The sequence below is a fragment of the Micromonospora sp. NPDC047620 genome (genome assembly GCF_043205005.1).
Classification (GTDB): Bacteria; Actinomycetota; Actinomycetes; order Mycobacteriales; family Micromonosporaceae; genus Micromonospora.
In genome coordinates, this window is sequence record NZ_JBIDDG010000008.1 from 1 (window position 1) to 230,686 (window position 230,686).

The window sequence follows — 230,686 nt, forward strand, 5'->3', positions numbered from 1 at the left end:
GCAGCGGGCCGGTCTGCCGGCCACGTCCATCGCCTGGGGACTGTGGGAACACACCACCGGCATGACCGCCCACCTACAACACCGCGACCGCGCCCTGGCTACGGAGCACGCCCTGGCCCTGCTCGACGCCGCGATCGGCGGGCACCACCCCGCCGTCGTCGCCGCCGACCTCGATCCCGCCGCGTACGCCACGCCCCTGCTCCAGGAACTCCGGCGTGGCCGGGCCACCCACCGTCCGCGCAAGGCGGCCGTGACGGGCGACGGGCAGACGCTGACCGACCAGCTCGCCGGCCTCGACGTCGGCGAACGCCGACGCAACCTACTGCGGATCGTCCGCTCCGATGTCGCCGCGGTCCTCGGCCACCGCGACGCTGAGGACGTCGACGCGGACGCGCCGTTCGCGACGCTCGGCTTCGACTCACTCACCGCCGTCGAGCTGCGTAACCGCCTCGGTGCCCGAACCGGTCTGGTCTTCCCGGCCACGCTGACGTTCGACCATCCGACGCCGGCCGCGCTCGCCGAGCACCTCGACGGGGAACTCGGTGCCGGTCCCGCCGCACCCGTACCCGCACCCGCGCCCGGCGCCGGTGGCGGCGTCGACGATTCGCTGAGCGCCCTGGTGCTGCGGGCCTACCGCACCGGGGACGCCGAGCGGGCCGACGCCCTGGTCCGGGGCATGGCCTCCTTCCGGCCCTCGTTCCGGACCGCCGCCGAGGTCATCGACCGGCCGCGGCTCGTGCGGCTGGCCGCACCCGGCGGCCCGGGACCGCACGTCGTCTGCGTGCCGTCGTTCGCCTGGAAACCGTCGGTATACCAGTACGCCGGCCTCGCCGCCGCTCTACGATCCGCCGCGTCCGTGTCGGTGCTGACCCTGCCCGGCTTCCGGCCCGGCGAACCGCTACCGGCCGACCTCGACGCGCTCGTCGACCTGCACCGCGCCGTGCTGGAGGCCGAGGCGCCGACCGGGTCGATCGTGTTCGCCGGGCACTCCACCGGCGGGCAGCTCGCCGCTGCGCTGGCGCACCGGTGGGAGAAGGCCGGCCTTGTCATGCTCGACACCTGCTGGTGGCCTGAGCGCGCCAGCGAGGAGTACGCGGCCTGGTCGGCCGCGATCACCCGGCACCTGATCGACCGCGCCGGCGCCCAGGACCGGCTCGGCGAGGAGTGGGGAGACGCGTGGGTCACCGCCCGCGCCCGGTACGGGGAGTTCGACCTCAGGCCGGCTCCGATCTCCGCTCCCACCCTGCTCGTACACGCTCGGGAACCGGTCGGTGCGGCAGTGCCGACGGAGACCGAGCGGGCCAGCTGGCCGCATCCGCACGAGGCGGTGACGGTGCCAGGCAACCACTTCACGATGCTCGAACGCGTCCACGTCGCCACCACGGCCGCGGCCGTCGACGCCTGGCTACGGCAGGGCTGAGCGATGGCCGGCCGCCACACGGAAGAGCCCCGCCGGTGTGCGGCGGGGCTCTTCCGGGATCGCCGGTCAGGTCAGCGCGGCGGTGAACCGGTCGTTGACCTCGCGACTGATATAGAAGACGCCCTTTTCCAGTTGGTCCGGCGTCCAGGTGACGCACGGCCGGTCGGGATAGGCCACGTAGCCGCCGCTGAAGACCTCGTTGCGGTTGCCGGACGGATCGAAGAAGTAGATGGTCTGCCCCCGGGTGATGCCATGCCTGGTCGGCCCGACGTCGACCGGTACGTCGTCCATCGCCATCAGGTCACCGGCCCGCAGGATGTCGCTCCAGCTGCTCAGCTCGAACGCGAAGTGGTGGAGCTTGGCGTTCGGCCCCTTCAGGATCGCGATGTCGTGCACCGTGTTGCCTACGGTCAGCCAGGTGGCGATGCAGTCGGCGTCCGCGTCCAGCGACGTCGCCAGGCGCTCGCTGGGGTAGAAGTCCAGGACCTCCCGGAAGAACCGCTCCATCAGGTTGACGTCCTCGGCGGTGATGAGCGCGTGGTCCAGCCGTGGCGCGCCGATGCCCACCAGATGACGGGGGAAGACCTCCGGGTTGTGGGTACCGACCTCGGTGCCCAGCACCGTCATGTCGTGGTACAGCTCGACGACGTGCTCCGACGGCAGCACGATCCGGATGCCGTCGCTCACCTCGCGGTTTTCCCCGGCGGACATGCGCGACACGGCGCAGCCGAAGCGGGTTGCGCGGTCCTCGAAGCGCTCGATGTCCGCCGGGTCGGCGACCTTGAAACCGAACTTGGCGACGCCGACGCCGCCCTCCTCGAGGACGACCGAGTGATGGTCCCACTCGTCCCAGCCCTTGAAGTAGGCCGTGCCGTCCTCGACGAGAACGGGATAGAGACCCATCGTGTCGCCGTAGTGCTGCTTGGCCTTCTGCAGGTCGGTCACGCGGGCGTGGACATAACCCATTCTCAGTACACCCATGCTCTGGCTCCAATCGTGCGGGGCGGGTCAGTCCGTCAGGTGGGTCCTGGCGTACGTGGAAGGAAGGGGTTGGTGCGGCGGAGCCGGTCCTGGCGCAGCTCGACGACGACATCGCCGCACGGGACGGCGCGGCAGGTGAGGCAGGTTCCGGTCGCGCGTTCCTCGGCGGCGAGCACGGACTCGGCGACCACGTCGTCGTACCGGACGCTGCCCGCGCGCAGATCCACCTTGCACATGCCGCAACCGCCGCGCCGGCAGCCGACGGTGTGGGTGTACCCGGCCCGGGCCAGCGCGGCCAGGATGGTCTCGCCGTTGGCCACCGGCACGGTCAGGCCGGCCGGCAGGATGACGACGGTGACGGTCATCCCGGCGTGCCGAACCGGGGGAACAGCCGTACGGCGTTGCCGTGGGAAATGGAGGTGCGCTGCTCGTCGCTGATGTCGGAATACTTGTCGAACTCGTCACTGAAATGCGTCACCGAGGGCAGGGGCGCATATGGCCAGTCGCTGCCGTAAACGATGTGCGTCGGGTCGGCGAAGGCTAGAAGTGACGGAAGCGAGACCGGGCTGGTCGACAAGGCCGTGTCGAAGTAGAACTTCCGGAGATCCGCCAGATACGTATCCGGGGTCAATTCCATGTCGCGTCGGACATAGGCCATGCGGTGCGCCGCGTAGGGCACGAATCCGCCACCGTGCGAAAGGATGATCCGCATCCGTGTCCAGCGCCGCATCGCACCGTGCCGGACCAGATTGTGCACCGCGCGGCTGGTGTCGAGCAGAAAGTCGAGGAGAAACGGCGGTGCGCCGTCGAGGCCCGGTCCGGGCAGGTGCGACGGGTGGATCAGCACCACGGCGCCGCGCCGGTCGAGTTCGGTCATCACCGGGTCGAAGGCCGGGTCTCCGGGGTACGCACCGCGCACGTTGGCGAGCAGGACCACCCCGTCGGCGCCCAGCACGTCGAAGGAGTGTGCGATCTCCGCCAGGGCTCCGTCGACGTCCGGCAGGGTCAGCGTGGCGAAGAAGCCGAACCGGTCCGGTCGGTCTTTTACCTGCTCAGCGGCGTATTCGTTGACGTATCGGGCCTTGTCGCGCGCTTCGGCGTCGTCACCGAGGTGAACTCCCGGCGTGGAGACCGACATGACGCAGCTGCGTATGCCGTGATCGTCCATCATGGCGAGGGCGCCCTCGGCCGACCAGGCCGGCAGCGGCATGCCCCCGGCCGTCAGGCCCCTGTCGACGAGCCAGCGGGAGTAGCCCGGCGGCACGATGTGCTGATGTACGTCGATGCGATCTGTGCCGGTCACGTCGGTTCCTTTCGCGGCCACGACAAATCCCGAATGTGCACGGGTGAATGGATGCGCGATATCGGAGAAAGTGCCCGGCGCGCGGCGATGAATGCGCGTTCATCCGCTGTTGATTCGAGATCACGCCCGGTCGGGACCATCCTTGTCGCGGACCCGCGTCACGGTCGATATTCCCCGTGCGTTGGCGAGCCGGAAATCGGCCGCTGTGGCCCAGACGCTAGCAGTGGCCGGCGAGATCATCAATCAATGTGATCTCGGTCACATCGCATATTGACCACGGATTGGGGTCGGTGTACTGTCCATTCGCACAGGCCAATGGATCAATCGGCAGTCGCTGTCACGCCTGCGGGATCGATCGCCCCCGGAAGTGTGGCCTTCTGCTCCGCGCTCGCTCAGGTCCGGGCGCATACGCGGTGCCGCATTGAGTTCGTGAATGCCGCGGGTCGCGAAGACCCGCAGGTCAGACCGGCGGCTTTCCCACGCGTCACCTGGCACGGCCTCCAATCATCCAGCGTCTCTCTGCGGGGAAGGGACCCCAACGTGCAGCATGAAGCCAGCGGTACGACCTCCGAACCGATCGCCATCGTGGGGATGGCGTGCCGGTTCCCCGGTGGTGTGAACTCACCCGCAGAGTTCTGGCGGCTGTTGACCGAGGGCCGCGGCACCGCCGGCGAGCTGCCCGACGGGCGCTGGGACGACTACCTTCGGTCGGATCCGGCCAACGCGGCCGCGCTGCGGGCGGTGAACCGCCACGGGTCGTTCCTGCACGACGTCGCCGGGTTCGACGCCGCGTTCTTCGGGGTCTCGCCCAGAGAAGCCGAGCTGATGGATCCGCAACAGCGGATGACCCTCGAGGTCAGCTGGGAGGCCCTCGAACACGCGGGTATCCCGCCCCGCGCCCTCGCCCACCACGACGCCGGCGTCTTCGTCGGGGTCGGCGCCGACGACTACGGCCGCCGGCTGCTCGAGGATCTGCCCGGCATCGAGGCGCGCACCGGGATCGGCGGCGCCTACTGCGCGGTGGCCAACCGGGTCTCGTACACCCTCGACCTGCGTGGGCCGAGCCTCGCCGTGGACACCGCGTGCTCCTCGTCGCTGGTCGCCATCCACCTGGCCTGCCAGAGCCTGTGGATGGACGAGACACCGGTCGCCCTCGCGGGCGGCGTCATGCTGATGGCCGGCCCGGGTCTGACGATGGTCCTCGACGCGGCCGGCGCCACCTCGCCGCGCGGGGTGAGCCGGTCGTTCGACGCCGCTGCCGACGGCTATGGCCGTGGCGAGGGCTGCGGGATGGTCGTGCTCAAGCGGCTCAGCGATGCGCGCCGCTCCGGCGACCGGGTGCTTGCCCTGATCCGCGGCGGTGGCATCCACCAGGACGGCCGCACGAACGGGATCATGGCCCCCAGCCAGGAGGCCCAGGAGCACCTGCTCCGCCGGGTGTACCGGTCGACCGGCATCCCGCCGGCCAGCGTCAGCTACGTCGAGGCGCACGGCACCGGCACCGAGCTCGGTGACCCGATGGAGGCCGGTGCGCTCGGCGCGGCGCTCGGCTCGGGATCCGGTCGGCAGACTCCGTTGCTGATCGGCTCCGTCAAGACCAACATCGGGCACCTGGAGGCCGGTGCTGGGGTGGCCGGTGTCATCAAGACGGTCCTGGCGCTCCAGCACGGCCAACTGCCCGCCACCCTGCACCTGACCGAACCCAACCCGAAGATCGATTGGACGGGCACCGGGCTGCGGGTGGCCGACCGCCTCCAGGACTGGCCGCGCGGCGACCAGCCCCGCCGTGCCGGGGTCTCCGGATACGGCTACGGCGGCACCATCGCCCACCTGATCCTCGAGGAGGCGCCGGCGTCCAAGCCGACCGACGCCGTCGGCGGCGACACCGGCGTGCCCCGCGTCTACCCGATCTCCGCCGCGACCGGCACCGGGCTGGCCCGAGCCGCCGGCCGGCTGGCCGCCTGGCTCGACGGTGACGGCACGGCCGCACCGCTCGGCGCGGTCGGGCACACCCTCGCGGTGCGCCGCAGCCACCTCAGCCACCGCGCCGCGGTCGTCGCGGCGGACCGGCCCGCGTTGGTCGCCGGGCTCACCGCGCTCGCCGAAGGGCGGCCCGACGCACCGGTCAGCGGCGTCACCCACGAGCCGTCCGACAGCGCGGCCGTCTGGGTCTTCTCCGGCCACGGCTCACAGTGGATCGGCATGGGCCGCGAGTTGCTCCAGGCGGAGCCCGCGTTCGGCAAGGTGCTCGACGACCTCGACCCCGTCTTCACCGCCGAGATCGGATTCTCGCCCACCGAGGTGATGGCCAGCGGCGAATACAGCGGCGTCGACATGATCCAGCCGCTGATCTATGCGATGCAGGTGGGCCTCGCCGCGGTCTGGCAGGCCAACGGCGTCCGCCCCGCGGCGGTGATCGGCCACTCCGTCGGCGAGATCGCCGCCGCCGTCGTCTCCGGAGTGCTCAGCCCGCTCGACGGCGCGCGGCTGGTCTGCCGCCGGTCGGTTCTGCTCCGCCGGGCCGCCGGCGCCGGCGCGATGGCGATGGTCGCCCTGGGCTTCGACGAGGTCGCCGAGCGACTCGCCGGACACACCGACGTGGTGGCCGCGATCGCCTCCTCCGGCAGCTCCACCGTTGTCTCCGGCGAGCCCGAAGCGGTCCGTGCCCTCGTGGCGGAGTGGGGGGCCGAGGTCGCGGTGCGCACCGTCGACTCGGATGTGGCGTTCCACAGCCCGCAGATGGATCCCCTGCTGGCCGAGTTGCGCGCCGCTGCCGACGGCCTTGTGATCCGGCCGCCGGCGTTGCCGCTGTACACCACCGCGCTCACCGACCCCCGCGACGACGCGGCCCGCGACGGCGCGTACTGGGCAGCGAACCTGCGCAACCCGGTGCTGCTGCACACGGCTGTCCTCGCGGCCGCCGCCGACGGCCACCGCACGTTCCTGGAGGTCTCGCCGCACCCGGTGGTAACGCACTCGATCCGCGAGTCGCTCGACGCCGCCGGGATCGACGGCACGGTCCTCATCACGCTGCGGCGCGACCGGCCCGAGCAGTTGACGTTCCTGGAGAGCCTGGCCGCGGCGCACTGCGCCGGGGTGACGGTCGGCTGGGAGGACATCTACCCCGGCGACGACCTCGCCGAACTGCCGCCGCGCGCCTGGGAACACCGTTCCTACTGGGCGACGAACACCCCGCGGCTGACCGCCCTCGGCGACCGGCACGACCCGGCGAGCCACACCCTGCTCGGCGGGCGGACCGTGGTCAACGGCGTCACTCCGGTGCAGCTGTGGCACACCTACCTCGACCTGGCCAGCCGCCCCTACGACGGTGACCATCCCGTGCAGGGCGTGGAGATCGTGCCGGCGGCGGTGCTGCTGAGCACGTTCCTGGCGGCGGGGTCGACCGATGCGCTCACCGAGGTGGCGTTGCGCACCCCGGTGACGGCCGACACGCTGCGGGAGATCCAGGTGGTGCGCCAGGGCGACGTGGTCAACCTCGCCTCCCGCCTGGTCGATCCGGAGGCCGGGGACGGCCCGCGAGACGAGGCGTGGCTGGTGCACACGACCGCGCGGACCGGTCCTCCAGGTGCGCCGCCGCCGCCGGGCCCGGACGGCCCGACCATCCCGCTGGATCCCGGTTTCGTCGTCGAGCGCCTTGCCGAACTCGACGTTCGCGGGATGGGATTTCCCTGGCAGGTCACCAGTCTGGCGCGGACCCCCGACGGCGGGCTGCGTGCCGAGGTCGACGCGCCCGGCAGCGGCATCGGAGCCGGGCGCTGGGCGTGCGTCCTGGATGCCGCGCTGTCCATCGCGTCCGTGGTCTTCCCCGGCGAACCGGTGCTGCGGATGCCCGCGGCGATCCGTGGTCTCACCGTCACCGGTGAGCCGCCCGCGCGGGTGATCGTGCACGCCCGGCCCGCCGCCGGGCCCTCGGGTGCGGACACTGCCGAGGTTGTCGTCAGCGCGCCGGACGGCACGCTCGCCGTCGTCCTCACCGGGCTGCGGTACGGCGTGCTCGACGGTGATCCGCGGGCCGAAGCCAGCCCCGGGCGGCTCGCCTTCGACCTGGTGTGGCGGCCGATCCCGCTGCCCGCGTCTCCGCCGTCGCCCCACCTCGTGGTCCTCGGTGACCCGTCGCTCGCCAGGCTGCTGGAGGTGCCGCTCGCGACGCAGACTCCGCAGCAGCCCGGTACCGTGCTGGTGGCCCCGCCTCCCGGCACCGCAGCCGCCGACGCGTCGGCCCAGGTCCTTCGAGCGGTGCGGGCCATGGCCGCGCTGCCGCCCGGCGACGGGCGCGTATGGGTCGTCACCCGGGGCGTGCGTGCGGCTTCGGCCGCGTCGCTGGGACTGTCCGCGCTGTGGGGACTCGGCCGGATCCTCGTCACGGAGTACCCGGACATCATGGGTGGCATCGTGGACCTGCCGGAGGCACTGACGGCCGCGACGGCACCGGCCCTGCGCTCGGTCCTCGGCACACCGGCCGGTCCGGACCTGCTGTCGGTCGATGACGGCGCCGTCCACGCCGCCCGGCTCACCCCGCTCGACGGACCGCCGGTGCGGCCCACGTTCGAGTGCCGGTCCGACGCGACGTACCTCATCACCGGCGGCCTCGGCGTCCTGGGTCTCGAAGTCGCACGGTGGCTGGTCAGCCGGGGCGCGCGGCGACTCGTGCTGGCCGGCCGCACGGCGCTGCCGCCCCGCGAGCGCTGGGACGACGTCGATCCGCAACAGCGGACACGCATCGACGCGGTGCGATCGCTGGAGGCGGCCGGCGTCACCGTACGCACACTCGCCCTCGACGTTGCCGACACCGACGCGCTCCGGCAGGCGCTGCGGCCGGACGTCCTCGGCCTGCCCCCCGTCCGCGGCGTCGTGCACGCCGCGGGGGTGGTCGACAACCAGCTGGCCGACCAGGTCGACGACGCCGCGCTGGCCCGTGCGCTGCGGCCCAAGGCCGACGGCGCGCTCGCCCTGCACACCGTGTTCCCGCCCGGCACGCTGGACTTCCTCGTGCTGTTCTCCTCCGCTGGCCACCTGCTGGGCCTGCCCGGCCAGGCCGCGTACGCCGCAGCCAACGCGTTCCTCGACGGGCTCGCCCGGCACCGGCGGGCCGCCGGGGACGCCGCCGTGACGAGCTACGCCTGGACGTCGTGGCGTGGCCTGGGCATGTCGACCTCGTCGGTGCTCATCGACGGTGAGCTCGCCGCCCGCGGCACCGCCGACATCACGCTGCGGGAGGCCTTCCGGGTCTGGGAGTACGCCCACCGGCGCGACAGCGGATTCGTGGCTGTCCTGCGGCCGATCCCGGTGCCTGTCGGCGGCGGACGCCCGCCGCTGCTGGCGGACCTGACCGTCGAGGCGCCGTCGTCGGCGGACCTCGACTCGCAGGCGCCGGCGTGGGCGGACCTCGACGGCACCGAACTGACCGAGCACATGGTCCAGGCGGTCCGCTCCGTCGTCGCCGGTGAGATGAAGGCAGCCGAGACCGACGTCGACCCGCACCGGCCGCTGCTGGAGATGGGCCTTGACTCCATCATGGCCGTCTCCATCCGGCGTCGGCTCGAGCAGGGACTGCGGCTCAGCCTGCCCAGCACGCTGCTGTGGCGCCACCCGACCGTCACCGCCGTCGCCGGCCACCTCGCCGACCTCGCGGCGGCCGGACGCCCCACCACCGAACCGACGTCCTGACCGAGGAGCCGCTGCCGTGACCACTGACCCACCCACCACACGACCGTTCACCGGAGCCGAATACCTGGAGAGCCTCCGCGACGGCCGCGAGATCTACCTGTACGGGGAGCGCGTCGACGACGTGACGAAGCACCCCGCATTCGCCAACCCGGCCCGGATGACCGCGCGGCTCTACGACGCGTTGCACGACCCGGCCCGCCGCGACGTGCTCACCGCGCCGACCGACAGCGGCACCGGGTTCACCCATCCGTTCTTCCGGACCCCCCGCACGGTCGACGACGTGGTCGCCGACCGGGCCGCCATCGCCGAATGGGCGAGGCTCTCATACGGGTGGATGGGCCGCAGCCCCGACTACAAGGCTGCTTTCCTGGGCACGCTGGGCGCCAACGCGGACTTCTACGCGCCGTACGAGGACAATGCCCGTCGGTGGTATCGCGAGTCCCAGGAGAAGGTCCTCTACTGGAACCACGCGATCGTGCAGCCGCCGGTCGACCGTCACCTGGCCGCGGACGCCGCGAAGGACGTCTTCGTGCACGTGGAGAAGGAGACCGACAACGGCCTGGTGGTCAGTGGCGCCAAGGTGGTCGCCACGGGCTCGGCGCTGACCCACTTCAACTTCATCTCCCACTACGGCCTGCCGATCAAGGAGCGTGAGTTCGCGCTCGTGGCGACCGTGCCGATGGGCGCGCCCGGGCTCAAGCTGATCTGCCGTCCGTCGTACTCGGCCACCGCCTCGGTGATGGGCAGCCCGTTCGACTACCCGCTGTCCAGCCGACTGGACGAGAACGACACCATCTTCATCCTGGACAAGGTCCTGATTCCCTGGGAGAACGTGTTCCTCTACGGCGATCCGGAGCAGGTCAGCACGTTCGTGCCGCGCTCGGGCTTCCTGGAGCGGCTGACGTTCCAGGGTTGCATCCGGCTCGCCGTGAAGATCGACTTCATTGCGGGCCTGCTGCTGAAGGCACTCGACATGACCGGCACCGGCGGATACCGGGGCGTGCAGACCCGGGTCGGTGAGGTCCTCGCCTGGCGCAACATGTTCTGGGCGCTGAGCGACGCCGCGGCCCGCAACCCCCAGGAGTGGAAGGGCGGCGCCCTGCTGCCCCGGCTCGACTACGGCCTGGCGTACCGGTGGTTCATGACCATCGGGTACCCGCGGATCCGGGAGATCATCGAGCAGGACGTCGCCAGCGGCCTCATCTACATCAACTCCAGCGCGGAGGACTTCGAGAACCCGGAGATCCGGCCGTACCTCGACCGCTTCCTGCGCGGATCGGCCGGGCAGACGGCCGTCGACCGGGTGAAGCTGATGAAGCTGCTGTGGGACGCCGTCGGCACCGAGTTCGGCAGCCGCCACGAGCTCTACGAGCGCAACTTCGCGGGCAACCACGAGAACGTGCGCGCCGAGATCGTGGCCGTGCAGGAGATGACCGGCCAGCTCGACGGCTACCGGGGCTTCGCCGAGCAGTGCCTGGCCGAATACGACCTCTCCGGCTGGACCGCGCCCGACCTGGAGTCCTACGACGACCTGCGGGCGCTGCGCAAAGAACTGTGGAAGCGGAGCTGACGTGGCCACCCCGTACTTCGGGCACGTGATCGAGGGGGTGGAGACCCCGCCGGACGACGGCCCACGGGCGCCGTCCATCGACCCGTTCACCCGCCGGCCGTGGGCGCTCGCCCCGGCCGGCGACCACACCGTCGCCGCGCGGGCGGTCGCAGCGGCCCGCACCGCCTTCGACTCCGGGCCGTGGCCCGGCATGGGCTTCGCCCGGCGCGGCGTCCTGCTGCACCGCCTCGCCGACCTGGTCGAAGAGCACACCGAGGAACTGGCGCTCGCCGACACGCGCGACATGGGCAAGCCGATCAGCGACAGCCGCGGCAAGGACGTGCCCCGGGCCGCGCAGAACCTGAGGTTCTTCGCCGACCACGCCCGGCTCGACGCGGCGGAGACCTACCCCATGGACAGCGGCCACCACGCCTACAGCCGCTACGAGCCGGCCGGCGTGGTGGTCGCGGTGAGCCCGTGGAACTACCCGCTGATGCTCGCCACCTGGAAGATCGCGCCGGCCCTCGCCTGGGGCAACACCGTGGTCCTCAAACCGTCGGAGGAGACACCGGCGTCGGCAACCATCCTGGCGCGGCTCGCGACCGAAGCCGGCCTGCCGCCCGGTGTACTCAGTGTGGTGCACGGCACGGGCGACGCCGTCGGGAAGCCACTCGTCACCGACCCACGGGTCGACCGGGTCACTTTCACCGGCGGCACGGCAACCGGCCGGGCGATCGCCGCCGCGGCCGCCGCCAACCTGACGCCCGTCAGCCTGGAACTCGGCGGCAAGGGCGCCAGCGTGGTCTTCGCCGACGCCGACCTCGACCAGGCTGTTGCCTGGTCGATCAAGGCGATCTTCACCAACGCCGGCCAGATCTGCCTCGCGGGCAGCCGACTGCTCGTCCAACGCGACATCTACGACGCGTTCCTGTCCCGGTTCGTCGCGGCGGCCGAGGCGCTGCCGGGCGGTGACCCGTCCGACCCGACGACCCGCGTCGGCCCGCTCGCCTCGGCCAGACACCACCGAGCCGTCCTTCAACACCTGTGCCGGGCGGAGGAGGCCGGCGCCCGGGTGGTGACCGGCGGCGCGGGCGAGGGCTGGACCGTGCGGCCCACGGTGCTCACCGGCGTCGGCACGGACACCGCCGCGTGGCGTGAGGAGATCTTCGGCCCCGTGGTGACCGTGACACCGTTCACCGACGAGAAGGACGCGGTGCGCCTCGCCAACGACACCCGGTACGGCCTGAACGCCATGCTCTTCACCAGCGACCTGTCGCGGGCGCACCGGGTCGCCGGCCGCCTGCGCGCCGGCACCGTATGGGTCAACTGTTTCTTCGTCCGAGACCTGCGCGCGCCGTTCGGCGGCGCCGCAGAGTCCGGGATCGGCCGCGAAGGCGGCGCGTTCAGCCGTGATTTCTTCACCGAGCCAAAGGCCGTCGTGATCCAGGTCGATGAAGGGGACCGCCCGTGAGTCACTCCGAGGAAGGTATCCGCTATCTCAGCGCCGCCGACGTCACCGGGCTCGTCAGCCGGATCGACGTGCCGGCCGTCATTCGCCAGACCCTGCTGGCCTACGCCAAGGGTGCCGCGGGGCTGTCCCCTGAGGCCGCCCTGCGCTGGACGACCGGCTCCGGGCACGCCGCGCGCAGTCTCATCCTGCCGGGGTGGGCCGACGGGGCATACGGCTGCAAAATCATCAACGCCTCACTGGGAAACGTGGAGCGGGGCCTGCCCCGGGCGGCCGGTCTGGTCGTGCTCGACGACCCGGAGACCGCACGGCCCGTCTGCATCATGGAGGGCGCCCGGATCAGCGCCCTGCGCACCGCGGCCACCTCGGTCGTCGCCGTCACCGCCGTCCGCGAACCGGCCGACGTGACGCGGCTGGCGTTCCTGGGCTGTGGCCGGCAGAGCGAGACACACCTCGAACTGCTCGCGCCGCTCACCCCGGCCCTGCGTGAGGTGCGCCTGTTCGACCTCGACGCGGGCCGCGCCGGGCACTTCGCCGCCCGATGCCGCGACCTGCTCGGCACGGGCCGGCAGATCCGGGTGACATCGACGGCCCGTGAGGCGGTCGAGGGTGCCGCGCTGACCGTCGCGGCCACGACCACCACCGAGCCGTACGTGGACCTCGACTGGGTGCCGCCCGGCGGGACGTTCGTCAACGTCTCGCTCGACGACGCCACCGAAGGGCTGCTGCTCGGCGCCGACCACCTCATCGTCGACGACTGGGAGTTGGTCCGCACCGACGACCATCGCCTGCTCGGCCGGTTGGCCGCCGCGGGCCGGGTGGTCGGGCCGGACGACCCCGCACCGGACGGATCGCGCCGGGTCGACACCGAGATCCCGCGTCTGCTCGCGGGGCAGTACGCCCGCCCGGTCACCGCCACCGACCGCGTGGTCATCAACCCGTTCGGCATGGGTGTCAGCGATATCGGGCTCGCCGCCGCCGTTCTCGACCTCGCGCGCCGAACCGGTGAAGGCACGCTCCTGCCGTGCTGATGCCGCCGTCGCCGCCTCCAGGCGCCGAGGTGTCCCCGCTGGACACCCCGCAACTGCGTCCCGTCCTGGGTACCTTCGCCACCGGGGTCACCATCGTCACCGTCGGCGGAACCGACCCGCACGGGATGACAGCCAACTCCTTCACCTCCGTCTCGCTCGACCCGCCCCTCATCCTGATCTGCCTCGCGAAGAGCACCCGCACCCTTGACGGCGTCGTGGCGGCCGGGACCTTCGCGGTCTCGGTCCTCGCCGCCGACCAGGACGCGGTCGCGCGGCACTTCGCCCGTCGCATGCGCCCCGGCGGCCCGGCCGGCTTCGGCGGGGTGCCGTGCGTAGACGGCCCGCACACCGGCGCGCCCCTGGTGCGCGACGCCGCCGCCTGGCTGGAGTGCGCCCTGTGGCGCACCTACGACGGCGGTGACCACGCCATCGTGGTGGGCCGCCTGTTGTCCGTGCGCCGCGTCCACGACCGCCCCCCGCTGCTGTTCTACTGCGGACAGTTCCACCAGGGGCCCGTTACGGCAGCGTCAGCTTGAGCCGTCCGGGCCGGCGGCGTCCGGGGTGACGGCGGCGACGTTCTCCGCCTGCCAAGCGTCCAGGTCGAGCAGTTCGAGCGTGGCGGGAGCCTGCGGGGCCGCCGGGGCGGGATCGGCGTACGCGGCGGCGACCGTGGCCCGGTCGAAGACCCGCCAGGTCACCGCGATCACCGCCAGGGCCACCACGAGCCCCACCCAGTACGGCGCGGTCAACCCGAACCGGGCGGCGACCACCCCGCCGAGCAGCGCGCCGAGGCAGTTGCCGCCGGCGGCGATGAACAGCGTCGTGCTGCCCACCCGGCCCTGCAGGGCGGACGGAGTCAACCGCTGACGCAGCGAGTTGGCCACCATGTTCCACAACGCGCCGTGCACCCCGAACGCGAACAGCGCCACCCCGACGACCGCCGCGCTGCGGGACGCGGCCAGCGCCAGGTGCAGCCCCGCCTCGATCAGCAGGCCGATCCGGATGGTCCACGTCGCGGTGACCGCGGCGACGAGCCGGTCCCCGACGACCGAGCCGAGCAGCCCACCGACCGCGAGGCAGGTGAAGAGGGCGCCGTAGCCGACCGAACCGAGGCCCAGCCGTTGCGTGGCGAGCAGCACCAGCACCGCGAGGGCCGCGGTGAGGGTGAGGTTGAGCAGCCCGATCAGCAGGGTCATGGTGCGCAGCAGCCGGTGGGAGAGCAACCAGCGGAAGCCCTCGGCGACCTCCGCGCGCACCGAGCGGCGTCCGCCCGTCTCCGACGTTCCGCGGTACGACCCGGCTATCAGGCCCACGAGGAGGGCGCTGAGGGCGTACGTGCCGGCGTTGACGCCGAACGGGATGGCGGCCGCCACCACGAAGAGGAACCCGCCGAGCGGCCCGGCGACCATGTTGTGCATGACTGTCGTGCCCGCGCCCAGCCAGCCGTTGGCCCGTTCCAGCCGCGACCGCGGCACTACCGCCGGCAACACCGCCTGGGCGGCCGTGCGGAACACCACCTCACCGGCGTTCACCACGAACAGCACCGCGTACAGCAGCGCTACCCCGGCCCGACCGGTGACGATCGCGGCGACCAGCACCGCCAGGGCGACGACCCGTACCCAGTCGACGACGATCATCAGCCGGCGCCGGTCGACCCGGTCCGCGAGGACCCCGCCGGGGAGCGAGAACAGCAACCACGGCAGCCACGCCACGGCCGCGCCTGCCGACACGACCAACGGGTCGTCGGTCTGCGACGCCACGTACAGCGGAGCCGCCACCGTCGCCATCCCGCTGCCCAGCGCCGACGTGGTGCTGGCCGCCAAGAGCCGGGCGAAGCGCCCGCCGAGTCGTTCGCCCCCGATCGCCGTCACGGCGAGCGAATCTACCAGCGGCTGCGGTTCTCTCCGACGGGATTAGGGGACCGGATCCTGCGCGGCGGCTGGCCGTCGGGCGTCGGGCGGCTGGCCGCCGTGCAGGCGTTCGCGGCGCACGCGGACACCCTGGTCATCCGAAGCGGCGCCACGCGTCGTCGGCCACCGCGTCGACGCTGCGGCCCGCCGAGGCCAGGTCCGCTGCGGTGAACTGTTCCGGCTCACCCGCACGCCGGCGAACCGCTCGTCGCGCGAGATCGGCGTACGCGGGGAACAGTTCCGCGAGGTACTCGGCGGCGGCCGTCTTCGAGATGACGTCCTGGTGGGCCAGCGTGTAGTGCAGTCGTGCGGGGCCGAGCACGAACCAGCTGACGGTGTCGGCGTCCATGACCTGCTCGGGTGGCACGTCGGCCAACGCGGCCGGGATCGTCGCCGCCGTCGCCTTCCAGTACTCCCGCAGGTTGTCGAGGTTGTACCGGCGCAGTTGCTCCCGGTCGACCCGTATCCTCAGGTCCGCGACGGCCGGTCCACGCACCGGGATGCCGTACCGCTGCAACGTCAACCACAGCACCGGAGTGAGCTCGCCGCACGGCCGGTCGGGCGTGAACTGGCCATTCACCACGAACGGCACGATCCGGTTGTCGATCGGCCAGGCCTGCGCCAAGGCCGGCTCGAGATAGACGCCGTCCAGGCGCGGCGATCCCGGCATCTCGCTGTGGATCCTCGCGAGCTGGGTCAGATCGTCACCGGTGGCCGGCCGCGACGTCAGGATCACCGTGTCCACGTCACTGGCGCTCGGCTGCCAGGCACCGAGCGCGGCGGATCCGACGACGTAGAGGCCCCGCACATAGCCCGGCAGGTCATGATCGACCTTCGCCAGGTAGGCCCGTGTCAGATCCTGGATCATGCGGGCGACCGTAGCAGTGCCGCACGGAACTCGATCGCCTCGGCGTACGTCCGCTTCTGCCGGAGCCGGGGATACGACAGAACGCTGGGCCTGGCAATGCCGGTTCAATACCGTCCGTCGTAGTTGGGCGGCGGTTACCTGGCGCCGGGCACCCGATGCGGCTGTCGCCCCCTGAGGGATGGATGACCATGACCGAGCCGTTCTCGCGCGCCGAGCGGCGGGTGCGCATCGAAGACGTGGTGAGGCAGGGCGGGATGCTCAGCCAACCCGACCTGGTGGTACGGCAGGACGACGGCGGGGGCGACATCGCGCCGGCCGACACGCCGGGCCCCAAGGCGATCAGGGTCGACGGTTACCTCAAGATCGTGCAGAGCAACGGTTACGTCGCCCATGTCACGCTGCACCAGGACGGGCAGCAGGTGTGGGGCACCGCGAACCACTCGGGAAATGTCCGGTGCGACAACGTCACGGGCACCGTCGTGGGCGAGCAGCTCTCGATGACCATCCCGTGGGACAACGGCACCCGAGGCATCTACACCAGTCGTCTCCACCTGGAGGACGGGCCCTTCACGACCTTCGGCCAGGGCATCATGCGGGGCGACACGTACGACGAGCTTCACCCGGACGTGCGCGCCACCTGGGAGGTCCACGATCGGGTGTTCACCCGCCTGGACCACATGTAGTCGGGGCCCTCCGCGCCACTCGGCGCCGTCGGGTCGTCGCCGTGCCCGGCGCGGGCGACCGGGCACGCGCGGTTGCCGTGGTCCCGCTGTCGCCCGACCAGCCCACCTCGGCTCAGAACAGCGTCGACGGTCCGACCGGGGTCGGCTCGGGCAGCGGTTCGACCTCCGGCAGGCGCGCCCGGATCTCGTCGTGGAACCTGCGGGCGAGGTCGGGCGCCTCGGCGTTGTCCGGGGTGTGCAGGAACATGGTCGGGGAGCGGCCCTCGCGCAGCCAGCCGGTTACGACGTCGAGCCACGGCTGCCAGCCCTCGACCGTACGGGCGGGGTCGTCCCGGCCCAGGTACCGGACGATCGGCCGGTCGGTCAGCGCGCGGGTGCGTAGCGACGTACGTGGCTTCCTGGTCCACGCCTCCCGTTCCGCGTCGCTGGTCGGCGGCTGGCGGAAGAACGCGGTGGTGTCGAACGGAACCCACTCCGCGCCAACCGTGACGAGCGTGTCCTCCAGAATCCGCGCCGCCCGCGGGTCGTCGAAGAACGCGGGGTGGCGGACCTCCACGGCGTACCGGTGGGTGGTGGGCAACCCTCGCAGGAAGCGGGCGAGCGCCGGCACGTCGGCGGGGCCGAACGAGCCGGGCAACTGGATCCAGAGGGCGTGGGCCCGTGGGCCGAGGGGTTCGATCGCGTTCAGGAACACCCGGAGTTCCTCGTCGGCGCCGGTGAGCCGGCGTTCGTGCGTGACCGTCTTGGGCAGCTTGAGCACGAACCGGAAGTCGGGGTCGGTCTGCCGCGCCCACGACGCCACCGTCTCCCGGGCCGGGGTCGCGTAGAAGGTGGTGTTCCCCTCGACCGCGGTGCACCAGCCGGCGTACGCGCGCAGCCGCTCGTGGGCCGGCAGCGGATGCGCCAGGAAGCGTCCCTGCCAGGTCTTGTGCGTCCACATCGCGCACCCCACGTGCAGGCGCATCCGATCCTCCCACCGCTCGACGGCCAGCGCGGGCAGGCCCGCGCCCGGGTACGGTATCCGGCCGTGCGACCCGGCTCCGCGCACACCCGCCGGCTCTGCCTTCGGCCCGCGCCGGAGGTCGGGCCGTCCGCCCCCTCGCGTGTTCCCCGACCCGCCGTGGGCCGCCCCAGTCAGCGGCATGGGGCTGTCGGACGTCAGCGGCATGGGGGCTGTCGGCCGTCAGCGGCCGAGGAGTCGCACGCCGACGTAGGCGGTGGCGGCCACCAGGACCCAGCTCGCCAGTCCCAGTGCCAGGGTGCGGCCGCCGGTGCGCCGGAGGGTCGGCAGGTGGATGCCGGTGCCGAGCCCGAACAGCGCGGCGACGAGGAGCACGTGCTGCACGTGACGCGCGGCGTCCGTCAGCGGGTCCGGGACCAGTGGGGTGCTGGCGAGGCCGACCGCGACCAGGAACCCGACGACGAACAGCGGCACCGCGGGTGGCCGGCGGCCCGACCCGCCCGGTGCCCCTCCCGCGGCGCGGCGCGCGGTGACGGCCACCGCGGCCACGAGAGGCGCGAGGAGCGCGACCCGCGCCAGCTTCACCGTGACGGCGGTGGTGAGCGCACCGGGCACCTGGTTGGCGGTGGCCACCGTCTGCCCGACGTCGTGGACGCTGGCGCCGACCCATTCGCCGAACGCGACCGCGTCCAGGGCCAGCGGGCCGCGCAGCAGCGGCAGCAGGGCGATCGCGAGGGTGCCGCACAGTGTGACCAGCGCCACCGCGGCGGGGACGTCGTCGTCCTCGGTGTCCGTCACCTTCTCCATCGCCGCGATCGCGGAGGCACCGCAGATGGAGAAGCCGGTGGCGACCAGCAGCGAGCGGGCGCGGGACACGCCGAGCAGTCGTCCGAGCAGCCGGGTGCCGGCGAAGGTGACCGCGACGGTGCCCACCACCACGGCGAGGCCGGGGACACCGATCTGCGCCAGGTCGCCGAGGCTCAGTTGCAAACCGAGGAGCACCACCGCGAGCCGCAGCAGGGGTCCGGCGGCCACCCGGGTGCCGGCATGAAACACCGGGCGGTGCACGCCGAGATTGACCACGACCATCCCGAGCGCCACGGCGACCGTCGACGCGGGCACGGCCGGCAGCATGCGCGTGACGGCCAACGACACCGCGGTGGCCGCGGCGACCAGGAGCAGTCCGGGGACGGCGCGCGGCAGCCGGCGCGGTTCCGGCCCGGGTGGATGCGTTCGACCGTTCCCGCACCGACGGCCAGCGCCGCGTGCCGTGAGGGTGGATCTGCTCGGGTCTTCGTCGACCACCGTGCCTCCCGAAAAGTGAGATCCCCTTGACAGTGCAGCAGCGATGGTCGGGCCGGTAGGTGGCTCAGGGTGATGGGCTCATCAGGGCGGCTGATGGGCCGGCGTAGTGTTTGGGCGTGGAGTTGTCGCGGGTGCCGGATCTGGACGCGCTCGAGCTGTTGCTGCTGGTGGATGCCACCGGAAGCCTCGGCCGGGCGGCACAGGCACGGGGAATCGGGCAGCCGGCCGTCACGGCTCGGGTCCGCACCATGGAGCGACTCGTCGGTTTCCCCCTGGTCGAGCGAGGCCCTCGTGGATCCACGCTCACGCCGGAGGGGCGGCTGGTGGCTGACTGGGCACGCGACGTGTTGCAGGCGGCGGCGACACTCGACGCCGGCATCCGCTCGTTGCGCGCGGAGCGGGACGTACGGCTGCGGGTCGCGGCGAGTCTCACCGTGGCGGAGCACCTGTTGCCGACGTGGCTCGTCCGGCTCGCCGCGCAGCGGCCGCAGACCGCCGTCAGCCTGCACGCGATGAACTCCACCGACGTCGCACGGGCCGTCGGCGACGGCACGGCGGACCTCGGCTTCGTGGAGGGGCCGCGCGTGCCCACCGGGCTGGACTCGCGCATCGTCGCCCGCGACGAACTCACCGTCGTGACGCACCCCCGCCACCCGTGGGCGCGGCGGCGCCGGCCGGTCGACGCCGCCGAACTCGCCGCGACCCGACTGGTGCAGCGGGAGCCCACCTCCGGCACCCGGCATGCCCTGGAGACGGCCCTGCGTAGCCACGCGCCGCTCGCTCCGCCACTGCTGGAGCTGTCCACCACGAGCGCGATGCGCGCGGCGGTCGCCGCCGGCGCCGGCCCCGCCGTCCTGAGCAACCTGGCCATCGACGACGAGGTGGCCGCCGGACGTCTCGTCCGGGTCCCGGTGACCGGCGTGGATCTCAGCCGGCCGCTCCGCGCGGTCTGGCCGGCCGGTCAGCGACCTACCGGACCGGCCCGGGACCTGCTCGCCATCGCGGCTCGACGCGGTCGAGGGCCCGGCTGATCCGGCACGGGCGCATCGGGGACGCGGGCCACGGCCGGCCACCCCCGCGGGACGCAGAGGGCCCGGGTCACGTCCTCGGTGACCCGGGCCCTCTGCACATCAGGCGATGTCGTACCGGTCCAGGTTCATGACCTTGACCCACGCCGCGACGAAGTCGGCCACGAACTTGTCGTGCGCGTCCTGGCTGGCGTAGACCTCCGCGAGTGCCCGGAGCTGGGAGTTGGAGCCAAAGATGAGGTCGACCGCGGTGGCGGTCCACCTCACCTCATCGGTGGCCAGGTCCCGGATCTCGTACACGTGCTCGTCGGACTCCGACGCCTTCCACCGGGTGCCCGGGGAGAGCAGGTTGGTGAAGAAGTCGTTGGTGAGCACGCCGGGCTGGTCGGTGAGGACGCCATGCTGCGTGCCGCCGACGTTGGCCCCGAGGGAGCGCAGGCCGCCGATGAGGACGGTCATCTCGGGCGCGGTCAGGTTGAGCATGTAGGCACGGTCGAGGAGCAGGACCTCCGGCTGGGTCTTCTCGCCGGGGCGCAGGTAGTTGCGGAACCCGTCGGCGCGCGGCTCGAGGACCCGGAACGACTCGACATCGGTCTGCTCGGCAGTGGCGTCGGTGCGGCCCGGGTGGAACGGCACGGTCACCTCGACGCTGGCGTCGCGCGCCGCCTTCTCGACGGCAGCCGAGCCGGCCAGCACGATGAGGTCCGCGAGCGAGATCTTCGCGCCGCCGGCCTCGTTGAACTCGCGCTGGATGCCCTCGAGGGTCTCGAGGACCGTCGCGAGCTGCTCCGGCTGGTTGACCGCCCAGCTGCGCTGCGGCTCGAGACGGATCCGTGCGCCGTTGGCGCCGCCGCGCTTGTCGGTGGACCGGAAGCTGGCGGCTGAGGCCCAGGCGGTCGAGACCAGCTGGGCGGTCGTGAGGCCGGACTCCAGGACCTTCGCCTTGAGGGCGGAGACGTCGGCGTCACCCACGAGCTCGTGGTCGACGGCCGGCACCGGATCCTGCCACAGCTGCGCCTCGGGGACCCACGGTCCGAGGAAGCGGCTGACCGGACCCATGTCGCGGTGCAGCAGCTTGTACCAGGCCTTGGCGAACGCCAGCGCGAACTCGTCGGGGCTCTCCAGGAAGCGGCGCGAGATCTTCTCGTACGTCGGGTCGACGCGCAGCGACAGGTCGGTGGTGAGCATCGTCGGCTTGTGTTTCTTCGACGGGTCGTGGGCGTCTGGAATGATCGCCTCGGCGTCCTTGGCGACCCACTGCTTCGCGCCGCCGGGGCTCGTGGTGAGCTCCCACTCGTAGCCGAAGAGGATCTCGAAGAAACGGTTGCTCCACTGCGTCGGCCGGTCGGTCCACGTCACCTCGAGACCGCTGGTGATCATGTCCGCGCCCCTGCCGCTGCCGTAGGTGCTCAGCCAGCCCAGGCCCTGCGCCTCCAGCGGGGCGGCCTCGGGCTCGGGACCCACGTGGTCGTCGGCGACGCCGGCGCCGTGGGTCTTGCCGAAGGTGTGGCCACCGGCGATGAGGGCGACGGTCTCCTCGTCGTTCATCGCCATCCGGGCGAACGTCTCCCGGATGAAATGCGCCGCCGCAGCCGGGTCCGCGTTGCCGCGGGGGCCCTCCGGGTTGACGTAGATGAGCCCCATCTCGGTCGCCCCGACGCCGGCCGCCATCTCCTTCTCGGAGACGTAGCGTTCGTCGCCGAGCCATGCGTCCTCCGGACCCCAGAAGATCTCCTCGGGCTCCCAGACGTCCTCCCGACCGAAGCCGAATCCGAAGGTCTTGAAGCCCATCGACTCCAGGGCGACGTTGCCGGCGAGCACGAGCAGGTCGGCCCACGAGATCTTCTGGCCGTACTTCTGCTTGACCGGCCACAGCAGCCGGCGGGCCTTGTCGAGGTTGGCGTTGTCCGGCCAGCTGTTGAGCGGAGCGAACCGCTGACCACCGTCGCCGGCGCCACCGCGACCGTCGTGGATGCGGTAGGTGCCCGCGGCGTGCCAACTCATCCGGATCATCAGGCCGCCGTAGTGGCCGAAGTCGGCCGGCCACCATTCCTGCGAGGTGGTGAGGACCTTGATGATGTCCTGCTTGAGGGCCTCGACGTCGAGCTTGGCGAACTCCTTGGCGTAGCTGAAGCTCTCGCCCAACGGGTTGCCCTTGGACGAGTGGGCACGCAACACCGAGAGGTCGAGCTGGTTGGGCCACCAGTCCCGGTTGGTGCGCGGACGACCCCCGGTCTTCGGGGCCGGCGAGTCGATCGCCGGGTTCTCGCTCTCACTTCCGTGCGCGGTCACGGAGTCGTGCGCGACCGGGCAGCCGGCCGCCGCCTTTTTGTCCACGCCCTGCGCGCTGGAGGGGCCGTTGTCCTGGTTGTCGCTCATCTGCTTCCTTCCGAACTGGCGAATCACTGGGAGATGCGTTCGGTCGCACAGTCGGGGCAGGTGCCCCAGTAGACGACCTCCGCCTCGTCGACTGTGAAGCCCTGGTCGTCGGAGGCGGTGAGACAGGGAGCGTGGCCGACAGCGCAGTCGACGTCGGCGATCGCGCCGCAGGAGCGGCACACGACATGGTGGTGGTTGTCCCCCACCCGGGACTCGTACCGGGCGGTCGCACCGGCAGGCTGGATGCGCCGCACCAGACCGGCGTCGGTGAGCGCGCGCAGCACGTCGTACACCGCCTGGTGGGAGACCGTGGGCTGATCCGCCCGTACCAGGGCGATCACCGTGTCAGTGTCGACGTGCGGATGGTCGCGCAGCGCTGCGAGCACCGCCAACCGGGGCCGCGTCACGCGCAACGAGACCGCCCGCAGCTGAGTCTCGAAGTCGGACGTCATGTGATGAACATAGTCCATTCTTTTGGAATGAATCTAGTTTTGCTCGGCTCAACCCGCACACCTTGGACGCAGACCTGGTCGCCCAGCTGACAGAGCCGGCCCGGGTGGCCAGCTTGCAGCTGACCGGCGATGGCGGGCTGCTGCAGCAGCTCACGAAGCGGATCCTGGAATCAGCGCTCGGGGGTGAGATTTCCGACCACTGGGCCATGACAAGGGCGACCCGGCAGGAAAGGACAGCGGCGGTGGCACTAGCGGGTCGCGCGTGGCCCGGTGGACCCTCCCCGTCGCTGGTGTGCCCGCTGCGGTGGTGCCGTGTCCTGTCCCGACGGGCTCGGGCGTTCGACGCGGGTGGGGTTGCCGCGGACGAGTTCGTCGTGGATGCGCCAGCGGGCGGCGGTGGCGACGCTTCGCGCTGTCTCGTCGCCGTGCTCGACGCGTTGTCGCAGCAGTTGGACGGCGATGCGGCGGTTGAGACTGAACTGCCGCTCGGTGTCGACCACGACGACGAGGCCCGTGGGGCGGTGGGTCGCCCGTACCGCCGTGCTCGCCTTGTTCCGGTGCTGACCGCCGGGGCCGCCGGTACGGCAGGCGACGATATCGACGTCCGCCTCCGTGAACGTCGTGGTCGGAGTGTCGACCTGGCACGGTCGGGCGGTGACGTACCAGTTCTTCCGGCCGGTGCTCGCCCGGTAGGGGCTGGGCGCCTGCCAGCACAGGGTCCCGGTCCACGAGGCGGCGAACGCCTCGGCGCCGGCACCGGAGATCCGGATCAGCACCGACCGGTAGGTGTCGGGCCGGTCACCGGGCACGATCTGCACCCGCTGGGTCGGCAGACCGTGCTGGGTGGCGTCGGCCTCCAGGCGACGCAGCAGCCGGGCCAGCGCCCAGGCGCACTCCTGCGGGCCGCGCCCGGCGGAGACGAGCAGGTGGACGCTCATGGCCGGCCCCGCTTGCGGCGGTTGTCCCGGCGGTCCGGCCGGGAGGTGGGCCCGACGTCGGGTGTCTTGTAGGTGACCAGCGGGACCGTGGTGGCCACGGGGGTGGCCAGGTCGTGGTCGACGAGGTCGCTGACGACCTGCTCGATGCGCTTGTAGGCCGTCGGTGCCTCCTCGAAGAGCAACTGGCGGTCGCCGCACACCACCAGCGACCCGACCGGGGTGCGGCGCAGTTCCTCGACGGTGTGCTTGGCGCGGCCCCGGCGTAGGGCGTCGGCGCGGGACATCTTGCGACCCGCGCCGTGCGCCACGGAATGGTTGGCCTCCGGGCCGGCGTGGCCGGCGACGAGGTAGGAGGGGGTGCCTCGCGTGCCGGCGATGAGCACGTCGCGGCCGTCACCCGGCGCCGCGCCCTTACGGTGCAGGTAGATCCCGTCGCGGACCTCGACCAGGTTGTGGCACTGGTCGACGATCGGCTCGGTGGGCTCGGCCCCCAGCGCGTGGGCGACCCGGGCGGCCAGCAGCCGCCGGTTGAGCGATCCCCAGCGTACGGCGTCGTCGTGCATGGCCAGGTAGGCGGCGGCGTCAGGGGCGGGGCCCGCGCCGTGGACCTCGGTGTGCGCCCGCAGGATCCGCTCGCCCAGCCCTCGGGAACCGCTGTGGACGATGAGCACGAGGTCGCCGGCGGTCAGCCCGAGACGGCTCGCGTGGCCCGGCTCGAAGACGGTGTCGATCCGCGACAGCTCGACGAAGTGGTTACCCCGGCCGACCGTGCCGAGGCCCTCGACGTGACCGGCGGGAACGTCCTCCTCCACGACGGCCCAGGCCGGGTCGTCGGCGTCCTGCTCGGGGTCCAGCGCGCGGTCGAGGTCGGGAAACCGGGCGGCGAGCCTCTCGGGTACGGGGCGCTTGATCCTGATGGGAAACACGGCGATGCCGCAACCGATGTCGGAGCCCACCAGGAACGGGTACAGCACGGTCGACGCCATGGCGGCGCCGATCGGGGCGCCCTTGCCCGGGTGCAGGTCCGGCATGGCGGCGACGTGGATCATGCCGTCGAGGGCGGCCACCTGCTGGCACTGCGCCAGAGCGTCGGACTCGATCCAGCTCGTGGGGGAGGCGAAGACGGTGACGGTGGCGGGGGCAGCGTTGGGCTGCGGCAGGGACTCCCGCCGCGAATGGTGTGGAGACAAAGACGCTCGCTTTTCGCTGAAAGGGGACGGGCGGACGGCACGACGGCACCGGTCGGTGCCGTGAGGCCGGGGAGCAACGGGGGTGCTGTCCGTCAGAACGTCATGGGTCCCACCATCCCGGAGCGCGGCGTGGGCGGCAAGCGACTTTCGGCGGCGCTGGCGGTGTTCCGATGAATGCCGTGCCCGACCGCCGACCGGGCTGCCGGCAGACCGGTACCCTGCCCCGGTGACGCGCGAGCGGGAGATCACCGAACCGGTCGACCTGTGCCTGCCCGACGGGCGGCTCAACCCGGCGGCGGTCGGCTGGAGCCGCAGACCGCTGCACCGGGCCAACCTGCGCGGCTGGGGACGGACCAAGCGGTGGGAGTACTGGGGAGTCGTCACCCCCACGCACATCGTCGGCCTCGTCGCGTCGTCGCTGGACTACGCGGGCGTGCACAGCGTCTACGTCCTCGACCGCCGCACCGGCATCGAGACCAACAAGGAGGTGGTGGTCCCGTTCGCCCGCCGCGTGCTGTTCCCGACGGCCAGCGGCGCAGGCCGGGTACGCGCCGCCGGCGGCGGCCTGTCGATCGACATCGACCAGCGCCCGGACGGCAGCACGATCCGCGCCACCGCGCCCGGTGTCCAGGTCGACCTGGAGGCGCCGCTGCCCGCGGAACACGAATCGCTCGGCGTCGTGGTGCCGTGGGACACCCGCCGGTTCCAGTACACCGTCAAGGACCTCGGCCGGCCCGTGCGCGGCACTCTGCGGGTGGGCGACACGGCGTACCCGATCAGCGCGAAGGACTCGTTCGCCGTGCTCGACCACGGACGTGGCCGATGGCCGTACGCCATCCGGTGGAACTGGGCGGCGGGCAGCGGTCCCGGCCGATCCATCCAACTGGGCGGCCGATGGACCGACGGCACCGGCTCCACCGAGAACGCGCTGTTCGTCGACGGGCGGCTGCACAAGATCGGCGCCGACCTGACCTGGCGCTACGACCCCACCGACTGGCTACGGCCCTGGCGGATCACCGGGGACCGGGTGAACGTGGAGTTCCACCCGTTCCACGAGCGGGTCGCCCGCACCAACCTTGGCGTGCTGGCCAACGAGACCCACCAGTGCTTCGGGCACTTCACCGGCTGGGCGCAGACCGACGACGGCGAGCGCACGGACCTCGACGGCCTCGTCGGCTGGGCGGAGGAAGCACGCAACCGCTGGTAGTCCGACGCGGACCGGCGCCGGCGGGTCCGTCGGTCGTCACCCCGCCCGGTCCCGCCGGTCCGCCCGTCCGCCCGCCGGCCCTTTCGGTGGCCGGCCTGTCCGCCCGCCGGCCCTTCCGGTGGCCGGCCCGGCGTGTGGCGAGCCACTGTCGGCCGGACGGCGTGCGGCAATGAGAGGATTGCCGGTGATGCGACGCAGTAAGGGAACCGCGCGGAGGCTGCCGCGCGCGGTGGGAACGGCCGTCATCGTCGCCGTCTTGGCGGCGCCGGGCGCAGCGGTGGCGAACCCGTCGCCCACTCCGGTCCGGGGGACGCCGTTGTGCGAGGTGCGTGACGACCGGCTGACCGAGATCTCCGGCCTGGCCGCCACGGATGACGGGTACGTCGTGGTCAACGACGGCGCGGACGACGAGGCCCGCCGGCGGATCTTCTTCCTCGATCATGAGTGCGCCGTCAAGCGGACGGTGCCGTATCCGTCGCGGCCCCGCGACACCGAGGATCTCGCCGTCGGCGTGGACGGCACGGTCTGGGTGGCGGACATCGGCGACAACGACCGCTCCCGGCAGACGGTTGCGGTGTGGAAGCTGCCGCCGGGCGCCGACCGTCCGGTGCTGTACCGCATGGCGTATCCGGACGGCCCGCACGACGCCGAGGCCATGCTCGTGACCGGCGACGGCCGGCCGGTGATCGTGACCAAGTACTCGGCCAACCTGTACGCCCCGAGCGGCCCACTGCGACCGGGCACGACCGTGCCACTGGCGAAGGTGGGACAGGTCCGGTTGCCGGCCTCCACGACGAGCAACCCGTTCTCGGTGCTCGGCCGGACGGCGGTCACCGGCGCCGCCACCGCGGCGGACGGGCGCAGGACAGTGCTGCGCACCTATGCCGACGCGTACGAGTTCGACGTCGCCGACGGCGACGTGGTCACCGCGCTGACCAGCGGGACCCCACGGATCACCCCGCTGCCCGACGAGCCGCAGGGTGAGTCGATCACCTACAGCCGCGACGGGCGGTCCCTGCTCACCGTGTCCGAGACCGCCGGCCAGCCACCGGGAACAAGGGCCGACCTCCTCCGCTACTCCCTGACCGTGGCCGACCCATCGACAGCGCCGGTCGCCACCCCCGCGCCGACCGTCCGCGCCGCAGACGACGACGGGGCGGAGCACACAGACGACGTGGCCACGTCCGTGTTGGCGGCCGGAGCACTCGGGCTGGTTCTGGTCGTCGTGGCAGGGGTTGCGGTGGCCCGGTCTCGGCGGGGCGGGTCGCGCTAGGACTCGGGGCCGCTGCGGACCATCCGCGCCGCCCGCGCCGCTACCGAGGACCTCCCGGCATGTGCCGGCCGAGTGCCGGGCCGAGCGGACAGTTGGTCCGGCCCCGTGCGGGACCGCGCGCTCCGCCGGGGTCGGGTGCGAAGCCGTCGGTGCGCGGGCCGCCAGCCGAGACGGCGGATGCCGGAGGTCATCCGGCATCCGCCGGCCGCTTCATCGCCTCTGTGCCCTGGGGTGCTGCCGCCGGGGTCGGCGACGGCCTCCTGCGAACCCACCGCACCACCGAACGCCGACATCGAATGATTCTGCCTGGACGTATATCCTGCCGACCGATATATTGTGGCCATGGCGACTCGACCGATGACCGAGGCGGCGTTCTTCGTCCTGACAGCGCTGGCCGGTGCGCCGTGCCATGGCTACGGGATCGTCAGCGAGGTGCAGGAGCTGTCACAGGGGCGGGTGCACCTGAAGGTGGGCACGCTCTACGGCGTGCTCGACCGGCTCGTCGCCGACGGTCTGGTGGAACTGGACCGCGAGGAGGTACAGCAGGGTCGGCTTCGGCGTTACTACCGGCTGACCGACTCCGGCGGGCGAGCGCTGGCGGAGGAGGCTGACCGCCAGGTGGCCAATGCTCGTGCGGCCACCGAGCGACTCGGTGTGTGGCGGCCCGCCGCTGACGGCGGTGCGGCATGACGAGCCGCCTGGAGCAGCGATACCGACAGGTGCTGATGCTTCTGCCGGCCTCCTATCGGCGCAGGTGGGAAGACGACATGGTCCGCACGTTCCTGGAGTGCGTCGGCGCCGAGGAAGACACCGAGGACGCCGCGTACCTCCGGGACCACGGCCGGCCGGACAGACGAGAGGTCCTCAGCGTCCTGGCGCTGGCCGCGCGGCTTCGGCTCGGTGGCGTCGGCGCCGAGCCGAGGTCGCGGCTCTGGGGCGATGCGATCCGGGCGGTGGCGCTGCTCGGCCTGCTCTTCCACGCCGTCATGGCGGCGATGGAAATCGGCGTCATGCCCTGGCTCGCCGGCGAGTTTCCGCCCCTGCCGACGCCGCCCACCGAGCCGCCATTCGGCCTGCCGGGTGAGGCGTGGCGCCTGGCGTTCAATTCCGTTGGTCTGTTCGCGATCGCCGCGTTCGTCGCGCTCGCGGTGAATCAGCCCAGGCCGGCCCGCTGGCTGGCGGTGGTGCCCCTCGTCACGGACTGGGTCGCCAGGACCTACGAGGCGGTGTCCCTGCCTGGCGGCACGCCCCCCGGCAGCTGGCTCATGGTGCTCGTCAACACCGGCCTGGTGCTGGCCTTGGTGGCGTTCCATCGGGAGGCTCCGCCCGTGCACACCCGGGCCTGGATCGGCGCCTTCGTCGCCGGTGTCCTCCTGAGCCCCCTGTACGTCATCGGGATGTGGACCCTTCCCGTGGCGCCGGACCTGCGATTCGCCGCGCTGGACTGGTCGGGCCTGTACGCGTTGTCGCTGTCCGCAGCGGGCGTCGCCTACCTCGTCCTGCACGCGTCGGCAGTGGCCCGGGCGGCCCACTGGCCGCTGACACTCCTGTTCCTGGGGCTTGCCGTCCTCGCGCTGCGCGGCGTGTCCATCGCCGACTACGTCGTGCAGGACGGCGCATCTGCCGGCGTGATAGCGGTCTGCGCCGCCGAGGCACTGATCCTGCTGGTGGTGTGCGTGCCGCTGGCGGTGCTCGCGCAGCGGGCGACCCGGGAACTCCCCATGAATCCCGCCGACGTGACGGGATGACGTGACACGGGTCGTCACATGGCCGGCGACCCCTGAGTGGTGCGAAAGGAGACCCGCTCATGTCGGAAACTGACACGCCGCGCAGGACGCCGGATCCCGGCGGTGCGGAGAAGTACCGGCGGTTGCCGGCACGCGTGAGCCTCGACCAGGTCGTGACCACCCAGGCCGCGACCCCGGCCGGCCTGCTGTGGCTGGCCACCCTGGGCGACACCGGGGGCTGTGACGGCGGCGACGGCGACGGCGACTGAGGCGGGGTTCACCCACACCGCGGCCCGACCCCCGCACCTCCTCGCGGATCGCACCCGCGGTGCCCGCCCGGCCAGAGCAGCCGGAGCCACCTCGCGGCGGGTGACGGTGGCCGGCGGGCGATCGTTGACACGATCGCCGCGCCGTGCCGCCGACGATCGACGCCGGCCTGTTTGACCTGGCCCCAGGGGCTGGGGACAAACTCCCGGCATGACACGGTGGTTGACGAGCGGTGAGTTCCTGAATCGGTCACGACTGAGCACGAAGGCGTTGCGCCTCTACGAGGAGCGGCAACTGCTGCGCCCGGCTCACGTCGACGCCCGGACCGGCTACCGGTACTACGGTGACGCGGAACTCGACCGGGCTCGCCGCATCACCCTGCTGCGCGCGATCGGCATGCCGATGGCGGACATCGCCGAGGTGCTCAGCCTTCCCGGCCCCCAGGCGGTCGGCAGGGTGGAGTCGTACTGGCGGGACGCCGAGGCAGCGCACCACGCCCGTCGGCCGCTGCTGCGCCACCTGCTGGATCTCCTCGACGATCGAGCAGCCCCAGGGGCCGCGTCCGAGGTGCGGTGTCGCGACGTGCCCACACAGAAGCTGATCTTCATCCAGCGGCACGTGACCGCCGATCGCCTTCCGTTCTTCCTGCCCGAAGCGACACGCCTGCTGTTCGACCACCTGACCGCCGCCGGCGGCACGCTGTCCGGGCCAGTGTTCGTCGCCTACCACGGCCTGGTCACCGAGGACTCCGACGGGCCCGTCGAGGTGTGTGCCCCGACGGGTGACCCGGTGGAGCCCGAGGGGCCGGTGGGGGTCCGGATCGAACGAGCCCACCGGCAGGCGTACGTGTCGCTGACCAGGGCGGAGGCGGTCTACCCGGCGATCCTGCAGGCGTACGACGCGCTGGGTACGTGGCTCCGAGAGCACGACCAGCGGCTGAGTGCGTCCGCGCGGGAGGTCTACTACCAGAACTGGGCCACCGCCGCCGACGCCGAACCGTGCGTCGATGTCGCCTTCCCCTGTGCACCGGCAACGCCCGGGTAGGCCGCGACGGGCGGGCCCTGCCTGCCGGAGATCGGCCGCTCCCGGACGGCCGCCGTCCGCGCCTACCGAGCGAGGCCGGGCTCGACGGTGAGCAGCGCCGCGAGCCGACGCGGGATCGCCGGTCGCTTCGACATGCCCCAGGTTGAATTCTCCCTGATCAACGTGCGACTGTCTGCTTCGGCCGCGGTCGAGACAGCGCCCGCAACGGAAGGGGGATTGTCGTGTTCGATCCTGTTCGCCGTTTTCGGCTCGCGATGGGCCGACCGGCCCCGAGCCCGAACGGAACCTGCTGATGGCCGACATCACCGTCCGACCCATGACGCCGCGCGACGCCGAGCGGGTGCTGGCGATCTACCAGGCCGGCCTCGACGCGGGCCACGCCAGCTTCGAGACCACCGCCCCGACCTGGGCGGCATTCGACGCGGGGAAGCTGGACGACCACCGGCTCGTGGCCGTCGACGGCGAGGGAACCGTAATCGGCTGGGTCGCCGTGTCGCCGACGTCGAACCGGGCGGTCTACGCCGGGGTAGTCGAGCACTCCGTGTACGTCGATCCGAACGCCCGAGGACGTGGCGCGGCCCGGATGCTGCTGGACGCACTCGTCGCCTCGACCGAAGCGGCCGGGATCTGGACCATCCAGTCCGGGGTGTTTCCCGAGAACACCGCCAGCCTCGCCCTGCACGAGCGGGCCGGCTTCCGGGTCGTCGGCATCCGCGAGCGGGTCGGCCGCCACCACGGCCGCTGGCGTGACGTGGTCCTGCTGGAGCGCCGCAGCCCCGTCATCACCTGAACCGTCCGGCTCCGTCCGCAGCCGCCGCCCACCTGCACGACGGACGGGCGTGGTCAGCGGCGTCGCCAGCGGATCGGCAGCCGCTTCACGCCGCGCTGGAAGTTCGAGCGCAGGTAGTCGGGTGGGCCCGCGTACGTGACGCTGGCGGTGCGGGCGAGCAGCTCCTGGAACAGCGCCCGCAGCTGGCACCGGGCCAGGTGCGCGCCGATGCAGAAGTGCGGCCCGTGACCGAAGACGAGGTGCGGGTTGGGGTGACGGGCGAGGTCGAGCCGGTCGGGCTCGGCGAAAACCCGTTCGTCGCGGTTGGCCGACGCGAACGAGACCACCACCTTGTCCCCGGCCCGCACCGGCACCCCGGCGACGGCGGTGTCCGCCGTGGCGGTACGCCGGAACACCATCACCGGCGTCCACCAGCGCAGCAACTCGTCGACGGCGGTGTCGAACAGCGTCGGGTCCCGGCGCAGCCGCGCCATCTCCGCCGGATGCTCCAGCAGGGCGATCATCGCGCCGGGCAGGCCGTTGCGGACGGTCTCGTTGCCGGCCACGGCGAACAGCCAGAACATGTTCTCGAACTCGTCCACCGAGAGCCGGTCGTCGCCGCGGTGCGCCAGCAGGACGGACATGACGTCCTGGCCCGGGCTGCGGCGCTTCGACTCGGCCAGCAGATGCGCGTACGCGTAGAGGTCGGCCATGCCGGCCCGGGTGCGCGGATCCGGCATCCGGCCGTCGGCGTCCGGCACGGGCCGGTGCCGCAGCGCCTCGCGGGCCGCGGCGGTGCCGGCCTGCGGGTCGAAGGCGGCGGACACGGCGTAGTCCGGATCCTGGAACCCGATCACCCGGTTCGACCAGTCGTACAGCAGCCAGCGGTCGCGCTCCGGCACCCCGAGCACGTCCGCGAGAGTGAGCAGCGGCAGGTCGGCGGCGAGATCGCGGACGAAGTCGCAGTTGCCCTCGTCCGCGTCGCCGAGCGCGCGCTCGACGAGCGCCGCCGCGTTCGCGCGGATCGACGCCTCCAGCGCGGCCACCGCGCGCGGGGTGAACGAGCGGGCGACCGGCCGGCGCAGCCGGCCGTGCTCCGGCGGATCCATGTTGAGCATCATCCGCCGGACGTAACCCAGGTCCTCCGGGGTCGCCGGGTCGCGGATCTGGGTGGCGCCGAGCGCGGACGAGAAGAGCCCTGGCTGCTTGAGCACGGCCGTCACGTCGGCGTGCCGGAGCACCAGCCAGAAGCCCGGACCGCCGGGCAGCCCGAGCAGCGGCGGCTCCTCGACCCACACCACCGGGCTGGTCGCGCGGAGCGTGGCGAGCAGCTCGTACGGGACACCGCCGACGTAGGTGCGGGGGTCGACCAGGGGCGCCGGGCTGACGCTCACTGCCCGAGGAACTCCTCGAGCACCGTGACCAACCGCACCGGGGTCTCGTACATCGCGTAGTGCCCCGCGTTGGCGATTACCTCCAGCCGGGCGTTCGGGTAGTGGCGCATCCAGGTCTCGCGCATAGTGTCGGCGCCCAGCGCCGGGTCGTGCTCGCCGACGACGGCGAGCGCCGGTACCTGGTTGCCCTTCACGTCGTCCGTGAAATCGGTACGCGCCCAGGCGGTGAGGTAGGCGCCGAACGCCTCCCGGGTGGAGTGGTCGAGGGAGAACCGCACCATCTCGTCCAGCCAGCGGCCGGACAGCCGGTTGCCGGTGGTGAGGTCGATGATGGCGCGCCGGTTGCCCGGGTTGGCGGCGGCGCCGTCGAACAGGGCCCAACCCTGCAGGTCGAAGGGAACGCCACCGGCCGGGACGGGGCTGATGCCGACGAGCCGTTCCACCCGCCCCGGCGCGTCGGCGAGCACCCGCTGGGCGGCGCTGCCGCCCATGGAGTGCCCGACCACCGAGAACGTGTCCCAGCCGAGGGAGTCGGCGAGGGCCAGGGCGTCACGGGAGATCTCGGCGATGCTGTGGTCGCCCGCGACGCTGGTGCGCGCGCCGTAGCCCCGGTAGTCCAGGAAAGCCCAGGTGAAGCGCTCGGAGTCGATCAGTTCCGGCAGCCAGCCCCAGCCCCGCGCTGACCCGAACCAGCCGTGCAGCGCCAGCACCCTGCGCGGCCCGTGCCCGACGGTGACCGGGCTCGCGTCGGAGTCACCGACGCTCGTGTGGCTGATCGACATGACGGCGACCCCTTTCGCTGTTGCGGCGCTGCGACCGAAGTGAACAACCTGAGGCCGACGAGGTGAAGGCTGTCGTCGTGAAGGCGACCGTAGCCCGCTTGTGGATCGGCCGGAAGGGTGGTCGGCGCCCCGCGCCGGGTCAGGTGGTGGCCCGCTGAAGCTCCGGCTCGTAAGCGACCGGCTCCGAGCCGGCTCGGCGGATGGGCGTGAACAGTCCGCCGATCGCGACCAGGAGACACCCTGTTCCGGCGACGAGAGCCACCGCGGTGACGCCGTACCGGCCGGCGGCCCAGGTCAGCACCGCGGCACCGGCCGGGCCGAGCGAGTAGTGCGTGCTCCAGAAAGCCGACGTGACCCGCCCGAGCAGGTGGTCGGGCGTGATCTCCTGGCGCAGCGACATCGAGCAGATCCCACCCACGCTGACGCCGCACAGGTATACCGCGGTCAGCACGGTGACGCCGGGCACGTTTCCGACGACGCCGATGCCGGCGACAGCGAGACCGCACATCGACACCGCGCCGATCCAGGTGACGCCGAAGCCACGCCTGCGGCGTAACGGCGCCGCCAGCAGCGCTCCGGCGATCGTGCCCAGCGCCGCCAGCCCGAGCACCGTGCCGACGGTGCCGTCGGAGCCGCCGAGGTCGTTCTTGACGTGGTAGATGAGCACGTCGGTGAAGCCGTACGTCAGGAAGATGAAGACCGACAGCAGGATGGTCAGCGAGCGGAGCACGGGCTGACGCCAGAGGAACCGAGCGCCGGCCAGGAACTCGGCCAGCCGCTTCTCCCGCCCCACCCCGCCGCCGGTCCCTTCACCCTCGGCGGGCTGCCGGAGCCGGACCAGCCAGAGGCCGGCGGCTGACAGGGCGAAACTGGCCGCGTTGATGGCGATGGCGGCCGTGGGACCGAACCGGGCGGACACCACACCCGCGAGCAGCGGCCCGCCCACGGCCGCCGTCGCGTAGGTCGCCTGGAGCCGCCCGTTGGCTTCGGTGATCCGGTGTCGGTCGACGAGGTTGCGCACCGCGGTCACCGCGGCGACCTGGAACACCATGCCGGCCGCTTCGCAGATCGGCAGGACGACGAAGAGCAGCCAGATCTGTGGGCCGGCGAGCCAGGCCAGGGGAACGAGGGCGTAGAGCACCAGGCGGGCCAGGTCTGCGGCCACCATGAGTGTCCGCCGGTCGTACCGGTCGACCAGGACGCCGCCGAAGACCCCCGCGCCGACGGAGGCGGCGCCGGCCACGGCCGTGAGCAGGCCCATCTGGGCGACCGACCCGGTCGCGTGCAGCACGAGCAGCGGCACCGCGATGTAGGCGAACGAGTCACCGGCGGCGGAGAGCGACTGCGCCGCCCAGTACGCGCCGAAGTTGCGGTCACGCCACAAGGGAGGCTGGGCCGGACCGACGCGTTGGCTCATACCCGGCGAGGATAGTCTCGCCACCCCTGGACGACCTTCGTGTCGGCCGCCACCGGCCGGTCGTGCTTCAGCGGTAAGTGAGGCGGGAACCGTCCAGGGCCGGGAGGAACCGTGACCTCCAGGGTTACGGGCCCCACTCCGGCGGCGATGAGCCGGTCCTACGAGATGCCGGCCGCGCGCAGGCACTCCCACCGGGCGGTGTGGCGCCACCGGCGTACGCTGCCGCGATGAGCGCTCCGTCGCGCATCCTCATCTACGCGGTGTACGGCGCCGGCAAGTCCACCCTGGCGGCGCGGCTGGCCCGGCACCTGGGGTTGCCGTGGTACCCGGTCGACGACCTGCTCTGGGAGCCCGGCTGGGTCGAGGTGCCGGTCGCGCAGCAGCGCAGCCGGATCGAGGCGATCTGCCGACGCGACCGATGGATCCTCGACGGGGCGTACCACGGGTGGCGGGACGTGGTGCTGGCCCGCGCCGACCTGGTCGTCGGCCTGGACTACCCGCGCTGGTGCTCCTTCGGGCGCCTGCTGCGTCGCACCGTCCGCCGGTTGCGGACGGGGGAGGAGATCTGCAACGGCAACCGCGAGTCGCTGGGCAGCGTGCTGTCCCGGGACTCGATCCTGGTGTGGCACCTCACCGCGTTCGGCCGGGCCCGGCGGCGGATGCGGTCATGGCAGACCGACCCGGCCGGACCGCCGGTGCTGCTGTTCCGCTCTCCGGAAGCCCTGGAACGCTGGCTGGCCGGCCTGCCCCGCCGGTGAGCCGGGGCCGGCACGCCCGGCTCACGTCGTCGACGGCGGTCCACCGGTAGAGTTCGTGACGGGGACGAGCAGGTGACACGGGAGGTTCAAGATCTCCACTCTCGACCACGTCGTGCTCACGCTACCGTTCCGCGGCACGTGGCTCGCGCGCAACAGCCCGGCCCGGCGCGTGCCGAGCCACGGCACCCACCTGTTCGCCACGACGTACGCCATGGACTTCGTCGCGGTGCGGGGCCGGCGCACGGCGACCACGCGGGACTGGCGCTCGCTGTTGGCCGCGGAGCCGGTGGAGCGGTTCTTCGCGTTCGGTCAGCCCATCCTCGCGCCCGCCGCCGGCAGGGTGGTGTCGGTCCACGACGGCGAGGCGGACCACGTGGCGCGGCGGTCGCCGCTCGCGCGGGTGCCCTACGCCCTGACCCAGGCGTCCCGGGCGCGCGGGGGCGCGGGCGCGCTCGCCGGCAACCACGTCATCCTCGAGTTGGAGGGCCGTTTCGGGTACGTCGTGCTCGCCCATCTGCGCGCCGGCTCGATCCGGGTGGGCGAGGGCGAGCCCGTCGCGGCCGGCCGGGAGCTGGCCGACTGCGGCAACTCGGGCAACTCCACGCAGCCGCACCTGCACATCCAGGTCATGGACTCCGCGGATCCGTTCGCCGCGCGTGGCCTCCCCATGTCCTTCCGGGACTATCGGGCGTGGCGTCGACCCGGCGGGCCGCCGGTCGTGGTCGACCGGGGCGTTCCTCACGAGTCGGAGGTCGTCGAACCGTTGTGACGCGCCGGATCCGGACGGTGGGGGAGCAGCGTGGTCGCCTCAGCCCACCTTGGGTACGGCGCGGGAGATGATCGTGGCGAAGTCGACCCCGGTCGGCAGTGTGCCGAACGCGTGGCCGTGTTCCCCGCCGAGGCGCGAAACGCAGAAGGCGTCGGCGACGGCGGGGTGGCCGTGCCGCACCAACAGCGAGCCCTGCAGGACCAGCGCCAGCCGTTCGACGACGCGGCGGGCCCGCAGTTCGAGGTCGCCGTGGTCGGCCAGGTCGGCCCGCACCTGTCGTACGGCGGCGTCGAGCCGCGGGTCGGCGCCGGCGGCGGCGGCCACCTCGGCCTGGAACGCCTCCATGACCTGCGGTTCCTTGGCGACGGCGCGCAGGACGTCCAGCGCGGCGACGTTGCCGGACCCTTCCCAGATCGAGTTCAGGGGCGACTCGCGGAACAGTCGCGGCATGCCGGACTCCTCGACGTAGCCGTTGCCGCCCAGGCATTCCAGGGCCTCGGCGGCGTGCGCCGGCCAGCGCTTGCAGACCCAGTACTTGCCGACGGCGAGGGCGAGCCGCTTGAACGCGGTCTCGCCGGCGTCACCGCGCGCGGAGCGGTCGGTCGCCCCGGCGAGCCGCATCATCAGGACGGTGGCGGCCTCGGACTCGACCGCGAGGTCGGCGAGGACGTTGCGCATCAGCGGCTGGTCGACGAGGTACCGGCCGAAGGCCTGCCGGTGGGTGGCGTGGTGGACTGCGGTGAGCACGCCCTGGCGCATCCCGGCCGCCGCACCGATGACGCAGTCGAGGCGGGTCAGGTTGACCATGTCGATGATAGTGCGCACGCCACGACCCTCGTCGCCGACGCGCCAGGCCACCGCGTGCTCGTACTCGACCTCCGCCGAGGCGTTGGACCGGTTGCCGAGCTTGTCCTTCAGGCGCATCAGCCGCATCGGGTTGCGCGTGCCGTCCGGGAGGATCCGCGGCACGAGGAAGCAGGTGAGCCCGCCCGGCGCCTGGGCGAGGGTGAGGAAGACGTCGCACATCGGCGCCGAGGTGAACCACTTGTGCCCGAGGAGCCGGTAGGTGCCGTCCGGCTCCGGGCGGGCGGTGGTGGCGTTGGCGCGTACGTCCGAGCCGCCCTGCTTCTCCGTCATCGACATGCCGGCCAGCAGCCCCCGCTTGCCCAGCGGCGCGCGCAGCCCGAAGTCGTACGTCGCCGCGGCGAGCAGCGGCTCGTACCGTGCGGCCAGCTCCGGGTTGTGCCGCAGCGCCGGCACCGCCGCGTACGTCATGGAGATGGGGCAGCCGTGCCCGGCGTCGGGGCGCCAGGTGTAGAACTTGGCGGCCCGGGCCACGTGTGCGCCGGGCCGGTCGTCCGCCCACGGCGCGGCGTGCAGCCCGTGCGTGACCGCGGTGCGCATCAGCTCGTGCCAGGCCGGGTGGAACTCCACCTCGTCGATCCGGTGGCCGTAGCGGTCGTGGGTGCGCAGGACCGGCGGGTGTTCGTTCGCCAGCCGACCGTACTCGATCGCCTGCTCGGTGCCGCCGATCCGGCCGAGCTCGTGCAGCTCCGCGGTGGCCCACCCGGCACCCTCCCGGGCGAGCCCGTCGAGCAGCGCCGGGTCGTCCGCCGCGTCGTAGCCGGCCAGCGGGGGGACCTGGTTGAGAACCTCGTGCGTCGTCACGGCGACACTCCAATCGCACGGTGGATGAACGTGATCAGGCTGGGGATGGTGCTCGGGCCGGCGACCCCGGCCGCCAGCGGGCCGACCATCGCTTCGGCCAGGGCGCCGACGAGAGCGGTCGCGGTCAGCTCCGGGTCCTGTGGGGGCAGCTCACCGCTCGCCACGCCGGCCGCGACGTAGCCGGCGATCAGTTCGGCGTACGCCCGGCGGAAGACGAGCCGTTCGGCGTCGACCGCCGGGTCGACCGGCTCGGCGAGCAGGGCGTACGCCAGCCGCGGGGACTGCAGCGCGCGGCCGGCGAACGTCTCGATGACGGCGGACACCTGCGCGGCGGCCGTGGACTCCAGTGCTGCCGCGCGCGCGACCGCGTCCACCTCCCGCTGGGAGGCGGTGCGGAACACCTCGGCGAACAGGTCGGCCTTGGTGGGGAAGTGGCGGTAGACGCTGCCGGTCGCCATGCCGGCCCGCTCGGCGACGGCGGCGACGGAACATCCGGCGTACCCGTGCCCGGCCATGATCTCCAGTGCGGCGACGATGATCCGGTCGCGGGACGCGCTCAGCCGAGCTTTCACACGGTCGGTGCTCCGGTAGACCACCCAAGAATTGAACCATCATTCAAACCTTGGTCACAAGGTGGTGGCGGGGCGCGGGCGCGCGGCGCTGACGTCGGTTCACCGTGGTGTCACGATCGGCGTCAGCCGGCGGCGACGCACCGCTCAGGTGAGGGTGGCCACCGCGTACGCGGCCGCCTCGGCGATGACGGCCTGGTCGTACCCGGCGTCCCGGGTGGCCTTGCTGGACATGATCGAAACGACCAGTGGCGCGGCGCCCGGGGGCCACACGACGGCGATGTCGTTGACCGTGCCGTAGTCGCCGGTCCCGGTCTTGTCGGCCACGGTCCAACCCTTCGGTACGCCAGCCCGGACGCGTCGGGCGCCGGCGCCGGTGGCGTTGCGTTCCAGCAGGTCGCGGAGAAAGGCGCGCTTGTCGGCCGGCAGCGCGTCACCCAGGACGATCCGCTGGTAGTCGGTGCCGATCGCCCGGGGGCACGTGGTGTCGCGCGGGTCTCCCGGGATAGCCGACACGATCTTGGGCTCGACCCGGTCCATCCGCGTGACCGTGTCGCCGAGGCCACGCGCGTACGCCGTCAGTCGAGCCGGCCCGCCGAGGTCGCGGAGCAGGAGGTTGCCGGCCGTGCCGTCGCTGTAGCGGACGGCGGCGTCACAGAGTTGGCGGATCGTCATCCCGGTGGCGACGTGCTTCCTGGTGATGACGGCGCTCTTCATGAGGTCGCCTTCGGTGTACCTGACGACCGTGTCGAGATGCGACAGCGGGTTGTGCGCCAACACCGCTGCTGCCGCCAGTCCCTTGAACGTCGAGCAGAACGCGAACCGTTCGTCCGCCCGGTGGGCGATGGTGACGCCGGTGCCGGTGGCCAGGGCATACATCCCCAGGCGTACGTCGAACTTCCGCTCCAGCTCGACCAGGCGTTCGTGCCGGTTGTCCGCCGCGGCAGTGGGGGAAGAGGACGCGGAGGCAGCAGGAGCGGAGGGAGCGACAGCGGATGGCCCGTCCTTCGCGCATCCGGCCAACGGCGAGAGTACCGCCGTCCCCAGCAGCGCACGGCGAGTGATGGTCGGTTGCGACGACGGGTCGCGGGTCATCGGCACTCCATTCGCGGGTCGTGAGCGACGAGCCGATCCGTCGACTGCTGCCGTCGGACGGCTTCATGATCTTTCCGATCGTGGGTTACACGCACCGTCACCCCTGCGCGGTTGCCGACCCTTCCGCCGCGGACTGATGTCGTGGTGCGCGACGCCGGGGGCTACCCGCTGGGCGTCGACAGCGTCATCGGTCAGCGGTACGCCGGTGGTACGGGAAGGCGGGGTGGGTGCCGACGAGCGCCGGGTGCTGGGGCTGGCCGAGCAACTCCTGACCCGGGAGTGCATGCGGCGGGCCGGATTCGAGCTGTGGGTGGTGCCGCCCGCCCCCGCCGACCCCAACCAGCGGTACTTCGCCGCAGGGAGCGTGACCCGGTGACACCGGGGCAGGATGGGCACGTGTACATCGAGCCGGTCGACTGCGCGCCCGAGCAGGCGTTCCCGCGAGCGATCCTGCGGCAGCGCTGGGAGGACCTCACCTTCCTGCACTGGGCGGTCGCTCCGGAGCTCGTCGCGCCGCTGCTGCCCGCCGGGACGCGTCCGGACACCCTCGACGGGCTCAGCTATGTCGGCCTGATCGGCTTCCGCATGGTGGGGCTGGGCCTCGGCCGCGGGCCGGGGGTGCCGTACCTCGGCAGCTTCTGGGAGACCAACGTCCGGCTCTACTCGGTCGACGGCACCGGCCGGCGGGCCGTGGTGTTCCGCTCGCTCGACGCGTCCCGGCTGCTCATGGTGCTGGCTGCTCGGACGGCCCTGCGGCTGCCCTACATGTGGTCGGCGATGCGGCTGGACCGGGACGGCGACCGCTACACCTACCGATGCCGGCGTCGCTGGCCCGGCCCGCGAGGTGCGACGAGCCGGATGGTGGTCCGGGTGGGCGGGGCGATCGCCGAGCCGACCCCGCTGGAGCATTTCGTCACCGCCAGATGGGGGTTGCACACCCGGGCGTACGGTCGCACACGGCACCTGCCGAACTGGCATCCCCGCTGGCCGCTGCACCGGGCCGAGCTGCTGCACCTGGACGACGAGCTGGTCACCGCCGCCGGGCTGCCGGCGCCGACCGGACCGCCGGCCAGCGTGCTGTATTCCCCCGGCGTGCCGGTCCGGTTCGGCCCACCGGCCGCCCTGCCCCGGTCTCGCTGATCACCGGCCCGAATCTGTGGGTGGCGCGCACCACCAACCGGGTGTCAAGGGCACCGCCGACCCGAACACCCGGCCGGCGTGCGCCGTCCGCCGTCCGTCCGGCGCTAGGGTCGGGCCCTATGCGGACGAAGCAGGAGCTGAGCGAGGCCATCCGGCGGGAGCGGCGGGCGGTGTTGGTCGTCAACGCCCACTCCCGCCGGGGCCGCCAGCTCTACGAGGAGACCCGGTCGCGGCTGGTCGCGGCCGGCTTCACCCTGCTCGGCGCGTACCCGGTCGACCGGCCCGCCGAACTCGAGCAGAGCCTCGCCGCCGCCGCCGACCTCGGGCCGGACCTCCTGGTCGCCGGCGGTGGCGACGGCACGATCGGCACCGCCGCGCGCCTGCTCGCCCACCGCGACATCGCGCTCGGCCTGCTGCCGCTGGGCACCACCAACAACTTCGCGCGTACGGTGGGCATCCCGCTCGACCTCGACGCGGCGGTCGCGGTCCTCACCGACGGCAAGGTGATCGACGTCGACCTCGGACTCGTGGGCAACATGCGGTTCACCAACCACATCGGCATCGGCCTCTCCGCCGACGTGATGCTCAGGACGCCGCCCCGGCTCAAGCGGGTCATCGGCCGGATCGCGTACCCGATGACCGCACTGGCGCTGCTGACCCGGCACCGGCCGTTGCGCGCCGCCGTGCGCGCCGAGGGGCGGCGGCACGAGTTCCTCACCCACCAGCTGTACGTCGCGAACGGCGGCTTCCACGCGGGGCGGCCCATCACCGCGGACGCGGACGCCGACGACCGGCTGTTGGTCGCGTACCCGGTGGGTGGCCCGACCCGCCGCGGACTGCTGCGGGACACGGCGCGCAACGCGGCCACCGGCCATCGCCGCACCCTCGTCGACGAGCCGTTCCTCGCCGTACGCGAACTCTGGCTGGAGACCGACCGGCCGGCGCCCGTGGAGGTGGACGGGGAGCCGTACGGCGAGACCCCGATCCGGATCGGCCTGGACCCCAACGCGCTGCGCGTCATGGCCGCCGCCGACAGTCTGGACCGCTAGGGCGGGGCCGGGAGCCCTTCCTGGCATTACCCCACCTCGCGCTGGGCGCAGGTGATGGCCCACGATGCGGGCTGCCCAAGTCAGGCAGGCATCAGGAACCGCTGACCCGCGGCTGCTGGTGGTCGGTCAGCCGGAACCCGACGCCGCGTACCGCGTCGATGGTCACGCCGGTGCCGAGTCCGGCGAGCTTGCGCCGCAGCCGCTTCACCAGCGACTGCACGTCGGCCCTGCGCTGCAGCCCCTCGTCACGCCAGACCGTCCGGTGCAACTCGGCGTAGCTCCACACCCGGATCGGCTCGGTGGTCAGGCTGATCAGCAGGTCGTGCTCAAGTCGCGTCAGGCCGACCTCGCGATCGCGGCAGCGAGCGGTGGACCGGGCCGAGTCGATCAGCAGCGTGCCGTCAATGGCCTCGGGCGCGGCGGCAGGGGGCGTCGGGGGGAGCCGCTGCGGGGCCGCGATCAGCCTGCGCAGCTCGTCGAGATCGGAGACCAGCAGCAGCGGCGCGACGCCTTCGAGGCGCTCCGCGAGTCGGATCCGCTCGGCCGGCGACGGTGTCACCGCGATCACCAGCGGAAATTGTTCCTCGGCCGGATCGCGCCCGTCCGGCACCGTGCCTTCGTCGTGTGCCCCCACAGCACCCACCCCGAAACGATGGGCAAGTTTCTGCCCAAGCTTCGTCATGCTCGTGACAAAAATTGGCAAGCTTCCCGACGGCTGGTCAACTGTTAGTGACAGATTGCTTACGGCAAGTTCTTGATCGTCCTTTCATGTCGATCATAGTGTCCAGACGGGCAGCCGGCGTGACCCGCGCGGTTGCCTGGGGGCCATGGAGGGGTGCGTTCCGCTTCATCCACTCGGGGAGGCGCGTTCCCCGCACCCTCCACCGTGGCTCGTTCCACTCTGGGTCGTTCTGGAGGAGGCGCCACCTATGTTCAGACGTCCATCCACGAGACGCACAGCCAGATCCCTGGTGAGTGCCGGCGCGGCCTTGGTCCTCGCCGCGACAGGCCTGGCCGCATTCGGCTCCGGCGCACAGGCCGCGCTGACCGGGACAGGAGCAGCCTCCGCAGACGGCAAGATCCGGCCGGAGCTCAGCAAGCAGCTCCAGGGCAAGACCGAAGGGGATTTCTGGATCCGCTTCAAGGACAGGGCGGACCTGAACCAGGCCGCAGCGATCAAGGACTGGGACAAGCGCGGCGCCGCGGTCGTGGCGGCGTTGAAGAAGACCGCCGCCGAGAGCCAGACCAAGATCCGTGCCGAGCTCGACGGCGCGGGCGCGACGTACGAGACCTTCTGGGCGACCAACGCGATCAAGGTCAGCGGCGGCTCGCTGGCGATGGCGCAGAGCATCGCCTCCCACGCGGAGGTCGAGGGCCTGTACGCCCCGGTCGCCTACCAGGTGCCCGAGGTCACCAAGGGCACCGACGAGAAGACCGTCAACGCCCTCGAGTGGGGCATCGCCAACATCAACGCCGACGACGTCTGGTCCCAGTACGGCGTCAAGGGCGCCGGCATCACGGTGGCGAACATCGACACCGGGGTCCAGTTCGACCACCCGGCGCTGGTGAACTCCTACCGCGGCAACAACGGCGACGGCACGTTCGACCACAACTACAACTGGTACAACGCCGCCGGGACCTGCGCCGCGGCGCCCTGCGACAGCAACGGCCACGGGACCCACACCATGGGCACGATGGCCGGCTCCGCGGGCGCGAACCAGATCGGTGTGGCACCCGAGGTCAAGTGGATCGCCGCGAACGGCTGCTGCCCCAGCGACGCCGCGCTGGTCAACTCCGGCCAGTGGATGCTCGAGCCGACCGACCTCAACGGCCAGAACCCGGACGTCAGCAAGCGGCCGAACATCATCAACAACTCGTGGGGGACCACGAGCCCCTCCAACGAACCGTTCATGGAGGACGTGACGCTGGCCTGGACCGCGTCGGGCATCTTCGGTGTCTGGTCCAACGGCAACAACGGGTCGGCGTGCCAGACCAGCGGCTCCCCGGGCAGCCTGGTCAGCAACTACTCGGCCGGCGCCTACGACATCAACAACAACATCGCCGGATTCTCGTCGCGTGGCGTCGGCCAGAACGGCGAGATCAAGCCCAACATCGCGGCGCCCGGCGTGAACGTCCGGTCGAGCGTTCCCGGCAGCAGCTACGCCAGCTACAACGGCACCTCGATGGCCGCCCCGCACCTCGCGGGCGCGATCGCGCTGCTGTGGTCCGCGGCACCGGCGCTGGTCGGCGAGGTCAACCCGACCCGCGCGCTGCTGGACAACGCGGCGGTCGACAAGGCCGACGCCCAGTGCGGTGGCACCACCGACGACAACAACGTGTACGGCGAGGGCCGGCTGGACGCGCTCGCGCTGCTCAACGCGGCCCCGATCGGCGACACCGGCACCCTGGCGGGCAAGGTCACGGACGCGTCCACCGGCAACCCGATTCCGGGTGCCACGGTGGCCCTGTCGGGCGCGGCGGACCGCGAGCTGACCACCGCTGCCGACGGGACGTACTCGTCGCTGCTTCCGGTCGGTGACTACCAGGTCGCCGTGACGGCGTTCGGCTACGAGGGCAAGACGACGCCGGCGACGGTCAACAAGGACGCGACCACGACGATCAACGTCGCGTTGACGGCGGTGCCCAGCGTCACCGTCAGCGGCTCGGTCACCGACGGCTCCGGGCACGGCTGGCCGCTCTACGCCAAGGTGACCGTCGAGGGTCCGTCCGGTGTGTCCGACTACACCACGCCCGTCAACGGCCACTACAGCATCCAGCTTCCGGCCTCGGCCACCTACCGGCTGAAGGTCGAGGCGCAGTACCCGGGCTACCAGACCGTCACCAAGGAGGTCGTGGTCGGCGGCGGCAACGTCACCGCCAACGTCGCGGTTCCGGTGAACACCAACACCTGCACCACGGCGCCCGGCTACCGGTTCGGCTCCGACGGCGTGTACGAGACGTTCGACGGCACCGGCGTGCCGGCCGGCTGGTCCGTGGTGGACCACGCGAACACCGGCCAGGTCTGGAAGTTCACCGACGACGGCGGCCGTCGCAACCTGACCGGCGGCACCGGCAACTTCGCGATCGTCGACAGCGACGAGTACGGCTCCGGTGGGCGGCAGGACACGTCCCTCGTCAGCCCGGTCGTCAACCTGACCGACGTCGCGGCCCCGGTGATCCGGTTCAACCAGGACTACAACTGGCTGGGCAGCGACCGCGCCGACGTCGATCTCAGCATCGACGGTGGCACCACGTGGACGAACGTGCTCCGGCAGGCGGCGGACGTCCGTGGGCCACGGGTGACCGAGATCCCGATCCCGCAGGCCGCCGGCCAGGCGCAGACCCGGGTCCGGTTCCACTACTACGACGCCTCGTACGAGTGGTGGTGGGAGGTCGACAACGTGCTGATCGGCAGCCAGGTCGTCTGCCAGCCGACCAACGGTGGCCTGGTGCTCGGCCACGTCCGTGACAAGAACACCGACGGCTACGTCAACGGTGCCACCGTCACCAGCGACGACCGGCCGGCGGAGAAGGCCACCACCGTGGCGACCCCGGACGACGCCGGGCTGGCCGACGGCTTCTACTGGCTGTTCTCCTCGCTGACCGGCAACCACAAGTTCACCGCGAAGGCCGGCAACTACGTCAGCCAGAGCAAGCAGGTCGACGTCCAGGCGGACGCGGCGACTGCGGCGGACTTCCAGCTGGCGGCCGGCCGCCTGTCGGTCCAGCCGGCTGCGGTAAGCGGAACGGTCCGAATGCCCACCGGCATGGTCAGCAAGCCGTTCACGGTGACCAACACCGGCGGTGCCCCGGTCGACGTGGAGTTCAGTGAGCGTGACGGCGGGTTCACCCTCCTGCGCGCCGACGGCTCCCGGATCAGCAAGCAGCAGGTGCTCGGCTCCACCGGCGCGCCGGAGCAGCGGCTCACCGCCCCGACGTCGTTCGCCGCGGCGGCGACCGGCAAGTCGGCGACGGCGTCCGCCGCGGTCGGCCCGCAGGCCGCGCCCTGGACCGACATCGCCGACTACCCGGCGAACGTGATGGACAACCGGGTGGTGAACCTGGACGGCAAGGTGTACTCGATCGCCGGCACCAACGGGTCGGCGTCCACGACGAAGAACTTCGTCTACGACCCGATCGCGCAGACCTGGACGCCGATCGCCGACCTTCCCGGCGCCCGCAACGCCATGACCGTGGGCGTCGTGGACGGGAAGATCATCGCGACCGGCGGTTGGGCGGCGTCCGGCCCGGACGGCACCACCTGGTCGTACGACCCGGCGGCCAACACCTGGACGGAGAAGGCCGACAACCCCGCGCCGCGCTCCGCAGCCGGGCAGGCGGTCGTCGACGGCAAGCTGTACGCCGTCGGTGGCTGCACCAGCTCGGCCTGCACCCCGATGTCGAACGACGTGGTCCGGTACGACTCGGGCAGCGACAGCTGGGAGACGGTGGCCGACTACCCGAAGTCGGTGGCCTTCGCCTCCTGCGGCGGGATCGACGGCATCCTCTACTGCACCGGTGGCAACGACGGCTCCGCCGCGCAGAAGTCCAGCTACGCCTTCGACCCGGGGGCCAACACCTGGACCCCGATCGCCGACGCGCCGGTCGACAGCTGGGCCAGCTCGTTCGCTGTCGCCAGCGGCAAGCTCCTGGTCGTCGGCGGTGTGCAGGGCGGGGCCATCACGAACGCCGGCGTCGCCTACGACCCGGCCACCGACTCGTGGTCCAACCTGCCGAACGCCAACACGCCGCGGTACCGCGGTGCCGCGGCGTGCGGCTTCTACAAGGTTGGCGGCTCCTCCGGCAGCTTCAACGCCACGCCCGACAGCGAGGCGCTGCCCGGCTTCGAGGAGTGCGCCGAGGGCGGCGCCGACGTCAGCTGGATGACGATCGACAAGACGGCGGTCACGCTGGCGCCGGGCGAGCAGGTCACGGTCACCGTCGGGATGACGGCGAACGTCGACCAGCCGGGCACCTACTCGGGTTCGGTCGCCATCAAGGAGAACACCCCGTACACGGTCGACCCGGTAGCGGTGACCATGAACGCGCAGCAGCCGAAGACCTGGGGCAAGCTGATGGGTACGGTCACCGGGACGAGCTGCCAGGGTGCCAGCTCGCCGCTTGCCGGTGCCGTCGTCCAGGTCGACTCGTGGGCGCAGTCGTGGACCTTCGCCACCGACGCCCAGGGCAAGTACGCCTACTGGATGGACCGTCGGAACAACCCGCTGACGTTGATCGTCGCCAAGGACGGCTGGAAGCCTCAGACCCGTCAGACGACGATCAACGCCGTCACCCCGACGGTGGAGGATTTCGCACTGTCCCCCACCCGTTGTTGACAGCTGACCATTAGCTGACAGTCCGGCCCGCCTGGTCATCGACCAGGCGGGCCGGATCAGTCTCGAGGGCGGCGAGCGGTGCGCCCAGGAGTGCGCGTCCGAGGGCTGCGACCGATGTGTGGCGCCCCGCCCGGCAGCGCCTTTGGGCTCGCTCGGCGGCGGCGGATCGTGGTCAGGCCGGGGCGAGGCGGAAGCCGACCCCGCGGACGGCGTGGATCGTCGCCGAGGCGTTCAGCCCGGCCAGCTTGCGCCGCACCCTCCGCACGACCGAATGTATGTCGGAGCCGCGGCCGAGGTGCTCGTTGCCCCAGACCTTGAGGTGCAGCCGCTCGTACGTCCATACCTGCCCGGGCGCGGCCACCAGGCACAGCAGGAGATCGTGCTCCAGGCGGGTCAGCTCGATCTCGCGGTCCCGCCAGCGCAGCACCCGTCGGTCGGAATCGACGCTGAGGTCGGGTGGTGGCGCAGTGGTGCCGCCGGCGGCCGCCGTGACCACGGTCTGGACGGCTGGGGACGCTGCCCCTGGCGGCGGGGTCTCCACCACGTCGAGGAACTCCCGTGCCTGGTCGACGCTCGAGACGATCAGGAACGCCTCCGTCCCACCGAGCAGTCGCGCGAGCTGCCGGCGTTCGGCCGGCGAGGAAGCGATTCCGATGACCAAGGACACGGCCGGGATCCCCCTCATGCCCCACCCCTTCCGGCTCCCCACCCGTTCCGGGACAGTTACTATACGACGCCGATCAATCGGTTAGTGGCCCTGGCAGAGTGTCATCCCGCTTCGGTCAAATGTGGTTACGTTCTGGCATCAATAAATGGGTGGTTTCGCGGCGCGAACGGAAGCGGCGAGACCTTTCGTGGTGGGTTGACCGATCTTTCGGACATGGGCGCTCCGGCCGGCGACCGGGTGAGGGCCCCCGTGGCGCCTGCGTGCCGGCCGCCGTGTCGAGCCCACTGGTCGTTGCGGGACGCGCGGACGGCTCGGGCGTCGCGGCAGCCGACCTCTCGTATGCGGCGTGGTCGTTGTCCGCTTCAGCCGACACCCTGCTGAAACACACGTGTGCCAATTACGGTCACGGGTCGACGGTATTTCGGCGCGGGTCCGGGTCGCGTCGCCCCACACATTGGCGGCGTCCTGAATTGCTTGACGGACAATTCCGGTATCGCAATGACACTGCCCCGCCTGGCATGCGTGGGCGGGCAGGATGGCCGTGCCAGGGCTGGAACGGGCCTCCGGGCCGCCCTGCCATGCGGGTGGCGGTGCCGCCGGGATCAGCCGCCGCGTGGGGCGTACATGATGACCGCCACCCGAACGAAACAGCTGGCGGCCAGCCGGATCGACCGGACGGCCGTCGTGCGCCGGTAGCGGGCGCGCCTCCCGGCCGCCTGCCCGGTCACGGACGCGCGGGGTCGCGGCCGTCCTGCGGGCCGGCGTCGGCGCGCCGGGCGGCGGCGAGGAAGGCGTTGTACCGGGCGAGGTCGTCCTCCTCGCCGGTGGCCTCGGCCCGGTCGGCCGCCCGGTCGAGGCGGCCCTGCTCGCGCCGGTCGGCGCGGATCCACTGACGCACCAGCACGATCATGACGAACGCGGCCGGTACCTCCCCGAAGGCCCAGGCGATGCCCGCGCCCAGCTTCTGGTCGTCGAGCAGGGAGGACGCCCACGCGGGGTGGACGGCGGAGTACCAGTCCGGGGCGATGAGGGTGGTGCTCTGCATCAGGACGAGGCCGAAGAAGCCGTGGGCCATCATCGCGGCCAGGTGGAGGATCACCAGCAGGGGAGGGGCGAGCCTCGGCCGGCCGGGGTCGACCCCGATGAGCACCCAGAACAGCAGGTATCCGGCGGCCACGTAGTGGATGAGCATGGCCAGGTGGCCGACGTGGGACCGCATCAGCATGCCCAGCAGGTCGCTGAAGTACAGGCCGAAGAGGCTGCCGGCGTAGATGCCCAACGCGACCACGGGATGGGTGAGCAGCTTCGCCGGTCGGCTGTGCAGCACCATCAGCAGCCACTCCCGGGCGCCGCGGACCTGCGGGTCCGTGGGCCGGCGCAGGGCGCGGAGGGCGAGGGTGACCGGGGCGCCGCCGACGAGCAGGATCGGCACCAGCATCGACAGCACCATGTGTTGCACCATGTGGGCGCTGAACAGCACGTACGCGTAGCGGGCCACGCCCAGGTCGGTGATCGCGGCCAGCAGCAGCATGCCGGCCAACCAGCTCGCGGTGCGGCTGACCGGCCAGCGGTGCCCGGCCCGGTGCAGCCGCCACACGCCGGCCAGGTAGCAGCCGACCCCGGCGACGGTGAGGGTCAGGAAGAACATGTCCGGCAGCGGCTGGCCCACCAGGAGTGCCGGGGTCGGCGCGGCGGGCATCGGAAAGCCGAGCAGCTCGGTGATCGGATCGGCGTCGAGCGGGTCCCCGGACACCGGCGTGGGGCTGCGGGACAACGCCACCGACAGCCCGACGGTGGCGGCGAACACGACCAGCTCGCCGGCGGCCAGCCGGCCGAACGCGCCGGAACGGCCCGCGCGCAGGGCCGGCAGGGTCCGCGACCGGTGCAGGGCGCCGAGGACGCCCAGGATCGTCAGCGCGACGAGCTTGCCGAGGACCAACCAGCCGTAGCGGGACTGCCACAGCTCCGCCACGGAACCGAGGCGCACGACGGCGTTGGCGGACCCGCTGACCGCGACGGCCGCGAAGCAGCCCAGGGCGAGGCGGCTGTACCGGCCGGCGGTGTCGGCGAGCTGCCGGCTGCGGCGGATCATCAGCAGCGCCGCCAGCCCGCCGGCCCACAGCGCGGCGGCCAGCACGTGCAGGGCGAGGCTGGTCACCGCGATCTGGTGGTTGCCCGCCCCGGCGGCGTGCCCGGTGAACGCCGGCGGCAGCACCGCGACCAGGGCGACCAACGCCACGACGGCGGCGAGCCCGCGCGACACCCCCGCCCGCGCCAGCACTGCCGCCACCAGGGCCAGCCCCGCCTGCAGCAGCAGCGCCTGGCCCTGGGAGATCGAGGAGGCGAAGCTGACCACGGTGGCGAGGCTGAGCCCGTCCACGGGGACGCCGAGCAGGTCCGAAACCGTCAGCACGATCAGCGCCGACGCGGCCACGGCCCAGCCCGCGGCCGCCGTGCCGGCGCGGCGCAGCAGCAGCCAGCCGTGCGGGGACACGCTAGGACCGTCGCCGGGCAGCAGGAACGCGGCCGTCACCACCATCCCCACCGTCAGGGTGGCGAGGCCGTCGGCGAGCAGCCGGACCACGGGCAGCGCCCACGCCGTGACCGGCCCGGGATCGGGCAGACCGGGGATCGCGGCGGTGAGCGCGCCGCCGGCGCGCAGGCCGAGCAGGAGCACGGCCACCGCCGACGCCACGGCCGCCACCGGCACGAGCCAGCCGCCGCGACCGCTGGCCGCCGGCCGTACCCCGCGGGCGGTCGCCCCTGCGGTGGGGCCGGCATCCGCGGCCGCGCGCCCGGCGTCCGGGACGGGGGCCGGGTGGGAGATGGTGTTTGGCACGTCGGTTTCCTTGCTGATGGGGAGGGCGGTGGTCGCCCGGTAGGGCTGCCCGGCGGGGCGGCCGATGGGGCGTCGACCTTTCCGGTCGGCTGGGGGGGTGTGTCAGGCGCCGGCGCGGCGACGACGCCACAGCACGGCGGCACCGCCGATGACGGCGGCCAGGACCCCGGCGGCCACCACCAGCGCCGTGGTGCCCGGCCCCCCGCCGGAGCCGCTCGCTGAGGTGGCGGGGCCGGCCGACGGGGTGGCCGGGCCGGCGGCCGGTGGGGCGCTGCTCGCCGCGGTCACCTGCGGGCTGGCGCTCGCCGAGGGGTCCGCGACGGTGAACCGGTACGAGCCCTGCACGGGGTGCCCGTCGGCCGAGACGACCCGGTAGGCGACGGTGTAGGTGCCGTTGGCCAGCGGTCGGTCGATCGTCACCGTCCCCGTCGTTCCGGTGACGACGGGCTCGCCGGTGGCGACCTTCGCCCGGGCGGCGTCGGTCAGTGCGATGGTGGTGAAGGCCGGATCGAGCTTCTGCATGAACGTCAGCCTGACCTGGGTCGGCGCCGTGGCCAGCCGGGCCTCCTTGGCGGGGCTGGCGGACTGCAGCGTGTTGTGCGCGGCGGCGGGAGCGGCCGGCACGAGCAGCAGCGCGGCCGCGGCCAGCGCGGCGGTGACGAGACCGGCTGCGGTCGGGCGGCGGAATCGGGTGGGCATCTCTGGTGCTTCTCCTGGTGGGGTGGTGGTCAGCCGAGCAGTTGTTGGCCGATCCAGCCGCCGTCGGGGCAGCCGGGCGGGACGGCGAAGACGGCGGAGCCGATCGGGGTGGTCCACTCGTTGAGCAGGTCCCGTTCGGCGAGGCGCCGCTGGATGGGGAGGAACTGGCGGTCGATGTCGGCCTGGTAGGAGGCGAAGATCAACCCGCTGTCGGCGGTGCCGTCGGCGGTGGGTACCCCGTCGTAGTTGTAGGGGCGGCGGAGGATCTTCAGCCGGTCGTCGCCGACGTGGGCGCGGGTCAGGTGGGAGAAGTCGGGGATGACGGCGAGCCCGTCGGGGCCGGTGGCGGCGAAGTCGGGCACGTCGTGTTCGGCAGCGCCGGTCAACGGGGCGCCGGTGTCGAGGCGGCGGCCGACGGCGAGTTCCCGGTCGGCGCGGCCGAGCAGGTCCCAGGTCTCCATGTTCATGCTGATCCGGCGGACGACCAGGGTGCTGCTGTCGCGCAGCCACGCCGGCCCGTCGGGCACCCACACCGTGGTCTCCAGCGGCCCACCTGGCCTGGGGTTGGCGGTGCCGTCGAGCTGGCCGAAGAGGTTGCGCTGGGTACGCCCGCCGGGTTCGACGCCGGCGCCCCGCCGGAAGCCCTGCTGCACCCACCGGACGGCGGCGAACGGCCGGCTGTCCTTTACCAGGACCCGCTGGGCGTGGGCGACGGTGACCGGGTCGTCGGCGCAGATCTGCAGCAGCAGGTCCCCGCCCGACCAGCGTGGCTGGAGCCGGTCGACGCGGAACGAGGGCAGGGCGGCCACCGACGCCGGCCGCCGGTCCGCCAGCCCGGCGGCGGCGTAGAGGCCGGGGCCGAAGCCGAAGGTGACGGTCAGCCGGGCGGGCAGCAGCCCGAGTTCCGGCTCGGTGTCGGCCAGCGCGGGCCGCCCCTGGGTGAGGCGGGCCGCGTCGTCGGTGAGCAGCCGAAGCATCCGGCCCAGCGCCGCCCGGTCGGTGCCGGGCCGCAGGGTGAACGCCACGAACGACGCGTGTGCCTGCGGCTCGGTGGCGACGCCGGCCTGCCGGGGCCCGTGGAACGGCTCGACCGCCCCACCGACCTCGGCGACGGGCAGCGTCGCGACGGGCCGTACCCCCGGGTCGGAACGGGTGGCGGTGACGGCGGCGGCGCCGGCCAGGGTGCCCCCGGCGGCCAGGGCGCCGCCGGTGAGCAGGCCGCGCCTGCTCACCGGGCGGGCGGTGGGCACTCCGGTCACGACGCCGGGCTGGTGGTCGTCGCGGGCTTGCCGCTCGTGCCCGGTGCGGGTTCGCCGTGGCCGGGGGCGTAGCTCTCCTGCGCACCGGTGAACGGCTTGGCCACCGCGGTGAACGTCTGGGTCCGGCCGTCGGCGAAGGTCAGCGTGACGCTCACCTGGTCGCCGGCCCGCACCGGCCGCCTGAGGCCCATCAGCATCAGGTGGTCGCCACCGGGCTCCAGCACGTGCGTGCTTTTGGCCTTGACCACGATGCCGCCCTCCTTGGCCCGCATGACCATCTGGCCGTCCCGCATGGTCATCTCGTGCAGTTCCATCGGCGACACGTCGGTGGCGGCGCCGGTGATGGTGACGTCGGTGTCGCCGTCGTTGACCAGGCTGGCGAACGCCGCGGTCATTCCCGTGTCGGCTGCCTTGACCCACGGGTCGCGGACGCCGAGCGCACCCGCCACGCTCACCGTGGCCGACGGTGACGGGCTGGTCGCGGCGGCCGACGAGCCGTCGGACGAGCCGCAGCCGACCGCCCCGCCGAGCAGGAGGGCGACGCAGGCGAGGAGTGCGGCCGGTCGGCGACGCGAGCCGGCGGGCATGGTGCGGAGCATCGGGCAGGTCCCTTCGAACGATGACGCGACGTTCGGTTGGTCGGCCCGGTGGTCGGAAAAGTTCCGGCCGAGAGCCGATCCTGTCCGAAAATGATCAGGCCGCATGACGGTCGGGGACGCGGGCGGAACCGGGGTACGGCGGCAGCAGCCGCAGCCCCGGCGATTCGGGCTGCTCCTCGGCGGGCAGGTGCCAACGAGGCTCGTCGGTGCGGTCGCGCCGCACCGGGCCGCCGGGGCGCAGACCGGGGCGGGACAGCGCGACGACGAGCGCGTAGCCCACGAGCAGGAAACCGTGGCTGACCAGCCGGGTGCTGTCCACCCGCCCCGTCGCCAGGTCGTTGACCGACAGCAGCACCAGCGTGCCGACGAACGCGCTCAACATCGGCACCAGCCCCGTCGGGGGAGTGCGCCGGGCCGCGACGAACAGGAAGCCGGCGCCGACCGCGACGTTCCAGGCCGCCGACTCGTGCCACAGATGCCCCGCCGCCAGCCCGTCGGCTACCGGATGCACGTGTGGGCCGGCGACGCCCCGCCCGATCTGTGCCAGGCCCAACATCAGCTGCAGCGCCCCGATCAGCCCCAGCACCGCCCGCAGGCTGACCACGGCCCGCCCCCGCAAACCGAGCACGGCCCGCCCGGGCCGCCGGCGCGGCGGCACCTCGGGCAGCGCGTCGAGGACGACGTCCGTGAGGTCGTCACCGGCGACCATGACCGACAGCCTCGCCCGCCGGGTCACCGCCGCGGCCCGGTCGAACCACGTCCGGCAGCTGCCGCACCCGGCCAGGTGTGCCTCGGCCGCCGTCCGCTCGGCGGGGGACTCCTCCCCGTCCAGCTGCGCCGACAGCACCTCACGCCACTGCTCACACCCCATGCACGGGTAGTCGTTCCGATGCTGCCGTCGGTTCCCGACGATTTTGCCCGCCGCCGCTGCGGCCCTGCTCAACCGGGGTGGGGCCGCTCAGCCGGCCGCGTTCTCGCCCGGCCGCGCGGCCGTCGACCGGCCGCCGCCGCCCATGGCGGCCACGAGGTCCTCCCGGGCCCGGGCCACCCGGGAGCGGATCGTGCCGACGGGGCAACCGCAGACCTCCGCCGCCTCGGCGTAGGACAGGCCGAGCACCTGGGTGGCGACGAACGCCTCGCGCCGGTCCGCCGGCAGCGCCGTGACCAGCTGCTCCAGCACCACCTGCCGGTCGAACGCGCTCCGCGACGCGTCAGCGGTGTCATGCCCGTCGGTCAGCGGCACGGTCCGCGGACGGGACGTGGCGGTCCGGATGTGGTCGACGGCGACCCTGCGGGCGATCGCGAGCAGCCACGTCCGCGCCGACGACCGCCCGGCGAACGACCGCAACGACCGCACCGCCCGCAGGAAGGTCTCCTGCGCGAGGTCGTCCGCCTCCGCGGGGGAGACCAGCACGGCGAGGAAGCGCCGGACCTGCTGCTGCGTCGCCCGGACGAACCGGGCGGCGGCGTCCCGGTCACCCTGGCCGGCGGCCAGCGCCCACGCGGTGATCTCCGCGTCTTCGGCCATCCGGCACCTCCCGTCAGCCCACCGCAGGACGGACACGGCGGTCACGACAAGTCGTAGTAGTAACCGGACGGTACCGTACCGCGGGCGATGCGACGTATCTCTCCCTGCGGTAGTTCGCCAGACCGGATCGGATCAACCGGGCCGAGAGGCCTCGGCGTGACGCCGCCGCGCCGGGCGGGGACGCGAGGGCCGCGTCGGATCGGCGGCCCGTCGCCCCGGGCGGTGAATCCGACCAGGTTGGTGAGGATGTAGAGCCGCCCCGGGCGGCGCCGGGGATGGTCCGGCGGATCGCAGACCCGCCGGACCATCGACAGGTGTCAGGCCGCGGTGAGCGCGCGGTGCAGGCGCCGGGCCTCGGTGACCAGGCGGGACGAGCCGCCCTGGCCGGCGACCTCGCCCAGGCCGGGCACCTCGATCCGGACACCGGTCGCGGTGGCCGTCTCCGTCGCCAGGGTCAGCAGGTCGGGCAGGCCGCGCGGCGGCCTGGGCGCGGCGAGTACCGCCGGCAGCGTGGCGGCGACCAGCCGCCACACGGTCAGCGGCGCCCCGGCCAGGGCGGCGTCCCGCAACGGCTCCACCACCCGGGTCAGCTTCACCAACTGCCCGGCGACCAGCCGGCCGAGCTGCTCACCCGTCCCGCCGGCGTCGAACTGCCCCGCCCCGGCGAGCCCGAGCAGGGCGTCCAGGGCGGCGACCCGGTCCGCGCCGTGCCGGGCCCCGAGACCGTAGGCCAGGGCGAGGTCGACAGCCACCCCGCCGGTGCCGCTGCTCTCGGCGAGCAGCGGCAGCACCACGGCGCCGTCGCGCTGGTCCATGTCCGCCGCGCCGGCCACCAACGGGAGGGTGTACGCGGCGACCGCCCCCCGGTGCCCCGGCAGGATCGACGGCCACATTTTCACCCAGCCGGAGTACTCGACCCCGATCGGCGCCGGGTCGGCGGTCAGCAGGCCGTACCGGTCGTCGTGCCCGTCGGGCGGGCGCAGCTCGACCAGGATGCGCTCCGGCGCCAGCTGGTCGAACTCCCAGTCGTAGCCGGCCCTGCGGGGTCGCCGGGTGACGGTGGTGGCCCGCATGACCGGCTGCGGCAGTCCGCCGCCGCGCAGCCAGGCGGCGAGCCGCTGGCCGGCCGGCGTGCCCAGCGCCGCCGCCTTGTTCGCCACCGCGTCGTCGGCGCCGGCGGGCAGGCGCAGCAGGGCCTGGGTCAGGTCCCAGTACCAGGGCGTCCGGTCGCCCCACGCCGCGAGCCGCTCCACCAGCGCCAGCGGGTCGAGCAGGCCGTTGGCGGAGGTGGGGGCGGCCAGCAGACCGGGCTGCCCAGGCTCGTCGACGTGCGCGCCGATCTCGGCGAGCCGGGCCCGCAGCAGCCGGTGCGGCGGGGGCAACCGGGGATCGGTGGTGGCCAGCCCCGGCGCCGACGGCGTCCGGTCGGTCCGGCGTACGGCGGCCAGCAGCGCCGCCCACCGGCTGCGGCGCCGGGGCTGCTGCTCGGCGCCGGCGGTGAGGAGCATGTCGACCAGCACCTCGCAGAGGCAGAGCGGGTCGTAGCGGTGCTCGTTGCCCCACGACCAGTGGCGGCGGTCGACGACGGGGGCGAGGGCGGCGTGCACCCGTGGACCCTCGGTCGTGGTGAGCCGGACCAGCCCGTCGAGGATCCGGTCCAGCGGTGCGCCCTGCGACGGCGTGCCGAGCAGGGCGGCGACCTCCTCGGCCAGCTCGTCCACGTCGGTGATCGGGTCGGGCGCCGGCGCGGGCGGCGCGGGCGGGGGAAGGTCGTCCCCGCGCGGCCGGGTGACCGCCGGGCCGGTCCCGACCGTCGCCGGGTCGTGACCGTGCCGGGCGGCCAGCGTGCTCGCCCGGTCGCGCAGCTCGACGGCGGGATGCCCGAGCGCCACCCCGATCACCTCGGCGACCTCCACCGCCCGGTTCCGGTGTTGGCGGGCCAACCGGTCCAGCCAGGCCAGTTGCGCCCGTACGAGCGTCTTGTCCGGCCGCAGCAGCACCTCACGCGAGGCGTCGAGCACCGCCTCGACCTCCAGGTCGGGCAGATCCCGCAACGCCTTCTGCGCCATCGTGGCGACCGGAGCCGGCGCGTCGGTGAGCAGGCGGAGGTAGTCGGTGGCCCGGGCGGCGACCTCGGTGGTGGTCGGGGTCAGCTCGTGGAGCAGGGTGGTGAAGGCGCGCAGCGCCGCCGCCCGGTCGCCGCGCAGCAGCCGGCCGAGCGAGCCGTCGATGAGCATCGTCCGGTCGACGATCCCCTCGGCGGCGAGCCGCGCCAGCGCGGTCGGCAGGACGTGCCGCTCCCGCTCCTCCCAGGTCGTGGTGACCTCGTCGAACATCATCCGCGAGCCGAGACCGTCCACCTCGAACAGGCGGGGCAGCATGGCGGCCAGGAACGGGTCGCTGCGCAACCGGTCCACCAGGGGAGCCGGCGGCCCGGAGCGGCGCCGGTCCGGCAGCTCCACCGCGCCCAGCCACAGCTCCACGAACCGGTCGTCGGTCGGCGGGGCGACCCCCTCCGCACGCAGGAGCGCGGCGACGAACCGCCACCGCTCGACCCACGTCTGCTGGTTGACCTTCGCGGCCAGCCGGTGCGCCAGGTCGCCCAGCCAGGTGATGCCGCGCTCCTCGGCGACGCCGGACAGCAGGGCGGCGGCCCGCTCGCCGTCCGGGTTGACCGAGTTGCGGGCGAGGATCGCCGCCGCCTGTGCCGCGCTGGGCAGGCAGCCCACCACGGCGACCGCCAGGGCGGTGCCCGACCCGACCGGCCACCAGGTCGACCGGTTCCGCTCCTTGAACCAGGCGGTCAGCTCGACGCCGATCTCCCTGCGGCGCTGCTCGGGCAGGCCGGCCAGGGCGGCCGCGACCAGCGTGGCGGAGCCGTTCTGGACCAGGTCGAACAAGTCGCTGGTCCCGCCGGCGGCCAGCTCCCGGCGCCGCCGTACGGTGCTCTTCATCAGCAGCGTCTGCTGGGCCCGGCTCACGCCCGCTCCTCGACCTGGTCGGTGGTCAGCATCCGGGTGGCCAGCGCGTGCCGGCATGGTCCCCGCTGCCCCCGGTGCTTCGCCCACCACGGGCAGGTGCAGGTGAACCCGCCGTCCGGCAGCCGGCGGACCCGGTACACCTGGTCGCCGCTGCGGATCGTGGCGGACGTGCCGTCCCACTCGACCGCCCCGGCGTCGAGCAGCGCCCGAGCGCCGACCAGACGCGGATTGTCGCGCTCCGCCCGGCCCGCGTCGTACGGCATCACCCGGTGGAAGTACGCGGCCTCGGAGACGTCGTATCCGACCCGCCCGGCGGTGCCGAGCTGCGCCAGCGCGCCCCGGACCCGTGCCGCGTCGATCCCGGCCTCCGCCGCCAGCCGATCCACGTCGATGGCCGGGTCCCAGGAGAGCAGGGCGGCGACCAGGTCGGCGTCATCGACGACCTCGTCTCCGGCCAGCGCGGTGAGCGCCGCGCCTTCGCCGGAGAATCCGCGGTACGGCTCGGGGGAGAGGGTCAGGGAGAGGCGCAGCGCGCCCGTGTCCAGCTCCCAGGTGCTCGGCACGGGTGCCGACCCGGCCGCGACGGTCGGCCCGTACACCCGCAGGGTCCGGGCGAACCGCAGCATCGGGCGCAGGGCGGCCAGCCGGCTCGCCCCGGCCAGGCAGACCGCGCCGGGCACGGGCCGGGAGGTCAGCCGCAGCGACCGCCCGGCCGGCACCACCCAGAGCACCGACCGGTCGGCGGTCGTGGGCAGCCGGCGCAGGAACGCCGCCGCCTCGGCCGCCGGGACCTCCGCCCGGGGCTCGAACCTCGCGGCCAGCACCTGCACCTCGGCGAAGCCCCGCAGCCAACGCACCGGCAGCGGGACCTTCTTCTCCACCACCGCGCCGTCCATTGTGGAGACGGTCAGGTCCTCCGGGCCGACCGACAGGTGCAGCGGGTCGAGGCCGCCGACCCGGGCCAGGGCCTCCCGCAGCGGGTTGTTGACGTCGACGTTGGTGGTGCCGTGCTCCACCACGTCGCCGTCCAGGCCGTCCGGCAGGGCGTCGAGGCGGGCGTAGACCCCGCAGCAGCCGGAGAAGGACTCGAACCGGAGCCGGTCCCGACTGCCGGTCACCACGGGGTCGAGGCTCGCCGGGCTGACCGGCCGGTGGTACCGGGTCCGGGCCACCTCCGCGACCGCCAGCAAGCCGACGGCCGCCGCGTGCGGGGTGGTGAGGAAGCCCGTGAAGAACCGCGGGTTCGGCGCGGGCCCCCCACTCGTCTGCAGGGCGAGTCCATCCTGTCCCAACGCGGAGGACCCGAGATACCGGTACGTCTGCACTGCGTTCACGTCCGCGGACAGTAGAGGACCCCACCGACAGGAACCAGGCTCGTTTCCCGTCGGCTGCGATCCGGACCCGTGCGGCCTCCCGCGCGGTGGCGGCCACCGGTCCGGGTCGTGGCCCCCGGACCAAGGAGGCGGGCCAAGGACCGCTGGAGCTGCGACGCCCGGCCCTCGTCAGGACGCCGGGGTCAGCTCGATGAGGAACTCCTGGTGGGCATCGCCGGTGCACGGCCCCTGCATCGCCTCCGCGCCGATGGGAGTGCGGGCGTCGTCCCGGATGCCGATGCACAGCCCGCTGGCCGCCGGCCGCAGCCGGTAGCCGCCCGGGACCGGCGCGTCGACCCCCTCGGCGGCGAACAGTTGTTCCCTCCTGTTGGCGCTGCAGTCCGTCCAGGGTTCGAGCATGTCCTGGACCGGTGGCGACTTCAGGACGGTGAGGCAGCCGATGCCGAACTGCGGGTGATCCCACTGGATGTGGAAGAGATCGTCGCGGACGGGTTCGAGGCGGGTGCGGGGCAGGTCGGGTTTGTCGCACGGCTGCAGGGTCGCGACCTGGCCCTGGTACCGGCCGGTGCGCTCACGCCCTTCCGAGAGGCACAAGGTGGGCGAGCCGACCGGATGGATCTGCGCCCACGCCCCTCCTTCGGGCAGGTCCAGGCTGCCGGAGACGACGGGCCGCTCCGGCTGAGGGTCTGGCTGGTCACGGTGGTCCGTCGCCCACACCGCAAGCGGGATCGCCAGGCCGGCGGCAGCCAGCAGGGCGAAGGCAGGGAGCAGCCTGGGCCACCTGCGTCGGACCGGTGGGGCGTCACCCGGATCGGGTGGGTCCGGGGGCGGCGCCGCGGGCTCGGTCGCGGCGCCCAGTCGATTCCGTGCCCGCAGCCAGACGTCCACTTCCTCCTGGTCGCCTCCGCAGGCGCGGACGAACGCGGCGAGGACCTCGGCGCGCGGTAGCGCCGGCCGGCGCAGGACGTCGGCGATGGTGCTGCGCGGCAGCGCTTCGCCGCCCGCGACGGCGCGTTGTTCGAGCTGCCGGTACGTGCACCCGGACCGCTGCTTGAGCCGTGCCATGAGCGCGACGAGCTCAGCGACGGTGGCAGCTGCATCCGGTCGTTCGTCCCCCGTACCTTCGGCCGACATGGCCCACAGGCTAGCGCCACGACTCGATCGGCGAGGGCCGGGTTCGGGCGGTGAGCTGTCCGGACAGGTCCGAGGTACCGCGCTGACCAGGCCGGACATGTCGGCTGTGACCGGGACAGGCGACTGTCCTTGCCGGACACACCGGTCCCCCCGAGGCTGAAGGGACCTCGCCGTCGCGGCAGGAGCCCGCGGCGGAGGACCCGGCAGGCCGCTCCCGGCCCGGCCGGTCCGGGCACCGCTCGTGCGCCCGTCGCCGCTCAGACGCGGCGCAGAGCGGTGCCCGGTGAACGAGACGGATGTCGCACTGATGTGGGAGGCGGACGCGTGGCCCTGCCCGAATCGATCCGATACCGGATACTCGGTCCCGTACAGACGAAGTCGGCCGACGGCAACTGGCAGGACTTTCGACAGGACAAGTGGCGTACGCTGCTCGCGGTCCTGCTGGTCCGGTCGAACCACGTCGTGCCCTGCGACGAGTTGGTGCGGCAGCTGTGGCCGGAGGAGGCGCCGGGCAGCCAACGCAAGCTGGTGCAGCAGTACGTCCACCGACTCCGCCGCAGCCTGGACGACCCCGACGGCGCGGTCCTGCGGACGCGACCCGCCGGGTACGAGTTGCGGGTGTCCCCGGGCGAGCTGGACGTGGACCGGTTCGACGCGCTCTGCGCGGACGGCCGACGGGCGCTCGCGACAGCGGCGTACGAGAAGGCGATGGCGCACTTCGGGCAGGCGATGGCGCTGTGGCGCGGAACGGCCATGGCGGACGTCGGGAACGCCCCCGCGGTCGCGGCCGAGCGGATCCGGATGACCGAGCGCCGGCTCGCCGCCACCGAGCTGTGGTTGCGCGCGGGTCTGGCCTGCGGCCGGCACGACGTCCTGATACCGGAGCTGGAATGCCTGGTCGTCGCGCACCCGCTGCGGGAACGCTTCCGGGAGCTGCTGATGACCGCGCTCTACGAGACCGGCCGGCGGGCGGACGCCCTCAGCGTCGCCCGGCACCTGCGCGGCCTGCTCAGGGAGGAGTTGGGCATCGACCCGGGGGCCGAGATCCAGCGGCTGGAACGGACGATCCTGCTCGGGGAGGACGTGGACCTGTCGCTGCTGCGCCCGCTCGCCGTGCCCACCGATTCCTGACCGGCAGGCCACGACGGGGCGATCCGGGTGCCGCCTCCCGACATCCCGGATCGCCCCGTCCCGGCGGGGACGCGACGCTCAGGCGGCCACCACCACGTGGTGCCCTCGCTCGGCCGGCCGGCCCGGATCGCCGCCGTGCCCCGGGGCATCCAGCAGCAGGACGTTCGCCACCCGGTGCGGCATCGCCACCCGGAGCAGGCCGTAGCCGATGCCGGCGAGCCCCATCAGCAGCCCGGGCGTGCTGACCTGCTCCGGGACCCCGGCCCGGGGCGCACCGGCGAGGACCTGCTCGGCGATCGCCCGCGCGCACCGCAGACCCAGCGCCGCACCGTCCGGCTCGTCGAGTGCCGAACTGGCCGCCAGCAAGGTCTCGACCAACCCGAGGTCCCCATGGCAGATGGAGTCGTTGCCGATGCCCGTGTACCGCCCGTCGACGATCAGGTCGTCGCGGACCTTGCCGGTCGCGATGTGCAGGTCCTCGCGGATCAGGTCGTGCCAGGGAGCCAGCACGGGCAGTCGCAGCATCGCCGCGCGTGCCAGTCCGATCCCGGCGGCGCCGTGGCACCAGGCGTTCATGAAGGCGCCCGGACCACTGATCACCCGCAGGTCGGGCCAGTTCCGGCGTTCCGGCGACAGGTGGTGCCGCTCGAAGCGCAACGCCCGCCCGCACACCTCGGCGAGCTGGTCGTCGCCGGTGAGCTGGGCGATACGGGCCAGTGCGTACCCGATGCCGCTGGCACCGTGGGAGAACCCGAGCAGCGCCGGCGCGTTCTCGTACTCGACCTGCCATCCCGTCCCGCCGGGCACGTCGACCGCTCGGTCGGCGATCGTCCTACCGGCCGCCCTGAGGGCGTCGAGGGTCTGCTCGTCGGGATGGGCGTCGTGCAGGGCGAGGATCGCCAGCGCCGCCCCGGCGGTGCCACTGATCACGTCCAGCACCTTGTCCTCGGCGAACCGCTCCTGGCACAGCACCGCGGCCTGCCGGGCCGCGTCGACGAGCGCGGGCGCCCGCAACACCTCGGCGAGCTGGCCCAGCACGTAGACGAGGCCGCCCAGCTCGCTGAAGCCGCCGATCGGCAGCCCGGCCCCCCGGTCCGGGCTGGCGACGAGTTGGCGGGTCACCTCGGCGAGCTGGTCGGCGAGCTGTTCGGCGGGCCGGCGGAACCGGTCGTCGCCGGTGACCGCGCCGAGCTGGCCGAGGAACAGGGCGACTCCGGCGACCCCGCTGTACAGGTCGATGCCGGCGTGGCCGACCTTCCAGTACCGGTCGCCGATGAAGTTCACCGACAGCCACGACGGCGCCTCGCCGTCGGCGGCCAGGGCGGCGTCGAGCAGCAGGTCCGCGATCGACCGGGCGGCCCGCACGGCGATATCGGCGTCGATCGGTTCCTCCGGCAGCGGCCTGGAGTCGACCCGCTCGGCGTGGGGCGTACCCACCGTGAGCCCGGACATGGAGGCGCGGATGCACCAGAGCTGTCGCCGCAGGTCCTCCTCGGACATCGCGCCGATCCGCGCCCGCACGGCCGCCAATCCGCTGGTTTCCAGGAAGTCGTGGGCCACCACCCCCTGTGCGTCGTAGAGGTCCGTCGAGCCGGGGGTGGTGTGGAACGCCGGGATGTCCTGGTCGGCGAGCTGTCGATGTTCGCTGCCGAACAGCACGTCGCGGTCCGGCAGGTCGACGAACGCGGAGGAGAGCACCTCGTGGAAGATCTCCCGGTCGAGCGAGTCGCGCAGCAGGTCCGGGTGCCAGGATTCCGACTGGACCCGGCCGTACGTCATCGTGGGGCGGGGGATGAACCGAACCTCGTCGTCTCGGAACCGGGCGATCGGTCCGCCGGCGGCGAGCAGGTCGTCGCGGTGGGCGGCGATGATGCGGTAGCAGTCGGTGAAGCCGGCGGCGAGGGCGTCGGTGTGGGCCAGCGCGTTGACGGGCCGGCCGTCCAGCCGTACGCGGTTCTGCGTCTCCGGCATCTCCCGGCGGTCCCGCACGACCCGCATCTCGTCGGTGCCGCCGGCGACGAAGGTGGGCAGGCGGGCGGGTGAGAGTTGGCCCCCGGAGCCGGCCAGGCCGCTCACCTCCGCGTCGTAGATGCCCTCGTCGTCGGCGGTGATGATGCGCTCGGGCAGGAGGCCGACCCGGAGCACCGAGTCCCGCACCACGCGGGGCGCCTCGCCGAAGGTGAGCGGCGCCAGCTGCGCCCCGGTGACCCGGGGCAGCACCTGGAAGATCGCCTCCAGGTCCACGGGGACGGGGTGCTCCCCGGCCGCGATGACGTTCTCCAGGTGCAGGTCCGAGCCGCAGAGGGCGTGGAACAGCGCCAGGAACGCGCCCTGCCGCCAGAAGAAGCGGTCCACCTGCTCCTCGTTCTCGCACGACGCGACGTCGACGTGCTCCACCCAGCCGTACTCGCCCCGGTCGAGGACGAGCAGCGGCCGCAGCGGTTGGCGGAGCCCGTGGGCGTTGAGCCAGTCGAGGACCTGGTTGAAGTGGACCTCCACGCTGAGGCTGCGTGGCTTGTACACCAGCCTGCGGCCGTCGGTGAAGGTGAGGATCGCGACGGTCTGGCCGCCGCGGTGGGTGTCCCCGGCACCGAAGCTCACCCGGGCCAGGTCGGCCAGTCCGTGCCAGGCCCCTCCGAAGGTCTGCCGCAGCTCGGGCAGGTCGGCGAGGAGCCGTTCGGCGAACCGGGTCCGGACGTCGATGGTGGTGCGCAGGCAGGTGACCAGTTCCCGGGCGAGCACCGGGTACTCGGCCAGGATGCCGAGCGCCGTCTCGGGCGTACGGATCCGCGCGATGAACGACGACATCCGCTCGGCCGGTGTCGCCCCGGCCAGCCGGCCCTCCACCCGGGCCACGTTCACCTCGAGGATCATGACGGAGATGATCATTTGCAGGAGTCGGTCGAGCGGCGGTTGCAGCAGCGAGTGGTCCGCCGGCAGGCGTTCGTCGTGGCCGTGCCGGGCCGCCAGCCGGGCCACCCGGCTGCCCAACTCCTCCTGGCCCCACGCCAGCAACGGCGCGATCAGGTTCAGGAACACCACGTTCCCGGCCTGGTCGTGCCCGTGGTCGTGGTCGTCGTGATCGCATCCGGTCGCCGGGCCGCCACCGGCGAGGTCGTCGAGGCGCGTCGACCCGAACCGCCGCCACGCCTCGGCGATCACGCCCAGCCAGGCCGGCCGGTCGGGGAACCTGGCGGCGAGCGACTCGGCCGGTTCGGCCAGCAGCTCGACGATCCCGTCCTCGGTAAGCCCGAGCCGTTCCCACCGGTCGAGCGAGATGTCGGTGCCGCGCAGGATGTGGCCGCCGCGCCAGGCGTCCCGCCGGCGGCGACCGTAGTCGTGTTGCTCCTCCGTGATCAACGGCGTGCCTCCGGCCCGTTCGGACCGGGTCAGGCCACGCCACCAGTTCGGCGTCTGAAGAATCTCGTCGAACATGTCTCCGCCCTCATGTATGCGCGTCCGGGGCGGCCGCGGCTGTCGTGGCCCGGCCCTCCGGCCCGGGGTGGACATCGTCACCACGACGCCCACCCCGGCCTGCACGGAAATCGGTCAGTCGTCGGTACCGGAATGCGGGTTGCCGCCCGCTGTCAGCAGCTTCCCGACGTGCATCCGGCCGTCATGATCCAGCAGGTGTTGGTGCAGCCGAGGCTGCCCCACTGGCAGGTGAAGCAGGTGTGAAAGGTGAACGCCCGGTCACCGCCGAAAATGTCCGCCAGATCCGCGTCCAGGCCACCGACGGCGCCCACCGGGCTCTCCGGCAGGAGGGCGATGTCGGCGTCGTCGAGCGTGGTGCGGAAGGCGGGGTCCTTCCACGCGCGCACAACCGTGTTGCTCATCAGCATCCCCAGCAGGTGCGGCAGGTCCACAGCGGGTAACAGGTGAGGCAGGTGCGGAAGGTGTAGGGCTCCCCGTTGCAGCAGCCCATCGTCGCGGTGGACTCGGTGCCGGCGCCCCGGGTCCCGTCCGTGACCATCTCACCCAACTCGACCCGGCCGACCGGGTGGGCCGGCAGCATGGCGAGTTCGCTGTCGTCGAGAGTGGCCCGGAAAACCGGGTCCTTCCACGCCCTCGCGGCAGTTTCCATGATTTCTCCGATCGATAGAAGAAGTGTCGCCACGCCTGCCGTTCCACCCGGGTGGCGGGTGCGGCAAATGCGGCGGGCGGCGATGAGCCCGCGGTCAGAACAGGCGACGGAATCGGAAACTCGGCTCGGCCAGGAACCGGTGCCACCCGTTGGCGGCAGAAACCACACTGGACGCCGCCGGTTCACCGGTCAAGACCGACGGCGACCGGTTATACCGCGACTGAATCGGCAGCGAACCGAGCGTCGACCGGAAATCAACCAGCGTCTGAAACGCTCATCCCGCTCGGCCAGAACAGCGACGGTTCGCGATCTGACGAGGGGAGGTGACAGAAATGACGGAACGACCGGAACTCGTCGAGGACCCGATCGGTCAGCTGGACCTGACCGACCTCGACCAGGAGATCAACGGTGGTAGCAGCGCGGTGTGCTTCACCATCACGGTCACGATCTCCACCTTCAAGCACAGCATCTGTGGCACCTGCGGCATCTTCAGCGTCGGCTGCTGCTGATCCCGCGCGACGGCGATCGGCACTCCGGTCGCGTCACCGGGTGGGCGGAGACGCCCGCCGTCTCCGCCCACCCGGAACCCGTTCCATCGTGACGAGCCGCAACGGAGAGACGTGATGGCCCCACGCAACACCGCAACGAGCGAGCGCGCCGACCTCGGCAGCGACGTGTTCGACCGACCAGCCTGGTGGGCTGCCCTGTCCCTGGAGGAACGGCGGCGCGTGCCGGTGCCCGACACCGAGGCCGCCCGCAGCCGGGGCGCGCGCCGGCTCGACACCTGGCGGACCGTCCGAGCCGCCACCGGCGGACTGGAGCCGAACCTCGCCCGGTGGCACGAGGCGGGCCTCAGCGAGGAGGAGTTGGGGCTGCTCCTCGGGGAGTCCTCCGACAGCCTGCGCGACCGGGTGCCGCAGCCACCGTCGTGGCTGACGAGCGTGGCCCAGGCGTGGTCCGCCGATCCCGCCGACCTGCCCGCGTTCGACGCCGGCCCGGCGGCCGACCTGGGACCGACCGCCGACCTGCTCGCGCTGGTGCACCCGTTGTCGCACCGGTATCAGCAGCGGTTGCACGAGGAGGTGCGCCGGCTCGCCCGCGACCTCGGTCACCGGGGTGAGGTTCCGCCGCACCATCCGTTGCTGCGGCCGAACCACGAGGTCCACCTGGCGATGATCAGTCCGGTGCTCGCGGTCCACCTGCAGCGCGCACGCAGCGCAGGGACACTCTCCGGTGACACGCCGGCAGCGCGGTTCGGCGACTTCGTCCGGCAGCTTCGCCAGCGCGCGTACGCCCTGCGGATCCTCGCCGAGTATCCGACGCTCACCCGGGAGCTCGTCGACGAGATGGAGACGTGGCTGACCGTACGGAGCGAGCTGGCCCGGCGCGTGCTGGCCGATCTGCCGGCGCTGCGCGCGGAGTTCGGCCTGACCGCCACCTCGCTCGACGATCTGGTGGAGGTGCAGACCGGTGCCGGCGACACGCACCGCGGCGGGCGGAGCGTCGCGATCCTCACCTTCGCTGGTGGCGGCAAGGTGGTCTACAAGCCGCGCCCGCTCGCCGTCGAGTCGCACTTCTACGCCCTGGTCGACTGGCTCAACGCCAAGGGGATGGCCCGCCCACTGCGTCGGCTGACCATCGTGGAGCGGGCGGGATACGGCTGGGTCGAGTTCGTCCACCCCGAGAGCTGCGCCGACGAGGAGGGGCTGCGCCGCTTCTACTGGCGCCAGGGCGCCTACCTGAGCCTGCTGTACCTGCTGCGCGCCTCGGACATCCACCTGGAGAACGTCATCGCCGCCGGCGAGCACCCGGTGATCGTCGACCTGGAAGCGATCTTCCAGCAGGCTCGGCCGACCACCTACACCCGGCCGCTGGTGCTGCCCGCCGAGGCGATGCACCGCATCGAGGAGTCCGTGCTGTCGATCGGCCTGCTGCCGCAGCGACTGATTCAGCAGGACGGCGACGCGGTGGTGACCACCGAGCTGTCCGGGATGGCCGGCGGGCGAGGAGAACTGAGCCCGATGAAGGTGCCGCGGTGGCAGGACACCGGCACCGACCAGATGCGGCGGACCCGGGCCCGCATGGAGCTGCCCGGCGGGCACAACCTGCCCACGGTCGCCGGCGCCGCGGCGGACCCCGCCCGGTACAGGGCCAACCTGGTCGCCGGTTTCGAAGCCTGCTACCGGCTGCTGCTCGCGCACCGTGACGAGCTGGCCGCACCCGACGGACCGGTTGCCGCGTTCGCCGCGGACGAGATCCGGTTCATCGTGCTGCCCACCATGGTGTACGGCCGCATCCTCGGCGAGTCCTGGCACCCGGTGGTGCTGGGCGACGCCCTGGACCGGGAGTGCCTGTTCGAGGTCCTCGCCACCCGCCACCCCGAGCTGGTCGCTGACCGAGCCGTCGCCGCCAGTGAGATCCGACAGCTCGCCCGGCGGGACATCCCCTTCTTCCGGACCCGACCCGACTCCCGGGACCTGTACGACGACCGAGGCCTCGTCGTACGCGACTTCTTCCCCCACCGCGGACTCGACCTCGTCCGGGACCGGATCGCCGGGCTGTCCGCCGCCGACCTGCGCCAACAGAGCTGGGCCGTGTCGGCGTCGCTGGCCGCGCTGCAACTCGGCGACGGCCAGGAGGCCATCGCACCCCGGACGCGCGCGGCGCCGGCCGAGGAGATCGACCAGGAGCTCGCCGAGCGTGCCGCCGTCCGCCTGGGCGACCGACTCCTCGAGACCGCGCTCGGCGACCCGGCCCGGCCGGTGTGGCTGACCCTCGCGCTCGTCACCGACCGGCACTGGAGCGTCGTACCCACGGCGTTCGAGAGCTACAGCGGGCTGTCCGGGATCGCGGTGTTCCTCGGCCAACTCGGCGAGCAGACCGGCCTGGTGCGGTTCCGGTCCGCGGCCGAGGCGATCGCCGCGATGCTCAGCGGACACGTCGACGCCCTGCTCGACTGGCCGGAGATCGACCGTGACCTGCTCGGCGTCGGGGGCTTCAGCGAACTGGGCGGCTACGTCCACGCGCTGACCCAGCTCGGCGCGCTGTGGCGAGCGCGATCGCTGCTGGACCAGGCACGTCGGCTCGTCCCGGAACTGCTCCGGCGGTTCGACGGCGACCGCCACCTCGACGTGGTCGCGGGCACCGCCGGGGCGGCGCTCGCGCTGCGCGCCCTGCACTCGGTCGATCCGGACGAGCGGACGTCGGTGGCGCTGCGGGCGGCGGGCGACCACCTGCTCGCCACCGCCTCCGCCCACGACTCCGGGTTGGCGTGGCCGTCCGCGATCCCCGCGCGATCGCCGCTGCTCGGCTTCTCGCACGGGGTGTCCGGCATCGCGTACGCACTCGCCGAGATCGCCCGGGTGACGGGCGAGCAGCGCTACCTCGACGCGGCCGAGCGTGCCGTGCGGTACGAGCACCTCCAGTACGACGCCGCCGCAGGCAACTGGCCCGATCACCGCGACGTCACCCCGCCGGGCACGTTCATGAACGCGTGGTGTCACGGGGCGGCCGGCGTCGCGCTGGCCCGCGCGGCCATGCTCGGCACCGTGCGTATCCCCGAGGTGCGCGCCGACCTCGACGCGGCGGTTGCCTCGGTGCGGCGCAGCCTCACCTCGGGCGAGCTGCTCACCGGCACCGGCAACGACTGCCTGTGCCACGGCGACCTCGGCCTGGCGGAAGCCCTGCTCACCGCCGGCTTGGCCACCGGCGACGGAACTCTCGTCGCGACGGCGCGCAGGGCGACGCGCGCGGTCGCCGAGACGGTGCTCGCCGGCGAGGAGCTCTGCGGCGTGCCGCAGGGGATGCACGTGCCGGGACTGCTGATGGGCACCGCCGGCATCGGCTACGGGCTGCTGCGGGCCGCTCGGCCCGACCGCACGCCGAACGTCCTGCTGCTGGCTCCGCCGGTCGGCGCGGCGCCCCGCGACCGCCAACCACCTGGCCCGGCCACCGCCGCCGCCCGTGCCGTCGCCGAGGAGGAAGTGTGACCCGCGTACCGGTGATCGTGCAGATGAGCAGCACCGAGTGCGGGCCGAGCTGCCTGGCCATGGTGCTCGGCGGGCTGGGACGCGCCACCGAGGTCCGGGAGCTGCGCGCCCACTTCGGGGTGGGACGTGACGGCACCAGCGCCCGCCGCATCCTCGAGGTGGCCCGCGAGTACGGGCTGGCTGCACGGGGACTGCGGGTGAACGAGGCCGGGCTGGCCAGCGTCCGCCTGCCCGCCATCGCACACTGGGGCGAGGACCACTTCACGGTGCTGGAGAAGGTCGGGCCGCGCCGGATCCGGATGGTGGATCCCGGACACGGCCGTCGGCGGCTGACGCACGAGGAGTTCTTCGCGGAGTTCTCCGGCACCGTGCTGGAGTTCACGCCGGAAGAGTCGATGCGGCGTCGGCGCCGCCCGATCCGCGACCACCTCGCCCTGCGGTTCCTCCGCGACCTGGTCCGGCTGGCGCCGCTGCTCATGGTGTTGGCCGTGGCGCTCTCGGCCGTGGTGCAGGTGCTCGGGCTGGCCTCCGCGTGGGCGACGAAGTACGGCGTGGACGTCCTCATCGGGCAGCGGGCGGACACCCTGTCCCTCTTCGCCCTCGGCGTGGGTGCGTACATCGCGACGCACACCCTCGCCACCCTCTCCCGGGGGCTGGCGCTGCTGGTGCTCCAACGCCGGCTCGACGGCACACTGGGTGAGCGGTTCATGAGCCACCTGATGCGGCTGCCGTACGCGTACTTCCAGACCCGCGGCGCGGGCGACCTGATGGGCCGGCTGAGCAGCAACATGGCGGTGCGGGACATGCTGACCTCGCAGCTGGCCACGCTCCTGCTCGACACCGTCTTCGTCTTCATCTACACCGCCCTGCTGGTGGCGCTGAGCCCGGCGTACGCCGCGGTGGTCGCGGTCCTGGCGGTCGCCCAGTTCGGCATCGTGCTGAGCACCATCCGGCTGGTCCACGAGCGTGCCCAGCGCGAGTTGGCCGCCGACGCGAAGGCGCAGAGCAGCGCGATCGACGCGCTGGCCGGGGCGGAGTTCCTGAAGAGTTCCGGGCTGTCCAACTGGGCGTTGCGCCGGTGGGCCGACCGGTTCACCGTGTCGGTGCGGGCCGGGTTCGAGCGTCGGCGGCTGGACCTCGTCAACGAGTCGGCGATGGGGATGTTCCAGGTCGCCGCGCCGCTGGTGCTCCTCCTGTTCGGCATCGTCCAGGTGGTCGCCGGCCGAATGTCGCTCGGCACGATGCTCGGCCTGAACGTCGTCGCCGGTCTGCTGCTGGCTCCCGTCGGGCAGGTGATGGGTGCGTTGCGTTACCTCCAGACGATCGGGTCCCACCTGGAGCGCATCTACGACGTGCTGAACGAGGAACCGGAACCGGCGCGCCCACAGGCCCACCAGCCGGTCGAGCTGCGCGGCGAGATCGAGCTGCGCGGGGTCGACTTCCGGTACGACCTCGGCACACCGCTGGTGCTCAAGAACATCGACCTGCGGGTCGCGGCCGGGTCGAAGGTGGCGGTCGTCGGGTCCACCGGCTCCGGCAAGACCACCCTGGTGCGGCTGCTCACCGGGCTGCTGCGGGCGAGCGCCGGAGGCGTCCTGGTGGACGGGCGGCCCCTCGACGACTACGACCTGGAGCCGCTACGCCAGCGCTTCGGCGTGGTCACCCAGTTCCCGTACATCTTCGGCGGTTCCATCCGCGACAACCTGACGCTCGGCCGGCTCGACGTCAGCGACGACGAGCTACGCGAGGCGTTGCGCAAGGTGCAGTTCCTGCCGGACCTGGAGCGCATGCCGATGGGCTTGAGTACCGGCGTCGGTGAGGGCGGCGGCGCGCTCTCCGGCGGCCAGCGGCAGCGGCTGGCGATCGCCCGGGCGTTGCTGGCCAGGACGAACGTGCTCCTGCTCGACGAGGCGACCAGCCACCTGGACACCCTGACCGAGGCGGCGATCGCGGCCGAACTGTCGGTGCTCGGCTGCACCCGGATCGTGATCGCACACCGGATCAGCACGGTCAGCGACGCCGACCAGATCGTCGTGCTGCATCAGGGCGAGATCGTCGAGCGCGGCACCCACGAGGAGCTGATGACATTGGGCGGCCGGTACGCCGAGCTGGCGCGGCGGCAGACGGGTCGGTTGACGGAGCGTGCGGCAGCCGGGGGATAGCGGTCCGTGGCCGGCGGCCGGGACCAGGGCGCTCGTCTCGCACCGGCCGCCGGCCACGCCACCGGTGAATCGGTCAGGTCCGGGTGGGCCAGCGACGGTGTGGCCGGCGGGAACCCGGTTGCCGACCGCGCACGGGTGCGATTACGTGTGGTCATGCCCGGGGACCGTGTCGACTCGTACTTCGTCTGCGCCACCCCGCGCACCGGCAGCTCGCTGCTGCTCGGGTTGCCGTGGCTGCGCGCCGACCAGACCGGCGCCTGGTTCGTCGGCGGCAACGGCGAGATCAGCGGCGACGCCGGCAACGGGCAGGTGCCCCGCTTCGACGCCGACGGGATCAGCCACTTCCTCGAGACGATCCGGGAGCACAACGCGGCCTGGGAGGAATGGTTCGGCAGGTGGGGAATCCGGCCGCATGTCGTGCGCTACGAGGAACTCGTCGGGGACATGGGCGCCACCACCCACGGCATCCTCGATTTTCTCGGGCTCGACGTGCCGGAGGAAGGACACCCGGTCGTGGCCCGGCACCAGCGTCAGGCCGACGAGCTCAACCGGCAGTGGATCAGGCGTTACCGGGCGGAGACCGCCGACGGATGATCCGCCTGGCGTCGGCCTCCGGGTGGGAGGCCGACGTCGTGGCGCGATCAGAAGGGCCACTGCTCGCGGGATCCCGCCTCGATGAGCGGGATCATCGCGAACGCCGCGTCGGACAGGCCGCCGAACGTGTGCCGGTTCCCGGTCGTCGGGGCGTGCCCGACCCGGTATCCGGCCAGGTTCCAGGTGTACACCGGCACCTGCCCGGGCACCGCGGCCGTCACGTCCACCGAACGGTGCCAGTGCGCCTGCTCGTCGGTGAGGATGACCACCCGGTCGTGCCCGGCGTAGTGCCGACGCACCGCCTTGTCGGTCTCGGTCCCGCCGCCGTAGAAGTAGCCGCCCTCCTTGAACCGGCGCACCGCCGCCAGCACCGACTCGCCCGCGACGGCCGGGAACACCCGGGTGTCGTGGGAGAAGGACACGACCGTCGCGTCCCGCGCGCGGGCGGCCAGCGCCAGGCCGAACACGGTGGCCGCGTCCCAGCAGCGCAGCGTGCCGTCCTTGCTGAAGGCGCTGTTCATCGAGCCCGACGTGTCGATCAGGACCAGCGTCCGCCCGTCCAGGGCGGGCACGTTCGCCAGCGCGTGCTGCAACGCCTTCTCCAGCGGGTACCCCCACCGCAGGCTCGGTGCCGCGTTGTAGGCCGACAGGAAACGCATCGGCAGCACCCGCGACCTGGCGACCTCGCCCGGGTCGGACAGCTTGGCCGCCACCGTCTCGGCGCCGGCGTCGCTGACGCCGGCCTGGTCGAAGTTGCGCAGGTTGCGCAGCAGCGCCAGGTAGCCCATCGTCGGGATGATCGCCTCCCAGGCCGGGGCGTCCATCGCCGTCTGCCGCCAGCCGGCGAGGGCCTCCCACGTCATTCCGGCCGCGCCCAGCACCGCCGGGTCGGTGATCTCCTGACGCCGCTCGACCGGCAACGCCATGAGCTCGGCCCGCGCCGCCAGCACGGTCAGCGACGCCGGCAGCGGGTTGTCCCGCTGGTGCCGCCGGTCCAGCGCGTGCCGGAACAGGTCACCCTGCCGCTCGTCCCGCGCGGTCGGGTGGGTCAGGTCGACGACGTCACCGAACCGGACCGCGTTGCGGTCGGAGTCGTACTTGAGCAGACTCCGCTCGTGGTACAGCCGCACCGCCGCGTCCGCGATGCCCCGCTTGACCGGCTTCGGCAGCGCCCGGCCGTGGCGACCCAGCCAGTAGGCGAGGGCCTCGCCCGGCTCGTCCGCGCGCTGCAACGCCGAGTCCACGATGGACCGCGATCCGGGAATGCCGGCCGCCACCTGCGCGCGGGCGCCCTCGAGGGCGGCCACGACAGCCGCCGAACGCAGCATCGCGCCGGTGCGCAGCCACGGCACGAAGCGGGCGAACCAGTCGGGGTCGGCGACGGCGACGGTGGCGACCAGCTCACGGAACCGAGCATCCCGGTCGGCGGCGCCCTCGTAGAAGGTGTCCTCGCCGACCATGTTCGACACGCCGAGCAGGAACAGTTCCGTGCGCGGCCCGCGGGCGAAACCCGGGGCACCCTCGGCGGTGACGAGCTCGTGGTCGTCTTCGTGCCGGTTCTTGCGCAGCTTGAGGTTGAACTTGGCCATCACGTCCCCCATGTTTCGTACGAGAGACGCGGCCACACGCACACCCGAGACCAGAGTCGGCGACGGACCTGTCCGCCGCTCTGTCCGATTGAGCTACCCGCCCGAAGGCATGGGGGGACTCGAACCCCCACCCTGCGGATCCGTGAAGTAACCGTCGCCTGCGCACCGGGTGTGGTGTGGTCGCGCCTCCCGAGATCGGAGCCGGCAACGGATGCGCCCTTCGCAGGGGCGTTCGCCCCTCCAGATGTAAACCGTCACCTTCGCACCGGGAAGTGCGGACCCGACCGTAGCGGCGGCATCGGCGGCCGGGCAACGGAGTTTGCCGTTGCGCGATGATGGGTGGCAGGAACGGTCGCGCCGCGTACCCGAGACCAGAAGGTCGACGACGGAAAGGCCTATTGCTCTGCCGACTGAGCTACCAGCACAACGGCTGGAGGGGACTCGAACCCCCGACCCATAGATTAGAAGTATCCGTCGTCTGCGCACCGGGTACGCGGCGTGAGCACGTCCCGAGACCGACAACGGCGACGGGCACATTCGGGAAAGGAAGTATCCGTCACCTTCGCACCGGGACGTGCGGCAACAACGTACGGCGGCGACTCGGGAGCGGCAAGGGATTTCGCGTCCGTCAGGCGTTCACGCCGCTCACCCGAGACCAAGGTCGGACACGGCGTGTGCGGACTCGAACCGCAGAGCCCTCTGTGGACCCTCTGCCGGAAGTAACCGTATCCAGCGCACCGGGTGAGCGGCGTGAACGCGCCTCCCGAGGTCGAAGCGGCAACGGAAACCGGCCCTCGCGGGCCAAGGCGACCTGGGCCGCTGGTCGACACCGCGTATCGGCGGCGGCGGGATTCGAACCCGCGTCTCCCCGTGGGAAGCGGAAGTAGCCGTTGCCTGCGCACCGGGAGGTGCCCCACGACGGTAGCGACCCCCGTACACGTGAGCCAAGCGCATTTGTCGGGCCGCCTGAGCGACGGAAGGTCAGCGGCCGCCGCGCTTGTGCTTGGAACGGCTGGTGAACGCGGCACCGTCCCGCTTCGGGGCGGCCGACGACCGCCGCGGTGCACGCCGGGGAAGCCAGCGCGCGAACGGGATGCGGGACAGGGTCAGGGGGACCGCCACGACCAGGATCCCGATCCCGACGGCGCCCAGCCCTCCCTGTAGGCGGCCCCGGTGCCCGCTCAGCTGGCCGAAGTCGGTGACGAAGTCGCTCGGATCGCCCCGGTCGACCCAGATCGGCACCTCGTCGCCGGCGGACAGGCACACCTCGAAGCAGGCGACCTCCTGCGTGTACGTCCGGCCGGACAGTTCGTACCGGACGTGCATCGTGGTCGACGTGCCGCCACGCTTGGACACGCGGTCGTAGACGACAGCCCGCGTCGGCACACCCTGCGCCCGCAGGTCGGTCTTCCAGTCGTCGAGCGCGTACTGGGTGTGGAACGGCAGCCAGAGCAGCGCCCCGCCAGCAACCAGCAGCAGCACACAACCGGCGGTCACCCAGGCCGGGGACCGTTGCGGTGTGATCGCGGCGCGCACCCGGTCATCGTGCCGGCCGCACGCAACCCCGACCGCGAGCGGGGCGGCGCGGCCCGCGGGGTGGCCAGCGGCGTCTCGCCGTGCCGGTCGGCGACGGGTGGCGTGGATGGCGATGGTGGTGGCGGTGACCGGGTCGCGACCAGCGAAGGGGATGCTGTGCGTGTGAGCGCCGTCCGTTCCGTGGTCCTGGTGGGCTTGTTCTCCGCGAAGGACCGTGACTACCAGGCCCGCCTTGACGCCCTGGAGGCGCGGGTGACGGCGCTCGGAGGACAGGTCCTGGGCCGGTTCGCTCAGCGCAGAGGCGTCTCCGACGGCGGCGTCCGGCTGATGGCGACCCCACTGTCGCGACGTTTCCTCATCCGTCGGGGAAAGCTGGAGCAGATCGCTGCCGCCTGCTCGAGCATGGACATCGACGCCGTGGTGTTCATCAACGACCTGAACGACTATCAGCGCCGATGGCTGTCGACCCGGCTCGAGCGCCCCGTCCTCACCCAGGCCGACCTCGACCGGCCGGTGCGGAGCCTGGCAAGCCTGACCCGATCCCAGTCCCGTGCGCGCCAGAGATCCACCCACCGTCATTGCTAGCAGGTCGTCGAGATGCTGCCCTGACCGCGGGCTCCTCAGGCCCGCCGGGAGTGGTCTGCGGCGAGGCAGCGCCGACGCGGAGGCCAGCCAGGACGGCGACCGTCAGCGGAAGGACGCCGGCCCCCTCGTCGTCCTCCGCCGTTCCGCTTCGACGTCTGCCGGCCGAGCCGGCAATGGTCACCGTCGGCGTTCGGGCGAAGCGGCCCAGGCCGCAGCGACAGCGCAGAGCATCAGACAGACGAACAGGCAACTCAGCGCGCCGCAGAGCACGAGGCCGAGCGCTCCGAGACTTTCCACGGGCGTGATCGTATGCCCCCCGGGCCAGCAGTCCCGGTTAGCGTGTCCGGTGCGCGGTCAGCACGGGGCGCGAAGAACGAGGGAGTGGAGGCAGGACCCGGTGAGCGATGATCGCGTCATGCGACGTTCGGGAGCTGGGATGATCGGCCAGAGCCGACCGTCTGCTCTACCTCGGGTTGGGGCTCGGCGCGCTCCTGCTGGTTGCTGGCATCGGGGTGGTCGTCCGAAGGGCGATCATCCGCCGCAGACCGCCACCTCGGTAGCAGCCCCAGCAGGCTATGACGCAGCCAGTTTCGTCGAGGAAGGCCTCATCCCGGCAGCCGTTCGACGACCTCGGCGGTGGTGGCCACCTCGGCGAGTTGGCTCCACGTCTCCAGGCTGGCCCGATGAGCCTCGTCGGTCGCGGCCGTGCACGCGTCGGAGACGATCACGGGCCGGTATCCGTGGTTGACCGCCTCGAAGGCCGTTCCCGCCACGGACAGGTTGGTGGCGACGCCGGTGAACAGGACCGTCTCGACCTGCCTGCGCCGCAGCACCGTGTCGAGTTCGGTGCCGAAGAAGCCGGTGAGCCGCACGTGGGTGATGACGACGTCGCCCGCCTCCGGCGCGATCTCGTCGACGATGCGGGACTTCGGCGCGCCCTCCAGGAAGGCCTGCCGCTCGGGGATCATGGCGAAGGCTGGCGTGTTGGGGATGAGGCCGGGGTAGCCGGGCCGATGGGCGACGCGCGTGTAGACGACCAGCCCACCGCTGGCGCGTACCGCCCCGGCGACCTGAGCGGCGTACGAGGCGACGCGGTGTCGGGCGACCTGCTCGGCGAAGAAGGGACCGAACAGCCCGTCGGGACTGACGACCTCGTGCTGCCAGTGGACGCCGATCACCGCCGTGCGCGCCGGGTCGATCTCTCGCATCGATCCTCCCGTCACGGGGCGGAGAGTTGTTGCGGTGCCGGCTGGTAGCCCGGCCTGCCCGCGGCGGCCGGCCCCTTGCCGTAGGCGTCGAACCGCCCCCACCGGCCGGGGATGCCGTGCAACGCCAAGAAGTCGAGGTTAGCGGGAAGGACGGGCCTGACCACGAGGTCTTCGCCCACCGGCCTGAGCCCGAGCATCGTCCTCAGCAGGAGGAGGGTGGTTCCGGCGGACCACGCCTGGGGGCTGCAGGCGGTGGGATAGTTGACCGGGTACCTGGTGTCGGTGCGGCTGGATCCGGAGAAGGCCTCGGGCAGCCGGCCGTCGTAGAAGACGGCGGCGTCCAGGATGCCGGCGGCGATCCGCGCCGCCTCGTCGGCGTACCCGTACCGCCGCAGCCCCCAGGCGATGAAGGAGTTGTCGAACGGCCAGACGGTCCCCACGTGGTAGCCGATGGGGTTGTAGCGGGCCTGCCCCTCGGCCAGCGTGCGGACGCCCCAGCCGCTGAACAGGGCGGGCGACATCAGGTGCCGCGCCAGGGCCGCCGCCTTCGGTTTCTCGACGATGCCGCTCCACAGCAGGTGGCCGATGTTGGAGGAGAGGGCGTCCACCTGGCTGCCGTCGCCGTCGAGGGCGAGCGCCATGTACTCGCCGTCCGCCACCCAGAAGTCGCGGTTGAAGCGCTGCTTGAGGTCGGCGGCCTCCCGCTCCAGCCGGTCCGCGTACTGCGGGTCGTTCCAGACGGCGCGGGCGAGTCGCGCGGTGCGCATCTTCGCGTCGTACGCGTACCCCTGCAGTTCGCAGGTCGCGCGGGGGAAGCCCGGCAGCCGACCGTCGCGGTAACAGATGCTGTCCGGGGAGTCCTTCCAGCACTGGTTCTCCAGGCCGTTCCTGGTGTTCCGCCGCTCGTAGGAGATGTAGCCCATGCCGGTCAGGTCGGCGTAGTTGTTGATCCAGTCGATCGCCGCGCGCGCCTCGTGCTCGACCGAGCGCACCAGGTCGACGTCGCCGGTCCATCGCTCGTACTCGTCGAGCAGCACGAGGAACAGGGGAGTGGAGTCGGCGCTGCCGAAGTAGGGCGTGTGCGGGGTCTCCTCGAAGATGCTCATCTCGCCGTACCGCATCTCGTGCAGGATCCGGCCGGGCTCCTCCTCCCGGAAGTCGTCGACGCGGCTGCCCTGCCGGAGCGCGAGCACCCGGAGGGTGGTGGCGGCGAGTTCGGGTGTGAACGGCAACGCCTGGAGGCTGGTGAAGATGCTGTCCCGGCCGAACATGGCCATGAACCAGGGCAGGCCGGCGGCGGGAACCCGCTTGTCCTCGGCGAGGAAGGGACTGAAGCGCAGCGCGGCCAGGTCGATCAGGCTCCGCCGGTACGTGCCGCTCAGTGGCTCCCAGCCGGATTCCAGGCGCGGCGCGCGGTCCAGCCATTCCAGGAGGTCGCGTTCCTTGTCCCTGCCCTTGCCCGCCGCCCGCCCGGCAATCGTGAGACGCTCCAGCCCGCGGGGCATCGGAAGGTCCGGCAGGGCGCTGAGTCTGACGGTCCATCGGCTGTGGGGTTCGAGGTGGACCTGGAGCGTCAGGCCGTCGTCGTCCCACGCCGCCGGCGCCGACGCGGAGATGAACGTCTCCCGTCGGAACCGCTCCCGTTCGTAACCGAGGACGAGGCGCCCGTCTTCGACCCGCCGGTAGTGTCGGCCCTTCTTCCTCGCCGTCGCGTCCTTGACCTCGAAGAGGTCCGCGAAGTCGGCGTCCGCCTCGATCCTGAGGGTCACGTCGACCGGATCGTTGGCATAGTTGATGACGGTCAGGTCCTCGTGGAGGCCGGTGTCCAGGCTGTGCAGTCGACGCACCCCCACCGTGCTGTTGACGTAGACGTCCTGACGCCCCGGAACCTGGAAGAACCGGTTCTCGAAGTAGTGGATGTCGTCGATGGAAAGGGTGGTCAGTCGTTCCCCGTTGACCGTCAGCACCCACTTCGACAACAGCCGGGTGTCGTGGGCGAACAGGCCCATGGGAATGTCGGGTGACGGGATGATGTCGCCCGAGCGGTCACACACCATGAAGGTGGTGCCGTCCAGGATGCCCACCTCATTCTCGCTCATGGTCACCTCCTCGGCGTCCCGTCCCCGTAGACCTGGGCGGCGGCGGGAACAACCTCCGGAGAGTCGCGAAGAGTCGGGGGCTGCCCGCCACGGTCGCCTCGCCGCGCAGGACGGTGGTCAGGAAGTACGCCTCGCCGCTGGCGATCCGGTCGAAGACCGCCCCGTCCGCCTGGACGACCGCGTCCCCGCCGGTCGCCTGCTCCGAGACCGTGATGTCGCCCCGGTCGACGGAGACGAGCCAGTGATCGACCCGCCCGTCCCGGCTGATGTCGAAACGGACGCTGCCCTCGTCGATGGCCGTCAGGCGGCGGTCGTGTCCACGCCGTGCCAGGCTGCGGAAGAAAGTCTGGGTGGCATTCGCCATCGCGCCACCTCCTCAGGGCCACCTTTCCCGCGAATCGCGGCGTCCGCCTCACCCGGAAGAGGTGATTTCCGCGCCGCCGCCCGCTGCCGCCGCCCGCCGCTGCCGCCGCCCGGCGTCCTCGACGCCGCCGACCAGCGCCACGTCGCCCGCGTGTCGGCGCCCCGGCACGGCCGTCGGACACCGGCCCGGCCCGCGGGCAACGCCACTAGCCTGGGACTCGATGGATCCCATCCAGGCAACGCTGCTTCTCGCCGCCGGTGTCGCCACGGGCGCCTTCAACGCGGTCGCGGGGGGCGGCTCCCTGATCGCCTTCTCGGCACTGATCGGTGCGGGCATACCGCCGCTGACGGCCAAGCTGACCAGCACGGTCGCGGTGCTCCCGGGGAACGTGGCCAGCGTGGTGGGCGGATACCGGGATCTGCCACCCCGGCGGGACATCAGGCGGATCCTGCCCGCCGCCGTGCTCGGCGGGGTCGCCGGGTCGGCGCTGCTGCTGCTGACGCCCAGCCGCGTCTTCGACATGATCGTGCCGTTCCTGGTGCTCGCCGCCTCCGCCGTCCTCGGCCTTCAGGGCCGCCTGAACGAGCTGGTCAGGCGCTCCGCGCTGCGTGGCCGACAGAAACACCCGGCGACGCTGCAGGCGTTGGTAGCCCTGGGCGGGATCTACGGCGGCTACATCGGCGCGGGGTTCGGCATCGTGCTGGTCGCCAGCCTGGCTCTCCTGCAGCACGAGCCGCTCACCAGGACGGTCGCCCTGAAGAACCTGCTGTCGGCCGTCATCTCGTTCACGGCGGTGGTGCTCTTCGTCTTCTTCGGCACCGTCAACTGGGCGGGGGTGGCGATCATGGTTCCGGCGACCGTCGTCGGTGGCTACGTCGGGGCGCGGCTGCTCCGCAGGCTTCCCGGTGCCCCTCTCAAAGCCGTGATCGTCACGTTCGGGGCGGTCTTCGGCCTGGTCCTGCTGTGGCGCAACGTGCTGTAGACCGGGTCGGTCGACGGCCGGGGCGGGTCGTGCCGGCGAGGTGTCGCCGGACCGCCCGCGCGGCGGCGTCGTGTAGTGCGTCGCCGCGCTCCGGCACGGCCCGGCGGCGGGTTTCCGCCGGGGCACGGGGGACCCGCCGGGTAAGCCCGGCCCCGGTCATCCGAACGGATGACCGGGGCCGGGCCGTCGCCGGTCAGGTCAGCGGAACGTGGCGGGCCAGCGCGGCGCCGCCGGCCTCGAACGCGGCCAGCAGGCCGTCGGCCGTGCCGCCGGTGACCGGGACCAGCACGGTCACCGGGTCGCCGGGGCGCAGCTGCACGGACCGCTCACCGAGCGAACGGTCGCCGTCCCAGGCGTGCAGGTACGCGGTGCCCGCGCGGTCGGCGAGGACCGTCACCTGCACCCCGCCGGCCACCTGGCGCTGGCCGGTCAGCCGCAGCGCCCGCTCGGGGAGCCGGGCCACGGCGGCCGGCGCGACGCCGTCGACCGCGGACTGCGCGATGGTCTGCGGGCTGTGCACGCTGCGGGCGGCGGTGTCCGGGAACACCGGGGCGCTGGGCTGCCGCTGGGCCGGGGTGTACCCGGGCAGGGTCACCAGGCCGTACCGGTACGGGTCGGCACGGACGCCGGTGAAGGTGGACCAGCCCAGCCGGGACTGGGAGGTCAGGTCCTGGGTGTCCGAGTCGTAGACCAGCACGTTGAAGCCCATCCGGGCCGGGTCGACGGCGTCGGGCAGCACCGCGAACGGGATGCTCGCCTCGATGGTGTAGCCGGCGTACGGCGCGGTGACCTTGCTGACCACCGTCATTCCCGGCGCGGTCGTGGCGCCCGGGCCCTGCCGGTTGTCGGCGTCGCGCTGCCAGCACGGCGGGTCGCCGCCCGCGGGGTCGTCGGTGACCGGGAAGATGCCGGCCTTGAACACCGTCGAGGTGTCCGTCGAGTTCCCCTTCGGGTCGACGATGATCTCGACGCTGTCGGTACGCCGCTGCCGTTTGCAGTCCTGCGGCACCACCTTCTTGCCGAGCACGTCGTCGGTGACCTGGACGAACACCTTCAGCGCGTCCTCGGTCCAGGCGATGCGGCCCGCGGCCGAGGCGTCCTGCGGCGTGGTGGCCTGCCCCTCCCAGATCCGGGACAGGTCCAGCTCCTCGCCGGGGTACTCGCCCGGGGAGGCCACCCCGTCGACGGCGTGGTCGTGCCCGGCGTGCGGCACCTCGCTGGTGGGCACGATCTCCAGTGCGCCGGTCTCGACGGTGCTGCCGGCGGCGCTGGTGGTGGTGATGGTGATGCCGTAGTCGCCGCCGTCGCCGCCCTCGTTGGCGGTCGGCAGGTTGGCGTCGCTGTTGGTGACGGTGAAGGTGACCGCCCCGGTCGCGCCCGGCGCCAGCTCGGCGTAGCTCTTGGTCGCCGCGTCGGCGGTGAAGCCGGCCGGCAGGCCGAGGGTGACGGTGCCGCTCTGGGGGGCCTCGCCGTGGTTGCGCAGGTCGACCCGGACGGTCCGGCTCTTGCCGGAGCCGACGGTGAGGACCGGCTTGATCAGGGTGTCCAGCTGCGGGTAGCCGCTGTCGCCGGCCCAGGTGCGGAACAGACCGACCTCGGGCAGTGGCTCCAGGGTGCCGCGCACGTCGGCGACCACCCGGACCGCGCGGTCGGTGCGGCCGGCGCCCTGGCCGGTGGTCAGGCCCGCGCCGACGAGGTGCTGCTCGTTGGTGTCGGCGCCGGCGGGAACGGTCACGGTGAAGGCGACGGTCCGCTCCGTCCCGGCGGGGACGGCGCCATGCATTGCGCCGGAGCCGGTGGCGGTCCAGCCCTGCGGCAGCCGCAGCGAGACCCGCGGGGCGGTGAGCGCCCGGTTGTGCGGGGCGCGGACGTGCGCGGTGACCTCGACCGTCTCGCCGGGGGCGAGGTCGAACCGGTCGGCGGTCAGGTAGAGCTCGGTGCCCTGGGGAAGCCCGCCGGCCGTCGCCGGCAGCACCGAGCCGCGCAGGATGGCCTCCGGCGAGGTGTCCGTCGGGTCGTACGGGACGCGGCTGTCGACCAGGGTGTAGAAGTCGCAGCGGATCTTCGCGGGGTCGGTGGGGGCGGCGGCGGTGCCGGCCCAGCCCTGGGTGACGTAGTCCCGGCGGGCGTCGACCTCGACCTCGGCCCAGGTCCTGCCGTCGGCGCTCGGGGTGCCCTCCCAGACGCCGAACACCTGGTCGGTCGGGACGGTCGGCACGAAGCTGGACGCGCACTGCGCCCCGGTCGCCGAGCTGCCGGTCCCGCCGGTACGCAGGAACTTCGCCGCCCGGAACGGCTTCAGGCCCTCCTGGGTGAGCTGCTCGGGGAAGGCGGCCGGGTCGGCGGCGGCGTGGAACGCCTCGGCGGCGAACCGGGCGGCCTGCTGGTGGTTGCCGTGGTTGCCGGGCGTCGGCGACGGGTTCATCGTCATGACGATCTCGGGCCGGGTCTGCCGGATCACCCGGACGATCTGGGCCAGGGTGTCGTCGTGCCCCCAGATCTGCTCGGACAGCGGCGCGGAGGCGGTGTACCAGAAGTCGACGCGGTCGAGGTTGTACAGGTTCTCCACGCCGGCCCGGCCGATCGCGGTGCGCTCCTCGCGCTCGCGGATGATGCCCAGCGGCGGGCCCTCCTCGAGGCCGACGGCGTTGCCGCCGCCCTCGCCGCGGGTGATGGTCACGACGCCCGCCTTGGCGCCGTGCTTCTCCTTCCACTGGCCGAGGGTGGCGAGGCTGCCGGCCTCGTCGTCGGGGTGGGCGCTGACGAAGAGGACGTCCAGGTCGACGGTGTCGGTCGGCCGGGCGTCGGTGGGGGCGGCTAGGGCAGCGGCGGGCGCCCCGGACAGGGCCAGGGCGAGCGCCGTGGGTAGCAGGAACGACTTGAGTCGCATGCAGGTCCTTTCGCGACACGCGTGGTCCGCGCAGCGGCCACCGACGTCGGGCGCGCGGTGGCGCGGACGCGGGGTCGTGGTCGGACGGCGAGACGGCGGCGGTGGGGGGTGCGGGGTGCGGGGCGCGAGGGGCGCCACGGCACCGGGGGTACGCAGCGGCACGAAGATCCGTACACACTGGAAGGCCTTCGCCCGGTGACGCTAGGGACCGGTGCGGCGGCCCGTCAATGCTTTGCAAGGTCTTTCTTTATTTGCGAAAGAAACAAACGAGGGGTCAGGCGGTCTTCCACGCCTCGGTCGGCGGCGCGTGTGCTCGGCCCCGGCGGGATCCGCGAAGGGTGTTTCTGCTGCTCGTGAAGGTGGCCGCAAGGTAACGAGACGGTTTCGTTACTTGACTCGATAGTTCGTTCGCCGTAGGAAGGAAGTGTGACTGACGTGGTGACGCCACCGACGAGCCCGGTGAGCCGGGAGCGGTCGAAGGAGATCAAGCGGCTTTCCGTGATCTCCACCGCCCGCCAGGTGCGGGTGCTCTCCCGCGCCGAGCTGACCGAGCTCACCGGCCTGAGCCCCGCCACGCTCACCCCGCTCGTGCGGGAGCTGATCGCCGAGGGTTACCTCATCGAGCGTGGTCCCGGCGCGTCGCGCGCCGGCCGTCCCCGGGCGATGCTGGAGTTCAACCCCCGGGCCGAGCTGGTCGCCGCGGTCTCGTTGGAGCCGGGCCGGCTCAGCTGCGAGATCGCCGACAGTGACGGGACCGTGATCGCCCACCGTGCGGTGCGGCTCGCCGGCGACATCGTCGACACCATCTGCCGCTCGGTGCCCGAGCTGGTCGGCGACGGCCTGCCGGCGCTGCGCGGGGTGGCCGTCGCCGCGCCCGGCATCTCCACCGGCGGCGCCGTCCGCCTGGCCCCCTCGGTCGGCCTCGTGGAGGCGCGGCCGGTGGGGGAGTCGGTGCAACGCCGGCTCGGGGTGCCGGTGCTGGTGGACAACGACGTGAACCTGATGGCCGCCGGTGAGCACGCGGTCGGCGCCGGCAGCGACGTCGCCGACCTGCTGCTGCTGCACGTCGCCGACGGCATCGGCGCCGGCCTCGTGCTCGACGGGCAGGTCCGCCGGGGCGCCGGCGGGGCCGCCGGCGAGGTCGGCTTCCTGCCGCTGGACCCGGCCGACCGGGGCCACGACGGGATCGGCCCGTTCGAGGCCCGCTGGTCGGAGAACGCCATCGCCGAGCGGGTGGTGGCGCTGGCCCCCGGGCGGCGCCCGGACTCGCCCGTGGCCGCCCTGGTGGAGCTGGCCGCCACCGACGGGCGGGCCGCCGCGTACCTCGACGAGCTGCTCGCGGCCTGGTCCCGGCTGATCGTCTCCTGCGTCTGCGTCGTCGACCCCGGGCGGGTGCTGCTCAGCGGCGCCGCCGCCCAGCTCGACGACGCCGCCGTCGACCGGCTCCAGGCGCTCGTCAGCGCCGCCGCGCCGAGCGCCACCGACGTCCGCCGGGCGGTGCTCGGCGACCGGGCGGTGCTGCACGGCGCCGTCAGCTACGCCCTCTCCGCGGCCGCCGCGGGCCTGCCCACCCTGCTGCCGACCCCCTGACCTCACACCCCGAACAACGTAGTTCCCCTCACCCCTCGGAGGTACCCCATGAAACGTCGCCTTCTCCTCGCCGGCGCGCTCGCCACCGTGCTCGCCGCCGGCACCGCCTGTGGCGGCGGCGGTGACGACGCGGCCAGCGGCGGCAGCGCCGAGAAGCTGACCATCTACACCGCCCGCGACAAGAAGGTCTCCGACTACGTCGTGGACCAGTTCACCGCCAAGTACCCCGAGTACAAGGGCAAGGTCGAGATCCTCAACCTCGGCGCCCAGGAGATCCTGGAGCGGGTGCGGGCCGAGAAGGCCAACCCGCAGGCCGACGTCTGGTGGGGCGGCACCCAGCAGGGCCTCGCGGCCGGCGCGTCCGAGGACCTGCTGACCTCCTGGCAGCCGGCCTTCGCCAGCAAGATGGACGCCAAGTACAAGGACGCCGAGGGCCGCTGGTTCGGGGAGATCCTGCTGCCCGAGGTCATCATGTACAACAACAAGGCCCTCACCCCGGAGCAGGCCCCGAAGGACTGGGACGACCTGCTCAAGCCGGAGTGGAAGGACAAGATCATCATCCGGGACGTGGCCGCGTCCGGCACCATGCGGTCGATCTACGCCGCGATGATCGTGCGCCAGTCCGCGGACGGCAGCAACCCGCAGCCCGGCTACGACTGGCTCAAGAAGCTCGACGCCAACACCGGCGCGTACGCGGCCAACCCGACCGACCTCTACCTGAAGCTGTCCCGCCAGCAGGGCACGCTCAGCGCCTGGAACCTGCAGGACATCCTGCTGCAGGCCCACCAGTCGAACATGCCGTTCGGCTACGTCATGCCGGCCTCCGGCGCCCCGGTGCTGGTCGACGGCCTGGCCGCGGTCAAGGGCGGCAACAGCGAGGGCGCGCAGAAGTTCATCGAGTTCCTCTTCGACGACAAGCTCCGCGCCGACCTGGCCAAGGACTACTACCAGATCCCGGCCGTGGACATCGCCGAGAAGCCGGAGTGGCTGGCCCAGCTCCAGCTCAAGCCGCTGGACGTCGACTGGAACGTGATCGGCAAGAACGAGACCGAGTGGATCAACCACTGGAACAGCCAGATCAAGAACAAGGGCTGACCGCCCGGGCGCCGGGGGCGGGCCCGTCCCGTCCCCGGCGCCCCGCCGCCCGCCCCCGGGGCGCCGGCACGGTGTGAGAGGGGAGCGCCCTCTCCACCGGAGGCGTCAGGAAGGTGCCCTTCCCGTCTCCCGCCCCCCATCCCACGACCGACAGGTCCGGTACCGCACGAAGGAGAGGACCTCATGATCGATGTCACGCTGGAGTCGGTGAGCAAGCGCTTCGCGCGCGGCGGCGACACCGCGGCCGTGGACGACGTCGACATCACCATCGCCGCCGGGGAGTTCTTCACGCTGCTCGGCCCGAGCGGCTGCGGCAAGACCACGACCCTGCGCATGGTGGCCGGGTTCTACTTCCCCACCTCCGGCCGGATCCGGTTCGGCGCGGAGGACGTCACCCGCCGACCGCCGAACAAGCGCGACACCGGCATGGTGTTCCAGAACTACGCGCTCTTTCCGCACATGAGCGTGGCGCAGAACGTCGCGTACGGGCTCAAGATCCGCAAGGTCGGCCGGGCCGAGTCGCGGCGCCGGGTCGAGGAGGCGCTCGGGCAGGTGCACCTCGCCGGCTACGGCGACCGCCGCATCGACGAGCTCTCCGGCGGCCAGCAGCAGCGCGTCGCCCTCGCCCGGGCCCTGGTGATCCGGCCGCGCACCCTGCTGCTCGACGAGCCGCTGTCCAACCTCGACGCCAAGCTGCGCGAGGAGACGCGGGTGGAGATCCGCCGCATCCAGCGCGAGGCCGGCACCACCTCCATCTACGTCACCCACGACCAGGCCGAGGCGATGGCCATGTCGGACCGGATCGCGGTGATGCAGTCCGGCCGGGTGCAGCAGATCGGCGCCCCGCAGGAGATCTACCACCGCCCGGCGACCAGCTTCGTGGCTCGCTTCATCGGCCGCAGCAACGTGCTCTCCCTGCCGGTGGCCGGCGCCGCCGAGCAGGCCGTCACGGTGAAGCTGCCCGCCGGCGGCGAGATCGCCGTCCCCGCCCCGACCGGGCACGGCCTGCGCCAGGGCGACACCGCGCTGGTGTCGGTCCGCCCCGAGCACATCGGCCTCACCTCGGCCACCGACGCGGACGCGCTGCCCGGCCGGGTCACCGAGGTGGAGTTCACCGGGATGGCCACCAACCTCGTGGTCGACGTGGCCGGCGAGTCGGTGCAGGTCGCCGCGATCGACGTGCCGGACGGGATCGCCGCCGGCGACCAGATCGGGCTGCGGCTGAACCGCGAGCGGATGTGGGTGGTGCGCCCGTGAGCACCATTCCCGCCACCCCCAGCCCGGCCACCGTCGCCCCGGTCACCCAGGAGCCGACGCCGCCGCGCGCGCCGCGCCGCCGGCTCGCCGACCGGTTCGCCGGCGGCACCGGCTCCCGCTGGTTCCCGTACGTCCTGGTCTTCCCGCTCGCGCTGATCCTCTTCGGGTACGTGGTGCAGCCGATGTTCGCCACCTTCGCCGAGAGTGTCGGCGTGGACGGGGTGGAGAACTACGGCGCCTTCCTCAGCGGCGACGGGGTGGCCCGCTCGTCCCTGGTCACCTCGCTGATCATCTCCGCGGCCAGCGTGCTGCTCTGCGGCATCGTCGGCGTGGCGATGGCCTTCCTGCTCAAGCGGTTCTCGTTTCCCGGCCGCCGGCTGATCGAGGCGATCATCCTGGTGCCGGCGGCCCTGCCGCCGCTGATCGGGGCGATCTCGTTCCAGCTGCTCTACAGCGAGACGGGCATCCTCCCGCGCGGGCTCCAGCAGCTCTTCGGCACCGAGAACCCGGTGCTGCCGTTCAGCGGCATCGCCGGGGTGCTGGTGGTGCACACCTTCACCATGTATCCGTACTTCTACCTGTCCGCCTCCGCCGCGCTCGGCGGGATGGACCCCTCGGTGGAGGAGGCCGCGTACAACCTGGGGGCCGGCCGGGTCCGGGTGTGGCGTACGGTGCTGCTGCCGATGCTCACCCCGGCGCTGGTCTCCGCCTCGCTGCTGGTCTTCATGACCTCGCTGGCCTCGTACACCGCCCCGCTGCTGTTCGGGGTGGACCAGACCATGACCATGCAGATCTACATCAACCGCACCAACGGCGACCTGCCGATGGCCTCCACGTACGCCTCGGTGCTCGGCGTGGTGTCGGTGCTGTTCCTGCTCGGCATGCGCTGGTACGAGGGGCGGCGCAGCTACCGTTCCCAGTCGAAGGGGGTCGCCGCGCACCGGCGGGAGATCACCAACCCGTTCGGCAAGTGGCTGGCCCTGGTCACGTCGATCCTGGCCACCGCCGTGCTGCTCGCCCCCGTGGCGACCATCGCCCTGGTGGCGTTCTCCGCCGACGGCTCCTGGACCACCGAGGTGATCCCGGCGGCCTACACCACGCAGAACTTCGTCACCATCTTCTCCGACCCCGAGGCGTTCCAGCCGATCCTCAACTCGCTGCAGATGAGCCTGATCGCGACCGTCGGCTGTGTCGTGGTCGGCGTGCTCATCGCGTACGCGGTGCGGCGGCTGGACTTCCGCGGCCGGGGCCTGCTGGACGTGGCGGTCATGCTGGCCTGGGCGCTGCCCGGCACGGTGGTGGCGATCAACCTGATCTCGGCGTTCAGCACCGGCAACGCGTTCAGCTTCGGGCAGGTGCTGATCGGCACCTTCTGGATCATGCCGCTGGCGTACTTCGTGCGGTTCCTGCCACTGGTGTTCCGGTCCAGCTCGGCCACCCTGGCGCAGATCGACCCGTCGCTGGAGGAGGCCGCGCGCAACCTGGGCGCGTCCTGGTGGCGGGCGTTCGGCACGGTCACCCTGCGGCTGATGCTGCCCGGCGTGGTGGCCGGCGCGCTGCTCGCCTTCGTGCACGGCGTCGGCGAGTTCGTCGCCTCGGTGCTCATCTACACCTCCGACACCGCGCCGATCTCCGTGGAGATCAACAACCGGATGTACTCGTTCGAGGTCGGCACCGCCGCCGCGTACGGCATGCTCCAGGTGGTCCTGATCTTCGTGGTGATGGTGGTCTCCGGCCGGCTGGAAGGCGGCCGGCGCTCCAGCCGGGAGGCGGCGCGGTGGACGGCGTGAGCGCGGCCTGGCCGGCGGGCGGCGGGCTGCTCCCCGCCGCCCGGATCCCCGGCGGGGAACTGGCGGCGGTGGCCGACGCGGCGGACTTCGCGGTGCTTCCGGTCGGCGCCGTCGAGTGGCACGGCCCGCACCTGCCGCTCGGCACCGACCTGATCCTCGCCCAGGGCTTCGCCGCCGAGAGCGCGGTCCCCGGAGACGACGCGGTGCCGTCCGGCGGCGGCACCCCGGGCGGCACCGCGACCCCGGCCGGCGCACCCGGCACCACGGCGGGTCCGCGCGGGGTGCTCTTCCCCGCCGTGCCGTACGCCGCGTGCCCCGGCCAGACCCGGCCGTGGCCCGGCACCGTGGCGATCCGGCCGGAGATCGCGGTCGGCTACCTGGCCGACGTGATCGAGGGCATCGTGGCGGCCGGGTTCCCCCGGCTGCTGATCGTCAACGGGCACGACGCCAACATGTCCACCGTCCGGGCCGCCATGGAGTGGGTCTCCGGGCGGCGCACGGCCAGCCTGCTGCTGGTCAACTGGTTCCAGCTCGTGACCCCGGCCGAGACCGCCGAGCTGTACGGGCCGCTGCCGGCGCGCGGCCACGGCGGGGCGTACGAGACCGACGGCGTGCTCGGCTTCGACCCCGGCGCGGTGCGCCTCGACGCGGTCGCCGACCTGCCGCCGAGGCCGAAGCTGCCGGTGGCCCACCCGTACGTGCTGGTGGAGTCCCGCCCCGACCCGTGGCAGGGCTGGTCGGGGCACGTCTCGCTGGCGGGCGAGGAGACCGGCCGGCGGGTCCGGGAGCTGGCCGCGATGCGGCTGCGGGAGGTCGTCGCCGCCTGGGTGGCCGCGCCGCTACCCGCCCCGCCCACCGACGCCCCGCTGCCCGCCGACACCCCGGTCGGCGCCGCCCCGCCGCCCCCGGACGTTCCGCCCGCCGGCACCCCGCCGGCCGGCGGGCCCGAGCCAGAGGAGGCACCGTGACTGTCGACCGCGGACTCGACGTCGTCGACTTCCACCTGCACTTCCGCATCGGCGCCGACGAGACGATCCGGGCGTGCGAGCACGCCGCCGGCATGCACCCCGGCGGCGAGCACGAGCGTGCCGTCCGCGCCGCCGGCTCCGCCCCGTACGCGGCGCAGTGGCGGCAGGCGTGGGGCTTCCCCGACCCCGAGCCCCCCGCGCCGCGGTGGGAGGACGAGGCGGACCGGTGGGCGCAGGAGTTGCGCGCGGTCGACATCCGCCGGGCCGTCTTCGTCACCGGCGGCGGCAACGACACCGTGGCCGACGTGGTGGACCGCCACCCCGACCTGCTGCTCGGCTTCGCCCACCACGACCCGTACGGCCCGGATGCCGCCGCCGAGCTGGAACGCGCGGTGGTCGAACGTGGCCTGCGCGGGCTGAAGCTCTTCGCCCCGCTGCTGCGCGGCCCGCTCGACGACGAGGCCCTCGACCCGCTCTGGGGCACCGCCCAGCGCCTCGGCGTGCCGGTGCTGATCCACATCGGCCACTACGGCAGCGCCGGCGGCCTCTCCCACGGCCGGTACGGCGGCCCCGACGAGCTGGCCCGGATGGCCCGCCGCTTCCCCGAGCTGGCCGTGGTGGTGCCGCACTTCGGCGTCCAGCACGTGCAGGACCTGCTCTTCGCCGCCTGGGGCTGCCCCAACATCCACGTCGACACCTCCGGGTCGAACCAGTGGGTGCGCTGGATGCCGTACAAGCTGACGCTGGACGAGCTGTTCCGGCGCTGCTACGAGACCATCGGCCCGCACCGGATCGTGTTCGGCAGCGACTCGTCGTGGTTCCCGCGCGGCTACGTCACCCGCTACCTCGACGACCAGCTGCGGATCTGCCGCGAGCTGGGCCTGCCCGACGACCACCTGCGCGCGATCTTCGCCGGGAACGCCGAGCGTCTGCTCGGCCTCGACCACTGACCGGCTGACGACCGGGCGCGGCGGGTGACCGGCGCGCCCGGCACGGAAGGAAGTAGAGAACCGTCATGAACACACCCGCGCTGACCACCTACCAGCGGCACCACCTCCGGCCGACGTACGACCACCACGTCGGGTACCTCTTCCCGGCCATGGTGCGGGCCAGCCAGGCGCACGTGGTGATGCTGACCGAGCAGGGGCTCATCCCCGCCGAGCGGGGCGCCCGGCTGCTGCGCGGGCTGGCCGAACTGCGCGCCGACACCGCCCCGGCGCCGGAGTTCGACGGCACTTTCGAGGACACCTACTACCTGATGGAGAAGCGGCTGGCGCAGGCGTGCGGCATCCCCACGTCCGAGCTGGACGTGCAGATGGCCCGCAGCCGCAACGACCTCGACGCCGGGGTGTTCCGGATGCTGCTGCGCGACCAGCTGCTCGGGGTCCTCGACCGGGTCCTGGCCGCCGCCGCGACCGCCCTGGACTCGGCGCACCGGTACGCCGACGTGGTCATCACCGGCTACACCCACCGCCGGCCGGCCCAGCCCACCACCATCGGGCACGCCCTCGCCGGCTACGCCGAGGCCCTCGCCGGCGAGGCCGTCGCGTACGCCGACCTGATCGAAACCCTCAACACCTCGCCGCTGGGCTCCTGCGCGTTCGCCGGCACCGACCTGGACATCGCCCCGGCCCGCGTGGCCGAGCTGCTCGGCTTCGGCGGCCTGGTCACCAACTCCTACGAGGCGGTGGCCGGCGCCGACCACCTCGTCCGGGTCGGCACCCTCAACGCCCAGGCCCTCGCGACCGGCGCCCGGCTGGCCCGCACCCTGATGGACTGGCTGAGCTGGCGCTGGGTGACCACCCCCGGCGACTTCACCCAGGGCAGCAGCATCATGCCGCAGAAGCGCAACCCGGTGGTGCTGGAACACCTCGTCTCGATGGCCGGCGCCACCGCCGCCGACGCCGCCTCGGTGCTCAACAACGTCGGCGCGGCCTGGTGGGAGGACTCCAACAACGCCACCACCGACGTGCAGGTGCGGCTCTGGGAAAGCAACGACCGCACCGACCGGTTCTTCGCCCTGCTCGGCGGCTTCCTCGCCGAGATCGAGCCGCTCGAGCCGCCGTCGCGGGAGGAGATCGTCGCCTCCGGCGCCACCACCACCGCCGCGGCGGACGCGCTGACCCGGCACGGGGTGCCGTTCCGGGCCGCCCATTCCGTGGTCGGCCGGCTGGTGCGCGGCGGTGCCCCGGACACCTGGACCGCGCAGACCGTCCGCGCGGCGGCCGAGGGGATCGCCGACGGGCTGGCCGACGCCGCCGTCGCCGACCTGATCGCCGCCGCCGTACGCCCCGAGCTGGTGCTCGACCGTGCCCAGGTCGACGGCCCCGGGGCGGACGCCGTCCGGGCCCAGGTGGCGGTGCTGCGCGGCACCTTCGACACCGTCGCCGGCCGGCTGGCCGCCGTCCGGGACCGCCTGGCCGCCGCCGACAAGGCGTTGGACGCGGTCGCCGCCGAGCGGGCGGGCCGATGAGCGCCGGCGCGGGGGTCGTGGACACGGGGACGGGACGGTGAGCGTGCGGTTGGCCGGTCGGGCCGCCGAGGCCGCCGAGGCGGCCGGCGACGCGGGCGTGCTGCTCGGCATCGACTTCGGCGGCACCAAGATGGCGGTCGGGGTGGCCGACGGGCAGGGGCGGCTGCTGGCCCGCGAGCGGGTCCCGACGTACGCCGAGCGGGGCGCCCCGCAGGCCCTGGACCGGGCGCTGGAGTTGGCCGCGAAGCTGGTGGGGGAGGTCGGCTCGCCGGTCGTCGCGGCCGGCATCGCCTCGCCCGGCGTGGTGCGGCCGGACGGGATCGACCTGGCCCCGAACGTGCCCGGCTGGGACCGGCTGCGGCTCGCCGACGCGGTCCGGGACCGGTTGGCGGTGCCGGCGGTGGCGGTCGACAACGACCTGAACGCCGCCGCCCTGGCCGAGCTGCGGATCGGCGCGCTGCGCGACGCCGACCCCGGCCTGGTGGTCGGCCTCGGCACGGGCGTCGCGGCGGCGGCCACGGTCCGCGGGGCGGTGCTGGCCGGTCACCACGGGGCGGCCGGCGAGATCGGCTACGCAGTGGCCGGCGGCCCGTGGCCGGGCACCATGCTGGAGCTGGACTTCTCCGGCCGGGCGCTGGACGGGCTCGCGGACTCGCTCGGGCTGCCGGGCGGCGCGCCCGCGCTGGCCGCCGCCGCCGAGCGCCCCGGCCCGGCCCGGGACGCGCTGACCGCCCGGGTGGACGAGCTGGCCCGACACCTGGTCACCTGCTGCCTGCTGCTCGACCCGCAGCGGGTGGTGCTGGTCGGCGGGGTGGCCGGCAACGGACTGATCCGGGGTCTGCTGGGGGAGCGGCTCGCCGCGGTCCTGCCGTACCCGCCGGAGGTGGTCCTGTCCCGGTTCGCCGACGACGCCGCGCTGCTCGGCGCGGTCATCCTCGCCCGCGAGGCGGTCCCGACACCCCGGTGACATCCGGCGCTGACCGGCGGCCGGCTCCCGCACCGGGGGCCGGCCGCCCCGTCGTTTGTCGGTGCCTGCCGATAGGGTCCCGGCCGTGACACACGCCGACTGGTCAGACGTACGCGGGCGGCTCGCCCGGCTGGCCGCCCACCCCGACGGTGACACGGTCTTCGGCGCCCACGCGCACCGGTGGACGCTGGAGCCGCCGCTGCGCGCCGAGGAGATGGCCGAGCTGGAGGGGCAACTGCGGGTCGAGCTGCCCGAGGAGTACCGCTCGTTCCTGCTCACCGCCGGCCGGGGCGGCGCCGGGCCGACCTACGGGCTGTTCCCGCTGCGCAGGGTGGACGGCCGCTGGGCGTGGGAGGGCGACGGAGCCGACCTCACCGATCGGGAGACGCTGCACCAGCCGTTTCCGCACACCGAGCCCTTCAACCCGGCCGACGGGCTGCCCGAGCCTCCCGACGAGGAGGACTACGACACCGTCGAGGCGTTCAACGAGGCCGAGGACGCCTACTGGGAACGGCACGACAGGCTGGTCTACGCCCCCGAGCACTCGATCGGGCTGCTCTACCTGTGCCACCTCGGCTGCGCGCTGCGCGAGGCGCTCGTGGTCAGCGGCCCGGCGCGCGGCCAGATGTGGGCCGACGACACCGCCGAGGGAAGCGGATTCCGGCCGCTGCGTGACGCCGACGGCACGCCGCTGGGCTTCGACCGCTGGTACCGGCGCTGGCTCGACGAGGCCGACGCCGCCGTCGCCTGACCGGCCGCGCGGGCCGGCGTCCGCACCTGGCAGCGCAGCCGAACCGACGGCCGGCGAGGGCGGCAGAAGTGTCGGTGGGCGCGGTTACGGTGCGGGCATGACCGCCCCCGGAGACGTGCCGTCGGAATTCCTCGACCGGCTGCGGCCGATCTGTCGCGAGCTGCCGGAGAGCTACGAGGAGCCGGCCTGGGTGGGGGTGCGCTGGCGGATCCGCAAGCGCACCTTCGCCCACGTGCTCACCGTCGACCCCGACCACCAGATGGCGTACGCCCGGGCCGCCGCGACCGACGAGCCAACCTGCGTGCTGACGTTCCGCTCGCCCCTCGACGAGGTCCACGCGCTGGTGGCCGGCGGTCACCCGTTCTTCAAGCCGGACTGGGGCGCCGACGTGCTGGGCATGGTGCTCGACGACGGCGTCGACTGGGCCGAGGTCGGCGAGTTGCTCACCGAGAGCTACTGCCTGCTCGCCCCGAAGAAGCTGGCCGCCCGGATCACCGGGCCGGCCTGAGTCCCGGCAGCACGCCGGTCACGACGACCGCCGCACCCGGCAGGCGGGTGCGGCGGCGAAGACGTTCGGCACCGACCGGGCGTGTACGTCCGGCTCGGCCCGAGGTTGGCGCCCTACGCGGCCGACGCGGCCGGCCGGGGGCGTCGCGCCGACCCGGCTGTGGCCGGCCGGTCGGTACGGTCCGGTTGCCTCGGGACGCCGGGCGACGACGGCTGCGTGGCGGAGTCGGCCCGGGCCACGCGCAGCGCGTGCTGGGCGTTGTTCCAGGCCGGGCAGGGCCACGCCTGGCCCGCGCAGAGCAGGTTGCGGCAGCCGCCGTTCCCGTCCGGTTCGTGGGCGTCGGCCACGTCCAAGGCGAGCTTCCACAGCAGTGGGTCGGTCACCTCGTCAGGACGGTCGGCCTGGCGGTCGGACCGGTCGATGCTGGTGTCGGACACGAGTGATCCCCCCTCGGGCGCAGGTGCGACTTCCACCTTCTCCATTTTCCGTGCCGGTGAAACCTCTACCCCCGGCACAGCGTGGCAGGTGTCGGGCGGGCGCCCGGGGAGGCTCGCGCGGTCAGTTCAGGTCGAGTTGCACGGTGACAATCTTTCCGGCCGGCATCGGTAGCCGGACCATGCCGTCACCGTCGGTAGTCGGCGGGTTGCCGGGCCGGCCGAGGACGTCTGCGCGCCACGCCCTCCGACGCCACGGGTGCCGATGAATGCGGGTCGTGGTGGTCGGTGTCTGCGCGGTCACCCGCGCCTCGGTACGGCCGTCGCGGTCCCGGACGCTGGTCAAACACTACACCGTGCCCGTCCGCCGCCAACCCCCTGGTCAGGGCCGGCGGCACCACGTCGGCGCGGCGTCGCAGCAGGGTTACCGCCAGCTCCGACCGGCGTCCGTTGACGTGTTCGGTCGTCGTCAGCGGCGGAAGCGTCGGCACGCATCCATGTTGGCCCACCGCCGCACCGACGACATGATCAGACGACACGCTTGGCGAGCCCGCCCATCTTCACCGAGGTGAACACCGCGGCGGCCAGGGCGACGTCGGAGAGCAGCATGAGGCCGATGGCGTAGGAGCCCTGCGCGCCGTACACCCAGCCCATCACCAGCGGCGGGACGAACCCGCCGAGCCCGCCGGCGGCGCCGACCAGCCCGGTTACCGCGCCGACCTGGTCGGCGGGGGCGACCCTGCCGACGAGCGCGAACACGGCACCGCTGGCCGCGCCGAGCAGCAACGCCATCCCGAGCAGTGCGACGGTCGCGACGGGCATCAGGGCGGGCTCGAAGGCCTGCACCACCGCGAAGGCGGCCACTCCGCCGAAGCACCACACCAGCACCGGCACCGGGTGCAGCCGGTCGGAGAGCCAGCCACCGATCGGCCGGGCGAGGACGGCGAGGACCACGAACCCCGCCGTGCGCAACGCGCCGTCCTCGGCGCTCAGGCCATAGGTGGTGCGCAGGTAGGCGGGCAGGTACACGCTGAAGGCCACGAACCCGCCGAAGCCGACCGCGTACAGGAAGCACAACTGCCAGGTGACGGTGAGCCGGCCCACCGCGGCGAGCCGCCGCCAGGCCGAACCGGTCGGCCGTGCCCGGTCCGGGGCGTCCCGCAGCAGCAGGAACGACAGGACCGCGTACGCGGTGAGGATCGCGGCCACGAGCAGGAACGGAGCGCGGGCGCCGTAGGTGTCGGCGAGCCGGACGGTGGTGAAGTTGGCGATGGCGGTACCGCCCATGCCGATGCCGAACACGCCGATCGCGAAGCCGCGCCGCGCGGGCGGGTACCAACCGGAGACCAGCGGAACGCCGACGGCGAACGCGGTCCCGCCGATGCCGAGGAAGAAGCCGGTCACGATCAGCGCCGGGTAGGACGAGACCACGCTCAGGGTCAGCACCGGCACGATCGTGGCGAGCGTGACCAGCGGGAAGACCACCCGGGCGCCGTACCGGTCGGTGAGGGCACCGACCGGGATGCGGCCCAGCGACCCGACCACCACCGGTACGGCCACCAGCAGGGACTGTGCGGTGAAGCTGAGGTCGAGGCGTTCCTTGATGCCTGGGCTGAGGGGACCCAGCAGCGCCCACCCCCAGAAGTTGACCAGGAAGCCGAGAGTGGCCAGGGCGAGCTGGGTCGTGGCGCCGGATCTGCCCCGGGCCGACGTGCCGGGGGCGCTGCGGGAGGCCGCCGCGGCCGTCGGGGTGCTGTCCTTCGGCTGTCCGTCACGGGCGATGGTCATCGCTGCCCTCCGTCGGATCGTCGTGCTGCCGGTGTGCGTCGGTCGCAGGGAGTCGCGGATCCCGCCCTGCCGTTACGAGCCTTGCCCCGCCGACGGGGCCCTGGTAGGGCCGGAAGTCGCCCATCGGCTGGGATACCGCGGGCACCGGGGGAGCGCCCGCCGTCGGTGAGCCGCCGCGCCACGGGAACTGCTGTCGTTCAGGACCCGTGCGGCGTTCAACGACCGGAGTGACTGCGGTCGCCACGCGGGCGGGGCAGCCGCGGTGGGCCCTCCCAACCGGGCCGGCTCGGCCGCAGCCCGGGCCGGTCGTCGCGACTGCGGTACACGACGTACGGGCGGGTGGCGTAGCCGACCGGAGCGCTGAACGCGTGCACCAGGCGGGTGAAGGGCCAGAACGCGAAGAGGGCGAACGCTGCCAGGACGTGGATCTGGAAGGCCACCGGCACGCCGGCCATGACCTCCGGGTCGGGGCTGAGGTAGAACAGGGACCGGAACCACGGGGAGATGGTCTCCCGGTAGTCGTAGCCGGGTCCCGACACGTTGGCGCGGACGGTCGCCCACAGGCCGAGCACGATCACGCCGGCGAGCACCACGTACATCGCCTTGTCGTTGCGGGTGGTGGCGGCGAAGACCGGGCCGGTGAGTCGTCGGCGGGCGATGAGGATGCCCAGCCCGACAAGGGTGCAGAAGCCGGCCACCGTGCCGACGAACACGGCCGTCAGGTGGTAGGTGTGCTCGGTGATCCCCACCGCCTCGGTCCAGGACTTGGGCACCAGCAGGCCACCGACGTGCCCGATCAGGACCATCAGGACGCCGAAGTGAAACATCGGGCTGCCCCACCGCAGGATCGTGCTCTCGTAGAGCTGCGACGAGCGGGTCGTCCAGCCGAACTTGTCGTACCGGTGGCGCCAGACCAGCCCACCGACCAGCACCGCCAGGGACAGGTACGGGTACACGACCCACAGCAGCGTGTTCATCGGCGACCCCTTCCGTTCGCGACTGTGGTGCTGCGCTGCGCTGCGTTCCTCGCGCTCACCGGCGACCCTCCGTCGTGTCGACCAGACCGAACGGTTCCAGGCCGACCTGTTCCACCGGCGGGCCGCTGCGGGCCAGCCGGGCCGCCGCGGCGAGGTCCGCCGGCCCGGCAGGCGGCAGCATCTCCCGGACGGCGACCACCGCGTGCCGGTAGGCCGACTGCTCCCGCCCCAGCGCCTCCACCAGCAGGTCCAGACCGACCCGGTTGTCCCGCAGCAGCCGCCACCCGCCGTCGTCCACGGCGGCCAGGTCGAGCACCGCGGGCAGGAAGTCGGGCAGCTCGCCGCCGACCACCGCCAGACCCGCCCTCCGGTACGCGCCGAAGAAGCCGACCAGGGCCTCGCCGCGCTTCCGGGTGTCGCCGCAGGTGTAGTACGTCAGGTGCAGGCAGCAGCGGCGCCGGAAGTCGAACAGCTCCACGTACGCCGCCCGCAGCCGGCCCGGCTCGGTGTGCTCGCGGTGGCCGACCACCTCGCCCAGCGGCCCGGCGACCGCCGCCGGCAGCTCGTCGAGGGCGGCGCGCAGCACCGGCAGCGCCGCCATGACCTCGTCGTCGGGGTAGCGCAGCAGCAGCGAGGCGGCCCGGGCCGCCACCGCCCGCCAGGTGGGCCCGCTCATCGGGCGTCGTCCTCTCCACGGTCGCGGGGGCGGGGCGGGAAGAGCCCCTTCGGGGTGCCCTTGCCGTCCCAGTTGAGGAGGTTGACCCGGCGCGGCTCGTCGCCCGGGTCGGTGAAGCTGTCGGCGGTTTGCCGGTCCCGCAGCATGTGGAAGGTCTCCACCTGCACCGGCACGGTGGTGCCGGAGGACTCGCCGAACGGTCCCTGCCCGTACGGGCCGCCGCCGCCCATGCCCGGGCCGCCCTCGTAGTCGAGGCTGCATTCGGTGGCGACCTTCTCCAGCTGGTGCGCGTCCTCGGCGTGCGCCGCCGGGATGACGTAGCGCTGCTCGTACTTGGCGATCGCCAGCAGCCGGTACATCTCGTCCATCTGGTCACCGGTCATCCCGACCGCGGCGGCGATCGACTCGTCCGGGGCCTCGCCGAGGTTGATCCGGCGCTGGTACGCGCGCATCGCCGCGAGCCGGTTGAGTACGCCGCGCACCGGGCCCGGGTCACCGGCGCTGAACAGTTCGGCGAGGTACTCCACCGGGATGCGCAGCGCGTCGATGGCGCCGAAGAGGTTACCCGCGGCCTCGCCGTCGTGGCCGGTCTCGCGCAGCACGTCGACCACCGGCGACAGCGGGGGGATGTACCAGACCATCGGCATGGTCCGGTACTCCGGGTGCAGCGGCAGCGCCACCTCGTACTTCATGATCAGATCCCAGACCGGAGAGCGCTGGGCCGCCTCGATCCAGTCGTCGGGGATGCCGGCCGTCCGGGCGGCCTCGACCACGGCCGGGTCGTGCGGGTCGAGGAAGACCGAGCGCTGGGCCTCGTACAGGTCGCCCTCGTCCCGGACGGCCGCCGCCTCGGCGACCCGGTCGACGTCGTAGAGCATCAGACCGAGGTAGCGCAGCCGGCCGACGCACGTCTCGGAGCAGATGGTCGGCTGGCCGATCTCGATGCGCGGGAAGCAGAAGGTGCACTTCTCGGCCTTGCCGGTCCGGTGGTTGAAGTAGACCTTCTTGTACGGGCAGCCGGTCACGCACATCCGCCACCCGCGGCACCGGTCCTGGTCGACCAGGACGATGCCGTCCTCGGCCCGCTTGTAGATCGCCCCGGAGGGGCAGGATGCCGCGCAGGACGGGTTGAGGCAGTGCTCGCAGATGCGGGGCAGGAAGAACATGAACGTCTTCTCGAACTCCTGCTTCACCTGGTCGGAGATCTTGGCCAGCACCGGGTCGCCGGCGGCGATCTCGTTGCCGCCGGCGAGCGAGTCGTCCCAGTTGGCGCTCCAGGTGATCTTCGTGTCCTGGCCGGTCAGCAGGGACTTCGGCCGGGCGACGGGAGTGTCCTCGCCCGCCGGCGCGGTGAGCAGGTGCTCGTAGTCGTACGTCCACGGCTCGTAGTAGTCCTGCATGGACGGCAACTTCGGGTTGGCGAAGATGCTGAACATCTTCTTCACCCGGCCGCCCGAACGCGGCTTGAGGCGGCCGGTGCGGGTGCGGACCCAGCCGCCCTGCCACCGCTGCTGGTCCTCGTACGTGCGCGGATAGCCCTGGCCGGGCCGGGTCTCCACGTTGTTGAACCAGACGTACTCCACGCCGGACCGGTTGGTCCACGCCTGCTTGCACGTCACGGAGCAGGTGTGGCAGCCGATGCACTTGTCGAGGTTCATCACCATCGCCATCTGGGCCATCACACGCATCAGTACTGCACCTCCTGCGAGCGGCGGCGGATCACGGTGACCTCGTCACGCTGGTTGCCGGTGGGACCGAGGTAGTTGAACGCGAACGACAGCTGCGCGTACCCGCCGATCAGGTGGGTGGGCTTGACCAGCAGCCGGGTCAGCGAGTTGTGGATACCGCCGCGCCGGCCGTTGACCTCGGCCTTCGGCACGTCGATCACCCGCTCCTGGGCGTGGTACATGTAGACCGTCCCCTCGGGCATCTTGTGGCTGACCACGGCCCGGCAGACCACCACGCCGTTGCGGTTGACCGCCTCGATCCACTCGTTGTCGCGTACGCCGATCTTCGCGGCGTCGGCCTCGCTCATCCACATCGTCGGCCCGCCCCGCGAGAGCGTCAGCATGATCAGGTTGTCCTGGTACTCGGAGTGGATCGACCATTTCGAGTGCGGCGTGAGATACCGGACGGTGATCTCCAGTTCGCCGTTGCGGCCCAGTCTCGGCTCGCCGAAGAGCTTGTGCATGTCCAGCGGCGGCCGGAAGATCGGCAGCGCCTCGCCGGCCTCGTGCATCCAGTCGTGGTCGAGGAAGAAGTGCTGCCGCCCGGTGAGGGTGTGCCAGGGCTTGAGCCGCTCGGTGTTGATCGTGAACGGCGAGTATCGGCGGCCGCCGTGCTCGCTGCCCGACCACTCCGGGCTCGTGATCACCGGCACCGGGCGGGACTGGGTGTCGGCGAAGGTGATCTGCTTGCCCTCGTGTTCGGCGGCCAGGTCGGCCAAGCGTACGCCGGTGCGCTTCTCCACGTCCCGGAAGCCGGCGGTGGCGACCCGGCCGTTGGTGGTGCCGGAGAGGGCGAGGATCGCCTCGCAGGCGTGCACGTCCGTTGCCAGCGACGGCCGTCCGTCGGCCGCGCCGCCGCGCACCTCGCCGTTCTTGCGCCGCAGGTACGCCACCTCCGGCCGGACGTCGACCGACACGCCCTTGCCGGTGGTGCCGAGGCTGTCCATCAGCGGGCCGAGCGCGGCCAGTCTCTCGGCGACCGCCCCGTAGTCGCGCTCGACCACCAGCAGCTTCGGCATGGTCCGGCCGGGCACCGGCGTCTCGCCCTTGGCCGCCCAGTCGCGGACCCGGCCGTGCGGTGTCGCCATGGCGTCCGGGGTGTCGTGCAGCAGCGGCGCCGCGACCAGATCCTTGCGTACGCCGAGCCGGGTCGCCGCCAGCTTCGAGAAGGCCTTCGCGATGCCGTGGAAGGCGGCGAAGTCGGTGCGGGCCTGCCACGGCGGGCTGATCGCCGGGGTGAACGCGTGCACGAACGGGTGCATGTCGGTGCTGCTCAGGTCGTGTTTCTCGTACCAGGTGGCGGCCGGCAGCACGATGTCGGAGAAGAGCGTCGTGGAGGTCATCCGGAAGTCCAGCGACAGCAGCAGGTCGAGCTTGCCCTCCGGCGCCTCGTCCCGCCACGTGACGTCCTTGGGCCGCAGTTCCGCCGGGGCCTCGTCGGCGCGCAGGTTGGCGTTGGTGCCGAGCAGGTGCCGCAGGAAGTACTCGTTGCCCTTGGCCGACGAGCCGAGCAGGTTGGCCCGCCACACGGTCAGCACCCGAGGCCAGTTCTCCGGCGCGTCCGGGTCGGTGCAGGCGAAGCGCACCCGCCCGTCGCCGAGTTGCTCGGCCACCCAGCCGGCCGGGTCGTCGGGCCGGGCGGCGAGGGCCTCGTCGGCCAGGTCGAGGGGGCTGCGGTCGAAGGTCGGCATCGACGGCATCCAGCCCGACCGCGCCGACTGGGCCAGCAGGTCCATGGTGTGCTTGCCGGCGAAGGCGCCCGTGCCGGTCGGCGAGGACACCACGTCGGCGGAGTACGTGTCGTAGCGCCACTGGTCGGTGTGCACGTACCAGAAGGCGGTGCCGATCATCTGTCGCGGCGGCCGGACCCAGTCCAGGCCGAACGCGAGCTGCGCCCAGCCGGTCGCCGGGCGGCACTTCTCCTGCCCGACGTAGTGCGCCCAGCCGCCGCCGTTGACGCCCTGGCAGCCGGTGAGGGTCACCAGCGCCAGGATCGCCCGGTAGGTGGCGTCGGAGTGGAACCAGTGGTTCGTGCCCGCGCCGAGCAGGATCATCGACCGACCGCCCGAGCGCTCCGCGTTGTCGGCGAACTCCCGCGCCACCCGGGCGACCTGTGCCGCCGGCACCCCGGTGATCGGTTCCTGCCACGCCGGCGTGTACGGCGTCGCGACGTCGTCGTAGCCCGCCGGCCACTGCCCGGGCAACCCGTCGCGGGCCACGCCGTACTGGGCCAGCAGCAGGTCGAACACGCTGGTCACGATGATCTCTTCGCTCGCGCCCGCCCGCCGGATCTTCCGGGTCGGCACGCCCCGGCGCAGCACCTGCGGGGTGTCGGTGTCGAAGCGGGGCAGTTCCACCTCGACCGCGTCGCCGGCGCCGAGGCAGGTCAGCGCCGGCTCCAGGTCTCCCAGGTCGAGGTTCCACTGGCCGTCCTGTTCGCCCCACCGGTGGCCGAGGCTGCCGCGGGGCACGGCGGGGGCGTCGGTGGCCGAGTCCCACAGCACCGTCTTGAAGGCCGCCTCCTTCCCGGTCTCGCCCAGGTGTTCGGCGGTGAGGAACCTGCCCGGCCGGTACGCCCCGTCCGCGCCCGGCTCCAGGGTCACCAGGAACGGCAGGTCGGTGAACCTACGCACGTAGTCGACGAACCGGGGCGTGCGCCGGTCGACGAGGAACTCCTTGAGCACGACGTGCCCCATCGCCATCGCGAGGGCGCCGTCGGTGCCCGGTTGGGCCGGCATCCACTCGTCGGCGAACTTGACGTTGTCGGCGAAGTCGGGGCTGACCACCACGACCTTCTGGCCGCGGTAGCGTGCCTCGGCCATCCAGTGCGCGTCCGGGGTGCGGGTCACCGGGACGTTCGAGCCCCACATGACGAGGTAGGAGGCGTCCCACCAGTCCCCGGACTCGGGCACGTCGGTCTGGTCGCCGAACACCTGCGGGGAGGCCACCGGCAGGTCGGCGTACCAGTCGTAGAAGGACAGCATCGACCCGCCGAGCAGCGACACGAACCGCGCGCCGACGGCGTGCGACACCATCGACATCGCCGGGATGGGGGAGAAGCCGGCGATCCGGTCGGGGCCGTACTCGGCGATCGTGTGCACGTGGGCGGCGGCGATCATCTCCTGCGCCTCGTCCCAGGTGATGCGCACTAGGCCGCCCTTGCCGCGGGCCTTCTGGTAGCGGCGGCGGCGCTCGGGGTCGGCCTGGATGTCCGCCCAGGCGGCCACCGCGTCACCGAGGCGGCCCTTGGCCTCCCGGTACATCTCCACCAACACTCCCCGTGCGTACGGGTAACGCACCCGGGTGGGGGAGTAGGTGTACCAGGAGAAGGCGGCGCCCCGGGGGCAGCCGCGCGGCTCGTACTCCGGGCGGTCGGGCCCGACGCTCGGGTAGTCGGTCTGCTGCTGCTCCCAGGTGATGATGCCGTCCTTGACGTACACCTTCCAGGAGCACGAGCCGGTGCAGTTGACCCCGTGCGTGGAGCGCACCACCTTGTCGTAGGACCAGCGGTCCCGGTAGAACGCGTCCGCCTCCCGGCCGCCGATCTGGTGCAGCGTACGGCCGTCGGCGGACACCTCGGCTCGGCGCACCAGGCCGCCCACGGCCAGTAGCGCCCGTCCCGCACTCTCGGTGGCTCGCGACATACGCCTCATTCCTCCGATAGATCGCCGTGGCGGCCCACGTTGCCCGCATCTGCGCCGGGACGCAACCGCACGCGGGCGTTCCGGCCATCGTGCCGATGTGCCACGCCGCGCAACCGTGCCGAAGGTCCCGAGACCATCCAGCGTTGTCGCTGTTTTCCGCTGGAGGCCGTCGGAGGGACTCGGTTCCGTCCGTCAGGCCTCGGCGGGACAGCCGGAGCTGCCACACGTCCGGCCCGATCCGCGCGGCTCCGTCAGTGGCCGGGCGGGCGGTCGCGGTTGCTGCGATCCGCGGTGCGCTGGGTGGCCCGGACTGCGGCGGGCACCCTGACGCTGCCGGCGTTCGCGCGGAGCAGCGGATATCTCATCGCGGTGTTCGGGCGGCCACCCGAGGAGTTGAGGTCCGGTCTCGACTCGGATCGGGTCTGGCAGGGGCCGCGGAGCCTTCGTTTGCCTTGGTGGGCATCCGGCAGGCTTGGGCTATCGTCTGGGCCATTTCGTCGATGCCGTCGACCAGTGCGGTTCCGTTGATGTGCACATGATGCTGTGGGGCCGGGTGGGCATGGAAGAAGCTGCCGGGATGAACGACGATGCCATGCCGACTGAGTCGGGTGCAGACCGAATGCTCGTCGGGGACTGGCAGCCAGATGTGGGGTCCTTCGGTCGGTTCGAGGTCGAATCCGCGTCCGGTGAGGGCCTCGCTGAATTCGGAATACCTTCGCTTGCACTCTGCGATGAAGTCGTTCGTGTGGTGTATCGCATTCGCATCTGTCAATTGGAATGCTAACGCGAGTTGTAGGACGCGGCTGACCCAGCGTGACGAGTAGGTGAGTCGTAGCCACATCATGTCGATGTACTCCGGCGAGCCGCCTACCACGGCCACGCGCAGGTCGGCGCCGAAGAAGAAGTTGTAGGCCTGCATGTGCACGACACGGCTCGGAAGGCGGGTCGCCAGAGACCGCTGTGCTGACCGCATGAGGGCGGTCTGCGAGAGTTCGAAGATGGGAAACGCTTCGTTCTGGAGCAGGGCAGCCGCCCCCGCGATCCACTCGTCGCTGACGGTCAGTCCGGACGGCGCGTTTCCGCTGGGCTGGTAGATCATTGCGGTTGGCTTGCTGATCAGCGCAACCCGTAGTTGATCAAGATCTGGGCCGCCTGATCGGTAATCGATGGGGATCGTGGTGGCACCGATGGAATCCAGGATGTCGAGCACTCGTGCCTGGGTGGGTGACTCGATGATGACCCGATCGCCCGGGCGGACCACGGCGGCGAGCGCCAGTTCGATGGCGTCGATGATCCCGTGGGTGGCGAGAAAATGGTTGGTTTCGAACGGCCAGTATGGCTGGACTGCCTCCGCCAGTTCGGGGACGACCGGGTCGGCGAAGGTGTTGTGCAATGCCCGGTTGCTCAGCGCGTAGGCGAGAGCGGGTGCCAGGTCCGGAGGGGGCAGGTCATCCCTTCGCAGATTTCCGAGATCGATGGGCATCGTCGACGAGGTGCGCACCATGCTGTCGAATCGCCTGGCCCGTGGCGGCTGCGGCGGCCCGAGGACGAAGGTGCCGCCGCGGCGCCGGGTCTCGATGACGTACCGGGAGCTGAGCGTCTTCCAGGCCTGCGCCACCGAGGAGCGGCTCATCCCCAGTTTGGCCGCCAGATCCCGCACGGTGGGCAGTTGCGATTGGGCCGGCAGGTCGCCGGACGCGATCAGGTCGAGGATCGCCCGGGCCAATGCGTTGGTCGTGCGCAACGTGAGCCGCGACTGGATGAGTCGCATGCATTCCTGGCTATCCAGCGGCGCTGGTGGTGTCACGGTTGGTGTCCTCCGAATAGCGAAACGCGCCCGAGGGTCAACGCCGTCGACCATCAAGCGCCGCGGTCGGCAGGGTAGGCGTGCCGGGTGGTGACTGTAGTCGCCAGGTGCGGGCCACGGGGGGTGCCGGCCCGTGGGTGCGGGGCCGGCCGTCGAGGCGGCCAGGATATGTCCATGGACATTGTAATGTTGACCGGAACATAAGCCGAACTTAGCTTCTACGGCGTTGACCTCGAACTTTGAGGGTCCTGGCCGCGGAGTCCAGCCACCCTGGCAACCGCCCCCCGGAGTCGAACACCAGCCACACGACGTCGCGTACCCCATCACTTGAACCAGAGGACGTGTGCCCGTGAAAGCCTCTCGACGCCTCGTGGTCGCTGTCGCGCTCGCCGCGCTGGTCGGGCCCGCAGGTTGCACGAAGATCGACGATGACAAGTCAAAGACGCCGGCCGCCGCGAGCGAGGTTACGGCCGGCGGGACGTTGACCCTGGCCGCTACCAGCGCCCCGGTGGACTGGAACCCGCTGTCCGCCGCCGGCGACACCACCGGCCAGCGCCAGCAGCAGTGGCCGTTCTATCCACACCCGTTCCTGACCAACCCCGACACCAGCGTGGTGCTCAACAAGGCGCTCCTGGAGTCCGCCGAGGTCGTTGGCACCAGTCCGATGAAGGTCGAGTACAAGATCCAGCAGAAGGCCGTCTGGTCGGACGGGACCCCGATCACCGGCAAGGACTTCGAGTACACCCAGGCGGTGCAGGACCCGAAGAAGTGCGCCGGGTGCAAGGCCGCGTTCACCGAAGGCTACTCGCTGATCACCTCTGTCGAGACCAGCAGCGACGGCAAGACGGTGACGATGACCTACGCGAAACCGTTCGCGATGTGGCAGGCCCTGTTCAACTACATCTTGCCGGCGCATGTGGCCGAGACCTACGGGGACCTGGCGACCTCCTTCAACGAAGGCTTCGGCAAGAACGTGCCGAAGTTCTCGGGCGGGCCGTACCTGATCAAGGACTACCAGGACGGCGTCTCGATGACCATGGTCAAGAACCCCAAGTGGTACGGGGATCCGGCGAACCTGGACACCATCACGACGCGCTACATCTCGGGCCAGGGCGCGCAGATCACGGCGCTGCAGAACGGTGAGATCGATCTGGTCTACCAGAACCCGACTCTCGACACCGTCAACCAGGTGAAGGCCATGAACGGTATGACCGTTCAGGTCGGTTCGACGCTCACCTACTTCCACCTCGGCATGAAGACCACCGGTGACGTGATGAGCGACGCGGCCCTGCGCAAGGCGATCGCCACCGGGCTCGACCTCGACGACATGCGTAAGCGCACGGTCGGCCAGTACGCGCCGGACCTGGTGACCATGAAGAGCAGCACGTACGTCCCCGGGCAGAAGGTGGGCGGAATCGACGCGTACCGCGAGAACATCGACGAGCTCAACATCGGCAAGGGTGACAGCAAGGCCGCGATCGACATCCTGCAGAAGGCGGGATATCGCGTGACCGACGGCAGGCTGATCCTCCCCGACGGGAAGCCCCTGCGCGACCTGAAGATGTTGACCCTGTCCACCGACGTGCTCCGCATGGAGCTCGCGCAGATCGCCCAGTCCCAACTCAAGCAACTGGGCATCACCGTGGCCATCGACGCGGCCGACGGCTCGCGCTACTCGCCGGCGCTGCGCTCGGGCAGCTTCGACCTCATGGCCACCGGAACGGCACTCGACCTGGGTGCGCTGTCCCTGCAGCAGTGGTACGGCACCGGCGCAGCCCGCTCGTTCGGCTATTCGTCCGCCGAGGCGGACCGGATCCTGGCGGCGGCCGCGACCGAACTCGATCCGCGCAAGCAGGTCGAGCTGATGAACGAACTCGACCGGACCCTGATGTCCGACGGTGTGGTGCTGCCGCTGTTCGCCAGCCCACAGATGGCCGTCCACCCGAACAAGTTCGCCAAAATCTTCATCAACCCCAGCAAGTACGGAACCACCATGAATGTCGAGCAGTGGGGTCTGCGCAAGTAGTCGCGCGATCATTCGAGAAAGGATTCAGATGACCATCGACTTTGTGGTGGCCACCCCGCATGACGCGGTGGAATTCAACGACGTCTACCGCAACACCACCGCGAGTGCCGGATACATCGCCTGCAACAACATCTACAACCGGGTGGTTCTCAACGAGTGGTTCGAGATCAACCCGTTCCCGGACCTGGCCACGCACTGGGAGCAGTTGGACGGGTCGCGCCGGTGGCGCTTCCACCTCAACCAGGCGGCCCGCTGGCAGGACGGTACGCCGCTGACCGCGCACGACGTCGTCTACACCCACCTGCACGCGATGAAGATGGGATACACCGGCGGCCGGTTTCTGAAGGACGTGGAGACGATCGTCGCGGTTGACGACCACACCGTCGACTACCACCTGCACACGCCCAACGCCGGATTCCTCGTCCTGCTGGGGAACTTCATCTTCACCCACATCCTGCCCCGGCACCTGTACGAGGGAACGGACTGGGCGACGAACCCGCACAACCTGAAGCCGGTCGGCTCCGGCCCGTTCCGGCTGGCGGAATGGATACCGGGCGAGCACGTCGTCATGGAGGCGGTGAAGAACCACTGGGGGCCGCAGCCGGAGATCGACCGACTGATCCTGAAGATCGTCCCGGACCGGGACGAGTGCGTCCGGATGGTGGCCCGCGGCGAGGCTCACTTCTTCCCCCAGGACACCCTGACCAGGGATCGGCTGCACCTGCTCGACGGCGCCACCGCGGATATCGAGCTGCTGCGTGATCCAGGGCCGGGAATGGCGCTGCTGGACTTCAACCACGGCCGGGAGCTCTGGCGGGACCAGCGGGTCCGGGAGGCGGTCGCCCTCGCCGTGGACCGGAAGGAGATCGCCGAACTCGGCGACCCGGGAGTTTCGCAGGCGTGGGACCACTACCTGTTGGGTTCGGTGGAGTGGGCGTTCAACCCGGATGCCAAGGCGCCGGGCCATGACGTGGAACGGGCGCGCGCGTTGCTCGACGAGGCCGGCGTGACGGCCGACGCCTCCGGCGTCCGGGCCCGGCTTTCGATGTATTACATGGACAGCTTCCACGGGCACAAGCCACTGGCAGAGATGATCACCCGCCAGTTGGGCGCGATCGGCTTCGACGTCACCTTCGAGGGACTCTCCTCCGTGGACTGGGCCCGCCGGGTCACCGGCGCCCACGACTTCGACCTGATCATCGTCGGCGGATCGATGGCGCCCGACCCGGAGATCACCGCCCCGAAGTACACCAGCGGCGGCCAGGGCAACATGGCCCAGCACCACAACCCTGACGTCGACGCCGCCTACCTCGCCGCACGCACCGCGGGCACCCTCGCCGAACGCGGCGCGCACTACCGGCGCCTGCAGGAGATCTGGGCCAGGGACACCGAATGGGTGCCGCTGTTCTGGTACGGCACCTACTTCGCCCGCAGCAGCAAGTTCTACGGCTGGTCCGACCAGCTCGGCTACTCCGTGCCCTGGTGGCACTGGGGCCGCATCCGCGCGGTCTGAACCCGCGGTAACCACAGGCAGATCTTCCCGAGGAGAGGAGGCGCGGAGACATGATTCGGTTAATCCTTCGACGGCTGGCAAGCGCCGTCCTGGTCTTGCTGCTCGCTTCCATCGTGATCTTCACAGTGATCTCGGTCTCGGGAGATCCGCTGGCCGAGCTCCGGGACCGGCAACCGCCGGTCCCGGAGTCGGTGATCGCCGCCGAGGAAGCGCGGTTGGGGCTGAACCGGCCGCTACCGCTGCGCTATCTGACCTGGCTCGGCGGGGTGCTCACCGGCGACTTCGGTCCGTCGACGATCGCCACCCGCGACATCGGGGCGGAGCTGGGCACCCGGGTCGGGGTCACCCTGCGCCTGGTCCTGTTGGCCATCGTGCTGGCGCTCGTGCTTTCCCTGATCGCCGGCACGGTGTCCGCGCTCCACCAGCGTCGCTGGCCGGACCTGATGATGACCCCGGCCGCGTTCGTGCTCCTCGCGCTGCCGTCGTTCTGGCTGGCAGTGTTGTTGAAACAGTGGGGGATCGGGCTGAACGACCTGACCGGCTACCAGATCTTCTACACCGTGGGGGAGGCGTCGGTGCCCCGACCAGAGGGCATACTGCCCCTGGCCGGGGACATCGCCGGGCACCTGGTCCTGCCGACGATCGTGCTGGCCCTGGTGCACTTCGCGACCTGGAGCCGCTACCAACGCGCGGCGGTGGCCGAGGGACTGGCCGGGGACCACGTCCGGTTCGCCGTGCTCAAGGGGCTGTCCCGCCGGCGCATCGTCGGGTCGTACGTGGTCCGCCCCGCGCTCATCCCGATCGTGACCATCGTCGCGCTGGACCTCCCGGTCGTCTTCTCCGGCGCGGTGATCACCGAGACGGTCTTCCAGTGGCGCGGCATGGGCGGGTTCCTGCTCGAGTCGATCGCGCTGCGCGACACGAACGCCGTACTCGCGTGGTTGCTCATCGCCGCGACCGCCGTGGTCGTTTTCAACCTTCTCGCCGACATCCTGTACGGCCTCGTGGATCCGCGGGTGCGTTATGCCAAGTCCTGAGCTGACCGAAGATCTGGCGATCGAACCCGGCACGACGGAGCGTGAACCCGGGACGTCGAGGCTGGCCGTCACCGCCCGCCGGTTTTTCCGGCACAGGGTGGGCATGGTCGCCCTGGGTATACTCGTCGTCGTCATCCTCGCGGCCGTCATCGTCCCGCCGCTCTGGCCGTACGACTACACCGACATCACGTCCGAGCTGTCGCAGGCACCATCACCGCAACACCCGATGGGTACGGACACCCTGGGCCGTGACTTGTTCGCGCTGGTGCTACGCGGCATGCAGCAGTCGCTCCTGATCGCCTTCTCGGTCACCATTGTCGCCTGCGTGATCGGCGTGGTCCTGGGCGTGACGGCCGGGTACTTCGGCAGCCTCGTCGACGCCACCGTGATGCGCGCCGTCGATCTCGTGCTCACGCTGCCCACCCTCGCCCTGGCCGCGTTCCTGGGATCGCTGGTCGCCGGCCGGGGAGTCTCCTGGCTCGGCCTCGCGCTGGTCCTCGGGGCGCTCATGTGGACCTCGGTCGCCCGCCTGGTCCGCGGCGTGGTGCTGAGTCTGCGGGAGCAGGCCTTCGTGGATGCGGCGCGAGTGATGGGGGCGAGCCCGGCCCGGATCATGTTCCGGCACCTGGTGCCCAACGTCTCGGACCACATCGTGGTAGCCGGCACGCTGATGTTCGGCGTGGCGATTCTCGCCGAGAGCAGCCTGTCCTTCCTCGGGTTCGGGGTGCAGCCACCGGACACCTCGCTGGGCCTACTGGTGGCAAACGCGCAGTCGGCGGTGCTGACCCGGCCGTGGCTGTTCTACTTCCCGGGCTTCCTGATCATCACCATCGTGCTGGCGGTCAACTACGTCGGGGAGGGGCTGCGGGACGCCTTCAACCCGAAGTCTTCGCCCACCAACCCCCTGGCGAAGCCTCGCTCAACCGTCAGCCGGCGCCGCCGTCGGGAACTGCCCGTGCGGGAGGCGGCGGGGGCGGGGGAGGCACTGCTGAAGGTGACCGACCTCTCCGTGCGGTTCGGTGCGCAGGTGGCGGTGGACTCGATCAGCCTGGAGATCCAGCCGGGCGAGGTGGTCGCCCTCGTCGGCGAGTCGGGATCAGGAAAGTCACTGACCGGACTGTCGCTGGTGGGGCTGCTTCCCAGCAACGCGACGGGCACCGGGTCGGTCGTTTTCGACGGCGACGAACTCACCGGCCTGAGCTTCGAGCAGTGGCGGACGTACCGGGGGCGGAGGATAGCGATGATCCTGCAAGATCCGTCCACCACTCTCAACCCGGTGCTCACCATCGGCGCCCAGTTCGAGGACTCGATGAAGCTGGCCGGCGCCGTCAGCCGCGACGAAGCCCGGCGGCGGGCAGTCGAACTCATGGAGAGCGTGGCCATCAAGGATGCGGAGGCCCGCCTCGACCAGCATCCCCATCAGCTCTCTGGCGGCATGCGCCAGCGGATCGCCATCGCCCTGGCGATGGTGCACGACCCGGATCTCATCGTCGCCGACGAACCAACCACCGCCCTGGACGTCACGGTGCAGGCCCAGGTGATGGCCACCCTCGCGGTGGCTCGCGAGCGTACCGGTGCGGCCATGCTCTTCATCACCCACGATCTGGCCCTCGTCGCCGGTATCGCCGATCGCGTCGCCGTCATGTACCAGGGCGAGATCGTCGAAGAACGGGACGTCTTCGACATATTCGACGACCCTCGATCGGACTACACGCGGAAGTTGCTGTCGTTGGCCCCACGGCTCACAGGCAAGGCGGTGGAGGGGAAATGAGTGCGCAGACGCGCCCCGGCGAGGCCGCCGAGCTGTTGCGGGTCATGGAGTTGGTGAAGCACTTCCGCGCGCCGCGCGCTGCCCGTCGGAGCGGACAGTCCATCGTGCACGCCCTCTGCTCGGTTTCGTTCTCGGTCGGCCCAGCGGAGACCCTCGGCATCGTCGGCGAGTCAGGTTCGGGCAAGACCACGCTGCTACGAACCATCCTCGGACTACAGCGGCCGACCGCGGGACGGGTGCTGTTCCTCGGCGAGGATGCCTCCCAGCTCAAGGGCGCGGGTGCCCGCGCGCTCCAGCGTGAGCTGTCGGTCGTGTTCCAGGACCCGTACACATCCTTGGATCCGCGGATGACGGTGGCGGACATTCTCGCCGAGCCGGCGCAGATCCATGGCCTGCCGGCGACCAGCCGGCGCGCGCTGGCCCTCCTTGACCAGGTGCGGCTGCCGGCGGCCAGCCTGCGGAAGTTTCCGCACGAGTTCTCCGGTGGTCAGCGTCAACGCATTGCGATCGCCCGCGCGCTGGCCCTGAACCCGAAGCTGATCGTGCTGGACGAGCCGGTGTCCGCACTCGACGTCTCGGTCCAAGCGGCGATCCTGGGCCTACTGAAGGAGTTGCAGCGGGAGCGGGGGGTCTCCTACCTCTTCGTGGCGCACGACCTTGCCGTCGTCGCGGAGATCTCCCAGCGGGTCGGCGTGATGTATGGCGGGCAGATGGTCGAGCTGGGCGCGACCGAGCAGGTGATCGGCGAGCCGAAGCACCCGTACACCCGGGAACTCCTCGCGGCCGTGCCGGTGCCCGACCCGCGGATCGAACGAGCCAAGCCCCGAATGCTGCAGCACCGGTGGCCGACGGAATCCGACGGACTGCCGCCCTGCCCGCATAGCGACCTTCGCTAGCGACCGCCGAATGGCCAGCTACTTGTCGAATTGAACAGAAACGGAGAGACGTGCCTATGTCTGTCGATTTCGTGGTGGCGACGCCGCATGATGCGGTGGAGTTCAACGATGTGTACCGGAACGTGACGGGTAGCGCCGGCTATCTGGCCTGCAACAACATCTACAACCGGGTCGTGCTGAATGAATGGTACGAGATCAACCCGTTTCCCGATCTGGCCACGCACTGGGAACAGTTGGACGGGTCGCGCCGGTGGCGCTTCCACCTCAACCAGGCGGCCCGCTGGCAGGACGGCACGCCGCTGACCGCGCACGACGTCGTCTACACCCATCTGCACGCCAAGGACATGGGCTATCAGGGCGCGATGTTCCTGACGGATGTGGAGACCATCGTCGCGGTCAACGACTACACCGTCGACTACCACCTGCACACTCCGAACGCTGGGTTCCTCGTCCTGCTCGGCAACTTCATCTTCTCGCACATCCTGCCCCGGCACCTGTACGAGGGAACGGACTGGGCGACGAACCCGCACAACCTGAAGCCGGTCGGATCCGGCCCGTTCCGCCTCGCGGAATGGGTCCCCGGCGAGCACATCATCATGGAGGCGGTGAAAAACCACTGGGGCCCGCGACCGCAGATCGACCGGCTGATCCTGAAAATCGTGCCGGACCGGGACGAGTGCGTCCGGATGGTCGCCCGCGGCGAGGCCCACATCGTTCCCCAGGACACCCTCACCCGCGACCGGTTGGGCCTGGTGGAAGGGGTGCCGGGGGTCGAGATCCTCAAGCGGGAGGGTCCGGGCATGGCGCTGCTGGACTTCAACCACGGCCGCGAGTTGTGGCAGGACCGGCGGGTGCGTGAGGCGATCGCGTACGCGGTGAACCGGGACGAGATCGCCGACCTGGGCGATCCGGGGGTCTCCCAGGCCTGGGATCACTACCTGCTCGGATCCTCGTGGGCCTTCAACCCGAACGCCAAGGCGCCCGGTCATGACCCGGAACGGGCACGCGCCCTGCTCGACGATGCCGGTGTCACCGCGGACCGGTCGGGAGTGCGTGCCCAGCTGTCGATGTTCTACATGGACCTGTTCCACGGCCACAGACCACTGGCCGAGCTGGTCGCGCGCCAGTTGGGCGAGGTCGGGTTCGAGGTGACCTTCGCCGGCCTGTCGTCGGTGGACTGGTCCCGCCAGGTACGCAAGCAACACGATTTCGACCTGATCATCGTCGGCGGGTCGATGGCGCCGGATCCGGAGATCACGGCGACCAAGTACTCCTCCGGCGGGCGGAACAACATGGGCCTGCACCGGAATGCTGACGTGGACGGCGCCTACGTCGCCGCGCGGACCGCCGCGACGAGGCACGAGCGCCGCGAGCACTACCGGCACCTGCAGGCGGTGTGGGCCAGGGACACCGAGTGGGTGCCGCTGTTCTGGTACGGCACCTACTACCCGCGCAGCGAGAAGTTCTTCGGCTGGGCCGACCAGATCGGCTTCTCCGTACCCTGGTGGCACTGGGGACGCATCAGGCCGGTCTCCTGACCGATTGACGAACAGTCGACACGCCGCCCGACCTGAGGTCGGACGGCGTGTCGGCGTCGAGACCCTCCAGAGTCGTACCCGGTCCTATCTGGAGGCGACGGCTGCCGCGGACATGCGGACGGCCGAAAGGCACCGCCCCGGCCCGCTCGCGACCGAGCAGGCTCAGAAGCTGCTGACCAGCTTCACGAACGCCTCGTCGATCTTGGCAGGGTCGGTGGCGTCGAACGCCTTGCCCGACGACGCCTTGGCGATCCGGTCCAGGGTGGCGAAGTCCGATTCCCGGTCGAAGGCGATGCAGAAGACCTTGACCGGGCGCCGCGGATCCAGGGCGACATCGGCGAGCAACCGGGCCAGGTCGTTGTCCCGACCGTACTCGTTCTTGCCGTCGGTCAGCACCACGACCGCGTTGATTCGTTCCGGGTCGTACCGGTCGAGCAGGTGCCCGTGGGCGGCCCGGACCGTCGCGTACAGCGCGGTGCCCCCCTCGACATGCAGGCCGCCGATTCGGCGGGTGATCCGCTGCTGGTCGAAGTCACCGAGCCGGACCTCCTCCCGGTACGGGCCATCGGGCCGCTTCGACGTCTCCGAGGAGAACGACCAGAGCCCGACCCGGTCCTCGGCGTTGAGCAGCGCGAGTCCCTTGGCCGCCGCCGCCGAGGCGACCTGGAAACGGGTACGGTCGCCGACTGCCGCCTCCATCGATCCGGAGGTGTCCAGCGCGATCAGGATGTTGGCCTTCTTACGCAGCGTGCTCCAGCTGTCCAACATCGCGTTGACCACGGCCGGGTCCGGCGGCTCGAAGTAGGTCAGCCCGCCGGTGGGCTCGGTGCCGACGCTGGCGAGCAGTTCCGCCGGAGCCCGGCGTTCGTGGTCCCGGAAGCCGAGCCGGGCGAAGCTCCTCTGCTGGGCGTCCTCGGTCAGGAAGGCCAGGAAGTCGGCTGCCGCCACGCGTTGCCGTTCGTCGGCGGAGGGGAGCACCACGAACGGGTGGTCCAGGTTGAAGGTGCCCTCCTTCGGGTGGACGGCGACCAGCGGGACGTTCGGCCGCTGGCCCCGCTCCTGGCCGTCGTGCGTCGGGCTCAGCTTTCCCTCGTTGTAGAGGTGGACCAGTTCCTCCTGCATGACGATCGCGCTCATGTCGTCCGTGCTCCCGCCCCCACCGGCCAGGTCGGCCTCGGCGAGGTCCCGCAGCAGGTCCACCACGTCGTCGCTGTAGTGCGACACGTTGGCCTCGATCCGCCGGACGAACTGGGTCACCTTCGGGTCCACCAGGTCCGACCGGGTCAGGTCGCTGGACCGCTGTGCGGCGGCGTAGTAGGTGGCGATAGTTGCCGCCAGCCCCGACGTGGAGAGGTTCGGGTTGTCCTTGCCGAAGGTGAAGCGGCCCCACTCCGGCTTACCGAAGCCGGCCCACCCTTCCCGCCCCGAGAGGCCGAGGATGTCCCCCCAGCCCAGCGCCCCGCGCTGGCGTACCAGTTCGCCCTTCGGCTGTCGCATCGCGATCACGAGGGGACTGTTGGCGATCGACGGGTACTGGTCCGGGGTCTGCGGCGCTCGCCCGGCGGCCTGGTCGAACAACCGGAGCTGACCGGTCCACAGGCTCGACGTCGGCAACCAGACCTGCGGCTCGGGCAGGCCGACGCCGCTCCAGCCGGCGCCCAGCGCCTCGGCGGCCTTGCCCGAGTTCAGGGCACTCACGTGCACCTGGGCGCAGCCGCCGCCGTCGAGCGACCGGTCACTGCTGTTGTACCGCTCGGCCAACTCGACCAGCAGCGCCGCCTTCTCCGTGGAAGAGTTGACCTCGAGCTTGGTGGTGCAGTCGGCGCGGGGCCGGTCGGTGCCTGCGTCCCGCTGCCGGACCAGCAGAAACGCCCCGGCGATGACCAGCAACCCGATGGTGGCGGCGGCGGTGTACGGCAACCACTGTCGTGTGTGCGGCGGGGCTGGGGCCATCGGAAACGTCCTCCTCGACGGGGTTGACTGATAGCAGTCAACCTATCGGTCCGGCGCCACCGGGACGGGCCCGGACCCGGCCGTCAGGGTCGGTCGGAGGGGTCGCTGCCGAGGGCCGTCGCGACCAGCACCCGGACCAGGTAAACCACGACGAAGGTGGCCGTCCCGACCGCTGCGGCCACGCCCACCGTGCTCGACGCGACGTAGCCGGCGGCCGCGCCCCCCGAGCCGAGGACGATCGCAGTCGACACACCCCAGGCGTCGACGGACTCACGGCGCAGCCGCCGCCCCCAACCCTCTCCTGGGCGGGACGACGCGGCGGGTGTGTCCGACGTCGATGCCGGAGGCTGGTCCGGCGGTGTCGGTCGGGTTTGCCTCGGTGCCACACGTGTCGGCTGGGCTTGCGGCATCGCCGACGTGGGCAGCGGCTCGTTCGTCGTCGGCGCGCCGGCGGTGTCGTTGCCCATCTGGAGCAGGTTCTCCTGGCGGACCCGACCGCTGACCCGGACGTCCTGCCCGAGCAGCCGGATCAGCACCTGCTCGGCCGCCGGCCGGTCCGCTGGCTCCTTGGCCAGGCACTCCCGGATCAGTTCCTCAAGGCCCGACGGGAGCGGCGGCAGTTCGGGCGGGTCGTTCAGGACCCGGTGCATGACCGCGAAGAGCGAGTCGTTGCCGAACGGCGGCCGGCCACTCGCGGCAAAGGCGATCGTGGCGGCCCAGGCGAAGACGTCGCAGGGCGGGGCGACCGGGTCGTTGCGGAATCGCTCCGGGGCCATGTACGCGGTCGTCCCCATCACCCGGCTGGTCACCGTCTCGGTGACCCCGAGTGCGCGGGCGATGCCAAAGTCGATCACCCGGGGGCCGTCCCGGCCGAGCACCACGTTGTCCGGCTTCAGGTCGCAGTGCACGATGTCGGAGCGGTGGATCGCGGCGAGCGCGGTGGCAGTGCCGACGGCGAGCCGGTGCAGCGCGTTGCCGTTGACCGTCCCGTGTTCGCGGACGTGCCGGTGAAGGGTCGGTCCCTCGATGAACTCGCTGACCACGTAGGGCGGTTCGCCGTCCACCTCGGCGAAGAGCACCTGCGCCGTGCAGAACGGCGCGACCCGGCGTGCTGCGGCGATCTCCTTCGTGAACTGCGACCGGGCCCGGGGGTCGCGCAGGTCGATGTTGATCATCTTGACCGCGACGCGGTGGCCCTGGTCGTCCTCGCCGAGGTAGACCACCCCCTGCCCGCCCGCGCCCAAGCGGCCGACCAGCCGGTAGGGGCCGGCGGTGACCGGGTCATGCGTCCACAGTGGGGTCAGCCCCGGCACCGGTGCGCCGGCCAGTCCTGTCATCCCGACTCCATCAACGTCGTGTCCCGACCACCCGGCGGCGGAGGACACCGAGTATCGTGCCATGCCGGCACCGCCCAGCCGAGGCTGTCCGACCGGGCGAGCGGCGGACCTCGCTGGCGCGTCGCGCACGCGCTGGAAGCCCCCGCCCTGGTGCGTGTCAGGATGGGCGGAAACCGGCGCGGGCGTGCTGCTCCCCGGTGGCTCAGCCCGCCTGGATCGACACCGTCAGGTCGGTGAAGGACGCGAGGCCGGCCCCGCCGGCGGTGTACGCGAGGAACGAGGCGCCCTCGGCCAACCCGACCGCGAAACGCGGACCGGTTTCCGCGGTCGTGCCGGTCGTCGCGGTGGACCGCCCGGCGTCGGCGAGGTCGAGGGCGGCGTCGCGCAGCGCGTACGAGCCGAACACGTCGGTCGACGGCGGTGCCGCCGCGCGGTCGTGCGGGACGGCGGGCGTGTTCGTCGCGCCCTTCGTGACCTGCCACCGGCCGGGATCGTAGCTGTCGCCGTCGGTGAGGTAGCTCCATCGGACACCGCTGATCGACCAGTGCCCGCCGACTGTGCCGACCTGGGCCGAGCGCAGGTCGAGGACCGACACCCCGTTCGTGCCGACGACCCGCGCGGTCTCGCTCGCCGTGCCCGCCCCGGTGACCACCAGCGCGGTGTTCTCACCCACCCCGTATACCCGGTCGTGCCCGGTGTCGGCGGCGAGCCGGAGCGACCGCCCGTGGCGGCCGCGCGCGTCGAAGTGGGTGTCGACGAGGCCGGAGGTGAAGAAGTTGAAGCCACCAGCGGGCCAGTAGCCGAGGATCTCGTCGGTGTCGTAGTAGCCGGGGTGTGCCCCGTCGCGGATCCCGTAGTAGCTCGACCCTCCAGTGATCATGTCGGGGCCGGCGAAGATCTGCATGCCGGCGCTGGTGCCCGCGACCGGCGCGCCGGCCTGGAAGCGATGCCGGATCGCGGCGAGCACCGCACCGTCGGAGCCGTCGGCGTGGATCATCGACTGCACGTAGCGGAACTGGTCGCCACCGGCGAAGAAGAACCCGGTCATCGACGCGGCCAGCGCGGCGTTCGCCGTGTCGTCGCCGCTGCCCTTCTTCTTCACGCTCACCGGGATCCAGGTGACCTCCGCCGCACCGTAACGCTCGAGGACCTTGCCCACCTGGTTGGCGGCCCAGTGCGGCGACGCCGACGACGCGCTCAGCACGCCGATACGCGCCCCGGAGCCACCGGCCTGCCGGACGAACTCCCCGTATACGGCGCTGTTGTCGTCGGCGAGAGCGCCGCCGATCAGCATGACCGCCCCCGGTCCGCTCGCCGATCGGGTGGGATTGGCGGCGGCACTGACGGGCAGTGCCACGGCCGCGGCGACGATCAGGGCGGTGAGCAGTGGCAGGAACCTGGGCCGGGTCATGGCAACCGACGCTAGACAGCCGCAGGACCGGCGTCAAGGAACGTCGATTCCTGTTCCGCGACGCCCACCTGCCACCCGCGGGAGCTGCCGTTGGCGGGGGTGCGGTTGGGAACTTTCGGTAGCGCTTCGGTCTGCGTACACGAAGGGGGTTGACGAGCCGCCGACCGCGGCCCGCCAACCCCGACACGTGCGTGGTTACTTGCCGCCGCCGGCCCGGAATGCCACCCAGGCGTCGCTCATCCGGTCCGCCTGTCCCGGGGTGAACATGTTCATGCAGGCGTCCTGCGTGTAGTCCATGAAGTTGTGGATCGGGTCAAGCCCGGGCGCCGTGCAGGTGTCCGCGCCCACCGGGCAGTTGAACTGCGGCGCCGCCTCCCGCGGGGTGTCCGCGACGTAGTCGCCGGCAGCGGAGCACCCGTGCGCGAAGGTGTGCTCCAGCATCAGCCAGTGCCCGACCTCGTGCGTCAGCGTGTCACCCAGGGCGTACTTGCCCGCCGTTCCGCCCGGCATCGACTCGTCGAGCATCACCACGCCGTCGATGTAGTCCCGGCCGTTGTTGTAACCCTTCGGGAAGTACGCCCAGCCGAGGAGCCCACCGCCGATGTTCGCCGCGTACACGTTCAGGGTGCGGGAGTCGCCGGTGTACAGCGCACGCTTCATGTCCCGCTCGTTCTTGCCCGGCACGACCGTGTACCAGTCGCTGTTCACCGTCCACGTCGTGTCGACGAGCGAGAACCGGAACGGCGTGTCGGAGGCGTTCGCCGCGGTGCGGCCCGCGAACGAATCGTTGAGCACCGCCATCTGCGCCGCGATCAGGGTGTTCCACCTGTTCGTCTCGGCCGCGCTGAGGGGGTGGTCGGAGATCATGTGGAAGACCGTGGGCACGGTGACGCTGCCGTTGGACAGGCGCGGCGAATCCTTGATCACGCCGTAGGCGTTCGCCTCGTTCTTGGAATACAGCTCCGGCTCCTGCGCCGTGGCGCCCTCGCTCACCCGCGCCGCGCTGTGCCCCTCGGCACCCGGCTCGCACTCCGCGACACCCGCGGCGGCGGTCACGGACCCTGCCGTGCCCACCGCCGCGGAGGCTCCACCGGCCGCCAGGAACGTTGCCGCGGTAGCTGTCAGGACTGCCAGTTGGAACGTCAGTCTCCTGTGCATCGTTGCACCTTTCACACATGGGGGATGGGGTCATGGAGCGGGACGAACGAGGGTCGCCCCGACAGCTCGCAGACCTTGTCGTCTCGGTATGAGAACACGCCACCGGCGCTAACAACAGGCCCGAAAGAGGGAGCATCGCCGGTGCGTCGGCGTCCATCGGCAGCAGCCCGGCACCGCAGGCCGGGTCGAGCCCCGCAAGAAGCGGGGCCAGGTCGTCGGCCGACCGCCATCGTTCGATGCCGAGGACTACGAGGCGGGCCACGCCGTGAAGTGCGGCATCACCGGCTCACGCGGCACCGGGGTCACCACCCGGCGAGTGGGGCGTGGCGTCACCCATTCTCCCCGGCCGAGGTCTCGCTGGCCGCCTTCGCGGCGGCAAGCTGGGCATTCACCACCTGGATCATGTTGTTGCGCTCGGGCTGCTCGGCAACGTCCTCCGGGTCGGTGGTCACGTACCAGCGGCCGTCCTTGTGCCAGAACGTGCCGCCGAAGCCGAGGGCGCCCTGGAATCGGTAGAGATCGCAGTAGTGGTAGCCGGGGTAGGTCTCGGCGAACACGAAGTCCTTGCGGCCGGTCTCGTCGGCGCCGGCGTGGCGGATGAGGATGTCGTAGATGGTGTTGGCCTGTTCGAAGGTCAGTCGTGGTTGCTCAGCCATGGTCGGCCTCCCTGTCGGCCCTGGTGCAGTCAGGCAGGATGCGGAGATGGGCGGGCACGTGGGTGATTCTGCCGCCGTCGGCGAGCAGGTGGTCCATGTGTCTTCCGCCGCCCTCGAACGAGTGTTCCAGCCTGCGTCAACGTCGGATGTTGGGGTTGGCGCCGGTGGGCGCGGGCACTGTTCCAAGCCCCCGTGGGGTTGGGGGTGGGCGGCGTCCGGTGGGCCGGCGGAGACGGCGACGGTGCGGTGACCGAGACGCTGGCACCCGCCGGCCGCCCGGAGCGGCCCGTCCGGCCGGGTGGTGCCTGCGGGCACCACAACTGCTCACCCGGCGGTCCCGGATCAGGGCAGCGGGTCGGCGGTTCCGAGCGGCACCTCGGGCCGGCAACGGCGCAGCCGGGCCGCCGCGAGCCGCCCGCCGACGGCCAGCCCGTAGCGTTCGACGGCGGCGAGTCCGTACGCGCTACAGGTCGGGGTGTACCGGCACTGCCCGGGCCAGCGGTGCGACAGCCAGCGGCGGTAGCCGCGGATCGCGGCGAGACCGGCCCGGTCCAGGGTTCCCGGCCGATCGCCGGCCAGTCGGCCCTGCCGGGCGGGCGCCAGGCCACCGGCGGCACCCGCCATGGCGGCGCCCAGGGTGAGCAGGGTGGAGAAGAGGCCGAGGTCGCAGCAGCCCGGGCTGCTGCAAGGGTCGTCGCCACAGGAGTCCAGGGCCCCCTTGCGGCCCTTGCAGCCGGGTCCCTGACGACGGGAGCCGACCTCGCTGTGGCAGTGGCCCACGGCGTGGCAGTGGGCCGGCTTACGGCAGCGGCAGGGCCCCTGGCTTCCGGAGTGGCCGGCGCTGTTGATCGTCATGGGTGAGATCATGCCTGGCCCGGGCAAGGCGTCCCGTTGGTTGTGGTGGTCGTCGGGGACCGGCGTTGTCCAGCCCCGTGCGGATGCGCGGGGCTGGGACTCGCTACCGTTGGCCGCCGTCACCCCGCGCATCATTGCGCCGCCGTGGGGCCGCCAGGATCAGGACGGTCAGCACGAGGGCGGCGCCGAGGCCGAGGCCGGCGGGTATGAACGGGGACGACGATTCCCCGGCCCCGCCGTGTTGCTCGCCCTTGACGGGGACCACAGGACGGTCGTGTTTCTTTTCCTCGGGTGCGACCAGACGGCCGACGGACGCGCCGGCAGGAAGAGCGAAGCCCCAGTCGAGCAGCGCTGCCGCCTCACCCAAACTCCCCAGCGGCGCGGTCTCCGCCCCGAGCAGGGTCACCGCGAGCCGTCGCCCGTTGCGTTCGGCTACGCCGACGTACGTCTGCCGAGCCAGATCGGTGAAGCCCGTCTTCCCGCCGAGCGTCCCGGGGTAGTGGCCCAGCAGCGTCTGGTCGTGGGTGATCTCGATTGCCGGGCTTCCCGGCCGTTCCGGTATCTGTGCCACCTCGGTGGCGATGTAGCGCCGGAAGTCCTCGCGGGCGAAGACGGTTCGCGCGATCAGCGCGAGGTCGTACGCGCTGGTGTACTGGCCGGGGCCGTCCAAGCCGGAGGGCGTTGCAGCGTGTGTCTGGTTCGCGCGCAGCCGCTGCGCCTCGTCGTTCATCGCGTCGACTCCGCCCTGCCGGCCGGCGGCGCCGCCGCCGACACGAGCCAGCACGTTGGCCGCGTCGTTCCCCGATTTGAGGAGAAGCCCCAGCCACAAGCTCTCGATCGAGTACCGGCCGCCCTCGACCACCCCCATCAGCGAACTCGCCGGATCGAGATCGTGCAGATCCGCCCGGGTCACCTGAACGATGTCGGTCGGATCGAGGCGGGACATCAGGGACGCCGCGAGCAGCAGCTTCTGCACGCTGGCTGGCGTTCGGTGCTCGTGTGGGCCGCACCCGCCCAGGACCTCACCGCTGTTGAGGTCCGCCACGAGCCACGCGGTGGCGGTCACTGCCGGAGCTTTCGGCGCATCCGCAGGGATGGCCAGTCCTGGCGTCGCCAGCGCCTGCCCCCCGACCGCCCGCTGAGCGGGGTCAACCGGTGGGGGAGACGGCGTGGCGGGCGGAGGAACCGACGGCTTCACGGCGGGGCATGGCACGTACGGCGTGGCTGCCGCCGGCGTCGGTGTCACGACGAGCGCGCCAGCGGGCAGAACCAGGAGCGCGCTGAGCGTCAAGGCGGTAACCCGAATGTCAGTCACGTTAACGTACGGTAATCGTCGCAGAGGCGGGTACGGTGCGATTGGAGAAAAGCACGTTCACGAACTCCCGTTCGTTGCCGATGAGGGCAGAGCAGGTTGGGAGCGGCGGGCTGCGCCTGACCGACAGCACCCGGCGGCGCCGCATTGAAAACGGCACCCACTCCCACCTGCGGCTCCGTGTTTGCGCTGCTCAGAGGCGGGTAGCGTCTCGTGTCGCAGCCGTACGCCGCCGCCGGAGGCCGGCTGTCCGAACCGGGCGGGCGCACCCGGGCGGCGGCGGCTCGAGGGCCGGGTCAGCCGGCGCGGCGGGTGCGGGCCAGAGCCAGCCCACCGAGGACGAGGCTGATCAGCCCCACCACCAGGGCCACGTAGGCTCCGCCGCGCCCGTTGCCGGTGCCGATGCCACTGTCGGAGGTTGCCACGACCAGTCCACCGAGGGCGATGCCGATCAGCCCCGCCACCAGGGCCGCGGTGGCTCCGCCGCGCCCGTTGCCGATGCCGATGCGACTGGTGGGGCGGGCCAGAGCGAGCCCGCCGATGATCACGCCGATCAGCCCCAGCACGGCGGCCACGCTGGCCCCGAGTCGCCCGGCGCTCATGGTGTAAACACTGGCGGCGGCCGGCTGGGCCGAGACGTGCGCGGCCGCCGGTGCGGCAAGTCCGAACGCGCCGAGCAGGGCGGCTGCGGCTGCGGCAAGCATGTGGCGGATGGACATCGAGGACCCCTTCGGTCGCGTGGCGGGTACAGGCGGCAGCGTATGTACCAGCGTGGCTCCGGGTCGTCATGCCGGAGTTGCCGATGCGCCTACCACCCGGGTTGTACGCGCTCCGGGCGTCGTACCGCTCAGGTTGTCTCCCCGGTACCGGCGCAACCGCACACTCGCCCCGCAGGCAGGCTCGACGAGCCACACCGCCAGGCACCCGGTGTGCCCCGGAGGTTGTTGTCAGGAGCGGGCGAGCCAGCCGGGGACGGTCAGGCCGGACTCGTACGCGAGGATCACCAGCTGGGCCCGGTCCCGGACCTGGGCCTTGGTCATGATCCGGCTGACGTGTGTCTTCGCGGTGGCCGGGCTCAGCACCAGCCGCGCCGCGATCTCGTCGTTGGACAGGCCGGCGGCGACCAGCGCCATCACCTCACGCTCCCGCTCGGTGAGCGCGCTCAGCCGCGGCCCCGGGTCCGGATGCGTGGCCCGGGCGGTGAACTCGGAGATCAGCCGGCGGGTGATCGACGGAGCGATGAGGGCGTCACCCCGCGCCACCACCCGCACCCCGTGGATCAGCTCCGCCGGCTCGGTGTCCTTGACCAGGAAGCCGCTCGCGCCGGCCCGCAGCGCGCCGTAGACGTAGTCGTCCAGGTCGAAGGTGGTCAGGATGACCACGCGGACATCGGAGCTCGCGGCGATCTCCCGGGTGGCGGCCAGGCCGTCCAGCACGGGCATCCGGATGTCCATGAGGACGACGTCCGGCCGCAGCTGCCGGGCGAGCCGCACCGCCTCGGCACCGTCGGCGGCCTCGCCGACCACCTCGATGCCGTCCTCGCCGTCCAGGATGGACCGGAACCCCGCGCGTACCAGGGTCTGGTCGTCGGCGAGCAGCACCCGGATCACGCCGCGTCCCCCGGTTCCGATCGCAGCGCCGGCGCTCCCGACGGCACCGGGTCGGGCCGCAGCGGAAGGCGGGCGCGCACCCGGAAGCCGCCGTCCGGCCCGGGGCCCGCGCTCAGCGAACCGCCCAACGTCTGGGCCCGCTCGCCCATGCCGAGGATCCCGTTGCCGGGCGGGCCCGGTGCGCCGGTACCGTCGTCCTCGACCTCCACCAGCACGTCGTCGCGGTCGGGCCGGACCCGGATCACCGCGGCGGCCGCGCCCGCGTGCCGGGTCACGTTCGTGAGCGCCTCCTGGACGATCCGGTACGCCGCCAGGTCGACCTCCGGTGGTAGCGGCCGGGTTTCGGTCAGCTCGGTGCGGATCTCCAATCCGGACCGGCCGGCCGCCGTGACCAGCTCGTACAGGCGATTCAGGCCGGGTGCGGGCGCGGCCGGCGCCGCGCCCTCCTGCCGCAGTATTCCGAGAGTCGTCCGCAACTCGCGCAGCGTCTCCTTGCTCGTCTGTTTGATCGCGGTGAGGGCCTGCGCGGACCGGGTGGGGTCCGGGCGGTGCAGCGCGGCGCTGGCCTGCACGTTGATCAGGGAGAGGTGGTGCCCGAGCACGTCGTGCAGCTCGCGGGCGATGCGCAGCCGCTCCTCGGTGGCCCGGCGCCGGGCCTCCTCCTCCGTCCGCTGCTCGGCGGCGAGCGCCCGGGCCTGTCCCTCGGCGAGGTAGGCCCGGCGGTTGCGGGTCACGCCGACGATGACCGCGATGAGCCAGCCGGCGTGCAGCAGCGTCGCCCCGTTCGCGCTGTTCGCTGTCCTGTTGTAGCTGTCCGCGACGGCGAAGGCGACCACCGAGGCGAGACCGAGCCCGATGGCGACCGCGAGGTGCCCCTCGTCGACGACGGTGTAGAGCGCCACGACGAACACCAGCATGATCGGCCCGGGCCGGTGCAGCAACGCTCCGTACGCGCCGACGGCGGCCAGCGCCACCACGCCCACCGCGACCGGATGACGGCGGCGGACGTACAGCGCGCCGGAAGAGGCCAGCACGGCCAGCAGCGCCGCCCGTTCGGCGGCGGTGTCGACGCCACGCGACTGCACCACCAGGCCGACGAGGGCCACCAGGCCGACCACGAGCACCAGGGCGATGTTCGCCGGACGGCCCTGCCATCGCCACCTCGACATGCGCCGAAGCCTAACCTCCCGGCACTGGCCGGGAGAACATCCGACCGGCGGGCGTGCGCTCCAGGTGGCGGCGGTCCGCGCTCGACACCTGTCTGGGGGTGCCACAGCGGCCCTCGCACCACCGTGGCGGTGATCGGAGCCGGGCGCCGTCGGCCTGCTCGCTCACAGTGGACAGTCGGTGACAGAATCGCCCCTGTCCGGCCGTGCGGTGCGAAGATGGGACGGGTGGGTTGCTGCGGGTACTCCAGGTCGCCGTCACCACGATCGTCCTCGCGGTCATCGTCCCGACGGCGGTGAACGTCGAGACCGGGGGCAGTCTCCCGGCATGGCTGAAGCCGTTCGGTGGTTGGCTGTGGCCTGCTGCGATCGCTGGCATCGCCAGCGTCGTCGCCGTCGAAGCGTGGAGCCGCAGGCCCCAGGCCAGCCGGATCTCGGCGCGCCATCCCGACGATCCCCGCAACGACACCCGTGCCCTCGACCAGGTGCAGCGCTATGTCGAGCAGCGGATGCGCGGGTCGCTGGCCGAGCAGGTGCGGGTGGCCCTGGCGCTGGACGAGCAGCCGACCGCCGTGTTGCCTCCCACGAATCTGGTGCAGCGGGTCAGCGGTAACGAACACCACCTTCGGGTCGACGACGACATACTGGGTGTGTTCGACGAGATGGGTGAGTCGATGCTCATCCTCGGGGCGCCCGGTGCGGGCAAGACGACCCAGGTGCTCGTTCTGGCCAGGGCGCTGGTCGAGCAGGCGCGATCGTCCCCGGCGGACGTCAGGGCCCCGATCCCCGTCGTGGTCGATCTCGCCGACTGGTCGCGGTCCCGGCCGCGTCTCCTGCCGTTCGTGGGTACCCGGGACAGCGGCCCACGGGATTTCGTCGAGTGGCTGCTGGACAGTCTTCGGCAGCGGTACCGAATCCCGGACAAGGTGGGTCGGGTGTGGCTGGAGACCGATCGGCTGATCCTGCTGCTGGACGGGCTCGACGAGGTCCGCGACGGCGACCGGGCCCGGTGCGTGGCGGAGATCAACGCGCTTCAGGAGCAGTGGGGCGTCACCCGGCTGGCCGTCTGCAGCCGCATCGCCGACTACGAGACCTTGTCGGCCCGCCTGCACCTGCAGGGGGCGGTGCTGATCCGGCCGCTCAACGAGGAACAGGTGGTGGAGTTCTTCACCGCGGTCAGCCCCTGGCTCAACGGTGTGCTCGACGCCCTACGCGAAGACCCCGAACTGTGGGAGCTGCTGACCTCGCCGCTCATGCTCAACATCATGGCCCTCGCCTACGGTGACCGCCCGGTCGAGATGGCGACCGGTGAACAGGATCCGGTCATGCGACGAAGTCTGCTGTTCGACGCCTACCTGGTGGAAGTGCTCGCCCGTCGGGGATCCGGCACGGTGGATCCTGGCCGTGCCCTGCGTGGTGTGCGCACCCTTGCCGTCGCCGCCACCGAGATGAACTCCGGGGTCACGGTGCCAGCTCTCAGCCCGGCGACCGTTCCGTACGTCGTCACCCCGGTCGTTCGTGCCGCCAGCCGGGATTGGGTGGGGCCAGCCACGGGTGGTTCCTGCGCGATGGCGACCCTCGTCGCGCTGACCTCGCAGACGAGCCTGCTCGCCGGACTGCTCAGCGCCATGACCATCGGTGGCATCGTCTGGTTGATCACCGCTTACACCAGGCGGGCCCTGCCGGGCCCGGTGGCGCCTCGATGGCTGCCGCTGGCGACCTGGTGGGTGGCGGTGGCGGCGGGCAACCTCACTGTCTTCCTGCTGCTGTGGTGGCTCGCGCGGCTCGTCGCCGACCAGTCCCGGCTCACGCTCGCCGTCGCGGTGGTCGCCATCGGAGTCGGGCAGACCGCCGTACTCGCGGTGGTGAGCGTGCTCCTCAAGGGAGATCGGAGAGGCACGCTCCTGTGGACTCTGGTTGGTCCGGCACTGACCGTACCGCCGATCGCTGTCTTCGGGCTCTCCGAGGCCGCCCTGGTCGGTTGGGCCGTCGGGGTGCCCGCCTGGCTGACCGTGGTGGCCGCCGTCGCATGGTGCACCGAGCTGGAGCCCGCCGTCCGCACTTCTGTGACCAAGTCGATCGGGCCCCGCAGGCATGGGTTGACCTGGCTGGCAGCCTCCTGCCTGGCAGCGCACGTGGCGGCGGTCGTCCCCGCGGCTCTGCTGGTGGCGCCGGGGTGGACAGCGCCATTCTGGTCTCCGCTCGCCGGCTGGTTCGCGGGCGCGCTCTTCGCTCTCTGGCCGGCGATAGCCGGAGCGCTGCTGGTCGACGGCGTGTACGCCCGGGTGTGCATGGCGGTCGCGGGGGAGCCGGACCCGTGGCGGCGCAGGCACCTCCGTCTCGCGGTCGACCGGAGCCTGCTGACCAAGGTCGACGGGGAATACCGCTTCATCCATCTGCTGATCCGCGACCACCTCGCCGGCTGTGACCCGGATTCGCTCGCCGCCGAGGTCGAGCGGCGGCGGGCGACGTTGACCGCGTCCGCCGCCGCACCGACCCTGATCTGACGCGTCGCCCCCGGACCACCTCCCGGACATCTCGTGGTGGTGCGACCGTGGCGCTCGTGGAACGCCGTGACCGGGAAGCTGGGGGACCTGCCGCCGCAGCCGCAGCAGCCAGCCCGCGCGTCAGCGGCCAGGTCGCTGAGCCGGCCCCGGTCGCGCTCCTGCCGCGGCCGGAACCGGCTGATCGAGCTGGGTGCGGTACAGCCCGGCGTACCGGCCGTCGCGGGCCAGCGGTAGCCGGGCGATGGTGAGCCGCTCGCGCTCGCCACCGGAGAGGCGGTACCCCCGATGCTGGGTGTGCGTCCTGCCGAGCAGCGAGCGCGACCGTCCGTCAGCCGTGGAGGTCAGAGCTTCGCAACGAGGCGGAACCGCTTTAGCACGACCGGTGTGTCGTCGTTCACGGTGAAGTCCGGTCTGCCCAGCCAGCCCAGGTAGTCCGTTCCGTGCCAGTAGTCCTCGTGTCCGGCTCGCCAGGCCGCAACCGAGTCGTCCCCTTCCCCTTCATCGCGAGCGTGGTCGAAATCGACGTCACCGAGTCGGCTGACACGCACGTCGGTCACCTCGATCACCGCGACCCGGCGGCCGGCGGAGTCGACCACAGCCGCTCGGGTGCCCACCACCGGCAGCGGCTCGCCGTCAATCTCGTAGTCCTGGAGCAGGCCGGTGGTGGTGGTCTTGGTCCCGTCGAGCACGGCAGCGACCAACTTGTCGCGCAGCGGGCCAGGGAAGGCGAATTGGAACGAGGGCAGATCAGCGATCACCCGGACGAGGGTAGTACGGTGTCCGCTGAGGTTCACCGGGTATCCGGTGGACACCGAACAACCACCCCGGCAGGGCTCCGCGTCGGCGTCGAGCTCAGACGAGCAGCCCGCCTGTTGCACGGATGTTCTGACCAGTGATCCACTGCGCGTCGGACCCGGCGAGGAAGGCGACCACGGCCGCGATGTCGTCGGGCCGGCCGAGCCGTTGCAACGCGGTGACGGCGGCGGTTTGGGCGAGCGCCTCCGGGGGGTTGGCGGCGCGCAGCAGGTCGGTGTCGGTCGCGCCGGGCGAGATCGTGTTGACGGTGATGCCACGGGCGCCGAACTCTCGGGCGGCGACCGCTGTGAACTGTTCGAGCGCGGCTTTGCTGGCGCAGTAGAGGGAGTGGCCGGGCGCCGGCACCACCGTGTTGAGGGTGGAGATGTTGATGATGCGGCCCTTGTCCCGTAGCACTGGCGCCGCTTCTCGCATGGCCAACACGGGAAACTTGGTGTTGACCGTCAAGACCCGGTCGAACTCGTCCTCGGTGATGTCCGCGATCAGCGCCCGGGGGTTGACAGCGGCATTGTTGACGAGAATGTCCAAGCCGTCGCGAACCGGCTGGAACATCGCCGAGATGTTGGTGAGATCCTCCTGGTCGGCGCGAACGGCGATCGTGCCGGCGAGTTGGCTGACGAGGTCGTCGGCCGCCGCCCGATTCTCCCTGTACGTGAACACGACCGTTGCGCCTTCGCGGGCGAGCCGATGCACGATCGCCCGGCCGATTCCCCGCGAACCGCCGGTCACGAGCGCGGTCTTACCGGTGAGCCTCATGCCGGGGACGCTAGCCGGGGGAGCGCTCCTGGTATTGAAAGAATGCGCACAGCTCGGTCGGGGTCAGGCCGGACATGGCGCGTACCTCACGGTTGAAGTGCGGCTGGTCGGCGTAACCGCAGTCGACCGCCGTCTGCGGCAGGCCGGCGGACCGGGTGAGCATGCGCAGGGCACGCTGAAACCGAGCGATCCTGGCGACAGTTCCGGGCGACAGGCCGATCTGTCGCTGGAACCGGAGCTCGAGGGTGCGCCGGCTGACACCGAGCTCGTCGGCCAACGCGCTGATCCGGAGCCGATCCGCCGATCGCTGGAGTCGCCGCCAGGCGCGCGTCGTCAGCCCGTCCGGTCGCGTGTCCGCGGCGAGCCGAGCGGTCAGGAAGTCGTCCAGCACCGCGAACCACGTCGGCCGGTCCGGTGCCTCCCCGAGCCGCTCGGCCAACTCCACCTCCTGGTGGCCGAAGACGTCCGCCAGCCGGAAGGTGCCGCCGGCCAGCTCCCGCATCGGCACGCCGAGGAGCGCGGTCACTCCGGCCGGCGTCAGGCCGATCGAGACGCCGTCCCCCCAAGCGGTCTGCTCGTAGACGACGGGGTCACCTCGGGGCCCGGTGACCACCCTGCTCGGCCCGGCGAAGTCGACGATCATCGTGGCCAGGTTCATCGGCAGGGCCCGGTGCCGTAAGGCTGCCCCCGAACCTGAGCGGAAGCCCCCGTAACCCACGACATACGGCCGCAGTCGCGGATGCGGGAGGCTGGCGATCGTCTCGCACGCCTCGGGAGGGACCCGCACCGGTATGGAGTGCACGTGGCTCACGCAGCCATCATCCACACACGTCAGGGGACGGGTGGGCGGGTCGATGCGTGATCTCGAAGCGGTCGCGTAGCGGAAGGCAGCCGTGGATCAGCGCCATCGCCCCCGTACCACCTCCCGTTTCCTCTGCCGACCGTTCCGCGCCGTGGCCACCGCACCGATTTCCGGGCGCCAGCCGTCCTCGTGCCACTCTCGTGCCGCCCCGCCGGGGAGGACGGCCAGTTGCGCGGTTACCCTGCGGCGGTGGCGGTCGGTGAGGACGGGGAGCGGTTGGCGGCGTCGCTGGCTGACCGGCTCGACGCGGTCTCTTTCACCGACCTGACGACGGACCAGGTCACCGCCCGGCTGATCGGCGCGGTGGTCGACTGGGCGGAACAGCGGGGCTGGCGGGTCTACCGGCGGGCGTCCAGCGTGCTGCCGCTGCCACCGCCGATGTCCGCACAGCAGTCGGTGCTCGACGTGGCCTGTGCCCGCCCGGACGGCCCGCCGGTCGTCGTCGAGGTCGATCACGGTACGCGCCGCCGCACGTGGGAGAAGCTGCTCGCCGAGGCTGACGCGGGGCGGATCCCGCTGTGGGTGCGCTGGGGTGCCGGCCGGTTCACGGCACCGCCTCCGCCGATCCGGATGGTGACCTGCGAGGTGAGTCGGCGACCGGACCCGACTGGCCGGGGCAGGGTGCACAGCCGCTCGCCGCGAGCGGACAAGCTGCCGCCGGCGCACTCCGCCGTGCGGGTGGGAGCGGTCGCCGCCGTCGAACTGCCGCTGCCGCCGCCGGCGTCACCCGACGTCGAGGACTGAGAGGGCCCCGCCCCGGCCGCAGGCGGCACGGCACTGCCGTCGCGGTCATGACCAGTTCCCACGGCGCCGCTGCCTTGCAGGCAGCAGCGCGTGAAGACGGACAACCGCCGGCTCAGGCGAAGTCGCGGTGCTTCAACTTCGCCCTCCGGCCGTCCGGATGGTGCCAGACGATGCCCTCGTACTGAGGGTGCGCCAGTAGCCAGTCACGCAGGCCGTCCAAGTCGCGCGGCACGTCCAGCCTCTCCGCGTCGTCGTGCGGTACGAGCTCGTGGCCCCGCACGCCCTCGGGGTTCCCGTTGATCTTCGGGCCGATCAGCTCGTAGGTGCCGGGGCGGAGCCGTTCGGGCGAGCCGGCGAGGGCCTCGGCGTGGTACCTCGCGTACGGCGACTGCTCGACCGGTTCCCAACCCACGGTCTTGCCCGTGACCTCGTCCGTCATCACCGGCCGGTAGCCCGGCGGCCGCGTCCGGCCAGGCCGCACCTCGCGCCGTGCCCACCAAATGCCGTCATCGTCGAGCATCACGCAGGTGCCGTCGTACTTGCGCGTCGGCGTTCCCTCGCCGTCGAGGACCCACTGGCAGGCAGGGTTGGCCTCGGGCAGGACGCGCTTGCGGTCGTCCGGGTCGCGGCGGAACAGCGTGGGGATCTTGTTCACGTCCGCATGGTCTCACCAGCGCAAAACGGATATCAGCTCGCGTTGCCGGCGGGGCTGACGCAGTGCCAGGCGCTGTCGGTGCGCACGGCCGTCAGCGCCCTGCCCCACCTTCTCCGGCACCTGCGCCAGCGATCCGGCTGCCCGCGCTGCCCCGGATCCTGGTGATGATCCACTGTGGGATCATGGCGGCTCATGCGCGATCTCGGCGCCGGAACATCTGGGGGACTGTGTGCGCGGACCAGCGCGACGACTGACCATCTCGATCATCTCCGCCACCGTCGCGGCGGTGGGGCTCGCTTCGCCCGCTCAGGCCGCGACGAATCCGTTCACCGCGGCGCAGGCGTGCAACAACGACTTCGGTGGCTCGTGGGCGTACGCCGGTGACGGGCACCGGTCGATCTACGCGCCGGATGGCACCAAGGTGGGCGACGTCTACCTGATGTACAACAGCGCCACCGCGTACAACTGTGTCGCCACCCTCAAGCGGGTGGCTGTCGGCTCGACGACCGGGGTTTCCGCCGGGATCCGGGTGGAGGGTGGTTCCTGGGTCTACGACTCCGGAAACTTCAAGTACTACGCCGCGATCCAACGCTCTGCCCGTGACAAGTGCGTGATGTACAGCGGCGAGGTCCTGTACGGCACCAGTTGGCAGGGCGCTGGCCGGTACAGCTGGGGCAACTGCGGCTGAGCTGCCCTCAGCCCGGACCCACCGATGGGCACTGACCGGCCCGGCCGTGCAACTCGTACGCCAGGCCGCTCAGCAGGCCAGCGAAGAACCGGTCCCACCGCCGGAGACCATCCGGCGGTGGGAACCTGCCGGGGACCAGTGGTGCCCCCGACCGCTGACGCGAACCCCCGGGGCTCACCGGAGGTATTGACAGATCACTTTGGGCGCACTGAGGATTGGCGCAGTCCCACCGACCGTCACCGGAGCAGCCTCCCGTCTATCAGCCTGACGACGTTTCCGCAGCTCGGCGATGCGGCCAGCGTCGGTCCGCCGCAACCGGACAGCACCACCTTCCACCGGTCGTGGCGCCGTGGCGCGCGACCGACGGGGCGGAGCCGCGTACCCCGGGCGGGCCCCTCGGCCATCTCGTTCGGTCACCCGTGCCGACGAACAGAAGGGTCGACAGATGCGTGATCCCCTAGGTCCCCGGTGGCGACGCCGCCTTCCCCTCCCCGCCGTGCTGGCCGGGGCCGTGGCCGTGGTGCTGCTGGTCAGCCCGGCCTCGGCCACCGCGCCGTCCGCCGCCCCCGCCGTCGACCTGGTCCGGGTCGGCGACGAGGAGGCGAACGTCGTCGAGGTGCTGCTCGCCGGCACCGCACAGTTGGACGCCCTCGTCGCCACCGGCGTCGACCTCGACCACCACGTCGCCCGCACCGAGAACGGCGTCGTCGCGCACGCGGTCGTCACGGCCGGCGAGGCGGCGGCGCTGACCGAGGCCGGCTTCACGCTCGGCAAGGTGCTGCACCGGCCCGCCGACGCGCGGGAGCGGGTGGCGGAACGCGAGGCGACCATCGCCGGCCACATGGCCGAGAACCGGCAGTTCGCCACCGCCGCGGCCGACCCGGCCGCCCCGGACGCCTCCGACGTCAAGATCATCCGGGCGGACTGGTACACCTCCGGGACCAGCCAGATCCTCTCCGTCGAGGCGAAATGGGCGCAGGGCCAGACGGCCGCGACCCCCCTCACCGTCGAGCGGGACAGTGGCCCCGGCACCGAGTTCGGCTCCGGCGGGACGCAGACCATCTCCCGGTTCGTCGACGCCGGCGTCTACCTGTACCACCGGGGCGCCGCCACGGTGACCAGCCGCCCCGACCGCATCCGGATCACCAGCCCGACCGGCGACGTGGCCGTCGCGCAGGTGCGGGAGTGGCTGCCGACCCCGGGCACCGGCCCCGAGGGCCCGGGCTACCAGAAGGACTTCGTCACCAGCTACCTGACGCCCACCGAGCTGTACGCGCGGATCCACCAGCTGGCCGCCGAGTTCCCGCGGCTCGCCGAGGTCGTGGAGTTGCCCTACAAGACCAACGGCTACCGGCGGCACGCGCAGGCGGTGCTCGGCACCGCCACCGCCAGCCGCGTCGCGGTGGACTCCCTCGCCTGGGGCCATGAGGGCGGCAACGCCATCTCGGTGGAGCTCGCCGACCCGGGCGCGGCGAACACGCCGCTGTCGGTGACCGTCACCGGCTCCGCGGTACGGGTCACCCTGGGCACCGACGGCGCGGGTGCGGTGACCAGCACCGCCGCCCAGGTCGTCGCGGCGCTCAACGCCGGCGCCGGGGCGCTGCTGCGGGCGTACACCTATCGGGGCAGCCCGGGCACCGGCGTGGTCGCGCCGGCGCCGCGGACCCCGCTCAGCGACGGCCTCAGCGCGCCCGCCAGTGTCTCCCGCGACCCGCATCCGGTGTACGCGATCCGGATCGGCAAGCACCGCGACGGCTCGAAGCTCGGCGTGCTCGCCTACGCCCAGGAGCACGCCCGCGAGTGGGTGCCGCCGCTGGTCACCATCGAGACCGCCGAACGGCTGCTGCGCAACTACGCCCACGACGGCCAGACCAAGCAGCTGCTGGACAACCTCGACATCTGGATCGCCCCGTCGGTCAACCCCGACGGCGGGCACTACTCGTTCTACGACTTCAACTCCCAGCGCAAGAACATGACCAACCACTGCCCGTCGACCGGGTCCGCCGACTTCCTGGCCCGCAACTCGTGGGGCGTGGACAACAATCGCAACTACACCGAGTACAGCCTCTTCGACGGCTACTCCGGCGCGTCGTCGAGCTGCACCAGCGGCACCTACGCCGGCCCGAGCGAGCTGTCCGAGCCGGAGAACCGCAACGTCGACTGGCTGGCCGCCCGCCCGAACATCAGGTTCTCGATGAACCTGCACTCGTCGGGCAACTACTTCATGTGGTCGCCGGGGGCGTACGCGCTGCCCGACCGGGTCTCCGCGCCGCGGCCGACCCTCGCCGAGGAGTCGGCGTTCTGGGGCGCGTCGTCGCGGATCCTGGCCGCCATCAAGCGGCACCGCAACATGGCGGTCACCCCGGCGCGCACCGGCCCGATCTCCGACGTGCTCTACTCGGCGGCCGGCAACTCCGGGGACATGCTCTGGTACAAGTACGGCATCTACGCCTGGAACTTCGAGGTCGGCACCTCGTTCCAGCCGGAGTGGCACGAGGCGCACGACGAGACCATGGAGTTCGCCAACGGCCTCGTCGAGCTGATGCGAGTGGCCCGTGACTTCGCCAAGGACGACAGCCGGCCGCACAGCACGCTGACGGTCGCGCCGAGTTCGACGCCGGGCATGGTGAACGTGACGTTCTCCACGAGCGAGCCGGCGGCGGTCTTCTACACCCTCGACCGCGGCGCCCCGACGTACGCGTCGACCCTCTACGGCTCCGCCGGCGTCCGCGAGGGCGGGGAGACGCTGACCGTCCCGGCGGGCACCCCGGTCCACTGGTTCTCGGTGGACTCGGCGGGCAACGTCGAGAACAACTACCGCCCTGACGGCAACGGCACGAACTACCGCAAGGACACCGCCGTCCTTCCTGCTGGCTGAGGTCCTCCGGCCGGTACCGACGGCCCACCGTGTCCTCGCCGCGGAGCCGCGAACGGCGCGGACCACCTCGGGTGGTCCGCGCCGTTCCCGTGCTGTCGGCTGCCGGTCAGGCGATCGGCAGGTTGTGGAAGGTCAGCAGCCCACTACCCGTGGCGTTGACGATCCACGGGCCGGCGCGCAGGTGGCTCAGGTAGCTCACCCCGGTCGCCCCGTCGGCCGGCGCGGAAAGCGTCAGCGCCAGCCGGCCGCCCGCCCGGTATTCGACGTCGGTGACCGTCGCCGTGCTGCCGTGGATCCGGAAGTCGGCGGCGACACCAGGATCGACGACCAGCGGGTCGTCGCTGCGCAGCTGCACCGTCACCTCGGTGCGCTCCGGATTGGAGAACGACGCGGAGCGCGGGTTGGGTGGTGCCACCCCCGCACTGGGGCCGTGATACAGGTCGCGGGCCACCACGGCGAACGTGTGGTCACCCATCTCCCGGTAGCCCTGCTCCCAGGCGTAGTGGCACCCGTCGTGGCCGGACAGGCCGTTCGTGGACAGCAGGGTGACGCCGAGCGTGTCACCCATCTGCCGCTGCGCCTCCCGCAGCGCTCCGGTGGTGCTGTTGCCGCAGGGGGATGTGCGGACCTGGTAGACGAAGTACCGGGCGCCGTCGCCGACGCGGGTGCCGATCTCGCTGCGCCAGTCGGCGAGCAGCGCGGTGAACCCTGAGACGTGGACGGCGGCGTTGTCGCTGTCGGACTCGCCCTGGTACCAGAGGAGCCCGCGCACGTCGGCCTGGACTCCGGCGGCGACCAGTCGTTGCCGCAGCCGCCCGTAGTTGGTGCCGATGGCGTCGGGGTCGGCGTCGTCGCGCTGGAAGAACGAGATGGGTCGGCCGCCGTGGCCGCCGTTGACGAGGGCGACCGGGACGCCGTAGACGTCGACGATCCGGCGGGCCATGCGAATGCCCCACTGGCCGACGGAGCCGGGCTGGTTGGTGACCTCGCTGCCGGCGTAGTTCCAGCTGCGGTCCGCCGCGGACAGCACCGGGTCCGCGGTGGGCGAGCCGTAGCTGCGGATGAACGTCGACTCCTCGCCGGCGGACGAGCCCCGGTACACGGCGGAGACGGCGTTGGACTGGCCCTGGATGACGTAGACGTCCCCGGCCACGATGCCCTCCCACAGGCCGGCCCGACGGGTGACGCCGGCACCGAGCGCGCGCAGCTCGAACCGGTACTCGCGCAGCGCGGCGTCGATGCGGGGGCTGAACGAGAAGTCGCGCCGGTCGGTGACCTCCGTGGTGTAGGTCCACTCGTCCTCGCCGCTGGTCACCGTCAGTTGTACCGCCTTGACCCGTGGATCGGTGACTGTCCCGGACACGGGCACCGTTGCCCCGTTCGAGGCGTCCCGTGGGTACAGCTGGCGGTCCTGCGGGTGCTGGTCGAGGGCGAGCACGGAAGGCCGGGCGTACACGGTGAGCCGGCGCTGCGTGAAGGCGCCCGCGTTCCCGGCGAAGGTCCAGTCCGGGTGCCCGCTGGTGGCGGAGCCGATGCCGAGAGAAAGCGGCGCCCCGGCGGAGGTGAAGGTGTTGACCGCGAGCACCGTACGGGGCGTCACGGACGACGGGCGGGTGGCGCCGACCTGGTGCACCTGGAAGGACCCGTACCCGCCGGACGGGTTGACGGTGTCGTCGGCGTCGTAGACGTTCGGCGAGGCACCGGAGATCTGGCGGGACGACCCGCTGCCGTACGTGTTGGGCCACATCTCCACATGACCGGCCAGGTCGGTGCCGGTGGTGACGCCCGGGACGTTCGACGCGACCTCCAGGTCGCTGACCCGCTGTCGGATGATCTCCCCGGTGCGGGTCGGCAGGCCGAGCCGGCCGGCGTCGGTGGTGAACGGCGCCATCGCCGTCCACACCCACTGCGGGCCCGCCGGAGTAGTCAGCTCCAGGCAGTATCCGACCCGGTCGAAGCCGGCGGCCACCTCGGCGGTGCGGTCGAAGGCGTACGGCGGCGTCTGGTTCAACCAGCTGGCCCGTTCGGGCAGGTCCAGCGCGAGGACGGGAGTGAAGTCGGCCATGCCGTCGACGTTGGCGGCGCACGAGGTGCCGTCGATCGGCCTGGGGCTGACCGGACCGGGGTCGGCGCCGGCGGCAGCCGGCGGCCCGAACCCCATGCCGACGGTGGACAGGAGGAGGCTTGCTGCGGCGTTGGCGGCACGGCGCGTGTCGCGTGTCGGCCGGGAATGGTGTGGACGGGGCATGACTCGAACCTCCAGCAGGTCGGGTAGGTCGGGTCCGCCGGATCGGCGTGGGTCATGCCTAGCTATCGATATTCATCAACCGCAATGCGCATGCGGCGAGTGGTGGGATCGCCGCGGCGGGAGCGCACGCCACGGCGACGAGCGGGTGACCGGTCGCCGGGTGTCGTTGCCTCGCCTCGGCCAAACTGCGAGACGACGACGGCGGTCACCGGCGGCCCATCGGGGACCACCGTCACGGCCACTGCTTGCTCCGCCGCCTTCGATCAGTCCGGCAGCAGCGGCATCTCCAGGCCCGGCTCGCGGCCCAGCAGGACCGCCCTGGTGAGCGCCGCCGACCCGAACCGGTCGCGTACCGCGTCCACCGCCGCGTCCAGGTCCGCCCCCGGGTCGCGGTCGAACGGCAGTGGCGGCTGCACGGGGGAGTCGTCCAGGTTGCCCACCGACACGCCGATCAGCGTCACGCCGCGCCGCTCGATCTCGGGCAGCGCCGCCCGCAGCAGCGCCCGTGCCGCCCCGAGCAGCGGTGTCGTGTCGGCGGTGGCCTTGGCCACCGTGTGCGAGCGGGTCGCGCGGGTGTAGTCGCCGAACCGCAACCGCAGCGTCACCGTCCGACCCGCCCGCGCCGCCGCCCGCATCCGCCGGGTCACCCGGTCGACCAGCCCGGCGAGGATCGCCTCCAGCTCGGCGGGGGAGTGCGGGGTGGGCCCCAGGGCGTGCTGCGCGCCCATCGACCCGCGCCGTCGGCCGACCTGCACCGGCCGGGGGTCGCGGTTGTGCGCCAGGGCGTGCAGGTGCCGGCCGGCCCCCGCGCCGAGCAGCGAGACCAGCGTCGCCTCGCCGAGGCGGGCGACCTGCCCGACGGTGCGGATGCCCCGCTCGCGCAGCTTCCCCGCGGTCACCGGCCCGACGCCCCACAGCCGCTCCACCGGCAGCGGGTGCAGGAACGTCAGCTCCTCGTCCGGCGGCACGACCAGCAGGCCGTCGGGCTTCGCGACGCCGCTGGCCACCTTGGCGAGGAACTTCGTCCGGGCCACGCCCACGGTGATCGGCAGGCCGACCCGCGCGCGCACCTCCCGGCGCAGCCGGGCGGCGATGTCGGCCGGCGGCCCGACCAGCCGCCGCAGGCCGCCGACGTCCAGGAACGCCTCGTCGATGGAGAGGCCCTCCACGACCGGGGTGGTCTGCCGGAAGATCTCGAACACCGCGCGGCTGGCCGCCGTGTACGCCGCCATCCTCGGCGGCACGACGATCGCCTCGGGGCAGAGTCGACGGGCCTGCCGGCCACCCATCGCGCTGCGTACGCCCCGGGCCTTCGCCTCGTAGCTGCACGCCAGGACCACGCCGCCGCCGACGATCACCGGCCGGCTCCGCAGGCGCGGGTCGTCGCGCTGCTCGACCGACGCGTAGAACGCGTCCAGGTCGGCGTGCAGGATGCGGGCCTCGCGCGACACGAACACATGTTCGCACGGAACGGGTCGACGTCGGCGCTGACCTGCCCGGACAGCGCCGGGCGGCCACCGCCGCGACGGCGAGGCCGAGCGGCACGCGCCCGCCGCCGTACGCCTTGCAACTCCTCACTCTGCAAGCGTTGGAGCTTGCTTCCCGGGTCGACGCCAACCGGGCTGTTCAGTCGCGGTTGCCGGCGCGGTCCCCCCGACCGGTCCGGGCACGAGTCGTCGCGCCGTGCCGTGCCTTGGCTGTCGAGGCGGTCTGGACGGCCAGGGCGTTGGCCGTCACGATGGTGGCGATGCCGAGCCACTCGTGTGGTTTCAGGACCTGGCCGAGGAGGACGAGGCCGGCGAGCGCGGCCAGTACCGGGTGGATGCTCATGAACACGCCGAAGAAGCGGGCCGGCACGGTACGCAGCGCGACCAGGTCGGCGGCGTAGGGCACCACCGAGCTGAGGATGCCCGCACCGACGGCGTAGAGGATCGCGGTGCCGGCCAGTCGTCCCTGCGCGAGCAGGGTGGCCGCGACCGGCAGGTAGAGCAGCGCGGACACCAGGTCGCCGCCGCCGGTGCCTGCAACCCCGGCAGGCGGGCCCCGACGAGCCGGTTGAGCAGGATGTACGCCGCCCAGCACGCCGCCGCGAGCAGGCCGAGCCCCACTCCGAGGTGGTCGCTGGCCGGGCCGGGTAGGACCAGGACGTACACGCCGACGCAGGCGCCCGCCGCGCAGAGCAGGTCGAGCCGGGTTCGGGAACCGGCCAGGGCGACGGCGAGCGGGCCGAGGAACTCCAGGGTGACGGCCAGGCCGAGCCCGATCCGGTCGATCGCGGTGTAGAGGCTGAGGTTCATCGTGGCGAAGACCAGCCCGAGCAGCAGGGTCGGCCACCATTGGGCCCAGGTGAAGCGACGCAGGTTCGGGCGTACGGTCGGCAGTAGCACCGACGCCGCGACGAACTGCCGCACGGCGACGACCCCGGCGGGCCCGAGGGCGGCGAACGCGTGCGCCCCCACGGCCGCCCCGACCTGGTTGCTCGCCGCGCTTGCGGTCATCGTGGCGATCCCGTGCAGCAGCGGCCCACGGTCGTCGCCGGTCGGTCGGCGGGGGCCCTGAGCAGCAACTTCACCTGCCGTCTTCACGGTCATGACGGCAGTGTCGACGCGCGCCGACCAATACCAGAAATGCACCAGCCGCCAGAGTTATACGCTCGGCGTATGGATGTGCAGCTGCGTCAGCTCCGCACGCTCGTCGCGGTGGTCGACGCCGGAACCTTCACCGACGCGGCGGCTGTCCTGGGAGTCTCCCAAGCGGCGGTCTCGCGTTCCGTCAGCGCCCTGGAGGCGGCGCTCGGCGCTCGCGTGCTCCAGCGAACGACCCGGCACGTCTCGCTCACCGGCACCGGCACCCGCGTCGTCGCCGCCGCGCGCCGGGTGCTCGACGAGGTCGCCCACCTGCGACGGATCGTCGAGGAATCCCGCACCGAGCTGCGCGTCGGCTACGCCTGGGCGGCGCTGGGCAAACACACCAGACGACTGCAGAAGACCTGGGCCGCCGCCCACCCCCAGGTGCCGCTGGTGTTCGTCCAGTCCAACACCCCGACCGCCGGGCTCAGCGAGGGCACGGCCGACGTCGCCGTGATCCGCCGGCACCTGGTCGATCCCCGCTTCGAGACCGCACTGCTCGGCGTGGAAACCCGCTACGCCGCCGTGGCCACCGACAACCCGCTGGCCCGGCGGCGATCGATACGCACCGCCGACCTGGCCAGATACCCCGTCGCCATCGACAGCCGAACCGGCACCACCACACCCGCCCTGTTCCAGCCGGGCGCCGAACCCGCGACCATCCGCACCACCCACGGCGTCGACGAGTGGCTCACCCTCATCGCCGCCGGCCAGGCGGTCGGCATCACCTCCGAGGCCACCGCCAACCAGAACCCCAGGCCAGGGGTGGCGTACCGCGCCGTCCGCGACGCCCAGCCGATACCGGTCTGGCTGGCCTGGTGGAAGGACGACCCACCCGCCCACCTCACCGAACTCGTCAACCTGGCCTGCGAAACCTACCGGGCGGTCCAACCCCGGCAGGGCCGCCCCGCGTAGTGGAGGGCGCCGCCCATGACGAACATCCCGCGCCCGCGCCCGCCGATCCCACTGCCGGCGAAGACTTGACCACCACGCCAGCCGACAGGGCGGGTGATGTGGAGGTGTGAGGAGCTGTCAGGCGACGCGCGGGGCAGCGACGATCGGGAGCAGGCCGCGAGGGGCGGGCCGGTCGATCTCGCCGGTCTGCTCCACGGCCGAGGCGGCACGGGGGCGGGCCGGTGCGGCGCCCTGCGCGGGCCCGTCCGGGGCGGGGGCGGTGATGTCGGTGAGCAGCGACAGCAGCCTCGGCAGGTCGGCGGCGGCCAGCCGGAAGGACCCCCGGCACACCGTGCCCGACCACAGGGACAGCACCACGGCGCCCCGCTCGGGATGCCAGCTCACCCGCATCGTCCGGTCGCTGCCGCGCAGGTCGGTGAACAGGTCACCGAAGCTCGGCATCGGTAACACTTCTCCCATCCGTCAATAATGCCGGACGATCGACAGGCGGCAAAGGCCGTCGGGGCCGCCTACAAGTCGTCGAAGGGGCGGGCGTAGGTGAACTCGCCCCGGATCGACGGCTGCCAGGCGCTCATCGGACGCGCCATGAAGTACTGCGGCCCCCACGGCTGCGGCGGGGTGACGCCGAGGTCGACGGCCGGGCCGAACCCGAAGCGGGGGTAGTAGTCGGGGTGGCCGAGGAGCACCACCAGCGGCTCGTCGAGCGCGTCGGCCGCGCCGAGCACCGCGTGCATCAGCGCGGAGCCGACCCCGCGCCGCTGCCAGGCCGGCAACACGCCGAGCGGCCCCAGCCCCAGCGCGACCGGCTCGCCGGCCACCCGGCCCCGGGTGCACACCACGTGCCCCACGACCTGCCCGTCGTCGTCGGTCGCGACGAGGGAGAAGGCGGGCAGCCACCCGGCGTCCGCCCGCAGCGCGTCCACCAGCCCGGCCTCCACCGGTACGGCGTCCGGCTTGTCGGGGTCGGCGAAGGCGGCGAGGTGCACCGCCCGGACGGCGTCGATGTCGGCGGGGGTCTCGCGTCTGATCAGCACCGTGCCACGATATGCGGGGCGGGCCTCCCGGCGCCCCCGATTATCGGCGCCGACCGTTCAGTCCGCGCGCTGCCGGCGGGTGTGGCGCACGAGCTGCGCCAGCGCGACCAGCGGCAGCACCCCGACGGGGTACCAGGCGAGGTCGACCGGGTCGAACTGGACGCCGAGCACGAGCCGGGCCACCAGGCTGCGCGCCGACAGCGCCGCCGGGATGCCCGTCAGCTGCGACACCTCGACCGCCCAGCAGAAGGCGACCGCCACCGCGCCCGCCGACAGCGGCGCCGTGCGCGGCCGGAGGAACAGCACCCCGGCCCAGACCATGGACCCGTACAGGGCGGTGCCGGAGTGCTGTTCGAGGCCGCCGCCGGCCGTCGCGCGGATGACGAGGGCGACGGCGAGGAACACGGCCGCCGCCGCGAGCATCAGGATCCGGCACCGCCGAGGAGTGATCGACATTCCGGCGATGCTAGGCGGTGTTTCAGTTCCGCTTCAACGTCTGATTCCAGCCGGTCGTTTCTGACCACAAGGTGCATTAGCCTGGCCCGGTGCCAAGGGGCGACGAGGACGACGAGCTGCTGCTCGGCGTACTGGAGTGCTACGAGCGCGCGGTGCGCCGGGTGGCGCAGGACTTCGCCCGGCGGGGTGCTGTCATTGAGCCAATGGGCGTGTACCTGGACGCCCTCGACGCCTTACACGTGTGCTTCGGCAGGCGGGGGCAGGAGGGCATCCTGGGCAGCCTGCCTCCAACCCGCGACCCGGAGTTGGCGGTCGTCGAGATGGCCGACCTGCTGCAGGAAAAAGAGTTCGATGAGGGCGACACCACCTGGCCGGGATGTCTGCCCGACCACTCTCATCCTCCTACTGCGGCCCTCGTCTACGGCGTTGCCTGCTGGCAGTGTCCGCGCAGCCACGCATCCGTCTTCCCGATCGGATAGCCAATCGGCACTACGGCAACCGATCAGTCACGACGACGACGGTTGTGGATGATCGGGTGGCCGATGCGGTGCCGGACAGCCCCCCGTGGGTGACTATCTGAGTGACGATCGAGGAGCACAAGGCCGGACGTCGGTGGACTACGGGGGACGGGAGAGCTGGCGTAGCCCGGTAGTTGCCGGAGGTCGGTGGGTGTTGATCGTTGCCTGGGGGTCAAGGGGTCGATGAGGACCAGGTCAGGCCGTCGCGGCTGTTAGCGTCCGGGGGTGGACCTCGATAAATGCCTCACCCTGGCTGAGGAACTGGTTCAGCGCGCCTGCCCGCCGCAGCGGGTCGCCCGGTATGTGGGGCAGGGTATGGACGTCAGCGCCCCCGGTTACCACATCGTGTCCGTCGCGGTCAGCGATGACTTTTGGAGGAGTCGGCCGAGCGCTGGGAAGAGGTCCGGGGCCATTTCGAGGCCAAGCGCGCACTGCTCGTGGCGGCGCTCACGGCCACGTGGGACTTGCCCCGCCCTCGGACCTTTCGCGCCGACCCCCATCGGGCGATCCGGGGTGAGCCGCTGCCACCGCTCGCCGATGCACTTGTCGCGTTCGTTACGGGCGCCGACACCTGGTACCGCCACGTCGAAGTGTCTGCGTCAGTTTGGGCCAGTGGGACAAGGAGTTCCCGATCCAACTCGTCCTGGCCGTGGGCGAGCTTGGGTGTGGTGGGCGACGTGAGGCAGCCGAGAGGCAGCGAACGCAGCAGCAACGATCGGCGGCGGACGACGCAGGACAGCAAAACGGCCATGCTCGGCACCATCAAGTGGCACCCAAGAGCGTCCAACAGTGGCGCTCATCCGCGTTCACACTCTTGACAATTGTTCGATCCTGCACCGGTGCGCATCCGGGTGCCAGTGGTCGTGCCGCTGAGAGAGCCCCGCCTCGGCGATCGAATCCCAACGAAGTTGGGCTGGCACGTCGGTCACGAGTCCCGCCTTCGGGTCGGCTACCGTCCTGCGCCATGACGCAATTTCGTGTGCGATCCCGGTACCGGGATGGGCTTGTGCTGGCCTACGAGATTCCTGTCGGCTCAGCGCCGGTGTCGGACGTGGTGCCCGCAGCGACCTTTCCCGTTGGGGCGCACATGGAGTTGGACGACCATGCCGTAGCACCCGACCTGAGCCGCGCTGTGTACGCGATGCCCGACCACGTGACGTGTATCGACCGTACCGGACGGAGGCTGTGGCAGCTTGACTTCATCCCCGCTGCGGCACCGTGGCCCATCGCCCATAGCTGCTGCGCCTACTCCTTGGACGGAATGATCGTATGGGTGTTCCGACCTGACGCGACGGCGCGCGGTACCGGGGCCGATCAGTGGTTGGCCGTCGACGCGGGTACCGGCCGGGTGATGGCGCAGGTGGACTTGTGTTCGGCCGGTCAAGGGGGCAGGCACTTCACCCATCCAGACGGCAGGCACATGCTGCTGAATGTGGGGGAAGGGCAGGATGGCTCGCTGATCTACCGGGGCCGCTTCGAGAACGGTCGGATCGAGCTGACCGAGTATCCGTGGCCGGATCGGGTCCTTGTCGCCGTAGCGCCGGACGGCCGCCATTTCATGACCGTGGACCACGATCAGCAGGACGCCGCTTTCCATGCGTATCCCGACGGCGCAGTCGTCGCGCGAGTAACGGCGGAGTCGCTCGACCATGATCCCGACGGCGTGTTCGTCGAGTGGGTTGGCGGCTACCTCGGCGACGACACCGCCGTTGTGACCGTCATCGGCGAGGCCGACGATGAGGAGGAATGGGTCGAGCGGTACATCGTCGACCCGCGAACCGGCGAGGTCCGAGGGCAGCTGGCCCTGTCCGCTGAACAGTACGACTTCGAACCGCTCGGCGACGGCTCTTGGCTCACCACCGCCGACGACCATCGGCTTCAGCGCCAAGCCCGTTGACGGAGCGAGCCGGTCGGTAGGGCTTCGTAGTCGCGGGCCACCCGAGCGTGAAGGGCTTGCAGCCCAACGGTGATCATCTGAGTGTCTAAGAGGTCGCGCAGACAGGCGCGGGGGCTGGTGTTGGTCATGCACGACAACGGCACAACATCGGCACGGTCCGCCGCCAGGCAGTGGATAGCATGATCGTCGTGGCAGAGCTGGAAGAGCTGGTCCTGACTCCCGGCGAGCGGGTTCGGGGGGTCCGAGTCGACAGTGTGATGTTCAGGATGGACTGGACTGGTGAGGATTACCCAGGCCAGCTGGCGGCGTTCGTGGCTGGTCGGGTACGGGCCTTCGGGGCAGAGCCGACAGACGTCGACACCGACGTCCTCTACCACGCGGCCGAGGCTGACCCGACTCTGCGCCGCGGTGATTTCCCGGTCCGCCAGCTCGATCATCTGTCCGGTGTGCTGGCAGATCTCGGCTGCACGCTTGTGGTGCGGGACAACGGCACCGACACCCACGAGGTACTGGTCGCGCTGACCGGTGAGCGTGAGCTGACCGGGTTGATGCACCAGGGCCTCCCGGTGCGGGCCTGGGACTCGGAACCCGAAGAGACCCTGGTCAGCCTGGACTGCCCGAACTGCTCGGAGATGCTGGTCTGGCAACTGTCGGCGACCCAGACCCTGGCCGACGAGCGCTGCGATTGTGGAGCGGTGTTGTTCGACGCCACTGGCCGCCCACTGCCCAACGTCACTCTCCACGACTGACCGCTCAGTGCCCCTGGCCTCGGCTCATCTTCACCGATGTACTGCTCATCGAATGCGGCGCCCGCTGATCCGCACGACCCTCGACGAGGCGAAAACTGTGCCTGCTGGTGATCGTCGGCGTCCGAGTCGACGGCCGTAAGGAACTCGTCGCCCTCGCCGAGGGCTACCGCGAGTCGGCCGGGTCGTGGGCCGACCTGCTACGCGACTGCAAGCGGCGGTAAGAAGGCCCTGGCCGAGATCTGGAACGCCGAGGACCGTGACCACGCCCGCCGCGCCGTGGCCGCGTTCGAACTCGCCTACGGCGCAGATTCGGCCGGGCCGTCCCAAGATCGTCGATGATCTGGACGAACTCCTCGCGTTCCGCGACTGCAGCAGTGCGGTATGCGCGCTAGGTCGGCCCAGTCCGCCTGCCCTGCCGAAACGGTCCGGACCGAACGGGCCGGATCCCGTACGCTCCGGCCGTGTTCACGATGGACGACCTTGACGACGTGTAGGCGTACCAGCGCCGGCCCGACGTGTGTCGCTGGATGCTCGGCAACGAGCCGCGCAGCCGCGAGCAGTCGCGGGAGTCGGTGGCGACGATGACCCGCGAGGACGGGCTGCGTGTTGAGGGCGACATCCTGACCCTGGCCGCCGAGCTGGACGGGCGGGTGACCGGAACCGTCGAGCTGGTCTGGCGGAGCCAGGCCGACGGCACCGCCGAGATCGGGTACGTCTTCAGCCCGGAGTTCTCAGGCCGGGGGCTGGCCACCGAGGCGGTGGCGGCGCTGTTGGGATGGGGTTTCGAGGAGTTCGGCCTGCACCGCGTTTACGGCCGGTGCCACGCCGGCAACGAGGCGTCGGCCCGGCTGATGACCCGGCTGGGGATGCGGTGCGAGGCGCGGCATGTCGAGGGTTACCTGTTCCGCGGCGAGTGGGCCGACCGGCCCGTGTTCGCGATGTTGGCCCGGGAATGGCTGTCGCGATCGGCGCTCCATGGCTGACGTAGGAGTCCGTGACGCGCGGCTGACAGGCGGTCACGGCATCGCGGTCGGCGAGGGCGGGGCGCTGCCGCCCCGCGGCGCCTCCGCCGCCATCAGGCGTACGATCTCCGCCCGGTCGGCGGCGGACGGCAGACCCCAGCCGGGACGGTACCCGTACACCTCGTGCAGCGGGTGGGAGGCGGTGCGGCCGTCGAGGACCTCGATGGCGTCGGTGTCGATCAGGCCCGGGTGCTCGACGCCGCACGCCTCGGCGACGTTGACCAGGTCACGCCGCAGGGTCCTGACGTAGTTGGCCGCGCGGACCGACTTCCGGGTCGGATCGAGGCCCCGGGCGAGCCACGGGTTCTGTGTGGCGACGCCGGTGGGGCACGTGTCGGTGTGGCACTTCTGGGCCTGGATGCAGCCGATCGCCAGCATCGCCTCCCGGCCGACGTTGACCATGTCGCAGCCCAGCGCGAACGCCACCACGGCGTTGTCGGGCAGGCCGAGCTTGCCGGCACCGACGAAGACCACCTGCTCGTGCAGGTCGCGTTCGGCGAAGACCTTGTAGACCCGGGTGAAGCCCTGCTGGAACGGCAGCGACACCGAGTCGGTGAAGATCAACGGCGCGGCGCCCGTGCCGCCCTCGCCGCCGTCGACGGTGACGAAGTCGACCCCGCGCCCGGTGTCGCGCATCAGGGTGGCCAGCTCCTCCCAGAAGCCGAGGTCGCCCACCGCGGACTTGATGCCCACCGGCAGGCCGGTCTCGGCGGCGAGCAGCTCCACCCAGTCGAGCAGGCTGTCGCAGTCGGAGAACTCGGCGTGCCGGGACGGGCTCACGCAGTCCCGCCCTGGCGCGATGCCCCGGGTCGCGGCGATCTCCGCGGAGACCTTGGCGGCCGGCAGCAGGCCACCGAGGCTGGGCTTGGCGCCCTGGCTGAGCTTGACCTCCAGCGCCCGCACGGGCGCCCCGGCGACGAGGTCCCTGAGCCGGTCGAGGCTGAACCGGCCCTGCTCGTCCCGGCAGCCGAAGTACGCCGTGCCGATCTGGAAGACCAGGTCACCGCCCTTGCGGTGGTACGGGGACAGCCCACCCTCGCCGGTGTTCTGCAGGCAGCCCGCCAGCGCCGCGCCCCGGTTGAGGGCCTCCACGGCGTTGCCGGAGAGCGATCCGAAGCTCATCCCGGAGATGTTCACCACCGACTCGGGCCGGAAGGCGTGGGCCCGGCCCCGGGCGGCGCCGAGCACCTTCGCGCACGGCAGCCGCACGTCGTGCCCGGCACCCGGAGTGGACGGCGGTACGGCGCGGCCGAAGGTGCGGTGCTTGATGATCGGGTAGCCGGGGGTGAACTCGATGTCGTTGTCGGTGCCGAAACCGAAGTAGTTGTTCTGCTGCTTCGCCGACGCGTACACCCAGCGGCGCTGGTCGCGGGTGAACGGGCGTTCCTCGTTGTTGCCCGCGACGATGTACTGGCGCAGCTCCGGCCCGATCGACTCCAGCAGGTAGCGGGCCCGGCCGAGGACCGGGAAGTTGCGCAGCAACGCGTGGTCGCGCTGGATCAGGTCGCGCGCGGCGAGGGCCGCGACGGCAGCGACGGCGGCGGGTACGGCTCGACTTGCCCACTTCATGCCCGCCACTCTTTCCGCGATCGCCCTCCGCCAAACGGGCCGGCGGGGCGGACCGGCCGGATCAGCCGTGCGTCGGCTGCCGACGGACGACCAGCAGGGCGATGTCGTCGGTCGGTTGCTCGACGCCGAGGGCCGCCATGACGGTGCGGCAGACCTCCTCGGGAGGGTCCGGCCGGACCGCGTCGACGAGCTGCTGGACACCGACGTCGATGACCTCGTCGCGGCGTTCGACGAGCCCGTCGGTGAAGCAGGCCAGGACGGCCCCCGGCGGAAGGTCCATCTCGGTCTGCCGGCGGGCGGGCGGGCGGCGACCCGTGCCGAGCGGAGGGTCGACGTGGACCGGGACCAGGGCGCCCGGCCGGCCCGGCACGGCGAGGACGGGTCGCAGGTGCCCGGCGCTGGAGATGCGGATTTTGCCCCGGTCGGGGGAGACCATGACGTAGAGGGCCGTGGTCAGGCTGCCGGCCTCGAAGTGGGAGACCTTCCGGTCCAGCAGCGCCAACGCCTCCGCCGGATCGCCGCAGACCAGCGCGTACGCGCGCAGCGCGCTGCGGACGCGCCCCATCACCACGGCCGACTGCAGGCCGTGCCCCGACACGTCGCCGATCACCAGCCCCAGCCAGCCCGACGGCAGGCTGAACACGTCGTACCAGTCACCGCCGACGCCGGCGACGTGACCGGGCACGTACCTGGCGGCCATGGCCAGACCGGGCACCTCGGGCAGCTGGTTGGGCAGCAGGCTGCGCTGTAGGGCGAGGGCGGCGGTCTGCGCCAGGTTGTTCGCCCGGGCGAAATGGGCCAGGCTGGCCCGGTCGGCGACCAGCTCCAGCAGACGGACGTCGTCGGCGGTGAACTGGCGGTGACGCAGCGTGCCGACGTGCAGCACGCCGATGAGCTCGCCACGGGCGAATATCGGCACGCCCAGCAGCGACGTCAGGCCCATCGCCAGCAGGACGGGGTTGACCACCGCGTCGGGGGTGACCTCCTCGATGACCACCGGCCGCCGGGTCAGCGCGATCCGGCCGGCGAAACCCCGGCCGACCGAGACGCGGAAACCTCGCCGGACCTCCTCCTCGAGACCCTTGGCGGCGGTGGCCACGAGCTGCTGGGCGTGCGGGTCCAGCAGCAGGATGGCCGCGGTGTCGACGCCGAGCAGATCCCGGACGCGATCGAGCAGCTCGTCGAAGAGGTCGGCCGCGTCGAGCCGGGACAGGGCGGCGTCGGTCACCGCCTCGAGGCGGCGTAACCGCTCGTCGTCCTGGATGAGCCCCGCGTCGGCCACGACAGGATCCTAGTCTCGCCGGCTGGTTCCGCCGCTATCCGACCTGCGCCGGCAGCAGCGCGCACGGTGCAAGACGCCGGTCGGACCGTGACGACCGCGAGGGTCGTCCCGAACCGGCCCGTTCGGGCGTCTCGAGCCGGCGGTCCTGGATTCGCGGCCGGTCAGGGGCGGTGCCGGCGGGCGGACATCGCCTGGAGCGTGGGCCGACGCACCACCGCGATCCGGTCGCCGCGGGCGCGCAGCGACGTACGCCCGCCGCGGCCACGCCGGACGGTCAGGTCGACGGTGCGCCCGCCGACCTGCACGCCCTCGAGGACGAGGTCCGGCAGCCACTCGGGCAGGTGCGGGTCGACGAAGATCGTCCGCAGCGGCGCGGCCGGGCGCAGCGCCAGCAGCGCCTGGATGAGCGCGACGACGGCGCTGGCGGACCAGGCCTGCGGGGAGCACGAGTTCGGGTAGACGCCGGGGTGCGGGTGCGCGTCGTCGCGCGGCAGGCCGCTGAGCACCTCCGGCAGGCGGTGCTCGGTGAAGAGCGCCGCCGCGGCGAACATCCCCTCAGCGAGGCGGTGCAGGTGCTCCCAGCAGCCGTACCGGGCCAGCCCGAGGCCGATCGTGCCCGCCTCCACGGGCCAGACGCTGCCCCGGTGGTAGCTGAACGGGTTGTACGCCGGGTGCGCCGACGACAGGGTGCGCACCCCCCAGCCGCTGAACATGTCGTCGGCCAGCAGCCGGTCGGCGACCAGGGGAGCGAGCCGGGCCGGCACGATCCCCGTGGCGAGCAGGTGACCGTCGTTGGAGTTGACCGAACGCACCCGCCGTTTGTCCGGGTCGAGCGCCATGGCGTGACAGCCCCGCTCGGGCATCCAGAAGGCGCGGTGGAAGCGGCGGCGAAGGACCGTGGCCCGGCGCAGCAGCCGGGCGCCGAGCGCGGGGTGACCGGCCGCGGCGAACACCACGGCGGCGTGCCGCAGCGCGGCGTACCAGTACGCCTGCAGCTCGCTGGTCGCGATCGGGTTGGGGACCACCTCGCCGCGCTCGTCGACGATCGCGGTGTCCGAGTCCTTCCAGCCCTGGTTCTTCAGCCCGGCCCGGGACCGGCAGTGGTATTCGAGGAAGCCGTCCCGGTCGGGGTCGCCGTACCGGTCGATCCAGTCCAGGGCGCGACGCGCGACCGGCAGCAGGTCCCGCACCGTGTCGAGGTCCCCCGTCCAGGCGAAGTACTGCCCGAGGAAGATCAGGAGGTCCGGCGCGGTCGACCAGTCGCCGTAGTAGCCGCTGAACGGGTCGAGCCCGAGCGCGGACACCGGGCCCCGGCGGGCCTCGTGCAACGGCTTGCCGGGCTCCTCGTCACGCCAGTCGTCGATGCGCCGCCCGAGGTGGCCGGCGTTGAGCCGCAGGCTGTCCGCCAGCATCGTCGGCCCGGCGAGCAGGGCCTGCCACGACGCGGTCATCGTGTCGCGGCCGAAGATCTCCTGGTAGATCGGCAGGCCGGCCATCGGCGCCGTCGGCCCGGCCGGCTCACCCAGCGGCAGCACCGCCAAATCGTCGACCGCGCACCGCCAGGCCGCCGTCACGTCGAAGTTGCTGCTGCTCAGCCGGGTCAGTTCCCGGGCGAGGTGGGCGCGGGCGCGGGCCGCGTCGTCGCCCGGCTCGGCGAAGGTCGGCGGCGGCGCGGCGAGACGCCGTCCCTCGAAGACCGGCTCGACCACGAGTTCCACCCGGCCCGACCCCCGGGGCGGCACCGCGACCGCGACCAGGACCGCGTCGTCCACGTACCGGACGGGCGACTCCGCGTGTACGCCGATCGCCACCGCCCGGTCGAGGCCGTCGCACCGGTAGGTCAGGCGCAGCTCGCGGTCGTCGGGGTGCCAGCTCGCGTCGACCGCGCCCGACTGCACCCGGCGGCCGGTCTCGGCCTCGCTGGTGTCGGCGAAGTCGGCGGCGAGATCGATCCGCAGTTCCAGTTCCAGCGGCACCGGGGCGTAGCTGACCACGGTCAGCCGGGTGCGCAGCCCCTCGCCGACGAAGCGCTCCACCAGGAGGTAGGCCGCGCGGGAGGGCAGTGCCTCGCCGTCGCCGAGTGCGGCGTACGAGAGCTGGGCGTGGCCGGCCACGTTGGCTGTGCTGAACGGCACCGGCTCGCGGCCGTCCACGGCGAGGCGCTCCGTGCTGAGCACCCGGGTGTTGCGCGCGAAGAAGCCCTGCGGGTCGGCGCCGGTGATCCGGCCACGTACGTCGGTGACCAGCGTGCTCCAGCCACTCGCCACGTAGAGCAGGTCCGGTCGGACCCGTAGGTTCCGGACGCCGCTCATCGGCCCGGCGGCCGGCGTGGCATCGGCGTCCGGGGAGGCCGCGGCCGGCGGGACCTCCCGTGGCCGGAGGCGGTCCCGGCGGGGCGGGCGGCCGGCGGGCGCGGCGACGTCGCGCGGCCGGCGGGGGTCCCGGCGGCAGGCGCGCTCGGCGGCGTCGACGGCATCGGTGCACCCCCTGACCGGCGGCTGCGGGCCCGGGCGCGCCGGTGTGGCGCGCCGGGGACCCGTCGGACAGCGGTCGGTACCCGATCGCGCCGCCGGTACACCTCCGGCCCGGCCGCCGGGCTGCGGGAACGCTCCCGAGATCAGCCCTGGGGCTGGCCGATGTCCACCATCCATCTGGTGCCGAAGCGGTCGACGCACATGCCGAACTCGTCGCCCCACATCTGCTTCTCCAGCGGCATGGTCACCGTGCCGCCGTCGGCGAGCTTCTCCCAGTAGCCGCGCAGCTCGGCGGCGTCGTCGCCGCTGAGGCTGACGGCGACGTTGTTGCCCGGGTCGTGCTCCATCCCCGGCGCGGTGTCCGAGGCCATCAGGGTGTAGCCCCGGTCGGTCTCCAACATCGCATGCATGATCTTGTCGGTCAGCGCGGGATCGTCGGTGCCGAACTCGCCGAAGGTGCTCATCGACAGCGAGCCGCCGAACACACGCTGGTAGAACTCCATCGCCTCCCGTGCGGTGCCCGGAAAGCTGATGTACGGGTTGAGCCGAGACGCCACAGCACCCTCCTCCGGTCGTGAAGGCGTTATCGTCGCAGATCAGGGGCCGGGTGTGGACGAGGCGCGCCCGCGTTCCGCGGCCCGTGGGAGCGGGAGGCCGTCCCACGGGCCGCGGGCGGTCAGTGCCGGAAGGAGTGGCGCACGACGCCGCCGACGAGGACGCACCACGTGTTGGTGGTGAGCTTGCCGTCGCGGGGCAGGCCGTGCAGCGCCTGGAGATCCTGGACGGCCTTCTTGGTGGCGTGGTCGTACTCGCCGGTGACGGCGACGTCCGCCCACCCCTTGAAGTTGAGCATGAACTGGGCGGCGCTGACCGGGATGCCGCTGGCGTCCTTGTCGAGCTCCGGCGCCAGCGTCTCCCAGGTCGGCGCGGTGAGGGTGGCGTCGACGTCGACCGGGATGCCGTTGCGGTACTGCCAGTCCTGCACGGCCGCGACGGTGGCGGCGTCGAAGACGCTGTTGACCGGCACGGTGTAGCCGCGGTGGGCCAGCAGGTACTGCACGACCCGCACCGACGGCGAGCCGACGAACCGCCACAGGTCCGGCCAGCGGCGGGCCGGCACGTCCGCCAGGTCGGTGTCGAGCGCCTCGAACACCCGGCGGCGCAGGACCGGGAACTGCCGGTAGAAGGCGGCGCCGGGGCACTGCGTGGTGCGGAAGTCCCAGTGCCCGAAGATGTCGTGGGCGTGCAGACCGTACTGCCGGCAGATGGTCGTGCAGAGCTTGACCAGCGAGTCCAGCAACGCCTCCGGCGGCGTCTCGGTGACGTACGTGCCCTCGTTCTCGATGCCGATCGCCCGGCCGTTCTCGCCCGGGCAGTGCGCCGAGATCATCTGCCGGTCGCCGGCCTGCAGCCGCTCCAGGCTGCCCCGGCGCCCCTCCATGACGTACCCACCGCGGCTGACGGTGAAGTGCTGGCCGGTGTCGGACCAGCGGTTGCCGTCCATGTGCAGGTCCTGGCAGTCGCGGGCCAGCTTGATCGCCTGCGCCTCGGAGTAGTCGGTGACGTTCGGGAACGCCATGTGGTGCACGATGATCTTGTTGGTGGGGATGGCGCTGACCGACAGCGGGTCCGCCGGCGGACGCGCGCCCCACTCGTCGCAGCTGTAGATCCAGTCCAGGCCGGCGCCGGGGTCCGCCTGCGCGGCGGCCGGGAAGGCGAGTTCGCTTCCGACGACCGCGACCGTGGCGGCGCCGAGGCCGGCCCGCAGCAGGGTCCGACGGTCCAGTTCGGAGTGGTCGAGGTGCATGGCATCTCCTGTGCGGCCGGGTCGGGGGTGGGCAGGGGGTGCGTGAAAGGAAACTCCAGTGGCCGCCTGTGTTGTGGAAGATATTGCCCAGACCTCCGCCGCTGGTCAATAAGGAGTCGACCGGGCCGTCCGGGTGACCGTCCGTGCCGAGGCTGAGGATCACGGGCAGCGACCCACAGGTGGCCGTGGGTCGTCGGGTTTCCGGCAGCTGAGGTTTCGGCCGGTGGGCGAGTCGGCTGCCCGGACCGCCGACAGCGCGGACCGCCAGGGGCGCCACCAGGCAGCGGAGACCGGTACGGGCGGATCCGCGGCGCGGACCGGCGTCCGACCATCCTCCGAGAGGGACGGTCTGCCGACGGTCGGGTGATCGGGCCGCACCGAGCGGGGAACTACCGCACAGCGGCATGCCCGCGATACTCGTTCGGCACCGGACTGCATGCATTTCACGGGCGGATGCGCCTCAGACGGCCGCATGCCCGTTGTCCCACCCTGTCGCTTCTCTCGCTGAGAGGGGGCGCACGTGGCCGAGTTCGTGGTGGCGAGGACCAAGGAGAACGGGGTCAAGTAGCGGCTGGGGCCCGTGTTGCCGGCAGCGCCGGTGGCCCTCCTCGGTCGTCGCGGCGGGTCAGAGCACCTGGGAGAGGAAGCGGCGCAGCCGGGGGTGCTCCGCCCCCTCGAAGATCGCGGCCGGCTCGCCGGCCTCCAGCACCACGCCGCGATCCATGAACGCGACGGTGTCGGCGACCTCGCGGGCGAAGCCCATCTCGTGGGTGACCACCACCATCGTCATGCCGCCGGCGGACAGCTCGGCCATCAGCCCCAGCACCCCCTTGACCAGCTCCGGGTCCAGAGCCGAGGTCGCCTCGTCGAAGAGCATCACCTGCGGCCGCAACGCCAGCGCGCGGGCGATCGCGACCCGCTGCTGCTGCCCGCCCGACAGGTGCGCCGGCCGGGCGTCGGCCTTGGCCGCGAGCCCCACCAGCTCCAGGTGGTCGCGGGCGACCGCCACCGCCTCGTCCTCACCAAGCTTCCTGATCCGGCGCAGCGCGAGGGTGATGTTGCGCAGCACGCTCATGTGCGGGAAGAGATTGAACTGCTGGAAGACCATGCCGACCCGCTGCCGCAGGGCGTCCGGGTCGTCGCCCAGCACGCTGCGCCCGTCGAGCAGCACGTCGCCCCGGTCGGGCTCGATGAGCCGGTTGATGGCGCGCAGAAGCGTGGACTTGCCCGAGCCGGACGGGCCGATCACGCAGGCCGTCGCGCCCCGCGCGACGTCCAGGTCCACGCCGCGCAGCACCCGGTGCGACCCGAAGGCCAGGTGCACGTCGCGGACGCTCAGGCTCACCGAGGTCGTCGTGTCGATGCTCATCGCTGGTTTCCTCCCGCCGCGCCCGGCAGCGCCAGGTCGAGGTCGTCGTCGGCGTCGGCGGGCGCGGCGGCCTGCCGGCCGTGCCGCAGCCGCCGGTCGATCCAGTTCACGACGTGGGTCAGCGGCACGGTCAGCGCCAGGTAGAACAGGCCGGCCAGCAGCAGCGCCGACTGGTTGCCGGTGTTCGCCGCGTAGTCCTGCCCGATCCGGAACAGCTCCCGCTGGCTGGCCAGCAGGCCGAGGAAGTAGACCAGGCTGGAGTCCTTGATCAGCGCGATCAGCTGGTTCACCCAGGCCGGCAGCACCCGGCGGATGCCCTGCGGCACGATCACCAGGCGCATCGCCTCGCCCCAGGACAGGCCCAGCGCCCGGGCCCCCTCCAGCTGGGCAGCCTCCACCGACTGGATGCCGGAGCGGAAGATCTCGCCGATGTAGGCCGCCGCGATCAGCGACAGCGCCAGGATGCCCAGGGGATACGGGTTGGGGCCCCACACCTCCATGCCCAGCGGCGCCAGACCGACGCCGATGAGCAGGATGGTCGCCGCAGCCGGCAGGCCGCGGAACACGTCGGTGTAGACCCGCGCCGGCCAGCGCAACCATCGGGTACGCGAGATGCCGGCGACGGCCAGCCCCATGCCCAGCACCGAGCCGAGCAGGGCGGCGGAGATCGCGAGGATCAGCGTGTTGGGCAGCCCGACCGTCAGCATCTCGGGCAGCGCCTCGCGCATGGAGTCCCAGTCGAAGAAGGTCTCCCACAGGGTGCTCAACGGATCCATCGTGTTCTCCTACCGTCCCGCTCGCTCGTCGTCCGTACGTGTCAGGAGGCGGCCGAGGCCGACGGCACCGGGACGGTGCCGCTGCCCGGCTTGAAGTCGGCGGGGATCGGGCGGCCCGGGTAGTACTGGGCCTGCAGGCGGCTCCACGTGCCGTCGGCGATCACCTCGTCGAGGCCCTTGTTCAGCGCCTCGCGCAGCTTGTCGTTGCCCTTGGCGAACGCGTACGCCGTCGGGGCCGGGCTGAGCAGCTTCCCCGCCACCTTGATCTTGCCGTTGCTGTCGGCGGCCGACTTGTCGCCGATCTCGGCGGGGGCGATCCAGGCGTCGGCGGTGCCGGCCTTGAGCTGGTTGATCGCGCCGTTGTAGTCGGGCACCCGGACCGGGTCGAGGCCCTCGCCGGTGGCGTAGTCGTCCTGGACGGTGCCCTGCACGACCACGACCCGCTTGCCGGCGAGCTGGTCGAAACCGGTGATCGACGAATTGGCCGGCACGTCGAGCCCGAAGTGGCCGAAATCGTAGCCGTTGCCGAAGTCGACGGTCTTCTTGCGGGCCTCGGTGATGGTGATCGAGGAGCTGCCGACGTCGAACTTGCGGTTGTTGACCTGCGAGAGCAGCGCGGAGAAGTCCGTCCCGACGAACTCGACCTTCAGGCCGACCTTCGCGGCGACCGCGGTGAGCAGGTCGTTGTCGAAGCCGGTGAACTTGCCGTCCTTGAGGTAGACGTTCGGCGGGGCGTCGGTGAGCGTGCCGGTGCGCAGCACACCCGGCTGGAGCAGGTTGTACGGGTTGTCGGTCGCCTCGGACGCGTCGTCGCCGCAGGCGGTCAGGGCGGTGGCGGCGAGGACGGCGGCGACGCCGAGGGCGGCGGCGCGGGTGAGGGCGGGAAGGAATCGCACAGGTGTCTCCGAAAGGGGTCTCCGACGGCGGGCACGGGCGTGCGTCGCCGGCGGTATGCCCGGTGGGCGTACCGCTGGGGTGGTCCTGGGAAGGGGTCTGGTGCGTGGCTAGCGCGGGTCGCCGGGGCGACACGAGGCGCTGCAGACCCGCATCATGTCGACGTGGCGGCGCCGGGTCAACGGCGGCGGCGTCGGGGCCGCGGCGGGGACCGCCGGTACGCAGATGCGGAAGGACATGGCTCTCCTCGGTCGTTGCTGACCTGGGAACCAGGCCACGCTTGCACCGAAGCTGCTCCGGTGCCTGGTCTTCACCCGGGGCACCCCTGCGCGGACGAGGGTTGCCGGCCAGCGAGCCGGGGCTTGACGCTGGCGCTCATGACCTGCCGACGAGGCTAGCAGCCTCCCGTGGTGGCGCGTCCAGCCGCTATGACCACCCTCACGTGGCGCCGCCCGGCGCGAGCGGACGCGAGGCCGACCTAGCGGCGAACCGAGGCCGACCCCGACGCCGAGCCCCGTGGCGAATCCCCGCCGCACCCGGGGCCGAACCGGCGGGCTCGGTCCCGGGCGGTCACTCCTCGATCGCGCCGCCCACGCGCCGCAGGTGCTGCCCCACACCACGACGCCGGCGACGCCGGCCTCGGCCCCTCCAGCACCGCCAGGCCGCCGACGCACGCCTCGTCCGTCCGGCCGCCGTTGTCGATCACCAGCACGTCCCCAGGGGTCGCGCCCGCGTACGCCTCCAGGAACACGTCGACGCTGCCGTGGTGGCGCACCGGCAGCACCCGCCCGGCGAGGCGGTGGCTGGGGACGACCGCCCGGATCCCGGCCGGCGCCGTGCGCGGCGGCACGCCCAGCCGTACGCAGGCGTCGGCGATCAGCGGCGTGGACAGGTCGGCGAAACGCTCCGGCATGAGGTCCTCCCGGCGGTGTCCGAGGCGTGGACGGTCATCGTAGGAAGGCCGGCCCGCGCGGCGGCCAGGTCCCGTCCGGACCCGCTGGGCCGGGCGACGAGGACCTCGACCGGAAGGGCGAGCCCCCGGCGCCGGCGACGGCCGCCACGGTGGGTGCGGGTCGGCAACGGATGTCGGGGCCCCGACTGGAGTTCAGCCGGGGCCCCGGTGTGGGGGTGCGCTGGTGGCGCCGTTGCCGCTAGAGCGTCAGCGTCCAGGTGTTGAGGTAGCCGGTGTCGCCGGGGGCGGCGTCCTGCACCCGCAGCTTCCAGGTGCCGTTACGGGCCTCCGAGGAGAGGTTGACGGTGTAGGTCTGGTTGATGTTGTCGGTCGAGCCGCCGCTGCGGTTGTGCAGGGTGTAGGCGGTTCCGTCGGGGGCGATGAGGCTGACGACGAGGTCACCGATGTAGGTGTGGACGACGTTCACGGCGACGGTGCTGGTGGCAGAGGCGTTGCCGGAGCAGCCGCTGATGGTGATCGAGCTTTCCACCGTGGTGTTGTCGCCGATGCTGACATCGGTGCCGTTCGTGCCGGTGCAGCCCGGGGGCGTCCCGCCGACCAGGTTGAGCGTCCAGGTGTTGAGGTAGCCGGTGTCGCCGGGGGCGGCGTCCTGCACCCGCAGCTTCCAGGTGCCGTTGGCGGCCTCGCCGGAGAGGTTGACGGTGTAGGTCTGGTTGATGTTGTCGGTCGAGCCGCCGCTGCGGTTGTGCAGGGTGTAGGCGGTGCCGTCGGGGGCGATGAGGCTGACGACGAGGTCACCGATGTAGGTGTGGACGACGTTCACGGCGACGGTGCTGGTGGCAGAGGCGTTGCCGGAGCAGCCGCTGATGGTGATCGAGCTTTCCACCGTGGTGTTGTCGCCGATGCTGACATCGGTGCCGTTGGTCTGCGAGCAGCCGGGCGGCCCGTTGACCGTCAACGTGTACGACGCGGTCTGGGTGGTGACCGTGCCGGTGCCGGTGACGGTCACCGGGTAGGTGCCCGGCGCGGTGGTGCCGGTGGTGGAGATGGTCATCGTGGCGGAGTTGCCGGAGGTGACCGACGACGGGCTGAAGCTCGCCGTGGCGCCGGCGGGCAGGCCGTTGGCGGAGAACGTCACGTTCTGCGCGCTGCCGACCGTGGTGGTGGTGCCGACGGTCGCGGTGACCGAGCTGCCCGGGTTGACCGTTCCCGAGGTGGGCGACACCGACATGGCGAAGTCCTGCGTCGGCGTGCTGATGTTGCCGATGTACAGCAGCTTGTTCGGTGAGCCGGTGCCCGGGTTGGTGACCTTGCCGCTGGTCGCGTCGTTGACGAGCTTGTCGCGGACCTGCTGCGGGGTGTACGACGGGTTGGCGGCGAGGACCAGCGCGGCCGCACCGGCCACGTGCGGGGTGGCCATCGACGTGCCGCTGATGGTGTTGGTGGCGCTGTCGCCGGTGTGCCACGCCGAGGTGATCGACGAGCCCGGGGCGAAGATGTCCAGGCAGGTGCCGATGTTGGAGTAGTCGGCCCGGGCGTCGGTGCTGGTCGTCGCCCCCACGGTGATCGCGTTGGGGGTGCTGGCCGGCGAGACACCGCAGGCGTCGGCGGAGTAGTCGTTGCCGGCCGCGATGGCGTAGCTGACGCCGTCGGCGATGGAGGCGGTCACCGCGTCGTTGACGGCCTGGTCCTTCCCGCCGCCGAGGCTCATGTTGGCCACCGCCAGCTCGCCGGGGTCGTGGTCGCCGGTGACCCAGTCGATGCCGGCGATCACCCCGGCGTACGTGCCACTGCCCCCACAGTCGAGGACCCGGACGCCGACCAGGGTGGCGTTCTTGGCCATGCCGTACGCGGTGCCGCCCACGGTGCCCGCGACGTGGGTGCCGTGGCCGTTGCAGTCGTCGGCCGAGCCGCCGTCGACCGAGTCGAAACCGGTCACGGCGCGGCCACCGAAGTCGCTGTGCGAGAACCGGATGCCGGTGTCGATGATGTACGCCCGGACGCCGGAGCCGCCGTTCGGGTAGGTGTAGGAGTTGTTCAACGGCAGGTCGCGCTGGTCACTGCGGTCCAGACCCCACGACGGGGTGGGGCTCTGCGTGCCGGAGATCCGCACGACGTGGTTCTGCTGGACGTACTTCACCGACGGGTCGGCAGCCAGCCGTCGGGCCTGCGCGGCGGACATCCGGGCTTCGAACCCGCGCACCGTGTGCTGGAAGGTCCGGGCGACGGTGCCGTCGTGCCGACCGGCCAGGGCGCGGGCGTTGCCCGTGACCTCGGCCCGGGTCACCGCGGTGTCCTTGAACACCACGATGTACGAGCCGGAGACCGCGGTGGCGCCGCCGGCCTGGAGGATCTGCCCCTCGGCGGGAGCGGCGGTCGCTGGAGTGCCGAACGCCACTGCGGCGGTGACCGCGGCTGTTGCGACGCCCAGACGCCAGTGGCGCCTGGACGGGCGGGGGAGTGTCATCGGTCGTCCCTCTCCTGACGCCGGATCCCGTGCGGGGATGGTGCAGGGACCCGGGAAGTTGATCTGGTGGAGGTGATGCTAGACGGCGATGCATTCAAATGTATAGATGAAAAAATTTCCGCGTTTCCTGCTGATTCCACGCGGATGTGAAGGACTTGCCGTGCCGGCACGCCTGTTTTTTCGTCATCGGTCGAGTTCGGATTGTCAGCCGTGGTGTCGCGCTGCGGCGGTCACCGCTGCGGCACGCCCGGCGGCGGCTCCGGCCCGAAGTGCACCCCCGCGATCCGACCGCCCGCCGGCAGGAGGATCTCGAGCATCCGCCGCCGCCCGTCCGGCCCCGGGTCCCTGATGAACGAGAGGTGGTACTGCGAGCCGGCCGGGATGCCGCCCCGGGCGGCATCCCGTCGACGAGGGCGACCAGCCCGTTCCAGGCCTGCGCCGCGCGGGCCGCCCACGCCCGGTTCCGGGTCGGCCGTGCCGTTGCGGGCGGCCTCGAAGTCCTGGGCGACCTGCGCGCGCTCGGCCTCCAGCTCCTGGAGCCGCCGCTCGCCGTCGACGGTGAGCGCCCCACGGGCCGCGCCGAGCCGGTCGAGGAACGACCTCGCCATCAGCCCGCCGACCATGACGGCGCCCGTGGTGGCGGCCTGCTGCACCGCGGCCACCACGCTGTCCCGCAGGCTGCGCAGCTCCCCGGTGCGGATCAGGTGCTGCGCCTCGCCGAACCCGAAGGTGGTGATCTGCTCGACCACGAGCCGGGCGACCTGCTCGGCCCGGTCACCGGACCGGGCCACCGCCTTGAAGATGTCCCCGGAGCCGCAGAGCACGACACGGACGACGGCGGCCTGCAGCGCCTGCCACGCGAGGTCCTCCTGGAACGACGTCGCCGTGATGGACTCCCCCGCCCCGCCGGCGCGGCGACCGCGCCACACCATGGACATTTCCGGTCATCGATCGAGCGCCCCGGGTCGTCGGCACGACCCGGGGCGGTTCGGTACGGGTGCGGGACCGGGGCGACCCGGTTCCGCGCCGCGAATCAGTAGGTGACGCGTACGCCCATCTCGGCCCAGGTGAGCCGGCCGACGATGCCGTCGTCGGTGAGCCCGCGCATCCGCTGGTACCAGCGGACCCCCGCCTCGGTCTTCGCGTCGAAGCGGGTGCCCGGCGGTCCGCACCGCCGCGCGCCGACGAACCGCTTGACGTACGCCACGTCCTCGCCGGTGCTGCCGACGCGGACGGTGCGTGACCCCGGGCCCCGGCCTGCCGGCTGCGGGGCCGGTGGCCTGGTGGCGGTGCGGAGGGCGGTCAGGGTCTTCGGTCCGACGACGGCGTCGACCGTCAGCTTCTTCGACTTCTGGAAGGTCCGGACCCAGGCGGTGGTCTTCGGCCCGAACACGCCGTCGGCGGTGAGGCGGGCGCCCAGCCGGTTGGCGAGGGTCTGCAACTCCCGCACGTCGCTGCCCTTGCAGCCCGCCCGCAGGATCCGGTCGCCGAGCTTGGCGACCCGGGCCGTGGCGACGCCCCACGGGCGCAGGCTGTCCTCCAGGGCCCGGGCGTGGCTGACGCTGACGTGCAGGTGCTTGGTGTGCGGGTTGGATCCGGTGTAGCGCGCGGGCCGGAAGTCGCGGGTACGGCTCCAGATCAGCCGGTTGTAGATCACGTACTGGGTGGACGGGTGCTCGATGCAGTGCCGGACGACCAGCAGCGGGTCGATCCCGTCGATGTCGAAGTCCGCCGCGTTGACCGAGCGGTCGTCGGCGTCCGGGTTGTGGTCGGACTTGCGGGCCTGGTGGGCCGCGTCGCCGATCCAGCCGTCGGAGGCCTTGTCCCGGTGCGGCCAGCGGGTGTTGATCTCCTCGCGCAGCACGCGCAGCGTCGGGGCCAGGTGCACGCCCATCGTCACTCCTCCTCTGCCAGCGCCGCGAGCAGGTCGTAGTCGACGGCGTCGCCGATCAGCTGCTCCGGGTCGTCGTCCTCCTCGAACGTGGCCACCAGGTATTCGGCGTCGATGCTGGCGGTGTCCACCAGTGGTCCCCCCTCTTCCGGATCGTCACCCTGCCGGCCGGATCCGGGCGGCCCGGCCGTCGCGGTGTGCGGCACGGGCGTCGCTGCCCGGGGTCGACGGCGGGTGACTGACGTTCTCGTGGGCAACCTTCGGGATCGCGGCGGCGGGCCGGCAAGGGGAGAGTCGCCTATTGGCATCACGACTGACCGACCGGTCGGTCACCGCCGCCGGACGACGGTCGACGTTCGGCGAACGTGTCCACTCCGGCCAGGCATCCCAGTGGCCGGGGACGCGTTTGACTGATCGACCGGTCAGCCGCCGGCCGACCGAGTCGTTGACCCGGTCGGCCGGGCGGGGGAGCCGCGTGCCACAACGGGCGAGCGCGGCCTGACGCTTCGGACCGTCTCGGCGACGGCACGGTCGGCAACGTCCGAAGGGCGACGGAGTTTCGGGGTCGGTCATCCGTAGCCTCCGGGAACTCCCGCGCCGAATCTACTGAGGAGGGCGGGAAACGAGGGGGGACAATGGGGTGGGTGGGCCCATGATCAACGTCGACGGCATTCCCGCCGAGGTCGAGGACCTCGGCATCGCGCTCGGGCTGCTCGCCCCGTCCGGCGCCGGCGTCCGGCTGGTCGAGGAGTTCTTCGCCGACCCGTGGACGCGGGTCGGCAAGCTGGTCGCCAGCGACGTCCAGCGCGCCGCGCGGGTGCGCGCGATCGAAGGGCTGCTGCCCTCGGCCCGCCGCGCTTCGCGACCGAGGCGGCCAGCCGGCCCGACCGGGTCGCCCGGCACGTACCGCTGCTGGAGCAAGGCGGCAAGGGCCAGGTCTACCTGGTCGTCGAGCGGGCCGCGCTGGCGGCGCGCAGGACGGGCTGCTGGCGTACTGCGTCGGTGACGACATGGACCGGCTGCACATCGTGGACCCGGCGGTGGCGCTGCTCGCGCCGGGGCTGCCCGACGCCAGCGGGGCGGCCGCGCTGCCGGGCGCGGACCCGATCACCTCGCCGTACGTGGACACCTCCGGGCTGTTCACGGTCAACCCGGGGGTGCCGGTGCCGCTGACCCTGCTGATGGTGCCCGGCTCCGACGTGCACGTCACCGCGGGGCTGGTGCCACAGAAGTCGGTGGGGCTGCTGCGGGAGTGGACGTCCTCGACACTGTCCCGGCTGTCGCCCGCCCTGCGCCACGGCCCGGTCCTGCACGACCTGGAGACGACCCGCCTGCCGCTGCCGCAGGACGTACGCGGCTCGTGGCACTGGCACCGGCGCGCCGAGCCGGGCACGTGGCGGACGGACCTGGTGGTGCCGAGCACCCCGGACGCGTTGCTGCCGAACGAGCCGTCGACGGCCAGCGAGGGCTGGTTGCAGGTGGCGCTGGTCGCCGACACCGAGTACCACGACACGGCCGTGCCGGTGCGGGTGAGCCGCGTGCGTACCTCGGGTGGCACGACCGTCGCCCTGGGCGGGCACAACGGCGACGGCAGTCACTTCCTCATCCCGGTGCCGGAGGCGATCGAGCTGATGGGCAGCGGCCGGTTCGCGTTCTTCGTGCAGGAGCCCGGCACGGAACGTACGGCCATCCGGGTGGTCCGGCCCAAGCGCGGCCGGCCCTACCTGCGTACCGTCGCCGACGACGCGTCGCCGAACAACCTCGACAGTCTGCCGGAGTGCCACCACGTCTGGTGAGGCGGCGCGGCGGTGTCGACGCCGGCGCGACGCCCCCCGCGACGCGGGCGTTCGTCGCGCCGGCCTGTCCGGCGTGGGATCCCTCGGGGCGGGCGACGCCCGGCGCGCCGGCTGTGCCATCGTTGTCCTTCCATCGGGGACCGTCGGGTGCGGCGGCGAAACGCCCGCACCCGACGGCGCGCGCCCGCGGCGGCAGCGGGTAAGGGAGGGGCGATGGCGGAGCAGCAGGCCGGGCCGCTGGGCGGCATCCTCGTCGCGGACTTCTCGCGGATCCTGGCCGGGCCGTACGCGACCATGCTGCTGGCCGACCTCGGCGCCGAGGTGGTCAAGGTGGAGGGGCCCGGCGGGGACGACACCCGCGCCTGGATGCCGCCGGTCCGGGAGGGGACGTCCACCTACTACCTGGGCGTCAACCGCAACAAGCGCTCGGTGGTCCTCGACCTCGCCGATTCCGACGACCTCGACGTCGCCCGGCGGCTCGTCCGGCGGGCCGACGTCATGATCCAGAACTTCCGCCCCGGCGGGCTGAAGCGCTTCGGCCTCGACTACGACGGCGTCGCCGCCGACAACGAACGGATCGTCTACGCCTCGATCAGCGGCTTCGGCACCGGCGCGGGCGCGGACCTGCCCGGCTACGACCTCGTGGTCCAGGCCGCGTCGGGCCTGATGAGCCTCACCGGCGAGCCGGACGGCCCGCCGTACAAGGCCGGTGTCGCCGTGTTCGACGTGATGGCGGGTCTGCACGCGGCCCTCGGCATCCTCGCCGCCCTGCACCACCGTGCCCACACCGGCGTCGGCCAGCACGTCGAGGTGAACCTGCTCTCCTCGGCGCTGTCCGGCCTGGTCAACCACGCCAGCGGCCACGTCGCCGGCGGCGCCGCGCCGTTCCGGATGGGCAACGCCCACCCGAGCCTGTTCCCGTACGAGCCGCTGCCGGCCGCCGACGGCGACCTCGTCGTCATCGCCGGCAACGACGGTCAGTTCCGGAAGCTGTGCGAGGTGCTCGGCCTGCCCGGGTTGCCCGACGACCCCAGGTTCCGGCGCAACCCCGACCGGACCGCGAACCGGGAGGTCCTGCGCCCGATGCTGGTCGAGCGGCTGGTCCGGCGGACCCGTGACGAGTGGTTCCGGGACCTGCGCGCGGCGGGCGTGCCGTGCGCCCCGATCAACACGGTCGACGACGGCGTCGCCCTGGCCCGGGACCTGGGGCTCGACCCGGTGGTCACCGTCGGCGGGGTGCCGGGTGTCCGCAACCCGATCGGCTTCTCCGCCACGCCGCCCCGGTACGACCTGCCGCCGCCCCGTCTCGACGAGCACGGCGACGAGATCCGCGCCTGGCTGACCGCCGACTGAGACTCCGACGGGTGCGGCGTCAGACCGGCGCGACGGAGAGCCGAGGGCCGGCGGGCGGCGGCGCGGCGGCCAGGCTGAGCAGGGTGTGCCCGGTGGCGTCGTCGACCACGGCGACCCGCACGGCGTCGGGTTCCCGGTCGGCCAGCGGCACGGCGAACACCGCGGTCGCCGGGCGGCCCCGGTAACGCGCGGCGTGCCCGACGAAGCGCCAGTCGCCGTCGTCCCAGTGTTCCCGCACGTCGGAGCGGAGCAGCGGGGCCACCCGCCGGTAGGCGTCGCTGAGCTGGAGCTGCTGCACGGTGGCCAGCAGCGGCACGCCGGTGCCGCCGCGCAGCGGGTGGGTCAGCCGGGCGCGCAGCCGGCGCAGCGGCAGCAGCCAGGCCGCGTCCAGCTCCGGCGAGAGCGCCACCACCGCCGCCAGTTCGGCGACCAGCACGGCGCCGCCGGCCACCGGCCGCCCGGCGAGTGCGCCCGCCCAGCCGCCGTCGGCCAGCCCCGCCAGCCCGGCCGCCGCGAGCAGCAGCCCGGCCCGGGCGAGGCTGCGGCCGGAGACCGGGGTCGGCCGGGCGCTCAGGCACCCGCAGGAGGAAGCGGGGGCGGCGCGCCGGGCGTACGTCAGGTAGGCGAGGAACCCGGCCGTCAGGACGGTCGCGCCGACCGCCTCCAGCGGCAGCGCGGGCGGCAGCACGAGCAGCGCGCCGAGGGCCAGCTCGACACCGCCGAGCAGCCGGTACGCGGGCAGCGCCCGGTGCTGCCCGAGCAGGCGGGCGAGCGCCGACCGGCCGGCCGCCGCAGCGGCGTGGCGGCTGAAGAGCTTCACGCGGGCGGACCAGATCAGCACCGCGCCGACGACCAGCGGTTGCAGCGCCGCGATCATGTCGATCATGTGGTCTCCATCGGGTGGTCCGACGGGCGGCCTCCGGGCGGTCCGCGGCTGCGTACCGCCCGGAGGCCGCGCCGTCAGGCGGCGGCGTAGATGGTGGCGATGTCGATCTCGTTGGTGTCCGGGTGCCAGGCGCCGAGCACCTGAACGTGCCGGCCGACCCGCAGCAGGGACATGTCGCTGACGGCCGGGGTGCCGTTGTAGACGGCGGCGGACCGGTCCGGCACGACGTGCGCGACGATCCGACGGCCCTTGTGGTCGAGGTGCAGCACGTTGCGGCCGACCGCCGCGATGTGCCCGTGCAGGTTGACGATGTTGACCCACACGGCGTCCGCGGCGAGCGTGCCGTCGGGCAGGCGGACGCCGCGGGCGTAGAGCCCGTCACCGACGGCGACCCGGTCGAACGTGGTCGGGTGCAGCTTCCAGATGCTCGTGCCGTCGGTGATCCGGATCGAGTGGAGCACGGTGTCCGAGCCGGTGACCAGCAGCATGTTGCCGGAGATCGTGCTGATCCGGCCCTCGGCGAAGTTCGGGTCCGGCGTGCCGGGTTCGACGGTCGCGGCGTCGGCGGCGAACGCCGCCTCGGGGGCGAGCGAGCCGAGCCCGGTGGCGCCGACCACGCCGCCGAGCGCGGCGGTGGCGAGCAGCCGGCGGCGCCTCAGGGTCTGGTCCATGGGGTCCTCCCGTTCAGACGCTGTCGACCGAGCAGGGCCGCAGCCCGGTGGAGAGACTGGCGATCGCGCTGTACGCCGCGGGCGTCAGGTCGATGATCCGGTTGCTGCCGCAGGCCGAGCCGCAGCAGGTGCGCTCGCCGCAGAACAGGTCGGTCTGCGGGCCGCAGTCGGCGATGGCGGTGCCGACCCGGGCACCGTTGCAGAGGTTGGTGGTGTAGTGCCGGAAGCCGCAGCCGCGCCGGCTCATTCCGCTGATTCCGCACACGTGCGGGCGGGTGATGGCCAGGCACGCGTCCGAGGTGTTCGGCCAGGCGTGCTGGTAGTTGCCGGACGAACAGGTGCCGCAGGCACCACTACCGGCCGAGCCGCAGGGACCCCAGGCGTTGCCGCAGCAGAACCACGACACCTCGCCTCTCAGAGCAACCACGGGTACCTCCCCTCCAGATCCGATCAACAGCGACATGCATCGATATAGGAGGTGATTGTTGTGGCGTAAATCATCGAAGTCAATGGATGACTGGAAGGATTCTTACGCCCGCGGTCGGCGGCCGGCCAGCGGGATGCGGAAGTGGACGGTCTGGTGGGTGTCGGCCCGGCCGTCACGCGCGTCGTGCACCGGCTCGGCCACCGCCCGCCAGAACCGTTCGGCGCCGTCGACGCGGGTGTCGGTGTGCAGGTACAGGTCCCGGTAGCGGGGTTGCCGGCCGACGAAGTCGACGGCGAGACCGACGAGGGCGCGGGCGAGCCCCCGGCGGCGGTGCTCGGGCCGGACGTATACCCGGAAGAGCTGCGCGGTGGACTCCTCGGGAAAGCGCTCCGCGAGGCAGCGCGGGTGCGGTGGGCTCTTCGGCGCCGCGGCGCGGACGGCGGTGGTGCCGACGACCTCGTCGCCCCGGGTCGCGACGAACAGGGCGTGCGGTTGCGGTGCCAGGTAGGTGCCGGCCAGGTCGATGACGTCGTGGTGCCAGTCGGGACGGTAGCCGTGGCCGAACTCCCGGTAGAACGTGTCGAGCATGACGCTGCGGGCCCCGTCGACGTGGCGGCCGTCGGCCATCCGCACCTCGTACGCGCCCACGCCGTGTCGGTACTGCCGCATGGTCTCTCCCCTCATCGTGTCGCCGCCGGATCCGCCCGCCGCTCCTCGTCGTCCCGTTGCCGACGCTGCGGGGCGGCGGGCAGCAGCGCGCGGGTCAGCGGGTGTCGGGCCGCGCCGAGCAGGGCGTCGGCGGGTCCCTGCTCGACGACGCGTCCGTCGTCGAGCACGACGATCCGGTCGGCGAGGCGGGCCACGACGTCGCGGTCGTGACTGATCACGACCAGCGCCAGGTCGCGGCGTCGACGCAGGTCGTCCAGCAGCGCGAGGATGTGTTCCCGGGCGTCGCCGTCCAGGCCGGCGGTGATCTCGTCGCAGATCAGCACGCGGGGCTCGCCGGCGAGGGCGCGGGCCAGCGCCGCGCGGTGCAACTCCCCGCCGGAGAGCCGGTCGGGCGGGCCGGCCACGGTGTGTTCGGCGAGGCCCACCTGGTCGAGCAGGCGCAGGGCGGTGCGCCGGGCCTCGGCGTCGGTGGCGTCCCGCAAGCGCCGGGCGGCGCGGGCGACCTGGTCGAGGACCGGGCGGTACGCGTCGAAGCTCGCCCGGGCGTCCTGGAACACGTACTGGACGGCCGCGAGGTCGCGCCGGTCCCGCCGGTCGAGGTGCGGGTCGAGGCGTCGGCCGGCGAGCGCGACCAGGCCGCCGGTCTGCGGGTGCAGCCCGGCGACGCAGCGCGCCAGTGTCGTCTTGCCGCTGCCGGACCGGCCGACCACGGCGAGGCACTCCCCGACGGCGGCCGTCGTGCCGACGCCGTGGACGACGGTGCGCCGGCGACCCCCGTGGCGGTGGGTGGCCACGAGGCCGGTGACGGTGAGCAGCGGTGAGGCGTCCCGGCCGGCGGCCGGGCCCCGGGTCGGCGGGACGGGCGCCTCCTCCCGGTCGCGGTGGTGCCGCGCCGCCAGGACCTCGGCCGTCGGGCCCTGCGCGACGGCGGTCCCGTGGCGCAGCACCAGGACGCGGTCCGCGACGGCGCGGACGAGAGGCAGGTCGTGACTCAGCAGGACCACCGCCATGCCGTGGCGGGCGAGCGCCGTCAGTTCGCGCGCGACGTCGCGGCGGGTGAGCGCGTCCTGCCCGGTGGTGGGTTCGTCGGCGACGAGGAGGACCGCCCGCGCGAGCAGGGCGTGGGCGATGACCAGTCGCTGTTGCTGGCCGCCGGAGAGCTGGTGGGGGAAGCGCCGCAGGAACCGGCGGTCGGTGGGCAGGGCCATCCGGTCGAGCACGTCGGCCACCGCCTGTCGACGGGCGCGGCGGGTCCGGCCGGGCGGGTGGCGCCGGGCGATCTCGCCGAGCACGGCGCCGACGCGGCGGAGGGGATGGAGCGCCACGGCGGGCTGCTGGGGGACGTACCCGACGGTGCCGGCCGGGGGCGGCGCGCCGGCGGTGACGGCCGAGCCCGCCAGCGCGATCCCGCCGGTGAGGCGGACGCCCGGCGTGGTCTCGCCGAGCAGCGCCCGGCCGGTGGTGGTCTTGCCGCTGCCCGACGCGCCGACGACGGCGAGGATCTCCCCGGCGCCGAGGTCGAAGGACACCCCGTCGACGAGCCGCCGCTGCCCGGCCGCGGCGGTCAGCCGCCGCACCCGCAGGAGCGGCCCACCGGGCGGCGGTCGCCGATCCGCTCCGGGAGCCTGCGGGCCGGAGCGGCGGTCCCGGCGGGGCGGGTGGGCGCCCCGGGCGGGCGGCCTCGCGTCCCTGGGCGGCGGGGCCGGATCGGCGCGGGCGGCCAGCACCTGGTCGGCGACCAGGTTGACGCCCACCGCCAGGGCGACGACCAGCGCGGCCGGTACGACGACGGCCCACGGTTGCAGGAACAGCCCGGTGCGGTTGCGGTCGACCATCACGGCCCAGTCCGCGGCGTCGGGGGCGACGCCGACGCCGAGGAAGCTGGCCGTGGCGACCAGGTAGACCGCGCCGACGAACCGGACCCCGGCGTCGGCGAGCAGGACCCGGCGGACGCCACGCCCCACGTACCCGCCGGCCCGGCGCCACCACGTCTCCCGGTGCAGGCGCATCGCCTCCACCGCCGGCCCGTGGGCGAGCGGCAGGGCGGCGGCCCGGGTGACCCGGGCGATCTCGGGAAGGGCGACGAGCGCCACGACGCCGACGAGGGTGGCCGGCCCGGGCCGTGCGACGGCGGCCACCAGGATCAGCAGCAGCAGGGACGGTACGGCGAGGACCAGGTCCAGTGGGCGCATGAGGATCTCGTCGACCCACCGGCGGCGGGTCGTCGCGGCGAGCAGGCCGACGGGAACCCCGACGAGGTAGGCCAGCAGGGTGGCGGCGACGGCCACCAGGACCACGGACCGGCCGCCGAGCAGCACCTGGTGCAGGACGTCCCGGCCGACGAAGTCGGTGCCGAGCGGCCCGTCGGGGGCGAACGGCAGACCGCGGGCACCGGCGTCGCCGGCCAGGGCGGGGCCGAGCACGGCGAGGCCGAGCGGCACGGCGAGCAGCAGGCCCGCGCCGAGCGTACGCAGCGGGGGCCTCACCGGACGGCTCCGGTACGCGGCGCGAGCCGGAACGCCACCAGGTCGGCGGTCAGGTTCACGGCCACGGCGGTGACGGCGACGAGCACGCACAGCGCCTGGACCGTGGGGACGTCCCGGGTGGAGACGGCGTCGACGAGGGCGGTGCCGAGACCGGGTACGACGAACACCGCCTCGACGACGATGACGCCGCCGAGCAGCCAGTCGGTGGTGCGGGCGAGCTGCTGGGCCACCGGGGCCAGGGCGTGGGGCAGCGCGTGGCGCAGCCAGAGTTGGCCGCCGGTGATGCCGAGACGCCGGGCGTGCCCGACGTGGTCGGCGCGCAGCGCGTCCACCATGCCGGCCCGGGTGAGCCGGCTGATCGTGCAGACGGGCCGGGCCAGCAGGACGAGCAGGGGCAGGACGAGGACTGCCGGCCGCGCGGACAGGTCGGCGCCGAACGCCGTGGGCGGCAACCAACCGAGCTGTACGCCGAACCCGGCGACGAGCAGGATCGCCAGGGCGAACTCCGGCACGGCGTACAGGGCGACGGACCCGGCGGACAGCGCCCGGTCGAGCCGGCCCCCTTCGCGCCGGGCGGCCAGCATGCCGACGCCCACGGCCAGCGGCACCAGCACCGTCAGGGTGAGAGCCGCCAACAGCACGGTGGCGCCGGCGCTGTCGGCGAGCCGCTCGGCGACCGGCCGCTGGGAGACCAGCGAGACGCCGAGGTCGCCCCGGAGGAGGCCGGTCAGCCAGTCGAAATAGCGCTGCCAGGCCGGCTGGTCCAGGTGCAGGTGCGCGCGGATCAGGGCGATGCGGGCCGGATCGGGCTGGTCACCGGCGATCACCACGGCGGCGTCACCGGGCAGCGCCTCGGTGAGCACGAAGACGACGGTGGCGACGCCGACGACCTGCCCGACGCCGAGCAGCAGCCGCCGGACGGCGTAGCGGGGCAGGCTCATACCAGCCAGACCTCGTCGAAGCGGGCCCAGTCGAGGGTGTTGGCGGGGGCGTCGGCCGAGACGCCGCCGACCCGTGGGCTGGTGGCGACGAGGAAGTCGGCGAAGCCCCAGATCAGGAAGCCGCCCTCGGCGTGCAGCATGCGCTGCATGTCGCCGTACGCCTGCCGCCGGGCCTGCTCGTCGGCGCTGGAGACGGCCCTGGCGTAGTGGGCGTCGAAGTCGGGCCGGGCCCACCTGGTGGCGTTGGTGGTGGAGTGGGTGAGCAGCCGCTGGGAGATGTGCGTCTCGATGGGCATGGCGCCGGAGCGGTACGACGCCAGCACGCCCGAGCCGAGGATGTCCCTCCAGTAGGTGTCCTTGTCGCCGATCCTCGGTTCGACGACGAGGCCGGCCTTCCTGGCCTGTTCGGCGAAGACGCTGGCGGCCTCGACGAATCCGCTGGCCACCGGCGCGGTGTCGAGCGGCACGCGCAGGCCGCGGGCGCCGGCCCGGTCGACGAGGAACCGGGCCCGGTCGAGGTCCTGGGAGCGCTGGGCGATGTCGTCGGCGTAGTGCTGGTAGCCCTTGCCGAACAGGTCGTTGCCGACCTGCCCGGAGCCGGCGAGCACGGTGTCGACGAGCTGCCGCCGGTCGGTCAGCAGGAACATGGCCTCGCGCAGGTCGCGGTCGTCGAACGGGGGACGGTCCACCTTCATCGCGAACGACTGCATGGTGCTGTTCGGCATCCGCGTGACGGTCATCCGGCGGTCGGCGGCGTACGTGCGGGCGGTGGTCGGGGTGACGTCGTGCGCGTAGTCCACCTGGCCGGCGAGCAGGGCGTTGACCCGGGCGGACTCCTCGTTGCTGGTCAGGTACTCCAGCTCGTCGAGGTGGGCCGCGCCGTCCCAGTGGTCGGCGTACCGCCGTAGCAGCAGCGACCGGCCCGGCCGCCAGGTGTCGAATGTGAACGGGCCGGAGCCGACGGGACGGTCGAAGGCCTTCGTGCCCTCGGGGACGATGTAGGCGCCGAAGGCCGCGAGGGCGTTGGGGAACTCGGCGAAGGGTCGCTTGAGGGCCAGCTCCACGACGCGGTCGCCGACCGCCCTGCTCGCGGCCAGGTCGATCATGTCGAGGCTCGCCCTGGCGCGGAAGGCCCGCGTCGGGTCGGTGATCCGCGCGTAGCTGTACAGGACGTCGGCGGCGCGTACCGGCCGGCCGTCGTGGAAGGTGGCCTGGCGCAGGGTGATCCGCCACCGGGTGAGGTCGGCGCTGGGTTCCCAGCCTTCGGCGAGACGGGGCCGGATGGAGACGTCGGAGCCGTAGTCGGCGAGCTTGTCGAACATCGCCTTGGCCCGCGACGCCTCGTTGAACAGGTTCGCCAGGTGGGGGTCGAGGGTCTCGTTGGCGCCGCCGCCGGCGAACGCCGCCCGCAGCCGCCCGCCGCGCCGGGGCCGGCCGGACGGGGCGGCGCCCGGGCCGGTGTGGACGCCGCAGCCGGTCAGCGCGACACCGGTCGAGGCGGCGGCGGAGAGGGCGGCGCCGCCGAGCAGGGCGCGGCGGGTCAGCCTCGGCGTGGCGGTGGGCGAGAGGGCCATGCTGGCGGGTCCTTCCGGAGGCAGGTGGAAAGTCGTGCGAGCGATTCGCCAAAACGATAACGGTTTCCATTTGCGTCCTGCCGGGAGGGTTGCCGGGTGCATGGCATTGCACCTGCATTGCGAACGACGTACGGTGTTCGCAATGCAGGTGTATTGCAAAAGGGGGGCTGGCGTGCGGGTGATCGCGTTGTCCGAGGTGACCGGGGACATGACCGGGCTGGTGGGCGGCAAGGCGGCCCGGCTGGCGGAGCTGGCGCGGTCGGGCGAGCGGGTGCCGGACGGCTTCTGCGTCACCACCGCCGCCCACGAGCGGGGCGTGGTGCCGCGGGCCGAGGTCACGCAGGCGTACGAGCGGCTCGGCGGGGGACCGGTGGCGGTGCGCTCCAGCGCGACCGCGGAGGACCTCCCGGACGCCAGCTTCGCCGGGCAGCAGGACACCTTCCTCGCCGTCACCGGGATCGCCGATCTCCTGACGGCGATCGATGGATGCCGGCGCTCGCTGCACGACCCCCGCGCCGTCGCCTACCGCGACGCCCACGGGATCGACCACGCGTCGGCGCGGGTGGCCGTCCTGGTGCAGCGCATGGTCGACCCGGTGACCGCGGGTGTGCTGTTCACCGCCAACCCGCTCACCGGCTGCCGCACCGAGATGATGGTGGAGGCGGCCGAGGGGCTCGGCACGGCCGTCGTGGACGGCAGCGCCGCCGTGGAGCGGTACGTCCTCGACGGATCACCCCGGGCCGGTGCCGGCCTGCTCACCGCCGAGCGGCTGGACGAGCTGCGGGACGCGGGTCGCCGCCTCCAGGAACGGTTCGGCTGCCCGCAGGACGTCGAGTGGGCCTACGACCGGCAGGGCGTGCTCTGGCTGCTCCAGTCGCGGCCGATCACCACGCTGTTCCCGCTGCCACCGGAGACCGGGCGGCCGGCTCCCCGGGTCTACCTGGAGTTCGGCCACGTGCAGGGCATGCGGCAACCCGCCACCCCGATGGGCATGTCCACCCTGAAGTCGCTGGTGGCGGCGATGCTGGCGTCGTTCGGCCTGACCGTGGAGATCACCGACATCGGCGGGCGCCTGTACGGCGACCTGACCGACCTCGCGCGGCACCCGTCGACCCGCAAACGGCTGGTCAAGCTGATGGCGGTGGACTTCGGGCCGCGGGCCCAGGCGGTGATGGAGCACGTGCTCGCCGACCCGCGCTTCGCGCCGCTGCCGGCTTCCGGTCCGGGGCGTACGGCCACCGGCCCGGCGCTGCGGACCGCCGCCCGCGCGGCGACCGGGGTCGTGCGGGCGCTGGCCCGCCCGGAGGCCGCCCGAGCCCGACTGTTCCGGGAGGTCGAACGTCTCCGGGTCGGCTCGGCCGCGCCCGCCGGGCTGGACACCGCCGCCGAACGGCTGCGGTACGTGCGCGACGAGGACCCGTCGGCCAGCCCCGACGACCTCGTCTGGCCGATCGTCGCCGGGATGCTCGCCGCCACGCTGCCGGCCTCGCTGCTGCGGGGCGTGGCCGGCCCCGGCGAGATCGACACGGTGCTGGGCGGCATGCCGCACAACGTCACCATCGAGATGGACCTGGCGTTGTGGCGGCTGAGCCAGCAGGCCGCCGCGCATCGTAACCTGCTGCTCACCACCCCGCCGCAGGACCTGGCCGCGGCGTACGCGCGGGGAACGCTGCCCGACATCGGCCTGGCGGCGTTCCTGGACCGCTACGGTCACCGCGCCGCCGCCGAGGTCGACCTCGGGGTGCCGCGCTGGGACGAGGACCCAGCCCCGGTCTTCGCGATGATCGCCAACTACCTGCGCGTCACCGACCCGGAGCAGGCCCCGGACCGGCGCTTCGCCCGCGCCGCCGAGGCCGCCGAGGCCGCCTGCGCGGACCTCGTCGCCCGGGCGCGCCGGCGCCGGCCGCTCCGCGGCCGGATCGCCGGATTCCTCCTGCGCCGGGCACGGATGCTTGCCGGCCTGCGAGAGGCCGGCAAGTTCGCCGGCCTCTACCGGCTACGGGAGATGCGCCGTCAACTGCTGCTCGTCGGCGCCGAGCTGGCGGAGCGGGGGCTGCTGGGGCGGCCCGACGACATCATGTTCCTCACCCTCGACGAGGCGCACGCGGCCGTGCACGACGGCGCCGACCATCGCTCGACGGTCACCGCGCGCCGCGCGACGTACCGGCGGGAACTGCGCCGCCCGGCGGTGCCGGTGGCCCTGCTCTCCGACGGCACCGACGTCGAGGCCGTCCTCGCGCCGCCGCCGGCCCCGGACGGCGTCCTCCGGGGGGTGGGCGCGGCGGCGGGCCGGGCGACCGGCCCGGCGCGGGTGGTCCACGACCCGGCCGCCGCCCACGTCGAACCCGGCGACGTGCTGGTCGTTGCCACCACCGACCCCGGCTGGACGCCCCTGTTCCTCACCGCCGCCGCGCTGGTCACCGAGACGGGGGCGGTGATGGCGCACGGCCCGACGGTCGCCCGGGAGTACGGCATCCCCGCCGTCATCTGCGTCCCCGACGCCACCCGCAGGATCCGGACCGGCCAGCTCGTCACGGTGGACGCCGCCGCGGGCACGGTGACCCCGCACCCCGCACCCCGCCCCCGGGCCGCGGAGCCGTCGGTGATCGGCGAGGCGTCCGCGTCGTGACAGCATGAGGCCATGCCGAAGAAGGTCGACCGCCACGAACGGCGCACGCTGATCGCGGCCGCCCTGATGCGCGTCGCCGCGCGTCAGGGCGTGGAGGCCGTGAGCCTGCGTCACGTGGCGGCCGAGGCCGGCGTCTCGGCCGGAATGGTCCAGCACTACTTCCGCACCAAGGACGAGATGATGGCCTTCGCCATGACCGTCGTGCGGGAGCGCAGCCAGGCCCGGGTGACCGAGGCGATCGCCCGGCTCGGCGAGGACCCGGCCCCCCGGCTGCTGCTCCGCACGATGGTCGCCGCGCTGCTACCGCTGTCCGAGGAGTCGCTCGCCGACGGGCGGGTCGCCCTGGCGTTCCTCGCGTACGCGGCGGTGCGGCCGGACGTCGCCGCCGGCATGCGCGAGGACACCGACCAGCTGCGCGCCTTCGTCGCCGGTCTCATCCCGGGTCCCCGGCGGGACGAGTACGCGGCCGGCGTGCTGGCGCTGATGGAGGGGCTGGGTGTCCACCTGCTCGGCGGCTACTACACCGCCGAGCAGGCGCTCGCCGCGTTGGACGCCCACCTCGACCTCGTGTTCGCCGGCGGCGGGACGTCTCGATAAAAGTTTTCGTCTCCATCGATGATCCTCTTGGAACTTATCTCCAGAGCGACTACCCTCCTGTGGACCACCTACCGTCCATCGTGGAGGAGACTGGTCATGCGCAAGCTGATGTCAGCGGTCGGAGCGGGGGCCCTGCTGACCGTGGGGTTGTTGGCCGGCGCCGCCCCGGCGCAGGCGGCGAGCTGCACCCTCGTGCAGTCCGAGATCTACAACGGCGCCAACATGATCGCGTGGTCCCAGGGGCTGCAGGGCTGCTCGGGTGACGTCTACTGGGAGATCCAGTCGGGCGACGCGGGTGGCTGGCAGGTCGCGCAGAGCGGCACCACGCACTACGACAACGCGGTCCAGAGCTACTACGGTGACGTCGAACTACCGTGTTACCTGCGGGTCTACGCGAAGTTCGGCAGCCAGGAGAAGCTGACCCAGCCGGTGCAGAACTACAACTGCGCCGGCTGACGCCCGCCGGCACGGGCCGCAGCCGCACGGCTGTGGCCCGTGCCGAGAGCCGCCGCTCAGGGCGTCGGATACCGGGCGACGTAGACCGGCGCGCCGACCCGGGTCGTGTCGGCCGGCCCGCCCACGCCGTTGACCACGTGCGTGCCGGGGCGGGGCCGTCCGGCGGTGGCCGTGCCGGACGGCGCGACCCGGTGGCGCCGCCGGACGAACCGACGGCGCCACCGGGTGCGGCCCGCGCATCAGGCGGAACGGCCTCCGGGCGGGATCACACCGTCCCGACCGGGCGCTGGTGGGCGCCGGTGATGTCGGTGCCGGCGATGTGCGGCGTGGAGCCGGTGACGAAGAGCCGGTAGCCGTCGTGGTAGCCGACGTAGGAGCCACGCTGGTGGTGGGTGACGCGCAGGTTCAGCCGCGTGCCGGCGGCAACCTGGACCTGGATCGTGTCGGCCAGTTCGACGGAGTTCGACACGGCGAGCACCCGTCCCGTGTCGTCGGTCAGCCGCAGGTCGAAGTCGTCCACGAGCGCCGTGCCACGCGCCGCGCCGCTCGGGTAGTCCAGGTGGTTGTTCGCGGCGCTGGTCACGTACCCCGACAGGGTGGCGAGGTCGTAGCGCATCCACTTCGGGACGACGTTGACGGTGACCCACTGGGTGCTCTGGGAGGTGAACCGGTAGTCGACGGAGCTGCCGGGCGACAGCGTGCTGCGCTCCACCATGAACGAGGTGTCGTTGCCGTAGCCAATACCGCGGGCGTACTCGTCGCGGTATTGCTCGTACAGCTCGTAGCTGCGGGTGGAGGTCCCGTACGGCACGGTCGCGGTACGGCGCACCGCGCCGCCGCTGGTGACGTACGCCCCGTCGGCCGTGCGCCCGAGCCCGTGCGCGCCGGCCGGGCCGAGCGGACCCAACGGGCCGAGCGGGCCGAGCGGCCCGACGGGGCCCAGCACGCCCCACACGCCGCCGGCCTGGACCTGCTTGCTGAAGTCACCCAGGCTGGGCAGCGTCTCGTGGTACGCCTCCGGCGACAGCGGGCCGTCGGGGCCGAGCGGGCCCCACTCGCTCATCGGCCCGCCGTACCAGCCGAGCATGCCTGCCCAGTCCTCCCAGGCGGTTCCGGTGATCCAGCTTGACGGGTGCCATGGCTCGACGCCGATCGGACCGGCGACGCCGAGCGGCCCCCAGGGGCCGATCAGCCCGTAGTGGCCCAGGGGGCCCATGGGCTTGAGGTAGTCGGCGGGGCGCAGCGGGTCGCCGGAATAGGTGGTCTGCACCGTGGGGCTGACCGTGGACAGGTCGCCGCCGAGGGCCTCCACCGAGGTCGCCGACACGTAGCCGGCGTCCGCGGCCCGGGCGGGGGGCGCCGCTGCGACGACGCCCACCGTGGCGGCGAGCAGTGCCGTGAGAAGGCGCCGTCGGGCCGGCGTCGCCCGGCGGCGTGCTGCGGGTGTCCCCTGCATGTGTCGTGCTCCCGTGTCGTGTCGTCGATGGACCAGGCCGGCGCCCCGACATGCCCGGACACGCGTCACCGCAGCCGACGGCGCCGCCCCTCTGAAATGGGCGGAGACGGGTGGGGGTGATGCTCGGCGTCGGAAATCACGTGCCGACCGGGCCGGGAAACCGGCCCACAGAGCCTACAAAAGGACGGGCCGCGCGGGAAATCCGAAAAGGCGTGACTTTCGTCTTCTTGACTTCACCACGGGCCGCCGCCAATGCGGCGGCGCCCGACGGCTCGCCCGCTTCTGTGGACGACTGGAAAATCCGGGTGGGCCGGCAGGGAAATGACGCAGAAAGCGACGGCGCGAAATGCGGGACCTGTCGTCGCCGCCCCGCGCGGACCCCCGGGCGTGCCGGCCGGTCGACGCCGGCTCCCGGGCCCGCTTCCCGGATCCGCTGTCCACCCCGCCGGCCCTTGGCAGAGTGAAGGCGTGACCGAGAAGGGGCCGACGGTGGCGGCCGGCCGGATCCAGCTGGTCGGGGAGTCCAGCGCGGTCAGCCGGCTGGAGCTCTTCCTCGACCTGATCTTCGTCTTCGCCTTCATCACCGTGTCCAGCACGGCCGCGGCCGACCTGACCGTCGCGAGCCTGCTGCACGGCGTGGTGCTGCTGGTCCTGCTGTGGACCTGCTGGCTGTCGTACGCCTGGCTCGGCAACGTCGTCCGGGTGGACCGGGGCGTCATGCCGGTGGTCATCTTCGGCCTGGCGGCGGTGATCCTGGTCGTGGGGGTGACCCTCAACGAGACGTTCTCCGACAAGCCGGGCGGCCTGCACGGGCCGCTGGTCGTCGTGGTCTGCTACCTGCTCGTCCGCTCCGGCGCGCTGCTGGTGGCCACCGTCGCCGTCTGGCGGGATCCCGCCGCCCGGCGCACGTACCCGCGTGTCTGGGTGCCCCTGCTCGCCGCCGCGCCGTTGGTGCTGGCCGCGGGCCTCCTGCCCGTCGGCGCGTTCGGTGCCGGCGGCGAAGCCCGGGAGTGGGCCCGCTTCGCGCTGCTGCTGGCCGCCTTCCTCGTCGAGTACCTCGGGATAGCGATCATCGGCGTGAGCTGGTGGCGCGTCCAGTCCGTCAAGCACTGGACCGAGCGGTTCCATCTGATCATCCTGGTGGCGTTCGGCGAGATCATCATCTCGGCCGGCGCGGGCCAGGGTGTCGGCTGGGCCAGCCCGGTCACCTGGGGGGTGGTCGGGGGCGTCGTGCTCAGCATGCTGCTGGTGGGCGTGCTCTGGTGGACGTACTTCGACATCGCCAGGTTCTCCGCCGAGGACGCGCTGGAACAGACCCCCGGTGTCGCCCGCTCGCGGCTCGCCCGGGACGCGTACACGTTCCTGCACCTGCCGATGATCGTCGGGCTGATCCTGCTCTCGCTCGGGCTCAAGCACACGTTCAACAGCGTGGCGTTCCAGTCGGTGCGGTCGGCGCCGGCGCTCGGCCTCTTCGCCCTGTACGGCGGGGTGGCGCTGTACCTGCTCGCCCTGATCGCCTTCGAGCGCCGGACGATCGGCATCTGGGGCCGCGGGCCGCTCGTCGGCCTCGTCCTGGTGCTGGCGCTCGCCCCGGTGGCGGCGCGGGCGCCGGTGGTCGCCCAGCTGGGGCTGCTCGCCGCCGCGGTCGCCAGCCTGGTCCTGCTCGACCGCACCGTCTTCCGGGTGCGGCACCGGGCGCTGCACCGGGCGATCGAGCCGGTCACCGAGCGCTCCACCGGAGTCACGCCCAAGGAACTCTTCCTCGACCTGGTCTTCGTCTACGCCTTCATCCAGGTCACCGAGCTGATGACCGCGCAACCCGGCTGGCGCGGGCTGCTCCAGGGGCTGGCGGTGCTCGTGCTGCTCTGGTGGGCGTGGTGCAGCTACGCCTGGCTCGGCAGCTCGTTCCGCACCGAGAACGCCCTCGCCCGGCTCCTGCTCCTCGGTGCCGCGGCGAGCATCCTGGTGATCGCCGTCGCCGTGCCCGCGGTCTTCATCGGCCTGCCCGGCGGCCTGCCGGGACCGCTGGTCTTCGTGACGTGTTACGGCCTCGTGCGCGCCCTGAACTTCGTCGCGTTCTGGACGGTCGCCAGGAAGGACCGGCTGTTCCGCGGCCAGTTGGTGCGCCTCGCGGTGTCGGCCGCCGTGGCGCTCGCGCTGCTCTACGCCGCCGCCATCGTCCCGCCGCCGTCGGACGATCCGCAGGCCTTCCGACCCGTCCGTGTCGCCCTGTGGGCCGCGGCCATTATCGTCGAACTCGGCAGCGGTTACCTGCTCAACGCCCGGCACTGGCCGGTCCGCTCCGCCGAGCACTGGGCCGACCGGTTCGGCCTGATCATCCTCGTCGCGCTCGGCGGCGCGATCGTCTCGACCGGCGCCTCGGTGAGCAACCGCGCGGTCTCCGTGCCCGTGGCCGTCGCCTCCGTGCTGAGCCTGGTGGTGGTCGCCATGCTCTGGTGGGCGTACTTCGACGTCGACGCCACCGCGGGGCAGCGAGGCGTGCAGAGACTGCACGACGGCCGGCGCAGCCGGCTCGCGCTCGAGGCGTACACGTACTCGCACCTGCCGATGATCGTCGGGGTCGTGCTGGTCGCGCTCGGGCTGCGCAAGACGGTGGCGGAGGTCGAGCGGGTCGCCGGACCCGTCGGGTGGTGGGACATGTCCCACCTCACCCTCTACGGCGGGGTGATCGTCTTCCTTCTCGCCGACCAGGCCTTCTGGTGGCGAATCCAGCACCGGGTCCGTGGCCTGCGGCTCGTCGCGATCGTGGCGTTGGTCGGGCTGACGGCGGTGACCACCGCGGTGTCCCGGCTGGCGGGGCTGGCCGTCCTCGCCGGCGCCCTGTGCGCGTTCGCGCTGGCCGAGGCCGTCAGCACCCGCCAACTGCGGCACGCCGCGCACGACCCGCTGGTCCCGGAGTCGTCCGCACCGCACGGGCGCTGACCGGGCGCCGCCGGGAGCCGCTTGCCCGCCGACCTCCGAGGCCGTCCGACCGGAAACCGCCGCGTCGTGACCACCCCCGGCAACGCTCCGCGATGGTTCCGCGCCCGCCGAGCCGGCCCGGAAGAAATTCCGAGGACGTCATTCGGTACGCCGGAAACAGCAATTCCCCGCCGTCGTCATCGGCATACGACAATAGGGATGGGTCACACGGGGAAACTACCCGGATTGGTGCCTCGGCCCATGGCGGTCAGGGCAGAATGTGCGCAGCGGGCACGAGGGCCGGCGTCAATTGATTCGCCATTCCCGTTGCCCCTGCTGGCGTCGTTCCGCCCCGCCGCCCGGCCACCCGCCCACCCCGGCTCGCCGCGCGCGGGCGGCGGTCGACACGTCACGGCGTCAGGCACTTCTCGAACCAGTGGTGCGCGTAGTGCTCGGTGTTGTAGGGCTCGATCTCCCGGTAGCCGGCCGCGCGGTACATCGCGATCGCCTCGGTGAGGTTGCGATTGGTGTCCAGCCGGACGGCGGTCCAGCCCCGTGCGGCGGCGTGTCGTTCCAACTCGCCGAGCATCCGCCGCCCGACCCCGAGCCCGCGTACGGTGTCCGCCACCCAGACCCGCTTGATCTCGGCCGGCGCGTCGTGGTGGAGCTTGACCGCGCCGCACCCGACGGGCTCGCCGTTGAGGGTGGCGAGCAGGAACAGGCCGGCCGGCGGGACGAGGTCCTCGTCGTGCACCGGGTTGCTCCGGCTCGGATCGAACCCGTCGTCGAAGCGTCGGGAGACTTCCCGGGCATAGGCCCGCGTGCAGGCCCGGGCCCGCGGGTCGCCGGGCGGGCAGGGTGCGATGACCACCATCGACGCGACGAGCAGCCGCTCGACCTCGGCCATCGCCGCGACGAGCCGCTCCCGGCGCCGCGCGGACAGCGGTGCGAGGATCGACGAGGCGAACTCGTCGGAGCGCTTGTCGAGTTCACACCACTCCGCCCGGCCGGCGTCGGTGAGCGTGGCGACCCGTACCCGCCCGTCGCCCCCGAGAGGGGCGGACGGCCCGACGGTGACCAGCCCGTCGTGCTCCAGGGCGCGCAGGAGCCGGCTGAGGTGACCCGAGTCCAGCCCGAGCCGGGCCCGGAGCACCGCGACCTCGCTGCCACCGGGGCCGATCTCCCACAGCACCCGCGCCTGCGCGAGGGGACGCCCGCGCGCCATGTACGCGTCGTCGAGGGCGCCCACCCGCTGGGTCACCGTCCGGTTGAACCGCCGCACCGCGGCGACGAGCTGATCCGAGGTCATAAAACCTGACTTTAGTCAGCTATCCGTCTCGGCGCCAGGGGCTTGCGGGGCCGGTGGCCAGGTGGCGCCCGGTCGAACGCCGTGGCCGAGCGGCCGGTCGCCCGGCTATGGTGTCGGCCATGCAGGATCGGCACGGTCTCCGCCGCGTCGGCAAGCGCGTCTCGCTGCCGGCGCTGCTGATGCTGGCCGTGCTGGTCATGGTGCTGTCGGCGGCGCGGGCCGTCGGGCTGTGCATCGTGTTCCGGTGCACGCGGCGGGCCGTCCCCGGGTGCGTGCCGGCGTGGTCGGCGGACCGTGCTCCGCCCAGGCTGACGTTCGCCGTCTGAAGCCTGTTCGCCTCCCGACGCCCTGCGGCGCCGGCCCGTGGCTTGGAGCACCATGCCGACCCTGCGTCACGACACGCGTCCCCGTTCCCTGTCCGTCGGTAACGGACCGTCCCGACCGATGACGTGCGCCGCCGCGCACGCTTCGGCGTGGGGACGGTGAGCATGCTGGCTCCCGGCGCGTACGCCCGCCTCGGCGTACGGCATCCCGTCGCCCTCGACCTCGGCACGTCGACGGTGCGCGTGTGGACCCCGGTGCACGGGGAGGTCGTCACCGAACCCGCCGTCGTCGCGCGGATACCCTCCGGCGGCCATGCGGTCGGGCGCGCCGCGATGGACCTGCGCGCCACCAGCGGCGCGAAGCTGTTGTGGCCGGTGCGGCACGGTGTGGTGGAGGACTTCTTCACCTGTGTGCACCTGTTGCGGGTGGTGGCGGCGGCCGCCGGGCGGCCGGGCGACGACGTCTCACCGGTCGTCGTCGGCGTGCCGGCCACCGCCACGTTGCAGCAGAAGAACCTCCTGGTCGCGGTGGTCCGCCGCGCGCTCGGCGGGCGCGTCGCCACCGTGGAGGAGCCGTTGGCGGCAGCCCTGGCCTGCCAGGCCGACCTGGACCGCGACGACGTCGTCGCCGTCGACATCGGGCACGGCCGCACCGAGATCGCCCGCATCGCCGACCGTGCGGTCGCCGCCGCCGAGCACGTCGACGTGCCCAACGCCGTCGACCAGGTGCCGTTCATCGCGGCCGCCGTGCGCCGCGTCGGCGCCCGCCCGGTCGGCCCGGGGCGACGTCGGCTGCTGATCACCGGCGGCGGGGCGGCGCATCCGGGGCTCGCGGCCCGGCTGGCCGCCCTGACCGGCCGCACCGTCACGATGCCCCCGGATCCGCACCTGGCCACGCTCGCCGGCCTGCGCCTGCTGCTCACCGGCTGACCCCGGGCGACGGTCCCCGCACGGCGAGGCGACGACGCACCATGCCTGCCGTCGCCGCAGCCGGACGTGCCCCTCGTCCGGCCGTCACCGCACCGCGCCCACCGCTGCGGTTCCCTCATTACCTGGAGTTCCGATGGACGTCGAACTGACACCGCTGCCCGGCATCGGTTTTCGCCGCATGTTCACCACCGACGCCGGATGCCGCGTCGGCGTGGTGACCCACTACGCCGGCGGCCGGCGTGAGCTGGTCTACCACGACGGCGACGACCCCGACGCCACCCGCAGCATCATCCTCAAACGCGACGAAGCCGTCGCCCTCGCGGGACTGCTCGGCCTCCTCGACGTCTTCGACGTCACCATCACCGCGCCCGACGATCCCGGCCGGCAGCCCGCCGCGCCGCGGTGAGTGCCCGCCGGCACACGGATCCCGCGCACCGCGCAGCCTGCGACGACGTCCCCGCCGCGCCACCCGAGCCGCGGCGCGGCGGGAACGTCGACGAGGTCAGCCGGCGCGGCGGAGGCGGCGGAGCATGCCGTCGAGGTCCTGGACGAAGAGTTCGTGCCGGAAGTAGTGGCCCCCGGGAACCTCGCGCCACTCGTGCGGGATGCCGGCGCGGGCCAGAGCCGCCCGGAACTCGCGCTGGCCGGCCAGCACCTGGCGGTGTCGAACCAGTTGACCGGGTCGGGCGAGGTGCCGGCGGCGAGGAAGACGCGCTTGTTGTGGTAGCTGCCGATGCGCTGGACGGGGTTGTCGGCGCTGACCCGGGCCTCGTCCCACAGCGGTGCGCCGTAGACCGTGCCGCCGCCCAGGTCCAGCGCCGCCGAGGTGGCGTTGGCCCAGTGCACGACCAGGCCGAAGTCCCGGCGCAGGCTGGCCGGACCGGAGTGGGAGCTGACCGAACAGAAGTGGCCGTAGTACTTCGCGGCGTACTTGAGGGCGCCGAACCCGCCCATCGAGAACCGGCGACGGCGCGTCCGTCGTACTCCGGGAACGTGCGGAAGTTCGACTCGATCCACGGCAGCAGTTGCGCTATGTGGAAGGTCTCCCAGTTGCGGGGGCCGGTGTTGCTGTGCACCGGCTTCGAGTACCAGCCGGTCGAGGCGTCCGGCATGACGACGATGATCTCCCGGCCGGCGGTGAGATGCCGTGTCGGCGGCCTGGCGGGCTTCTGCCTCGCCCTGCACCGCGTCGATGAGGCCGGCTTCCGTCTGCCCGATCTTGACGTTGAGGGCGTCGATCCTCTCGTCGGACCGGGCGTACAGGGCGACGACCGGCCCGCCCTGCCGTGATGAGGAACGTACGAACAGCCTCATCGGGACCGATCAACCGACCCACCGTCAAACCTCCAAGGAAATCATGAAGCGGAGCAACCGATGAGAAAAGCGCCTATATTGGGGCAAATCGAGTCGGTGGGAGTGTCTTCCCGGCGTGGGCCACCGTTGCGTTAGAGGACCGGGCGCTTGTGGAAGGCGCCGTCGACGGTCCAGGGGGAGAGGACTGACCTCGATGGCGCTGGCTACAGATACCCGCGAGGCGACCCGATCGGGGTGGGGCGGGCCCATTCACATGCTCGCCCTGCTGGGCGTGTGCCTGCTCGCGGCCACCGCGCCCATCGCGCCTGCCGTGTTGCAGACGATCGGGGTCTGGGTCGCCCCCATAATCATCGCGCTGAGGCTGCGGGCGGTGGCTCCCTTGGATGCACTGGCCGTCGCCGTCGCCCTGTGGGCGAGCACAGCCGCCATCGGCCACACCTGGTACCCCGAGGTTCGTGCCACCGCCTGGGCGTATTGGAGCGTCGCTTTGATCTTCGTGGCGACCCGATGCACGATCCGCACTGCCAAAGACATCGCCGCGGTGGGCGCCGCATATCTGTGTGGCTGCCTCTACGCGGCGGCCGACGTGATAGGTCAGGCACGCCAACTCGACACTGCGATCGACGCCGCGCCGGCCCGCATCGGCGCTGGCGGCATCAACGCGAACTACACCGCCTATGCCCTAGTCGCCGGCATACTCATCGCCGTCGCGCTGCTGTTCGTCGCGCCGCTGCCACGCCTGCTGCGGATCGGGGTGGGCCTCACGACCGTCGTGTTTGGGTACGCAATTCTGTGGACCGGCACGCGGGGGGCACAGCTCGCTGTCGCACTCATGCTGATCTACCTGCTCGCATCGACGGTGAACCCGCGCGTGGTGTGGATAGTCTCTGCGGTTGCCGCAGCGGTGACCCTCGTCGCTGTCCCGGCCGGCCTATACGGAGACGAGCGGCTGCTGTGGTGGCAGCAGTTCTTCGACCGCCAAGACGACGGGCTGTCCGGGCGGTTCTACGTGTGGGAGGTGGCGCGCGACCTTTGGTACGACAACCTGTGGACCGGAATTGGGCCCGGTATGTTTCCTATCTCAAACGCACTCGGCATCGGCGCGCACAGTGTGCCCCTCACCATCGCAGTCGAGCTTGGCGTCATCGGGTTGGTGTTGGTGGCGGCAACATTCGTCGGAGCGTTGCGGTCGGCTGCTGCCGGCGGACCGACCACACAGCGCCTCGCGGGGATGCTCGTGATCGCGTGGCTGCCGGTTTGGCTGTCCGGGCATTGGGAGCTATCCCCGGTGGCGTGGCTAGCGGTCGCCATGTGGTCGCGGCTGCCGGCCTGGAACGGAAACCGGGGCCAGCACCGCCTGAGGCGGAATGCCGCCGCGGTCCGACCGTTAGGCAGCCTGAACAGCCAGGGCCGGCCCTGGCGTGGTGTAGCTGGACGGGGTGAACCCGGCGGGCAGCGCTCCCGTGACGCCACTCTGGATCGCCGTGCCGTGGCAGAGCAACGCCGCGGCGGCGGTTGGTAGATCCCGGATCTCCTGGCTCGCGTTGGTGGCCAGCATGCTCACCGCGTCGGAGCCTTGCGGGGTGACGGTCAGCCACAGGGGCACGCCGGTGGCGGGGCCGCTGGCCGGCACGGTGAAGGTGATCGCGACGGCGCGTGTGCCGGCGACGGATGCGGACACTGCGCCCGCGTCGAGGAGCAGAGGGCCGGGTACGCCATTGCTGTCTGCGCGGATACCGAACCGCAAGTCAGTGTCGGCAACACCAACGTCGACGTACGCGCCGATGGCCTGCAACACCTGACCGGGTGGCAGCCATACGAGTTGGGCCCGCTCGGTCCCCGCCTGCCCAGAGAGGATGGTGAGGGCACCGGGGGTTCCACGCCACAGCGCCGACGGGATGCGTCGCGCGATTGATGATGTTGTCCTGCAGGTGGAAGGTGCGGAAGTCGGCTCTGCCGCCGTGCAGGAGGTACAGCACCGGATAGCGCCTGCCGCTGGTGTGGTAGCTGTCGGGCAGCAGGACGTTGACCGCCGGGTCCCACTCGACGGCGGCGGTGGCGAAGCGGTAGTACTGCAGCCGCCCGGGGTTCTCGTTGCGGTCGACGATGTGCAGGCCGTGGCCGTCGACAGCGGCGACCGCGGGGGACGACGCGGAGAACGCCCCGGCGAACGCTCCGGCGGCGGCGACTCCCGCCGTGCCGGCCAGCAGGCGTCGGCGGCTCACTCGACGACGGACGTTGCCACTGTCGCTCATGGTTTCCCTCCAGTGCCGGGGCCGCGTCGACCCGGCGTGACGACTGGTGCGCGCCCGCCTCCGTCCGGCGGGTTCACGCCGACGCGACGAACTGACTGACGTGGTACGCGGTGCTCCGGTTGTCGGGCGTCCTGGTCCACTTCGACACCATCAGGTGCAGGTCGTTGGCCCGGCGGCTGGACCACGGGTGGATGAAGCCGCCGTAAAGTCCGGGCTCCTGCCACGGCGTGACCTGGACCTTCTCCGCCGTCCAGACCTGGTCCGGCCCGCCGGCGGTGCGGGTGACGATGCAGCCGGTGGCGCAGTTGAGGTAGGACATCACCCAGGTGCCGTCGGCGAGCCGCCGCACCGACGGCTCGCCGAACCGGCCGGTGAGGATCGGCGTGCACGGGCGGCCCCAGCCCCAGTTGCTGCCGTTCCAGCCCCAGCCCTCGTAGGACTCGGGGTAGAAGAGTCGGTCCCAGCGGACGCGGCGCAGCATCATCGGGCCGTCCTGCCGGCCCGAGCGCACCGAGAAGACGTACACCCAGTCTCCGTCGCGCTGCATCGTCCACATCTGGAAGGGGTCCGTGTTGGTGCCGTCGTTCCACCACTTCAGCGGCGTACGGACGAAGTCGTTGCCGTTGTCGCTGTAGGCCAGCCCCGCGTAGCGCGACTTCCAGTGCGGCCCGGCGGGGCCGGCGGAGTTCCAGTTCTCGATGCTCATGTACGAGATGAGCTGGCGGCCGGTCTCGGGGAAGCTGATGCCGTCGTTGGGGATGACGGTCACCTCCCAGAGGCCGTCGATGCCGACGCCGTGGTGGCCGTTGTGCATCAGCTCGGGAGCCCGCCCGTTGCCGGCGACCCGGGCGGCGCTGTCGAAGACGATCCCACCGCTCGACGCCGGGTGGACGTAGGAGCGCAGCATCACCGGTGAGCGCCAGTCGTTGGGCAGCGGCGGGCCCTCCGGCCACGGCGTGTTGAAGGTGTCGCCGAACAGGTAGCCGATGGAGCCGTTCTCCAGCACGTACGGTATGCCGAGGTCGGTGCCGGCGACCTGCCACCGGTGGTTGGTGTCCAGGTCGGCCCCGGTGAGGCGCTTCTTCCAGTAGGCGGCCTGGGCCGCGCCGGGGGCCAGGGCCGGCGACCGCGGCGGCCGCGCCGACCACGGCGACCTTCCCGAGCAGTGAGCGGCGGTTGATCGTCATGACCGTCCTTGTCGCGAGCGTGCGGCGGGCAGGGCGGAGAACTGTGGCGCCGGAACGGATGCCGACCCAGTCAAGCGACCTCCGTCGATGTAAAGCTGGAAGCTACGGCCAACGTCCGGCGCAGTCAAGCGCGCTCCGTCGCCGAAGGATGTTTACGGGCGGCTAGTGACATCCTGCCGGAAACTTTCGTCAATCCATTGACAGGCGTCACCGCCCTTCTCCAGACTCGCGCCATCGGAGCCCCGCTCGCCCGCGCTCCGAGCACCGCCCCGACCGACCGGCGGGCCGGCGCGACCGCAGATCGCACGGCCCGTCCCCGCAGCCGCCACCACCGCAGCGAGGAGCCGCCCGTGCGTACCGTAGGCATCGTCCGCCGGCTGGGCGTGGCGCTCGTGGCCGCCGTGGTGACCTGGGCGGCGCTGGCCGTGGCGGCCGGCGCACCCGCCGGCGCTGCCGCGCCCACCTTCAAAGCCCCGTTCCCGTGCGGGCAACGGTGGACCTACAGCCACCACAGCAGCGAGGTCCGCCAGGCGCTGGACTTCGTCCGGGCCGACGGCGGGGTCACCGACGGCACCCCCGTGCTCGCCTCGGCAGCCGGCACCGCGTACCGCTACTCGCAGCCGAGCGGCGCGGGCAACTACATCGCCATCGAGCACGGCGGCGGATGGAAGACCTACTACTTCCACCTCGCCGCCTACTCGGTGGCCAACGGCGCGACAGTCGCCCAGGGCCAGCAGATCGGGCTGACCGGCAACACCGGCAACTCATCCGGCGCGCACATCCACTACGAGCAGCTGTACAACGGCGTCGGGCAGACCATCGTCATCAACGGCATCTCACTCGCGCCGTATCCGGGCTCCTACCACCAGCGGTACCTCACCAGTGACAACTGCGGTCGCCCCGCCGAGGCCGTCGCCGGTCGGGCGTTCGGTTTCGGCGACGGGCAGCACGTCGTGGCGGTGGGTGCGGCGGGGTCGTTGGTGAACCTGTCGTGGTCGCCGGGTGCGGGACTGGTGCGGGCGGACTGGGGCGGGGGCCCGCTGACGGGTAAGGCGGTCGGGTATCCGCACGCCGGTCAGCAGCACGTGTTCGCGCGGGGGAGCGACAACACGTTGCGGCACTGGTGGTTCGGGCCGGGCATGGCCTCTCCCGGCTTGGACGACTGGAACACGGTCGGGCGGGTGATGTCGAATCCGACCGGCTTCGCGTACGGCAGCCAGCAGCACGTCTTCTACCGCAATCCGGAGGGGAACCTGGAGCACCGCTTCTACGACCTGAACACGGGTCAGATCGCCGGCGGGGTGTGGCCGGGCGGTGCGTTCGTGGGGAATCCGTACGCGTTCGTGCATCGGGACCAGCAGCACGTCTTCGCCCGTACGGCCTCGGGTGGGTTGATCCACTGGTACTGGTGGCCGGGAATCAGTCCGGGCACGGACAACTGGGGCGTGACCTCGGGCGTGGCGTCGGATCCGACCGGGTTCTCCTACGGCGGCAACCAGCACCACGTGTTCTTCCGCAATGCCGACGGCAGGTTGCAGCATCGGTTCTTCGACGATCCGTCCGGCACGCTCAACGGTGGTGTCTGGCCGGGGGGCGGGTTCGTGGGGAACCCGCACGCGTTCGTGCACCGCGATCAGCAGCACATCTTCGCCCGTACGGCTTCGGGGGACCTGGTCCACTGGTACTGGTGGCCGGGCATCAACCCGGGCGTCGACGACTGGGGTGCTCGTGGCGTGGTGACCGACGACCCGGCGGGATTGTCGACTCCGAACCAGCATCACGTGTTCTACCGGACGACGAACGGCACCCTCGAACACCGCTTCATCGACGACACCACCGGCCGACTCACCACCGACAACTGGGGCGGTGCGCTGTAGGGAACCGACCGGGACGTCTCCGGCCCGACCCGGTCACCCCGGTCAGACGTCGACGACCGGGCGCACCGTGACGGTGTCTCCGACCACGAGCCCTTCGGCCTCGCGCACCCCGGCCTTCAACGGGATCATGCCCCAGCCGTTAGCTCACGGACGCGCAGGTCGCAGTTCGTGGGAGTCTCCTTCCGGCACGGTGAGGAAGTGCCACGGCGCGGGGCCCCTCCAGGGGAACATCTCGCCGCTGAACTCCACGTCCATCGGCTCAGCATAGGACCGCGAACTTTCGCGGCGGCGGGCCGAGGCTGCCGGTGACGGTCGTCGCGACGGCAACCCCGGCCCGGCCGCGCCTACCAGGGTCGGAGTGTCACCGGCAGCGCCACACCACCGGGACAGCCCGGGGACCGCCGACCGACCCGCCACCCGCGACGAGACGACCGTCTCGGCTGATCGCCACGGCGTAGTTGGACATGTCGGTGTCGTGGTCGTGCAGGTCCGGCAGCGTCACCATGCCCTGGTGGCTGGCGAGCAGTCCCTGCCCCTCCCGGCTGCCGACGAGCCAGCCGTCGGCGCTGACGCCGCGACCGCCCATGCGCATCCCGGGGAAGGTCTGGACCTCGCCGGTGCGCAGGTTCCACCGCGTCGGGACGTCACCGCGTGGCCCTTTCGCGGTGCCGGCCACCCAGTCCTCGGAGATCGACATCGCGCGCGTGGCGACGGCCCTCTCGCCGTCGACGACCGGTGGCGGCAGTTCCCGCAGCGTGCCGTCGGGCAACCAGGCGTACGCCTGGAACAGGGTCGTGCGCTGGCGGTTGAGCGTGCCGACGATCGTGCCGTCGGCGGAGATGTCGCTGGCCTCGCCCTCCCAGTCGCCGTCCGGCATCGGCAGCACCGTCGGTTGGTCCGTCGGGGTTCGCCAGACCAGGGGCTGTGGGAGGACGTTCGCGCCGACCACGACCCCGCTGTCGTTGATCGCGTTGGCCCGGATGGAGGGCCGCCCCGGCAGGTGCGTCACGGTGCCGTCGCGGTAGATCCACGCCCGTTCACCGACGGCGCCGCTGACGCCGACCGCCTCGCCGCGGGAGTTGATGTCGGTGGGCAGTTGCTGGTCGCCCGGCACCGGGATCACCCGAAGGCGGCCGTTGTCCCAGATCAACATGTCGAGACCGGTGCCGCCGCGGCCGGGGTTCGTCCGACCCACGATGTAGCGACCGGTCGGATCCATGCCGATCACCATGTCCATGACGCTGCCGGCCGGCACCGGCAGCCGCTCGACCGGGCAGGCCGTGGGCAGGCCGCGCGGCGGCTCCGACCGGGACGCGGCCGGCGCCGGATGGGTCGGACGTCGTACGGCGTCGATCACGGCGGGCGCGGCCACGACCGTCAGCGCGGTGACCGTTGCCGCCGCGGACACCCGGATCCGCGTGGTCCGTCGTCGGGTCGCCCGGCGTCCCGCCTGCACGATCTCCTCGGCGGAGAACCGTGGCCCCGGCGCGATCGAGTTGGCCCGCCGCTCGAGTGCGTCGGTGAGTCCCCGGTCCGGTCGGTCGTTCATGGCGTCACCGCCCCCTTCTCCGCATCCTGTTCCTCCAGTTGGCGGCGTAGCGTGGCCAGGCCCCGCGACGCGTGGCTCTTCACCGTGCCCCGCGAGATGCCCAGCACCTCGGCGATCTCCGCCTCCGCCATGCCCTCGTAGTAGCGCAGCACCAGTACGGCCCGCTGCTTCGCGGGCAGTGCGAGCAGGCGCTGCCACATCGCGTCGTGCTCCAGGCGCGCGTCCGTCTCGTCCACGCCGCCGCGGTCCGGCACCGTGTCGACCGGTCGCTCCCGGTACGCCCGGCTCCGCCACCACGACGTCGCGGTGGTGACCAGCGCCCGCCGCACGTACCCCTCGACGGCGGCGGGGTCCCGGATGCGCGACCACCTGACGTACGTCTTGACCAGCACCGTCTGCAGCAGGTCCTCGGCCCTGTCCCGGTCGCCGACCAGCAGGTACGCGCTGCGCAGCAACGCCGCCGAACGCGCCGCGACAAACCCCCGGAACGCGTCCTCGGCAACCTCGTCCATCGACCCTCCACACCGCCCTATCCGACTGCTCGGACTAAGGACGCAGCCGGGTACCGAACGGTTGTCCGCCGAGGCTTGCAACTGGTGGGGTGACGGACAGGCCAGCGAGCCGGCCACGATGGCACTGTCCGCACTGGTCGACGCCCGGTTCGCCCTCTCGGCCCGGCCCTGATCGCCGGACCCGCCCAGATCGGCGCTCGGGTTCAGCCGATCCGGTCGGGGCCGCCGGTACCGTAGCGGCCGACCGCAGCCGAGACGCGAGGTGCGGGTGGGGTGGCAGCCACCGCGGGCGGCGTTCCCGCAGGTAGCGGACCGGGCTGACGGGGGCTATTCGGTACGGAGGGCGGTGGCGGTCCGGGTACGGGCGGCCCAGACGGCCGGCAGGAGTGCGCCGGCGATCGCGATGAGCAGGCCACCGAGACCGAAGAGCAGGAGCTGGGTGGGGCGGTAGACGTCGACGACCGAGTCGGGCAGGTTGAACCCGGCGCTGCGGCCCATCGCGTCGATCACCGTCCGCTGCAGCGCGACACCGGTCGGTGCGCCGACGGCGCCGCCGACGAGTCCGGTGACCACGACCGAGGCGACGACCATCGCGATCGTCTGCCGGGGCGTCATGCCCAGGGCCTTGTGGATGCCGAGGTCGTGGACGCGTTCGCGGGTCTCCAGGACGACCAGGTTCATCACGCCGAGCCCGGCGGCGACGACGAGCATGAGACTGAGCAGGCCGGTCAACGTGTTGATGATAATGATCATTTCGTCGGTCTCATGGTCGACGGGAACGGCCGTCGCGCCGAGACGCTGCAGCGCCGTGGTCAGTTGTCGGGCGTAGGCCTCGGGATCCGTCCCGGGCTGGACGGAGATGTAGTACGTCTCCGGGCGCAGGTCGGGCTCGGCCGCGTGGAGGGTCGCGAGGTCGGTGAGGACCTGCATGCCGTCGTCCTGGGTGTTGAACGCCTCGCCGACGATTCTGACGCTGAGGTCGGTGCCGTGGTCGGTCAGGACGACGGTGTCACCGACCCGCTTGCCGACGGCGGTCAGGAACGGGGTCGCGACGACGATCTCGCCGGGCCCGGTGAGCCAGGTCCCGGACACCATCCGGTAGTAGCGGGCGGAGTCGGTGCCGGTGACGCCGACGATCTCGACGGCGCCGGTGCCCCCCGCGACGGTCGCCTCGGTGCGGGCCTCCCCGGAGTACCCGCCGGTCCCGGCCTGGGCGGTGATCGCCTGGACGATGCCGACGGGATCGGTGAGCGTGGCATCCGGCCTCGACGTCGGCGGGCCGCCCTGCGCACCGCCCGGTGGCGCGGGCATGACGGTGACGTCGGCGAGGTTCTCGACCTCCTGGATCTGGTTCAGCGACGTGCCGAGACCGACGGCGAACGTCACCGAGGCGGCGCCGAACGCGATGGCGGCGACGATCGTGGCGGACCGCAGCGGCCGGGCGAACGGGTGGGCCAGGCCGAGCGTCACCGGCCGGGGCAGCGGCAGCCGGACGGTCGACCGGGCCGCCCACTGGCCGCGGCCGGGTCGCGGCGTGCGGCCGACGGCGAGCGCGTCGACCGTCCGCAGCCGGCCGGCCCGCGACGCGGCGGCCAGCGCGGTCCCGGTCACCCCCAGCAGCGCGCCGGCGATCACCACGGCATTGACCCAGGGTGCGACCCCGGTGTCGCTGGTGCCGTAGAGCCGGTTGGTCTCCGCCAGGATGGGAACGACCAGGAGGTTGCCGGCGACGAGCCCGAGCGCGGCGCCGACCCCGGCTGGGATCAGCGCCTGACCCACATACGCCCGGACCACCTGGGCCGGGGTGAAGCCGAGCGCCTTGAGGATGCCGATCCGGCGGGTGGCGGTGCCGACCGCGCCGACGACCACGTTGCCGATGATGAGCACCGCCATCACCACGCCCAACACGCCGAACGCGATCAGGAACGGGACCAGCAGCACCGCCTGCTCGACGCTGTCCCGCCGGGTGGTCAACCAGGACACGGCGCCGGTGAGCGCACCGGCGGGGAGGACGGCGGCGAGCGCGGCACGGCCCGCCTCGACCTGCTCCGCGGTGTCCGCGGCGGTGAGGCGGTAGAGCATCTGGTATCCCCGGGGACCGTCCGGTGCGGTCCATGCCTCGACCTGTGCCGGAGTCACCCACGCGTCCGCGGTCCGGCTCACCGACTGGGCGATCCCGACGATCGTCACGGTCGGGCTGGCGGGCAGGTCGGGCAGCGTCCACACCCGACCGACCTGGTCCGGCGGAAACCGGAACCGGCCGCCGACGGCAAGCACCACCTCACCGGGACCGGCCGCCCACCGACCGTCGACCAGGGTCACCTGGTCGACCGGACCGCCCGGCTCGGCGCGCCCGACGACGGTCATCGGCGGCACCCGGCCGCCGCGCTCGTCGACCGGGTTGATCTGGGTGGTCGGGAACGGGCCGGCCGCCGCGCCGACCCCGGAGGTCTGCGCGGACGCGGACAGCTGGGCCGCCGTGACCGTGTCCGTCGGGAACTGCGTGGTCAGGTGCGCGCCCTGCTGCTGGGCGAACGCGCGGTCGAACGGCGCCCGGGACGCCACCAGTAGCGAGCCGCCGAGCACGGCCGAGGTCACCGCGATCATCACGACGAGCCCGATCACGACCGTCTGGACCCGCCGTCGACCCACCCCCGAGCGGACCACCCGGCCCAACGCGCTCATCGGACCCGCGCCACGGCGGAGTCGGCGGCGACCCGGCCGTCGAGGAGGTGGACGGTACGGGTGGCGCACGACTCGGCGAGCGCCAGGTCGTGGGTGACCAGGACGATCGTCTGGCCGTCGGCGTGCAGATCGGTGAGGAGTCGCTGGACGTCCTCCCCGGCGGCGGTGTCCAGCGCTCCGGTGGGTTCGTCGGCCAGCAGCAACGCCGGCCGGTTCATCAGGGCCCGCGCGACGGCGACGCGTTGGCGTTCGCCGCCGGAGAGCCGGCCCGGGTACGCGGACGCGTGCCGGCCGACGCCGAGCGTGCCGAGCAGTTCGGTCGCGCGGCGCTGCGCGGTGCCCCGGGCCGTCCCGGCCAGTTGCGCCGGCAGCATGACGTTGTCGGCGACGGTCAGGTCGTCGAGCAGGTTGAAGAACTGGAACACCAGGCCGATCCGGGCCCGCCGGTACCGGGCGGAGGCCGACTCGCCGAGTTGGTCGACGCGCACGCCGTCCACGGTCACCGTGCCGGCGCTGGGCCGGTCCAGCCCGGCGACGAGGTTCAGCAGCGTGGACTTGCCGCTGCCGGAGGGGCCGAGAACGGCCACGGACTCGCCGGGCGCGATACTCAGCGTCACCTCGTTCAGCGCCGGGGGGCCCTCGTCGTACCGGCGGCTCACCGCACACAACTCGATCAGCGGCACAGTCATCCCAGTCTCCTCACGTCTGTCGTAGCCTGCGGCGCTGACGCTATGGGCGCGCCCGAACCGGGCGCATCGGCAGCTAGAGGCAATTTCGGTACCGCAACGGGATGGGGGCGGGACGGTGTCATCCCTGGGATGTAGGCGAGCGACGTAGCCGCGCCGTTCCCCGGGCGGATACCGCCGGACCGGGACCGGCGGCGAGAATGGGCAGGTGACTGGGCGCGCGCTGACCGACCGGTTGCGGGCCGGGGTACGGGCGCTGGTGCGCCCGACCGATCCGCTGCCGCCGCTGTCGCGTCGGAGCTGGGTGTTCGACGTGCTGCTGGCGCTGGCGCTCGGTCTCGTCGCGATCCAGGCGGGTGGTGTCGACGTCCAGGACGAGCGGCAGCCCCCGAGCGCCGTCGAGATCGAGCCCTACCGGATGGTGCGCCCACCCCCGCTCCCGCCGCCGCCCGACCCGGTGTGGCCGCCGTTCCTGCCCATCGAGGACGACCGGACCGGTGGGACGGTCGCGCTGCTCCTGCTCGTGGTGACGCCACTGGTGTTGCGGCGCCGGTACCCGCTGGGGGTGCTCTGGGTCGGGCTGGCCCTGGCCGTCCTGGTCAGCGACAACCCGGCCGCCCTGCGGCTGTCGTTCTTCGCGTGCGTCATCGCCGGGTACAGCGCCGCGGTCTTCAGCCCGTACAAGGTGCCGGCGCTGGCGAGCGTTCCGGTGGCCGCGATCCTGCACGCCGAGCTGCAGTCCGATGCCAGCTCCGTGTCCGACAGCGCCGTGCCGTTCCTGATCCTGATTCCCATCGCCGTCGCCGCCTTCGGCCTGCGCCGGTGGAAACATCGTGCCGACGAGGGTCGGGCACGGATGTCGGCCATGGAACACGAGCAGATCGAGGCGCTGCGCCGGGCGACCGAACTCGAACGGGCGCGGATCGCCCGCGAGCTGCACGACGTGCTGACGCACAACGTCAGCGTGATGGTGATCCAGGCCGGCGCGGCGCGGAAGATCATGGAGTCGTCGCCCGGCCAGGCCCGTGAGGCGCTGCTCGCGGTCGAGGCCAGCGGCCGGTCGGCGATGACCGAACTGCGCCACGTGATGGGGCTGCTCACCATGGACAGCGACGGCGTGGATCCGGCGGGCGCGGCGGATCTGGCGCCCCAGCCGGGGCTCGACGGGTTGGCCACGCTGGTCCAGCGGCTGCGCGACACCGGCGTTCCGGTCGAGCTGACCGTGACCGGGCAGCGCGGCCCGCTGCCGTCCGGGATCGAGCTCACCGTCTACCGGCTGGTGCAGGAAGCGTTGACGAACACCGTCAAACACGCGGCCGGCGCGGCCGTCGAGGTGACCGTCGAGTTCGGCGGTGACCACGTGCGGGTGGAGGTCACCGACACCGGCGGCCGGCCCGACGAGTCAGCCGCGCACGGTACCGGACGAGGGCTGATCGGCCTGCGGGAGCGCCTCGCGGTCTACGGTGGCACCCTGCAGGCGGGACCGCGGCTCAGCGGCGGGTACCGCGTCCACGCCCGAATCCCGTTGGAGGCATCGTGACCGTACCGCTGCGCGTGGTGGTCGCCGACGACCAGGCGTTGGTCCGCGCCGGGTTCCGGATGATCCTGACGGCCGACGGCATCGACGTGGTCGCCGAGGCGACGACCGGGGCCGAGGCGGTCGAGGCGGTCCGCCGGCACCGCCCGGACGTGGTGCTGATGGACATCCGGATGCCGGACATGGACGGGCTGGCGGCCACCCGGCACATCCTCTCGGGTACCGGCGAGGTGCCGCGCGTCATCATGCTGACGACGTTCGACCTCGACCATTACGTGTACGCGGCGCTGACCGCCGGGGCCAGCGGCTTCATGCTCAAGGACGTCACCCCCGAGCACCTGGTGGGTGCCGTTCGGCTGGTCCGCTCCGGCGACGCGCTGCTGGCGCCGGCGATCACCCGCCGGTTGGTCGAACGGTTCGCCCACCGCGACACCGACCCGCCCGTGATCCACCGTGACCTGTCCGCCCTGACCCCGCGGGAACTGGAGGTGCTCGGCCTGCTCGCGCAGGGCCTGAGCAACGCCGAACTCGCCGGTCGGCTGCACCTGTCCGAGGCGACCGTCAAGACCCACGTCGCCCGGATTCTCGCCAAGTTGGGGCTGCGCGATCGGGTCCAGGCCGTCGTCGTCGCGTACCGGACGGGGCTGGTCAGCCCGTGATCGGGCGGCGCCCGCCCGCTCAGTCGCCGGACAGCGCGGCGCGCGACGCCGCGACGATCGCCTCCACCCCGATCCCCGCCTGGTCCATGAGCTGGCTCGACGTCCCGGAGGTGGGCAGGCCGCGGACGGCCAGGTGCGTCACCCGCACCGGCTCGGCGAGGTCGGCCAGCGACTCCAGCACGGCTGAGCCGAGGCCACCCTCCGGATAGTGGTCCTCCACCACCACCAGCCGGCCGTCGGTGACCCGGACGGCGTCCAGCAACCGCTGCCGGTCCAGCGGCTTCACCGAGTACAGGTCGATCACCCGGGCCGCGACGCCCTCGCCCGCCAGCCGGTCTGCGGCGGCGAGGCAGTTGTGCACCGTCACCCCGGCCCCGACCAGCGCGACCTGGTCGTCGTCGCCGCCGCGCAGCAGCTTGCTGCCGCCCACCGGGAAGTCCTCGTCGTTGCCGTACAGGACGGGGTACGCGCCCCGGGTCGTCCGCAGGTAGGTGATGCCCCCGCAGTCGACCATCTCCCGCACCAGGGCCGCGCAGGACACGGCGTCGCTGGGGTAGAGGACGGTCGACCCGTGGACGGCGCGCATCGCCGCCAGGTCCTCCAGCCCCATCTGCGAGGGGCCGTCCGCCCCCACCTCCACCCCCGCGTGCGAGCCGGACAGGGCGATGTCGGCCCCGGAGATGCCCGCCATCCGGATGAAGTCGTAGGCGCGGGAGAAGAAGGCCGCGAAGGTCGAGGCGAAGGGCCGGTACCCGCGTACCTGCAACCCGACCGCCGCGGCGACCAGCTGCTGTTCGGCGATGAACATCTCGAAGAACCGGTCGGGATACTCCCCGGCGAACCGGTCGGCGCGCGTCGAGTCGCTGACCTCGCCGTCCAGCGCGACCACGTCCGGCCGGGCACCCAGCGCGCGCAGCGCGTCGCCGTAGGCGTTGCGGGTGGCGACCTTCGCCCCCCGGTCGTACCGGGGCAGCTCCGGTGGCGCGCCGGCGGGAGCGGCGGGCGGCGGAGCGGCCTCGGGGCGTGGACCGGCGACGCGGATCTGGCGTACGCCGCCGAGCGCGTCGATCGCCCGGTCGGCCAGGTCGGGCTTGAACGGCTTGCCGTGCCAGCCCGGCTTGTTCTCGACCTCGGGCACACCCTTGCCCTTCACGGTCCGGGCGAGCACCACGGTCGGGCCCGTCGCCTGCCGGGCGCGGCCCAGCGCCTCGTCGACGGCGGCGAGGTCGTGACCGTCGACGACGACCGCCCGGCAGCCGAACGCCTCGACCCGCCGCCGGTAGGTGTCCAGGTCCCATTCCAGCTCGGTCGGCCCCCGCTGCCCGAACCGGTTCACGTCCACGATCGCCGTCAGGTTGCCGAGCCCGTAGTGGCCTGCCTTGTCCAGCGCCTCCCAGATGGAGCCCTCGGTTGTCTCGCTGTCCCCGCACAACACCCAGACGTGGTACGGCAGCCGGTCGAGGTACCGGCCGGCCAGCGCGATCCCGACACCGACGGGCAGCCCCTGGCCGAGCGCGCCCGTGGCCACGTCGACCCAGGGCAGGGCCGGCGTCGGGTGCCCCTGCAGGCGCGAGCCGAACTGGCGGTAGGTCTCCACCAGCTCCTCGTCGCTGATCACCCCGACCGCCTTGAAGACCGCGTACAGCAGCGGCGAGGCGTGGCCCTTGGAGAAGATCAGGTGGTCGTTGGCGCGACCGCCCGGATCCGACCAGTCGTAGCGCAGGTGCCGGGTGACCAGCACGGCGAGCAGGTCCGCGGCGGACAGGCTGGAGGTCGGGTGACCGGACCCGGCTCGGGTGCTGCACCGGATCGCGTCCACCCGCAACTGCGCGGCGAGCTCGCCCAGCTCGGTGATCTCGTCGGCGCGGAGAGTGCGCTCTGCTTCCATCGTCACCGGCATCGCCTCCAGCGATCGGCCTCCTCTGCCCGGTGCTGCCGGACCGCCCGGCCCACGGCCGGGCAGCCCCCGCCGGCCTGCTCCCCGTACCGTAGCCACGAAATCGGCCCGGCGTCCGGCAACCACCGATCTGCCCCGAGGGGCGCCGGCGGCCGACCGGGCAGCCGCCGGGAAGGCAGGACTATCCGGCGACGCAGCGGGAAAGGGGCCCCGGGGAGCCAGAGGGATCGGGGGTGCCGTGGAAGCCGTCGTGATCGGCGCGGTGATTGTGATCGTGGTCCTCGCGCTCGTCGGCGCCCTGAGCGTCCGGCTCGTGCAGCAGTACCAGCGCGGCATCGTCTTCCGCTTCGGCCGCGTGCTGCAACCGGTCCGCGAGCCCGGCCTGCGCCTGATCGTCCCGATCGCCGACCGGATGGTCCGGGTCAGTATGCAGACGACCGTGATCGGCGTGCCCCCGCAGGGCGCCATCACCCGGGACAACGTCACCCTCACCGTCGACGCCGTCGTCTACTACCGGGTCGTCGACCCGGTGAAGGCGCTGGTCAACGTTCGCGACTACCCCGCGGCCGTGCTTCAGGTGGCGCAGACCGCGCTGCGGTCGGTGATCGGCAAGGCCGACCTGGACACCCTGCTCGGCGACCGGGAGCGGATCAACACCGAGCTGAAGGCCGTCATCGACGCGCCGACGGAGAAGCCGTGGGGGCTGCTCATCGAGCGGGTCGAGGTCAAGGACGTCGCGCTGCCCGAGGGGATGAAGCGGTCGATGTCCCGCCAGGCCGAGGCGGAACGCGAGCGCCGCGCCCGGGTGATCGCCGCCGACGGCGAGTACCAGGCGTCCCGCCGGCTCGCCGACGCGTCCCGGGCGATGGCGGCCACCCCTGGGGCGTACCAGCTCCGGCTGCTGCAGACCGTCGTGGACGTGGCGGCGGAGAAGAACAGCACCCTGGTGATGCCGTTCCCGGTCGAGCTGCTGCGCTTCTTCGACAAGTTCACCCACGCCGCCGAACCCACGCGCGACGCCGAGCGTCCGGCGGCGCAGCCCCATGCGACGGAGCGCGCCGCACCGGCACCCGCCGCCGCGCCCGGCGACGGCCGCCGCCGCCCCCCGGCCTGACCCCTCGTCGGCGCGCGTGTGCCGGCCTCGGCGCGCCGCCGCCCCCGCTGCCGGTTCGCCCGGCTGCCCGGGTACGACCACCGCCCGCACGCCGGTCGAGCCGGCGGGTGGCGGCCCACTCGGCGACGACGCTTGCGAGAGGGTGCTACGAGTGGCGGGTGTCCGTTACCGACCATGTCGCCACCCCGCCGCGCCGCGCGGGACGTCCGGAGCCCGGAAGCAGCCGTTGCGCCGATGGAACCACCGCCCGGCGCGACCACAATGGCCACCGAGGCAGCCACGGCGGCTGTCCGTTCCGGGGTGGGGAGGTGAGCGCGTGACCGGCTGGCAGGTCTCGGGCTACCGCCCGGTTCGGCAGCTCGGCGCCGGCGCGTCCGGCCGGGTGGACCTCGCCGTGCACGAGGCGACCGGCACCCCGGTCGCCATCAAGTACCTCACCGGCGGCATCGGTGACGACCCCTCGTTCCGCACCGCGTTCCGGGACGAGGCACGGCTGCTGGCCGAGATCGACGACCCGCACGTCTCCCGGCTCTACGAGTACGTCGAGTCGCCCGCCGGCGCGGCGATCGTCATGGAGCTGGTCGACGGCGTGTCGCTGCGGCAGATGCTGCGCGCGCACGGCCCCACCACCCCGGAGTCGGCGCTGTGCGTCCTCAAGGGATCGCTCGCCGGGCTCGGCGCCGCGCACGCCAGGGGCGTGGTGCACCGCGACTACAAGCCGGAGAACGTGCTGGTCACCGCCCAGGGCACCAGCAAGCTGGCCGACTTCGGCATCGCGATGCCCGTCGGGGAGGCCTCCGGGGTCAGCGTCACCGGCACCCCCCGCTACATGGCCCCCGAGCAGTGGACGGGCGCCCCGGCCAGCCCGGCCTGCGACATCTACGCGGCCACCGCCACCTTCTACGAGTGCCTCACCGGTCGGCCGCCCTACGACGGGCGGGACCTGCTCACCCTGCACCAGCAGCACGCCCGGGCGCCGATCCCCACCGACCCGGCTCCCGAGCCGGTGCACGACCTGCTGCGGCACGGCATGGCCAAGCAGCCGGCCGAGCGACCGCAACCCGCGCAGGTCTTCCTCGCCGTGCTGGAGCACGTGGCGGCCGGCGCGTACGGACCGGAGTGGGAGGAGCGCGGCCTGCGCGAGTTGGCCCGCCGGGCGGCCCTGCTCGCCGCCCTCTTCCCGTTCCCCGACGGCACCGGCGGGGCCACCAGCCTGGCCAGCACCGCGCTGGGCGGGGGCACCGGCCGGTGGACCTGGCTGCGCGCCGGCCGGGCCCGTGCGGCGCTGGTCGGCGGTGGGCTGGTCGCCGCGCTGGTGGTCGGCGGGGCCGGGCTGAGCTACGCCAGCCGCGACGAGACCGTGCCGGCGGCGGCCCCGCAGGCGACGGCGGGTCCGACCGGCGCGGCGTCCGCCCCGGCCGCCGCGCCGCCCACGCCGACGGCGACCCCCGTCGCGGCGCCCGCCACGCCCACCGCGCCGACCGCGACGACGGCCGCCCCGGCGCCGACCGGCACGAGCGCGTCGTCGTCCCCGTCCGCTGCCGCCTCGCCGACCGCGTCGGCCAGCACCAGCCCGCCACCGCCGGCGGACACCGTCGCGCCCTCCGTCGGGCAGGTCGCGGCAAGCCCGACCGAGCTGGATCCCAAGGGCTGTCCGTACGGGCCCACGTCCAGCACCGTCTCCGCCGTCGTCTCCGACGACCGTACGGCGGCGGGGAGACTGCGGGTCAGCTTCCGGTACACCCTGGACGGCCGCACCACGGAGGTGCCCATGACGGCCGACCGTCGTGGACTGTTCCGTGGCGTCCTGCGCGACCTGCCCCGGCCGGGCAACAGCACCCGGATCCCGGTCCGGGTCGTCGCGGTCGACGAGGCGGGCAACGCCTCGCCCGAGAGCTCGCCGGTCCACGTGACGCTCTATCCGTTCTGCACCCCGGGGTGATCGGTGACCCGGATGTCGACCACGATGACGGAGGGCGGGCCGCCGTGACCCAGCCGAACGACCAGACCGAGGCGCTGCCCACCCACCGGCTGCCCGTCGACGCCGCGCCGACCGCCCGGCTCGACGGCCTCCCGCACCCGACCGGGCCCACCGCACACCCCGGCTCCGACGAACCCACCGCGCACGTGAACGCCGGCGAGCCCACGGCGTACCTCGGCTCCGGCGAGCCAACCGCGCCCCTGTTCGGCGGCGCGCCGACGATGCGGCACCCGGCCGCAGGAGACGGCACGGCACACCTGGTCCAGGGGGAAGCGACGGCGCACCTGAACCTCGGGTACGCCACCGGGCACCTCGGCGGGGGAGAGCCGACGGCGCACCTCGCGCCGGGGTGGCGGGTTGCCCCGCCCGCCGGCCCTGTGCCTGCCCCGCCCGGCGGTCCCGTGCCGCGCGTGGAGCCCGGCCGGCTGCCGGTCGATCCGGGTGGGCGGTCCGGGCCGTGGACGACGGCGCAGCCGAGCGGGGAGGAGCCGACGGGCCCGGTGACCGCCGTCGGGACGGGGCGTACCACCGGGGCCGGGCCGGGGACGGTCTTCGGCGGGCGTACGGGAGCGTCGCCCGCGCCCACGGGCGGGGAGGTGCGGTTCGGGCCGGGCGTGCCGGCCACCCCACCGGTCGCGCCAGCCTGGCCCGTGCCGACGCCCCCGCGCCGGCGGCGGTCGGCGTGGCGGATCGTCACCTCGGTGCTCTCCACCGTGCTCACCGTCGCGCTGCTCGTCGCCGTCGGCCTCCATCTCTGGCAGCGGATCAGCCCTCTGGAGGTCACCGGGGTCACGGTGGCGGTGCCGCGGCCGGCCGGCGACCGGTGCGACGTCACCGTCGACGTGGTGGCCACCGTGTCGACCAACGGCCGGGCGGGGGAAATCCGCTACCAGTGGCTGCGCAGTGGCAGCGCCCCCGGCAGCCTGCTGACCGAGCGGGTCGGCCGCGGCCAGCGCACCGTCGAGTTGACGCTGCGCTGGGCCTTCAGCGGCGTGGGCACCACGACCGAGACGGCCACGGTCAACATCACCTCGCCGTCCCCGGTGCAGGCCCATGCCCCGGTCGCCTACGGCTGCCGGCGCCGCTGATCCTCCCCGCCAAGCGGGCGCGCGCCGCCCGCCGGCACTGTCGCGTCGACGCGCCGCCACCCGGCGCCGACCGGTGTTTCCCCGGCCGGTGCCGAGGGTAGGTCGGGCGCGACGAGACGGACACCCGTGTGGAGGATTCCCATGAGAGACGACTTCGGCGACGCGGTGGGGGACGCCCTCCGCTCGGTGCTGCTGTTCCTGCCCAAGGCCGTGGCCTTCGTGGCGATCCTGGTGGTCGGCTGGCTGATCGCCAAGGCCGTGCTCAAGATCGTCGACAAGGTGCTGGAGCGGGTGGGCTTCGACCGCGCGGTGGAGCGCGGCGGGATCCGCCGGGCCCTGGCCCGGTCCCGGTACGACGCCAGCGACATCGTCGCCAAGCTCGCCTACTACGGGGTGCTGCTGGTGACCCTCCAGCTCGCGTTCGGCATCTGGGGCCCGAACCCCGTCTCGGACCTGATCGCCGGTGTGATCGCCTGGCTGCCCCGTGCCTTCGTCGCGATCGTCATCGTCGTGGTCGCCGCCGCTATCGCCAACGCCGTCAAGGACATCATCAGCGGCGCCCTGGGCGGGCTGTCGTACGGCCGCATCCTGGCCACCATCGCCTCGGTGTTCATCCTCGGCCTCGGCGTCATCGCCGCCCTCAACCAGATCGGCGTGGCCACCGCCGTGACCACCCCGGTGCTGGTCGCCGTGCTCGCCACCGTCGGTGGCATCCTCGTCGTCGGGGTCGGCGGCGGTCTGGTCCGTCCGATGCAGAGCCGCTGGGAGTCCTGGCTGACCCGTGCCGAGCAGGAGTCGCAGGTGATCGCCACGCACGCCCGCGCCTACCAGGCCGGCCGCCGCGACACCGAGACCCACCTGACCGAGCCGGCCGCCGACGCCACCCAGGTCGTCCGTGCCGGTGAACCCGCCGGCCCGGCCGTGGACGCCGACGCCACCCAGGTCGTGCCGCGCCCCGCCGGCCCGGCCGCGCCCCACGTCGACCCGGACGCCACCCAGGTCACCTCGACCGGCGCCACGGTCCCGGCACAGCCGACCGGCCAGGACGCCGAGGCCACCATGGTCATCCCGCCGATGGGTCAGGAGAAGTTCCGCCGCTGAACGCGCCGCCGCGTCCCGGGGTGGGATCCGCGCGGGTCGCACCCCGACACGCGTTGCGGTAGGGCATGGCCGTCAGCGCCGCCGCCGTCTAACATCGCCGGCATGACGTGGCGATGTTGATGAACCGCTGACGGTCGCCCCCGTGGGCCGCCGCGAACGCCGTACGTCCGGCGTCCGCTTCGTCTCCACGGGAAGGCTTCATGACTGTCCACACTGCGCGCGTGCCCGATCCGCGTGTCCGCCGGCTGGCGGCCATCCTCTACGGGTACGCGTTCCTCGGTGAACTCGTTCTGCTCTATCCGCTGTACGCGCTGCTGTTCAGCGACACCGGCCTGTCGGTCTGGCAGATCTCCTCGCTGTTCGTGATCTGGTCGGCCAGCGGCATCCTGCTGGAGGTGCCCTCCGGTGCCTTCGCCGACGCGGTCTCCCGGCGGCTGCTGCTCGCCCTCGCCCCGCTCGTCACCGCCGCCGGCTTCGCGCTCTGGGTGCTGGTCCCCTCGTACCCGGCCTTCGCCGTCGGGTTCGTGCTGTGGGGCGCCGGCGGTGCGCTCGCCTCGGGTGCGCTGGAGGCGCTGGTATTCGACGAACTCGACCGGCTCGACGCCGCCGGCCGGTACGCCCGCGTCATCGGCCGGGCCAGGACGGCCGAGACGCTCGGCGTGCTCGCCTCGATCGTCCTGGCCGGCCCGGTGTTCGCCGTCGGCGGCTACCCGGCGGTGGGCGTGGCCAGCGTGCTCGCCTGCCTGCCCGCCGCCGCCGTCGCCACCCGCTTCCCCGAACACCGGCGGCGCGACGCCCCGCTGGCCGCTGCCGGCGCGGCCGGGCCGGCAGCGGCTACCGACGCCGGCCCGGCCGCGACCGCCAGCCAGGAGCGGACCGGGCGGGCCGTCGAGGCGGGACGGGACGCGGACGACGAGGACGGCGACGACGACCTCGGCTGGTGGGCGAGCCTGCGCGCCGGGCTCGCCGAGGCGCACGCCGACCGGGCCGTCCGCGCGGCGGTGCTGCTGGTCGCGGCGGTCGCGGCGGTCTGGGGGGCCATCGAGGAGTACACGCCGCTGCTGGCGCGGGACACCGGCGTCGCCGAGGCGGCCGTGCCGCTGCTGCTCCTGCTCATCTGGGTCGGGGTGAGCGCCGGCGGCCTGCTCGCTCCGGCGGGGGAGCGGCTGACCACCCGCGGGTACGCCGGGCTGCTGGCGGTGTCCGGCGTGGCCCTGGCCGCCGGGGCACTGCTCGCCCGGCCCGTCGGGTTCGTGCTGGTCGCGGCCGCGTTCTGCGGCTTCCAACTCGCCACCGTGCTCGCCGACGCCCGCTTGCAGGCCCGGATCACCGGCAGCAGCCGGGCCACGGTCACCTCGCTCGCCGGGATGGCCACCGACCTGACGATCATCGCCGTCTACGGCGGGTACGGCCTGCTCGCCACCGGGGCCGGCAACGGGGTCGCCTTCGCGGTGGCCGCCGTGCCGTACCTGATCGTCGCGCTTCTCCTGGTGACGCGCGGTGGCCGGCGGGCCCGAGGCGGGCCGGGTCGGGTGGCCGCCGGTCGCGCCGGCTGACGAGGGCCCGGCGGCGGTCGGGATGACCGCCGCCGGGCCGGCCCGCCGTCAGCCGGCGACGTGCCGGTCCGACCGCTGGTGGCCGGATCGGAGGGGTCGGGCCGGCGACGGACGTGCGCTCATCGGCCCGCGCATTCCAGGAGGTGCTTGAGCGCGGCCAGCCGGTCCCGCCAGTACGCCTTCAGCTCGGCCGCCTGTTCCGCACCGGTCAGTTTCTCGTGCTGGACGGACACCCGGGACTTCGTCTCGCCCACGGCGGCGAAGCCCACCACGAGCCGGGTCGACCCGTCGCCCCAGTCGGCGCGGAACGTCCGGGGCGCGGTGGCGGTGCGGACCCGGACCTCCGCGTCGGGCAGCCACCGGCGGCGCAGTGCGTCGTCGGCGAAGGCGTCGAAGAGCCGCCGCACCGGGACGGCCACCGTGCGGCTGCCGGCGGCGGAGAAGCTGCCGCCGCGCCGCTGCCCGGGGGCGCGCAGGCCGCGCGTCTGTTCGTACCCGACGGTGAGGGTCTGCGCCCACCAGCCCGGCACCTCGTGCGTGGTGACCAGCCAGCGGGCGATCTCGGTGTGCGTACGCCCGGTGGCGTCCCAGGCGTCGAGCAGGGCGAACCACTCGTCCCAGCCGCGGCCGGTGCGCTCCCGGATGAGCGCGTCGGAGATCCGCTCGGTCTGCACCGCCGTGCCCGACGACGTCGCGCCCGGCGCGGGCTTCGGCGGCTCGGGCGGCGCGGCTGCGGGCTCGGGCTCGGCGGCGGTCGACCGGGCGACGAGCTGCCGGCGGGCGGTCGTGTAGCTCTCGCCGGTCTTGTCCATCCGGGCCCGGACCCGGGTCTTGAACGACCTGTCACGCGTCATCACATGCTCCCTCGTCGACGGCGCGGGTCGCAGGGACTCACGCTCCCGTCGACCGCGCCGGATCAGGGCATGTGGCACGGCATCCCGAGAACGCGAGGCTCCCTTTGCCTCCGCGACGCCGGTGGCGTGAGCACCGGTAAGGAGGTGAGGCGCGGGACAGCGCCGCCACCAGCATACGCCGGGCGAAAGGACGGCGGGAGCGGGACGGGGTCGGGCAGCGGTCAGGGGCTGGCCGTCTCGCCGGTCTGCTCCCAGATCGAACTCATCTCGTCGAAGGCCTGCTCCATGAGCTGCACCATGGCCCGCCGGGCGCGCTCGCCGTCGCGCCGCTGGATCGCCTGGGCCACCTCCGCGTGCAGTTGGAGGGCCTGCTCGTGCGGGTGGTGGGGCATGAGGTGGTGCTGGTGCCGGCCGGTGAGCACCTCCGCGACCAGCTCCTGCAGCCGGACGAACATCTCGTTCCCGGAGGCGACCAGCACCCGCCGGTGGAACTCGATGTCGAGCCGCAGGAAGCGCTCCTCGTCGCCGGCCTTGCCGGCGGCCCACATCTTCGCCGCGAGCCCGACGAGGTCGCTCGCCTCGTCGTGACCGACCCGGCTGGCCGCGAGCAGGGCGGCGTGCGGCTCGACGGCGGTGCGCAGCTCGGTGATCGAGCGGAGCTGGGCGATGCGGCCGGACGAGGCGAGCCGCCAGCGGATCACCTGCGGGTCGAAGACGTTCCAGGCGTCCGTCGGACGGATCATGACGCCGACCCGTCGGCGGGTCTCGATGAACCCGATCGAGGCGAGCACCCGCAGGACCTCGCGGACGACCGAGCGGGACACGGCGTACCGCTCGACCAGTTCGTCGATGTTGAGGACGGCCCCGGCCGCCAGTTCGCCACCGCAGATGGCAGTGCCGAGGCTGTCGAGGACGCGTGCGTGCAGCCCGGCCTCGACAGGGGCGATCGGGGCGACTGCGACCCCTGGGGAGGACGGTTTCACACGGCGGATCATATCAGTTGGATCTACCTCTTGAATAAATCTGCTTTTTCGGCCTAGCATCCCGACGTTAAGCGGATGTAAACAGGGAGGTGGCGGCCCCACGTCGGGCCCGGCCACGGCCACGGCATAAGGAGAGATGGACGTGAGACGTCGATCAGTTATCGGGACTTCCCTGGCGATGGTCGTCGCCCTCGGCCTGTCCGCCTGCGGTGGCGGGGACGACGCCGGCGGCTCGGACACCGTGCGCGTGACGCTGGTGAACCACGTCTGGACGGACAACATCAAGAAGGCGCTGCCGGAGTTCGAGAAGCAGTCGGGCCTCAAGGTCGAGGTGACCCAGCTCGGCGAGGACCAGCTCTCCGACCAGTACAACGTCAAGCTGAACGCCGGATCCAGCGACATCGACGTGATGATGTACCGGCCCCTGCAGGAGGGGAAGCTGTTCGCCAAGAACAAGTACCTGGCCGACCTGACCGACAAGGCCAAGTCGGACAGCGCGTTCGAGTTCGGCGACTTCCAGACCGGGCCGGTGCAGGCCACCAGCTACGAGGACAAGGTGGTCGGGGTGCCGATCATCACCGAGCAGGAGGTCCTCTACTACCGCAAGGACCTGCTGGAGAAGTCCGGCTTCACGGCCCCGCCGAAGACCCTCGACGAGCTCAAGGCGCAGGCGGCCAAGGTCGAGGCGGACAACCCGGGCGTGGCGGGCTTCGTGTCCCGCACCGGCAAGGCGGCCGCCGTCACGCAGTTCTCCAGCTTCCTCTACAGCTTCGGCGGCGACTTCGTCGACGCCAACGGCAAGGCGTCGGTCAACACCGACCAGGCCAAGCAGGCGTACGCCTACTACGGCGGGCTGCTGCGCGAGCACGGCCCGGAGAACATCAGCACCGACATGAGCTGGTCCGAGGCGATGGCGATCTTCACCCAGGGCAAGGCGGCCTTCTACACCGAGGCCAACTCGCTCTACAAGAACGCCACCGACCCGGCCAAGTCGAAGGTCTCCGAGACCGTCGGGTTCGCCGCCTTCCCGGCCGGCCCGGCCGGCTCGAAGCCGTACAACATCCCCTCGTGGGCGCTCGGCGTCAACGAGACGTCCAAGAACCAGGACAACGCCTGGAAGTTCATCCAGTGGGCGGCCGGCAAGGAGCAGGCGCTGGCGCAGCAGAAGGCCGGCGTCCCCAGCGCCCGCACGTCCGTCTGGGAGAACCCGGAGGGCTCGGCGAGCTACCCGAAGGACCTCGCCGAGGCCACCACGGTCAGCACCGCCAACGGCGTGGGCCACGACCGTCCGCTGGTCGTGAAGGTCGCCCAGGCGCGGGAGATCGTCGGCCAGCCGATCGTCGACGCGATCACCGGCAAGGACGCGGCCGCCTCGGCGGACGCGGCCAACGAGGCGTTCCAGAAGTTCCTCGACGACGAGGCGAAGTAGCCCGAAGCGTAGGTGGCGGAGCCGACCGGCTCCGCCACCTAGCGTCGGGACGCTGGCCCTGACCCCCCACCCGGAGACCTCATGTCAGCCGTCACCACACCAGTCAAGAGATCGACCGAGGCGCGTCCGGCCTCCCCGGAGACCTCGGCCTGGTCGCGCTGGGCCAACGAGCACCGCAAGTGGCTCTTCGCGGCACCCGCCATGGCGTTCGTCGCCGTGCTGATCGTCTTCCCGGTGGCCTGGACCGGGTACCTCAGCCTGACCGACGCCGAGGGCTCGGTACGCGCCGAGAGCGAGTTCATCGGCTTCCAGAACTACCTCGACGTGCTCACCGACACCGACCGCTTCTGGCCGGCCGTGTGGCGCACCGCCCTCTTCACCGGCGTCGTGCTCCTCTTCGAGGTCGTGCTCGGCATGGCGATCGCCCTGCTGCTGTGGCGGCCGTTCCGCGGTGAGAAGTGGGTCCGCGTCGCGATCCTGCTGCCGCTGGTCGCCACCCCGGTCGCGGTCGGCATGATGTGGCGGCTGATCTTCGACCCCAACATCGGCATGGCGAACCAGGTGCTCGGCTGGGTCGGGATCGGCCCCCAGCCCTGGCTGTCCGGGCAGAGCTCGGCCCTGCCCACGACGATGTTCATCGACATCTGGCAGTGGACGCCGATGGTCGTGCTGATCCTGCTCGCCGGCCTGACGTCGCTGTCCGACGAGCCGCAGGAGGCGGCGCTGATCGACGGCGCCAGCACCTGGCAGCGGTTCCGGCACGTCACCCTGCCGCTGCTGATGCCCACCGTGATCGTCGCGGTCCTGCTGCGCGGCATCGACGCCCTGAAGACCTTCGACATCCTCTACGCCACCAAGGGGCGCGGCGGCGGGTCGTTCCACGAGGTGGAGACCCTCAACGTCTACGCCTACGGCCTCAGCTTCGACTACAACGACTACGGCGTCTCGTCGACGGTCCTCATCATCTTCTTCCTGATCATCATCGGGGTGATGTGGGCCCTGACCTACCGCAAGAAGGGGCTGGACCGATGAAGCCGAGCAGGCCGTTCAAGGTCTTCCGGGCGGTGGCCCTGGTCGTCGTGGTGTTCTCGCTGATGGCGCCGCTGCTCTGGATGATCCTCGCGTCGCTGAAGACCAACGTCGACATCTACGACACCGACAAGGCGTTCTCCTTCTCGCCCACCCTGGACAACTACGGCAACGTGCTGGAGCAGGCGAACTACGTCCAGTTCATCGGCAACAGCCTCTGGGTGGCGTTCGCGGCGACCGTGCTGTCGCTCCTGCTCGGCGTGCCCGCCGCGTACTCGATGAGCCGCTTCAACATGAAGAAGTCCGCGCTCGTCGTGCTCATGGCCCGGGTCATCCCCGGCGTCTCGCTGCTGGTGCCCTGGTACTACGTCTTCTCGAACCTGCAGATGGTCGGCGGCTTCACCGTGCTGATCCTCAGCCACATGTTCGTGTCGCTGCCGCTGATCGTCTACATCATGATGGGCTACTTCGACGGCCTGCCCGCCGAACTCGAGGAGGCGGCGCTCGTCGACGGGCTGACCCACATCGGCGCGTTCCGGCGGATCACCCTGCCGCTGTCGGTGCCCGGCATCGCCACCGCGGGGATCCTGTCCTTCATCTTCTCCTGGAACAACTTCATGTTCGCCCTCGTGCTCTCCGGTGCCGACACCAAGACGCTCCCCGTGGCGATCTTCGACTTCGTCGGCTACGCCAGCATCGACTGGGGCGGCCTGATGGCGGCGGCCACCGTGGTCACCGTGCCGATCATGGTGATCGCCCTGTTCGTGCAGAAGTACATCGTCTCCGGCCTGACCGCCGGCGCCACGAAGGGCTGAGGACGCCATGACGACAATCGAAAAGGTCGAGACCTTCCTCGTCGCGCCGCGCTGGCTGTTCGTCCGGGTGCAGACCTCCTCCGGCATCGTCGGCTGGGGCGAGGCGACCTGCGAGGGCCGCTCCGAGACCGTCCGCACCGCCGTCGAGCAGCTCAGCGAACTGCTCATCGGCCAGGACGCGCTGCGCATCGAGGACCACTGGCAGGTCATGACCAAGGGCTCGTTCTACCGGGGCGGGCCGATCCTGGCCAGCGCCGTGTCCGGGCTCGACCAGGCGCTGTGGGACATCGCCGGCAAGCACTTCGGCGCGCCGGTGCACCAACTGCTCGGCGGCCCGGTCCGGGACCGGATCCGGGTCTACGGCTGGGTCGGCGGCGACGAGCCCGCCGAGGTCCGCGACCAGATCGCCGCCGCCGTCGAGACCGGCCTGACCGCGGTGAAGATGAACGCGTCCGGGAAGATGAGCCCCGTCGCGTCGGTCGCCGAACTCGACGGCGTGGTCCAGCGGGTGGCCGCCGCCCGCGAGGTGCTCGGCGACGAGCGGGACGTGGCGGTCGACTTCCACGGCCGGTTCACCCTCGCCACCGCCCGCCGGGTCGCCCCGCTGCTCGAGCCGTACCGGCCGTTCTTCCTGGAGGAACCGGTGGTCCCGGAGAACTCGCACCTCATCGGCGAGTTCGTCCGCTCCACCACCACGCCGGTGTCGACGGGGGAGCGGCTCTACAGCCGGCAGGAGTTCCTGCCGGTGCTGCAGGCCGGCATCGCGGTCGCCCAGCCGGACCTCTCGCACGCCGGCGGCATCACCGAGGTCCGCAAGATCGCCGCGCTGGCCGAGGTGTACGACGTGCAGCTCGCCCCGCACTGCCCGCTCGGCCCGATCGCCCTCGCGGCCTGCCTCCAGGTCGGCTTCGCCACGCCGAACTACCTGATCCAGGAACAGAGCATCGGCATCCACTACAACCTCGGCGCCGAGGTGCTCGACTACTGCCTCGACAAGACCCCGCTGACGTTCGTCGACGGGTACGTCGAGCGGCTCACGGCGCCCGGACTCGGCATCGAGATCGACGAACACGCCGTGCGAACGGCGGACAAGCGCGGCCACGCGTGGCGCAGCCCCACATGGCGGCACCGTGACGGCTCCTACGCGGAATGGTGATCACATGACCCTCGACCTCACCGCCGAACTCACCGACGCCCGCATCCTCGCGGTCATCCGGGGCACCGACACCGCCGGCGCGATCGCCGCCGGCACCGCCCTGCTGGAGGAGGGCGTACGCCTCGTCGAGGTGGCCCTTACCACGCCGGACGCCGTGCGGGCCGTCGAGGCGCTGCGCGGGGTCGCCCCCGCCGGCTCCCTGGTCGGCGCCGGCACCGTGCTCACCGCCGCCGACGTGGCCGACGTGGCCGCCGCGGGCGCCCAGTTCGTGGTGACGCCGGCCGTGGTCGAGTCGATCCCCGAGGCGGCCCGCCGGGGCATCCCGGTCGCCGCCGGCGCGTTCACCCCGACCGAGGCGTACACCGCCATGCGGATGGGGGCGTCGGCGATCAAGCTGTTCCCGGTGTCGGTCGGGGGCCCGGCGTACCTCAGGGCGGTGCGCGACCCCTTCCCGGACATCCCGTTCGTCGCGGTCGGCGGCGTGGGCCTGGCCGACGTGCCCGGCTACCTGAAGGCCGGCGCGATCGCGGTCGGCGTCGGCGGGCCGCTGGTCGGCGACGCCGCCTCCGGCGGTGACCTGGACGCGCTGCGGGCGCGGGCCCGCACCTACCTCGCCGCCGTGCGGCAGCCAGCCGCGTCATGACCGCACCCGACCTGCTCACCTTCGGCGAGACCATGGTGTCGCTGCGCTCCGCCGGCCCGCTCGCCGCCGGCGGGCCGCTGACCATGCACCTGGCCGGCGCCGAGTCCAACGTGGCGGTGGGGGTGGCCCGGCTGGGCCACCGGGCCGCCTGGGCCGGCCGGGTGAGCACCGACGAGTTCGGCGAGTACACGCTGCGGCAACTGCGCGCCGAGGGCGTCGGTGTCGACGGCGTGACCCGCGACCCGGACCGGCCGACCGGCCTGATGTTCCTGGAACAGCGCACCGCCGACCTGACCCGGGTGCAGTACCACCGGGCCGGATCGGCCGGGTCGGCGCTGCGCGCCGACGACCTGCGGGCGACGCTGGCCGCCGGAGCCGGAGTGCTGCACCTGACCGGGATCACCCCGGCGCTGTCCGACACCGCCCGCGCGGCCACCCGCTGGGCCGCCGAGGCCGCCGCCGAGGCGGGCATCCCCGTCTGCCTCGACGTCAACTACCGCGCCCGCCTCTGGTCCCGCGACGCCGCCCGCGAGGTGCTCACCCCGCTGGCGGCGTACGCCTCGGTCGTCATCGCCTCCGCCGACGAGCTCGACCTCGTCGGCGACCCGGAGGCCGACGAGTCCACGGTCGCGGCGGACCTGTTCGGGCGGGGCGTGGACACCGTCCTGGTCAAGCTGGGTGCCGACGGGGCCCGGGCGCACACCCCGGACGGCGTCCAGCACGTCGGGGCGCTGACCGTGACCGCGGTCGACCCCGTCGGCGCCGGGGACGCGTTCACCGCGGGCTACCTGTCCGGCTGGTTCGACGGGCTCGACCTGGCCGGTCGCCTGCGCCGCGCGGCCACCCTCGGCGCCTTCGCGGTCTCCAGCCGAGGCGACTGCGAAGGGTTGCCCCGCCGCGCCGAACTGTCCCTTCTCGACGGCCACGAGACGGGCAGCGTTCTCCGTTAGCCGCCCCGCGCACCTGTAGCAGAAAGGCATCCCGTGAAGATCGTCGCCGCTGACGTCATCGTCTCCAGCCCCGACCGCAACTTCGTCACCCTGAAGATCACCACCGACGACGGGATCACCGGCCTGGGCGACGGCACCCTCAACGGCCGCGAACTGTCGGTCGCCTCGTACCTGCGCGACCACGTCGTCCCGCTGCTGATCGGCCGCGACCCGCACCGCATCGAGGACACCTGGCAGTTCCTGTACCGCTCGGCGTACTGGCGGCGCGGGCCGGTCACCATGGCGGCCATCGCGGCCGTGGACGTGGCGCTGTGGGACATCAAGGCCAAGGCCGCCGGCATGCCGCTGTACCAACTGCTGGGCGGGGCCTCCCGCACCGGCATCATGGCCTACGGCCACGCCTCCGGCCGCGACATCCCGGAGCTGTTCGACTCGATCCGCCGGCACCTGGAGCTCGGCTTCCGGTCGATCCGCGTGCAGACCTCCGTGCCGGGCATCAACGCCGTGTACGGCGTCGCCGCCCAGCCCAGCGCCGACGGCAAGCGGTACGACTACGAGCCGGCGCAGCGCACCCCGCTGCCGGCCGAGGAGGACTGGGACACCCGCGCCTACCTGCGCCACCTGCCCGGCGTCTTCGAGGCGGTCCGCAACGAGTTCGGCCCGGAGCTGCCGCTGCTGCACGACGGCCACCACCGGATGACCCCGATCCAGGCCGCCAAGCTGGGCAAGGCCCTGGAGCCGTACGACCTGTTCTGGCTGGAGGACTGCACCCCGGCGGAGAACCAGGAGGCGCTGCGGTTGGTCCGCCACCACACCACCACCCCGCTGGCGATCGGCGAGATCTTCAACACGGTGTGGGACTACCAGACCCTCATCCGCGAGCAGTTGATCGACTACGTCCGGTCCGCCGTCACCCACACCGGCGGCATCACGGCCATGCGCAAGCTGCTCGACTTCGCCGCCCAGTACCAGATCAAGTCCGGCATCCACGGCCCGACCGACATCTCGCCGGTCGGCATGGCCGCGGCGCTGCACCTGGACCTCGCCATCCACAACTTCGGCATCCAGGAGTACATGCAGCACGGGCCGCTCACCAACGAGGTCTTCCGGCAGTCGTTCACCTTCACCGACGGCTACCTGCACCCGGGCGAGCAGCCGGGGCTCGGCGTGGAACTCGACGAGGAAGCCGCCGCGAAGTTCCCGTACGTGCCGGCCTACCTGCCGTTCAACCGGCTCAAGGACGGGACCGTCCATGACTGGTGAGAGCCGCCCGAGCACTCCCGCCGCGACCCGGCACGTGGTCGTGATGGGGGTGTCCGGGGCCGGCAAGACGACCGTGGCCCGGGGCATCAGCGCCCGTACCGGGCTGACCTTCGCCGAGGCGGACGAGTTCCACTCGCCGGCCAACGTGGCGCGGATGCGAGCCGGCGTGCCGCTGGACGACGCCGCGCGGCTGCCCTGGCTGCGCGACCTGGCCGGGTGGATGGCGGCCCGCTCCGCCGAGGGCGTGTCGACGGTGCTGGCCTGCTCGGCGCTGAAGCGCTCCTACCGCGACGTGCTGCGCCAGGGTCCGCCGAGCGTCGAGTTCGTCCACCTGGACGGGCCGGCCGAGGTGATCCGGGACCGGATGGCCCGGCGTGCCGGGCACTACATGCCGGCGAGCCTGCTGGAGTCGCAGTTGGCGACCCTGGAGCAGCCCCATCCGGACGAGTCGGTGCTGGTGCTCGACGTCTCGCTGACGCCGGACGAACTCGTCTCGGCGGCGGTCGACGGCCTCGGCCTGCACACCGGCGTCCCCGCCGGCGGGTAGCCACGGCCCGGTCGCGGCGCCCAGGCCCGCGACCGGGCGTCACCCTTGCCCCGCTGATCCCCGCGCCGGCCGGGCAGCCCGGAACGCCAGGCCGGGCGTCACCCCGGCAGCGCGTCGAGGTAGACCCAGCGCCCGTCCTCGCGGACGAACCGGCTGCGCTCGGTCTGCGTCCCCGGCCGGCCGCCGGCGCGGTAGTGGGCGCGGAACTCGACGACGCCCGTGGCGTCGAAGAGGCCGCCCCGGTCGGCGTCGACGATCTCCAGCCCCGTCCAGCGCTGGCCCGGTTCCAGGTCGAGCCGGCGCGGCCGGGTCGAGGAGTGCCAGCTGCGCAGCAGGTACGCGGTGTCGCCGACGGCGAAGGCGCTGTACCGCGAGCGCATCAGCGCCTCGGCGGTCGCCGCGTCGGCCTCGCCCCGGTGCAGTCGCCCGCAGCACTGCGCGTACGGCCGGGCGGACCCGCACGGGCAGGTCCGGTCGGGGTCGTCGGCCGCGCTCCGGCGGGGTCTGGTCGCCACCGGCCCATTCTGGCCGACGGTCCGCCGCGACCGGCGTCCGGACCCGGCTCGCGGGCGTCATCCGTGACGCCCGGCAGTTCCGCTCCCCGCTCCGGCACGGCGCGGCACGCGGTCGGTGCGGTCCGCCGCCGGAACCCCGGGGCGTCCTACGCGAAGTGGGTGATGCCGCACCCGCCGTGCGGGCCGGTCAGCGGCCGCTCGTGCGGGCTGTCCGCCGGTTGCCGAAGGACTCCATGGTCGTCGCCTTGCGGGCCGGTGCCTTCGCGGCCGCGCCGGCACGGGTCGCGGCGGCCTTCGCCGTCTTCTTCGCGGGCGCCTTCTTCGCCGGCGCGCTCGTGGCCGGCGCCTTCCGGGCGCGGGTGGGGGCCGCCGTGGCGGAGGTGGCCTTCTTCCGGGCCACCCGCGGCGTCGTCGATGTCGGCTTCTCACCCGGGGTCTTGGCCGCGGTCGTCCCGGTGGCCCGCTTCGTGGCCGTCGCCACCTTCTTCGCCGCCGCCGTCCGCTTCATCGGGGCCTTGCGCGCCCCGGTGGCCTTCCTGGCCCGTCCTGCGTCCGCCATCGTCGCTCCTCGGGAATCGGCCCTGGGCGCACCGTCTTCCCCAGGCCCCGGCGGTCAAACGCCGGTCGGCGTCGGGCGTCTGGCCCGGCCGGACGGCACGCGCGGACGTTTCCCGCCCAGTGACGTGCGTCTACGTGGTGGTCCAGCCCGGGGCGGATGCGCGGTCAGAGCCAGCCGGAGCGGCGGAAGAGGCGGTGCAGGGTGACCGCGACCAGTGCCATCAGGCCCAGCGCGGCCGGGTAGCCGTAGCGCCAGTTCAGCTCGGGCATGGTGGCGAAGTTCATGCCGTAGATCCCGGCGATCCCGGTCTGGGTGGCGGCGATGGCGGCCCAGGCAGCGATCTTGCGCATGTCGTTGTTCTGGTCCACCGCGAGCTGCGCCAACCGGGACTGCAGGATCGAGTTGAGCAGGTCGTCGTAGGCGGCGACCCGGTCCACCGCCCGGGTCAGCCGGGCGTCCACGTCGACGAACCGGCGGCGCAGGCCGCGCGGCGGGTTGTCGGCGCCCTCGTCGAGCAGCGACCGCAGCGGCGCCTGCAACGGCTGCACCGCCCGCTTGAACTCCACGATCTCCCGCTTGAGCTGGTAGATGTGCTGGATGTCGGCGGACCGGTCGCGCGCGAAGACCGTCTCCTCGACCCGTTCCAGGTCCCGCTCCACGTGCCCGGCGACCTCCAGGTAGAGGTCGACCATCCGGCCGCAGACCGCGTACGCCACCGCCCACGGGCCCTCCGCGAGCACTGCCGGGCGGCCCTCGACGTCGGCGCGGACCGAGGTGAGCGCGCCCGCGGCGCCGTGCCGCACGGTGATGACGAAGCGGTCACCGAGCAGCACCATCACGTCACCGGTGTCGATCACCTCCGAGGTGTCGGTCAGCTCGGCGTGCTCCACGTACCCGGCGGTGCGCAGCACCAGCAGGGTCACGCCGCCGTCGCGCCGCACCGTGGGGCGGTGGCCGTCGGCGAGCGCCTGCTCGACCGTCAGGTCGTCCAGCCGGAACGTGCGGCCGACCGCCGCCATCACCGCCGGGTCCGGCTCGTGCAGACCCAACCAGACGAAGGCGCCGCGGCTGCGGCGACTGCGGGCGTACGCGTCGGCGTAGTGCGGGCGGCCCGGCTCGCGCCGTCCGTCGACGTAGACGGCACAGTCCACCACGGCGTCCGGATTGGACCGTCGCGGCTCCCGCTCGCGCTGCCCGGGGACCGGCCGGCCGAGCAGCCGATCGAACACGGCCGACAACCGGAGCCGCTCCCTCACCCGCTGCGCCACCCGTCCACCTCCGCGTCGCCGGCATCCGCGCCGACACCGTACTCGGGCCCGGCGAATCCTGAGTCACGGCACCCGGGTGGCGAAGACGACGACGTTGTCGACGTAACTGCCGACGCGCCGGTCGAACCGGCCGCCGCAGGTGATCAGGCGCAGGCCGGCCGCCCCGCTGGGGCCGTAGACCAGGTCGGTGGGGAAGCGGTCCTTCGGGTACGACGCGACACCGTCGACGGCGAACGTCGCGACGCTGGCGTCGGCGCGGGTGATCCGCACCGTGTCGCCGGCCCGGAGCCGGCCGAGGTCGAAGAAGACCGCCGGCCCGGCGGCGGAGTCCACGTGCCCGACGATCACCGCGTTGCCGGTCTCGCCGGGGCTGGCTCCGTGCCGGTACCAGCCGGCGAGGGTGGGCCGGTCCAGCGGTGGCACCTCCAGGCGCCCGTCGGCGTCGGCGCCGACCGGGACGATCGGGGCCCGCACGTCGATGGCCGGGATCCGCACGTCCACCGGTTCGGCCCTGCCCAGCGGCGGCACCGACGGCGCGGGGCGGGCCCCGGGCGGCGCGTCGGCGGCCCCGGGCCGGGGCGGGCGCGGCGGGGTCGCTGCCACCCCGGCGGTGACCAGGGCGAGCCCGGTGGTGCCGAGCAGGGCGACGACCGCGACCGCCCACCCGGGCCTGCGCCAGGACACGTTCCCACCTCCGTACGCGTTCGCCCGGGTGCCCGCTCCGGCGTTCACCGGTGCGGGCACCCGTCGCAGGGATGGACGGCTCGGCCGTCGGTCAGAGCGTGGCGCCGGCCATGTGGCGTCGACGGCGGGCCAGGATCAGGGCGCCGCCGGCGGCGGAGCCGAGCAGGACGCCTCCGGCGGCGAGCGCGCCGGCCCCGTCGGTGCCGTCGCGGCCGCCGGCCTGGGCGCCGCCGATCGGGGTGACGGTGAACGTCGCGCTGCCGGCCGCGCTGCCGTCGCCGCAGGTCGCGGTCACCGTGTAGGTGCCCAGAGTGAACCCGGCGGTGAAGAGTTCCGCGCTCAGACCGCCGCCGGCCGCCGCCGTGGTGGACCGGACGTTCTGGTCGCGGTCGGGACCGGTGACATGGAAGATCGCGTCGCCGGACTTGGGGTTGCACGTCGTCGCGGTGAGCACGACCGTCCCGCCGACCGGAGTGGTGGCAGGTGACACGACGGTGTCGGCCAGCGCGGCGCCCGGGAGCAGAAGCGTGCTGAGACCCACGCCGACCGCCGCCGATACGAGAACTGTTGTGACCTTCATACGCGTCTTCCCTCACTTTTCGTCCGCTGACTGCGTGGGACGTCGTTCGGGTGGCCAACTCCGTGACTAGCACCGGTGTGACCAACCCTAGGAGGGTTGAACCCCCGATCGGGTGAAAACGAGAAACCCTCGTTGCCGTCACGTGTCCACCCCGGAAGCGGAGGGAGCAGCGGAAATGCCGGCACGGCCCGCCCGCGAGGGTTGGCCGGGGTCGATGCCGTCAGTGCCGGGCTGTCGGGGCTGGGTCGGTCTCGGCCCGTTGCGGGGGCGATGCGCGGGGCTGGCCGGTCTCGTCCGCGCCACCACCGTCGCCCTGCGCACCGGTGATGAGGTGTTCAACCCGCACGGAAAAGTGCCCTCCGGAACAGGCAGATGAGACCTCGAGAAATCTCGTCGTGCCAGCCCGGAGGGCACTTTTGCGTTCCCGGCCTACCGGCCGGGTGGCCCTCGAGAAAGGTCGAGGCTAACAGGTTGACGAACTGGAAATCCGGATCTTGTCAACGGTGCCGTACTGGGACAGGTAGAGCGGACTGTCCGGGCGGAGGCATACCTGCCTTCCGTTGGTGAAGTGGAAGTAGGCGACATCGTCGTTGCGAGAGTTGAAGGCGTAGGCGGAGCCGCGGCTTGACGAGCCGAGTGTCTGCCAGGTGCTGGTAACGTCCTGATACGCCGCGGTCGGTCGCTGCGCCGTCCAGTCGCTGGGGGTGAGGTAGAAGCACACGCGCGGATAGGTGCACCCGTAACGAGTGCTGGCCTGGGCGGCCACCGGAACCGCCAGTGCGCCGGCGACCAACGATGAGGCGACAACCGCAGCTGAGGCGACGACTCTCTTCAACATGTAGTAGACCTCCCCGTGCGTACCGCCCCCGTGGCAGTACGCATTTAAGGTGACATATGTAACTAATTATTGTCAATGGCTGCGTACCATTGGTGGTCCGTCCGGTGTCGAGACGCCGCCCGCCAGTGTCGCGCGAATCCCGCGTGCCCGGTGCCGGCCGGGCCGATAGGGTCGCCCGGTGACAGAGATCAGGACCGAACGGCTGCTGCTGCGGAGTTGGCGGGATTCCGACCTCGCCCCGTGGGCGGCGATGAACGCCGACCCCGAGGTGCGCGAGCACCTCGGCCCGCTGCTCGGTGCCGAGCAGGCCGCCGCCTCGGCGCGGTCGTTCCAGGCCGCCATCGACACGCTCGGGTACGGCTTCTGGGCCGTCGAGGTCCGCGACGGTGGACGGTTCATCGGCTTCGCCGGCTTGGACCGCGTCGACGACGGGCTCCCGGTCAGCGGGGTGGAGGCCGGGTGGCGGCTCGCCCGCTCCGCCTGGGGCCACGGCTACGCCACCGAGGCGGCCCGGGCCGCCCTGCGGTACGGCTTCGACACCGTTGGGCTGCCGGAGATCCTGGCGATCACCACCGCGACGAACGTACGCTCCCAGGCGGTCATGCGCCGCCTCGGCATGACCACCGACCCGGCCGACGACTTCGACGACCCGGACGTCGAGTCCGGCCCGCTGCGCCGGCTGGTCGTCTACCGCACCCGGGCGGGGGACCGCTGATCACCTGACGCGCCGCCCGGTCGGCCGGCGTGCCGGTCAGGGCAGGACAGCCGTCCGTTCCGGTGCCGTGCGGAACTGCCGGTCGATCAGGGCCAGCAGGGCGGCGTGCGTCTCCGCGTCCGCCGCGACGAGCAGCCCGCCGACGCCGGTGTGCAGGGGCTGCCCCCGCAGGCCGGTGACCACGCACCCCGCGGCCTGGCACAGGGCGATGCCGCTGGCGAAGTGCACGCTGTCCCGGACGTCCCGGTCGGTGACGTACGCGGCCCGCCGCCCGGCGGCCACCCACGCCAGGGCCAGCGTCGTGGAGAGCACCCGGGGACGGAACCGCGCGGCGAACTCCGGATCGGCGAGCAGCCGCAGCGCGTCGAACACGGGGGCGTTCGGGAACGGCGGGTCGAGGTCGACGTCCACCAGCCGCGACCGGGCCGACGGCACCAGGGCCTCGTCGACGCCGTCGCGGCGCACGTGGGCGCGGCCGTTCCCGACCCAGAACAGCTCCTCGGCGAGCGGGTCGGCGGCCGCCGCGGCGGTGATCTCCGCGTCGACGCGCAACGCCACGTTCACCGCGGCGAGCGGTGTCCGCGCCGCGTAGTTCAGCGTGCCGCAGAGGGGATCGACCAGCCAGGTCCGGGCCGCCGAGCGGGAGCCGCTGTGCCCGCTCTCTTCCCCCAGCACGGCGTCGTCCGGCCGCGCACCGCCCAGGACGTCGAGGATGGCCTGCTCCGACTCCAGGTCGGCCGCGGTGGCGAAGTCGCCGGGGTCCTTGTCGAACCGGTCCAACGTGCCGCCGTAGCGGGCCCGTACGACGGCCGCGCCGGCCTCCGCCGCGGCGATGGCCAGATCGGGGTCGGTGTACGCCATGGCTGCACAGTAGACCAGCGCCCGCCGGCGCCGGCGAACCCGTCCTCAGCCCCGCACGGCGGGGTCGGTCACCCAGCCGGCGAGCAGCACCAGCCCGGTGAACCGGTGCACGGCGAGGAACCCGAAGGGCCGGTCGACGTCGAGGCGCACCCGCCGCCTGCGCGCGGTGAGTCGCGGCGGGGCGGCGCCCGCCCGCATGGAGAGGGCGGTGACCACGGCGGCGCGGAAGCCCGTCGCGCTGAAGGTGGCCGTCGCGCTCTGCCGCGCCTGCGAGACGGACAGGAGCCGGGCGATGCCGGGGAAGTGGTCGCCGTCCCCGGTCGCGGTCGCCAGGCCGAACGTCACCGGCCGCTTCAGCAGGTCGTGGTCGGCGGAGACGGTGAAGCCGACCGTGGAGACGTACAGCTCCGGCCGGTCGTCGTGCGCCTCCACGACCTGTTCGGTGACCCCGGGGCCGGCGGCGACGGGCAGCGCGGACGGCGCACCGAGGCCGCCGATCGCGGCGGGCAGCACCTCCGCCGCCGTGCGCCCGGGCGCGCCCAGGGCGAGCACCACGTCGACGTCCTCGGTGCCGCGCACGGTCAGCAGGCTCAGCGGGCCGGCGGCGGTGTCGGCGACCCGGAGCGCGTCGAGGTCGTGGCTCAGCCGGCCCAGCCCGGCGAGCCGGCGGCCCCGCCACGGCCCGCCGGCCGGCTCGCACCGGGCGTCCCGGAACGGCTCGGCCCACTCGGTCAGCAGCGACAGCGCGCTGGCCAGGACCATCGCGGTGTCCGGGGTGACCTGCACCGGCATCCGGGGGACCAGACCGTCGGTGTGGGTGGCGGCCCACTCGTCGAGGGCCCGCTGGTCCTGCGCCTCGTCCCCGGTCAACTCCCCGCGCATGGCCGCCGGCACCTCCCGCAGCCACCGGTCGGTCAGCCGGAGGTCCCGCCGCGCCCAGGTGGCGAGCGCGAGCCGGGTGGTGGGGGAGCGGTCCAGGTCGAACCGCGCCGGGTCGGGGGCGACCGCGAGCAGCTCGTCGCGGACCGGCCCGGCGGCGTAGGGGGCGAGCAGCGCCAGCAGCGGGTACACGCCCGCGCCGGACACGACGGTCTGCTCCCCGTCCAGCGTGGACGCCCAGCGGGCGGTGAGCGCGTTGGCGGCCGTGGTGCTCATGCGGTGCGGACCCTCCGGTGGTGGCGACGGTGCCCGTCGGGGCGACCGCCGGCACCCTACCGCCGTCCGGCGCCCGGCGGGTGCCCGCGACCGCCGGCCCGGCCGGCCGGTGGCCGGTCGTCGGGGAGGGTGTGGCAGCGTGGTCGGCGTGACCGTCTCCGCACCGCTGGACGTCGACCTGGCCCTGGTCGGCGGCGGCGGTGCCGCGTCGCTGGTGCTCGCCGCCTTGGACCGGCACGGTGTGCGTGACCTGCGGGTCGCCGTCGTCGACCCGGTCCACCGGCGCGGCCAGGACCGCACCTGGGCGTTCTGGGACCACCCCGGCAACGACCTGGACCCGCTGCTGGCCGCGAGCTGGCAACAGGTCGAGGTCGCGACGCCCGCCGGCCGCCGCGTCCTGGACCTCGCCCCGCTGCGGTACGCCATGCTGCGCTCGGGCCCGGTCTACGACCGGGCTGCCGAGGCCGAGCGGCGGCTCGGCATACGGCGGATCGTCGCGCCCGTCGACACCCTGCACGACGACGGCGGGCACGTCACGGTGCACGTCGGCGGGGGCGGGCCGGCGCTGCGCGCGTCCTGGGTGCTGGACTCCCGGCCCCGGCCGCCCCGTCGGCCCGGCCGCACCAACTGGCTCCAGCACTTCCGGGGCTGGTGGCTGGAGTCCGAGGCGCCGGTCTTCGACCCGGCCCGGGCCGTCCTGATGGACTTCCGCACCCCGCAGCCCGCCCGGGGCGTGTCGTTCGGTTACGTCCTGCCGGTCAGCGACCGGTACGCCCTGGTGGAGTACACGGAGTTCTCACCCGACCTGCTCAGCGACGCCGGGTACGACGCCGCGCTGGCCGGCTACCGCGACCTGCTCGGCCTCGACCCGGCGCGGGTGCGGGTGCGGGAGGTGGAGAACGGCGTGATCCCCATGACCGACGGCCCGTTCGACGCCCGGCCCTCGCCCCGGGTGGTCCGCCTCGGCACGGCGGGCGGCGCCACCCGGCCCTCCACCGGCTTCACCTTCTCCGCCATGCGCCGCCAGGCCGAGCAGGTCGCCGCTGCCCTCGCCGCCGGCCGGCCGCCGGTACCCGGGCCCGCGTACCCCCGCCGTCACCGCTGGATGGACGCGGTCGCGCTCCGGGCGCTGGACGCCGGCAGCGTCGGCGGGCCGGAGTTCTTCGCCCGGCTCTTCGACCGCAACCCGGCCGAGCGCGTGCTGCGGTTCCTCGACGGCGCCACCACCCCGGCGGAGGAACTGGTGGTGATGAGCTCCACCCGGCTGCTGCCGATGGTCGCCGCCGCTGCCGGCGACGTCGGCGCCCGGCTCCGGGACCGCCTCGACCCGGCTCGCCGGTCGGCGACGTGACGGTCCCGCCGCCGGTGCCCGGCGGCCGGACCGACGGCGACGGCTGACGGCGGGCGTGCGGTTGTCCTGGTAGGCGTGGCGGCCGGGCCGGCCCTCCCGTCCGAGGATCGACAGCCACGGCGCCGGGTCGGCTGCCCCGACGGCGGGAGAGCGGGTCGGGATTCGGTAGGTTGCCGACATGGCGGACGAGACGGCCGGCAGGGTCGTGCAGATCTGGACCGACGGGGCGTGCAGCGGCAACCCCGGTCCCGGCGGGTGGGGTGTGGTGCTGCGCTACGGCGCGCACGAGCGGGAGCTCTGCGGCGGCGAGGCGACCCCGACCACCAACAACCGGATGGAGCTGATGGCCGCCATCCAGGCCCTGGAGAGCCTGACCCGGCCGGTCACCGTCGAGTTGCACACCGACAGCACGTACGTGCGCAACGGCATCACCAGCTGGCTCGCCTCGTGGAAGCGCAACGGCTGGCGGACCGCCGCGAAGCAACCGGTGAAGAACGCCGACCTGTGGCAGCGGCTGGAGGCCGCGTGCGCCCGGCACCGGGTCACCTGGCTGTGGGTGAAGGGGCACAACGGCCACCCGGAGAACGAGCGCGCCGACGCGCTGGCCAACCGCGGCATGACCGAGGCCCGCGCCGACGCGGTCCCGGCCGGCCGCTGACCGGTCGGCCGGCGGCCGGCCGGCGTCGCGGACACTACTCGCGGTTCGGGTCGACGGTGCCGGAGACGTCGGCCACGTCGTAGCCGGCGCGGCTGACCTCCCGGGCCGAGCGCCGGTCCTCGGCCGGCAGGTCCGCGAAGTCGTCGCCGGTGTCGTCGGTGCCGCTCAGGGACTCACCCGGCGGACGCAGCGACGCCTGCATGGCCGTCGCGCCGTCCGGCTCGTCGGTGGCGGCCCGGTCGGTACGGTTCTGTTCGGTCATGCCGCCCCTCCTGCCCCCGTGGGGTGATCGCAAACGCCCGGTCCCGGGCTCAACGCGCCGCGTCCGGGTGACCCGGCATGCCGGACCCGCCGCTGGAACTGCCCGACGCGCCGCCCGCCACGCCGGACCCGTCGTCCTCGGTGACCAGGTCGGGCTTCGCCGTCGTGTCGTCCGGCGCCGGGACGTCGGTGTCCGCCTCGACCTGGACCAGCCGGGGCTGGTCGGCCTCGTCCTCGGCGTGCGCCGGGTCGACCGGCAGCTCGCCTTCGCGTGCCCGATACCCCACCGCTGCCTCCCCGTCGCCGCCGTGCCGTTCGGTCCCGGCTACCCGGCGCCGACGGGGTGAAACGTCGACCCGCCGCGGCACCGGACGGTGGCCGGCGGGCGGGAGCGGGGTCAGTGCCGCCGCGTGGGGCGGCCGGGTCGCCCAGGGGCGCGCGGCGGGCGGCGCACCGGCGTGAGCGCCAGCGGCGACCAGTGCCCGGGGCGCATCCGGCCGGGCGGCAGTGCGGTGCGCTGGTCGCCCCGGGCCGCGTCGAGCTGCGACTGGTGCAGGAACAGGCTGCCGGACAGGTCCGCGCCGCGGAGGTCCGCCCCGCGCAGGTCTGCGCCGGTCAGGTCGGCCAGGCCGAGGTCGACGCCGCGCAGGTCGGCCCCGATCAGCAGCGCCCCGCGCAGGTTCGCCCGCCGCAGGTCGACCCGGCGCAGGTCGACGCCGAACAGTTGGGCACCCCGCCGGTCCGCACCGGCCCGGCCGCCCCGCGACCGGGCCGCGTCCCCGGCGCGCGACAGCAGCGGGTTGACCCGCCCCCGGTACGCGTCCACGTCGAGCGCCCGCAGTGTCTCCGGGAGCTCCCGGGTCAGCCGCTCGGTCTCGGCGAGCGCGCCGGCCAGCTCGTCGCGCAGCGGCTGCGGCGGGCGCAGCGCGAGCGCCTCGGTCAGGCACCAGAGCAGCTCGTGCAGCGGCCGCATCACCGCGAACGTGTCGAACATGCTCGACGCGGTCTCCGGCGCGTCGCGCCAGTCCCGCCCGCCGAAGGTGTGCTGGGCCACCCGCTGCCCGGCACCGAAGCAGTCGAAGACGGTGCAGCCGGGGAAGCCCCGCTCGCGCAGGTCGGCGTGGATGCCGCAGCGCGAGTCGGCCCCCAGGTTCGGGCAGGGGCGCCCGGCCGGCTTGTCGATGGCGAAGTCGGCCGACGCGGAGAAGGCGGGCGCGACGCAGCAGAGCCCGAAGCACCGGGCGCAGTCGGCGCGCAGGTCGTCCGCCGCCGACGGTGACGACCGGGGTGTTTCCGACACGCTGACCGTTCTCCCGCCGATCGTGACCCTTCCACTCGCCGGGACGCGGGCGGACCTCCCATTGTCCCGCGCGGCGCTGGTGGCCCGCCCGGCGGGCCGGGCCACCAGCGCCGAGCGCGCGTCGGGCCCCGCCCGCCCCGCCACGAAACGCTCAGACCCGGGTGACGCGTACGGCGTCCGCGACCACGTAGCCGGTGCCCGAGGTCCACCGGCTCACACCCACCTTGTTGCCGTCGCCCCGGGCGAGGGTGAAGGTGCCCAGCGAGGACCACTTCCCGCCGTTGCTCCGCTGGTCGACGTGCACCGTCTTGTTGCCCGTCGAGGTGGCCACGATGTAGGGGGTGGCGGCGCTGTTGCCGGTGGACGCCGGGTACCAGACGTCGACCCGGTAGGTGCCGGTCTCGGGGACGTCGACCTTGTACCAAGCGACGTCGCTGGCGGCGACCGGGACGGCCCGACGGTAGCTGGTGCCGTACCGGCCGGTGAGGCTGGACGAGACGGCCCAGTTGCTGCTGGCGGTGAAGCGCCCGGCCGTGGTGTTGTCCACCACCGTGCTCCACGGGCTGAAGTACGTCGACCAGAGGTTGTGCGTCGGCCAGCTGGTCACCTGGCGGGAGGCGGCCCACAGCGCGCCGTCGATGTCGCCGTAGTTGAGGCCGGAGGGATCGTCGCGCTGGTTGAACAGCGCCGCCCAGCTCATGCCCTGGTAGCTCTTGACCAGCAGGGTGTAGGTGCCGGCCAGGCTGCCGGTGTGCCAGATGTTGTACTTCGTCCCGCCGCTGGTGGCGAAGGGGCGCACGGCCCAGCCGAGGCCGTAGTACCAGCCGTTGCCGTTCACGCCGGTCGAAGGCACCGCGGTGACCTTGGCCAGCGAGGCGCCGTCGAGCACGCCACCGGCCCCGTCGAGCATGGTGGCCCAGCGGACCATGTCCACCGCCGAGGCGACCCACCCGCCGTTGGCGTCGCGCAGGCTCATGCTGAAGGTGCCGTACGGGGCCGGCACGATGGTGCCCGAGTCGTCCAGCACGGTGCGCCCGGTGTACTGCGACCGGTAGCTGACCTCGCCGGCGAGCCGCGTCAGGGCCTTCCCGTGCGCCATCCGAGTGATGCCCAACGGCGCGAGGAGCTTCTGCTTGACGTACGCCTCGTAGGACAGGCCGGTGACCTTCTCGACGACGCGGCCGGCGAGGAAGTAGCCGTAGTTGCTGTACGCCACGGTGCTGCCCGGGTTGTGTTGCAGCGGCTGGCCGGCCATGTAGCGCAGGACGTCCTCCTTGCGCAGCTCCAGCGGCACGCCCAGCGCCTGCGCGATGACGTGGTCCCGGCCGTGCAGGGGATCGAAGGTGAGGTCCCGGTCCCAGCCGCCGAGGTGCTGCAGCAGCCGCCGCAGGGTCACCTGCGGCAGCCTCGGGTCGACGGACTGCCCGGTCGGCGGGATGAAGTCCAGCACCGAGGTCACCGGGTCGTCGAGGCCGACCAGGCCGTCCTGCGCCAGCCGGAGCACCGCCGCCGCGGTGAGCGACTTGCTGAGGCTCGCGATGCGGAACAGTGACGTCGGCTGGATCGTCTCCGCCGAGTTGTTGCCGTAGCCCCGGGCCAGCACGAGCCGGCCGTTGTACGCCACCGCAAGCTGCCCGGCGCTGACACCGCGCGCCTGCATGAACGACTTCATGGCGTCGTCGAAGCTGCTCAGCCCGGCAACCGCGGTGCCGGTGGCGACCCACCCGTCCGCCGCCCGCGCCGGCCCGTGGAGCAGCGTGCCGGCACCGGCGGCACCGGCGCCGGCCGCGCCGACGAGCTTTCCGAACGTCCTCCTGCTGACTGTCCGCACGACATCTCCCCGTGTAGTTGATCTAGCTGGGGAGACCCTACAAGAGGACTCGAGATTGGACAGTCCGGTCGACGGCCGTCACGTCACTCTCGCACCGACCGCCAGTCGTGGGAGGAGCGCGTTGGCCTGCGGTCCCATCAGCAACATGCCGCCGTCGAGGGGCCAGGACGCGCCGGTGACGTACGCGGCGGCGGGCGAGGCAGGCCTTGCCGATGCCGGAGTCGGCGCCGGTGACGACGGCGATTTTCGGGTAGCTCTCGTAACGCGCTGGCATGGTGCCGCACTACCCGTTCCATGCGGATGCAGCCATACGTTGATCCCGGCCCATGCGGGGGATTGCCCACGTCGATGCGCTCTGCCATTCTCCACCGTGGACGCTGCCAGCGACGGTCGCCAATCCGGAGGACCGTGCGGCGGCCCCTATCTGCCGGAGGGACCCTCGTGAAGCGCAGACGTCGCCACCTGCTCGTGGGACTGGCGGTCGGTGCCCTGGTGGCATCGACCGGTCTCGTCGGAATCCACTTCGCCGGCGCCCAGGTGCCGGCTCCCGCCGCCGCGTCCGGCGACGGGGAGATGCCCGGCGCGCTCGGCGCCCACATGGAACGGCTGCGCCAGGCCGTGCCGGGCAACGACGGCATGTCGCCGGACGGCCCGGGCAACGCCGCGCAGCAGGAGTTCCTGGAGCGCGCGTACCCGGCCAGCACGATCAGCATCGCCCAGATGGACCGGTCGAAGGCGGCGTACTCGGCCGCGGAGCGGCGCGCCGACGGCAGCCGGGACTGGGTCAACGTCGGCCCGAGCGAGGCCCTCTACCCGTTCACCGAGTTCCGCAACGCCGGCAA

Annotated in this window: 190 protein-coding genes, 5 pseudogenes and 1 riboswitch (1 of these 196 cut by a window edge); of the genes and pseudogenes, 86 read left to right on the top strand and 109 right to left on the bottom strand. The window is 72.5% G+C overall.

Annotated elements, in window-relative coordinates:
- Nucleotides 1-1,420, top strand: a 1,420-nt coding sequence (locus tag ACGF5C_RS11455; protein ID WP_393299859.1) for an alpha/beta fold hydrolase, incomplete at its 5' end; no start/stop codon positions are given.
- A gap of 66 nt (nt 1,421-1,486) precedes the next feature.
- On the opposite strand, the gene ACGF5C_RS11460 is transcribed toward ACGF5C_RS11455, so the two are convergent.
- From ACGF5C_RS11460 to ACGF5C_RS11470, 3 genes are read right to left on the bottom strand one after another with little or no spacing between them, the layout of a single operon-like run.
- Complete coding sequence (locus ACGF5C_RS11460; RefSeq protein ID WP_393299862.1) at nt 1,487-2,401, bottom strand: catechol 2,3-dioxygenase; 915 nt, start codon at nt 2,399-2,401, stop codon at nt 1,487-1,489.
- A gap of 35 nt (nt 2,402-2,436) precedes the next feature.
- Nucleotides 2,437-2,766 carry a 2Fe-2S iron-sulfur cluster-binding protein gene (locus tag ACGF5C_RS11465; protein WP_393299865.1) on the bottom strand — a complete coding sequence of 110 codons (330 nt, stop codon included), beginning with the start codon at nt 2,764-2,766 and terminating at the stop codon, nt 2,437-2,439.
- Entirely contained in the window at nt 2,763-3,704 is a 942-nt protein-coding gene (locus tag ACGF5C_RS11470) for an amidohydrolase family protein (protein WP_393299868.1), read from the bottom strand. The genes ACGF5C_RS11465 and ACGF5C_RS11470 overlap by 4 nt, the downstream gene beginning before the upstream one ends.
- Before the next feature lie 540 nt (nt 3,705-4,244).
- Between ACGF5C_RS11470 and ACGF5C_RS11475 the strand changes: the two genes are divergently transcribed.
- The 5 genes from ACGF5C_RS11475 to ACGF5C_RS11495 are packed head-to-tail and all read left to right on the top strand — an operon-like array spanning nt 4,245 to nt 13,976.
- Nucleotides 4,245-9,392, top strand: coding sequence for a beta-ketoacyl synthase N-terminal-like domain-containing protein (locus tag ACGF5C_RS11475; protein WP_393299871.1), 5,148 nt, complete (start codon nt 4,245-4,247; stop codon nt 9,390-9,392).
- A gap of 16 nt (nt 9,393-9,408) precedes the next feature.
- Nucleotides 9,409-10,962, top strand: a complete 1,554-nt coding sequence (locus tag ACGF5C_RS11480; RefSeq protein WP_393299874.1) for a 4-hydroxyphenylacetate 3-hydroxylase family protein — start codon at nt 9,409-9,411, stop codon at nt 10,960-10,962.
- Between the two features lies 1 nt (nt 10,963).
- Nucleotides 10,964-12,412, top strand: a complete 1,449-nt coding sequence (locus ACGF5C_RS11485; RefSeq protein ID WP_393299877.1) for an aldehyde dehydrogenase — start codon at nt 10,964-10,966, stop codon at nt 12,410-12,412.
- A complete protein-coding gene (locus ACGF5C_RS11490; protein WP_393299880.1) occupies nt 12,409-13,440 on the top strand; it encodes an ornithine cyclodeaminase in 1,032 nt (343 codons plus the stop codon). Before ACGF5C_RS11485 ends, ACGF5C_RS11490 begins: the two co-directional genes overlap by 4 nt.
- On the top strand, nt 13,440-13,976 hold the full coding sequence (locus tag ACGF5C_RS11495) for a flavin reductase family protein (RefSeq protein ID WP_393300452.1): 537 nt from the start codon (nt 13,440-13,442) through the stop codon (nt 13,974-13,976). Before ACGF5C_RS11490 ends, ACGF5C_RS11495 begins: the two co-directional genes overlap by 1 nt.
- Here the strand turns inward: ACGF5C_RS11495 and ACGF5C_RS11500 are convergent.
- Both ACGF5C_RS11500 and ACGF5C_RS11505 read right to left on the bottom strand, forming a co-directional pair.
- Complete coding sequence (locus ACGF5C_RS11500) at nt 13,968-15,311, bottom strand: MFS transporter (protein WP_393299883.1); 1,344 nt, start codon at nt 15,309-15,311, stop codon at nt 13,968-13,970. The two genes, ACGF5C_RS11495 and ACGF5C_RS11500, sit on opposite strands and share 9 nt — an antisense overlap.
- A 133-nt stretch (nt 15,312-15,444) precedes the next feature.
- Entirely contained in the window at nt 15,445-16,218 is a 774-nt protein-coding gene (locus ACGF5C_RS11505; protein ID WP_393299886.1) for an aminoglycoside adenylyltransferase domain-containing protein, read from the bottom strand.
- Between the two features lie 188 nt (nt 16,219-16,406).
- Between ACGF5C_RS11505 and ACGF5C_RS11510 the strand changes: the two genes are divergently transcribed.
- Complete coding sequence (locus tag ACGF5C_RS11510) at nt 16,407-16,901, top strand: hypothetical protein (protein WP_393299889.1); 495 nt, start codon at nt 16,407-16,409, stop codon at nt 16,899-16,901.
- 112 nt (nt 16,902-17,013) lie between these two features.
- Here ACGF5C_RS11510 and ACGF5C_RS11515 read toward each other — a convergent pair whose 3' ends face one another.
- Both ACGF5C_RS11515 and ACGF5C_RS11520 read right to left on the bottom strand, forming a co-directional pair.
- Entirely contained in the window at nt 17,014-17,841 is an 828-nt protein-coding gene (locus ACGF5C_RS11515) for a DUF72 domain-containing protein (protein WP_393300455.1), read from the bottom strand.
- Nucleotides 17,842-18,084: 243 nt separating this feature from the next.
- Complete coding sequence (locus tag ACGF5C_RS11520; protein WP_393299892.1) at nt 18,085-19,167, bottom strand: YeiH family protein; 1,083 nt, start codon at nt 19,165-19,167, stop codon at nt 18,085-18,087.
- A gap of 116 nt (nt 19,168-19,283) precedes the next feature.
- Between ACGF5C_RS11520 and ACGF5C_RS11525 the strand changes: the two genes are divergently transcribed.
- A complete protein-coding gene (locus ACGF5C_RS11525) occupies nt 19,284-20,198 on the top strand; it encodes a LysR family transcriptional regulator (RefSeq protein WP_363705475.1) in 915 nt (304 codons plus the stop codon).
- A 99-nt stretch (nt 20,199-20,297) separates the two neighbouring features.
- Here the strand turns inward: ACGF5C_RS11525 and katG are convergent, their stop codons facing one another.
- The 4 genes from katG to ACGF5C_RS11545 form a co-directional block, all read right to left on the bottom strand.
- Nucleotides 20,298-22,574, bottom strand: coding sequence for a catalase/peroxidase HPI (gene katG / locus ACGF5C_RS11530; RefSeq protein ID WP_393299897.1), 2,277 nt, complete (start codon nt 22,572-22,574; stop codon nt 20,298-20,300).
- Nucleotides 22,575-22,597: 23 nt separating this feature from the next.
- Entirely contained in the window at nt 22,598-23,026 is a 429-nt protein-coding gene (locus tag ACGF5C_RS11535) for a Fur family transcriptional regulator (protein ID WP_393299900.1), read from the bottom strand.
- A gap of 248 nt (nt 23,027-23,274) precedes the next feature.
- Nucleotides 23,275-23,964 (bottom strand): peptide chain release factor H, encoded by a 690-nt coding sequence (gene prfH / locus ACGF5C_RS11540; protein ID WP_393299903.1) that lies wholly within the window; start codon nt 23,962-23,964, stop codon nt 23,275-23,277.
- Nucleotides 23,961-25,154, bottom strand: coding sequence for an RNA ligase RtcB family protein (locus tag ACGF5C_RS11545; protein ID WP_393299906.1), 1,194 nt, complete (start codon nt 25,152-25,154; stop codon nt 23,961-23,963). The genes prfH and ACGF5C_RS11545 overlap by 4 nt, the downstream gene beginning before the upstream one ends.
- 226 nt (nt 25,155-25,380) lie before the next feature.
- Between ACGF5C_RS11545 and ACGF5C_RS11550 the strand changes: the two genes are divergently transcribed.
- From ACGF5C_RS11550 to ACGF5C_RS11580, 7 genes are all read left to right on the top strand, one after another.
- Nucleotides 25,381-26,361, top strand: coding sequence for a DUF2804 domain-containing protein (locus tag ACGF5C_RS11550; protein WP_393299909.1), 981 nt, complete (start codon nt 25,381-25,383; stop codon nt 26,359-26,361).
- A gap of 187 nt (nt 26,362-26,548) precedes the next feature.
- Nucleotides 26,549-27,634 (top strand): hypothetical protein, encoded by a 1,086-nt coding sequence (locus ACGF5C_RS11555; protein WP_393299912.1) that lies wholly within the window; start codon nt 26,549-26,551, stop codon nt 27,632-27,634.
- A gap of 357 nt (nt 27,635-27,991) precedes the next feature.
- A complete protein-coding gene (locus ACGF5C_RS11560; RefSeq protein WP_393299915.1) occupies nt 27,992-28,324 on the top strand; it encodes a PadR family transcriptional regulator in 333 nt (110 codons plus the stop codon).
- A 77-nt stretch (nt 28,325-28,401) separates the two neighbouring features.
- Nucleotides 28,402-29,382: a hypothetical protein gene (locus ACGF5C_RS11565; RefSeq protein WP_393299918.1), complete on the top strand. Its 981-nt coding sequence runs from the start codon at nt 28,402-28,404 to the stop codon at nt 29,380-29,382.
- 59 nt (nt 29,383-29,441) lie between these two features.
- Entirely contained in the window at nt 29,442-29,630 is a 189-nt protein-coding gene (locus ACGF5C_RS11570) for a hypothetical protein (protein ID WP_393299921.1), read from the top strand.
- Between the two features lie 208 nt (nt 29,631-29,838).
- The gene (locus ACGF5C_RS11575; protein WP_393299924.1) at nt 29,839-30,672 is read left to right on the top strand and encodes a MerR family transcriptional regulator; all 834 of its coding nucleotides are present in this window, start codon (nt 29,839-29,841) and stop codon (nt 30,670-30,672) included.
- Between the two features lie 292 nt (nt 30,673-30,964).
- Nucleotides 30,965-31,462: a GNAT family N-acetyltransferase gene (locus ACGF5C_RS11580; RefSeq protein WP_393299927.1), complete on the top strand. Its 498-nt coding sequence runs from the start codon at nt 30,965-30,967 to the stop codon at nt 31,460-31,462.
- 53 nt (nt 31,463-31,515) lie between these two features.
- Here the strand turns inward: ACGF5C_RS11580 and ACGF5C_RS11585 are convergent, their stop codons facing one another.
- From ACGF5C_RS11585 to ACGF5C_RS11595, 3 genes are all read right to left on the bottom strand, one after another.
- On the bottom strand, nt 31,516-32,835 hold the full coding sequence (locus tag ACGF5C_RS11585; protein WP_393299930.1) for a cytochrome P450: 1,320 nt from the start codon (nt 32,833-32,835) through the stop codon (nt 31,516-31,518).
- Entirely contained in the window at nt 32,832-33,617 is a 786-nt protein-coding gene (locus tag ACGF5C_RS11590; protein ID WP_393299933.1) for an alpha/beta fold hydrolase, read from the bottom strand. The genes ACGF5C_RS11585 and ACGF5C_RS11590 overlap by 4 nt, the downstream gene beginning before the upstream one ends.
- 139 nt (nt 33,618-33,756) lie before the next feature.
- Nucleotides 33,757-35,034, bottom strand: a complete 1,278-nt coding sequence (locus tag ACGF5C_RS11595) for an MFS transporter (protein ID WP_393299936.1) — start codon at nt 35,032-35,034, stop codon at nt 33,757-33,759.
- Between the two features lie 227 nt (nt 35,035-35,261).
- On the opposite strand from ACGF5C_RS11595, the gene ACGF5C_RS11600 reads away from it, so the two are divergent.
- Together ACGF5C_RS11600 and ACGF5C_RS11605 are read left to right on the top strand one after the other, a co-directional pair.
- Nucleotides 35,262-35,792 carry an adenylate kinase gene (locus tag ACGF5C_RS11600; RefSeq protein ID WP_393299939.1) on the top strand — a complete coding sequence of 177 codons (531 nt, stop codon included), beginning with the start codon at nt 35,262-35,264 and terminating at the stop codon, nt 35,790-35,792.
- Between the two features lie 112 nt (nt 35,793-35,904).
- Nucleotides 35,905-36,561 (top strand): M23 family metallopeptidase, encoded by a 657-nt coding sequence (locus ACGF5C_RS11605; RefSeq protein WP_393299942.1) that lies wholly within the window; start codon nt 35,905-35,907, stop codon nt 36,559-36,561.
- Between the two features lie 39 nt (nt 36,562-36,600).
- Here the strand turns inward: ACGF5C_RS11605 and ACGF5C_RS11610 are convergent, their stop codons facing one another.
- The 3 genes from ACGF5C_RS11610 to bla all read right to left on the bottom strand — a co-directional run bounded on the left by ACGF5C_RS11610 (nt 36,601) and on the right by bla (nt 39,893).
- Complete coding sequence (locus tag ACGF5C_RS11610) at nt 36,601-38,229, bottom strand: isovaleryl-CoA dehydrogenase (protein ID WP_393299945.1); 1,629 nt, start codon at nt 38,227-38,229, stop codon at nt 36,601-36,603.
- The gene (locus ACGF5C_RS11615) at nt 38,226-38,801 is read right to left on the bottom strand and encodes a TetR/AcrR family transcriptional regulator (RefSeq protein ID WP_393299948.1); all 576 of its coding nucleotides are present in this window, start codon (nt 38,799-38,801) and stop codon (nt 38,226-38,228) included. The genes ACGF5C_RS11610 and ACGF5C_RS11615 overlap by 4 nt, the downstream gene beginning before the upstream one ends.
- 144 nt (nt 38,802-38,945) lie before the next feature.
- Nucleotides 38,946-39,893 (bottom strand): class A beta-lactamase, encoded by a 948-nt coding sequence (gene bla / locus ACGF5C_RS11620; RefSeq protein ID WP_393299951.1) that lies wholly within the window; start codon nt 39,891-39,893, stop codon nt 38,946-38,948.
- Between the two features lie 223 nt (nt 39,894-40,116).
- Here bla and ACGF5C_RS11625 point away from each other — a divergent pair, with 223 nt between their 5' ends.
- The 3 genes from ACGF5C_RS11625 (at nt 40,117) to ACGF5C_RS11635 (ending at nt 42,082) form a co-directional block, all read left to right on the top strand.
- Nucleotides 40,117-40,269: a hypothetical protein gene (locus ACGF5C_RS11625; RefSeq protein ID WP_393299954.1), complete on the top strand. Its 153-nt coding sequence runs from the start codon at nt 40,117-40,119 to the stop codon at nt 40,267-40,269.
- A 20-nt stretch (nt 40,270-40,289) separates the two neighbouring features.
- The gene (locus tag ACGF5C_RS11630; protein ID WP_393299957.1) at nt 40,290-41,033 is read left to right on the top strand and encodes a YqjF family protein; all 744 of its coding nucleotides are present in this window, start codon (nt 40,290-40,292) and stop codon (nt 41,031-41,033) included.
- Nucleotides 41,034-41,152: 119 nt separating this feature from the next.
- A complete protein-coding gene (locus tag ACGF5C_RS11635; RefSeq protein ID WP_393299960.1) occupies nt 41,153-42,082 on the top strand; it encodes a diacylglycerol/lipid kinase family protein in 930 nt (309 codons plus the stop codon).
- A gap of 91 nt (nt 42,083-42,173) precedes the next feature.
- On the opposite strand, the gene ACGF5C_RS11640 is transcribed toward ACGF5C_RS11635, so the two are convergent.
- Nucleotides 42,174-42,716 (bottom strand): winged helix-turn-helix domain-containing protein, encoded by a 543-nt coding sequence (locus ACGF5C_RS11640; RefSeq protein WP_393299963.1) that lies wholly within the window; start codon nt 42,714-42,716, stop codon nt 42,174-42,176.
- A gap of 337 nt (nt 42,717-43,053) precedes the next feature.
- On the opposite strand from ACGF5C_RS11640, the gene ACGF5C_RS11645 reads away from it, so the two are divergent.
- On the top strand, nt 43,054-47,418 hold the full coding sequence (locus tag ACGF5C_RS11645; protein ID WP_393299965.1) for a S8 family serine peptidase: 4,365 nt from the start codon (nt 43,054-43,056) through the stop codon (nt 47,416-47,418).
- A gap of 172 nt (nt 47,419-47,590) precedes the next feature.
- Here the strand turns inward: ACGF5C_RS11645 and ACGF5C_RS11650 are convergent, their stop codons facing one another.
- From ACGF5C_RS11650 to ACGF5C_RS11695, 10 genes are all read right to left on the bottom strand, one after another.
- Nucleotides 47,591-48,103, bottom strand: a complete 513-nt coding sequence (locus ACGF5C_RS11650) for a winged helix-turn-helix domain-containing protein (RefSeq protein ID WP_393299968.1) — start codon at nt 48,101-48,103, stop codon at nt 47,591-47,593.
- A gap of 706 nt (nt 48,104-48,809) precedes the next feature.
- A complete protein-coding gene (locus ACGF5C_RS11655) occupies nt 48,810-50,795 on the bottom strand; it encodes a cytochrome c oxidase assembly protein (RefSeq protein WP_393300458.1) in 1,986 nt (661 codons plus the stop codon).
- Between the two features lie 231 nt (nt 50,796-51,026).
- The gene (locus ACGF5C_RS11660) at nt 51,027-51,623 is read right to left on the bottom strand and encodes a copper resistance protein CopC (protein ID WP_393299971.1); all 597 of its coding nucleotides are present in this window, start codon (nt 51,621-51,623) and stop codon (nt 51,027-51,029) included.
- 29 nt (nt 51,624-51,652) lie between these two features.
- Nucleotides 51,653-52,855, bottom strand: coding sequence for a Dyp-type peroxidase (locus ACGF5C_RS11665; protein ID WP_393300461.1), 1,203 nt, complete (start codon nt 52,853-52,855; stop codon nt 51,653-51,655).
- A 23-nt stretch (nt 52,856-52,878) separates the two neighbouring features.
- Nucleotides 52,879-53,469 carry a copper chaperone PCu(A)C gene (locus ACGF5C_RS11670; protein ID WP_393300464.1) on the bottom strand — a complete coding sequence of 197 codons (591 nt, stop codon included), beginning with the start codon at nt 53,467-53,469 and terminating at the stop codon, nt 52,879-52,881.
- 106 nt (nt 53,470-53,575) lie between these two features.
- Nucleotides 53,576-54,352: a zf-HC2 domain-containing protein gene (locus tag ACGF5C_RS11675; RefSeq protein WP_393299975.1), complete on the bottom strand. Its 777-nt coding sequence runs from the start codon at nt 54,350-54,352 to the stop codon at nt 53,576-53,578.
- An 87-nt stretch (nt 54,353-54,439) separates the two neighbouring features.
- Complete coding sequence (locus ACGF5C_RS11680; protein WP_393299978.1) at nt 54,440-55,009, bottom strand: sigma-70 family RNA polymerase sigma factor; 570 nt, start codon at nt 55,007-55,009, stop codon at nt 54,440-54,442.
- 317 nt (nt 55,010-55,326) lie between these two features.
- A complete protein-coding gene (locus ACGF5C_RS11685; protein WP_393299981.1) occupies nt 55,327-57,990 on the bottom strand; it encodes a DUF6493 family protein in 2,664 nt (887 codons plus the stop codon).
- Complete coding sequence (locus ACGF5C_RS11690) at nt 57,987-59,324, bottom strand: SWIM zinc finger family protein (RefSeq protein WP_393299984.1); 1,338 nt, start codon at nt 59,322-59,324, stop codon at nt 57,987-57,989. Before ACGF5C_RS11690 ends, ACGF5C_RS11685 begins: the two co-directional genes overlap by 4 nt.
- Nucleotides 59,325-59,492: 168 nt before the next feature.
- Nucleotides 59,493-60,458 (bottom strand): RICIN domain-containing protein, encoded by a 966-nt coding sequence (locus ACGF5C_RS11695; RefSeq protein ID WP_393299987.1) that lies wholly within the window; start codon nt 60,456-60,458, stop codon nt 59,493-59,495.
- 324 nt (nt 60,459-60,782) lie between these two features.
- On the opposite strand from ACGF5C_RS11695, the gene ACGF5C_RS11700 reads away from it, so the two are divergent.
- The gene (locus ACGF5C_RS11700) at nt 60,783-61,589 is read left to right on the top strand and encodes a BTAD domain-containing putative transcriptional regulator (protein ID WP_393299990.1); all 807 of its coding nucleotides are present in this window, start codon (nt 60,783-60,785) and stop codon (nt 61,587-61,589) included.
- Nucleotides 61,590-61,667: 78 nt separating this feature from the next.
- Here ACGF5C_RS11700 and ACGF5C_RS11705 read toward each other — a convergent pair whose 3' ends face one another.
- The 3 genes from ACGF5C_RS11705 to ACGF5C_RS11715 form a co-directional block, all read right to left on the bottom strand.
- Nucleotides 61,668-65,024 (bottom strand): type 2 lanthipeptide synthetase LanM family protein, encoded by a 3,357-nt coding sequence (locus ACGF5C_RS11705; RefSeq protein WP_393299994.1) that lies wholly within the window; start codon nt 65,022-65,024, stop codon nt 61,668-61,670.
- 152 nt (nt 65,025-65,176) lie between these two features.
- On the bottom strand, nt 65,177-65,425 hold the full coding sequence (locus ACGF5C_RS11710) for a mersacidin/lichenicidin family type 2 lantibiotic (RefSeq protein ID WP_393300467.1): 249 nt from the start codon (nt 65,423-65,425) through the stop codon (nt 65,177-65,179).
- Nucleotides 65,425-65,673: a mersacidin/lichenicidin family type 2 lantibiotic gene (locus ACGF5C_RS11715; protein ID WP_350706123.1), complete on the bottom strand. Its 249-nt coding sequence runs from the start codon at nt 65,671-65,673 to the stop codon at nt 65,425-65,427. Before ACGF5C_RS11715 ends, ACGF5C_RS11710 begins: the two co-directional genes overlap by 1 nt.
- Before the next feature lie 332 nt (nt 65,674-66,005).
- Here ACGF5C_RS11715 and ACGF5C_RS11720 point away from each other — a divergent pair, with 332 nt between their 5' ends.
- From ACGF5C_RS11720 to ACGF5C_RS11735, 4 genes are all read left to right on the top strand, one after another.
- Entirely contained in the window at nt 66,006-66,182 is a 177-nt protein-coding gene (locus ACGF5C_RS11720; protein ID WP_176737180.1) for a hypothetical protein, read from the top strand.
- 114 nt (nt 66,183-66,296) lie between these two features.
- On the top strand, nt 66,297-69,662 hold the full coding sequence (locus tag ACGF5C_RS11725) for a type 2 lanthipeptide synthetase LanM family protein (RefSeq protein ID WP_393299997.1): 3,366 nt from the start codon (nt 66,297-66,299) through the stop codon (nt 69,660-69,662).
- Complete coding sequence (locus tag ACGF5C_RS11730) at nt 69,659-71,824, top strand: peptidase domain-containing ABC transporter (protein WP_393300001.1); 2,166 nt, start codon at nt 69,659-69,661, stop codon at nt 71,822-71,824. Before ACGF5C_RS11725 ends, ACGF5C_RS11730 begins: the two co-directional genes overlap by 4 nt.
- A gap of 153 nt (nt 71,825-71,977) precedes the next feature.
- Nucleotides 71,978-72,418, top strand: coding sequence for a Stf0 family sulfotransferase (locus ACGF5C_RS11735; protein ID WP_393300004.1), 441 nt, complete (start codon nt 71,978-71,980; stop codon nt 72,416-72,418).
- A gap of 47 nt (nt 72,419-72,465) precedes the next feature.
- On the opposite strand, the gene ACGF5C_RS11740 is transcribed toward ACGF5C_RS11735, so the two are convergent.
- Complete coding sequence (locus ACGF5C_RS11740; RefSeq protein ID WP_393300007.1) at nt 72,466-74,019, bottom strand: TROVE domain-containing protein; 1,554 nt, start codon at nt 74,017-74,019, stop codon at nt 72,466-72,468.
- 969 nt (nt 74,020-74,988) lie between these two features.
- On the bottom strand, nt 74,989-75,543 hold the full coding sequence (locus tag ACGF5C_RS11745; RefSeq protein ID WP_350819348.1) for a DUF3592 domain-containing protein: 555 nt from the start codon (nt 75,541-75,543) through the stop codon (nt 74,989-74,991).
- Nucleotides 75,544-75,552: 9 nt separating this feature from the next.
- Here ACGF5C_RS11745 and ACGF5C_RS11750 point away from each other — a divergent pair, with 9 nt between their 5' ends.
- Nucleotides 75,553-76,128: a hypothetical protein gene (locus tag ACGF5C_RS11750; RefSeq protein ID WP_393300010.1), complete on the top strand. Its 576-nt coding sequence runs from the start codon at nt 75,553-75,555 to the stop codon at nt 76,126-76,128.
- 605 nt (nt 76,129-76,733) lie between these two features.
- Here ACGF5C_RS11750 and ACGF5C_RS11755 read toward each other — a convergent pair.
- From ACGF5C_RS11755 to ACGF5C_RS11765, 3 genes are read right to left on the bottom strand one after another with little or no spacing between them, the layout of a single operon-like run.
- Complete coding sequence (locus tag ACGF5C_RS11755; RefSeq protein WP_350685510.1) at nt 76,734-77,336, bottom strand: cysteine hydrolase; 603 nt, start codon at nt 77,334-77,336, stop codon at nt 76,734-76,736.
- 11 nt (nt 77,337-77,347) lie between these two features.
- Nucleotides 77,348-79,435 (bottom strand): glycogen debranching N-terminal domain-containing protein, encoded by a 2,088-nt coding sequence (locus ACGF5C_RS11760; protein WP_393300013.1) that lies wholly within the window; start codon nt 79,433-79,435, stop codon nt 77,348-77,350.
- Nucleotides 79,422-79,799 (bottom strand): SCP2 sterol-binding domain-containing protein, encoded by a 378-nt coding sequence (locus ACGF5C_RS11765; protein WP_350685513.1) that lies wholly within the window; start codon nt 79,797-79,799, stop codon nt 79,422-79,424. The genes ACGF5C_RS11760 and ACGF5C_RS11765 overlap by 14 nt, the downstream gene beginning before the upstream one ends.
- 220 nt (nt 79,800-80,019) lie before the next feature.
- Here ACGF5C_RS11765 and ACGF5C_RS11770 point away from each other — a divergent pair, with 220 nt between their 5' ends.
- Nucleotides 80,020-80,781, top strand: a complete 762-nt coding sequence (locus ACGF5C_RS11770; protein WP_393300016.1) for a sulfite exporter TauE/SafE family protein — start codon at nt 80,020-80,022, stop codon at nt 80,779-80,781.
- A 193-nt stretch (nt 80,782-80,974) separates the two neighbouring features.
- Here the strand turns inward: ACGF5C_RS11770 and ACGF5C_RS11775 are convergent, their stop codons facing one another.
- Nucleotides 80,975-83,671 carry a sugar-binding protein gene (locus ACGF5C_RS11775; RefSeq protein ID WP_393300019.1) on the bottom strand — a complete coding sequence of 899 codons (2,697 nt, stop codon included), beginning with the start codon at nt 83,669-83,671 and terminating at the stop codon, nt 80,975-80,977.
- Nucleotides 83,672-84,097: 426 nt separating this feature from the next.
- Here ACGF5C_RS11775 and ACGF5C_RS11780 point away from each other — a divergent pair, with 426 nt between their 5' ends.
- The 10 genes from ACGF5C_RS11780 (at nt 84,098) to ACGF5C_RS11825 (ending at nt 95,070) form a co-directional block, all read left to right on the top strand.
- Nucleotides 84,098-85,261, top strand: coding sequence for an ROK family protein (locus ACGF5C_RS11780; RefSeq protein ID WP_393300022.1), 1,164 nt, complete (start codon nt 84,098-84,100; stop codon nt 85,259-85,261).
- A 48-nt stretch (nt 85,262-85,309) separates the two neighbouring features.
- Entirely contained in the window at nt 85,310-86,356 is a 1,047-nt protein-coding gene (locus tag ACGF5C_RS11785) for an extracellular solute-binding protein (protein WP_393300025.1), read from the top strand.
- A 183-nt stretch (nt 86,357-86,539) separates the two neighbouring features.
- On the top strand, nt 86,540-87,613 hold the full coding sequence (locus tag ACGF5C_RS11790) for an ABC transporter ATP-binding protein (RefSeq protein ID WP_393300028.1): 1,074 nt from the start codon (nt 86,540-86,542) through the stop codon (nt 87,611-87,613).
- A complete protein-coding gene (locus ACGF5C_RS11795) occupies nt 87,610-89,403 on the top strand; it encodes an ABC transporter permease (RefSeq protein ID WP_393300031.1) in 1,794 nt (597 codons plus the stop codon). Before ACGF5C_RS11790 ends, ACGF5C_RS11795 begins: the two co-directional genes overlap by 4 nt.
- Nucleotides 89,400-90,371, top strand: coding sequence for a creatininase family protein (locus ACGF5C_RS11800; RefSeq protein ID WP_393300034.1), 972 nt, complete (start codon nt 89,400-89,402; stop codon nt 90,369-90,371). The genes ACGF5C_RS11795 and ACGF5C_RS11800 overlap by 4 nt, the downstream gene beginning before the upstream one ends.
- On the top strand, nt 90,368-91,321 hold the full coding sequence (locus tag ACGF5C_RS11805) for an amidohydrolase family protein (RefSeq protein WP_357699701.1): 954 nt from the start codon (nt 90,368-90,370) through the stop codon (nt 91,319-91,321). The genes ACGF5C_RS11800 and ACGF5C_RS11805 overlap by 4 nt, the downstream gene beginning before the upstream one ends.
- Before the next feature lie 65 nt (nt 91,322-91,386).
- Nucleotides 91,387-92,844: an argininosuccinate lyase gene (locus ACGF5C_RS11810; protein WP_393300037.1), complete on the top strand. Its 1,458-nt coding sequence runs from the start codon at nt 91,387-91,389 to the stop codon at nt 92,842-92,844.
- 37 nt (nt 92,845-92,881) lie between these two features.
- Complete coding sequence (locus tag ACGF5C_RS11815; protein ID WP_393300040.1) at nt 92,882-93,811, top strand: ROK family protein; 930 nt, start codon at nt 92,882-92,884, stop codon at nt 93,809-93,811.
- Nucleotides 93,812-93,896: 85 nt separating this feature from the next.
- A complete protein-coding gene (locus tag ACGF5C_RS11820) occupies nt 93,897-94,562 on the top strand; it encodes an SMI1/KNR4 family protein (protein WP_393300043.1) in 666 nt (221 codons plus the stop codon).
- A 97-nt stretch (nt 94,563-94,659) separates the two neighbouring features.
- On the top strand, nt 94,660-95,070 hold the full coding sequence (locus tag ACGF5C_RS11825) for an MmcQ/YjbR family DNA-binding protein (RefSeq protein WP_393300046.1): 411 nt from the start codon (nt 94,660-94,662) through the stop codon (nt 95,068-95,070).
- Between the two features lie 113 nt (nt 95,071-95,183).
- Here ACGF5C_RS11825 and ACGF5C_RS11830 read toward each other — a convergent pair whose 3' ends face one another.
- From ACGF5C_RS11830 to ACGF5C_RS11860, 7 genes are all read right to left on the bottom strand, one after another.
- The gene (locus tag ACGF5C_RS11830) at nt 95,184-95,507 is read right to left on the bottom strand and encodes a hypothetical protein (RefSeq protein WP_393300049.1); all 324 of its coding nucleotides are present in this window, start codon (nt 95,505-95,507) and stop codon (nt 95,184-95,186) included.
- Between the two features lie 525 nt (nt 95,508-96,032).
- Nucleotides 96,033-97,292: a nitrate/nitrite transporter gene (locus ACGF5C_RS11835; protein WP_393300051.1), complete on the bottom strand. Its 1,260-nt coding sequence runs from the start codon at nt 97,290-97,292 to the stop codon at nt 96,033-96,035.
- Between the two features lie 215 nt (nt 97,293-97,507).
- Complete coding sequence (narI, locus tag ACGF5C_RS11840) at nt 97,508-98,269, bottom strand: respiratory nitrate reductase subunit gamma (RefSeq protein ID WP_393300054.1); 762 nt, start codon at nt 98,267-98,269, stop codon at nt 97,508-97,510.
- Nucleotides 98,270-98,324: 55 nt separating this feature from the next.
- Nucleotides 98,325-98,945 (bottom strand): nitrate reductase molybdenum cofactor assembly chaperone, encoded by a 621-nt coding sequence (gene narJ, locus ACGF5C_RS11845; RefSeq protein WP_393300057.1) that lies wholly within the window; start codon nt 98,943-98,945, stop codon nt 98,325-98,327.
- Entirely contained in the window at nt 98,942-100,633 is a 1,692-nt protein-coding gene (gene narH / locus ACGF5C_RS11850) for a nitrate reductase subunit beta (protein WP_393300060.1), read from the bottom strand. The genes narJ and narH overlap by 4 nt, the downstream gene beginning before the upstream one ends.
- Nucleotides 100,633-104,316, bottom strand: coding sequence for a nitrate reductase subunit alpha (locus tag ACGF5C_RS11855; protein ID WP_393300063.1), 3,684 nt, complete (start codon nt 104,314-104,316; stop codon nt 100,633-100,635). Before ACGF5C_RS11855 ends, narH begins: the two co-directional genes overlap by 1 nt.
- Before the next feature lie 361 nt (nt 104,317-104,677).
- Nucleotides 104,678-106,087: an aminotransferase class I/II-fold pyridoxal phosphate-dependent enzyme gene (locus ACGF5C_RS11860; RefSeq protein WP_393300066.1), complete on the bottom strand. Its 1,410-nt coding sequence runs from the start codon at nt 106,085-106,087 to the stop codon at nt 104,678-104,680.
- Nucleotides 106,088-106,493: 406 nt separating this feature from the next.
- Between ACGF5C_RS11860 and ACGF5C_RS11865 the strand changes: the two genes are divergently transcribed.
- From ACGF5C_RS11865 to ACGF5C_RS11890, 6 genes are read left to right on the top strand one after another with little or no spacing between them, the layout of a single operon-like run.
- Entirely contained in the window at nt 106,494-108,149 is a 1,656-nt protein-coding gene (locus ACGF5C_RS11865) for an ABC transporter family substrate-binding protein (RefSeq protein WP_393300069.1), read from the top strand.
- 28 nt (nt 108,150-108,177) lie between these two features.
- Nucleotides 108,178-109,662, top strand: coding sequence for an ABC transporter substrate-binding protein (locus ACGF5C_RS11870; RefSeq protein WP_393300071.1), 1,485 nt, complete (start codon nt 108,178-108,180; stop codon nt 109,660-109,662).
- Nucleotides 109,663-109,712: 50 nt separating this feature from the next.
- On the top strand, nt 109,713-110,699 hold the full coding sequence (locus ACGF5C_RS11875) for an ABC transporter permease (protein ID WP_393300073.1): 987 nt from the start codon (nt 109,713-109,715) through the stop codon (nt 110,697-110,699).
- On the top strand, nt 110,686-112,470 hold the full coding sequence (locus ACGF5C_RS11880) for a dipeptide/oligopeptide/nickel ABC transporter permease/ATP-binding protein (RefSeq protein ID WP_393300076.1): 1,785 nt from the start codon (nt 110,686-110,688) through the stop codon (nt 112,468-112,470). Before ACGF5C_RS11875 ends, ACGF5C_RS11880 begins: the two co-directional genes overlap by 14 nt.
- A gap of 44 nt (nt 112,471-112,514) precedes the next feature.
- Nucleotides 112,515-113,366, top strand: a complete 852-nt coding sequence (locus tag ACGF5C_RS11885) for an ATP-binding cassette domain-containing protein (RefSeq protein WP_393300079.1) — start codon at nt 112,515-112,517, stop codon at nt 113,364-113,366.
- A 56-nt stretch (nt 113,367-113,422) separates the two neighbouring features.
- Nucleotides 113,423-114,904 carry an ABC transporter substrate-binding protein gene (locus tag ACGF5C_RS11890; protein ID WP_393300082.1) on the top strand — a complete coding sequence of 494 codons (1,482 nt, stop codon included), beginning with the start codon at nt 113,423-113,425 and terminating at the stop codon, nt 114,902-114,904.
- Between the two features lie 162 nt (nt 114,905-115,066).
- On the opposite strand, the gene ACGF5C_RS11895 is transcribed toward ACGF5C_RS11890, so the two are convergent.
- The 10 genes from ACGF5C_RS11895 to ACGF5C_RS11940 all read right to left on the bottom strand — a co-directional run bounded on the left by ACGF5C_RS11895 (nt 115,067) and on the right by ACGF5C_RS11940 (nt 126,365).
- The gene (locus tag ACGF5C_RS11895) at nt 115,067-116,857 is read right to left on the bottom strand and encodes an extracellular solute-binding protein (RefSeq protein ID WP_393300085.1); all 1,791 of its coding nucleotides are present in this window, start codon (nt 116,855-116,857) and stop codon (nt 115,067-115,069) included.
- A gap of 83 nt (nt 116,858-116,940) precedes the next feature.
- Complete coding sequence (locus ACGF5C_RS11900; protein WP_393300088.1) at nt 116,941-118,194, bottom strand: protein kinase; 1,254 nt, start codon at nt 118,192-118,194, stop codon at nt 116,941-116,943.
- A 202-nt stretch (nt 118,195-118,396) separates the two neighbouring features.
- Nucleotides 118,397-119,605 carry a cyanophycinase gene (locus tag ACGF5C_RS11905; RefSeq protein WP_393300091.1) on the bottom strand — a complete coding sequence of 403 codons (1,209 nt, stop codon included), beginning with the start codon at nt 119,603-119,605 and terminating at the stop codon, nt 118,397-118,399.
- 195 nt (nt 119,606-119,800) lie between these two features.
- Nucleotides 119,801-120,763, bottom strand: a complete 963-nt coding sequence (locus tag ACGF5C_RS11910; protein ID WP_393300094.1) for a zinc metalloprotease — start codon at nt 120,761-120,763, stop codon at nt 119,801-119,803.
- 329 nt (nt 120,764-121,092) lie between these two features.
- A complete protein-coding gene (locus ACGF5C_RS11915; protein ID WP_393300097.1) occupies nt 121,093-121,419 on the bottom strand; it encodes a hypothetical protein in 327 nt (108 codons plus the stop codon).
- 342 nt (nt 121,420-121,761) lie between these two features.
- Complete coding sequence (gene yidD, locus ACGF5C_RS11920; protein WP_393300100.1) at nt 121,762-122,274, bottom strand: membrane protein insertion efficiency factor YidD; 513 nt, start codon at nt 122,272-122,274, stop codon at nt 121,762-121,764.
- Between the two features lie 103 nt (nt 122,275-122,377).
- Nucleotides 122,378-123,589 (bottom strand): D-alanyl-D-alanine carboxypeptidase family protein, encoded by a 1,212-nt coding sequence (locus tag ACGF5C_RS11925; protein WP_393300104.1) that lies wholly within the window; start codon nt 123,587-123,589, stop codon nt 122,378-122,380.
- 293 nt (nt 123,590-123,882) lie between these two features.
- Nucleotides 123,883-124,305 (bottom strand): DUF6223 family protein, encoded by a 423-nt coding sequence (locus ACGF5C_RS11930; RefSeq protein WP_393300107.1) that lies wholly within the window; start codon nt 124,303-124,305, stop codon nt 123,883-123,885.
- Between the two features lie 228 nt (nt 124,306-124,533).
- Complete coding sequence (locus ACGF5C_RS11935; RefSeq protein ID WP_357703381.1) at nt 124,534-125,196, bottom strand: response regulator transcription factor; 663 nt, start codon at nt 125,194-125,196, stop codon at nt 124,534-124,536.
- Nucleotides 125,193-126,365, bottom strand: a complete 1,173-nt coding sequence (locus tag ACGF5C_RS11940; RefSeq protein WP_393300110.1) for a sensor histidine kinase — start codon at nt 126,363-126,365, stop codon at nt 125,193-125,195. The genes ACGF5C_RS11935 and ACGF5C_RS11940 overlap by 4 nt, the downstream gene beginning before the upstream one ends.
- Nucleotides 126,366-126,595: 230 nt before the next feature.
- Between ACGF5C_RS11940 and ACGF5C_RS11945 the strand changes: the two genes are divergently transcribed.
- Nucleotides 126,596-128,869 carry a hypothetical protein gene (locus tag ACGF5C_RS11945; RefSeq protein WP_393300113.1) on the top strand — a complete coding sequence of 758 codons (2,274 nt, stop codon included), beginning with the start codon at nt 126,596-126,598 and terminating at the stop codon, nt 128,867-128,869.
- Between the two features lie 341 nt (nt 128,870-129,210).
- Here the strand turns inward: ACGF5C_RS11945 and ACGF5C_RS11950 are convergent, their stop codons facing one another.
- From ACGF5C_RS11950 to ACGF5C_RS11960, 3 genes are all read right to left on the bottom strand, one after another.
- Nucleotides 129,211-129,627 carry an ASCH domain-containing protein gene (locus ACGF5C_RS11950; protein WP_393300116.1) on the bottom strand — a complete coding sequence of 139 codons (417 nt, stop codon included), beginning with the start codon at nt 129,625-129,627 and terminating at the stop codon, nt 129,211-129,213.
- A 94-nt stretch (nt 129,628-129,721) separates the two neighbouring features.
- Nucleotides 129,722-130,441, bottom strand: a complete 720-nt coding sequence (locus ACGF5C_RS11955) for an SDR family oxidoreductase (RefSeq protein ID WP_393300119.1) — start codon at nt 130,439-130,441, stop codon at nt 129,722-129,724.
- 10 nt (nt 130,442-130,451) lie between these two features.
- Nucleotides 130,452-131,084 (bottom strand): helix-turn-helix domain-containing protein, encoded by a 633-nt coding sequence (locus tag ACGF5C_RS11960; RefSeq protein WP_393300122.1) that lies wholly within the window; start codon nt 131,082-131,084, stop codon nt 130,452-130,454.
- Nucleotides 131,085-131,492: 408 nt separating this feature from the next.
- Here ACGF5C_RS11960 and ACGF5C_RS11965 point away from each other — a divergent pair, with 408 nt between their 5' ends.
- On the top strand, nt 131,493-132,047 hold the full coding sequence (locus ACGF5C_RS11965; RefSeq protein ID WP_393300125.1) for a hypothetical protein: 555 nt from the start codon (nt 131,493-131,495) through the stop codon (nt 132,045-132,047).
- 112 nt (nt 132,048-132,159) lie between these two features.
- Here ACGF5C_RS11965 and ACGF5C_RS11970 read toward each other — a convergent pair whose 3' ends face one another.
- Complete coding sequence (locus tag ACGF5C_RS11970) at nt 132,160-132,702, bottom strand: hypothetical protein (protein ID WP_393300128.1); 543 nt, start codon at nt 132,700-132,702, stop codon at nt 132,160-132,162.
- A 229-nt stretch (nt 132,703-132,931) separates the two neighbouring features.
- Between ACGF5C_RS11970 and ACGF5C_RS11975 the strand changes: the two genes are divergently transcribed.
- Nucleotides 132,932-133,390 (top strand): hypothetical protein, encoded by a 459-nt coding sequence (locus tag ACGF5C_RS11975; RefSeq protein WP_393300133.1) that lies wholly within the window; start codon nt 132,932-132,934, stop codon nt 133,388-133,390.
- A 445-nt stretch (nt 133,391-133,835) separates the two neighbouring features.
- Nucleotides 133,836-136,268, top strand: a complete 2,433-nt coding sequence (locus tag ACGF5C_RS11980) for a M14 family metallopeptidase (protein WP_393300136.1) — start codon at nt 133,836-133,838, stop codon at nt 136,266-136,268.
- 106 nt (nt 136,269-136,374) lie between these two features.
- Here the strand turns inward: ACGF5C_RS11980 and ACGF5C_RS11985 are convergent, their stop codons facing one another.
- The 3 genes from ACGF5C_RS11985 to ACGF5C_RS11995 all read right to left on the bottom strand — a co-directional run bounded on the left by ACGF5C_RS11985 (nt 136,375) and on the right by ACGF5C_RS11995 (nt 140,853).
- Nucleotides 136,375-138,429 (bottom strand): sialate O-acetylesterase, encoded by a 2,055-nt coding sequence (locus tag ACGF5C_RS11985; RefSeq protein ID WP_393300139.1) that lies wholly within the window; start codon nt 138,427-138,429, stop codon nt 136,375-136,377.
- Nucleotides 138,430-138,779: 350 nt separating this feature from the next.
- The gene (gene dinB / locus ACGF5C_RS11990; protein WP_393300142.1) at nt 138,780-139,967 is read right to left on the bottom strand and encodes a DNA polymerase IV; all 1,188 of its coding nucleotides are present in this window, start codon (nt 139,965-139,967) and stop codon (nt 138,780-138,782) included.
- Nucleotides 139,968-140,142: 175 nt separating this feature from the next.
- Nucleotides 140,143-140,853 (bottom strand): EamA family transporter, encoded by a 711-nt coding sequence (locus tag ACGF5C_RS11995; protein ID WP_393300145.1) that lies wholly within the window; start codon nt 140,851-140,853, stop codon nt 140,143-140,145.
- A 323-nt stretch (nt 140,854-141,176) separates the two neighbouring features.
- Here ACGF5C_RS11995 and ACGF5C_RS12000 point away from each other — a divergent pair, with 323 nt between their 5' ends.
- Complete coding sequence (locus ACGF5C_RS12000; RefSeq protein WP_393300148.1) at nt 141,177-142,058, top strand: LysR family transcriptional regulator; 882 nt, start codon at nt 141,177-141,179, stop codon at nt 142,056-142,058.
- Nucleotides 142,059-142,175: 117 nt separating this feature from the next.
- Here ACGF5C_RS12000 and ACGF5C_RS12005 read toward each other — a convergent pair whose 3' ends face one another.
- Genes ACGF5C_RS12005 through ACGF5C_RS12015 form a run of 3 tightly spaced genes read right to left on the bottom strand, consistent with a single transcriptional unit; the run spans nt 142,176 to nt 143,548 of the window.
- A complete protein-coding gene (locus tag ACGF5C_RS12005; protein WP_393300151.1) occupies nt 142,176-142,517 on the bottom strand; it encodes a hypothetical protein in 342 nt (113 codons plus the stop codon).
- 50 nt (nt 142,518-142,567) lie between these two features.
- Nucleotides 142,568-143,092 (bottom strand): GNAT family N-acetyltransferase, encoded by a 525-nt coding sequence (locus ACGF5C_RS12010; protein WP_393300154.1) that lies wholly within the window; start codon nt 143,090-143,092, stop codon nt 142,568-142,570.
- A 57-nt stretch (nt 143,093-143,149) separates the two neighbouring features.
- Nucleotides 143,150-143,548 carry a DUF2809 domain-containing protein gene (locus ACGF5C_RS12015; protein ID WP_393300157.1) on the bottom strand — a complete coding sequence of 133 codons (399 nt, stop codon included), beginning with the start codon at nt 143,546-143,548 and terminating at the stop codon, nt 143,150-143,152.
- A gap of 89 nt (nt 143,549-143,637) precedes the next feature.
- Here ACGF5C_RS12015 and ACGF5C_RS12020 point away from each other — a divergent pair, with 89 nt between their 5' ends.
- From ACGF5C_RS12020 to ACGF5C_RS12040, 5 genes and pseudogenes are all read left to right on the top strand, one after another.
- On the top strand, nt 143,638-144,027 hold the full coding sequence (locus ACGF5C_RS12020) for a hypothetical protein (RefSeq protein ID WP_393300159.1): 390 nt from the start codon (nt 143,638-143,640) through the stop codon (nt 144,025-144,027).
- 1,045 nt (nt 144,028-145,072) lie between these two features.
- Entirely contained in the window at nt 145,073-145,963 is an 891-nt protein-coding gene (locus tag ACGF5C_RS12025) for a hypothetical protein (protein WP_393300162.1), read from the top strand.
- Nucleotides 145,964-146,142: 179 nt separating this feature from the next.
- Nucleotides 146,143-146,712 (top strand): hypothetical protein, encoded by a 570-nt coding sequence (locus ACGF5C_RS12030; RefSeq protein ID WP_393300165.1) that lies wholly within the window; start codon nt 146,143-146,145, stop codon nt 146,710-146,712.
- An 86-nt stretch (nt 146,713-146,798) separates the two neighbouring features.
- A pseudogene (locus tag ACGF5C_RS12035) lies at nt 146,799-146,930 on the top strand (IS256 family transposase); the annotation flags it as partial.
- 297 nt (nt 146,931-147,227) lie between these two features.
- Nucleotides 147,228-147,695 carry a GNAT family N-acetyltransferase gene (locus ACGF5C_RS12040; RefSeq protein ID WP_393300168.1) on the top strand — a complete coding sequence of 156 codons (468 nt, stop codon included), beginning with the start codon at nt 147,228-147,230 and terminating at the stop codon, nt 147,693-147,695.
- A 33-nt stretch (nt 147,696-147,728) separates the two neighbouring features.
- On the opposite strand, the gene ACGF5C_RS12045 is transcribed toward ACGF5C_RS12040, so the two are convergent.
- The 13 genes from ACGF5C_RS12045 to ACGF5C_RS12105 form a co-directional block, all read right to left on the bottom strand.
- Nucleotides 147,729-149,303 carry an FMN-binding glutamate synthase family protein gene (locus tag ACGF5C_RS12045; protein WP_393300171.1) on the bottom strand — a complete coding sequence of 525 codons (1,575 nt, stop codon included), beginning with the start codon at nt 149,301-149,303 and terminating at the stop codon, nt 147,729-147,731.
- Between the two features lie 61 nt (nt 149,304-149,364).
- Complete coding sequence (locus ACGF5C_RS12050; RefSeq protein ID WP_393300174.1) at nt 149,365-150,585, bottom strand: PP2C family protein-serine/threonine phosphatase; 1,221 nt, start codon at nt 150,583-150,585, stop codon at nt 149,365-149,367.
- 161 nt (nt 150,586-150,746) lie between these two features.
- Nucleotides 150,747-152,897, bottom strand: a complete 2,151-nt coding sequence (locus tag ACGF5C_RS12055) for a glycogen debranching N-terminal domain-containing protein (RefSeq protein ID WP_393300177.1) — start codon at nt 152,895-152,897, stop codon at nt 150,747-150,749.
- A gap of 305 nt (nt 152,898-153,202) precedes the next feature.
- Complete coding sequence (locus tag ACGF5C_RS12060; protein ID WP_393300180.1) at nt 153,203-153,616, bottom strand: VOC family protein; 414 nt, start codon at nt 153,614-153,616, stop codon at nt 153,203-153,205.
- Nucleotides 153,617-153,735: 119 nt separating this feature from the next.
- Nucleotides 153,736-154,866, bottom strand: coding sequence for a peptidoglycan-binding protein (locus ACGF5C_RS12065; RefSeq protein WP_393300183.1), 1,131 nt, complete (start codon nt 154,864-154,866; stop codon nt 153,736-153,738).
- Between the two features lie 625 nt (nt 154,867-155,491).
- Nucleotides 155,492-156,229, bottom strand: coding sequence for an amino acid ABC transporter ATP-binding protein (locus tag ACGF5C_RS12070; RefSeq protein ID WP_350708358.1), 738 nt, complete (start codon nt 156,227-156,229; stop codon nt 155,492-155,494).
- A gap of 2 nt (nt 156,230-156,231) precedes the next feature.
- Entirely contained in the window at nt 156,232-157,011 is a 780-nt protein-coding gene (locus ACGF5C_RS12075; protein ID WP_350708139.1) for an amino acid ABC transporter permease, read from the bottom strand.
- A gap of 41 nt (nt 157,012-157,052) precedes the next feature.
- Complete coding sequence (locus tag ACGF5C_RS12080) at nt 157,053-157,907, bottom strand: ABC transporter substrate-binding protein (RefSeq protein ID WP_393264066.1); 855 nt, start codon at nt 157,905-157,907, stop codon at nt 157,053-157,055.
- A 269-nt stretch (nt 157,908-158,176) separates the two neighbouring features.
- Nucleotides 158,177-158,288, bottom strand: a riboswitch (SAM riboswitch).
- 95 nt (nt 158,289-158,383) lie between these two features.
- A complete protein-coding gene (locus ACGF5C_RS12085) occupies nt 158,384-158,818 on the bottom strand; it encodes a hypothetical protein (protein WP_393300186.1) in 435 nt (144 codons plus the stop codon).
- A 238-nt stretch (nt 158,819-159,056) separates the two neighbouring features.
- Nucleotides 159,057-161,285 (bottom strand): proprotein convertase P-domain-containing protein, encoded by a 2,229-nt coding sequence (locus ACGF5C_RS12090; RefSeq protein WP_393300188.1) that lies wholly within the window; start codon nt 161,283-161,285, stop codon nt 159,057-159,059.
- A 230-nt stretch (nt 161,286-161,515) separates the two neighbouring features.
- Entirely contained in the window at nt 161,516-162,223 is a 708-nt protein-coding gene (locus ACGF5C_RS12095) for a hypothetical protein (protein ID WP_393300191.1), read from the bottom strand.
- 95 nt (nt 162,224-162,318) lie between these two features.
- Complete coding sequence (locus tag ACGF5C_RS12100; protein ID WP_393300194.1) at nt 162,319-163,179, bottom strand: peptidoglycan-binding protein; 861 nt, start codon at nt 163,177-163,179, stop codon at nt 162,319-162,321.
- A gap of 2 nt (nt 163,180-163,181) precedes the next feature.
- Nucleotides 163,182-163,307 carry a hypothetical protein gene (locus ACGF5C_RS12105; protein WP_350679578.1) on the bottom strand — a complete coding sequence of 42 codons (126 nt, stop codon included), beginning with the start codon at nt 163,305-163,307 and terminating at the stop codon, nt 163,182-163,184.
- A 521-nt stretch (nt 163,308-163,828) separates the two neighbouring features.
- Between ACGF5C_RS12105 and ACGF5C_RS12110 the strand changes: the two genes are divergently transcribed.
- The 3 genes from ACGF5C_RS12110 (at nt 163,829) to ACGF5C_RS12120 (ending at nt 166,325) form a co-directional block, all read left to right on the top strand.
- Nucleotides 163,829-164,182 (top strand): hypothetical protein, encoded by a 354-nt coding sequence (locus tag ACGF5C_RS12110; protein WP_393300197.1) that lies wholly within the window; start codon nt 163,829-163,831, stop codon nt 164,180-164,182.
- Between the two features lie 4 nt (nt 164,183-164,186).
- Nucleotides 164,187-164,972, top strand: coding sequence for a DUF3892 domain-containing protein (locus ACGF5C_RS12115; protein WP_393300200.1), 786 nt, complete (start codon nt 164,187-164,189; stop codon nt 164,970-164,972).
- A gap of 213 nt (nt 164,973-165,185) precedes the next feature.
- Complete coding sequence (locus ACGF5C_RS12120; RefSeq protein WP_393300202.1) at nt 165,186-166,325, top strand: CaiB/BaiF CoA transferase family protein; 1,140 nt, start codon at nt 165,186-165,188, stop codon at nt 166,323-166,325.
- Nucleotides 166,326-166,344: 19 nt separating this feature from the next.
- On the opposite strand, the gene ACGF5C_RS12125 is transcribed toward ACGF5C_RS12120, so the two are convergent.
- From ACGF5C_RS12125 to ACGF5C_RS12155, 7 genes are all read right to left on the bottom strand, one after another.
- Entirely contained in the window at nt 166,345-167,211 is an 867-nt protein-coding gene (locus ACGF5C_RS12125; RefSeq protein WP_393300205.1) for a MauE/DoxX family redox-associated membrane protein, read from the bottom strand.
- A gap of 74 nt (nt 167,212-167,285) precedes the next feature.
- Nucleotides 167,286-167,882 carry a cell wall protein gene (locus ACGF5C_RS12130; RefSeq protein ID WP_357454664.1) on the bottom strand — a complete coding sequence of 199 codons (597 nt, stop codon included), beginning with the start codon at nt 167,880-167,882 and terminating at the stop codon, nt 167,286-167,288.
- Nucleotides 167,883-167,895: 13 nt separating this feature from the next.
- Nucleotides 167,896-168,309 carry a hypothetical protein gene (locus ACGF5C_RS12135; RefSeq protein ID WP_393300208.1) on the bottom strand — a complete coding sequence of 138 codons (414 nt, stop codon included), beginning with the start codon at nt 168,307-168,309 and terminating at the stop codon, nt 167,896-167,898.
- Nucleotides 168,310-168,411: 102 nt separating this feature from the next.
- Complete coding sequence (locus ACGF5C_RS12140; protein ID WP_393300211.1) at nt 168,412-168,978, bottom strand: GNAT family N-acetyltransferase; 567 nt, start codon at nt 168,976-168,978, stop codon at nt 168,412-168,414.
- 11 nt (nt 168,979-168,989) lie between these two features.
- Nucleotides 168,990-171,464 carry an ATP-binding cassette domain-containing protein gene (locus ACGF5C_RS12145; protein ID WP_393300214.1) on the bottom strand — a complete coding sequence of 825 codons (2,475 nt, stop codon included), beginning with the start codon at nt 171,462-171,464 and terminating at the stop codon, nt 168,990-168,992.
- Nucleotides 171,461-172,405 carry an ABC transporter permease gene (locus ACGF5C_RS12150; protein WP_393300217.1) on the bottom strand — a complete coding sequence of 315 codons (945 nt, stop codon included), beginning with the start codon at nt 172,403-172,405 and terminating at the stop codon, nt 171,461-171,463. The genes ACGF5C_RS12145 and ACGF5C_RS12150 overlap by 4 nt, the downstream gene beginning before the upstream one ends.
- Nucleotides 172,402-173,979 carry an ABC transporter substrate-binding protein gene (locus tag ACGF5C_RS12155; RefSeq protein WP_393300220.1) on the bottom strand — a complete coding sequence of 526 codons (1,578 nt, stop codon included), beginning with the start codon at nt 173,977-173,979 and terminating at the stop codon, nt 172,402-172,404. Before ACGF5C_RS12155 ends, ACGF5C_RS12150 begins: the two co-directional genes overlap by 4 nt.
- 172 nt (nt 173,980-174,151) lie before the next feature.
- Between ACGF5C_RS12155 and ACGF5C_RS12160 the strand changes: the two genes are divergently transcribed.
- The 3 genes from ACGF5C_RS12160 (at nt 174,152) to ACGF5C_RS12170 (ending at nt 177,661) form a co-directional block, all read left to right on the top strand.
- Nucleotides 174,152-176,608, top strand: coding sequence for a PEP/pyruvate-binding domain-containing protein (locus tag ACGF5C_RS12160; RefSeq protein WP_393300223.1), 2,457 nt, complete (start codon nt 174,152-174,154; stop codon nt 176,606-176,608).
- 12 nt (nt 176,609-176,620) lie between these two features.
- Nucleotides 176,621-177,205 (top strand): TetR/AcrR family transcriptional regulator, encoded by a 585-nt coding sequence (locus ACGF5C_RS12165; protein ID WP_393300226.1) that lies wholly within the window; start codon nt 176,621-176,623, stop codon nt 177,203-177,205.
- Between the two features lie 96 nt (nt 177,206-177,301).
- Complete coding sequence (locus ACGF5C_RS12170; RefSeq protein ID WP_357702788.1) at nt 177,302-177,661, top strand: hypothetical protein; 360 nt, start codon at nt 177,302-177,304, stop codon at nt 177,659-177,661.
- A 265-nt stretch (nt 177,662-177,926) separates the two neighbouring features.
- Here the strand turns inward: ACGF5C_RS12170 and ACGF5C_RS12175 are convergent, their stop codons facing one another.
- On the bottom strand, nt 177,927-179,117 hold the full coding sequence (locus ACGF5C_RS12175; RefSeq protein WP_393300229.1) for a hypothetical protein: 1,191 nt from the start codon (nt 179,115-179,117) through the stop codon (nt 177,927-177,929).
- A 468-nt stretch (nt 179,118-179,585) separates the two neighbouring features.
- Between ACGF5C_RS12175 and ACGF5C_RS12180 the strand changes: the two genes are divergently transcribed.
- Nucleotides 179,586-182,060, top strand: a complete 2,475-nt coding sequence (locus ACGF5C_RS12180) for a low temperature requirement protein A (RefSeq protein WP_393300232.1) — start codon at nt 179,586-179,588, stop codon at nt 182,058-182,060.
- A gap of 388 nt (nt 182,061-182,448) precedes the next feature.
- On the opposite strand, the gene ACGF5C_RS12185 is transcribed toward ACGF5C_RS12180, so the two are convergent.
- The gene (locus ACGF5C_RS12185) at nt 182,449-183,348 is read right to left on the bottom strand and encodes a GNAT family N-acetyltransferase (protein WP_393300235.1); all 900 of its coding nucleotides are present in this window, start codon (nt 183,346-183,348) and stop codon (nt 182,449-182,451) included.
- Between the two features lie 119 nt (nt 183,349-183,467).
- On the opposite strand from ACGF5C_RS12185, the gene ACGF5C_RS12190 reads away from it, so the two are divergent.
- The 3 genes from ACGF5C_RS12190 to ACGF5C_RS12200 all read left to right on the top strand — a co-directional run bounded on the left by ACGF5C_RS12190 (nt 183,468) and on the right by ACGF5C_RS12200 (nt 185,007).
- Nucleotides 183,468-183,674, top strand: a complete 207-nt coding sequence (locus tag ACGF5C_RS12190) for a hypothetical protein (protein ID WP_393300238.1) — start codon at nt 183,468-183,470, stop codon at nt 183,672-183,674.
- Nucleotides 183,675-183,836: 162 nt separating this feature from the next.
- The gene (locus ACGF5C_RS12195) at nt 183,837-184,601 is read left to right on the top strand and encodes a rod shape-determining protein (protein WP_393300470.1); all 765 of its coding nucleotides are present in this window, start codon (nt 183,837-183,839) and stop codon (nt 184,599-184,601) included.
- Between the two features lie 133 nt (nt 184,602-184,734).
- Complete coding sequence (locus ACGF5C_RS12200; protein WP_357702802.1) at nt 184,735-185,007, top strand: potassium transporter TrkA; 273 nt, start codon at nt 184,735-184,737, stop codon at nt 185,005-185,007.
- A gap of 96 nt (nt 185,008-185,103) precedes the next feature.
- Here ACGF5C_RS12200 and ACGF5C_RS12205 read toward each other — a convergent pair whose 3' ends face one another.
- Nucleotides 185,104-185,256: a hypothetical protein gene (locus ACGF5C_RS12205; protein WP_393300485.1), complete on the bottom strand. Its 153-nt coding sequence runs from the start codon at nt 185,254-185,256 to the stop codon at nt 185,104-185,106.
- Nucleotides 185,257-185,315: 59 nt separating this feature from the next.
- Nucleotides 185,316-185,713: pseudogene (locus tag ACGF5C_RS12210) on the bottom strand (alpha/beta hydrolase-fold protein); the annotation flags it as partial.
- Between ACGF5C_RS12210 and ACGF5C_RS12215 the strand changes: the two are divergent.
- Nucleotides 185,652-185,891: a hypothetical protein gene (locus ACGF5C_RS12215; protein ID WP_393300487.1), complete on the top strand. Its 240-nt coding sequence runs from the start codon at nt 185,652-185,654 to the stop codon at nt 185,889-185,891. The pseudogene ACGF5C_RS12210 and the gene ACGF5C_RS12215 sit on opposite strands and share 62 nt — an antisense overlap.
- Before the next feature lie 277 nt (nt 185,892-186,168).
- Nucleotides 186,169-187,437 (top strand): O-antigen ligase family protein, encoded by a 1,269-nt coding sequence (locus tag ACGF5C_RS12220; RefSeq protein WP_393300241.1) that lies wholly within the window; start codon nt 186,169-186,171, stop codon nt 187,435-187,437.
- Between the two features lie 388 nt (nt 187,438-187,825).
- Here the strand turns inward: ACGF5C_RS12220 and ACGF5C_RS12225 are convergent.
- A pseudogene (locus ACGF5C_RS12225) lies at nt 187,826-188,170 on the bottom strand (alpha/beta hydrolase-fold protein); the annotation flags it as partial.
- A gap of 73 nt (nt 188,171-188,243) precedes the next feature.
- Nucleotides 188,244-189,357 (bottom strand): annotated as a pseudogene (locus ACGF5C_RS12230) (DUF4185 domain-containing protein).
- Between the two features lie 404 nt (nt 189,358-189,761).
- Here ACGF5C_RS12230 and ACGF5C_RS12235 point away from each other — a divergent pair.
- Entirely contained in the window at nt 189,762-191,234 is a 1,473-nt protein-coding gene (locus tag ACGF5C_RS12235; protein ID WP_393300473.1) for a peptidoglycan DD-metalloendopeptidase family protein, read from the top strand.
- A 361-nt stretch (nt 191,235-191,595) separates the two neighbouring features.
- Here the strand turns inward: ACGF5C_RS12235 and ACGF5C_RS12240 are convergent, their stop codons facing one another.
- The 4 genes from ACGF5C_RS12240 to ACGF5C_RS12255 form a co-directional block, all read right to left on the bottom strand.
- Nucleotides 191,596-192,783 carry a hypothetical protein gene (locus ACGF5C_RS12240; RefSeq protein WP_393300244.1) on the bottom strand — a complete coding sequence of 396 codons (1,188 nt, stop codon included), beginning with the start codon at nt 192,781-192,783 and terminating at the stop codon, nt 191,596-191,598.
- Entirely contained in the window at nt 192,780-193,295 is a 516-nt protein-coding gene (locus ACGF5C_RS12245; protein ID WP_393300248.1) for a SigE family RNA polymerase sigma factor, read from the bottom strand. The genes ACGF5C_RS12240 and ACGF5C_RS12245 overlap by 4 nt, the downstream gene beginning before the upstream one ends.
- 327 nt (nt 193,296-193,622) lie before the next feature.
- Complete coding sequence (locus ACGF5C_RS12250; RefSeq protein WP_393300251.1) at nt 193,623-195,980, bottom strand: FtsX-like permease family protein; 2,358 nt, start codon at nt 195,978-195,980, stop codon at nt 193,623-193,625.
- Entirely contained in the window at nt 195,977-196,669 is a 693-nt protein-coding gene (locus ACGF5C_RS12255; RefSeq protein ID WP_393300254.1) for an ABC transporter ATP-binding protein, read from the bottom strand. The genes ACGF5C_RS12250 and ACGF5C_RS12255 overlap by 4 nt, the downstream gene beginning before the upstream one ends.
- 205 nt (nt 196,670-196,874) lie before the next feature.
- Here ACGF5C_RS12255 and ACGF5C_RS12260 point away from each other — a divergent pair, with 205 nt between their 5' ends.
- Nucleotides 196,875-198,206: a sensor histidine kinase gene (locus ACGF5C_RS12260; protein WP_393300257.1), complete on the top strand. Its 1,332-nt coding sequence runs from the start codon at nt 196,875-196,877 to the stop codon at nt 198,204-198,206.
- Nucleotides 198,203-198,862, top strand: a complete 660-nt coding sequence (locus ACGF5C_RS12265) for a response regulator (protein ID WP_393300260.1) — start codon at nt 198,203-198,205, stop codon at nt 198,860-198,862. Before ACGF5C_RS12260 ends, ACGF5C_RS12265 begins: the two co-directional genes overlap by 4 nt.
- A 19-nt stretch (nt 198,863-198,881) precedes the next feature.
- Here ACGF5C_RS12265 and ACGF5C_RS12270 read toward each other — a convergent pair whose 3' ends face one another.
- Entirely contained in the window at nt 198,882-200,750 is a 1,869-nt protein-coding gene (locus ACGF5C_RS12270; protein ID WP_393300476.1) for a transketolase, read from the bottom strand.
- A 247-nt stretch (nt 200,751-200,997) separates the two neighbouring features.
- Here ACGF5C_RS12270 and ACGF5C_RS12275 point away from each other — a divergent pair, with 247 nt between their 5' ends.
- The 5 genes from ACGF5C_RS12275 to ACGF5C_RS12295 all read left to right on the top strand — a co-directional run bounded on the left by ACGF5C_RS12275 (nt 200,998) and on the right by ACGF5C_RS12295 (nt 207,599).
- A complete protein-coding gene (locus ACGF5C_RS12275) occupies nt 200,998-201,873 on the top strand; it encodes an SPFH domain-containing protein (RefSeq protein ID WP_393300263.1) in 876 nt (291 codons plus the stop codon).
- A 316-nt stretch (nt 201,874-202,189) separates the two neighbouring features.
- Nucleotides 202,190-203,815, top strand: a complete 1,626-nt coding sequence (locus ACGF5C_RS12280) for a serine/threonine-protein kinase (RefSeq protein ID WP_393300266.1) — start codon at nt 202,190-202,192, stop codon at nt 203,813-203,815.
- A gap of 44 nt (nt 203,816-203,859) precedes the next feature.
- On the top strand, nt 203,860-204,942 hold the full coding sequence (locus ACGF5C_RS12285) for a hypothetical protein (RefSeq protein ID WP_393300269.1): 1,083 nt from the start codon (nt 203,860-203,862) through the stop codon (nt 204,940-204,942).
- Nucleotides 204,943-205,083: 141 nt separating this feature from the next.
- Complete coding sequence (locus tag ACGF5C_RS12290) at nt 205,084-206,043, top strand: hypothetical protein (protein ID WP_393300272.1); 960 nt, start codon at nt 205,084-205,086, stop codon at nt 206,041-206,043.
- Nucleotides 206,044-206,243: 200 nt separating this feature from the next.
- On the top strand, nt 206,244-207,599 hold the full coding sequence (locus ACGF5C_RS12295; RefSeq protein WP_393300275.1) for an MFS transporter: 1,356 nt from the start codon (nt 206,244-206,246) through the stop codon (nt 207,597-207,599).
- Between the two features lie 119 nt (nt 207,600-207,718).
- Here ACGF5C_RS12295 and ACGF5C_RS12300 read toward each other — a convergent pair whose 3' ends face one another.
- Together ACGF5C_RS12300 and ACGF5C_RS12305 are read right to left on the bottom strand one after the other, a co-directional pair.
- Nucleotides 207,719-208,453: a DUF4287 domain-containing protein gene (locus ACGF5C_RS12300; protein ID WP_393300278.1), complete on the bottom strand. Its 735-nt coding sequence runs from the start codon at nt 208,451-208,453 to the stop codon at nt 207,719-207,721.
- Between the two features lie 221 nt (nt 208,454-208,674).
- Complete coding sequence (locus ACGF5C_RS12305) at nt 208,675-209,436, bottom strand: FadR/GntR family transcriptional regulator (protein ID WP_393300281.1); 762 nt, start codon at nt 209,434-209,436, stop codon at nt 208,675-208,677.
- Between the two features lie 142 nt (nt 209,437-209,578).
- Here ACGF5C_RS12305 and ACGF5C_RS12310 point away from each other — a divergent pair, with 142 nt between their 5' ends.
- From ACGF5C_RS12310 to ACGF5C_RS12345, 8 genes are all read left to right on the top strand, one after another.
- Nucleotides 209,579-210,865, top strand: coding sequence for an ABC transporter substrate-binding protein (locus ACGF5C_RS12310; protein ID WP_393300284.1), 1,287 nt, complete (start codon nt 209,579-209,581; stop codon nt 210,863-210,865).
- Nucleotides 210,866-210,946: 81 nt separating this feature from the next.
- Nucleotides 210,947-211,897, top strand: coding sequence for a sugar ABC transporter permease (locus ACGF5C_RS12315; RefSeq protein ID WP_363706493.1), 951 nt, complete (start codon nt 210,947-210,949; stop codon nt 211,895-211,897).
- Nucleotides 211,894-212,709 (top strand): carbohydrate ABC transporter permease, encoded by an 816-nt coding sequence (locus ACGF5C_RS12320; RefSeq protein WP_393300287.1) that lies wholly within the window; start codon nt 211,894-211,896, stop codon nt 212,707-212,709. The genes ACGF5C_RS12315 and ACGF5C_RS12320 overlap by 4 nt, the downstream gene beginning before the upstream one ends.
- A gap of 7 nt (nt 212,710-212,716) precedes the next feature.
- Nucleotides 212,717-213,865 carry a galactonate dehydratase gene (dgoD, locus tag ACGF5C_RS12325; RefSeq protein ID WP_357461346.1) on the top strand — a complete coding sequence of 383 codons (1,149 nt, stop codon included), beginning with the start codon at nt 212,717-212,719 and terminating at the stop codon, nt 213,863-213,865.
- A 4-nt stretch (nt 213,866-213,869) separates the two neighbouring features.
- Nucleotides 213,870-214,508, top strand: a complete 639-nt coding sequence (locus tag ACGF5C_RS12330; protein ID WP_393300290.1) for a bifunctional 4-hydroxy-2-oxoglutarate aldolase/2-dehydro-3-deoxy-phosphogluconate aldolase — start codon at nt 213,870-213,872, stop codon at nt 214,506-214,508.
- Entirely contained in the window at nt 214,505-215,458 is a 954-nt protein-coding gene (locus tag ACGF5C_RS12335) for a sugar kinase (RefSeq protein WP_393300293.1), read from the top strand. The genes ACGF5C_RS12330 and ACGF5C_RS12335 overlap by 4 nt, the downstream gene beginning before the upstream one ends.
- A 33-nt stretch (nt 215,459-215,491) precedes the next feature.
- Complete coding sequence (gene manD / locus ACGF5C_RS12340; protein ID WP_350708225.1) at nt 215,492-216,721, top strand: D-mannonate dehydratase ManD; 1,230 nt, start codon at nt 215,492-215,494, stop codon at nt 216,719-216,721.
- Nucleotides 216,711-217,268 carry a gluconokinase gene (locus tag ACGF5C_RS12345; protein ID WP_393300296.1) on the top strand — a complete coding sequence of 186 codons (558 nt, stop codon included), beginning with the start codon at nt 216,711-216,713 and terminating at the stop codon, nt 217,266-217,268. Before manD ends, ACGF5C_RS12345 begins: the two co-directional genes overlap by 11 nt.
- A gap of 98 nt (nt 217,269-217,366) precedes the next feature.
- Here ACGF5C_RS12345 and ACGF5C_RS12350 read toward each other — a convergent pair whose 3' ends face one another.
- From ACGF5C_RS12350 to ACGF5C_RS12375, 6 genes are all read right to left on the bottom strand, one after another.
- Nucleotides 217,367-217,783, bottom strand: a complete 417-nt coding sequence (locus ACGF5C_RS12350; protein WP_393300299.1) for a YchJ family protein — start codon at nt 217,781-217,783, stop codon at nt 217,367-217,369.
- A gap of 187 nt (nt 217,784-217,970) precedes the next feature.
- Nucleotides 217,971-218,342, bottom strand: a complete 372-nt coding sequence (locus tag ACGF5C_RS12355; protein ID WP_393300303.1) for a hypothetical protein — start codon at nt 218,340-218,342, stop codon at nt 217,971-217,973.
- Between the two features lie 164 nt (nt 218,343-218,506).
- Nucleotides 218,507-219,610 carry a magnesium and cobalt transport protein CorA gene (locus ACGF5C_RS12360; RefSeq protein WP_393300306.1) on the bottom strand — a complete coding sequence of 368 codons (1,104 nt, stop codon included), beginning with the start codon at nt 219,608-219,610 and terminating at the stop codon, nt 218,507-218,509.
- A gap of 63 nt (nt 219,611-219,673) precedes the next feature.
- The gene (locus ACGF5C_RS12365; RefSeq protein ID WP_393300308.1) at nt 219,674-220,294 is read right to left on the bottom strand and encodes a class F sortase; all 621 of its coding nucleotides are present in this window, start codon (nt 220,292-220,294) and stop codon (nt 219,674-219,676) included.
- A gap of 91 nt (nt 220,295-220,385) precedes the next feature.
- The gene (locus ACGF5C_RS12370; protein ID WP_393263980.1) at nt 220,386-220,874 is read right to left on the bottom strand and encodes a hypothetical protein; all 489 of its coding nucleotides are present in this window, start codon (nt 220,872-220,874) and stop codon (nt 220,386-220,388) included.
- 463 nt (nt 220,875-221,337) lie between these two features.
- On the bottom strand, nt 221,338-221,712 hold the full coding sequence (locus ACGF5C_RS12375) for a hypothetical protein (protein ID WP_393300311.1): 375 nt from the start codon (nt 221,710-221,712) through the stop codon (nt 221,338-221,340).
- Between the two features lie 178 nt (nt 221,713-221,890).
- On the opposite strand from ACGF5C_RS12375, the gene ACGF5C_RS12380 reads away from it, so the two are divergent.
- On the top strand, nt 221,891-222,427 hold the full coding sequence (locus ACGF5C_RS12380; RefSeq protein WP_393300314.1) for a GNAT family N-acetyltransferase: 537 nt from the start codon (nt 221,891-221,893) through the stop codon (nt 222,425-222,427).
- 36 nt (nt 222,428-222,463) lie between these two features.
- On the opposite strand, the gene ACGF5C_RS12385 is transcribed toward ACGF5C_RS12380, so the two are convergent.
- Nucleotides 222,464-223,288: an inositol monophosphatase family protein gene (locus ACGF5C_RS12385; RefSeq protein WP_393300317.1), complete on the bottom strand. Its 825-nt coding sequence runs from the start codon at nt 223,286-223,288 to the stop codon at nt 222,464-222,466.
- 45 nt (nt 223,289-223,333) lie between these two features.
- On the bottom strand, nt 223,334-224,443 hold the full coding sequence (locus ACGF5C_RS12390; protein WP_393300320.1) for a hypothetical protein: 1,110 nt from the start codon (nt 224,441-224,443) through the stop codon (nt 223,334-223,336).
- Nucleotides 224,444-224,572: 129 nt separating this feature from the next.
- On the opposite strand from ACGF5C_RS12390, the pseudogene ACGF5C_RS12395 reads away from it, so the two are divergent.
- Nucleotides 224,573-225,841, top strand: a pseudogene (locus ACGF5C_RS12395) (lycopene cyclase family protein).
- 131 nt (nt 225,842-225,972) lie between these two features.
- Nucleotides 225,973-226,452: a ribonuclease HI gene (rnhA, locus tag ACGF5C_RS12400; protein ID WP_393300323.1), complete on the top strand. Its 480-nt coding sequence runs from the start codon at nt 225,973-225,975 to the stop codon at nt 226,450-226,452.
- Between the two features lie 34 nt (nt 226,453-226,486).
- Here rnhA and ACGF5C_RS12405 read toward each other — a convergent pair whose 3' ends face one another.
- The 4 genes from ACGF5C_RS12405 to ACGF5C_RS12420 form a co-directional block, all read right to left on the bottom strand.
- Nucleotides 226,487-226,714, bottom strand: coding sequence for a hypothetical protein (locus ACGF5C_RS12405; RefSeq protein ID WP_393300326.1), 228 nt, complete (start codon nt 226,712-226,714; stop codon nt 226,487-226,489).
- Nucleotides 226,715-226,763: 49 nt separating this feature from the next.
- Nucleotides 226,764-227,000: a preprotein translocase YidC gene (locus ACGF5C_RS12410; protein WP_393300329.1), complete on the bottom strand. Its 237-nt coding sequence runs from the start codon at nt 226,998-227,000 to the stop codon at nt 226,764-226,766.
- A gap of 110 nt (nt 227,001-227,110) precedes the next feature.
- Nucleotides 227,111-228,013: a pentapeptide repeat-containing protein gene (locus tag ACGF5C_RS12415; protein ID WP_393300331.1), complete on the bottom strand. Its 903-nt coding sequence runs from the start codon at nt 228,011-228,013 to the stop codon at nt 227,111-227,113.
- Nucleotides 228,014-228,164: 151 nt separating this feature from the next.
- On the bottom strand, nt 228,165-229,844 hold the full coding sequence (locus tag ACGF5C_RS12420) for a serine hydrolase (RefSeq protein WP_393300334.1): 1,680 nt from the start codon (nt 229,842-229,844) through the stop codon (nt 228,165-228,167).
- A gap of 441 nt (nt 229,845-230,285) precedes the next feature.
- Here ACGF5C_RS12420 and ACGF5C_RS12425 point away from each other — a divergent pair, with 441 nt between their 5' ends.
- Nucleotides 230,286-230,686, top strand: partial view of a WD40/YVTN/BNR-like repeat-containing protein gene (locus ACGF5C_RS12425; protein WP_393300337.1) — the 5' end (the start) only. Its footprint extends 2,392 nt past the window's final position; the window shows 401 of its 2,793 coding nt (coding positions 1-401); the start codon lies at nt 230,286-230,288; its stop codon lies off the right edge, out of view.

Bases quoted from the DNA above. Each gene is read 5' to 3' on its own strand.
- ACGF5C_RS11560 (WP_393299915.1), top strand. From the start codon at position 27,992: ATGACCGAGGCGGCGTTCTTCGTCCTGACAGCGCTGGCCGGTGCGCCG.
- ACGF5C_RS11565 (WP_393299918.1), top strand. From the start codon at position 28,402: ATGGTCCGCACGTTCCTGGAGTGCGTCGGCGCCGAGGAAGACACCGAG.
- ACGF5C_RS11980 (WP_393300136.1), top strand. From the start codon at position 133,836: ATGCGTGATCCCCTAGGTCCCCGGTGGCGACGCCGCCTTCCCCTCCCC.
- dgoD (WP_357461346.1), top strand. From the start codon at position 212,717: ATGACGACAATCGAAAAGGTCGAGACCTTCCTCGTCGCGCCGCGCTGG.
- ACGF5C_RS11650 (WP_393299968.1), bottom strand. From the start codon at position 48,103: ATGAGGGGGATCCCGGCCGTGTCCTTGGTCATCGGAATCGCTTCCTCG.
- ACGF5C_RS11735 (WP_393300004.1), top strand. From the start codon at position 71,978: ATGCCCGGGGACCGTGTCGACTCGTACTTCGTCTGCGCCACCCCGCGC.
- ACGF5C_RS11460 (WP_393299862.1), bottom strand. From the start codon at position 2,401: ATGGGTGTACTGAGAATGGGTTATGTCCACGCCCGCGTGACCGACCTG.
- ACGF5C_RS12375 (WP_393300311.1), bottom strand. From the start codon at position 221,712: ATGTTGAAGAGAGTCGTCGCCTCAGCTGCGGTTGTCGCCTCATCGTTG.
- ACGF5C_RS11835 (WP_393300051.1), bottom strand. From the start codon at position 97,292: ATGACCATCGCCCGTGACGGACAGCCGAAGGACAGCACCCCGACGGCC.
- ACGF5C_RS11495 (WP_393300452.1), top strand. From the start codon at position 13,440: ATGCCGCCGTCGCCGCCTCCAGGCGCCGAGGTGTCCCCGCTGGACACC.
- ACGF5C_RS11880 (WP_393300076.1), top strand. From the start codon at position 110,686: ATGCCAAGTCCTGAGCTGACCGAAGATCTGGCGATCGAACCCGGCACG.
- ACGF5C_RS11940 (WP_393300110.1), bottom strand. From the start codon at position 126,365: ATGTCGAGGTGGCGATGGCAGGGCCGTCCGGCGAACATCGCCCTGGTG.
- ACGF5C_RS12385 (WP_393300317.1), bottom strand. From the start codon at position 223,288: ATGGCGTACACCGACCCCGATCTGGCCATCGCCGCGGCGGAGGCCGGC.
- ACGF5C_RS11905 (WP_393300091.1), bottom strand. From the start codon at position 119,605: ATGACCCGGCCCAGGTTCCTGCCACTGCTCACCGCCCTGATCGTCGCC.
- ACGF5C_RS12015 (WP_393300157.1), bottom strand. From the start codon at position 143,548: ATGTCGATCACTCCTCGGCGGTGCCGGATCCTGATGCTCGCGGCGGCG.
- ACGF5C_RS12390 (WP_393300320.1), bottom strand. From the start codon at position 224,443: ATGAGCACCACGGCCGCCAACGCGCTCACCGCCCGCTGGGCGTCCACG.
- ACGF5C_RS12320 (WP_393300287.1), top strand. From the start codon at position 211,894: ATGAAGCCGAGCAGGCCGTTCAAGGTCTTCCGGGCGGTGGCCCTGGTC.
- ACGF5C_RS12405 (WP_393300326.1), bottom strand. From the start codon at position 226,714: ATGACCGAACAGAACCGTACCGACCGGGCCGCCACCGACGAGCCGGAC.
- ACGF5C_RS12255 (WP_393300254.1), bottom strand. From the start codon at position 196,669: ATGACTGTGCCGCTGATCGAGTTGTGTGCGGTGAGCCGCCGGTACGAC.
- ACGF5C_RS12005 (WP_393300151.1), bottom strand. From the start codon at position 142,517: ATGGGAGAAGTGTTACCGATGCCGAGCTTCGGTGACCTGTTCACCGAC.
- ACGF5C_RS12165 (WP_393300226.1), top strand. From the start codon at position 176,621: ATGCCGAAGAAGGTCGACCGCCACGAACGGCGCACGCTGATCGCGGCC.
- ACGF5C_RS12065 (WP_393300183.1), bottom strand. From the start codon at position 154,866: ATGCACCTCGACCACTCCGAACTGGACCGTCGGACCCTGCTGCGGGCC.
- ACGF5C_RS11855 (WP_393300063.1), bottom strand. From the start codon at position 104,316: ATGTCGCGAGCCACCGAGAGTGCGGGACGGGCGCTACTGGCCGTGGGC.
- ACGF5C_RS11575 (WP_393299924.1), top strand. From the start codon at position 29,839: ATGACACGGTGGTTGACGAGCGGTGAGTTCCTGAATCGGTCACGACTG.
- ACGF5C_RS12100 (WP_393300194.1), bottom strand. From the start codon at position 163,179: ATGGGCGTGCACCTGGCCCCGACGCTGCGCGTGCTGCGCGAGGAGATC.
- ACGF5C_RS11505 (WP_393299886.1), bottom strand. From the start codon at position 16,218: ATGATCCAGGATCTGACACGGGCCTACCTGGCGAAGGTCGATCATGAC.
- narH (WP_393300060.1), bottom strand. From the start codon at position 100,633: ATGCGTGTGATGGCCCAGATGGCGATGGTGATGAACCTCGACAAGTGC.
- ACGF5C_RS11715 (WP_350706123.1), bottom strand. From the start codon at position 65,673: ATGGAAACTGCCGCGAGGGCGTGGAAGGACCCGGTTTTCCGGGCCACT.
- ACGF5C_RS12330 (WP_393300290.1), top strand. From the start codon at position 213,870: ATGACCCTCGACCTCACCGCCGAACTCACCGACGCCCGCATCCTCGCG.
- ACGF5C_RS12355 (WP_393300303.1), bottom strand. From the start codon at position 218,342: ATGGCGGACGCAGGACGGGCCAGGAAGGCCACCGGGGCGCGCAAGGCC.
- ACGF5C_RS11705 (WP_393299994.1), bottom strand. From the start codon at position 65,024: ATGTTCGACGAGATTCTTCAGACGCCGAACTGGTGGCGTGGCCTGACC.
- ACGF5C_RS12185 (WP_393300235.1), bottom strand. From the start codon at position 183,348: ATGACCTCGGATCAGCTCGTCGCCGCGGTGCGGCGGTTCAACCGGACG.
- ACGF5C_RS11635 (WP_393299960.1), top strand. From the start codon at position 41,153: ATGCGGACGAAGCAGGAGCTGAGCGAGGCCATCCGGCGGGAGCGGCGG.
- bla (WP_393299951.1), bottom strand. From the start codon at position 39,893: ATGACCCGCGACCCGTCGTCGCAACCGACCATCACTCGCCGTGCGCTG.
- ACGF5C_RS11955 (WP_393300119.1), bottom strand. From the start codon at position 130,441: ATGAGGCTCACCGGTAAGACCGCGCTCGTGACCGGCGGTTCGCGGGGA.
- ACGF5C_RS11725 (WP_393299997.1), top strand. From the start codon at position 66,297: ATGGCCCCACGCAACACCGCAACGAGCGAGCGCGCCGACCTCGGCAGC.
- ACGF5C_RS11825 (WP_393300046.1), top strand. From the start codon at position 94,660: ATGACCGCCCCCGGAGACGTGCCGTCGGAATTCCTCGACCGGCTGCGG.
- ACGF5C_RS12370 (WP_393263980.1), bottom strand. From the start codon at position 220,874: ATGAAGGTCACAACAGTTCTCGTATCGGCGGCGGTCGGCGTGGGTCTC.
- ACGF5C_RS11740 (WP_393300007.1), bottom strand. From the start codon at position 74,019: ATGGGGGACGTGATGGCCAAGTTCAACCTCAAGCTGCGCAAGAACCGG.
- ACGF5C_RS12000 (WP_393300148.1), top strand. From the start codon at position 141,177: ATGGATGTGCAGCTGCGTCAGCTCCGCACGCTCGTCGCGGTGGTCGAC.
- katG (WP_393299897.1), bottom strand. From the start codon at position 22,574: ATGAGCGACAACCAGGACAACGGCCCCTCCAGCGCGCAGGGCGTGGAC.
- ACGF5C_RS11535 (WP_393299900.1), bottom strand. From the start codon at position 23,026: ATGACGTCCGACTTCGAGACTCAGCTGCGGGCGGTCTCGTTGCGCGTG.
- ACGF5C_RS12240 (WP_393300244.1), bottom strand. From the start codon at position 192,783: ATGAACGACCGACCGGACCGGGGACTCACCGACGCACTCGAGCGGCGG.
- ACGF5C_RS12150 (WP_393300217.1), bottom strand. From the start codon at position 172,405: ATGAGCCTGCCCCGCTACGCCGTCCGGCGGCTGCTGCTCGGCGTCGGG.
- ACGF5C_RS11870 (WP_393300071.1), top strand. From the start codon at position 108,178: ATGACCATCGACTTTGTGGTGGCCACCCCGCATGACGCGGTGGAATTC.
- ACGF5C_RS12175 (WP_393300229.1), bottom strand. From the start codon at position 179,117: ATGCAGGGGACACCCGCAGCACGCCGCCGGGCGACGCCGGCCCGACGG.
- rnhA (WP_393300323.1), top strand. From the start codon at position 225,973: ATGGCGGACGAGACGGCCGGCAGGGTCGTGCAGATCTGGACCGACGGG.
- ACGF5C_RS11570 (WP_393299921.1), top strand. From the start codon at position 29,442: ATGTCGGAAACTGACACGCCGCGCAGGACGCCGGATCCCGGCGGTGCG.
- ACGF5C_RS11765 (WP_350685513.1), bottom strand. From the start codon at position 79,799: ATGGCGAATGCCACCCAGACTTTCTTCCGCAGCCTGGCACGGCGTGGA.
- ACGF5C_RS11760 (WP_393300013.1), bottom strand. From the start codon at position 79,435: ATGAGCGAGAATGAGGTGGGCATCCTGGACGGCACCACCTTCATGGTG.
- ACGF5C_RS11900 (WP_393300088.1), bottom strand. From the start codon at position 118,194: ATGACAGGACTGGCCGGCGCACCGGTGCCGGGGCTGACCCCACTGTGG.
- ACGF5C_RS11755 (WP_350685510.1), bottom strand. From the start codon at position 77,336: ATGCGAGAGATCGACCCGGCGCGCACGGCGGTGATCGGCGTCCACTGG.
- ACGF5C_RS12095 (WP_393300191.1), bottom strand. From the start codon at position 162,223: ATGTCCATGGTGTGGCGCGGTCGCCGCGCCGGCGGGGCGGGGGAGTCC.
- ACGF5C_RS12315 (WP_363706493.1), top strand. From the start codon at position 210,947: ATGTCAGCCGTCACCACACCAGTCAAGAGATCGACCGAGGCGCGTCCG.
- ACGF5C_RS11960 (WP_393300122.1), bottom strand. From the start codon at position 131,084: ATGATCGTCGACTTCGCCGGGCCGAGCAGGGTGGTCACCGGGCCCCGA.
- ACGF5C_RS11590 (WP_393299933.1), bottom strand. From the start codon at position 33,617: ATGTCGATCAGCCACACGAGCGTCGGTGACTCCGACGCGAGCCCGGTC.
- ACGF5C_RS12055 (WP_393300177.1), bottom strand. From the start codon at position 152,897: ATGAGCGGCGTCCGGAACCTACGGGTCCGACCGGACCTGCTCTACGTG.
- ACGF5C_RS11675 (WP_393299975.1), bottom strand. From the start codon at position 54,352: ATGGGGTGTGAGCAGTGGCGTGAGGTGCTGTCGGCGCAGCTGGACGGG.
- ACGF5C_RS11600 (WP_393299939.1), top strand. From the start codon at position 35,262: ATGAGCGCTCCGTCGCGCATCCTCATCTACGCGGTGTACGGCGCCGGC.
- ACGF5C_RS12190 (WP_393300238.1), top strand. From the start codon at position 183,468: ATGCAGGATCGGCACGGTCTCCGCCGCGTCGGCAAGCGCGTCTCGCTG.
- ACGF5C_RS11515 (WP_393300455.1), bottom strand. From the start codon at position 17,841: ATGTGGACGCACAAGACCTGGCAGGGACGCTTCCTGGCGCATCCGCTG.
- ACGF5C_RS12155 (WP_393300220.1), bottom strand. From the start codon at position 173,979: ATGGCCCTCTCGCCCACCGCCACGCCGAGGCTGACCCGCCGCGCCCTG.
- ACGF5C_RS11785 (WP_393300025.1), top strand. From the start codon at position 85,310: ATGAAACGTCGCCTTCTCCTCGCCGGCGCGCTCGCCACCGTGCTCGCC.
- ACGF5C_RS12250 (WP_393300251.1), bottom strand. From the start codon at position 195,980: ATGAGCGCGTTGGGCCGGGTGGTCCGCTCGGGGGTGGGTCGACGGCGG.
- ACGF5C_RS11680 (WP_393299978.1), bottom strand. From the start codon at position 55,009: ATGGCCGAAGACGCGGAGATCACCGCGTGGGCGCTGGCCGCCGGCCAG.
- ACGF5C_RS11885 (WP_393300079.1), top strand. From the start codon at position 112,515: ATGGAGTTGGTGAAGCACTTCCGCGCGCCGCGCGCTGCCCGTCGGAGC.
- ACGF5C_RS12115 (WP_393300200.1), top strand. From the start codon at position 164,187: ATGGACCGGCTGCACATCGTGGACCCGGCGGTGGCGCTGCTCGCGCCG.
- ACGF5C_RS11695 (WP_393299987.1), bottom strand. From the start codon at position 60,458: ATGTCGGCCGAAGGTACGGGGGACGAACGACCGGATGCAGCTGCCACC.
- ACGF5C_RS12075 (WP_350708139.1), bottom strand. From the start codon at position 157,011: ATGGATCCGTTGAGCACCCTGTGGGAGACCTTCTTCGACTGGGACTCC.
- ACGF5C_RS12045 (WP_393300171.1), bottom strand. From the start codon at position 149,303: ATGAAGTGGGCAAGTCGAGCCGTACCCGCCGCCGTCGCTGCCGTCGCG.
- ACGF5C_RS11875 (WP_393300073.1), top strand. From the start codon at position 109,713: ATGATTCGGTTAATCCTTCGACGGCTGGCAAGCGCCGTCCTGGTCTTG.
- ACGF5C_RS12120 (WP_393300202.1), top strand. From the start codon at position 165,186: ATGGCGGAGCAGCAGGCCGGGCCGCTGGGCGGCATCCTCGTCGCGGAC.
- ACGF5C_RS11555 (WP_393299912.1), top strand. From the start codon at position 26,549: ATGCGACGCAGTAAGGGAACCGCGCGGAGGCTGCCGCGCGCGGTGGGA.
- narJ (WP_393300057.1), bottom strand. From the start codon at position 98,945: ATGAGCGGGCCCACCTGGCGGGCGGTGGCGGCCCGGGCCGCCTCGCTG.
- ACGF5C_RS12170 (WP_357702788.1), top strand. From the start codon at position 177,302: ATGCGCAAGCTGATGTCAGCGGTCGGAGCGGGGGCCCTGCTGACCGTG.
- ACGF5C_RS12300 (WP_393300278.1), bottom strand. From the start codon at position 208,453: ATGACGCGTGACAGGTCGTTCAAGACCCGGGTCCGGGCCCGGATGGAC.
- ACGF5C_RS11720 (WP_176737180.1), top strand. From the start codon at position 66,006: ATGACGGAACGACCGGAACTCGTCGAGGACCCGATCGGTCAGCTGGAC.
- ACGF5C_RS11595 (WP_393299936.1), bottom strand. From the start codon at position 35,034: ATGAGCCAACGCGTCGGTCCGGCCCAGCCTCCCTTGTGGCGTGACCGC.
- ACGF5C_RS12200 (WP_357702802.1), top strand. From the start codon at position 184,735: ATGGACGTCGAACTGACACCGCTGCCCGGCATCGGTTTTCGCCGCATG.
- ACGF5C_RS12085 (WP_393300186.1), bottom strand. From the start codon at position 158,818: ATGCCGGAGCGTTTCGCCGACCTGTCCACGCCGCTGATCGCCGACGCC.
- ACGF5C_RS12130 (WP_357454664.1), bottom strand. From the start codon at position 167,882: ATGGACCAGACCCTGAGGCGCCGCCGGCTGCTCGCCACCGCCGCGCTC.
- ACGF5C_RS12245 (WP_393300248.1), bottom strand. From the start codon at position 193,295: ATGGACGAGGTTGCCGAGGACGCGTTCCGGGGGTTTGTCGCGGCGCGT.
- ACGF5C_RS12270 (WP_393300476.1), bottom strand. From the start codon at position 200,750: ATGGAAGCAGAGCGCACTCTCCGCGCCGACGAGATCACCGAGCTGGGC.
- ACGF5C_RS12290 (WP_393300272.1), top strand. From the start codon at position 205,084: ATGAGAGACGACTTCGGCGACGCGGTGGGGGACGCCCTCCGCTCGGTG.
- ACGF5C_RS11770 (WP_393300016.1), top strand. From the start codon at position 80,020: ATGGATCCCATCCAGGCAACGCTGCTTCTCGCCGCCGGTGTCGCCACG.
- ACGF5C_RS11890 (WP_393300082.1), top strand. From the start codon at position 113,423: ATGTCTGTCGATTTCGTGGTGGCGACGCCGCATGATGCGGTGGAGTTC.
- ACGF5C_RS11510 (WP_393299889.1), top strand. From the start codon at position 16,407: ATGACCGAGCCGTTCTCGCGCGCCGAGCGGCGGGTGCGCATCGAAGAC.
- ACGF5C_RS12220 (WP_393300241.1), top strand. From the start codon at position 186,169: ATGCTCGCCCTGCTGGGCGTGTGCCTGCTCGCGGCCACCGCGCCCATC.
- ACGF5C_RS12295 (WP_393300275.1), top strand. From the start codon at position 206,244: ATGACTGTCCACACTGCGCGCGTGCCCGATCCGCGTGTCCGCCGGCTG.
- ACGF5C_RS12125 (WP_393300205.1), bottom strand. From the start codon at position 167,211: ATGATCGACATGATCGCGGCGCTGCAACCGCTGGTCGTCGGCGCGGTG.
- ACGF5C_RS11915 (WP_393300097.1), bottom strand. From the start codon at position 121,419: ATGGCTGAGCAACCACGACTGACCTTCGAACAGGCCAACACCATCTAC.
- ACGF5C_RS11910 (WP_393300094.1), bottom strand. From the start codon at position 120,763: ATGCACAGGAGACTGACGTTCCAACTGGCAGTCCTGACAGCTACCGCG.
- prfH (WP_393299903.1), bottom strand. From the start codon at position 23,964: ATGAGCGTCCACCTGCTCGTCTCCGCCGGGCGCGGCCCGCAGGAGTGC.
- ACGF5C_RS11790 (WP_393300028.1), top strand. From the start codon at position 86,540: ATGATCGATGTCACGCTGGAGTCGGTGAGCAAGCGCTTCGCGCGCGGC.
- ACGF5C_RS11810 (WP_393300037.1), top strand. From the start codon at position 91,387: ATGAACACACCCGCGCTGACCACCTACCAGCGGCACCACCTCCGGCCG.
- ACGF5C_RS12335 (WP_393300293.1), top strand. From the start codon at position 214,505: ATGACCGCACCCGACCTGCTCACCTTCGGCGAGACCATGGTGTCGCTG.
- yidD (WP_393300100.1), bottom strand. From the start codon at position 122,274: ATGACGATCAACAGCGCCGGCCACTCCGGAAGCCAGGGGCCCTGCCGC.
- ACGF5C_RS11670 (WP_393300464.1), bottom strand. From the start codon at position 53,469: ATGCCCGCCGGCTCGCGTCGCCGACCGGCCGCACTCCTCGCCTGCGTC.
- ACGF5C_RS12090 (WP_393300188.1), bottom strand. From the start codon at position 161,285: ATGACACTCCCCCGCCCGTCCAGGCGCCACTGGCGTCTGGGCGTCGCA.
- ACGF5C_RS11465 (WP_393299865.1), bottom strand. From the start codon at position 2,766: ATGACCGTCACCGTCGTCATCCTGCCGGCCGGCCTGACCGTGCCGGTG.
- ACGF5C_RS11995 (WP_393300145.1), bottom strand. From the start codon at position 140,853: ATGGTGGCCGACCCTGCTGCTCGGGCTGGTCTTCGCCACGATGAACCT.
- narI (WP_393300054.1), bottom strand. From the start codon at position 98,269: ATGAACACGCTGCTGTGGGTCGTGTACCCGTACCTGTCCCTGGCGGTG.
- ACGF5C_RS12110 (WP_393300197.1), top strand. From the start codon at position 163,829: ATGATCAACGTCGACGGCATTCCCGCCGAGGTCGAGGACCTCGGCATC.
- ACGF5C_RS11860 (WP_393300066.1), bottom strand. From the start codon at position 106,087: ATGCGACTCATCCAGTCGCGGCTCACGTTGCGCACGACCAACGCATTG.
- ACGF5C_RS12195 (WP_393300470.1), top strand. From the start codon at position 183,837: ATGCTGGCTCCCGGCGCGTACGCCCGCCTCGGCGTACGGCATCCCGTC.
- ACGF5C_RS11710 (WP_393300467.1), bottom strand. From the start codon at position 65,425: ATGAGCAACACGGTTGTGCGCGCGTGGAAGGACCCCGCCTTCCGCACC.
- ACGF5C_RS11580 (WP_393299927.1), top strand. From the start codon at position 30,965: ATGGCCGACATCACCGTCCGACCCATGACGCCGCGCGACGCCGAGCGG.
- ACGF5C_RS12030 (WP_393300165.1), top strand. From the start codon at position 146,143: ATGATCGTCGTGGCAGAGCTGGAAGAGCTGGTCCTGACTCCCGGCGAG.
- ACGF5C_RS11660 (WP_393299971.1), bottom strand. From the start codon at position 51,623: ATGCCCACCCGATTCCGCCGCCCGACCGCAGCCGGTCTCGTCACCGCC.
- ACGF5C_RS11895 (WP_393300085.1), bottom strand. From the start codon at position 116,857: ATGGCCCCAGCCCCGCCGCACACACGACAGTGGTTGCCGTACACCGCC.
- ACGF5C_RS12140 (WP_393300211.1), bottom strand. From the start codon at position 168,978: ATGCGGCAGTACCGACACGGCGTGGGCGCGTACGAGGTGCGGATGGCC.
- ACGF5C_RS11985 (WP_393300139.1), bottom strand. From the start codon at position 138,429: ATGGGGTTCGGGCCGCCGGCTGCCGCCGGCGCCGACCCCGGTCCGGTC.
- ACGF5C_RS12345 (WP_393300296.1), top strand. From the start codon at position 216,711: ATGACTGGTGAGAGCCGCCCGAGCACTCCCGCCGCGACCCGGCACGTG.
- ACGF5C_RS11930 (WP_393300107.1), bottom strand. From the start codon at position 124,305: ATGTCCATCCGCCACATGCTTGCCGCAGCCGCAGCCGCCCTGCTCGGC.
- ACGF5C_RS11775 (WP_393300019.1), bottom strand. From the start codon at position 83,671: ATGCGACTCAAGTCGTTCCTGCTACCCACGGCGCTCGCCCTGGCCCTG.